Source organism: Streptomyces sp. NPDC050535 (assembly GCF_044457665.1).
Classification (GTDB): Bacteria; Actinomycetota; Actinomycetes; order Streptomycetales; family Streptomycetaceae; genus Streptomyces.
Map to the genome: position 1 here is coordinate 1 of NZ_JBITHE010000020.1, position 168,405 is coordinate 168,405.

Here is a 168,405-nt window from a genome sequence, read left to right on the forward strand (position 1 = left end):
GGGGGGGGGGGGGGGGGGGGGGGGGGGGGGGGGGGGGGGGGGGGGGGGGGGGGGGGGGGGGGGGGGGGGGGGGGGGGGGGGGGGGGGGGGGGGGGCGCCCCCCCCCCGGGGGCCGGTACATCCGCCCGTCGCCGCCGGATCAGACGCCGGTTGAGTGGGGACGGGTCCGGTGACGCGGGCGTACGCGACGGGCATGTGATGTACCGGCCCCCGGCCCCTCCCGCCGGTGGGCATCGACCGGGCTGTGTGGTGGTTTACCGGCCCCGGCGAGAACCGGACCATCGCCTACTGTCCGGCGGGAGCCACGGCCCCTCAGTTGTGAGGAATGGTCACCTCACGTCGACGTAGTCGGCTGTGGAGAGGGCCGGTGCGGTGGTGGAGGTGCCGCCGTAGGACCAGCGGTAGTCGCCGTCGTTGTAGGCGCGGACGGTGGTGGAGAGGGTGCCGTCGGCGGCCGTGGTGACGGTCTTGACGGTGGTGAACTCGTCGCAGCCCTTCTTGCGGAACTGGAGCGCCACGGGCCGGCCGGCATCGGCGGTGGCGTAACTGCCGGTCGCCCAGGCCGCGTTCTGCACGGCGCCCTTGAGGGTGAGGATCTTGCCCCATTTCACCGGCTCGGGGGTGGCGTCGGCGGCGGTGAGCCTGGTGTCGCGCAACACGGCGAAGGTCGCCGCGTCGTCCAGGAATTCGGCGTCGCTGTCGACGGCCACGGCGTAGGCGCTGACGCTCCAGGGGCCGGCCAGTGAGTCGTCGGCGGGTGTGGTGCCCGGGGTGAGGGTGAAGGTAAGGGTGCAGGTGCTGGTGGTGGCGGTCGTCGGCCCGCAGGCGGCTGCCGAGGGCACGGTGGCGTCCTGAGCGCCGTACGCGCCGTGGAACAGGGTGGCGTTGATCTGTTCGAGGCCGGACGGGTCGGTCGCGGTGACCTTCACGGTGACCGTTCTCGCGGCGGTGCCGACCACGACGGAGTTGCCGTCGTTGACGACCACGCTGGTGATGTCGGTGTCGCCGAACTGCTCGTCCGCGTACGCGGCCGGGACGGTGAGGGCGGACAGAGCCACGACGCCGCACGCGGCGGCGGCAGCAGAGTAAAAGCGCATTCGAATTCCCCAAGTTGAATGCCATGGCCTGCCGATTCCCTGTCGGCAGACCCGAATTGGTGTGCAGCGTACTCATCCGGTGGAGATTTAGGAACGTTTTTCGCGCGAAAGTGATCGGGGCCTCCGATTTCCCGGCAAAGGAAGTGCGGCCGAATATCTGTTTCGCCGATTCAATGGAAAACCGCAGGGGAAATTCGACTCGAATTTCAGCGGACCTGGCGACCACCTACGCGTACCGGAGCCCCGGCCTGTCAGGCCCAAGAGGCCTCGCTGGCAAGCGAGTTGAGAGTGTGGCCGGTCGACCCGCACGGTCGACGCACGTTGCCTGTCGGCCGACTGCGTGAACGAGGGGCAACTTTCGCGTGAAGCATGCCGAGGGCCCCCAATTATGGCAATCGTGTTTCACTCCCGCATCACTACTCTGCGTGTGCCGCGTGAACGATGAACCATCGTCGGCCCGCGCGCACTTCCTGATGGCGGGAACACAGGGGTGGGGATGGATGGCAGCAAGACAGGGGGGCGCGGCCGTACCCGGCACGCGCTGTCAGATAGACATCGGGGCAGACGGCAGCTACCTGTGGCGACTTACCGCCACGAACGGGAGGGTGATCGCCGTCGCGGCGATGACGTACCGGAGCTACGGCGAGTGCCGTACCGCGTTCGAGCAACTGTGCGCCGACGTAGCGGAATTACCCGGCGGCGTGCACCACACGTCAGAAGGCAATGGCTGGGTCTGGGGACTGAGGGATCGCAGCGGTGGCGCCGTCGCCGTGTCCTCTCGTGCCTATGAACGGCACTCGACATGTCAGGCCGCCTACGAACGGTTCCGGGCGCTTCTGAGTGATCTCGGGTCCGGCGGGCTGATCCCGTGGGACGACGTCGAGTGAGAACGGGCATCGGGCAAGGGGTGAGTGCGGAGGTGGAGTGAGGGCGGACGTCTGCTGAGTGCGCCGTACCGGCGGCTCGGGGGTTCGCGCGAGAGTTCGTCCCTGGGGCTGGAGGCCCGCCGTATCGCGGTGGGTCCCGGCCCCATTCGTGTTTTCTTGTCGCCGCGTTCACGTCAATCCCGGATGTTGCCTCTCGGGGTCGTCTCGTTCATGTTCGCGTGCGCGGGTGTCCACTACGCCTCAGGAGCGTCGACCCATGTGACGACGCGAACATATGAGAGACCTGTGGCATCGGCGGACGACCCCCCGAGACGCCTGCACGCCGATCAGGGCGTGCCCGACCGCGTGTTCAGGGGAGTCCTGCGCGGCGGCGGCGGTCTGGTGCTCGCGATCATGCTGCTCGTCGGCGGTTTTCTGACGTACCGGGCCTGGCAGGCGCTGACGGACGCGAGGTGGGACTTCGTCACCACCGAGGCCTGGGAGCCCGACGCCCACAACTTCGGCATCGCGGCGGTACTCGTCGGCACGATCCTCATCGCCATGGTCGCCATCGTGTTCGCGGTGCCGCTGGCACTGGGCACGGCGCTCTACATCTCCGAGTACGCGCCGCCGCGGCTGCGCCAGACCCTCATCAGCGTCGTCGACCTGATGGCCGCCGTGCCGTCGGTGGTCTACGGCCTGTGGGGGCTGTTCTTCTTCCAGGGCCACGTCGTCACGCTCTCGCGCTGGATCTCGACGTACTTCGGATGGATACCGCTGTTCGCGGTCGACGGCGCCGAACCGGACGACCCGCTCGCCACCGCGACGGTCTACACCTCCTCCACCTTCATCGCGGGCATGGTCGTGTCCCTGATGGTCGCGCCGATCATCTGCTCGGTGATGCGGGAGGTGTTCTCGCAGGCCCCGGTCGGCGAGCGGGAAGGGGCGTACGCGCTCGGCGCGAACCGCTGGGGCATGATCCGCAGCGTCGTCCTGCCCTTCGGCAAGGGCGGCATGATCGGCGGCACCATGCTGGGCCTGGGCCGGGCACTCGGCGAGACCATCGCGGTCTACCTGATCATCTCGCCGATCTTCGTGATCCAGCCGCACATCCTCCAGAACGGCACGAGCTCGGTCTCCTCGCTGATCGCCCTGCGCTACGGCGAGGCGAGCGACCTCGGCATGTCGGCGCTGATGGCCGCCGGCCTCGCGCTCTTCCTGATGACCCTCGTCGTCAACTTCGCCGCATCGTCGATCGTCGCCCGCAGCCGTTCCGGCGCGACGAGCGACTCCTGAGGAGACCGAGCCCCGATGACCGTCACCACCGCACAGAGCCCGCCCGGCGACCGGGAACCACGGGAGCAGCCGCGCCCCGCGGGTCCGGCGGAATCGCCGGTGCCCGGCGGCACCAGCCTGCCCGGGCGCCGGACCGGGGGAGCCGCGGCGCCCGGGGAGTCCCGCCGCAACCTGGCCACGCTGCGCGCCACCGACGTGTACGCCATGCTGGGCGCCGGCGCCGCGTCCCTCGCCGTCACCTGGCTGACGTTCGACCGGATGCTGCCCTTCAACGGAGCACTGGGCTTCGTCGTCATCGCCTACGTGCTCTTCATCGGCCTGTACGCGCTGCTGGTCTCCTTCGACGAGGACGGTCCCGCGGTGCGCGACCGGGTGGCCGCCGCCGTCATCCAGAGCCTCGGCATCGTGATGCTGGCCGTGCTCGCCTTCGTCGTCGTCTACACGCTCTACGAGGGCCGCGAGGCGCTGCCGCACCTGAACTTCTACACCGAGTCGATGGCCGACGCGGGTCCGCTCGAACCGCTCGGCGTCGGCGGCATCCTGCACGCGATCGTCGGCACGCTCTGGCAGATCGGCATCGCCCTGGCGATCTGCATTCCGACCGGGCTGGTGTGCGCGGTCTTCCTCAACGAGGTCCCGGGCGCCTTCAGCCGGTTCGTCCGCACCATCGTCGAGGCGATGACCGCGCTGCCGTCCATCGTGGCCGGCCTGTTCATCTACGCGACCTTCATACTGGCGCTGGGCTTCGACAGCTCCGGCCTCGCCGCCGCGCTCGCGATCTCCGTGATGATGCTGCCGATCATCATCCGCGCGTCGGACGTGGTGATCCGGCTGGTCCCCGGCACCCTGCGCGAGGCGTCGTACGCGCTCGGCACCTCGCGGTGGCGGACGGTGTGGCACGTGGTGCTCCCCACCTCCCGGTCCGGGCTGACCACCGCGGTCATCCTGGGCACGGCACGCGGGGTGGGCGAGACCTCGCCGGTCCTGCTGACCGCCGGCTTCACCGCGGAGCTCAACACCAACCCCCTTGAGGGGCCGATGGTGTCGCTGCCGCTGGCGGCCTTCGAACTCGTCAAGTCCCCCGAACCCACCTACATCGCCCGCGGCTTCGGCACCGCCGCGGTGCTTCTGGTGCTGGTGCTCGTCCTGTTCGTCGTCGCCCGTGTCATCGGCGGCCGTGGACCGGGCCGGTTGACCCGCCGTCAGGAACACCGCCGGGTCAAGGCGTCCCGCCGTGACGCGCGCCGTTTCACGGCGCGCACAGCCGCTGACCAGCCGTCAGCCACTTCCGCCGGTTCGGCCGGTTCCGCATCGACGAGGAGCACCCCGTGATATCCGCACCTGTCCGACGTCCGCGCGCTACGCGCGTGTACCAGGCACTGGCGCTGTTCGTCGCCGTGGTCTGCGCGCTGCTGGCCGTCAACCCGCCGGACGCCTTCGCGGCCGACTACACGAAGATCAGCGGATCGGGCTCGACCTGGAGCGCCAACGCCATCGAACAGTGGCGCCGCAACGTCCGCCAGCAGGGCATGACCGTGAACTACTCGGCGGTCGGTTCGTCTGTGGGCCGTCAGCAGTTCAAGAACGGCACCTCCGACTTCGGCGTGTCGGAGATCCCGTACGGCCTCAGCGACCTCGGCACGCAGGACCCTCCGCCCACCCGCAAGTACGCCTACATGCCCATCGTGGCCGGCGGTACATCGTTCATGTACAACCTGAAGATCGGCGGCAAGCAGGTCACCAACCTGCGGCTGTCCGGTGCCGTCCTCACCAAGATCTTCACGGGGAAGATCACCCAGTGGAACGCGGCGGAGATCAGGGCGGACAACCCCAAGCTGACCCTTCCGGCCCGCCGTATCGTGCCGGTCGTCCGCTCCGACGGCTCAGGTACGACGGCGCAGTTCACCCTCTGGATGTCCAAGCAGCACGGCTCCCTCTGGAACGACTACTGCCGCCGGGCGGGCAAGTCCACGCCCTGCGGGCTGACCTCGTACTTCCCGGTGATCCCCGGCTCCGGCTTCGTCGCCCAGTCCAGCTCGCTCGGCGTCGCGGGCTACACCAGGCAGTCCCAGGCCGACGGCGCCATCACCTACGTCGAGTACTCGTACGCCAAGAACGCCGGCTTCCCGGTGGCCAAGGTCCTCAACAGGTCCGGCTACTACGTCGAACCGACCGCCTCCAGCGTGGCCGTCGCCCTGACCAAGGCCCGGATCAACAACGATCCGCGCTCCGCGAACTACCTGACCCAGAACCTCGACGGGGTCTACACGTACGGCGACCGGCGCACCTACCCCCTCTCCTCCTACAGCTACATGATCATCCCGACCAAGGAGGAGATGGGCTTCACCAAGGCCAAGGGCAGGACGCTGAGCGCGTTCAACAACTACTTCCTGTGCGAGGGCCAGCAACAGGCCGACCGGCTCGGCTACTCGCCGCTGCCCGTCAACCTCGTGGAAGCGGCCATGGAACAGGTGCGCAGGATCCCCGGCGCCGTGGTGGAGAACATCAGCATCAAGAACTGCAACAACCCGACGTTCTCCTCCGACGGGAAGAACCTCCTGGCCACGAAGGCACCGTTCCCGAAGGCGTGCGACAGGCGGGGTTCGGACCAGTGCGCGGACGGCACCGGTGGCAACAGGACGCCCACGACGATCACCGGCGGCGGCTCGACCGGCGGCGGCTCCGGCTCGGGCGGCTCCGGTTCGTCCGGTGGCTCCGGCACGACGGGCGGCGCCGGCTCGACGGGCGGTGCGGGAACGACGGGATCCACCGGTGGAGCCGGCGGCACGGGTGACACGGGTGACACGGGCGGCAGCGGTACGGCGGGCAGCACCGGCGGGACCACGGAGGGGGCCGTCGTCGACCCCGACACCGGCGAGGTGCTCAGCGGTGACCAGGGCGCCGGCGACTCCTCCGTCGTCGCCAATCCGATCGCTCTCGGCTCCGGCGAGGCCCTCGGTCTGCGTACGGCGCTGATGGCGTTGTCGGCCGCGCTGCTCGTCGGCGTCGTCATCGGACCACCCGTCATCGCCCGCGTGATGTCCAACCGGTCGCGCCGCAGGGGAGGTTCGGCATGACGGCCGCACCGACGCGGCCCCGGCCGCGCGTCCTCGTCGCGGTGGGCTCGCTGCTCGCCGCGCTCGTACTGGCCCTGCTGCCGCTGCCGCCCGCCACGACCGCCGCCGCGGCGGCGGAAGGCGGAGCGGAGGACTCCGCTGTGACGGAGACGGGGAAGAAGGGCAGGTACGACGACTTCTCCGGTCTGAAGGTGACCGTCCACCAGACCGAGGGGCTGCGCTCCCAGGGGGTGCGGGTCAGCTGGGAGGGCGGGGCGCCGACCAAGCCGTCGGTCAAGTTCAACGTCAACTACCTGCAGATCATGCAGTGCTGGGGGGACGGCGCCGCCGGGCCCGACCGGGAGCAGTGTGCCTTCGGAGCGGGTACCACGGAAGGCGCCGGAGCCGGTCGGAGCGTCGAGGCCACCAAGGATCCGGAGGAGAAGGAGTACACGGGCCAGAACGCCTTCGTCCCGTTCCGCCCCGCCAACGGCGAACCGGCCACCACCTCCCTGTACGACTTCACCTACTTCGGCCCGCTCGACACGAACGAGCAGAAGGCCGTCCGAACGTTCGACAACGGCACGGGCGAAGTCGAATTCGAGGTGCAGGACGGAAGCCAGGCGAACCACCTCGGCTGCGGTGAGAACACGGCGGCGGCCGGCAGTACCCCGAAGCCGCGCCACTGCTGGCTGGTCGTCGTACCGCGCGGCCTCCACGAGGCAAGCGGTACGGAGATCACCAACCCCACCAGCGACCAGCTCGGAACCTCGCCGCTGTCCGCGACGAACTGGGCCCAGCGGATGGTCTTCCGCCTGGACTTCCTGCCGGTCGACCAGTTCTGCCCGGAGGGGCAGCCGGAGCGGGCCATCCCCGGCTCCGAACTGGCGGACGACGCCGTGGCGTCGTGGGGACCGAAGCTGTGCTCGTCCACGGGAAGCACGTTCGTCTACAACCGGGCGTCCGAGGAGAGTGCCAGGAACGAGGTGATGGGCGCCACGGAGGAACTGCCCGCCATGGGCGTCACCGTCGACCCGGTCGTCCAGCCGGAAGGCGGACCCGGCGTCGTGCACGCCCCGGTGGCGGTGACCGGACTGGCGGTCGCTTTCTTCGTAGAAGGTCCGTCCGGCGTGGTACAGGAAATAAAACTGACTCCGCGGCTCGTCGCCAAAATGCTCACGCATTCCTATGTGCGTGACGTGCCGTTGGTCGTACCCGCTCCGGAGCAGGTGAAAGGCAATCCGGACTTCTTCACCAGCGATCCGGAATTCAGGGAACTGAACCCGCAGTTTCCCGAACTGGTGGACGAGCCCAGAAGTCTCATGGTCCCGCTGCTGAATTCCGACACCACGCGGATGGTCTGGAACTGGCTCCAGTCGGACAAGGATGCCCGGGAATTCCTCGGCGGGAAGGAGGACCCCTGGGGGATGCGAGTCAATTCCTACTTCGACGACCTGGACCTGGCGGAGAACGCCGCGCTGTCCGACTTCCCCAAGGCGGACCCGACGACGGCGCTCCTCGGCGGCCTCGCGCCTCCGGACGCCACCTACTCGATAACCGATCTGGACCCGTACACGGCCGACCTGCACGACGGGGCGGTGAAAACCCGCCGGGGCAACAACGGCCGCACCATCCAATGGGATGTCGGCGCCACGCCGCCCAGACTCACGAACGACGCCCCCCTGCCCGGCCGGCACGCCGTGATGGCGATCGTCGACGCCGCGTCGGCGGTCCGCTACGGGTTGCAGACAGCCGCCCTGCGCAACGCGGACGGGAAATTCGTGAAGCCCTCGGCCGACACGTTCCAGACGGCCGTCAGCGCCATGCGGGCGTGGCCGGACCAGCCCGACGTACTGAAGGCCGATCCGGCGCGAGCCAAGGGCCAGGCGTACCCGCTGACCGCGGTGGCCTACGCGGCGGCCTCGGTGAACCAGGGCGCGGCGGACCGCAAGGCGTACGCGGACTTCATCAGGTTCGCCGCGGGTCCTGGCCAGACCTCGGGTCTGTCGGCCGGTGAACTGCCCCCCGGCTACGCGCCGCTGACCGCGAAGCTGCGCGCGCAGGCAGAGACCGCCGCCGACGACCTGGAGCGAGGCGTGGCGCAGGGCGGCCCTTCGCCCGGTACCGACCCGGACCCGGACGACCCGGGCGGAGTCACCTCCGGAGCCGACACCGGAGGAACCTCTTCCGGTACGGCCGGCGGCGGAGCGTCCGCGGGAGGAGCGGGCGATGACGGGACCAGCCCGTCGGCGTCGGAATCCGCCGCCCTGAACGGCTCCGCGCCACCCTCGTCAGGACCCCAGCAGAATGTCGCGGAAGCCGGACAGGGATACACCCCCGGCGAAATCCTGGGAATTATCCGCTGGGTCCTTCTCGGCGTCCTCTTTCTGGGCGGAGCGGCAGGACTCGCGGGTCCGATAATGCTTCGCCTCTCGCAACGGCGGACTCCCTAGGAGACGCCTAGGAAGCCTTCCCGTAACCTTTCCCTCGTTGGGAATTTGTTGGTCACCGCGCGAAAACCCTGGAATTGTATGCGGTGGCCGACCGACGGGTCGGCAGCAAGAAAATCCGGATTCAGCTTGAACGTCCAGTCTTCGAAAACCAGAAAGCAAGGGGTTCAGAAGTGAACGTCAAGTCTTACGCCAAGGTCGGTGCTGCTTTCGGCGCCGCGGCTCTCGGTCTCGGCATCCTGGCTGCCCCCGCCTCGGCGGACCCGGCGACGGCGACCGACTACCGCATCCTGTCGGCTGTCGGTTCGGACACCACGCAGTACGTCATGAACGGCCTCGCCAACGGCACCGCTGTCGTGAACTCCGGCGGCGCCAAGATCATCTCTTCGTGGGACGCGGTCAAGCCGGCCACCGGCGCCGACCCCTTCGTCACCAAGCCGGGCTGCTCCTACACCCGCGCCGAGGCGAACGGCTCCACGAACGGCATCAACCGGCTGTCCGACGACATCAGCAACGGGGGGAGCACCTGCGTCGACATCGCCCGCTCCTCGCGTACGCCGAAGACCACCGTGCCCGGCACCGACCTCACCTTCGTCCCCTACGCGAGGGACGCCGTCACCTACGCCACCGACCTCGGTAGCACCGTGCCGACGAACCTGACGATCGCCCAGCTGGCCTCCATCTACAAGACGTGTGCCTACACGGACGCCGGGGGTGTCTCGCGCACGGTGCAGCCGCTGCTGCCGCAGGCCGGCTCCGGCACCCGTTCGTACTTCCTGACCTCCATCGGGGTCACCGAGGCGCAGATCACCACGGCGAAGGCCACCTGTGGTCTCCAGGACAACGTCCAGGAGCACGACGGCACGGCGATCGCCAACGCCAGCCAGCTCGTGCCGTACTCGGTCGCCCAGTGGATCGCCCAGGGCAAGGGCCTGGCGGACGTCCCGAACCGCAAGGGCGAGTCGCGCCTGCGCAGCATCGAGGGTTCGCTGCCCACCACGGGCTCGGGCACCTCGCTCGCGCTCAACCCGAGCTTCGTCTTCTCCCGTGACGTCTTCAACGTCGTCCAGACGTCCCGGCTGGGCGAGGCCGCCATCTCGGAAGCGCTGACGGACATCTGCGCGGCGTCCGCCACCATCCAGAACTACGGCTTCGGCGCCATCTCCAACTGCGGTGACACGACCACCCCCGCCCTCAAGGGCGGCCTGTACTCGTGATCGTCGTCTGATCCTCGCGTGACGGCCGGGCACCCACCAGGTGCCCGGCCCCACGTGCCGTTCCCGAACCCATCCGTCGACCGTCCCCCGGGGGAACGCAATGACAGTGCTACGACCATTCCGAAGAGCGGCAGCGATCGTGGCCGCCTGCGCCGTGCTTGCCCTGGGCGTAGTGGCCCTGGTCGCGTCCCAGTCCCAGCCCGCCTGGGCGGCGTCCGTCGGCGAGTTCGGCATGACGCCCGGCAGCGGAAAGCTGAGCGACGCACAGCCCATCGCCGGCTCCGTCGAACTCCCGGGCAAATGCCCCGACTTCACGCTCGAAGGCATCAACTGGAACAACTTCCTCAACCTCTACGTGGTCAAGGCGGACGGCACCGAGTCGTCGGCGCTGAGGGGGATCGGCAACGGGGCGCCCTACGACCGGGCGGCTTCGACGGTCTCGCTGGCCGCGGCGGACAACCCGGGTATGACGGTGGCCGACCTGACGGATGTCGTCACGGGCGACGGCACCTACGAGTTGCGCGTCTACTGCGTCGACAGCGAGAGCCTGGACAAGCCCACCGAGGAGTGGGTACCGGGCAACCCGTACTGGTCCCAGAAGATCACCGTCACCGGCGACAACTGGGTGGTGGGCGAGGGAGCGACGGCCACCAGCGTCTCGCTGAGCAGCAGCAGCCTGACGCCCGAGCCCGGCCAGGAGACCACGTTCACCGCGTCGGTCGCCCCGGCGCAGGCGGCGGGCAAGGTGACCTTCGAGGAGGGCGGGACGACGCTGGGCGAGGCGACGGCCGCCGACGGGAAGGCCGAGTTCAGGACGTCGACGCTGTCCGAGGGCGTGCACCGGATCACCGCCCGGTTCGCTCCGGCGAACCCCGCCGAGTGGGGCGCCTCGGAGTCCACACCGCTGGCCGTGACCGTGCAACTGCCGAGGTTCGAGATGCTCGACGCCGCGGGGGAGCGGCTGGCCGACAATCCGGCGCTGGACCGCGGTCAGACCGTGAAGGTCGTTGTGCGCGGATGCGAGCCCGGCGCGAAGTTCACCATGGCCATGGACCGGAACGACACCGAGTTCCCCGACGCCACGGCCGACGCGAGCGGCGTGCTGACCTGGCCGGCCCTCACCGTTCCCACGGACGCGGTCGAAGGCCAGAGCGCCTGGAACTTCAGCCCCAACTGCTTCTCGACCGCCGTTGCCTTCACGGTGCCCGCCCCGGCGTCCGAGTCCCCGGGCGACGACCCGTCGGCCTCGGACGACCCCACCGACGACCCGACGGACGAGCCCACCGATGAGCCCACCGATGAGCCGACCGGCGACACGTCCGGCACCACGTCCGGCTCCACCGGCGGCGGCACGTCCGGTACCACCGGCGGCGACTCCACCACCGGCGGCACCTCGCCGCAGGGCGGCCTCGCCTCCACCGGCAGCCAGATCGCGCTGTTCTCCGGTATCGGCGCCGTCGTCCTGGTCGCGGCCGGCTTCGTCTTCGTACGGTTCGGCCGCCGCAACGGGCTGCTGAGCTTCGGCGAACCGCGCCCGTAACGGCGCACGGAGTACGGGCGGCGGGTCCTCACCCCGCCGCCCGCTCCGCCGTTTCTCCACCACACACCTCTCCACAGGAGCGCTCCCCGTGACCGTGCTGTCCCCGCCCCCGCCGGCCGTGGCGCCGCCGGCGTCGGCGCCTTCGCCCCGGCCCGCCGCCGGGCCGCCCCGGGCCGAACGCGCCGGCTTCGCGTTCACCGGGGCCGCGCTGTGCGTGCTCGCCGCCCTGCTGCTCGGCTTCGCCGCCAACCTCACGATCGTGGGCCACCTCCAGCACAGCCGCGATCAGCAGACGGCGTACGACGAGCTGCGCCGTCAACTCGCCCTCGGTATCGCCCCGGTGGGCCAGCAGACGTACGACGGCAAGCTGCTGGTGCCGGGCGCTCCCGTCGCGCTGCTGCGGATCCCGGACCTGGGTGTGAAGGAGGTCGTCGGGGAGAGCACCACCTCCGGTGTGCTGATGTCCGGCCCCGGCCACCGGCGGGACACCCCGCTGCCGGGACAGGCGGGCACCAGCGTGATCATGGGCCGCCAGTGGGGGTACGGCAGCCCGTTCAACGACCTGCACCGGCTGCCCCCGGGCACCGAGATCCGGGTGACGACCGGTCAGGGCACCGCCACCTACCAGGTCTCGGCGATCCGCCGCGAGGGCGACCCGCTGCCGCCCGCCCTCAAGGAGGGCGAGGGCCGGCTCACGCTCATCACCGCCGACGGCGGGGCATACACCCCGTCCGGCACGATCCGCGTCGACGCGACGCTGACCAGCGACGTACAGCCCAGCCCGCCGCGTCCACTGGCCACCGGCTGGATCGACGGGTCCGAACAGGCCCTGGGCACCGAGAGCGCCGCCTGGCTCTCGGTCTTCCTCTGGTCGCAGGCCCTGCTGGGCGCTGCCCTGCTCACCATGGCCGCCTACCGCGCCTGGGGCCGCTGGCAGACCTGGATCGTCGGCGTACCCGTACTGGCCGCCCTCGGTCTCGCCGTCTCCGGCGCCGCCGCCCGCCTGCTGCCCAACCTGCTCTGACCGACGAGGAGTTCAACCATCATGTCCGACACCACCGAGACGACCAGCCCACTCGTCGACGAGATCATGGACCCGACGAGGAAGATGACGGCCGTCAGGACCGGCAGGCTCGGCGCGGCCACCGCGGAGGGCGATCCCGCCACTCTCGAGGCAGACGCCATCTCGGCCTGGTTCGGCGACCACAAGGTCCTCGAGCGGGTCTCGCTCACCATGCCCGCCCGCAGGGTCACCGCGCTCATCGGCCCGTCCGGCTGCGGCAAGTCCACGTTCCTGCGGATCCTCAACCGCATGCACGAACTGGTCGGCTCCGCCTCCCTCGCGGGCCGGGTGCTCCTCGACGGCGAGGACATCTACGACCGCGGCCGGCGCATCACGCACGCCCGCCGCCAGATCGGCATGGTCTTCCAGAAGCCCAACCCCTTCCCGGCGATGTCGATCTACGACAACGTCACCGCCGGCCTCAAGCTGGGCGGCCTCAAGGCCGGCCGCGACGACCGGGACCGGCTCGTCGAGGAGTGCCTCACGAAGGCGGGCCTGTGGAAGGAGGTCCGCGACCGCCTCCGCCAGCCCGGCGGCGCGCTCTCCGGCGGTCAGCAGCAGCGCCTGTGCATCGCGCGTTCGCTGGCGGTACGCCCCCGGGTCCTCCTCATGGACGAGCCGTGCTCGGCCCTGGACCCGACGTCGACGCGACGTATCGAGGAGACGATCCACGAACTCTCCGAAGAGGTCACCATCGTGATCGTCACCCACAACATGCAGCAGGCCGCCCGCGTCTCCGACCAGTGCGCCTTCTTCCTCGCCGAACAGGGCACCCCCGGCCTCATCGTCGAACACGGCACCACGGAAGCGATGTTCGACAACCCCCAGGACCCACGCACCACGGACTACGTGAACGGCCGCTTCGGATGATCCGGATCCGGAGAGGGGGAGAGGCCCGGAGCAGGGGGAGTTCGCCGATGCCCGTCAACTCGCGCTCCGAGCTTCAGCTGTCTCATGCGGGTGTGAACCGACACGGGGTTCAGTTGCCCGGGGGGCGCGCTGAACCCCGTGCCCGTCCTTTGCCCGGCGTCCCGCTCTTCTGGTGAAAGGGGGCACGGGACACCCGGTGCGCGGATGCGTCCAAAGGGGGGTGAGGACGTGTCCGCACTCCCTTCAAGCGTGGGGCGCGGGGGAGCGGAAGAGGCGGCCGAGGGGCATGCGACAGCCCAACTCCCCGTGAATCAGCTGCCACTGGCCACATCAGAGCCATCGGGGGGTCCGGCACGGCCGGCCCCCGTCAGGCAGACGTACGGGTCGACGGGTCAGATGCCGGCGGCGGCCGAGAGATCCCGCTTGACGGCGGCCAGCAGCCCGGCCGCCTTCGTCCGCGCCGCGGCGAGCTCCCCGTGCCCGGCGACCGGCACGACGACCTCCAGATAGCACTTCAGCTTCGGCTCCGTGCCGCTCGGGCGGACGATCACCCGCGCGCCCTCCAGCGTGTAACGCAGCCCGTCCGTCGGCGGGAGCCGGTCGGTGCCCTTCGCCAGGTCCTCGGCGTTGGTGATCGTCAGGCCGGCGAGCTTCGTGGGCGGCTGCTCGCGCAGGCGCCGCATGGCGTTCGCGATCAGGGAGAGGTCCTCGACGCGGACGGAGAGCTGGTCGGTGGCGTGCAGGCCGTACTCGACGGCCATGTCGTCCAGCAGGTCCAGGAGAGTGCGGCCCCGCTCCTTGAGCTCCGAGGCCAGCTCCGTGATGAGGAGGGCGGCCGTGATCCCGTCCTTGTCGCGTACGCCGTCGGGGTCGACGCAGTAGCCGAGCGCCTCCTCGTACCCGTACCGCAGACCGTCCACCCGGGCGATCCACTTGAAGCCGGTGAGGGTCTCCTCGTACGGCAGCCCCGCCTTCCCGGCGATCCGGCCCAGGAGCGAGGACGAGACGATCGACTCGGCGAACGTGCCCCGCGCGCCGCGCCGCACCAGGTGCTGGGCGAGCAGCGCGCCGACCTCGTCGCCGCGCAGCATCCGCCAGCCGGCGTCGCCCTTGACGGCCACGGCGCAGCGGTCCGCGTCCGGGTCGTTCGCGATGATCAGGTCCGGGTCGGTCTCGCGGGCCTTCGCGAAGGCGAGGTCCATCGCGCCGGGCTCTTCCGGGTTCGGGAACGCGACCGTCGGGAAGTCCGGGTCCGGCTCCGCCTGCTCGGCGACGAGCACCGGCTCCGGGAAGCCCGCCCGCGCGAACGCCGCGAGGAGGGTGTCCTTGCCGACGCCGTGCAGCGCGGTGTAGACGGTACGGGCCGTGCGCGGGGAGCCCTCGGCGAGCACGGCGTCCGTACGGGCCAGGTAGGCGTCCAGGACGCTGTTGCCGAGGGTTTCCCAGCCGCCGTCCGGGCGCGGGACGTCGGCGAGCGCGCGGACCGCGTCGATCTCGGCGGCGATCTCCGCGTCGGCCGGCGGGACGATCTGCGAACCGTCGCCCAGATACACCTTGTAGCCGTTGTCGCGGGGCGGGTTGTGGCTGGCGGTGACCTCCACGCCCGCCAGCGCGCCGAGGTGCCGTATGGCGTACGCGAGGACGGGGGTGGGGAGCGGGTACGGCAGTACGGCGGCGTGCAGACCGGCGCCGGTCATGACCGCGGCGGTGTCCCGGGCGAAGTCGGCGGACTTGTGGCGGGCGTCGTAGCCGATGACGACGAGGCCGTCGGTCTCGCCCCTGCCCTTGAGGTACGCGGCGAGGCCGGCGGCCGCGCGGATGACCACGGCGCGGTTCATCCGCATCGGGCCCGCGCCGAGTTCGCCGCGGAGGCCGGCTGTGCCGAACTGGAGGGTGCCGCTGAAGCGTGCGGTCAGCTCCGCCGTGTCGCCGGCCTCGATGAGCCCGGCGAGCTCCTCGCGGGTCTCCGCGTCCGGATCCTCCGCCAGCCATGCCTCGGCCCGCGCGATCAGTTCGTCCTGCACGTCGGATGCGCCTCTCTGTTCGTTCGTACGTTCCCTGCCCGGCCCATGTTTCTCGCCCCCTCCGCCCCTTCCCGTTCCCGTCCCTCGAGGGCTCCGCCCCCAGACCCCCGCTCCGCAAACGCCGGAGGGGCTGATTCTCAGCCCGTCCGGCGTTTGAGGACGAGCGCGTCAGCGCGATGCGGGAACGGGACGGGAAGGGGCGGCGGGGGCGAGAAACCTACAGCCGGTCCAGCACCTGCGTGAGAAGCGCGCCCATCCGCGTGGCCGAGTCGCGCCCCGCCTGGAGGACCTCCTCGTGGTTCAACGGCTCGCCGGTCATACCGGCGGCGAGATTGGTGACCAGGGAGATACCCAGCACCTCCGCACCGGCCTCCCGCGCCGCGATCGCCTCCAGCGTCGTCGACATGCCCACCAGATCCGCCCCGATCACCCGGGCCATCCGGATCTCGGCCGGCGTCTCGTAGTGCGGCCCGGGGAACTGCGCGTACACGCCCTCCTCCAGGCTGGAGTCGATCTCCTTGCACAGGGCCCGCAGCCGAGGCGAGTACAGATCGGTGAGGTCGACGAAGTTCGCGCCGATGATCGGCGAGGTGGCCGTCAGGTTGATGTGGTCGCTGATCAGGACCGGCTGTCCGGGGCGCATGCCCTCGCGCAGCCCGCCGCAGCCGTTGGTGAGCACGATGGTCTTGCAGCCGGCCGCGACGGCGGTACGGACACCGTGCGCGACGGCGGCGACACCGCGGCCCTCGTAGTAGTGGGTGCGGCCCAGGAAGACCAGGGCCCGCTTGTCACCGATCGCGTACGAGCGGATCGTGCCGCCGTGGCCCTCGACCGCCGGCGGGGGGAACCCGGGCAGCTCGGTGACCGGGAACTCGGCCTCGGGTGAGCCGAGCGCGTCCACGGCCGGCGCCCAGCCGGAGCCCATCACGAGGGCGACGTCGTGGGTCTCGGCGCCCGTGAGCTCACGCAGGCGCGTGGCGGCGGCGTCGGCGGCCGCATGGGGGTCGCCCTGGATGTCGTCCGGAAGAAGAGATGCGTTCACGCGCATGAGGGTAGCTGGTCCAGGCCTACGCGCGTAGATGACGGAGCTCCGGTCTCGCGATCGTTGTCTTGTCGTTTCCAACAACCGTCGCGGGCGCGGTTTCCACGAACGGGCGGGCAAAGGCCGGCAAAAGGGGTCACGGGCGAGCCGCGGAACCCAGGCCCGTCCCTCAGCAGGGCCGCTTACGCAGCTCCATCACGTAGTCGTGGGGCGCCCCGGCCGTCTCGGCCGCGTCGGCGAGCTCTCCCAGATACCGCGCCGAGGGGAGTCCACCCTCGTACCCGTTCAGTACGTACACCCATGCGGCCTCCTCGCCGTCCAGCGTGTGCACGCGCACCCGCATCCGGCGGTAGATGTCGAGGCCCACGCCCTCCCACCGGTCCATGGAGTCCTCGTCCAGGGGCGCGATGTCGTACAGCGTCACGAAGACCTGGGAACGCGGTGCCTCGACGATGGTCGCCAGCGCGCCCTCCCAGCCCATGTGCTCGCCCCCGAACGTCAGCCGCCAGTCGTTCAGCCAGCCGGTGGCGCGCAGCGGCGAGTGCGGTGCGCGGCGCGTCATGAGCCGCGGGTCGAGATTGCCGGCGTACGCGGCGTAGAGCGACATGGGATCGAGAGTACGGCAGCAATCACTCCCGTCTCTCGCGTAGCCATCCGGCCACTCGCGTAACAGAAGGAGCTCGAATGACGCAGAGCCGGGGCCCCGGGGCGGAAGCATGTCGGGGCGTGCGGGACAATGGAGTACGTGACTCGGATCGTGATCATCGGTGGCGGACCCGGCGGATACGAGGCGGCCCTCGTAGCCGCCCAGCTCGGCGCGGAGGTGACCGTCGTGGACTGCGACGGTCTGGGCGGGGCGTCGGTGCTCACCGACTGTGTCCCGTCGAAGACCCTCATCGCGACGGCCGAGGTGATGACCACCTTCGACTCGTCGTACGAGGAACTCGGCATCATCGTCGCCGACGACACCCCACACATCGACACGCCCGCGCGGGTGGTCGGCGTCGACCTGGGCAAGGTCAACCGCCGGGTCAAGCGCCTGGCGCTCGCGCAGTCGCACGACATCACCGCCTCGGTGACCAGGGCCGGCGCCCGGGTCCTGCGCGGTCGCGGCCGTCTTGAGGGCATGCAGTCCCTGGACGGCTCGCGCAAGGTGGTCGTGCGGTCCGCGGACGGCACCGAGGAGACCCTCACCGCCGACGCCGTGCTCATCGCCACCGGCGGGAAGCCGCGTGAGCTGGCCGACGCGCAGCCCGACGGCGAGCGGATCCTGAACTGGACCCAGGTGTACGACCTCGACGAGCTGCCGGAGGAGCTCATCGTGGTCGGCTCCGGTGTCACCGGCGCCGAGTTCGCCGGCGCCTACCAGGCACTGGGCTCGCGCGTCACGCTGGTGTCCAGCCGCGACCGCGTGCTGCCGGGCGAGGACCCGGACGCCGCCGCCGTGCTGGAGGACGTCTTCCGCCGCCGCGGGATGAACGTCATGGCCCGCTCCCGCGCCGAGTCCGCCAAGCGGGTCGGCGACCGGGTCGAGGTCACCCTCTCCGACGGCCGGGTCATCACCGGCTCGCACTGCCTGATGGCGGTCGGCGCCGTCCCCAACAGCAGCGGGATGGGCCTGGAGGAGGCCGGCGTCAGGGTCCGGGACTCCGGGCACATCTGGACCGACAAGGTCTCGCGCACCTCGGCTCCCGGGGTGTACGCCGCCGGTGACGTGACCGGCGTCTTCGCCCTCGCGTCCGTCGCCGCCATGCAGGGCCGCATCGCCATGTACCACTTCCTGGGCGACGCGGTGGCCCCGCTGAACCTGAAGGCCGTCTCCTCGAACGTCTTCACCGACCCGGAGATCGCCACCGTCGGCTACTCGCAGGCCGACGTCGACGGCGGCAAGATCGACGCCCGCTTCGTCAAGCTGCCCCTGCTGCGCAACCCGCGCGCCAAGATGCAGGGCATCCGCGACGGCTTCGTGAAGCTCTTCTGCCGCCCCGGCACCGGGATCGTGGTGGGCGGTGTGGTCGTGGCGCCGGGCGCCTCGGAGCTGATCCATCCGATCTCGATCGCGGTCGACAACAATCTGACGGTCGAACAGATCGCGAACGCGTTCACCGTGTATCCGTCCCTGTCGGGCTCGATCGCCGAGGTGGCACGGCAGTTGCACACGCGGAAGGTCGAGGGCGAGAGCTGATCCCGGGGCGACTCTTCGCTGGTCACGGGGAGTTGCCGCCCCTTCTCGTGGCATAGGCGGCGCGAGTAGGCACGTATACCACTTCGCACCCTGCCATGCGAACAACTTCTGTTATTCGGCGCAAACTGCTGAAAGCAGACGGTCGTTGGGGTTACTGTCAGTTTCGTGTTCGCTGCAGAACGTCGCCAATTGATCCTCGAAATGGTGCGAGCGAACGGGGCCGTATCGCTCCGTGAGCTCGCCCGCGTCGTCCAGACCTCCGAAGTGACCGTACGGCGGGACGTGCGCGCACTGGAGGCCGAAGGACTCCTCGACCGCCGGCATGGCGGTGCGGTATTGCCGGGCGGGTTCACGCGAGAATCCGGCTTTCCGCAGAAATCGCATCTCGCGACCGCCGAGAAGACTGCCATCGCCGATCTCGCCGCGGGTCTTGTCGAAGAGGGCGAGGCCATCGTGGTGGGCGCGGGGACCACCACGCAGGAGCTGGCCCGCCGGCTCGCGCGGGTACCCGGGCTGACCGTCGTCACCAACTCACTGCTGGTGGCTCAGGCGCTGGCCCATGCCAACCGGGTGGAAGTCGTGATGACCGGCGGCACCCTGCGCGGTTCCAACTACGCCCTGGTCGGATCGGGAGCCGAGCAGTCCCTCCAGGGGCTGCGGGTCTCCCGGGCCTTCCTCTCCGGAAGCGGGCTGACCGCCGAGCGCGGCCTGTCCACGTCCAACATGCTGTCGGCCTCGGTCGACCGGGCGCTCGTCCAGGCCGCCGCGGAGGTCGTCGTCCTCGCCGACCACACCAAGCTCGGTACGGACACGATGTTCCAGACGGTCCCCACCGACCTGATCACCCGCCTGGTCACGGACGAGCCCCCGGCTCATGACGACCGTGCCCTCACCGAGCTCCAGGCCCTGGCAGACCAGGGCGTGCAGATCGCGGTCGCGGGGTCATCGGCGGGGGGTGGCGCGGGCGGCGATCCTGTCCCGGCGGGGCGCCCGCCACGCCGGGACATGCCACTGCCGGGCCCGCGCCGCGGCCAGGTCCCCGGCTCCGCACCCCAGTTGCGCTCGGCCGCGGTCCTGGGCGAGCAGCCCGCCGGGGAGCGGGCGAGGGTGGCGGACCTGCGCCGCCGCTGACCACGCCGGACCGCACGTCTGGACCGACCATCTCCGGCCGCACGTCCGGGCTGACCACCTCCGGTCGCACGACTGGAGGGGAACGCCGAAGCGCCCGGCGGACTGAAAGCTCCAGTCCGACAGGCGCTTCGGGATGTCGTACGACCGTCTCGTACGGGTGGGACGTACGGGCCGTCAGTCCTTGATCTCGCAGATCGCCGCGCCCGCGGTGAGGGAGGCGCCGACCTCCGCGCTGAGGCCCTTGACGGTGCCGGAGCGGTGGGCGTTCAGGGGCTGTTCCATCTTCATGGCCTCGAGGACGACGATGAGGTCGCCCTCCTTGACCTCCTGGCCCTCCTCGACGGCCACCTTGACGATGGTGCCCTGCATCGGGGAGGCGAGGGTGTCGCCGGAGGCCGCGGGCCCGGACTTCTTGGCCGCCCGGCGCTTCGGCTTGGCCCCCGCCGCCAGACCGGTGCGGGCCAGCGACATGCCCAGCGAGTAGGGCAGGGAGACCTCCAGGCGCTTGCCGCCGACCTCGACGACGACGGTCTCGCGACCGGGCTCCTCGTCGGTGTCGGTGTCCGCGGGAGCGTTGAACGCGGGGATCTCGTTGACGAACTCCGTCTCGATCCACCGGGTGTGCACTGTGAACGGGGCGTCGGAGCCCGTCAGTTCGGGGGCGAACGCCGGGTCCTTGACGACCGCGCGGTGGAAGGGGATGGCGGTGGCCATGCCCTCCACGGTGAACTCCCCGAGGGCACGGGCGGCACGCTGGAGCGCCTGCTCGCGGGTGGCGCCGGTGACGATCAGCTTGGCCAGCAGGGAGTCCCAGGCGGGGCCGATGACACTGCCGGACTCGACGCCCGCGTCCACGCGGACGCCCGGGCCCGACGGCTGGTCGAAGAGGGTGACCGTGCCGGGGGCAGGCAGGAAGCCCCGCCCCGGGTCCTCGCCGTTGATGCGGAACTCGATGGAGTGGCCGCGCAGTTCGGGGTCGCCGTAGCCCAGTTCCTCGCCGTCGGCGATGCGGAACATCTCGCGCACCAGGTCGATGCCGGAGACCTCCTCGGTCACCGGGTGCTCGACCTGGAGACGGGTGTTGACCTCCAGGAAGGAGATCGTGCCGTCCGTGCCGACCAGGAACTCGACCGTGCCCGCGCCGACATAGCCGGCTTCCTTCAGGATCGCCTTGGAGGAGGAGTACAACTGCTCGACCTGGGCGTCGGAGAGGAAGGGCGCGGGAGCCTCCTCGACCAGCTTCTGGTGCCGGCGCTGGAGCGAGCAGTCACGCGTGGACACGACGACCACGTTGCCGTGGGAGTCGGCCAGGCACTGCGTCTCCACATGCCGGGGCTTGTCGAGGTAGCGCTCCACGAAGCACTCGCCGCGCCCGAAGGCCGCGACGGCCTCACGTACGGCGGAGTCGTACAGCTCCGGGACCTCCTCCAGCGTGCGGGCGACCTTCAGACCGCGCCCGCCACCACCGAAGGCGGCCTTGATGGCGATCGGCAGCCCGTGCTGCTCGGCGAACGCGACGACCTCGTCGGCACCGGACACCGGGTCGGGGGTGCCGGCCACCAGCGGCGCACCGGCGCGCTGCGCGATGTGACGGGCGGCCACCTTGTCACCGAGATCGCGGATCGCCTGCGGCGGCGGGCCGATCCACACCAGGCCGGCGTCCAGCACCGCCTGCGCGAACTCCGCGTTCTCGGAAAGAAATCCGTAACCGGGGTGGATGGCCTCCGCCCCCGAATCCGCGGCGGCCTGGAGCACTTTGGCGATGTCCAGATAACTGGTGGCCGGAGTGTCACCGCCCAATGCGAACGCCTCGTCCGCCGCACGGACATGCGAAGCGTCCCGGTCCGGTTCCGCGTAGACGGCAACGCTCGCGATGCCGGCATCCCGGCACGCCCGGGCCACGCGGACAGCGATTTCGCCACGGTTGGCGATGAGCACCTTGCGCACGATGGCTCCCTCCTTGAAACAAGCCGAGTTTAGGGACTGCCGACACGACCTTTCGACCCGTCCCCAATGGTGAGCTTGCCCACACGGAGCGTGATTCGAGGCGCGCTCGACCCGCGAAATCCCTTGTCGCGCCACGGCACACGGGATCCCCTCCCTGAACCCTAGCCCTCCTGTGTGGTCAAGGTCTCTGTGAGTCAGTGCTGCGTGCCACAGGGTTTCTTTGTCGAGTCCCTACGAATGGCCCAATGATTCTTTGCCCGCGGTAGAACCCTTGTCCCGAGGTTTACCCGTGAGTAGCGTTCAGGCTGTAGTCGAACGTACTAGGGGTAACAGCACACGGAAGCGGGTGGGGACCGGTGGTGCGCAGACCGGTGGCGTGGGTGGCGGCGATCGTGCTCTTCGTGGAGGCGATCGGCATCGCGATGCTGAACTGGTTGCTCGGCACGGTCGTCGACAACCAGGACATGTCTCTAGCGGGTCTCGACCCGGACCTGATGTCCGTCTCCTCGAAGGCCGGGGGAGTCGTCTTCGGTCTCTACTTCGCGCTGTGCGGTCTCACCGCGCTGCTCGCCGCCGTCCGCGACCGGGCCCCGGGGCTCTTCGGACGCATCCTGCTCATCAGCGCCGCGGTGGTGCACGGTCTGCTGGGCGCGCTCACGGTGGGCCTGGTGGGCTGGAACGCCTTCGCCTTCATGATGGTGGGGCTCGCGCTGATCGTGTTCACGCTCTTCGCGTTCGACCGCCCGCGGCGCCCGGCCGACACCGCGCCCGAGGACGGCGACAGCGGCGACAGCGGAGGAGCTCCCGTCGCGGGCGGCTCCGCGGCCCCTGCGGTCCCCTCGACCTCCTGATCCCCTCCGTCTCCTGATCGCCCTCTCCCGTCGGTCACTTATCCCGCGGCGTCCACAACTGCGTGATGCCGACGCCCAGTTCGGCCAGCAGGCGGCGCACCAGCGGCAGCGAGATCCCGATCACGTTGCCGTGGTCGCCGTCGATGCCGTCGATGAACGGTGCCGAGCGGCCGTCGAGGGTGAACGCCCCGGCGACGTGGAGGGGTTCACCCGAGGCGACGTACGCGGCGATCTCGGCGTCACTCGGTTCGCCGAAGCGGACCACGGTGGACGCGGTCGCCGAGGCGTAGCGCTTGGCCGCCGTGTCGTAGACGCAGTGGCCCGTCTGGAGGGTCCCGGCGCGCCCGCGCATCGACTTCCAGCGGGCGGCGGCCTCCTCGGCGTCGGCGGGCTTGCCGAACGCCTGGCCGTCCAGGTCGAGGACCGAGTCGCAGCCGATCACCAGGGCGCCCTGCGCCTCGGGCCGCGCCGCCACGACGGAGGTCTTCGCCTCGGCCAGCGCGAGCGCCAGTTCGGCGGGGGTCGGCGCGCTGACGGAGTCCTCGTCGAACCCGCTCACGATCACCTCGGGATCGAGTCCCGCCTGCCGCAGCAGGTTGAGCCGGGCGGGGGACTGCGAGGCGAGGACGAGGCGGCGAGGCGGCTGATCAGTCATGCGATCAGGGTATCGGCGCGTCTCACATGACGCCGAGCACCACCATCGCGACCACCATCGCCAGTGCCACGAGCACGCCCAGGCGCCGCAACATGTCCTGAGTGTCGCGGAGTTCCTCGGGCGGCTCGTTCTCGGGGTCGGACCACAACATGTCTTCGATCGTGCGACGGCTCGGGTCCCGGCGCCTGAGTACGCGTACTCAACTTGCGCGCGAGTCGCGTAAACGGGTCTGGGGTTTCTTTAGTGGGTCACTGCCTGGTACGGTCATGGCCGTCACTAAAGGAACTCTAGTCCCCTTAATGGAGGCAGCTGCCGTGTTCACCACCGCCTGGACCGCATCGCCCCAGCTCCCCGCGGAGGGCTTCACCCCCAACTGGTCGCGGGAGGGTTTCTGGCGCCAGTCGCTGCGCCAGGCCGTACGGCTGAGTGCCGCGGGCGACCGGATCCGTGTCCGGCTGTCCAACGCGTACGGCACCTCGCCGCTGCGGATCGCGGGCGCCACCGTGGCCCGCGCGAGCGCCGGGGCCTCCGTCGAGCCCGGCTCGGTACGGCGGCTCACCTTCGACGGCGCCGCCTCCGCCGAGATCCCCCCGCGCGGCCTCGCCGCCAGTGACCCGGCCGAACTCGCCCTGGACGCAATGGAGTCGGTGACCGTCACCCTCCACCTCGACGCCGTCACCGGCCCCGCGACCTTCCACGCGCAGGCCTTCGCGACCAGTTACCGGGCGGCCGGCGACCGCCTGGAGGACGTGCGGGGCGAGGCCTTCGACGCGTCCTCGGAGTCCTGGTACTTCCTGTCGGCGGTCGAGGTCGACACCGGCCGCCGGGACGCCGTGGCGCTCTTCGGGGACTCCATCACGGACGGCTTCGGCTCGACCCCGGGCGCGAACCGCCGCTGGTCCGACGCGCTCGCCGAACGCACCGGACGGCCCGTCCTCAACGCGGGCATCGGCGGGAACCTGCTGCTCAACGACTCGGCCTGGTACGGCGAGAAGGGCGTCCACCGGCTGCGGCGCGACGTCCTCGACCACCCGGGCGTGGACACGCTGGTGGTGCTCCAGGGGCTCAACGACATCGGCTTCAGTGAGACCGCCGAACAGCCCACGTACCAGCCCGCACCGGTCGTCGAGGTGCATGAACTCATCGACGGTTACCGGCAGTTGATCAGGCAGGCGCGCGCGAGGGGCCTACGCGTGATCGGCTCCACGCTGCTCCCCTTCGGTGGCTCCGACCACTGGGGCGAGCACGCGGCGAAGGTGAGCCGCGAGGTGAACGAGTGGATCCGCGGCGCGGGCGAGTGGGACGCGGTGCTGGACCTGAACCGCGCACTGGCCGATCCGGGCGCCCCGGACCGGCTGCACCCGGCGTACGACTTCGGCGACCACCTGCACCCCGACGACAAGGGGTACGCGGTGATGGCCGAAGCCCTCGCCGAACTCCTCCAGCGGAACCGTCTCCCCGCCGATGCCTAGCCGGGCCAGTACGTGCGGCCCCACGCCGTCGGCCCCGGCTGGGGCAGCCGGCGGGCGGCGACGCGGGCCGGGTCGGCCCACGCGTCCCTGGTGCCGGGCGCGCCGGACGGGGCGGAGGCCGCCGCCGCGGCGCGCACCCGGACCACCGCGAGTGCGGCGGCCAGCTCCTCCGGGGTCGGATTGCCCCGTACCACCTTGATCGTCATAACCGCTCCCAGGCGTCTTGCGGACTGGAGGTGACTTCGGATGACTTCGGATGCCCAGATCGGATGCCTAGAGGGGGATGTTGCCGTGCTTCTTCGGAGGCAGCGACTCCCGCTTCGTACGGAGCTGGCGCAGCCCCCGTACGACATGGGCGCGGGTGTCGGACGGCATGATCACGCCGTCGATGTAGCCGCGCTCGGCCGCCGTGTAGGGGTTGAGGAGAGTGTCCTCGTACTCCTGGATCAGGCGGGCCCGGGTCGCCTCTGCCTCGTCGGGGTCCGTGACGGCCGCGATGGTGCGCTTGTGCAGGATGTTGACCGCGCCCTGCGCGCCCATCACCGCCACCTGGGCCGTGGGCCAGGCGAGGTTGAGGTCGGCGCCCAGGTGCTTGGAGCCCATGACGTCGTACGCGCCGCCGAAGGCCTTGCGGGTGATGACCGTGATGAGCGGGACGGTCGCCTCGGCGTAGGCGTAGATCAGCTTGGCGCCGCGCCGGATGATGCCGGTGTGCTCCTGGCCGACGCCCGGGAGGAAGCCGGGCACGTCCACGAAGGTGATGACGGGGACGTTGAAGGCGTCGCACGTCCGGACGAAACGTGCGGCCTTCTCGCTCGCGTCGATGTCCAGGCAGCCCGCGAACTGCATCGGCTGGTTGGCGACGACGCCGACGGGCCGGCCCTCCACCCGCCCGAAGCCGGTGAGGATGTTCGGCGCGAACAACGGCTGCGTCTCGAAGAACTCGGCGTCGTCCAGGATGTGTTCGATCACCGTGTGCATGTCGTACGGCTGGTTCGCGCTGTCCGGCACGATCACGTCCAGCTCGCGGTCCTCGTCGGTGACGGTGAGGTCCGCCTCCTCCGGGAAGGCCGGGGGCTCGCTGAGGTTGTTGGACGGCAGGTACGACAGCAGCTGCTTGACGTACTCGATGGCGTCCTTCTCGTCGCCCGCCATGTGATGGGCCACGCCGGACACCGCGTTGTGGGTCCGGGCACCGCCGAGTTCCTCGAAGCCGACGTCCTCGCCCGTCACCGTCTTGATGACGTCGGGTCCGGTGATGAACATGTGCGAGGTCTGGTCGACCATCACCGTGAAGTCGGTGATGGCGGGGGAGTAGACCGCGCCGCCCGCGCAGGGGCCGACGACCAGCGAGATCTGCGGGATGACGCCGGAGGCATGGGTGTTGCGGCGGAAGATCTCGCCGTACATGCCGAGGGCGGAGACACCCTCCTGGATCCGGGCGCCGCCCGAGTCGTTGATGCCGATGACCGGGCAGCCGGTCTTCAGCGCGAAGTCCATCACCTTCATGATCTTCTGGCCGTAGACCTCGCCCAGGGCACCGCCGAAGACGGTGAAGTCCTGCGAGAACACGGTGACGGGGCGGCCGTCGACCGTGCCGTACCCGGTGACGACACCGTCGCCGTAAGGGCGGTTGTCCTCCAGGCCGAAGTCCGTCGACCGATGCTGCGCGAACTCGTCGAACTCGACGAAGGAGGTCGCGTCGAGGAGCAGCTCGATCCGCTCACGGGCCGTCAACTTGCCCTTGGCGTGCTGCTTTTCGACGGCGCGTGCCGAGCCGGCGTGCGTCGCCTCCTCGATGCGGCGTTGAAGATCCGCGATCTTGCCGGCGGTGGTGTGGATGTCGTGGTGCTGCGGGTCTTCCGGCTCGGACATCGGGATGCGGCTCCCTGCCTGCTCAGTGGGGACGTGAGAGTGACGTGCTCGAGAGTGCTGCTCAGTGCTTCGCTCAAGCATGCTGCTCAGGGGATTGCTACTGACTCGTAGGGTAGTGGCGGCGATACGGTTCGGCAGTGCGGCGTTTACCACACCTAGGGTGGGTTGCATGACGCCGCGAGATGCATCAGACGCCGACGACAACCGGTGGTCCGATCTGGACCGTCCGCCGCTCAACGCCACTACCCTGCGCAAGGGGCTGGTGCGGGACGGGAGTCTCTGGTCCGGGATCGAGGTGGTCACCCGCACCGGGTCGACCAACTCCGACCTGGTCGTACTCGCCGCCGAGGGCAGGTCCGCCGAGGGCGCGGTGCTCGTCGCCGAGGAGCAGGACGCCGGGCGCGGACGACTGGACCGGCAGTGGACGGCACCGGCCCGCTCCGGTCTCTTCTTCTCCGTCCTGCTGAAGCCCGCCGGGGTCCCCGTCGAACGCTGGGGATGGCTGCCGCTGCTCACCGGCGTCGCGGTGGCGACGGCACTGTCGAGGGCCGCCGGCGTCGACACGGCACTCAAGTGGCCCAACGACCTCCTGGTGACCGTGGACGGCACGGAGCGGAAGGCCGGCGGCATCCTCGCCGAGCGGGCCGGCCCGGACGCGGTCGTGGTCGGCATCGGCATCAACGTCACCCTGCGCGAGGACGAGCTGCCCGTGCCCGGCGCCGGCTCCCTCGCCCTCGCGGGCGCCGTCAGCACCGACCGGGACACCGTGCTGCGGGCCGTCCTGCGGTCCCTGGAGCAGTGGTACGGGCGCTGGCGCGACGCGGCCGGTGACCCCGTCGCGTCCGGCCTCCAGGAGGCCTACGCCGCCGGGTGCGCGACGCTCGGGCGGGTGGTGCGGGCGGAGCTGCCCGGGGGGCGGTCGATCAGCGGTGAGGCGGTGGCCGTCGACGGTGACGGGCGGCTGGTGCTGGCCACCGAGGACGGGATGCAGGAGCCGGTGGGGGCGGGGGACATCGTGCATCTGCGGGGCGTTTGAGCGGCTTTTTCGCCCCCTCCGCCCCTACCCGTCCCTTGTTCCCGGGGCTCCGCCCCGGACCCCGCTCCTCAAACGCCGGAGGGGCTATTTCCAGCCCGTCCGGCGTTTGAGGACGAGCGCGAAGCGCGAAAGGGGGGCCTGGGGGCGCAGCCCCCGGATACGGGACGGGAAGGGGCGGAGGGGGCGAAACAACCCTGGGCCGGTCTCGCGGAGCCGTACGAGTCAGGAGTGAGCCAGCCCACACCTGCCGTAGAGTTGAGCGCGGTCGATACCTGACCGCGGCAGATCGGAAGGGCAGCAGGCGTGACCGACGACGACACCGGTTCCGGCACGGGTGCAGACCCCGCCCCCGACGCCGAGCCGGACCGTACCGCCGGGTCGGTCAACCACACCTCGTCCCCCCGGGTGGACGCACCCGAGGACCAGGACTCCGGCCAGGATCCGCTCGCACTCCGCCTGGAGCAGCTGATCCTGGGCGCCGAGCGCCGGTACACCCCCTTCCAGGCGGCCCGCAGCGCCGGCGTCTCCATGGAACTGGCCTCCCGCTTCTGGCGGGCCATGGGCTTCGCCGACATCGGCCAGGCCAAGGCGCTCACCGAAGCCGACGTACTCGCCCTGCGCCGCCTCGCGGGCCTCGTCGAGGCGGGCCTGCTGAGCGAGGCGATGGCGGTTCAGGTGGCCCGCTCCACCGGCCAGACCACGGCCCGTCTCGCCGAATGGCAGATCGACTCGTTCCTGGAGGGCCTGACCGAGCCCCCGGAACCGGGAATGACCCGCACCGAGGTGACGTACCCCCTGATGGAGCTGCTCCTGCCCGAGCTGGAGGAGTTCCTCGTCTACGTCTGGCGCCGGCAGCTCGCCGCCGCGACCGGCCGCGTCGTACAGGCCGGGGACGACGAGGAGATGGTCGACCGCCGTCTCGCCGTCGGCTTCGCGGACCTCGTCGGGTTCACCCGGCTCACCCGCCGCATGGAGGAGGAGGAACTCGGCGAACTGGTCGAGGCCTTCGAGACCACGGCCGCGGACCTGGTCGCCGCGCACGGAGGCCGGCTCATCAAGACGCTGGGCGACGAGGTCCTGTACGCGGCCGACGACGCCGCGGTCGCCGCCGAGATCTCTCTGCGCCTCATCGAGACGATGGCGAACGACGAGACGATGCCGGAGCTGCGGGTCGGCATCGCCTTCGGCACGGTGACGACCCGCATGGGCGACGTGTTCGGCACGACCGTGAACCTCGCGAGCCGCCTCACCTCGATAGCGCCACGGGACTCCGTCCTGGTGGACGGCGCCTTCGCGGTGGAACTGATCCGCAGCGGCGAGGCGCCCGCCTCCGAGGCGGAGGCCGCCGAGGCCGCCGCCGCGGCGGAGAAGGAGGGCGAGGAACCGCCCTCCTACCGCTTCGCCCTCCAGCCGATGTGGCAGCGCCCGGTCCGCGGCCTCGGAGTCGTCGAGCCCTGGCTCCTCGCCCGCCGCGACACCGGGTCCTAGTCCCGGCCCCGGTCCTGGACGGCGGGTTCAACGGGGTCCGCCCAGATGCTTCGCCGGACCGTCCACGCAGAGCCCGATGACCGGCACACACAGGCCGGGCGGCCTGGGTTTCGGGTCCGCGGTGGCCGTGGCCGTGGTCGCGCTCGGGGCGGGCGCGGCGGTGGTCGCGGCCGGTGTCCGCGATGTCGTGGGAGCGGGGGCCGCGGCGGGGATGCCGGTCGCGTCCGGCGTGCCGCTGACGGGGACGCGGACCGGCGTCGAGGGGGCCGCCACGAACCGTGTCGGCGTCGGCGCCGTGACGGGCGCGAGACTCACGCCCGGCGTCGGCAGCACGTTCTCGCCGCCCATCACGGCGGGCGTGGTGGCGGACACCGGACGCCCCGACGGAACCGCCTCGACGGTGGTGGCGGCATTGCCCGCCGTGTCCGCGACGGTCCCCGCCGTCGGCTCGGCGTCCGGGCTCCCCATGCCCCCGACCACCGACTCCGGTGCCATCCGCACCACGCCCAACGCCCCCGCGGCCAGGGCCAGTCCACTCACGGCGAAGAGCATCCGCCGCGGGCGTGGCCTGCGATGCCGCCCACGTGTCGTCTCCCGGTCCGTCATGGTCGTACCTCCCCAAGGTGCCCGCGCTCCCCGGTGCGCCACGGCGGTGCGCACGCTATGCGGCGGGTGGGAGCGGGGACCGGGAGTCGGGCCGGGTGTCACTCGAACGGGGAGGCACGGGCGAGGGGGTGGCTTCCGGTGCGCGGCGGCTGCTGCGATGATCGGAGGGTCGGTAGTTAACCCGCGTTAACCGGGAGGGTGTCATGGCGGAGCTGGAGCAGGGGAACGAGCGCCGGTTCGGGGAGTTCGTCGTCGTACGGCGGCACGGCTACGTCGCCGAACTCGTCCTCGACCGGCCGAAGGCCATGAACGCGGTGTCCACGGACATGGCCCGCTCCATCGCCGGTGCCTGCGAGGTGCTCGCCGCCGACCTGGACGTCCGGGTGACCGTGCTGACCTCGACCCATGAGCGGGCCTTCTGCGTCGGCGCCGACCTGAAGGAGCGGAACTCCCTCACCGACGCCGAGCTGGTCCGCCAGCGCCCCGTCGCGCGGGCCGCCTACACCGGGGTCCTGGAACTGCCGATGCCGACCGTCGCCGCCGTGCACGGGTTCGCGCTGGGCGGCGGCTTCGAGCTGGCGCTGTCCTGCGACCTGATCGTGGCCGACCGTACGGCGGTCGTCGGGCTGCCCGAGGTGTCGGTCGGAGTCATTCCCGGCGGGGGCGGTACGCAGCTGCTGCCGCGCCGGGTCGGGGCCGCCCGCGCTGCCGAGCTGATCTTCTCGGCTCGGCGTGTCGAGGCGGCGGAGGCCCGGGAGCTGGGGCTCCTCGACGTGCTCGTGGACGCGGGGCGGGACCGGGAGGAGGCGCTCGCCCTGGCCGGCGGGATCGCCGGGAACTCTCCTGTCGGCCTGCGCGCGGCCAAGCGGGCGCTTCGGGTCGGCCACGGTCTCGACCTTCGGGCCGGGCTCGAGGTCGAGGACGCCGCCTGGCGGTCGGTCGCCTTCTCGGGGGACCGGGCGGAGGGCGTCGCCGCGTTCAACGAGAAGCGCACGCCGGAGTGGCCCGGGGTGTAGCCGTTCCTCGCCCCCGCCGCCCCTTCCGTCCCGTACCTGGGGGCTGCGCCCCCAGACCCCCCCTTTCGCGCTGCGTGCTCGTCCTCAAACGCCGGAGGGCTGAAGATCTTCAGCCCTCCGGAGGCGAAGAACTCCCGTTGGAACCGCCGTCTCGGACCCCTGTTCGCCAGCTAAACATCCCGAAATGCGACGGTTCTGCTTAGCCTGGAGTGATGGGCGAGGACAGACGGCTGAGGGCCGTGGTGGAGCTGGCGCAGGGCATGGCGGCGGCGCCCACCCCGCGCGATTCCTGGCGGGCGGCAGCGCTCGGCGTCTGCCACGCGCTCTCCGGAAGCTTCGCGGCACTCTCGGTGTGGGAGCGGGAACTCGGCCGGCTCCGGGTCCTGGCGAACGTGGGCGAGCGCGCGGAGGGCGAGGAGGAGTTCCCGGACGAGGAGGCCTACCCGGTCCATCAGTTCCCGGAGATCACCGAGTTCCTGCACGAGCGGTGGGCCGGCGGCGGCGAGCCCGACGCCTGGGTGGAGACCGCGGAGGGACCGGCGGGTGGCCCCGCCGGGTACTGCCATCAGCGCGTCGCCGCCCTGCGCAGGCGCGGCCGCGGCTGCTGCGTGGTCGCCCCGATCGTTCTGCACGGCCGCGCCTGGGGCGAGCTGTACGTGGCCCGCCCGGCGGGCGCCCCGGTCTTCGGCCGGGCCGACGCCGACTTCGCGACGGTGCTGGCCTCGGTCGTCGCGGCCGGGATCGCGCAGACCGAGCGGCTGGAGGAGGCCAGGCGGCTGGCGTTCACGGACGCCCTCACCGGCCTCGCCAACCGCCGCGCCGTCGACGCGCGGCTCGACGAGGCCATCGACCGGCACAGGGAGGACGAGAGCGTCGTGGTCAGCCTCGTCGTCTGCGATCTCAACGGGCTCAAGCGGGTCAACGACACCCGGGGGCACGCGGTCGGCGACCGGCTCCTCGAACGGTTCGGGTCCGTGCTCTCGTTGTGCGGCGCGATGCTCCCGGGCACCCTCACGGCGCGGCTCGGCGGTGACGAGTTCTGCCTGCTGGCGGTCGGTCCGGCCGCCGACGAGGTCGTCCGGGTCGCCGACGAACTCTGCCGCCGCGCCGCCGAGTTGGAGCTCGGCGAGGGCGTGGCCTGCGGGGTCGCCTCGACCGCCGATCCGATCGGTCCGGTGCGCTCGGCCCGGCGGCTGTTCCGGCTGGCCGACGCCGCCCAGTACCGCGCGAAGGCCGTACGGGCCGCGAAGCCCGTGGTCGCCGGGCGCGAGGGCCCCGACGACCCGGTCGTACGCCTCGCCGACGCGCCGCCCAGGGAGGGAGCGGGCGAGCGCCGTCGCTTCCGCGGCCGGCCCGGACCCGGCGTCCCCGGGCGCCCCCGGTGACGTATCTCCGGGTAAGGGGTCAACCTGCCACCCACTAGTGACATCATCGAATTCACTGCGTACGCTCCTGAATATGGATATGCACACTGTGGTGGTGGGGACGTCCGGGGTGACCGCGTCCGACGTTCTCGCCGTGGCGCGCGCCGGCGCCCGGATCGAGCTCTCCGGCGAGGCGGTGGCGGCCCTCGCCGCGGCCCGCGAGATCGTGGACGCGCTGGCCGCCAAGCCGGAGCCCGTCTACGGCGTCTCCACCGGGTTCGGCGCCCTCGCGAGCCGGCACATCAGCCCGGAACTCCGCGCCCAGCTACAGCGCAACATCGTCCGCTCGCACGCCGCCGGGATGGGCCCGCACGTCGAACGCGAGGTCGTCCGGGCGCTGATGTTCCTGCGGCTCAAGACCGTCTGCTCGGGGCACACCGGCGTGCGGCCCGAGGTCGCGCAGACCATGGCCGACATCCTGAACGCCGGAATCACCCCGGTCGTCCACGAGTACGGCTCGCTCGGCTGCTCCGGCGACCTCGCCCCGCTGTCCCACTGCGCCCTGACCCTCATGGGCGAGGGCGACGCGGAGGGCCCGGACGGTGCCGTACGGCCCGCGGGCGAGCTGCTCGCCGAGGCCGGCATCGTCCCCGTCGAGCTGCGCGAGAAGGAGGGCCTCGCCCTCCTGAACGGCACCGACGGCATGCTCGGCATGCTGGTCATGGCCCTCGCCGACCTGGAGACCCTCTACAAGTCGGCCGACGTGACGGCCGCCCTGTCGCTGGAGGCACTCCTTGGCACCGACAAGGTCCTCGCCCCCGAGCTGCACGCCATCCGCCCGCACCCCGGGCAGAGCGCCGCCGCCGCCAACATGCTGGCCGTGCTGAAGGGTTCGGAGCTCACCGGGCACCACCAGGACGGCGCCCCGCGCGTCCAGGACGCCTACTCCGTGCGCTGTGCCCCGCAGGTCGCCGGCGCCGGACGCGACACCCTCGCCCACGCCCGCACGGTCGCCGAACGCGAACTGGCCGCCGCCGTCGACAACCCCGTCGTGCTCCCCGACGGGCGCGTGGAGTCGAACGGCAACTTCCACGGCGCCCCGGTCGCCTACGTCCTCGACTTCCTCGCCATCGCCGCCGCCGACCTCGGCTCCATCGCCGAGCGCCGCACCGACCGGCTCCTGGACAAGAACCGCTCGCACGGCCTGCCGCCGTTCCTCGCGGACGACGCCGGCGTCGACTCGGGCCTGATGATCGCCCAGTACACGCAGGCGGCGCTGGTGAGCGAGATGAAGCGGCTCGCCGTACCGGCCTCCGCGGACTCCATCCCGTCCTCCGCGATGCAGGAGGACCACGTGTCGATGGGATGGTCCGCCGCCCGCAAGCTGCGCACCGCCGTGGACAACCTCACCCGCATCGTCGCGATCGAGCTGTACGCCGCCACCCGCGCCATCGAGCTCCGCGAGGGCCTCGTCCCGGCCCCGGCGTCCCAGGCGGTCATCGAGGCCGTCCGGGCGGCCGGTGTCCAGGGCCCGGGCCCCGACCGCTTCCTCGCCCCGGACCTGGCGGCGGCGGACGCGTTCGTGCGCGGCGGACAGGTGGTCGCGGCGGTGGAGCCGGTGACCGGTCCGCTGGCATAGGTCCCGGCGCGGCGGCCGGTCGTACGTGATGAGGGCCGTCGTCGGTTGTACGGTGGTCCTCGTCACGTTCGGGCCTTTCGGGGGACGGGCGTGATCAGAGGTGTGCTACTGTCACATTGATACGTTTTTGGTACCCATTTACTTTGTGCGCCTGATCGGAATCTTCCGCAGGCGCGTTTTGTTTTACCGGCATCTCCGGCTTTTCCCGGTGCATCTCCGGAATTGGGGCCCCTACCTATTCAGGAGAGAAACATGGCTACAGGCACCGTGAAGTGGTTCAACGCGGAAAAGGGCTTCGGCTTCATCGAGCAGGACGGCGGCGGCCCCGACGTCTTCGCTCACTACTCCAACATCGCCAGCTCCGGCTTCCGTGAGCTGCTGGAGGGCCAGAAGGTCTCGTTCGACGTCGCGCAGGGCCAGAAGGGCCTTCAGGCGGAGAACATCGTCCCCGCCTAAACCGGGGTAGCGCTTTTCCAGAGCCGGGGCCCCGCATCTTCGGGTGCGGGCCCCGGCTCGCGCTGTGCGCGTGTGCTGTCCGTGTGGCCCAGGAAGGAAATCCAGATCCAGCATGACTCGATCCGAACGTCCCGTCCGTAAGAGGCCGGCGAACGCACGCGGTACCCAGCCCCAGACTGGTACCGCCTCCGCGAGGAACACCGGCCGGGGCACCGGCGGCAACAAGGGCGGGGCCCGTAAGGTCGCGCAGCCCCAGGAGTTCTCCCTGCCCGAGAGCATCACGCCCGCGCTCCCGGCCGTCGAGTCCTTCGACGCGCTGGACATGCCGGCCGCGCTGACGAAGACCCTGGCGGCCCAGGGCGTCACCGAGCCCTTCCCGATCCAGGGCGCCACGCTGCCCAACTCCCTCGCCGGGCGCGACGTGCTCGGCCGGGGGCGCACCGGCTCCGGCAAGACGCTCGCCTTCGGCCTCGCCCTGCTGGCGCGCACCGCGGGCCGCCGGGCCGAGAGCAAGGCGCCCCTCGCGCTGGTGCTCGTCCCCACCCGTGAGCTCGCGCAGCAGGTCGACGACGCGCTGACGCCGTACGCGACCGCCGTGAACCTCCGGGTCGTCACCGCCGTCGGCGGGATGTCGATCGGCCGCCAGGCCGGGACGCTGCGGCGCGGTGCCGAGGTGCTCGTGGCCACCCCCGGGCGGCTCAAGGACCTCATCGAGCGCGGCGAGTGCACGCTCGGCCAGGTCGCCATCACCGTCCTCGACGAGGCCGACCAGATGGCCGACATGGGCTTCATGCCGCAGGTCACCGCGCTGCTCAAGCAGGTCGAGCCGGGCGGCCAGCGGCTGCTCTTCTCGGCGACGCTCGACAAGAACATCGACCGGCTGGTCAAGATGTTCCTCACCGACCCCGTCGTCCACTCCGTGGACCCCTCGGCGGGTGCGGTGACCACCATGGAGCACCACGTGCTGCATGTCGCCGACGAGACCGACAAGAAGGCCGTCGCGTTGCGGATCGCGGCGCGTGACGGCCGGGTCCTCCTCTTCGTGGACACCAAGCGCGGTGCCGACCGGTTCACCAAGCGGCTGCTCGCCAACGGTGTCCGGGCGTCCGCGCTGCACGGCGGGCGCAGCCAGCCGCAGCGCAACCGCACGCTCGACCAGTTCAAGAACGGTCAGGTCACCGTGCTGGTGGCGACCAACGTGGCCGCCCGCGGCATCCACGTCGACGACCTCGACCTGGTGGTCAACGTCGACCCGCCGGCCGACCACAAGGACTACCTCCACCGCGGCGGGCGCACCGCCCGTGCCGGTGAGTCCGGCAGTGTCGTCACCCTCGTACTCCCGGAGCAGAAGCGGGAGATGACCCGGCTGATGTCCGACGCCGGCATCACCCCGCGCATCGCCCGGGTCACCTCGAGCGACGCGGAGCTGGCCCGGATCACCGGGGCCCGTGAGCCCTCCGGTGTCCCCGTGGTCATCGAGGTGCCCCAGGTCGCCGAACAGCCCAAGCGGCCCAAGTCCCGCCCCCGGGTGGGCGGCGGAGCACGTCGCCCGCAGGGCACGGGCACGGGCGGGCGCGCCCAGGGCACCGGAGCGCGGGCCCAGGGCAGCGGTACGCGGGCTCAGGGCAGCGGCTCGGGTACGCGTGCGCAGAACGCGGGTTCGGGTGCCGGTGGTGAGTCGCAGGGCCGTCAGCCCCAGCGCTCCGGCGGTCGGCGCACCGAAGGCGGTGGCGCCGCGGGCGCGAGCCGTGCCGGTGGCCGTGGCAGGGCCCCGCAGCGCCGCACCGAGGGCGGCGGCCAGGGCGGCGGCGGACGCCGGGCCGCGTAGCGACAGGCGTACGAGGCGAGGGGGGCCGGGCGGCGGGTGGTGGCCGAGAGGTCGCGGCGGGCGTCGGCGGACCAGAGGAACGGGAGGACGGAGAGGCCCTGGGTGCCGGTCAGCGGGCCGGACTCGCCTCGCCAGCCGGGCCAGCGCAGGGTGTCGTAGAACTGCTCCATGCCGCCGGTCAGCAGCCAGTTCAGCCAGGCCGCGTGGCCCACTTCGAGGGACTCCCAGCGCAGCGAGTCCGGTGCGAAGTAGATCATCTCGCCGGGCCGGCCGGGGCGGCCGTCGGCCTCGGGGCTCGGGCCGTTGAGGACGAAGACGCCGCCCAGGACGTCATGGCCGATGACGAGCCCGCCCTCCGGCCGCCAGGTGGGATCGAAGCGGGCGGGGAACTCGTTGACCTCGGCGAGGGCGGGCGGGCCCGCCGGTGTCCGGTCGCCCGGGCTGCCGTAGATGCGCAGCCATCCGCTGTCCAGGACCAGCCCGCCCGAGTTGAGCGTGAGCGCGCCCAGCCAGGACCGGGCGGTGACCTGGAGCTGGAGCAGGGTCCCGCGGCCCTGCGCGGGGTCCACCGGGAGCACTTCCAGGGACACCGCGCTCGTGTTGGAGAGCTGCTCGGAGAGGAGCGGCCACGCGGGCTCCTCGACGTCGGTCAGCTCGGTCAGGTCTCGCATGGATTCCCCGATGGGTCCGGGCGCCGCAGCACCGCGCTCAGTAGGCCGCTGTGCGCTCCCGGCGCACCGAGTAGGTCACGAACCCGGCGCCCAGGCCGAGGAAGAGGGTGCCGCCGATGACGTACGGCGTCGTGTCGATGCTTCCGGTGTCGGCGAGCTGGGTCCGGTCGCCGCCCGGGTCCGCTGCCGGCTCGGCGGGGGTCCCGTCCTCGGTGGCCGTCGTCGTGGGAGCGGCCGACGGGTCGGCCGGCGCACTGGCCGGCGTCGAGACCTGCCCGACGGGTTCGTCCTGGGACGCTTTGGCGGACGGGACGAACCACAGGGCTCCCAGGAGGGTCCCCGCGGCGGTGGCGGTCAGCAACGATCGACGTGCGGCGGACACGAAATATCGATCCCCTTGTGGCGCTGGCGAATTGGCCGTGTGGACCGATGCTAATGAAAGGCGCGGGTCGTGGGAAAGTCGCGGAACCTGTGGGTCGTACGCTCCGTTCCATGAGTACACCTGAGACAGCCCAGTTTGTGCGGATTCGTGTCGAACTGGTGCTTGAAGTCGACGACGCCGACGCCGTCGCCAAGGCCGCCCTGCGGCGGATCGCCGAGGACACCGGTCTGCCCGCCGACGAGCGGAGGCACGCCGAGAACGCAGTGACGGAAGACACTGCCGAAGCCCTCGCTCACCTCGTCGATCCGTTTGACCTGGTCAGCGAGGTGCCCGGGGTCGAGCTCGCCCAGGCTTCCTGGAGCAGCGAGCCCATCGACTACGACCCCGATTCGCCGGATTGGGACCTCGACGAGGATGATGACGCCGAGGATGACGAGGAAGTCGGAGTGGGCTGAAGCTTCTTGGGGAAATCGTGACCCCGGGCGGCAACCGCCGTCCGGGGTTTTCTCGTCTCAGGAGATCGCGGGAGGTGCACCGACCACCTTCGTGCCACCCGCCTCGAACGTGGTGTGCCCCACACATCCGCCGGATGTGGAACGGGACGAACCGGTCGTAGCGTTGAAAGTTCTTACGGGGCTCTCACGGTTTTTTGGGTATTCGGCAACGATGGAGAAGCGTGTGATGACGGACAGTAAGCGACGCAGGGGCCTGATGGTCGCGTCCACACTGCTCGGCGGGGTGCTGGTGCTCTCTGCGTGCAGCGGAGGCGACGACAAGGCCACGGGCGGCGACGGCGGGAACACCGGCAGTGCGCAGGCCAACGCCGACGAGGCCGCCGCGAAGAAGACCTCCGAGGCGTCGATCACGATCACGCCCAAGGACGGCTCCGCCAACGCCTCCATCAACAACGCGGCCAAGGTCACCGTGAGCAAGGGCACGCTCACCAAGGTCACCATGACGACCGCGGACGGCACCGCCGTCGCCGGCGAGATATCCGCGGACAAGGCGAGCTGGGCCCCCACCGGCCAGCTCGAGCGCTCCACCGCCTACAAGATCACGGCCACGGCCGCCGACTCCGAGGGCCGCGTCGCCCACGAGAACGGGTCGTTCACCACGGTCTCCCCGGCCAACAGCTTCATCGGCAACTTCACGCCGGAGGACGGCTCCACCGTCGGCGTCGGCATGCCGGTCTCGATCAACTTCGACAAGGCGATCACGAACAAGTCCGCCGTGCAGAAGGGGATCACCGTCTCCTCCAGCACCGGCCAGGAGGTCGTGGGTCACTGGTTCAGCGCCAACCGCCTGGACTTCCGCCCCGAGGACTACTGGACCGGCGGCTCCACCGTCACCCTCAAGCTGAAGCTCGACGGAGTCGAGGGCGCGAGCGGTGTGTACGGCGTGCAGCAGAAGACGGTCACCTTCAAGATCGGCCGTAACCAGGTCTCGATCGTCGACGCCAAGTCGAAGACCATGAAGGTCACGCAGGACGGCAAGACCATCAAGACCATCCCGATCTCCGCCGGTTCGCCCGAGAACAAGACGTACCAGGGCGTCATGGTGATGTCGGAGAAGTTCAAGGAGACGCGCATGAACGGCGCGACCGTGGGCTTCACGGACGACGACGGCAAGGGCGAGTACGACATCAAGGACGTGCCGCACGCCATCCGCCTGTCCGCCTCCGGCACCTTCATCCACGGCAACTACTGGGGCGCCAAGTCCGTCTTCGGCAGCGAGAACACCAGCCACGGCTGTGTGGGCCTGTCGGACACCAAGGGCGCCAACGACCCGAACACCACCGCCGCGTGGTTCTACAACCACTCGATGGTCGGCGACGTGGTGGTCGTGAAGAACACCGGCGACAAGACCATCGCCCCGGACAACGGCCTCAACGGCTGGAACCTGAGCTGGGCGGACTGGACGGCCGGCTCGGCCGCCTGAGTACACCCCGCGTCACCCCTCGGCGGGGGGGGGGGGGGGGGGGGGGGGGGGGGGGGGGGGGGGGGGGGGGGCGGGCGCGGCCGCCGCGGCCCCCCCCCCCCCCCCCCCCCCCCCCCGGGGGGGCCCCCCCCCCCCGCCCCCCCCCCCGCCGAGGCGTTTCCACAGCGTTCCAGGGTTGCGCACAGGTGAACTCCCGCTCCTGCACAGCCTTCTCATCATTCTCTTATGTCGGCCTTATCTCTTCATCACGCGCTGTACCTACTTTGCGGCCATGTTCTTCACCTACCTGAGGCGCGAACTGCGCCGCCGCAGAAAGGCGGCCCTCGTCGTCGCCTCCGGGCTCGCCCTGGGCATCGCCCTTGTCATCGTGGTCAGTTCCGTGTCCTCGGGCATGGAGAAGGCCCAGGGCAAGGTCCTCCAGTCGCTGTACGGACTGGGCACGGACATGACGGTCACCAAGGCCGCCGCGGCTCAGACGGACACCAGCGAGCGTCCGCGCTTCAACTTCGACGCGAACGACGGCGACGCCGAGCAGAGCAGCGACCGAGTGATGGTCCAGGGCTTCCAGACCCTGGCCTCCAGCACGGTCACCAAGGTCGACTCGCAGGCGGGCGTCGCGGACTCCGTCGGCGGGCTGAGCCTCCAGGTCATCAAGGTCAACGGCCAGTTCCGGCAGGGCCAGTTCCAGCAGGACGAGGGCGCGACCGCCGCACCCGGTGGCGGTGGCGGTGGTGGTGCCGGCGGCAACGGCGGCGGCACCGGCCAGCCGCAGGGCCGGGTCGAGGGCGGCGGCGCCGAGTTCGACGTCAACAACTACTCCGTCTACGGCACCGACGTCACCAAGCCGGACCTCGGCCCGCTGACCTCCTCCAAGATCACCAGCGGCCGTACGTTCACGACCTCCGAGACCGACTCCAAGGTCGTCGTCGTCGACAGTTCGTACGCCAAGGAGAAGAAGCTCGCGCTCAACGGCACCGTCACCATCAAGAGCGTCAAGTACAAGGTCATCGGCATAGCGACGCCGGAGAGCGGTGACGCGGCCGCCAATCTCTACATCCCGCTCAAGCAGGCGCAGACGCTCAGCGACTCCAAGGACAAGGTCACCACGATCTACGTCAAGGCGTCGGACTCGCAGCAGATCGATAGCGTCAAGAGCACCATCCAGAAGAACATCTCGGGGACCACGGTGACCACCTCCGCCGACCTCGCGAGCACCGTCTCCGGTTCCCTGTCGACCGCCTCCGACCTCGCCTCGAACGTGGGCAAGTGGCTGTCCATCGCGGTGCTCGTCGCCGCGTTCCTGGTCGCCGGTCTGCTCACCTCCTCGGCCGTTTCCCGGCGTGTCCGTGAGTTCGGCACCCTGAAGGCGCTCGGCTGGAAGTCGGGCCGGGTGACCCGCCAGGTCGTCGGCGAGGCCATCGTCAACGGTCTGGTCGGCGGCGCCCTCGGTATCGCGCTCGGTCTAGCGGGCGCCTTCGTCGTGACCGAGATCAGCCCCACCCTCCAGGCGGAGGTGGGGAGTTCGGGCGGCGGTGCGGCGGCCGGCCCCGGCGGTGGCGGACCCGGTGGCGGTGGCGGCTTCGGTGCCGCCCGCGAGGCCGCGTCCTCGACCCTCGACGTCGCGCTCAGCGCTCCCGTCAGCGTCAACACGATCGTCGTGGCCGTCGGCCTCGCCGTCGCCGGCGGCCTGATCGCCGGTGCCTTCGGCGGCTGGCGCGCCTCCCGGCTGCGTCCCGCGGACGCCCTGCGCCGCGTCGAGTAGTCCGGCCCCGCACGGCTCACGCGGCCAACCCCCTCAGCAGATACCAGGAGTTGTTCCATGTACGAACTCAGAGGCGTCACCAAGCGCTATGCGCGGGGCAAGGACACCGTCGACGCGCTCGCCGGTGTCGACCTGACCATCGCGGACGGCGACCGGCTGGTCATCCAGGGCCCCACCGGTGGCGGAAAGTCCACCCTTCTCCAGATGCTCGGCGGTCTCGACCGGCCCACCGCGGGCAGTGTCGAACTCGACGGCACCGATATGGCGAAACTGTCCGAGGCGCGGCTCACGAAAGTGCGCGCCGAGAAGATCGGTTTCGTTTTCCAGAGCTTCAACCTGATTCCGACGCTCACCGCCCAGGAGAACGTGGAGACCGCTCTCGTGCCCCTCGGTGTGAAGGCGAAGGACCGGCGGCAACGGGCCGCCGACGCACTGGAGTCGGTGGGCCTCGCGGAGCGGCTCGGGCATCTGCCCGCCGAGCTCTCCGGCGGTCAGCAGCAGCGCGTCGCGATCGCCCGCGCGCTGGTCAAGCAGCCGAAGGTGCTCCTCGCCGACGAGCCGACCGGCAACCTCGACGAATCGATGCGCGACGAGATCATGGACGTACTGGAAACCATGTGGAAGGAGTACGGGCTCACTTTCATCATGGTCACGCACGACTCCTCCCTCGCGAAGAAGGCCCCGCGGGTCGCGACGATCCGCAAGGGAAAAATCACCGTCAAGGAGAACGCGGGAGCGTAGCGGAGCGCGTGAGAGGGGAGCGGGATCGCGCCGAAACGAGTCCTGCAACTCCTGGCCGACCCCTCTCTATTGAGAAGCCGATCACCCCCCGGGCATAATTGCGTATTCCGGGGGGTGCACGCACGTGCGTGCGGATCGTCCCCCGACCGGATGAATGGGGATTCGTCCGGATCTCATCCCAGGGGGAGTTTTGCGCAGACAAGTGAAAAGAGCGTGCCTCGCGACGGTCGCCACGGCGGCCGCGGTGGCGCTGGCGGCGGGAATGACCAGCCCGGCGTCGGCGGAGCACGCGAGCGCGGCGTCCGTCGCCGGGCAGGCGAAGCCGACCGGACTCACGGCCGAGCGGCACCTCACGCTGATCACCGGTGACCGGGTCACCCTCGACGCCAAGGGCCGGGTCGTCGGCGTCCAGCGCGCCGAGGGCCGCGAGCAGATACCCGTCAAGATCCGCAGGTCCGGCGGCCACACCCTCGTGGTGCCGGCCGACGCGCAGCGGCTGATAGCCACCGGCAAGCTCGACCAGCGGCTCTTCGACGTCACCGAGCTGAACACGGCGGCCAGCCGCAAGTCGCAGAAGCAGGGCCTGAAGGTCATCGTCGGCTACCAGGGCGCGGCGACCGCGGCCAAGGACGACGTCCGTGACGCGGGCACCCTCCGCAGGACCCTCAAGTCGCTGAACGCGGACGCCGTTCTGACGCCCAAGCAGGACGCGGCCGAGCTGTGGGACGCGGTCACCGAGGACGGCACCACCGCCTCCGGGGTCGCGCACGTCTGGCTGGACGGCGTACGCACGGCGAGCCTCGACAAGTCCGTACCGCAGATCGGTGTCCCCAAGGCGTGGGCCGCCGGTTACGACGGCACCGGCGTCAGGATCGCCGTCCTGGACACCGGGGTCGACACGACCCACCCGGACCTCAGCGGCCAGGTGGCCGAGTCCAAGAACTTCTCCACCGCGCCCGACGCGACCGACAAGTACGGCCACGGCACGCATGTCGCGTCCATCGCGGCGGGCACCGGTGCCAAGTCGAACGGCAAGTACAAGGGGGTCGCGCCCGGCGCGAAGATCCTCAACGGCAAGGTCCTCAACAACGAGGGGTCCGGCGACGACTCCGGCATCCTCGCGGGCATGGAGTGGGCGGCCGAGCAGGGCGCCGACATCATCAACCTCAGCCTGGGCGGCTCGGACTCCCCCGAGATCGACCCGCTGGAGGCCGAGGTCAACAAGCTGTCCGAGGAGAAGGGCATCCTCTTCGCGATCGCCGCGGGCAACGAGGGCCCCGGCGAGCAGACCGTCGGCTCTCCGGGCAGCGCGGCCGACGCGCTCACCGTCGGAGCGGTCGACGGAAGCGACAAGCTGGCGGCCTTCTCCAGCCGCGGCCCCGGCCTCGACGGTGCCGCCAAGCCGGACGTCACCGCGCCCGGCGTGGACATCACGGCGGCCTCGGCCGCGGGCAGCGTCATCGCCGAAGAGGTCGGCGAGAGCCCGGCCGGTTACGTCACCATCTCCGGTACGTCGATGGCCACCCCGCATGTCGCGGGCGCGGCGGCGATCCTCAAGCAGCAGCACCCGGACTGGACGTACGCCGAGCTCAAGAGCGTGCTGACCGGTTCCGCCAAGGGCGGCGCGTACACGGCGTTCCAGCAGGGCGCGGGCCGGATCCAGGTCGACAAGGCCATCCAGCAGACCGTGTTCGCCAAGACGTCCTCGCTGAGCTTCGGCATCCAGCAGTGGCCGCACTCCGACGACACCCCGGTCACCAAGCAGATCACCTACCGCAACCTCGGCACGGCCGACGTCACCCTGAGCCTCACGGCGACGGCCACCGACCCCAAGGGCCAGGCGGCTCCCGCCGGCTTCTTCACGCTGGGCGCGACCTCGGTCACCGTCCCGGCGGGCGGCGAGGCCTCCGTCGGCCTGACGGTCGACTCGAAGCTGGGCGGCACCACGGACGGCGCGTACTCCTCGTACGTGACCGCGACGGGCGGCGGCCAGAGCGTGCGCACGGCGGCGGCGGTACAGCGCGAGGTGGAGTCCTACGACCTCACGGTGAAGTACCTCACGCGGCCCGGTGAGCAGCCCATCCACCTCACCGACCTGTGGGCCTACTCCGGTCTGGCCAACGGGCGGGACTTCTTCAGGCAGGGCACCGGCGCCACCGACACCATCCGGGTGCCCAAGGGCACGTACGTCCTGGACGCCCTCCTGGTGAAGGACCTCGAAACCGTCGAGGGCGGCGCGGACTGGCTGGTCCAGCCCAAGCTGAGCATCACCAAGAACACCACGGTGACGATCGACCAGCGCACCGCCAAGGGCGCCGACATCACGGTGCCGGACGCGGCGGCGAAGCAGATCCAGGGAGTCGTCTCCTACACCTACGACCCCGCGGGCGTCGGCGTCGGCCTCGGTCTCGGCTCCTTCAAGGACCTGCGCGTGGCGCACGTCGGGCCGGCGATCACCTCGGGCCTCCACCAGAGCTGGTCGGGCACCTGGGCCAAGGGCGCCGCCACCGAGTACGACATTTTCACCGGCGGCAAGGTCACCAAGCTGCAGGGCGCCAAGGTCAAGCACTACAAGGCGAGCGAACTCTCCACGGTGAAGGTGAACCTGGGGGCCTCGGCCACGGGGAAGTCGGGTGCGGTCCTCGCCTACGGTGAGCTGGCGGACGACTTCTCCTCCAGCGTCGAGGTCGGGCAGAAGCTGCCCGGCACCCGGACGCTCCACCTGTCCACAGGCGACCAGGTGAAGTGGGGTCTCGTCTTCATTCAGTACGGGCCCACGTCCCCGGAGGGCTTCCCGACCGGCGAGATCTTCTACACCCTGGACGACTCGCTGACCTTCGCGGCGGGCAGGACGTACACGAAGACCTTCAACACCGGGGTCTTCGGCCCGAAGCTCAGCAGTCTGTACGGCGTCTACCGCAGCGACGACTACCTGTACGGCTACCTGCCGCTGTTCGCCGACGGCGCCGGGCACGGCGGGGACTCGCTCTACACGTCGGTGAAGACGACCCTGTACCGCAACGGCAGCAAGATCGCCGAGGCGGCCGATCCGCTCAGCGGCGGCGGCCAGTTCAAGGTGCCGGCAGGCGACGCGCTGTACAAGCTGTCCACGTCGGTCTCGCGTTCCTCGAAGGTGGCCTCGGCCTCCACGAAGGTCAACGCGAGCTGGGAGTTCCGCTCCAAGAAGGTCGCCGACGCGAAGCTGCCGATCTCCACGGCGCGCTTCGGCTCCACCGTCTCCCTCGACACCCGGGTCACGGCGGGCAGGACGGCGACCGTCCCGGTCACCGTCCAGGGCGCGGCGGCGGGCTCCAACCTCAAGTCCCTTGCCGTGTACGTGAGTTACGACTCCGGCAAGAAGTGGACCAAGACGACCGTCAAGAACGGCAAGATCACCGTCAAGAACCCGGCGAAGGGCAAGAGCATCTCCTTCAGCGCCAGGATCGCCGACAAGAAGGGCAACAAGTCGACGGTGTCGATCTTCAACGCGTACTACGGCAAGTGAGCCCGTACGCGAAGTGAGCCCAGAGCGAACGGCCCGTCGGAGGGAGAGCCTCCGGCGGGCCGTCCGTGTTTGTGTGGGGCCATGACTGTTCAGACCGTCGAGTACATCCGATACCACATCCCCCAGGAGCAGTCGGCGCAGTTCCTCGCCGCCTACACCCGTGCCGCCGTCCAGCTCGCGGCGGCGCCGCAGTGTGTCAGTTACGAACTCGCGCGCAGCGAGGAGGACTTCGAGAACTTCATCCTGCGCATCATCTGGACGTCGACCGAGGACCACCTCGAAGGGTTCCGCGAGTCGGAACTGTTCCCCGACTTCCTCGCCGAGATCCGCCCCTACATCCCCAGCATCGAGGAGATGCGCCACTACAAGCCGACGGCGGTACGGGGGCAGGGCGCGGCCGTTCCCACGCTGTACGCCTGGGCGGGCGGCGCCGAGGCCTTCACCCGCCTCACCGAGGTCTTCTACGACAAGGTCCTCAAGGACGACGTCCTGGCACCGGTGTTCGCCGGCCTGGCCCCCGAACACGCCGAGCATGTCGCACTCTGGCTCGGCGAGGTGTTCGGCGGCCCCGCCGCCTACTCCGAGACGCAGGGCGGGCACGGACACATGGTCGCCAAGCACCTCGGCAAGGGCATCACCGAGGTCCAGCGCCGCCGCTGGGTCAACCTCCTCCAGGACGCAGCCGACGAGGCCGACCTGCCGACCGACGCCGAGTTCCGCTCGGCGTTCGTCGCGTACGCGGAGTGGGGGACACGGCTGGCCGTGCACTTCTCCGGCCCCGACGCGACCACTCCGGGCGAGCAGCCGGTGCCGCGCTGGACCTGGGGAGCGGCACCGCCGTATCAGGGCTGACAGCGGGCCGGGCGGGGGCGCCGGGGCGGGGAGTACGGCGGGCGGGGCGCCGGGGGCGGGGACTACGGCGGTGTCGCCGCCCCCGCGCGGCTCGCGTCCCGGCCCCAGCTGCCCAGCAGGCGGAGCGCCTCGGCGGAGGGGGACCCCGGCTCCGCGTGATAGGTGACCAGGATCTGGTCGCTGTCGCCGGTCAGCTGGAAGGACTCGAACTGGAGGGAGAGGTCGCCGACGAGGGGGTGCCGTAGGCGCTTCACGCCGTAGTTCTTCTCCTTCACGTCGTGGGTGGCCCACAGCCGCCGGAAGTCCTCGCTCTTCACGGAGAGTTCGCCGACCAGGGCGGACAGCCGCGGATCGTCGGGGTAGCAGCCCGCCTCCATGCGCAGCATGCAGACGATGTCGATCGCCTTTTGCTCCCACTCCACGAACAGCTCCTGGTACCCGGGCTTGAGGAACACCATCCGCGCCCAGTTCCGCTCCTGCGCCGGCATCTCCGACCAGTCGCCGAACAGGGCCGCGGCCATCCGGTTCCACACCAGGACGTCGGTCCGCCGCCCCGTGATGTACGCGGGCACCCCGTCCAGCGTGTCGATGAGCTGCCGCAGGGCGCCGCGCACCTGCTGCGGCCGGGCCCCCTGCTTCTTCTTGTGCTGCTTGGGCTTGGCGAGGTGGGTGAGATGCGCGTGCTCGGCGTCCGAGAGCCGCAGGGCGCGGGAGATCGCGCCGAGTACCTCCGCGGACACGTTCTGTCCGTTGCCCTGCTCAAGGCGGGTGTAGTACGCCACCGACACCCCGGCCAGCTGCGCCAGCTCCTCGCGGCGCAGCCCCGGCACCCTGCGGTGCCGCCCGAAGTCCGGCATCCCCACGTCCTCGGGCTTCAGCCGGGCCCGGCGCGTGCGCAGGAACTCGCTGAGCTCGGCGCGCCGGTCCAGCGGGGGCCCCGCCTCGCCGGCGGGCTGCTGAGAAGCGTGAGGGTCCATGCCTCCAGTATTCACGGTATCCACGGTCGTACGCCGCTGAGCCTGACCCGGCCAGTAGTAGGACCAGTGAACGTACGCAGAGCCGTGACCTGGGTGAACGTCGCGAGACCTGGCACGCTGGATGGCGTACCCGGTCAAAGGCCGGAAGGCAGCCGGGTACACGACCACTCCTGAGGAGAACCCCGGCATGACCACTGTTGCTGCGTACGCCGCTCCCGCGTCCAAGGCGCCGCTGGAGCGCACCACCATCGAACGGCGCGAGGTCGGTGAGTTCGACGTTCTCATCGACATCAAGTTCGCCGGTATCTGTCACTCGGACATCCACCAGGCCCGCGAGGGCTGGGGTGAGGCCATCTTCCCGATGGTTCCGGGTCACGAGATCGCCGGCATCGTCACCGAGGTCGGCTCCGGCGTCACCAGGTTCCAGGTCGGCGACCGGGCGGGCGTCGGCTGCATGGTCGACTCCTGCCGCGAGTGCGACAACTGCAAGGCGGGCCTCGAGCAGTACTGCGTCAAGGGCAACGTCCCGACGTACAACGGCATCGGCGTGGACGGCACGCCCACCTACGGCGGCTACTCCACGCACGTCGTCGTCGACGAGAACTACACCGTCCGCATCCCCGAGGGACTCTCCCTCGACGTGGCCGCGCCGCTGCTCTGCGCCGGCATCACCACGTACTCCCCGCTCAAGCACTGGAACGCCGGTCCCGGCAAGAAGGTCGCCGTCCTCGGCATGGGCGGCCTCGGTCACATGGGCGTCAAGATCGCGCACGCTCTCGGCGCCGAGGTGACCGTCCTGTCCCAGTCGCTCCGCAAGAAGGACGACGGTCTGAAGCTGGGCGCCGACCACTACTACGCGACCAGTGACCCGAAGACCTTCGAGGAGCTGGCGGGCACCTTCGACATCATCCTGTCGACGGTCTCGGCCCCGCTGGACTTCGGCGCGTTCCTCGCCCTGCTGAAGACGGACGGCGCCCTGGTGAACGTCGGCGCCCCGGAGGAGCCCGTCTCGCTGAACCTGTTCTCCCTGCTCAGCGGCCGTAAGACCCTCGCGGGCTCCGGCATCGGGGGCATCCAGGAGACCCAGGAGATGCTCGACTTCTGCGCCGAGCACGGTCTGGGCGCCGAGATCGAGCTGATCACCGCCTCCGAGATCAACGACGCCTACGAGCGGGTCCTCGCGAGCGACGTCCGCTACCGGTTCGTGATCGACACCGCCACGATCTAGGTCTTTGGCGTCGGTCTGTGGCGTCGCTCTGTGGCGTCGGGGGCGCCGACGGGTCGCACGCCGACCCGTCGGGGTCCTCGGCGTCCTCGGCGTTTCCCGTCGTACGACTCGGGGATCCGCGCCCCGCACCCGGGTCAGCGTCCGTATCCGCGCCCGGGTCAGCGTCCGCCCGAACGCCCCAGCAGCCACAGCAGATACGGACCTCCGACCAGGGACGTGAGCGCCCCCACCGGGATCTCCAGCGGTGGCAGCAGCGTTCGGGCCGCCAGGTCCGCGGCGACCACGATGACCGCCCCCGTCAACCCGGAGGCGACGAGCGGCAGTTGCGGGGTCCGCGTGACACGGCGGGCGAGCTGCGGCCCGGTGAGGGCGACGAATCCGATCGGGCCTGCCGCGCCCGTCGCGGTCGCGGCGAGCACCACGCCCAGGAAGGTCAGGCCGAGTTGGGCGCGGTGCACGCGCACACCGAGCGCGGCGGCCGTCTCCGGGTCCAGGCCGAGCGGCCGCAGCGCCCGGTTCGCCCACACCAGGGCGGGCAGCGAGAGGAGCAGCACCCAGCCGAGCGGCCCGGCCTGCTCCCAGCCGCGCCCGTTGAGGCTGCCGGTCAGCCACAGCTTCAGCGTCTCGGCCTCGGCGAGTTCGCTATCGGTCAGATACAGCTGTACGACCGCCGAGAGCGCCACCCCGATCCCGACTCCCGTCAGCACGAACCGACTTGGCTGCATCCCGTGCCGCCACGCCAGCACGTACACCAGCGCGGCGGCCAGCAGCCCGCCGGTGACGGCGACGGCGGGGAGCGCGCCGGGTGAGGCGACCGTGCCGGTGGCGAGCGCCAGGACGGTCGCGGCGGCGGCGCCGTGCCCGACCCCGATGACGTCCGGGCTGGCGAGCGGGTTCCGCGTAACCGTCTGCACGAGCGCCCCGGACAGCCCGAGCGCGGCGCCGACCATCGCGCCGAGCACGATCCGCGGCACCCGCAGCTCACCGACGACCAGGTCGTACGGGCCGCCCTGACCGCGCAGGATCCGCCAGACCTCGCCCGGCGGGACGTACGTCTGCCCGGCACACGCCGACAGCAGCATCACGCCCGCGAGGAGCAGGACGAGCGCGCCGACGACGGCTGCCGAGCGCCGGTGCAGGAGGAGGGAGAGGCGCCGGTGGCGGAGCACGGAGACTCCGGCCGAGGGCGCGGACGGGCCGGGTTGTGCCGAGGCCGGTCCCGTGCGGGGGTACGCGGGTGCGTTCGTCCTGCTCACGCGCCCACCGACTTCCGGCGTACGAGCACGATCAGTACGGGCACGCCGACGAGCGCCGTCATCACGCCGGCCGGGACCTCGGCGGGGGAGCGGACCACCCGCCCGGCGACGTCCGCCGCGAGCAGCAGGGCGGCGCCCAGGAGGGCGGAGAGCGGCAGGGTCCAGCGGTGGCCGCCGGAGACGAGCCGCTGGGCGAGGTGCGGTACGGCCAGGCCGATGAAGGCGATGGGCCCCGCGGCGGCGACCGCGGCAGCCGTGAGCACGGTCGCACCGAGCGCCGCGCACCCCCGTACGAGAGCGACCCGGTGGCCCAGCGCCCGCGCCGTGTCGTCGCCGAGCGCGAGCGCGTCCAGGCCGCGGGCGCAGGCCAGCACCAGCAGCGCGCCGGCGGCCAGGAAGGGCAGCATCCGACCGACGGTGCCGGCGTCGCGCCCGCTGAGCGCGCCCACCTGCCAGAACCGGAACTGGTCGAGCGTCGCCGAACTCGACGTCAGGACAACGGTGGTGGCCCCGGCCGTCATCGCGGACAGCGCGGTCCCGGCGAGCGCCAGCTTCACCGGCGAGGCGCCGCCGCGCCCGCGCGAGGCGATGGCGTACACGACGCACGCGGCGACGACGGCGCCGGCGAAGGCGTACCAGACGTAGCCGGAGAAGCCGTTCGCCCACCCGAGCGCGATCGCGAGGACGACACCCGCCGCCGCTCCCTGGCTCAGTCCGAGGATCCCCGGATCGGCGAGCGGATTGCGGGTGACCGCCTGCAACGCCGCCCCCGCGAGCCCCAGCGCGGCCCCCGCCGTCAGCCCGATCTCGGTCCGCGGCACCCGCAGCGACCGTACGACCAGCGCGTCCGGTGAACTCCCGCCGTGCACAAGGGCGTCGAGAACGGCCGACAGGGGGACGGGCCGGGTGCCGACGGCGAGGCTGAGCGCGACGGCGGTGGCGGTGAGGAGGAGGGCGGCGACGAGCCAGGCGGTGCGCCTGGCTGCCGTCGCGCGTCGTGTCACCGGACGCGGTGGACCTGCCTGTTCCACTCGGCCGGTCCGAACTGTCCGACGTACCTGACCCGTCTGACTCACTTGCCGATGGTGTCCGTGAGCTGCTTGATGACGAGCCGTGCGGCGGTGGGACCGGCGTTGAGGTACCAGGGGTCGTCGTCGACCTTCACCGCCCGGCCCGCCCCGACGGCCTTCATCGACTTCCAGAGCGGCCCGGCGAGCACGCTGCCCGCGTCGGTCTTGGACGCGTCGCCCTGCACCGAGTAGAAGATCCAGTCGCCGTCCGCGGTGTCGATGCTCTCGGCGCCGATGTCCTGCGAAATAGCGTTGAACTGCTGCGACTTGGGCCGGCCGAGCCCCATGTCGACGGCGATCGATCCGGTGAAGGAGGACACCCCGAACATCCGCGTGCGGTCCGGCGTGAACCGCAGCATCGACACGGCCGGGTCGCCGAGGCTCCTGCCACTGTCGGCGGCGTCGGCCGCGATGTCGTCGAGCATCTTCCGCGCCTGCTCGCCCTTGCCGACCGCGTCGCCGACGAGCAGCAGGTCCCGCTTCCAGTTGATGCCGTTGCCCGCCGTGACGACGGTCGGCGCGATCTTCGACAGCTTCGGGTAGAGGTCGCCGAGCGAGTCGTTGAGCAGGATCAGATCGGGCTTGGCGGCGGCCAGTGTCTCCAGGTTCGGCGCCTGGCGGGTGCCCGCGTCGGTCATCGCCGCGAGCCGCTTCTTGTCCGCGGGGAAGGCGTCCGCGAGGTAGTCGGGCACGAGTCCGGCGTTGTCGGCGCGGGTCGTGACCGTCGGGACGATGCCCAGGGCCAGCAGGTCGTCCAGCTGTCCGGTGCTGAGCACGGCGATCTTCCGGGGCTCGGTCTTGATCTCCGTCGTGCCCTGGAAGTGCCCGACGGTCCGGGGGAACTCCCCGTCCTCGGCACTTCCGGCGCCCATGCCGTCCTCGACGGCGCTCGGGGCCACCGAGGGTCCCTCGGAGGCGCCGGCCACGAGATTGCGGTCCGAGTCGGAGGAGGCGTTCGCACCCTGCGTGGAGGAGGCTCCGTCGCCGGACGAGCATCCGGCCAACAACCCGCCGACGACGGCAACGGCCAGAACGGCCTTGGATCCCCAGGTACGCACAACGACTCCGATCAGTGAATAAGGTAAGCCTTACCTTAACCTTGGTCAGTGCGGTGGCGAGGACGGGGGTGGGTTGGTGAGGACCGGGGGGAGGGGCGCTGGACGACGATGTCACTCCGTCACTCCGATGGTGTGGCTACTCCTGAGCTGGCGGGGTCTATCGCTCGGACCGTCGGCGGACCGCTGAAAGCAGCCGCCGTACGCCGATGGCGTGCCCGCCCGTTCCGATGGTGAGACGTCGGTACAGGCGGCCCGCCCGGCCCGGGAAGTCGGCCCGGGTCTGGGCGCTGAGCCGTGTACGGCCGGGGCCTGCGTGGTCGAGCCGGAAGGCCAGCGCGTAGACCGAGAAACGGTGGCTCCCCTCGAGGACCAGCTCCCGCCCCGGCACCGCGGTGACCACCCGGAACCCGGGGAGAGTCGCCCCGTCGCCGAGGGGCCGCGGCCCGGACGCCGTACGGTCGGCACATCCCACCAGCCGCGCGTAGCCGGCCGCGCGTGGACGCGAGAAGGAACCGTCCAGCGTCTCGCTCAGGCTCCGCCAGACGACGTCGGCCTCCGCCGCGACGACCGTGACGTGCTCATCGACGTACGGCAACGAAGCGTTCCCCACGAGGCCTCCTGAGCCTTTCGATATGGGTACGGGTACCGGGGCGATAGGGATGCCGCCCGATACGGATACCGATTCGATACGGAATCGGCCGGATACGGATACCGGCCGGATACGGATACCGGCTCGACCGAGTCTCCATGGTTGACCGGAACGGAGGCTGAACGCCCAATTGCCGCGCCCTGGGATCCGGGGGTGGTCCGGGCGATCCTGCTACTTGGCGGATCGTGGTGAGGTCCGGGGGGGGGAGGAGGGGGGAGGCCACGGCGGATTGACCGCCGGCGTGCTCCGCAGTCCCTGGTCGAGTCGTCACACCTCTGGTGATACTCCTGACCGTCCGCGGCTCGTTCTTACAGCCCCGTCCGTCGGCACGCTTCTGGGCACGACGGACGGTCAGGCCGCGGCCACGCAGCTCGTCGGCGTCGACGCTCCCGGGGTACCGCAAGTTCCAGACGGCAACTGGCTCACCGGCGTCTTCTCCGCCGAGGGCGTCCCATGTACATCCGCACCGACGCCGCCTGGAAGTCGCTCGCGGCAATGCTCGTGAGATCCCTTCGGTCCTAGACTCGGCCCATGGACAGGACAGACCGAAGGGCGGACCGGGCCGGCCGGGTGATCGCGGCACCACCAGCGACTGTCTACGGTGCTCTTCTGGACCGGGATTCCCTTGAGGCCTGGCTGCCGCCGGACGGTATGCGCGGGCGGGTCGAGCGGTGGGATCCCCGCCCCGGCGGCGGGTTCAGGATGGTCCTCACCTACCTCGACGCCACCGACAGCCCCGGCAAGACGTCGGACGCGACCGACGTCGTCGACATCGAGTTCGCCGACCTGGTGCCATCGGAACGCGTGGTGCAGCGGGCGGTGTTCGAGGCCGACGACCCGTCTTTCGCCGGCACCATGACGATGACCTGGCACCTCGCCCCCGCCGGCGACGGCACCGAGGTGACCGTCACCGCCACGGACGTGCCGCCCGGCATCGACCAGGCGGACCACGAGGCCGGCATCGCCTCCTCCCTGGCCAACCTGGCGTCGTACGTGGAGGCTGCCGGCTGACTCGGAGTCGGGTCCGCCGCGAACCGGGCTTCGTCAAAGGCCGGCCGCGTTTCCGGGGAGCCAGCCGGGGTGGCGACGCCGCAGTCGGTCGCGCTCCCCGGAGACAGTCAGGATGACGTCCGCTCCGCCGTCGTAGGGGTGGTAGACGCGGCTCAGGCCGGTGTCGGTGATGATCACTCCGCTGAGTACGTCGCGCGCGTCGATGTACGCGGAACACAGTTCATGCCCGACGGGCGACCCTTTCGAGGTCGTCGGTCATCGGCCGGCCGGTCTGTGCGGCTGCTGCTGTCGCCGCCGCTGCCATGCGGCCCGGTGCTGCGGTCCGTCGCCGGGGGAGTGCCGGGTCATGGACGTAGGTGGGCCAGCAGATCGTCCGCGGCGGGGTAGGTGCGCTCCGGGGGCAGCAGCCGGGCGGCGGAGTCCAGGTCGCCGACGCTGACCATCGCGTGAATCTCGTGGGCGAGCGGGGTCACGTCGCGGACGGCGACCGTCCAGTCGTCCGCGTAGCGCCGTACGGCCTCACCGGACAGGCCGAGTTGCAACGACCGGTACGGCAGAGGACTGAGGCGCAGGTCCCGTTCCGGATCCCACTGGACCCGAGCGGGCGCCCTCTTCAACTCCCTTTGCCAGGCGGCCAGATCGGGGTGCGCCCCACGCACGTAACTCGACAGACACGCGTGCCGCAACGCCCACTCGAACCCGTCACGCGCGATCTCAACAGCCAGAACCGTCTCCTGGCCTTCCTTCCCGCCCCAGCCGCAGCGGTACATCATCCACAGGAACGACGGCTTGATCCATGTCATCCGGTCCCGCTTCCACGGGCTGACGAAACGGCCCTCGCGGGCGGCGGGCAGGCCGATTTCGGGAGAGTACGCCTGGTAGACGGTGACCGTGGATTCCGTGTGGAGCGCGCGGATCCCGCGTTGGGGTTGTTCCATGGCGTACAGCCTGCGACGGACCGGTTCGGACGGCTACTGATTTTCGACCGGTCGCCGTGAGGCGCTCTGGCTTGTGCGCGTCGGCCCGTCGGCCCGTACCGCGATCGATTTCAAGCACCCGGAGACGGAAGGGCACGGCGGGAACTCCGGCCGGGGACCACGACTTGAAGGGACATGCCGCCACAGACCTCGCTCGCCTGGGCTTCGTACGGGACACAGCCAGACTGGAACGCTTCTGCCGCCGGGCCGACCAGAACGCCCTTGCCGTCATGCTGACCAACGACGCGGCCCTGATCCGGCCGCTGCCCGCTGTTTCCCGCCTTCTTTCCTGATCTTCACGTGCCGGAGTCGCGGGAGTCTTGGCGGTTGTCTGGGATGGGTCGTGCGCGCGGCCGCACCACACCCGCACCGTCCCGCCCGGCCGGCATCGCGCTCCAGCCGTGAGGAAGCCATGGACCACAACGCCCTCGACGAAGCCGTGGACGACAAGGGCCTCGGCAGATCCGCCCGAGGTACCGCGCGCGTCCGCGCGGGCCTCGGCGTCGCCGCCGTACTCGCCGTCGCCGTTCCCTCCCTGATGCCGACCGTCGCGCAGGCCGACCCCGCGAGCCGCGCGGCGACCACGTGGTCGACCGAGACCCTCGCACCTGGCCTGGAGGTACGTACCGGAACCATTCGGCACGCCGACGTCACACACACCTGGACGGTCACGGTCCAGTCCCCGGCCGTCAGCCGGCTGACCGGCGCCGCCACCTGGTCCGAGGTCGGCACCCGGAGCTGGGCCGACGCCACGGCACGGCAACTACGTGACGCGGACCTCCAGCCGCGCGTCGAGAGCGTCCGGTGGCCCGCCTACTCGGACACCCCGCACGGAACGATGGGGCTGCGGGTACGGATCGGCTCCTTCTCCACCCAGGCCGCCGCCCAGTCCGCGGCGGCGGCGATCACCTCGGCCGGATTCCACACCGCGGTCGCCTGGACCGGCTACGACATCCAGCAGCCGGCCGACCGGGAGAACGTGCATGTCGCCGTGATCGACCCGCGCGTCTTCAACGGCAGCATCGAGGGCACCCACGACGGCAATGTCGCGCAGCGGGAGACCACGTCGTCGGTCGCCGCCCGGCTGCGGTCGCTGGTCGCCGTCAACGGGGGCTTCTTCGTGACCTCGAACGCCGACGGCGTCCAGGGCACCATGTCCGGACTGGGCGCCTACGACGGTCAGTTGGGGTCGATGGCCGTGGGCTCGCGGGCCGCGCTGATCCTCGGCGACGGCGGCCGCCACATCCGTGTGGCCGATCTGACGACCACCGTCACCGCCCGGGCCGGCCACTCCTCGTACCGGATCCAGGGCATCAACCGGGTGCCGGGACTGGTGCGCGACTGCGGCCGTCCGGGCGCCTCGCCCAGCGACCTGCCCTGGCAGGACGTCACCTGCCGATCGACCGACGACCTGGTCCAGTTCACTACCGGGTTCGGCGCCGAACTGCCCACCGGACCCGGTGTCCAAGCGGTGCTGGACGCGTCGGGCCGGGTGATCTCGGTCGGAGCGCGCGGTGGGCGGGTGCCGGCGGGCGGCCGCGTTCTTCAGGGCATCGGCGGCGCCGCCGACTGGCTGACCGCGAACGCCGAGGTCGGCAGCCGCGTCCGGGTCGACGAGGTCATCCGCGACACCAGCGGCCGACGCGTCGAACTCGACGGCGACGACTCCGTCGTGAGTGCCGCCCCCACCCTGGTGAAGAACGGCCGCGTCGACATCGACGCGGCCGCCGAGGGCGTGGTCGACCCCCAGGACCTGTCCTTCGGATACGCCTGGGCCAACACCCGCCAGCCGCGCACCATGGCGGGCGTCGACAGGAAAGGCCGGCTGATCCTGGCCACGGTCGACGGGCGGCAGACCGGCGGCAGTGAGGGCTTCACCCTCCAGGAGGCAGCCCAGTTCATGCGCTCGCTCGGTGCCGTACAGGCCCTCAACCTCGACGGCGGCGGCTCCACCGCGATGGCCGTCCGCGGCACCCTGGTCAACAACCCCTCCGACGCGACGGGCGAACGCGCGGTCGGGGACACCGTGCAGGTGCTTCCGGACGCGGACTGACGGCGGCCCAGAGCGCGGCGCTGCACTCCTCGCCGCGGCCGGCCGCGGGGCAGGTTGGGCGGGTACGGAATCGCTCGGAACCCTCGCGCGTTGAGGGGAGTGGATGTGGGATGCGGGCGGTGTGCGCGCCGGGCAGCCCGAGTGACCGAGCTGACAGACAGCTGATGGATGGCTGACAGATATTGGAGGGACCGCAATGGCTGCGCAGACGCAGAGGGCCGTGCTGGCGGGCGGATGCTTCTGGGGGATGCAGGACCTGATCCGCCGGCTCCCGGGCGTGACGGGGACGCGGGTCGGATACACCGGAGGTGACGTGCCGAACGCGACGTACCGTAACCACGGCACGCACGCGGAGGCCATCGAGATCCTTTTCGACCCCGAGAAGACCGACTTCCGTGCTCTCCTGGAGTTCTTCTTCCAGATCCACGACCCGAGCACCAAGAACCGTCAGGGCAACGACATCGGCCTCAGCTACCGCTCGGCCATCTACTACGTGGACGACGAGCAGAAGCGGACCGCCGAGGACACGATCGCGGATGTGGACGCCTCCGGACTGTGGCCGGACAAGGTCGTCACCGAGGTCGAGCCCGTCGGCCCCTTCTGGGAGGCCGAGCCCGAGCACCAGGACTACCTGGAGCGTTACCCGGACGGTTACACCTGCCACTTCCCGCGCCCCGGATGGCGGCTGCCCGTCCGCGCGGAGAGCTGACCGTACGAGGCGGCCCGGCGGAGCGCGAATGCCGACCGGGCCGAGGCCCCACAGCGGGGCCGGGCCGGGCTTGCGAGTCGCACCTCTGCCCGGGCGAGTCCGAGAACCACCCCGTACGCAAATGGCGCGCCCCGACCGCCCAGGTCAGGGCGCGCACTGCTGAACCCACCCGTCTCAGCCCTCCGCCGTGGCAACACCGATCGGGCAGGACACACCCGTCCCCCCGATCCCGCAGTACCCCGCCGGATTCTTGTCCAGGTACTGCTGGTGGTATCCCTCGGCCGGATAGAAGACGCGGCCCTCCGCCGGCAGTAGCTCCGTGGTGATCGTGCCGTAGCCCGAGCGGGTGAGGAGCTTCTGGTAGGCCTCGCGGGAGGCGGCGGCGGTGGTGGCCTGGGCGGGGGTGTGGGGGTAGAGGGCGGAGCGGTACTGGGTGCCGGAGTCGTTGCCCTGGCGGAAGCCCTGGGTCGGGTTGTGGGACTCCCAGAAGACCTGGAGGAGGCGTTCGTACGAGATGAGGGAGGGGTCGTAGACCACGCGGACCGCCTCCGTGTGGCCGGTCAGGCCCGAGCAGACCTCCTCGTACGTGGGGTGCTCGGTGAAGCCGCCCTGGTAGCCCACCAGGGTGGTGTGGACGCCCGTCGGGAGCTGCCAGAACTTGCGCTCGGCGCCCCAGAAACAGCCCATGGCGAAGTCCGCGATCTCCAGGCCCTCCGGGTAGGAGCCGAGGAGCGGGGTGCCGAGGACCGTGTGCCGGTCGGGGACCGTGAAGATCGGGTCGGGGCGGCCGGTGAGGGCCTGCTCGGGGGTGGGCAGGACAGGCGTACGGCCGAACAGCATCACGCGAACTCCTTCGTATCCTCGCCGGTTCAGGGCCCAGTGCGGTACAGCACGTGGGGAACGCCCTCGTACCGTCTCGCATTCCGGGTGCCGGGCGGGGAGGCCGCCTCAGCGCGCGAGGGTCGCCGGGCTGCCCCCGTTCGCCTCGTACCCCGCCACCGCCAGAGCCCGGTACAGCGCGTAGTCCGCCGCCGGGTCGGGCGTGAGGGTCCAGGGCAGCGCGCCCACGTGGCCGTCGACGTGCACCAGCTGGTGCATGGCCTCCGCCCAGCGCTCGCCGCGGACCAGGAAGAAGACCAGGAGGTGGCGGACGTGCGCGAGCATCGGGTCGTCGGAGCGGGCCGCGTGCACCGCGTAGAGGGCGCCGTGGACGGCCTTCGTCACGACCTCGCTCTGGTAGAAGCTGCGGACCAGGTTCACCTCGGGGAGGTGCTCGAAGACCGCGAAGAGCGGCATGGCGGCCAGCAGAGACCCTTGCGGGGCCCGCGCCGCCGCGGCTTCCGCGAACGAGTACGCCACCTCCCGCGAGCCGTGCCACTTCTCGCACCAGTAGTGCAGGGCCGCGAGGTGCGCTCCCATGTGGGCCGGCGCGCGGTCCAGGATCTTCAGCCAGAGCTTCTCGAACTCCGCCTGGGGGTAGGCGAGTCCGCGGGCCACCGAGAGCTCGATGATGTACGGGATCGGGTCACCGGGGGACAGCAGCGCCGCGTCACCGCACGCCGACCTCGCCTCCTCCATGATGATCCGGAACTCGTCCGTCCCCGGCGTCGACGTACGCCACGCCTGCTGGACCAGGAACTCGGCGTGCACCGCCGCGCCGCCCGCGTCCTTGGGCTGCTCGGCCCGCCACACCCGCAGCCACTGCCCGCCGGGCGTCTCGCTGACCCCGCCGGGGTGCTGCCGCAGCTCCAGCGACGCGGCGCCCGCGAAGGCCTGCACCCGCTGCCAGCGCCGCTCGCCCGCTGTCTCCGTGCCCGCGAGCAGCTGCGAGGCGGAGCGGTAGTCCTGCGTGCGCTGCACCAGGTCCAGCACGTCCAGCAGATCCTGGTCGGCCCCCGGCATGCGGATGTCCAGCTCCTCCTGCAGCAGGAACCCGTAGTTCGCCGGGTCCGCCGCGTCCGGGTCGCCGGGCGAGACCAGCTGTATACCGGCACGCCTGCGCCTGAGAACCGGCAGCAGGACCAGGCTGAACATGGCCAGCGCCATCAGGACCCAGAGAATCTCCATGCCACAAGCGAACCAGACGGGTCCGACAATTGGCGAACCCGGTCGGCTCCGCCCAGAACCGATGCCCAAAGCCGATACCGCGACCGGCGCCCGCGACCGACGTCCGCAACCCGCTCCCGCGCCGCAATCCGCGCCCGCGATCACCGAACAGCTCCGCTCCACCGGGGCGCGACGTCATCAGGTCCGCGAGCGCACTACCCTCGGGACGCATGAGCGACAGGCACATCAGTCAGCACTTCGAGACCCTCGCGATCCACGCGGGCAACACCGCCGATCCCCTCACGGGTGCGGTCGTCCCGCCGATCTACCAGGTCTCGACCTATAAGCAGGACGGCGTGGGCGGGCTCCGCGGCGGCTACGAGTACAGCCGCAGCGCCAACCCGACCAGGACCGCCCTGGAAGAGAACCTCGCCGCCCTTGAGGGCGGTCGCCGCGGCCTCGCGTTCGCGTCCGGACTGGCGGCCGAGGACTGCCTGTTGCGTACGCTGCTCAGCCCCGGCGATCACGTGGTCATCCCCAACGACGCGTACGGCGGCACCTTCCGCCTGTTCGCGAAGGTCGTCTCCAAGTGGGGGGTGGAATGGTCGGTCGCCGACACCAGCGATCCCGCGTCCGTACGGGCCGCCCTCACCCCCAGGACCAAGGCCATCTGGGTGGAGACCCCCTCCAACCCCCTCCTCGGGATCACGGACATCGCCGTCGTCGCGCAGATCGCGCGTGACGCGGGCGCCAGGCTGGTCGTGGACAACACCTTCGCGACCCCCTACCTCCAGCAGCCGCTGGCGCTCGGCGCGGACGTCGTCGTGCACTCGCTGACCAAGTACATGGGCGGGCACTCGGACGTCGTCGGCGGCGCCCTGGTCACCGGGGACCAGGAACTCGGCGAGGAGCTGGCGTACCACCAGAACGCGATGGGCGCGGTCGCCGGGCCCTTCGACTCGTGGCTGGTGCTGCGCGGCGCCAAGACGCTTGCCGTCCGCATGGACCGGCACAGCGAGAACGCCACCAGGGTGGCCGAGATGCTCACCCGGCACGCGCGCGTGACGCGCGTTCTGTACCCGGGTCTCCCGGAGCACCCCGGTCACGAGATCGCCGCCAAGCAGATGAAGGCGTTCGGCGGCATGATCTCCTTCCAGGTCGAGGGCGGCGAGGAGGCGGCCGTCGAGGTCTGCAACCGCGCCAAGGTGTTCACGCTCGGCGAGTCCCTGGGCGGCGTCGAGTCCCTGATCGAGCACCCGGGGCGTATGACGCACGCGTCCGTCGTCGGCTCCGCCCTCGAGGTCCCCGCCGACCTCGTGCGCCTCTCCGTGGGCATCGAGAACGTCGACGACCTGCTTCAGGACCTCCAGCAGGCGCTCGGCTAGAGGAAGCACCGGGTCACCGGCCTGTGGCGAAGGGCCGGGTCACCAGCCCGTCAGCGGTGGAGTCGTCTCCGACGGCGGCTCCACCCAGGGGTGCACCGTCATCGCCCAGACGACGAAGGCGACGGTCGCGGCGAGCAGCAGCAGCCACATCAGGCGGCGGCCCGCCCTCCTGCGGCGCAGAATGCGGGTCCCGCGGCGTACGACGTTCGCGTGCAGGTCGGGCGGTACCTGGGCCGGCGTCTGCTCCAGCATCCGCCGTACGGCCGTCTCCCGCTCGCGCATGCTCATGACCCCACCGCTTTCGCCAGGGCCGGCGCGGGTCCGCGCGGCGGGTGCAGCAGTGTCGCCATCGCGCGGGCGTATATCGCCCGTATCCGCTCCGTGGGGAGCCCGAGCAGGGCAGCCGTCTGCTGTTCGGCGACCCCCTCGTACAGTCTGAGGACCAGGATCAGCCGCTCCTGGGGCGTCAGACGCGCCAGAACGCTGTCCGGTGCCGGGCGGGCCCGGCCGAGCCTGCCGTGCTGGTGCCAGGCGCCGCGCGCGAAGTGGACGGCCAACTGCTGGCGGGCGTGGTCGTACGGGTCCTCGCCGCGCAGCCGGTCCCAGCAGGCGTACGTACGGGCGAGGGACAACGTCAGCAGGCGCCGCGCGCGTGGGTTGGCGCGCGGGGACTCCGCCGTGAGCAGCGTGGCGGCATGCAGCAGCCGCCCTGCCGCGCCCGCGACGAACGCCTCGAACTCCCGGGCCCGGCGGGCGCCTTGGGACGCCTGCCGTTCTCGCACCGCGCCTCCTGCCCGAGGGCGACCCTGACTGGAACGGGACCCCGGCCGCGTACGACAGGTCGCACCACGTACGACAAGGACCCGGTCTCATATGAGGCCAGACGCGGCCTTCCGGTCAAGAGCCCGGCGCACATGCACGCGCGCGTGCCCGGAGCGAACCCGCGGGTAACCGGGTAACGAGGGGGCGGAACGGTCCACGCGCGCGTGGAAGGGGGCTCAGGGCCTGGCTCGACCGCACCGGGGGAGCGATGCCGGAACCTGGGCTCAGCCGTACCAGGGGAGCGACGCCGGCACCGGCTCACGCCTGGCCGGCGACGCCGGACCCGGTCGGGACGGTCAGGAAGCGGGCGACTCGCCCACCGGCACGCCCTGGGCGGCCTGGCGGGCCGAGAGCGCGCTGTTGAAGCGCGTCAGGAGCGTGCAGAACGCCTCGCGCTCCTCCGGTGCCCAGTCGTGGGTCAGCTCGGCCATCAACTGACGCCTGGAGGAGCGCACTTCGTCGAGGCGGGACTGCCCGCGCGGCGACAGCTGAAGCACCACGGCACGCCCGTCCTCGGGGTGCGAGGTGCGCTTGACGAGACCGGTGTCGACCAGCGGGGCAACCTGCCGGGTGACGGTCGAGGAGTCGATCCCCATGCTCGCGGCGAGCGCCTTGACGCCCATCGGGCCTTCCTTGTCCAGGCGGTTGAGCAGCAGGTAGGCGGCGCGGTCCATGGAATTGCGCACCTGCCCCACTCCGCCGAGCCGGGTCTGTTCGGCACGACGCGCGAATACCGCCACCTCGTGCTGAAGCGTGTCGAGTAGACCGGTGTCACCGACAGTCGTCATGTCCATCGACATCTCTGGTGTTGTGGGCATGGCCGGGGGCTCAATTCATGCGTGGGAGCTGGGTTGGGGGACAGGGTACGCGGCCGGGACGCGGGCCGTACCGACGCTGCGTAAACCGGTCTCGGAGGGTGGTCACACCGCGAGCGGACCCGTGTGAACTGCGAGACTGGTGGTCATGAGCTACGGCACGGCTGACTCCTTGCACAGGGTGACTCTCGACGACGTACGCGGCGCGCAGAAGATGCTCACGGGTGTGGCGCGGATGACCGCGATGGAGGGCAGCAGGTACCTGTCCCAGCTGGTGGGAGCGCCGGTGCACCTCAAGTGCGAGAACCTCCAGCGGACCGGTTCCTTCAAGCTGCGCGGCGCGTACGTGCGGATCGCGGGCCTGCTTCCGGAGGAGCGTGCCGCGGGTGTCGTCGCCGCGAGCGCCGGCAACCACGCGCAGGGAGTCGCGCTGGCCTCCGCGCTCCTCGGTGTGCGTTCCACGGTCTTCATGCCCACCGGGGCGCCGCTGCCGAAGGTCGCGGCCACCCGCGACTACGGCGCCGAAGTGAGGCTGCACGGCCAGGTGGTGGACGAGACGCTGGCCGCCGCGCAGGAGTACGCCGAGCGGACCGGGGCCGTGTTCATCCACCCCTTCGACCATCCCGACATCATCGCGGGGCAGGGCACCGTCGGCCTGGAGATCCTGGAACAGTGCCCCGAGGTGCGCACGATCGTCGTCGGGATCGGCGGCGGAGGACTCGCCGCGGGCATCGCGATCGCGGTGAAGGCACTGCGCCCCGACGTGCGGATCGTCGGCGTACAGGCGGCGGGCGCGGCGGCGTACCCACCCTCGCTGGCGGCCGGGCGCCCCCTGTCGCTCGAGAACCCCGCGACGATGGCCGACGGCATCAAGGTCGGCCGGCCGGGCGAGGTGCCGTTCCGGATCATCGGCGACCTGGTGGACGAGATCGTCACGGTGTCCGAAAATCACCTGTCCAGTGCGCTGCTGCTCTGCCTTGAGCGGGCCAAGCTGGTTGTCGAACCGGCGGGCGCGAGCCCCGTCGCGGCGCTGCTGGCCGAGCCGGGCACCTTCGAGGGCCCGGTCGTGGCGCTCCTCTCGGGCGGCAACGTGGACCCGCTGCTGATGCAGCGCATCCTGCGGCACGGCATGGCGGCGAGCGGCCGCTATCTCGCGGTCACCCTGCGTCTGACGGACCGTCCCGGCGCCCTGGCCACACTTCTCGGGGTGTTGTCAGTGGCCGACGCTAACGTCCTCGACGTGAGTCACGTACGGACCGATCCCCGGCTCGGGCTCACAGAGGTGGAGGTCGAGCTGCACCTGGAGACGAAGGGTCCCGTGCACATCGCCGAGCTGAACCGGGCGCTGCGCGAGGCGGGCTACACCGTCATCGAGTGAGGTCCGAGGACAGGTCAGTGAGATCCGAGGACAGGTCTGGGGATTCCGTATCCCCAGGTCAGAGCCATTGTCAGTGCGGGATGGAAAAATCTGTTGAGTGACGCGATACATCGCGTTATGGTGTGTCTCTCGCCACATATCCCACCACAAGTCCGTCCGCTCGGTCGAACGATTTTGCCCGCCGGGCAGGACGGACGAACCGGCGAAAACTAAGCTCTTTTCCATTAATTCGCCAATCACTTGGGGGACCCCACATGCCAGGCGCCATCTATGCCGAAGGCCTGGTGAAGACCTTCGGCGACGTAAGGGCTCTGGACGGCGTCGATCTCGATGTCCCGGAGGGCACCGTGCTGGGCCTGCTGGGGCCCAACGGCGCGGGCAAGACGACCGCGGTCCGCTGTCTGACCACCCTGCTGCGCCCCGACAGCGGCAAGGCGGTCGTCGCGGGTATCGACGTGCTCAAGGACCCCGACGCGGTGCGCCGCCGGGTCGGCCTGTCCGGGCAGTTCGCCGCGGTCGACGAGTATCTGACCGGCCGGGAGAACCTCCAGATGGTCGGTCAGCTCTACCAGATGAGGTCGAAGGCCGCGAAGGTCCGCGCTGAGGAGCTGCTCCAGCAGTTCAACCTCGCGGACGCGGCCGACCGCACCGCGAAGACGTACTCGGGCGGTATGCGCCGCCGGCTCGACCTGGCGGCCGCGCTGGTCGTCTCGCCCCCAGTGATGTTCATGGACGAGCCGACGACCGGCCTCGACCCGCGCAACCGCCAGCAGCTCTGGGAGGTCATCAAGCAGCTCGTCTCCGGCGGCACGACGCTCCTGCTGACCACCCAGTACCTGGAAGAGGCCGACCACCTCGCGCACGACATCTGCGTGGTCGACCACGGCCGCGTCATCGCCCGTGGCACCGCCGACCAGCTCAAGGCCCAGACGGGCGGCGAGCGCGTCGAGGTCGTCGTGCACGAGCGCGAGCACATCGGCACGGCGTCCGAGGTGCTGCGCGGCTTCGGCAAGGGCGAGACCACGGTCCAGGAGCACACCCGCAAGCTCACGGTGCCCGTCTCCGGCGGCGCGAAGCTCCTCGCGGAGGTCATCCGCGAGCTGGACACCCGCGGCATCGAGATCGACGACATCGGCCTGCGCAGGCCGACCCTGGACGACGTCTTCATCTCCCTCACCGGCCACGCGGCCGAGGAGCGGGAAGAGGCCAACGGAGCGGCCGACAGCAAGGGCCGCAAGAAGAAGAAAGAGGACGCCAAGTGAGTGCCGTCACCGACGCCGTGCAGGTCGCGGCGCCCACCAACCCCTTCGGGCAGTCCATCCGGGACTCTCTGGTCGTCGCCAAGCGCAACCTGATCAGGATGTCCCGGATTCCGGAGATGGTGATCTTCGGGCTGATCCAGCCGATCATGTTCGTGGTGCTGTTCAGCTATGTCTTCGGCGGTTCCATGCAGATCGGCGGCAGCACCAGCTCCACCGACTACCGGAACTTCCTGATGGCCGGCATCTTCGCGCAGACCGTCACCTTCGCCACCGCGGGCGCCGGCGCGGGTATCGCCGACGACATGCACAAGGGCCTCATCGACCGCTTCCGCTCACTGCCCATGGCGCGCGGCGCGGTACTGACCGGGCGGACGCTCGCCGACCTGGTGCAGACCGCGCTCACCCTGCTGGTGCTCGCCATCGTGGCCCTGCTGGTCGGCTGGCGGGTCGGGTCGGACGGTGACACCAACGCCGGCAAGGTCCTCGGCGCCTTCGCGCTGCTCCTCCTGTCCGGGTACGCGTTCACCTGGATCGGCGCGCTCATCGGCCTCTCCGTACGCACCCCGGAGGCGGCCACCTCGGGCGGACTGATCTGGCTGTTCCCGGTGACGTTCATCTCGAACGCGTTCGTGGACTCCAGCAACATGACGCCCTGGCTGCGGCACATCGCGGACTGGAACCCCTTCAGTGCCACGGTGCAGGCCTCCCGCGAGCTCTTCGGCAATCCGGGCGTCTCGCAGTCCGACGCCTGGCCCATGCAGCACGCGGTCTGGGCCTCGCTGATCTACTCCGTGGTGATCGTCCTGGTCTTCAGAACACTGGCGGTGCGAAAGTACCGGTCCGCGACGGCGTGATCGGTAGGACGACCTGTACGACGACCTGTATAAGCCGGGCATGACGATGCCCCCGGGAGCGCGGCCGGGGGCATCGTCGGAGTAGTCAGGGGCCGGGTGGTCCTGGTCTCAGCCCTGGTAGGGCACGGACTTGAGGATCTTCACCGAGGCGAGCTTTCCGTTCGGCAGCTCGTACTGGGCGTCCTCGCCGACCTTCTTGCCGCTCACGCCGGAGCCCAGCGGGGACTGCGGCGAGTACGTCTCGATGTCGGCGCTCGCGTACTCCCGCGAGGCCAGCAGGAAGTCCAGGGTGTCGTCCTCGTCGCCGTCGAAGGCGATGGTGACGACCATGCCGGGCGCGACCACACCGTCCGCCGCGGGGGCCTCGCCGACCTTGGCCTTCTCCAGGAGCTGGGTCAGCTGGCGCACACGGAGCTCCTGCTTGCCCTGTTCCTCCTTGGCCGCGTGGTACCCGCCGTTCTCGCGCAGGTCGCCCTCCTCGCGCGCCGCCGCGATCTTGGTGGCGATCTCCGTGCGCGCGGGACCAGACAAATAGTCCAGCTCAGCCTTGAGCTGGTTGTACGCCTCCTGGGTCAGCCAGGTGACGTTCTCGCTGGTCTGGGTCACAGGTGCTCCTCGTAGGTACTGGGAATACAAAGCATCGCCCTACCCAGAAGAATGAGCCTTCACGGGCGGGCGAAACCACGAGCCTAACAATTCAGCGGCTGAAGGGGGAGGACATAAGACGTCAGAATTCCGTCAGCGCAGGTCAGCACGTAAGTGCCGGGGGGACGTCAGTCGTCGTAGCAGCCGAGCAGCTCCGCCGTGGTGCCCTTGGCCGTCGTACGCAGCGTGAGGACCTTGTCGACGCGGGAGGCGTTCTGGTCGAAGCGGAAGTCCGCGCGGCCCACCTCGGCCCCGTTCGCGGCCTGTGAGCGCAGGGTGCAGTAGCCGTGGGCGTCCGCGTCCTTGTGCACCTCCAGGTGCACTTCGACCTCGTTGTCCGAGGCGCTGAAGGTGATCACCTGGGCGCTGATCCTGGTCCCGCTGATCTGGTCGTATCCGAACCAGCCGATGAGCGCGAGCAGGATCACACCCAGCGCGATGCCGACGACCTTGAGTTTCCGGTCGGAGCCCTCGTCCGCTGAGCGGCCGTACCGGCCCTCGGGCAGCTGGGTGCTCGCCGTACTCATGGTCGTCCTCTCGGCAGGGGCGGCGGCGTGGGTCCGGGGGAGCCCAGGGGCCGGGCCCCGGAATTATTCGCCCCCCGGTTCCGTCACTATAGAAGCCGCCCATCAAGCTGATTCACGCCGGGCGCCGATTGCCGACTTGCTCACTTGTCCACTTGCCGACCGGCCGACTTACTGAGGATCGAGTCTTGACTGACCAGCTGCGACTGATGGCCGTGCACGCCCACCCCGACGACGAGTCGAGCAAGGGCGCGGCCACCATGGCGAAGTACGTGTCCGAGGGGGTGGACGTGCTGGTGGTGACCTGCACGGGCGGGGAGCGCGGCTCCATCCTCAATCCGAAGCTCCAGGGCGACAAGTACCTCGAGGAGCACATCCACGAGGTACGCAAGAAGGAGATGGACGAGGCCCGCGAGATCCTCGGCGTCAAGCAGGAGTGGCTGGGCTTCGTCGACTCCGGCCTGCCCGAGGGCGACCCGCTGCCGCCGCTTCCCGAGGGCTGTTTCGCGCTCGAGGACGTCGACAAGGCCGCCGGCGAGCTGGTGAGGCAGATCCGCTCCTTCCGTCCGCAGGTGATCACCACCTACGACGAGAACGGCGGTTATCCGCACCCCGACCACATCATGACCCACAAGATCTCGATGGTGGCGTTCGAGTCGGCGGCGGACACCGAGAAGTACCCGGAGTCGGAGTTCGGCCCGGCGTTCCAGCCGCGGAAGCTCTACTACAACCAGGGCTTCAACCGCGCCCGTACCGAGGCGCTGCACAACGCGCTGCTCGAGCGTGGCATGGAGTCGCCGTACGGGGACTGGCTGAAGCGGTGGTCGGAGTTCGAGCGCACGGAGCGCACGCTGACCACGCACGTTCCGTGTGCGGAGTTCTACGAGATCCGCGACAAGGCGCTGATCGCGCACGCCACGCAGATCGACCCCGACGGCGGCTGGTTCAAGGTTCCGCTGGACCTCCAGAAGGAGGTCTGGCCGACCGAGGAGTACGAGCTCGTGAAGTCCCTCGTCGATACCTCCCTCCCCGAGGACGACCTCTTTGCGGGCATCCGCGACAATGCCTGACATGAGCGCAAGCCTGGCACTGACGCACCTCGTCCCCCTCGCCAAGGAGGTCGACGAGAACAAGGTCACCCCCGGCGTCCTCGGCTTCATCGTGTTCGCGGTGATGGCCCTGGCGGTGTGGGGGCTGATGAAGTCGATGAACAAGCACATGGGGAAGGTCAACGAGAACTTCGAGGCGGCGGCCTCCGGCAAGGGGCGCGGGGGTGACACCGGAAAGGCGTCCGGCGGCCCGGACGCCTCCACCGGGGAGCCCTCGCTCGCGAAGTCCTCACCCGCGGAGACCTCCTCGGCCAAGGCCGAACAGGGCTGACGCCCGCGCGAGGGCGGGCGCAGGCGGAACCGGTCCGGTCCGTACGGCGGGGTCCCGCCGTACGGGGGTACGAGGGCGCCGAGCGACGGCTGCGACTGCCGGTGCCCGGCTCGGCTGACGTACGACAGCGGCACCTGAGCCCTGCCCCGGCTTGGGTGCCTCCCCGCGTGAGTGGGTGGCGTACGACAGCGGAAGCCGACCGCCTGCCGGCGTAGGAAGTCGGTGCGGTGGCACGGGGCACGGAGCTGTATGTCCCGGGCCGCACCGGAGCGGCGCGGCGCCGGGCTGCAACGCCCGGCCGCACGGGAGCGTTTGCGTACGGGCCCCGCAGGCTGCCCGTTCGTCGAGACCCCCGTCCGTCGCGCGGGGGGCTGTCCACCTCCGTCCGCACGGGCCGTCCGCCCGTGACACACGGGTTTCTCCACCCCCGCCGATCCGGGGTGTCACTCCCGCCCCGCTCGAACCTCCACCCCCATCACATCCCGCGCGTGCCGCTTCGGCACCATCTGCAGGCGCCAGGCCTGCCAGCCGGTTTCCAGGCTCACTCCGCGTTCCAGCAAGAGCTGGTAGGCCTCGACGTAGTCGTCGAGTTTGGTGTCTCGGGTGGCGTGGCCGGTGCGGGAGAGGCGGCTCAGTTCCTCCTGGGCGACGGCGGTGCCGATCTCGGAGCCGCCGGGGGCGGCGTAGGGGAGCAGGGTGCAGCGCAGGAAGCGGGCCCAGTCCTCGCCACGGCGGTCGCCGTACGAGGTGAAGAGGGCGATCGCCTCGTCGCAGAGCTTCAGGGCCTGCTGCGTACGGGCGTTGCCGCCGTCGACGACGGCCAGTTCGAGGCAGGTCCACGCCTCCCCGTGGGCGACGCCGATGCGCTGGAAGTCGGCGCGGGCATCGACGAGGAGCTGGCGGGCGAAGCCCGAGTTGCGCAACGAGCCGGTCTGGCCCGCCCGTTGGTCGCGGGTGACGCGGGCCGAGTGGTGTCGGGCGCAGGCCAGCCCGTACACGTCCCGCATGCGGGAGAACATCGTGCGGGAGCGTTCCAGTTCGCGGACCGCCTGGTCCAGGCTGCCGGTCTCCTCCAGGGCCTGGCCCAGGTAGTACAGCGTCCAGGCCTCGCCCCGCGCGTCCTCGTTGTCGCGGTGCCGGGAGGCCGCCTGGCGCAGTCCGTCGACCGCGGGGGACGGGTCGCCGGCGACGAGCCGGGCGCGGGCCAACTGGGTCAGCGCCCAGGCCTCGCCGCGGGGATCGCGCGTCCGGCCGTACAGTGCGAGCGCCTCGCGCAGCTCGCGTTCCGCGCGCGGAACGTCGCCCATCCGCAGGCCCAGCTGGCCCAGGTGGAAGTGCGCCCACGCCTCGCCGTGCACGGACTCGCTCTCGCGGTGCAGGACCAGGGCCTGGGTGAGCAGGTCCAGGGCCACGGCGAGGCGGGAGCGGTCGCGCTCCACGCCGGCCAGCGCGTGCATGGTCCAGGCGCGGTCTCCGGCCAGTTCGGGCGCGGCCTGGAGGTCGATGGCCTCCTGGAGCTTCGCCGCGGCCTCGATGAGGTTGCCCTGGTGGTGCAGGGTGATGCCGAGGGAGCACAGGGCCAGGGCGGCGCCCGCGTCGTGATGGGCCTCGAGGTAGAGGTCGACCACCGAGGACAGTGTCGTACGGGCCTTGTCCAGTTCACCGAGCTGGCGGGCCGCGATGCCCGTACGCCACTGGACCGAGCGGACCAGCAGGCCCTGGTCGACGGCCTGCGTCAACTCGCTGATCTCGCCCAGGCGGTAGAGGTCGCCACGCAGCAGGCAGTAGTCGCAGAGGGCTCCCAGAAGATGGAGCACGGCCGCCTGGTCCACGCCCTCCGCGTGCCGCAGGGTCGCCGTGATGAAGCTCGACTCGTCGTCCAGCCAGCGCAGGGCCGCGTCGAGGGAGGTGAAGCCGTGCGGGCCGAACTGGTCGGCCCGCGTGGACGTCTTGCCGTCGACCAGGCGGATCACCGAGTCCGCCAGCTCCGCGTAGTTCACGATCAGGCGTTCCTGCGCCGCCGTACGCTCGGACGGTTCCTCCTCGTCCAGGAGGCGGGCCTGCGCGAAGGCGCGGACGAGGTCGTGCAGGCGGTAGCGGCTGCCGCGGACGTGGTCGACGAGGCCGGCCCGGGACAGCGCGGTCAGGTGCCGGGTGGCCTCCGGCTCGTCCGTGGCGAGGAGTGAGGCCGCCGCGACCGCGCCCAGGGAGGCGCGGCCCGCGAGAGCCAGTCGGCGCAGCAGCCGGCGTGCCGTGTCCGTCTGGTCCCTGTAGCGCAGCCACAGGGCCCGCTCGACCGGATCGACGGGGCCGTACGCCTCCAGATCCGAGGCGAGTTGGCGGGGGGTCCGGGGGCCGAGCGAGGAACCCGCGATGTGCAGGGCGAGCGGCAGACCGCCGCACAACTCCCGTACGCGGTCGGAGGATTCGGCGTCGTACGGGCTCGACCTGTCCTGCGCCACCGCGTTCAGCAGCTCCTCGGCGCCGCCGGCCTCCAGCGCCTCGACCGGGAGCTGGTGCACCCAGGCGGCGAGGTCGGCGGGCAGGTCGAGGGGCTTGCGTGCGGTGACCAGGACCAGGCTGTCGGAGCGCTCGGGGACCAGGACGCGCACCTGTTCGGCGTCGCTCGCGTCGTCCAGCACGATCGTTACCGGCAGGCCCGTCAGGTGCTGGTGGTACAGCTCGCTCAGCCGCCTGACCTGCTGGTCCTGCTGATCCCCGGAGGGGCGCTCCCGGAAGAGGAGCTGTTCGCGCGGTGCGCCGAGACGGTTCAGCAGATGCAGCAGCGCGTCCCGGGTGGTGAGCGGCGGCTCCTCGGGGCTGTCGCCGCGCAGGTCCACCACGCAGGCGCCGCGGAACTGGTCCTTGAGGGAGTGCGTCGCCCGGATCGCGAGCGTGCTGCGGCCGGAGCCGGGCGCGCCGTACAGCACCACCACCGTCGGCTTCGTCTCGGTGCTCGCGCGGGCCGCGTGCACCCACTGGGCGATCCGTGACATCTCGGCACGGCGACCGGTGAACGGGCTTTCCGGGTCCGGAAGTTGACCGAAGGAGTGCTCCAGGACACTGCGCCGCCGGGCCGCCGCGCTCTTGTCGGTGCGGCGCAGCTGGGGCGCACCCTGCTTGGCGCCGGTGGCCGCGCTGAGCAGGCGCTGCTGGTCGAGAAAGGGCCGGATACCGCGTACTTCCAGGGCTGTCAGCCACTGGAGGCGGAGCTGTTCGGCACCGCCAGGCTGTCCCAGCGCCCCGGCCCGGCGGCTCGCCGCCGGCAGATGCGAGGCCGTCACCTTGACCACGGTGGCCGCCGCGCCGACCACCGCCACCGTCGCGCCCGCGCCGAGTGCGGTCCCCGCGCCCGTGCCGAGCGCGAGGTCCGCCACGACCGCCGCGACCGCGGCAACCACCGCGACCAGCATGGGAGTTCCGGCACCCTCTTGGGCGTAGCGCTGCCCGAACGAGAGCCGTCCCGCCTCCGCCTCGTCGAGCGCTCCCGTGTACGCCCCGTACTCCTCGGCGGCCGCTCCACCCATCGCTTCGAGCGCGCCCCGGGCCCGCGAGAGCAGCACGCTCCCGTCGGTGCGTCCCCCCGACCGCCGTACTTCTTCCTCCACGGCCCGGACCAACAGCCGCTCGGCGTCCGCCCGATGGCTGTCCCGCATGTCAGGTCCCCCTCCGGCGGCAACATCTGTCACCGTCAAGTGTCCTGCGTACGGGGCATCCGCGACAGGGCGCCAGCGGATCATCACAGTGCCTTCGCGGATCGCCGGATCAGCGCGGTGCCCGCTCCCTTTTGCCCCGTTGGTATGCCATACCTGTGGCGTGTGAGCGGGTTTTTCCCGCATGCGCAAGGATTGGGGCATGGCCAACCGACTCGCGCACGCCACGTCTCCGTATCTCCTTCAGCACGCGGACAACCCCGTCGACTGGTGGCAGTGGGAGCCTGCCGCCTTCGAGGAGGCCCGCAGGCGCAATGTGCCGGTCTTCCTGAGCGTGGGATACAGCGCGTGTCACTGGTGTCATGTCCTCGCTCACGAGAGCTTTGAGGACGAGGCGACGGCCGCCTACATGAACGAGCACTTCGTCTCGGTGAAGGTGGACCGGGAGGAGCGGCCGGACGTCGATGCCGTCTACATGGAGGCGGTGCAGGCGGCGACCGGACAAGGGGGTTGGCCCATGTCCGTCTTCCTCACTCCGGACGCCGAGCCCTTCTACTTCGGTACGTACTTTCCGCCCGTCCCCCGCCACGGCATGCCCGCCTTCCGGCAGGTCCTGGAGGGCGTGCACGGCGCCTGGGCCGACCGGCGTGACGAGGTCGCCGAGGTCGCGGGGAAGATCGCGCGGGACCTCGCTGAACGTGAGCTCAGTTACGGCGACGCCCAGGCCCCCGGCGAGGAGGAGCTGGCGCAGGCCCTGCTCGGGCTGACCCGGGAGTACGACGCGCAGCACGGCGGATTCGGCGGTGCGCCCAAGTTCCCGCCGTCCATGGTGCTCGAGTTCCTGCTGCGGCATCACGCGCGGACCGGCTCGGAGGGTGCGCTCCAGATGGCCATCGACACGGGCGAGCGGATGGCGCGCGGCGGGATCTACGACCAGCTCGGCGGCGGGTTCGCTCGTTACTCCGTCGACCGCGAGTGGGTTGTGCCCCATTTCGAGAAGATGCTCTACGACAACGCCCTGCTGTGCCGGGTGTACGCGCATCTGTGGCGGTCCACCGGGTCCGAGCTCGCGCGTCGGGTCGCGCTGGAGACCGCTGACTTCATGGTGCGCGAACTGCGTACGAGCGAGGGCGGGTTCGCCTCCGCGCTCGATGCCGACAGTGACGACGGGAACGGGAAGCATGTCGAGGGCGCGTACTACGTGTGGACGCCCGGGCAGCTCGCGGAAGTACTCGGTGCGGACGCCGAGTTCGCCGCCCACCACTTCGGGGTGACCGAGGAGGGCACCTTCGAGGAGGGCGCCTCCGTTCTCCAACTCCCGCGGCACGAGGGCGCCTTCGACGCCGGGAAGTTCGACGGTATCCGGAGCCGGCTGCTCGCCGCGCGCGCCGGGCGTCCCGCTCCCGGCCGGGACGACAAGATCGTCGCCGCCTGGAACGGGCTCGCCGTCGCCGCCCTCGCGGAGACCGGCGCCTACTTCGGCCGCCCGGACCTGGTCGAGGCCGCGATCGGCGCCGCGGATCTCCTCGTACGGCTGCACATGGACGACCGGGCGCGGCTGGCCCGTACCAGCAAGGACGGCCGGGCCGGGGCGAACGCGGGGGTGCTGGAGGACTACGCGGATGTCGCCGAGGGGTTCCTCACGCTGGCGGGTGTCACCGGTGAGGGGGTGTGGCTGGAATTCGCCGGGTTCCTGCTGGACCACGTGCTCGCACAGTTCACGGACTCCGAGTCGGGTGCCCTGTACGACACGGCGGCCGATGCCGAGCGGCTGATCCGGCGTCCGCAGGATCCGACCGACAACGCGACCCCCTCCGGGTGGAGCGCGGCGGCCGGCGCGCTGCTCTCGTACGCGGCGCAGACCGGGGCGGAGCCCCACCGGACCGCGGCGGAGCGGGCTCTGGGGGTCGTGAAGGCGCTCGGGCCGCGCGTGCCCCGTTTCACCGGCTGGGGTCTGGCCGTGGCGGAGGCGCTGGTGGACGGGCCCCGTGAGATCGCGGTCGTGGGTCCGGCGGAGGATCCGGCGACCGCGGAGCTGCATCGCGCGGCGCTCCTGGGCACCGCGCCGGGGGCCGTCGTCGCCGTCGGCGCTGCGGAAAGTGACGAACTTCCGCTGCTCGCCGGCCGTCCGTTGGCCGGCGGTCTGCCCTCCGCTTACGTTTGCCGAAACTTCACCTGCGACGCCCCGACCTCCGATGTCCAGCGTCTGCGCGAGGCCGTGGGAGGCGGAAACGCCGTCTGACAAGGGACTACAGGGACGGTAAACCTCCGACGTAGCGGGATACGTCCGGTTACTGGCCCTTAGTCGACTGAGGATTCCGAAACACTCTATTTATCTGAAGAGCTCCCGGACTTCACAGTTCCCCCCTAGTCTCTCCACGGTGACGCGACAGAAGTAACTCACTGTCGCGACAGGGGGATTTTGGGATCTGGGGGGATCTTTTGCTCACGTCTGTCTTTATCGCTGCCGTTTCACTGGCCTTGTTCTGGATGGCAGCCTTCACTCTGTGGTGGCAGATGCACGCGTGGCGTACGCCCGAGGTGCTCGCCTCCACCCGGTTCAGCAGTCCGGACGGCGGCGACGGCCTGTCGTTCTCGCTGCTGCTGCCCGCTCGTCACGAGCAGGCCGTACTCGACCACACCATCCAGCGGTTGCTGGAGTCGAGCCACGACGATTTCGAGATCATCGTCATCGTCGGGCACGACGACCCGGAGACCGCCGAGGTGGCCCGCAGCGCGGAGGAGCGCGACCCGCGTGTGCGGGTCGTCGTCGACCACCACGAGAAGAAGAACAAACCGAAGGCCATGAACACGGCGCTGCCGCACTGCCGCGGCGACGTCGTGGGAGTCTTCGACGCCGAGGACCAGGTCCACCCGGAGCTGCTCGCCCACGTGGACCACGCGTTCCGTACGACGGGTGCGGACGTCGTCCAGGGCGGCGTGCAGCTCATCAACTTCAACTCCAGCTGGTACAGCCTGCGCAACTGCCTGGAGTACTTCTTCTGGTTCAGGTCCAGGCTCCATCTGCACGCGCAGAAGGGGTTCATCCCGCTCGGCGGCAACACCGTCTTCGTCCGCACGGACGTACTGCGGGAGGCGGACGGCTGGGATCCCAACTGTCTCGCCGAGGACTGCGACCTGGGTGTGCGGCTGTCCAGCGTCGGCAAGAAGGTCGTCGTCGCCTACGACTCCGACATGGTGACCCGGGAGGAGACCCCGGGCAGCCTGATGTCCCTGATGAAACAGCGCACCCGCTGGAACCAGGGCTTCCTTCAGGTCTACCGCAAGAAGGACTGGAAGCAACTCCCGGGGTTCGGACAGCGGTTGCTGGCCCGGTACACCCTCATGACGCCGTACCTCCAGGCCGTCTCCGGCGTGGTCATCCCGCTCAACGTGGCCATCGCACTCTTCCTGGACGTACCCGTCGGCGTCGCGTTCATCACGTTCCTGCCGGCCGTGACCGCGCTGGTCACCTTCGTCTTCGAACTCGTCGGACTGCACGACTTCGGCAAGCAGTACGGGCTTCGCGTCCGCCTGGTCCACTACCTGAAGCTGATCGTCGGCGGCCCCTTCTACCAGGTGCTGCTGGCCGGTGCCGCCGTTCGCGCAGTGTGGCGCGAGCAACGGGGGCGCAACGACTGGGAGTTGACCAGTCACGTCGGCGCGCACCTCACCGAAGTCGAAGTGGCCCGCTAGTCCGCCGGACCCCGAGGTCCCGAGCCCGTGAATTCACCGGCCCCATGAATTCGCATGCCCGCGACCTCGCCCGTCCGGCCGTCCGCTAGTCCGAGAGTCCCGAGAGGACATTCCCGCGTGACCTCCACCCTTCCCGCGGTGGCCACCTCCACGGTCCCCGCGCCGCGGCCCCTTGCGCCCAAAAACGTCCCCGACCCCCGTCCCCGGCTGCGTTTTCGCAGTTCGCGCCCCGATCTGCTGCTGTGCCTCGCCCTCCTCGTGGCGATCATGCTCGTGCAGGGCTGGAACATCGCCGACTACCCGACCCTCAGCGACGACGAGGGCACCTACCTCGCCCAGGCCTGGGCGGTGCAGGAGGGCAACGGCCTGGCCCACTACACGTACTGGTACGACCATCCGCCCCTGGGCTGGATCCAGATAGCGGGGCTGACCTGGATACCCGCCCAGATCAGCCCCGGGCTGATGACGGTCGGCTCGATGCGCTTCGCGATGCTCCTGGTCAGCGCCATCAGCGCGGTCCTCGTCTACGTCCTGGCACGCCGGCTCTCGCTTCCGAGGTGGGCGGCCGGACTCGCGATGGTGCTCTTCGGGCTCTCGCCGCTGTCGGTGGTGCTCCAGCGCGAGATCTTCCTGGACAACATCGCGGTGATGTGGACGCTGCTCGCGTTCTGCCTCGCGGCGTCCCCGAGCCGACATCTCTGGCACCACTTCGCGGCGGGCATCGCGGCCGCGGCGGCCGTGCTCACCAAGGAGACGATGCTCGTCATCCTGCCCGCGCTGCTGGTCACCATGTGGCGGCACGGACACCGCGACACCCGGAAGTTCGCGCTCACCGGAGCCATCACCGCGTGCGTCCTGATCGGCATGTCGTATCCCCTCTTCGCCCTGCTCAAGGGCGAGTTGTTCTCCGGGGCCGGCCATGTCTCGCTCTGGGACGGCATCAAGTACCAGATGAGCCGCCCCGGTTCGGGCTTCATCCTCGACTCGGGCACCGGTTCGTACGGTGTCCTCCAGTCCTGGCTCTACTACGACCGCGTGCTGCCGCTGGGCGGCCTCGCGGGCGCGCTGCTGCTCCTGGTCACCTGGCGCTGGTCGGTGACGGCGCGCGCCCTGGCCGGACCGGCGCTCACCGTGGCCATCCTCGCCCTGGTCGCCATGCGCCCCAGCGGCTATCTGCCCGCGATGTACGTCATCCAGGCCCTGCCGTTCCTGGCGCTGGTCCTGGCCGGTGGCACCGCGAGCGTCGCCCACGCGGTGCTGAGCAGATGGCGCGGCGAGAACGAGAAGCCCTACCTCCTGTGGGGACGGCGGGTGACGGCGGCCTTGCTCGTGGCGGGCGCCGCCGCCTATGTCGTGCCGCGCTGGTACGACGGCAACCACACCGCCGTCACCGTCGACGCCAACGCGCCGTACCGCGCGGCCTCGTCGTGGCTGAGGACCGAGGTCGACAATCCCGGGCGGACCCGGGTCCTGGTCGACGACGCGCTCTGGCTCGACCTCGTGCACGCCGGCTATCGGCCGGGGCTCGGCGTCATCTGGTTCTACAAGGCGGACCTCGACCCCGCGGTGACCAAGACGATGCCGGGCGGCTGGCGCGACCTCGACTACGTGGTGGCCTCCCCGACCGTGCGGCGCGACGCGGTCGACCTGCCCAACGTCAAGGCGGCGATGGAGCATTCGACGCCCGTCGCCACCTTCGGCAAGGGCGAGGACCGGATCGAGATCCGGCGAATCGACGGCAGCACGGACAGCACGACCACGGCACAGGCCAACAGCACCGGAGGCAGTCGATGAGCAGCTTCGAGAGCACTGTCCCCGACGAACTCGGCGACCCGGCGGTACGGGGCGCCGAGATACCTGAACCCGGGGCCGTCACCATCGTCGTACCGACCTTCAACGAGGCGGCGAACATCGGGGAGTTGCTGCACCGGATCACCGAGTCGGTGCCCGCGCGGCTGCCGTGCGAGGTCGTGTTCGTGGACGACTCCACGGACAACACCCCCGAGGTGATTCGGGAGGCCGCGCAGGACTGCCCGTTCCCCGTCACCGTGCTGCACCGCGCCGAACCCGTGGGCGGCCTGGGCGGAGCGGTCGTCGAAGGGCTGAAGGCGGCGACCTCCGACTGGATCGTCGTCATGGACGGGGACCTCCAGCATCCGCCGTCGCTGGTACCGGAGTTGGTGGCCACCGGGGAGCGCTCCTCGGCCGGGCTCGTGGTCGCCTCGCGCTACATCAAGGGCGGCAGCCGCGAAGGACTCGCCGGCGGCTACCGCATCGCCGTCTCGCGCGGCGCGACCTGGCTGACCAAGACGCTCTTCCCGCGCCGGCTGCACGGCATCAGCGATCCGATGAGCGGCTTCTTCGCGATCCGCCGCAGCGCGGTCACCGCCGACATTCTCCAGCCGCTCGGCTACAAGATCCTCCTCGAACTCGCGGTGCGCAGCCGGCCCCGCGAGGTCACCGAGGTGCCGTTCGTGTTCCAGGACCGGTTCGCGGGCGAGTCCAAGTCGACCGCGCAGGAGGGCTTCCGCTTCCTGCGCCATCTGGTCGGGCTGCGCACCGCCTCGCCGATCGCGCGCATGGTGGTCTTCGGCCTGATCGGCGTCACCGGTTTCGTACCGAACCTGCTGGGCCTGTACGCCCTCACCGTCGCCGGTATGCACTACCTGCCGGCGGAGATCCTCGCCAACCAGCTCGGAGTCGCCTGGAACTTCCTGCTGATCGAGCATCTCCTCTTCCGCGAGCGCCGAAAGCACCGGCACTGGGGGGACCGCGTCGGCCGGTTCGTCCTGATCGCCAACGCCGATCTGGTGCTGCGCATCCCGCTGATCGCCCTGTTCGTGGGGCACTTCGGGATGGGCGCACTCTCCGCCACCGCACTGGCCCTGGTGACGACCTTCGTCCTGCGCTTCGTCGGGACCGAAGCGCTGGTCTATCTGCCCCGCCGCAGTAACGAGTCCGCGGGCGGGAGCAGCCGCACAGCAAGGAGAGCCGCGTGACACTTCGCGTACCACCACGACTGAGACCACGGCGGGGAACGTCGCTGCTGGCCGTGGCGGGCCTCGCCGCCGGCCTGCTGCTCATCTCGCCGCAGCCCGCCTCCGCCGCCAACCTCGTCACCAACCCGGGTTTCGAGACGGCCGGTACGGACGGCATGCCGTCCTGCTGGGAGAAGTCGGGCTGGGGCGACAACGACTTCACCTTCTCCACGGTCGGCGGCGCCCACTCGGGCACCAAGGCCATGAAGGTCGAGCTGACCCGCCGGGTGGACGGGGACCGCAAGGCGCTGATCACCGAGTCCGCGGCCTGCGCGCCGGTGGTCACGCCGGGCAAGCAGTACGACCTGGGTCTCTGGTACAAGTCGACGACCCCGGACACCTCGCTCACCCTCTTCCGGCACGACACGACGGCGGGCTGGCAGTACTGGACCGACCTGAAGACGCTGGAGATGGAGGGGAGTTGGACCGCGGCGACGGTCCGCACCCCGGCGGTGCCGGCCGGCACCGACCGCATCACCTGGGGTGTGTCCGTCTACGGCACCGGTTCGGTGACCACCGACGACTACACGATGGAGCAGGTCGCCGACGTGCTTCCGCCGGCCACCTGCACCGGCACCGCCGAGCAGTGCGCCAACGGCAAGTGGGACGTGCTGCCCACCCAGAACCCGGTCCGTTCCATGCACTCCGTCGTCCTCAACAACGGCAAGGTGCTGTTGATCGCGGGCTCCGGCAACAGCGAGGAGCAGTTCAACGCGGGCACGTTCACGAGCGCCGTGTACGACCCGGTGAACGGCACGTACAAGACGATCCCGACGCCCAAGGACATGTTCTGCTCGGGGCATGTGCAGTTGCAGGACGGGCGCGTGCTCGTGATGAGCGGCAACAAGGCGTTCCCGGCGGCGAACGGTTCGCACGGGTACGAGGGCTACAAGGACTCGTACATCTTCGACCCGGTCACCGAGACGTACAGCAAGACGAACGACATGAACGACGGCCACTGGTATCCGTCGGCGACCGAGCTCGGCAACGGTGACATCATCTCGTTCGGCGGTCTGCGCGAGGACTCCACCGGTTCGGTGACCGCCGAACTCTGGTCGGACGACCAGCAGAAGTGGCTGCCGCTCTGGCAGGTCAACCAGACCTGGTCGTACTGGGGTCTGTACCCGTCGATGATCCTGATGCAGGACGGCCGACTCTTCTACTCGGGCAGCCATGTGTTCGGCAACGGCACCCCTGGCACCGGCTCTGCGATCTACGACTACGACGCGAACACGGTGACGGCGGTCCCGGGGCTCCAGAACAAGGACCAACGCGACCAGTCCGCCAGTGTGTTGCTGCCTCCGGCCCAGGATCAGAAGGTCCTGACGGTCGGCGGCGGGAACATCGACTCCAACCCGGACGCCAACCGGCTCACCGACATCATCGACCTCAAGGCGGCGAACCCGGCGTACACCGTCGGCCCGCCGCTTCCGCAGGGCACGGTGGACCTGGGCGCGGGGAAGGTGGCCCAGACGGGCAACCAGGGCAAGATGTACGTCTCCGCCGTACTGCTGCCCGACGGCAAGGTGTTGGAGACGGGCGGCGCCCTGCACAACCGCGCCGATCCGGTGTACGAGTCGTCGATCTTCGACCCGGCGACCTCGACCTTCGACCCGGTGGCTCCCGACCCGGAGGCGCGCGGCTACCACTCCTCCGCGTTCCTGCTGCCCGACGGCCGGGTGATGACGACCGGCGACAACCCGGGCAACGGCACCTGGAACCACGACGTGTCCATCTACACGCCGCCCTACCTCCTCAAGGGCACCCGCCCGACGATCACTTCGGTGATCGACAACGAGTGGGTGTACGGGGACACGCAGCGGATCACCGTCGACCGGCCCATCGCCAAGGCGGAGTTGATCCGCCCGGCCGCGGTGACGCACTCCTCCGACCCGAACCAGCGGTTCGTGGACCTGCCGTTGTCCGTCGACGGCAACAACGTCGATCTGAACGTGACGAGCAACCCCGACCTGGCGCCGCCCGGCTGGTACATGCTCTTCGCGGTCGACGCCAACGGGGTGCCGTCGGTGGCCAAGTGGGTGCATCTCCAGGGTCCGTCGGCACTGGCGGCCGCGGAGACCGCCGAGGCGCACGTCCACTCCTTCGCCGACTCCCTGGAGGGCAAGGTCACCGGGCCCGGCAAGAAGCGGACCTCGCAGAAGGTCAGTCCGACCGTCTCGGGATGCGACCGGCACTACGGCTCGGTCAACGTCTGCGTGCCGACCGTCTTCCCCGCCGAGGTGAAGAAGACGACGGTCGCCCGGTGCACCTGGCTGAAGACGAACGACTACGGCCGCCTGAAGGTCAACGGGAAGGACGATCCGCTCAAGCTCGATCCCAGCAAGGACGGGGTGGCCTGCGGTGCGAAGGACCTGAAACGCCGCTAGCCGCCGAACTCGCTGAGGGCGCGCCCGTGTTGGGCGCGTCCTCACCGACGCCCGAGCTCACAGGTTCCGGTGGACGTCGTGACGACCGGCGACCGTGGGCACCCGGACTTGGACGGGGGATCCTGAGCATGTCCCGCGGGGCGTGCGGTGTGAACCGGGTGACGTGTCCCATGGCGCTCAGTCGTGCCGGGAGCCGAATCAGGGCGTCAGCCCGTTCTCCAGGACGTCCAGGGTGCGGTCGACGAGGTCGGCGAAGTCCTCCTGGTGGTCGCCCTCGGCCCAGTAGAGGGAGGTTTCCATCAGGGCGCCGATCAGGGACATGGCGAAGACGCGTACCTCGAGACCGTCCGGGTCCTTGCCGGTGCGCTCGCCGATGATCCGGCACAGCATGCGGCCGGTGACCGACATGCTCTCCATCATCCGGGAGCGGACGGCGGGCACCTGCACCATCAGATGGGTCCGGAGCCGCGTCACCTCGGGTTCCTCGGAGGTTCCGAGGCCGATGGCCTGCCTCATCATGTAGCGCAGCGAGTCCATCCACGGCTCGTCGGCGGGCCGGGCCCGCAGCTCCTGCTCCGCGATCGGGTCGAACTCGTCCGTGAGGACGATGTCCTCCTTGGTCGGGAAGTAGCGGAAGACCGTCGAGGGGGAGACCTCGGCCGCCTCCGCGATCTGCTCGACGGTCGTCGCGTCGTACCCCTGCTCCCTGATCAGCCGGTAGGTGGCGTCACGGATCGCGATCCGGGTCTTCTGCTTCTTCCGCTCGCGGAGCCCGAGCTGGGGCTCCGCGCGGGAGGCGGAGCTGTGTGCGGTGGCGGCCATGGGTCTCATTGTCCGGCATCGGCCGGGGCCGGTGCCATGTCGGTGCCCTTTCCGGGAGCGGGGCGGCCGGCGGGATCGGTGGCCTCGACGGACTCGACGGGTTCTGCGGGATCGACGGGCTCGGCCGGTTTGGCGTTCGGCAGCAGTGCCGCCGCCAGCAGCGCGGTGACCAGCGCGGCAACCCCGCTGACCAGCAGGACCAGGCCCATGCCGTGGACGTACGAGGCGTCGGCGGAGGCGGCGAGCGCGCGGTCGCCGAGTTGTGCGGCGACGACATGGGCGCCGACCACCGAGTCGGATGCGGTGTCCGCGGCGGCGCCCGGCAGACCCGAGGTGTCGAGCCGGTCGCCGTACGCGCTCGCCAGCAGTGAGCCGAGCAGGGCGATGCCGATCGCGCTGCCCACCTGGCGCACGGTCATCAGGAGCCCGGAGCCGCTGCCGGCGCGGTCGCGGGGCAGCGCGCCGAGGGCGGCGGTCATCGCGGGCACCACGGCGAAGCCGAAGCCGAGCCCGGAGACGGACAGCCACAGGGCGGTGAATCCGTAGCCGTCGTCGACGGACGTACGGCTGCCCAGGAACGCGGCGAAGGCGAGCGCGACCAGGCCCGCGCTGATCACCGCGCGTGCCCCGAACCTCGCCAGCAGCGGCTGCGCGCACCGCGAGGCGACCAGCAGGCCGCCCATCATCGGCAGCATCCGCACCCCGGTGCCGAACGCGTCGTATCCGAGCACCGCCTGAAGGTACTGCGGCAGTACGAACATCAGCCCGGACAGGACGAACATGACGAGGGTCGCGGCGAGCGTGTTGAGGAGGAAGGCGCGCTGGCTGAGGAGCGCGAGGTCCAGCATCGGGCGGGCACTGCGGCGTTCGCGCAGGACGAGGAGGGTGATCAGCAGGGCGGAGGCCGCGAACAGGGCGAGGACCAGCGGGTCGCCCCAGCCGCGGTGCGGGGCCTCGATGATCGCGTAGATCAGGATGCTGAGGCCGGCCGCGGTGAACGCGGTGGAGACGGTGTCGACCTTGGGCGAGGCCGGGTCGCGGGTCTCGGGGAGCAGGAAGACGCAGGCCACGACGCCGATCGCGGCCATGGGCACGTTGACCAGGAAGACCGAGCCCCACCAGAAGTGGTCGAGGAGCCAGCCGCCGACGATCGGGCCGAGCGGCAGGCCGAGCGCGGAGGCCGCGGACACCGCGCCGACGGCCTTCGTGCGCTCGTCGGCCTCGAACAGGGACGGCAGTACGGCCAGCCCGAGTGGCATGACGAGTGCGGCGCCGACGCCCATGACGCCGCGGGCGACGATCACGAGGGTCACGTCGTTGACGAGGGCGCCGACGAGCGAGCCCGCCAGGAAGATGCCCAGTCCGGTGATGAGCATCCGGCGCCGTCCGAAACGGTCGCCGAGCAGGCCCGCGGGCAGCATCAGCGAGGCGAAGACGACGACGTACGCGTCCGCCATCCACTGCTGCTCGCCGGTGGAGGCACCCAGTTCACGGGCCATCGTCGGCAGCGCCACGTTGAGGATCGTCATGTCGAAACCGAGCACGAGCATGCTCGCGATCAGGGCTCCGAGAGCCCACCAGCGACGGGGGTCACGCCGTACGGCGTCAGCATTAGTGGTAGTCACCATGAAATGAGAGTAGCTCTCAAAAAGTAGTCGCTGTCAACCAAGACGGAGGGGGCGGCCGGGTCGGTCGGTGTCCGGGCACGCGAAAGTGGCCGCGGCTGGAGAGCCGCGGCCACTGGGGGTGTGTCGGTCGAGAGGATCAGCCGTGCTGGTAGGCCACCAGGGAGATCCCGACGTAGTGCACGACGAAGGCGCCGACGGTGAGGGAGTGGAAGACCTCGTGGAAGCCGAACCAGCTCGGTGACGGGTTGGGGCGCTTGATCGCGTAGATCACGCCGCCCGCGCTGTAGAGCAGGCCGCCGACGACGACCAGGACGAGGACGGCGATGCCGCCCGTCCGCATGAAGTCGGGGAGGAAGAAGACGGCCGCCCAGCCCATCGCGATGTAGCACGGGGTGTAGAGCCAGCGCGGGGCGCCGACCCAGAACACCCGGAAGATGATGCCCGCCAGTGCCGCGGCCCAGATGCTCCACAGGAGCCACTGTCCCTTGCCGTCCGGCAGCAGCAGCAATGTCAGCGGGGTGTAGGAGCCCGCGATGATCAGGAAGATGTTCGCGTGGTCGAGTCTGCGCAGCACGCCGTCCATGCGGGGGCTCCAGGTGCCCCGGTGGTAGAGCGCGCTCACCCCGAACAGCAGACAGGCCGTCAGGGCGAAGATCGCACAGGCGATACGGGCCCGGGTGGAGCTCGCGAACGCGGTGAGCGCCAGGCCCGAGACGATGGCGGCCGGGAACATGCCGAGATGCAGCCAGCCGCGGAGCTTGGGCTTGATCTCGTCCGGCAGATGCGGGTGCGGCAGCGAGAGATGTGCCGAGGACGAGTGCGGCGGGGTGTGCGCGACGGAGCCGTGGCCGGCGGCCGGCGAGTCCGTGGGCGCGTCGGGGACGGACGCAGTCATGGGCCGAATCCTACCTACGGGACCGTAAGTTACCTATCAGTGCGGCCGGGCGACCGGGCGATAGTGGCCATGGTCTCACGCGCGTCCGTGCCGGGATACGTCGCGATACCGGGGGTGAACCCAAAGTGACGCGGAGAAAACCCGGAGATGAGTGGCGATGCTCACTCTGCTCACCTGTGAAGCCCTCTGGACATATGCGCGCTCTGGTCGGATGATCAAATGAGTGCGGTCGGCACCGGATGAGCGCCAGGGCATCGGAATCGTGAAGCATCCGGGTCGCAGCCCCCACGGGGCACAACAACAAAACCCCTCATTTAGGAGCAATCGTGGCGCGCGACATCGCGGCTCCCACCGTTGTACCCACCAACCACAAAGCCCTGATCTCGTGGGTGAACGAGATCGTCGAACTGACCCAGCCGGACAGCGTGGTCTGGTGTGACGGATCCGAAGCCGAGTACGAGCGACTGAGCGAGGAGCTCGTCCGCAAGGGCACCTTCCGCAAGCTCGACCCGATCAAGCGCCCCAACTCCTACTACGCCGCCTCCGACCCGACCGATGTCGCGCGGGTCGAGGACCGGACGTTCATCTGCTCCGAGAAGGAGGAGGACGCCGGCCCGACGAACCACTGGAAGGCGCCCGCCGAGATGCGGGAGATCTTCCAGGGGACGGACGGCAGGGGCGGCGTCTTCCGCGGCTCGATGCGCGGCCGGACGATGTACGTCGTCCCATTCTGTATGGGCCCGCTCGGCTCGGACCTCTCCGCGATCGGCGTGGAGATCACCGACTCCGCGTACGTCGCCGTGTCCATGCGCACCATGACCCGTATGGGACAGCCGGTCCTGGACGAGCTCGGCTCCGACGGTTTCTTCGTGCGTGCTGTGCACACGCTCGGAGCGCCGCTGGAGGCGGGCGAGGCGGACGTGCCGTGGCCGTGCAACTCCACGAAGTACATCTCGCACTTCCCGGAGTCCCGCGAGATCTGGTCGTACGGCTCGGGCTACGGCGGCAACGCGCTGCTCGGCAAGAAGTGCTACGCGCTGCGCATCGCCTCCGTGATGGCGCGCGACGAGGGCTGGCTGGCCGAGCACATGCTCATCCTCAAGCTCACGCCCCCGCAGGGCGAGTCGAAGTACGTCGCCGCGGCCTTCCCGAGCGCCTGCGGCAAGACGAACCTCGCCATGCTGGAGCCGACGGTCGGCGGCTGGACGGTCGAGACGATCGGTGACGACATCGCGTGGATGCGGTTCGGCGAGGACGGCCGGCTGTACGCGATCAACCCCGAGGCCGGTTTCTTCGGCGTCGCGCCCGGCACCGGTGAGCACACCAACGCCAACGCGATGAAGACGCTGTGGGGCAACTCCGTCTTCACCAACGTCGCGCTCACCGACGACAACGACATCTGGTGGGAGGGCATGACGGAGGAGACTCCGGCCCACCTGACGGACTGGAAGGGCAACGACTGGACGCCGGAGTCCGCCGCGCCCGCCGCCCACCCGAACGCCCGCTTCACCGTGCCCGCCGCCCAGTGCCCGATCATCGCGCCCGAGTGGGAGGACCCCAAGGGCGTGCCGATCTCGGCGATTCTGTTCGGCGGCCGTCGCGCCACCGCGGTCCCGCTGGTGACGGAGTCCTTCGACTGGAACCACGGCGTCTTCCTCGGCGCCAACGTGGCCTCCGAGAAGACCGCCGCCGCCGAGGGCAAGGTCGGCGAACTGCGCCGCGACCCGTTCGCCATGCTGCCGTTCTGCGGCTACAACATGGGCGACTACATGGGTCACTGGATCGACGTCGCCAAGGACAGGGACCAGGCGAAGCTGCCGAAGATCTACTACGTGAACTGGTTCCGCAAGAACGACGCGGGCAAGTTCGTGTGGCCCGGCTTCGGCGAGAACAGCCGTGTCCTGAAGTGGATCGTCGACCGCCTGGACGGCCGGGCCGAGGGCGTCGAGACCCCGATCGGCATCCTGCCGGCCAAGGGCGCCCTCGACACCAAGGGCCTCGAACTGTCCGAGTCCGACCTCGACTTCCTCCTCACCGTCGACAAGGACGTGTGGCGCGAGGAGGCCGCGCTCGTGCCCGACCACCTCAACACCTACGGCACCCACACGCCCACCGAACTGTGGGACGAGTACCGCGCCCTTGTGCAGCGGCTGGGTTAGCACCGGAGACTCCGCGGCCGGTCTGACTTGCCCTGACCTGCGACGTCGTCAAGGCCGGCCGCGGTGACAGCACCACGGGAAGGCGAAGGGCTCCGCACTACGGTGTGCGGAGCCCTTCGCCTTCTCCCGTTCCCCGGCATCGACTCCGCCGCGATTTTCCGCATCGCCTCTGTCCCGGCCGGGATTTCGCGGGACACTCGGGGACAACCTGTAACGAACCCCGAAACGAACCCCGAAACGAGGTGAACGGGGTGCGCACACCGGTCAGCGATCCCCTGAAGATCGGGCCGTACCGGATTGTCGGCCGGCTGGGCTCCGGCGGCATGGGCTGGGTGTATCTCGGCCGTTCGCCGGCCGGGCGCGAGGTCGCGGTGAAGGTGGTGCGGGCCGAGCTGGCGGCGGAGGGGGAGTTCCGTGAGCGGTTCGCCCGTGAGGTCGCGGCGGCCCGGGTGGTCAGCGGTGCCTACACCGCGGCCGTGGTCGACGCCGACACCGAGGCCGAACTGCCCTGGCTGGCAACGATGTACGTGCCGGGCCCCTCGCTCGCCGAGGCGGTCCGCGCCGACGGACCCCTGCCCGAGCCGCAGGTACGGCAGCTGGGCGCGGGCCTGGTGGAGGCGCTACAGGCCATCCACGCCGCCCGCGTCGTGCACCGGGACCTGAAACCGGCGAACGTGCTCCTCGCCTCCGACGGTCCGCGCGTCATCGACTTCGGGATCTCCCGCGTCGACGGCGTACCCGGGCTCACCCAGACCGGAATCGTGGTCGGTACCCCGCCGTTCATGTCGCCGGAGCAGATCAAGGGGGCCAGGGTGGGGCCGCCGAGCGACGTCTTCTCCCTCGGCGGGGTGCTGGTGTTCGCCCTGTCGGGCCGGCCGCCGTTCGGGAGCGGGGAGGCCGTGCGCTTCCGGGTCGTGCGGAGCGAACCCGAACTCGACGCCGTCCCGCCGGGAACGCGCGAGCTGATCGCCCGCTGTCTGGCCAAGCTGCCCGAGGACCGGCCCCCACTGGCCGAGTTGCTCACCGCGTTGCTGGAGGAGAGCCCGAAGCAGGTGTCCTGGCCGCCGCCCACCGTGGCGCACAGCATCAAGGTGCGCACCAGTGATCTCGCCGACCGCCGCAGGGCCGCGGTCACCGGGCGCGGCGGCGGTGCGAGTGTGTCGGTGGCCTCCTGTCTGCTGCTGCACGCACAGGCGTTGCTGGACGCCGGGCTGACCGACGCGATGGTCGCCGAGGCGGTGGGCCGTGGCGACGCCTGACTCCTCGCCCACCCGCCTGCCCGGCGGGGAGCCCGAGGTGCTCGAGATCGGCACGCACTGGCGGCGGATGGTGCAGACCTGGGTGGCCGGACGGAATTACCACACCACGACCGACACGGTTTCCGTGTCCATGCAATTCGATCTCAAGGAAACGGGCCGAATGGTCACCGTGAGATTCATGACCACCAAACGGCTCCTTGTCGCCTTCGCGACCGATGGTCATTATCTGCGCCAGGATCAACTGGCCGTCGCCGCCGCGGCGTCGAACGCGTGGAATACCGAACAACTGAACCCAATGCTTTCCGTGTGGGACGTACGAGGTCCGCGGCCGTGCCTCGCCGGGGTCTGCGATCTGCCGCTCACCTGCCGGATGACGCAAACGGATTTCGATGCTTTGGCCAGTGATTGGGTGGAACGGGCGAGGCAGATGTTCACTCGGTGCCATCAGGTTTTCAAGTTGTAGAAGTGAAACCCGTGGTGTGCCCAAACCCCTTTCGGGCACACACCGGTTGCCCCCACTATGGGCGAGTGCCTTTTAGGCCACGGGGGGTTGCCATGAGGCGTTCGCTGTTTTTCGCGGTGCTTGTCGGAATGTTCGTCGCCCTGCTTCCCGCGGGGCAGGCGGCGGCCGACACCTGCGACGGGAACTTCAAGGCCCGGCTCGAGTGCTGGTCCGGTGAGATCGACAAGGACGGCGTCCTGGTCACCCTGGACGACCAGGTGCCCCACGACGCCAAGGCGGGCGACCTCGGCAGCAGCCGGCAGACCCTGTGGGACCACCGGGGGAACCTCGTGGTCGAGGTGCCGGCGGGCGCCGAGACCGGCGCGGGCGGGACGGCGCTCCTACTGTTGGCGGGCACGGGGTGGGTGGCGCCGGACGCCAGGATCGACAAGCTTCCGCGTGAGAACCAACAGGGCCTGCCCGCCTGCGACTCGGCGAACCCCACCGGCTCCTTCAGGGAACTCCTCACCGTCTGTGATCTGCTGGCCGACAAGTCGCTGACCGGCAAGGAGCTGATCTCCAAGGCCCCGGCCACCTTCCACGAGAAGCACGCGTACACCGTCGGTACTCCGGACGAGTCCCTCGGCTGGGAGACCCTCCTCCTCATCATCGTGGGCGCCCTGCTCCTGGCCCTCCTCACCGCCCTCGTGCTGATCGTCCGCCGTTCCTCCCGCGGGGCGGGCCACCTGCCCCGCCCCGCGCTCGCCACGGCCGGCGGCGGCCCGGTCCCCACGGGGCACGGCCACGCGGCCGACGAGGGGACCACCCGGCTGAGGACCACGCCGGCGCCCCGCTACGGACGCCGGGTCGGCAACGTGCCCGGCCCCGCGAAGTCCGCCGTCGTGCGCACCGAACTGCACCCGCAGGGCTACGTCGAGCTCGACCGCGTGCTGTACCGCGCGGTGTGGGCGGAGCCCGGCCGACCGCCGCCCGCCCCCGGCCAGCTCGTCGACGTCACGGACGCACGCGAGCGCGACTCCGACGTCCTGTACGCCTTCCCGCCCACCACGGGACGGCACGCCAAAGGCACCCGCACCTGAGACCCGCCAGGACCCGCCGGACCTGCCAGACCCCTGAACCCCGAGGGACCTGAGAGCCCCGAGAGCCCTCGGATCCGTCAGCCCCCTCAGACCCTGAGACCAGGAGAAGAGACACCGAGATGCCCAGCGATCACCCGCCCACCATGCCGGCGGAGTACGCCGACATCGAGTTCGAGAACAACGCGCAGAGACTCCCGCTCGTGCTCTGCCTCGACACCTCGAGCTCCATGGCGGGACAGCCCATCCAGACGCTCAACAACGCGCTCATGGAGTGGACCCGGGAGCTGCACGACGACGTCAGTCTCAGCTACAGCGTCGAGGTGGCCCTGGTCACCTTCGGCGGCCAGGGTGTCGGCGCCTGGCGCGGACCCCAACTCCTGGACGCCCGCGCCCCGGTGAGCCCCTTCGTACCCGCCCACATGTTCCGGCCGCCGCAGCTCACCGCCGCAGGGGTGACCCTGATGACGGAGGCGGTCGAGCTGTCGATGCACATCGTCGCGGCCCGCAAGGCCGAGCTGCGCGCCTCCGGACTCCAGTACTACCGGCCGCAGATCTGCCTGGTCACCGACGGTCTGCCGACCGACGGCACGGGTCATCTCAGCGACTCCTGGCACCGGTTGATCCCGGTGCTCGCCGACGAGCAGAGCGCCCGCCGCTTCCGGCTGTACGCGATCGGGGTGGGCGGCATCACCGACAGGGGCGAGCAGGTACTCCAGGCGTTCGCCCCGAAGTTCAACGCCCGGCTCCAGGGATTCCCCTTCCGCGAACTGCTCCAGATGATGTCCGCGAGCGCGAACGCCGAGCAGAAGGGCGCGGGCGACGAGGTCTTCGAGAAGATCTTCAGCCAGTTCAAGACCCAGCGCCCGGCCTGGGAATCCTGACCGATGGCCGGAGCGGAGCAGCCGGACTCCCCGTGGCGTGTCCACGGCATGAGCGTCGAGGGCTACCGTCACCGCCGCCAGGGCCTGCCCTGCCAGGACGCCTGCGCGTTCAAGGTGTCGCCGTACGTGGCGGTACTCGCGGTCGCGGACGGCGCGGGCAGCCGCCCGCGCTCCGAGGAGGGGTCGAGGCTCGCGGTCGACCTGGCCGTCGAGCACTTCACGCGGCGGGCCGGCGCGGTGGCGGACCGCCGGCCGGGAGAGGCCGTCCACGAACTGCTGGAGGACGCCTTCCACGACGTCAGCAAGATGTTCCTGGACACCACGGGACCCGACGCCGCCGACTTCGCCACCACGCTCACCGTCGTGGTGCTCGCCCCGGGCTGGCTGGGCCATCTCACCGTCGGCGACGGCTTCGTCGTACTGCGGGCCGGTACGGAGGACGGTGAGCGGCAGTTCCATCTGCTGCCACAGGCGCGGGCGGCCAGCGAGTACAGCAACGAGACGGTCTTCCTCACCTCGCCGGACGCGGCCCGCTGGGTGCACACCGACTGTGTGGCCGACGAGGGGGTCGACGGCGTGCTGCTCTCCACCGACGGGCTCGTGCAGGCCGCGCTCGGCCGGGCCGGCTCCGGCACCCAGGCGCCGAACGCGTCCTTCGCCGACGCCGTGTTCAGGTCCCTCGACACCGTCACCGACGACGCCCACGAGGGACTCGCGACCCTGCTGAGGTCGGACCGGCTCACCGCCCTGAACGCCGACGACAAGACGCTGCTGCGGGCCGTGCGCAAGGCGCGGCCATGAGCGGCCTCACGGTGTTCCTGGACGGGAAGCCCGTCACCCTGGCGGAACTGCCGCTGAAGGGCGGCGGCCAGGCGGCCGTCTTCCCGGTCGTCGGCGACGACGGCATCGTCGTCAAGCTCTACCGCGAACCGCCGGGCCCCGAACAGGAACGGCGGCTGACCCGGATGCTGACCATGTCGCCGCTCGCAGCCCGCCCCACCAATGCCTCCCAGCCGCCCGAACTGGCCTGGCCCACCGCACTGGCCCGCGGCCCCCGGGGCGAGTTCCTCGGCTACGCCATGCGCCGCTTCGGCGAACCCCAGCACGTCCAGCTGGTCGGCCTGTTCACCCGCGCCCAGCGCCTCAAGCTCTTCCCCGACCGCGCCGACTGGCGGTTCCTGCTCGGTGTCTCCTGGAACCTCGCCTTCATGACCGCCCGTATGCACTACGACGATCTCGTCATCGGCGACTTCTCCAGCAGCAACGTCGTCGTCGACGGGCACGGCTTCGTCACCTTCCTCGACTGCGACTCCATCGCCTTCACCGACCCGGTGACCGGGGAGCTCTTCCCCTGCCTGATGCACACCACCGACTACTCGTCCCCCGAGCGGCAGGCCGGCGGCCCCGCCACCCGCGCCACCGACGACTTCGCGCTCGCCGTCCTCGTCTACCAGCTGCTCACGGCGGGCAATCACCCCTTCGGCGGTGTCCCGCACGACAGTGCCTCGGAGTCGACCGTCAAGGACAACATCGCCGCGAGCATCTCCTACGTCGTGCGCCCGGAGCGGGTCGTCATCCCGCGCGGCACCGTCGACCCCTCGGTCCTGCCCCCGGACCTACTCGGCCTCTCCCGTGCCGCCTTCGGCCCCGGTGTGCAGGACCCCGCCGCGCGCCCCCGGGCGGAGGCCTGGCTGCGGGCCCTGGACAGGGAACGCGGGCTGGTCCGGGTCTGCCGAACGCGCCCGTCGCACGTGTACGGGTCCCATCTGCCGTCCTGCCCGTGGTGCACCAGGGCGGCGGTCACGGGGCACGACGTCTTCAACGGACCGGTGCCGGTTCCGCTGCCCCCGCCGCCTCAGGAGGAGGAGCGGGAGCCGTGGCCGCCGGCCCTGAAGGTGGCGCTGCTGGTCCTGCTGGTGGTGCTCCTGGTGGTCATCGCGGCGGCCGGGGGCTGACGGCCGTCACTGCGAGCGTCCCCGGTCCTCCAGATAGCGCGTGTGTGACTCCTGCCGTCGCGCCTCCGTCTCCCGCAGCTGTGCCGCCAGCCGCTCCGCCTCCTCGTGCAGCAGCGAGAGCTGGCGCTCCAGGTGGCGCTCCGGCGGTTCGGTGCCGGGTGTCATCCGGGTCCACCACCGCGTCCGTACGAAGGTGTCGACGGCTTCGGGAATGTCCTGCCGTACGGCACGGGACAGGGCGTGCACACCCTCCGGGTCCTGGGCGAGCACCTGGGCGACCCAGCCGGGATCCAGCAGGGCGCTCAGGAGTTCGGTCAGCTCCGTGAGGCGGCCCGCGGCCGCGGGTGGCAGTTCGACGCCGTCCAGGTACGTGCGCAGTTTGCCGAAGTCGGCGCGCAGTTCGTCGAGTTGGGCGGAGGGGTCCGGGAAGTCGGGGAGCGGCGGTCGTTCCGGCGGGGCGATCAGGGCGCCCGCGCCGTACAGACCGAGGACGACGGCCGGCCAGTACGGGCCCGCCACTCCCGTGAAGGTCAGGGCGAGCCCGGCGATCCCGCCCGCGCTCCCGGCGAGGTTCTTGCGGGACTCCAGGTAGCCCATGAACCTATTGGTAGCCACGGATCTCCTCGAAGGCGCCGTCCAGCGAGCCCTTCTGGGCGTCGAAGAGGCGGCCGCCGGTCAGATCGGCGATGCTCTGCAGTTCGCCGCGGTCGGAGTCGCCGAAGAGGATCGGGAAGACCGGGATCTCCCGCTGGCCGTCCGGGAGTCCGGCGTAGAAGGCGTCGAACTCGGCCGCGCTCTCACCCGTCGTGTTCTCGCCGTCCGTCATCAGCACGATCGACGTGAAGCTGTCGTCGTCGGAGCCCAGATGCCCGTACGCCTTCTCCAGCGAGGTGAAGATCGCGGTGTCTCCCTCGGCGGTGAGCGCGCGGGTGTCCTTGCGGATGGCGTCGAGCCCGGTTCCCGGGTCCTCGGGCCGCACCACGTGTGTGCGGACGCTCTTGACCGCCGAGCCGAACGGCATCAGCGTCACCTCCTCGCGCTCGCGGAAGTCGCTCGTCAGCGCGGTGAGCGCCGTCTTGAGCTGGTCGAGCCTGCCGTCCTCACTCATCGAACCCGAGGTGTCCAGGACGTACACGGTCCGGGACGGGCGGCGGAGCTTGTTCTCGTAGGCGTCGAGGAGGCCGTCGGCGACGGACTGGCTCCCGGGGAAGGGGAGTTCGCGCCTCCGGCTGGTGTCGAGGCCGGTCGCCGGCGCGACGGAGGCGACGACCGGGCGGCGCAGGGTCCGCTCGGTGATCTGCCGCTGGGCGTCCGGCGCGCGCAGGGCCTCGGTGAGACGGCGGACGGTCTCGCGGGTGTCCTTGCTGGAGGAGGCGAGCGAGGTCAGCGGGTAGTCGGCGGTCACCACGCCGTCGCTCGGCCGGATGACGGTGAGGCCCTTCATGCCCTTGAGGACCGACTCGTAGTTGAGCAGGGCGTCCACGTTGCCGCGGTGTTCGTAGGCGGTCGCCAGCCAGCCCGAGGAACCCGACGTCAGCTTCTGCCCCCGGAAGAACTCCCGGAGCTGCGGGGTCGCCTTGTCCACGTCCGCGTCCGTCAGCGCCGACTGCGCCCCCGAGATGCCCGAGGCCACCGAGATCAGCGTGGAGAAACCGGAGTTGGAGCGGGCCGGGTCGGTCATGCCGTACGTCAGCCTGCCCTCCGCCACCGCCTTCTCCACCTGCGACCAGGTGACGTCGTCCGGGTTCCAGCCCAGTTCGCTCACGGTCGCCGGCTTGACGCCGATGGCCACGGGGCTGGACATGATCGACGTCTCGGAGACGACCTTCCTGGCCGCGTCGGGACGCAGTCGCAGATAGTCGTTGGAGGACAGCCACAGGGCGTCGTACGAGCCGTCCACCTTGCCCTTGGCGAGCAGGTCCACGGCGGCGAGGGTGCCCGTGTAGGTGGCCTTCACCGTGATGCCGGTCTCCTGCTGGATCTTCTCCAGCACCGGCTTCATGTCGGTGAGTTCACTGGACGCGAGGACCCGGAGGGTGCCGGGTGTCGGCGCAGTCGCCTCGGGTTCGGGTGAACTCCCCGCCGTACAGGCCGACACGGCGAGCAGGGCCGCCGTCGTCAGTACGGCGAAGGCACGTCGTCGTCTCATGTGGTTCCGCCTTCCAGGGCGCTCTGCGCGCGGCTGCGTTCCAGGTACGCGCCGGCGCGCTGGAGTTCGGAGGTGAGGGACTCGACCGTCACGGCCATGGCCTCGGTGGCCTGCACCTTGTACGTGTCGATGGCGTCGAGGGTGCGGTAGATCTGCTGGAAGGCGCTGCGCAGGGTCTCCGCGCCGACCGCCGGGTCGGCGGCGATCCGCTGGATCTCGCCGCTCTGGGTGGCGAGCATCTCGGCGTTGCCGCGGATCAGGTCCTCGGTCGTGCCGCGCAGCGCGTTGACCTGGTCGACGACCTTGCGCTGATTGTCGAGCGCGGAGGCGAGCATCACAGAGATGCGCAGCGCGGAGACGGTCGTCGTGGCGGCCCGGTCGACGCCCTTGATCAGCTCGTCGTTGTTGCGGCGTACGACGTCCATGGCCAGGTATCCCTGGGCGCACACGGCCAGTTGGGTCAGCAGGTCCTGGTGCTTCTGCCGGACGGGGAAGAGGACGTCGGAGCGCAGGGTGTCGGCCCCCGCCGGGTCGCCCGCCGCCACGCCCGCGATGTGCTCCTCGATCGCCCCGTCCAGGGCCTGGGTGAGGACGACGTACTCCTGGAGCTTGCCCATCGTCTCCCAGAGGCGGACCCGCTCGGTCTGCAACGCCGCGTTGTCACGGCGCAGTTCGTCCTGGCCGCCGCGGAGCGAGCCCACGATTCTGTTCAACGTGCCTTGCGCGGAGGCGTACTTGGCGACGTGGTCGCGCAGCTTGTTGCCGCCGGGGAGCCGGGACAGCAGCTTGCGGCCCCGGCCCGCGGGCAGGTCGCGCGGGTCCAGGTCCTCGACCACGCGGCGCAGTTCGACGAGCGAGCCCGCCACGTGCGACTGGGCGTCCTCGCCCTTGCCGGGGAGGCTGCGGATGGTGCGCTCCAGCATGCGGTTGGACTGCGCGGCGGCGCCCCGCATCTCGCCGGCGCCCAGGCCCGCGATCTCGCCGACCCTGCCGGCGAACTCGGGGGAGCGGGCGTCCAGGAGGGCCAGCCCGCCGACGTACTCGGCGGCGCGCCGCGCCATGTCGTCGTGCACGGCCGGGTCGACCGGGACGAGCCCGGCCGCCCTCTCGCGGGGCACGGGTGCGACGGCCTCGGGTGGTGTGAGGGCCATGGTGTCCGGTTCTGTGGTCATTGGCTGCTTCCCCCCTGGCTCCGGGCCCGGACCGCCATCTCGTGCAGCACCTTCGAGGCGGGCACGGGCGCCTGCCGGACGCCGGTCAGTTTCTGGTTGATGTACCTCGTCTGTGCGGCGGTCGCCGCCGTGAACTCGGTGCTCTCGCCCTGCGGCCGGAACCCGTGCCGGACGGCGAGCTTGCGCAACGTCGGGTCCGTGGCGAGGAGTTCGCCGAGCGCGCGGCCCTCGGGAGTGAGCGGTACGACGGTGTGGTCGCTGTTCGCCGTGGTGTCCGGGTAGAGGACGGTCAGGTCGTCGACGTCCTCGCCCTGGACGAGCAGTGAAGCGACCTGGGACTCGTACACGAGGACGAGGGGGTTGCCGGCGCCGCTGATGAAGTCCCTGAACGTCGCGTCCGTACTGCTCTGTTGTGCGCCCTGGACGCTGATCAGCTTGTGCATCAGAGGTGCGGTGCGGGTGACGGCGGTGTTGTCGGCCGCGACGCGTCCGCCGTCGGCGACGTAGGACGCGGCGGCGAGGTAGAGGGCCCCCGAGTTGGAGGTCTCCGGGTCGGTGGTGGCGATGAAGAGCGTCCCGGTCAACTCGCCGTAGTTCCCGGCCCCCTTGAGCTGCTGCCAGGTCCGGTCCGCCTTCGCCGCCTCGAGGTAGGCGGACATCGTGAGGGTGCCGGTGGCCTTGTCGAGCTTCGCCAGGCCGTTCCGCTGGAGGACCTCGGCGGCGTTGCGGTGGGCCACGACGACGAGGGGCGAGTAGAAGGGCCTCGGGAGCGGCTTCTGCACGTGGTACTCGGCGGCCAGTTCATCGGCGGGCGCCTGGCTGGAAGGGAAGGCGAAGTCGTACCCGTCGAGGTCCAGGCTGTCCATCGCCCAGGACCCGGAGGTCTCCGTCCTCACGGTGTAGCCCTTGGCAGCGAGGGCCTTCACCACGTCGGGATCGGCGAAGAACTCCGCCTTCTCCGAGCCGATCACTCCTTGCACGGTCTTCGTTGCCGTGCCCTTGTCCTGACCATCGCGGCCTGCGACGACGGCTGCTACCACTCCGCCGATCAGCAGCACCGCCAGGACGATTCCTGCGATGCGTTTCACACTCGTGAGCGTGCTCCCGGACTACAACATTCCCCCCGGCCCGGGATGAACACGGGGTGACGACGGGGTCCCGGTACACAACCGGAACCGATCCCCCCGCTACGGGGGTCAGCCTCTTGCCGCCGCGGCGGTGCTCAGCCACGACGGCGTGATCCGGCGGTGCCAACCGGCCGTGCCCGCCCGGAATCGCCGGGGTCCCTCAGAAGCCGGGGGCAGCGGAACCACGGGAAAGCGAACGCAGTGCCATGGCGCCCGGCCCGCACGTCGCTGCGGTGCGCGCGGGCCGGGGCCGTACCGGGAGAGCCCGCGGGCTCAGTGGGTGGCGAGGGGGCGCGGGGCGGTGGCGGCCGCGTGGGCGTCCATGCGCTCGGCGGCGAGGATCGCGGCGGCGGTGTCGGCGCGGGACGCCGCGACGACGAGGGCGCGGCCCGCGAGGGCGTACGCACGCCGGTGCAGGGCGACCAGCTGTGACGCCTGGGGGTCGGCCACCGACGACCGGACCGGCGCGGCTCCGTCCCGCAACCGCGCCACCTGCGAGGCGAGCCGCTCGGCCGCCGCGTCCAGGTCGCCGGACGGCGCGGACGCGCGGATCTCGTCGGTCACCGCGAGCAGCGCCGCGAGATGGCCGGCGAGCTGGATGTCCAGCTCCTCCTCGCGCGACCGATGAGGGAAGTCCGAGGTGGTGCCGGCCGTCGAATGGACCGACTTGGTGCGGATCGGTTCGTACATGGAACGGCCTCCTGTGCTCTGACAGGAAACCATCCTAGCTTGGATTCGGTCTAAAGTTGAGCCAGGTCGCAGAACCGGTCAAAGTGTGCGCGCAGCGTGACCGGCCGGACGGTATGGCGGAGTCGGCCCGGCGTACAGAGCGGGTCGGCCCGGCGCGCGCGCCGAGGTCCGGCGGCGCGCCCGGCGTGGTCGTCACGGCTGGCTGTAGCCGTCCAGGAAGTTCCCGATCCGCGTCACCGCGTCGGTCAGATCCCCGACCGTCGGCAGGGTGACCACCCGGAAGTGGTCCGGCTCGGGCCAGTTGAAGCCCGTCCCCTGGACGACCATGATCTTCTCGCGCCGCAGCAGGTCGAGAACGAGCTGCCGGTCGTCCTTGACCTTGAAGACCTGCGGGTCCAGGCGCGGGAAGAGATACAGCGCCCCCTTCGGCTTCACGCAGCTCACGCCGGGGATCTGCGTCAGCAGGTCGTACGCCGCGTCCCGCTGCTCCTTGAGCCGCCCGCCGGGCAGGACCAGGTCGTTGATGGTCTGCCGCCCGCTCAGCGCGGCGACCACCCCGTGCTGGCCCGGCATGTTCGCGCACAGCCGCATGTTCGCGAGGATCGTCAGCCCCTCGATATAGGAGTCGGCGTGCGCGCGCGGCCCCGAGATCGACATCCACCCGACCCGGTACCCGGCCACGCGGTAGGCCTTCGACATCCCGTTGAAGGTGAGCGTCAGCAGATCCGGGGCGATCTTGGCGGTCGCCGTGTGCGTGGCACCGTCGTACAGGATCTTGTCGTAGATCTCGTCGGAGCAGACCAGCAGGTTGTGGCGGCGGGCGATGTCGGTCAGCCCGCGCAGCATCGCGTCGTCGTACACGGCGCCCGTGGGGTTGTTCGGGTTGATGATCACGATGGCCTTGGTGCGGTCGGTGACCTTCCGCTCCACGTCCGCGAGGTCGGGCATCCAGTCCGACTGCTCGTCGCAGCGGTAGTGCACCGCTGTACCGCCGGACAGTGACACCGCCGCGGTCCACAGGGGATAGTCCGGCGCCGGTACGAGCACCTCGTCGCCGTCGTCGAGCAGCCCCTGCATCGCCATCACGATCAGCTCGGACACGCCGTTGCCGATGAAGACGTGCTCGACGTCCGTCTCTATGCCCAGGGTCTGGTTGTGCATCACGACCGCCCGGCGCGCGGCGAGCAGGCCCTTCGCGTCGCCGTAGCCGTGCGCCGACGACACGTTCCGCAGGATGTCCTCGAGGATCTCGGGCGGGCACTCGAAGCCGAACGCCGCCGGATTCCCGGTGTTCAGCTTGAGGATCCGATGCCCTGCTGCTTCCAGCCGCATCGCCTCCTCGAGCACCGGTCCCCGGATCTCGTAACAGACATTGGCGAGCTTGGTCGACTGGATCACCTGCATGACCGTGAGCTTACGGCCGGGTAACGCCCGGCTGCGCGTGTTTTCCACCACGTGAGACAGGGTGTTTTGCTCCGATTTCGCCGGGCCGCGCGCGGCGCCGGCCGTCGTGGAGGCCGGTTTGCGGACCGGATCGCAGGCCGGAAACAGCTCCTTGTCCCCTCTGGGCGCTCCATTCACAATGCGCATGACAAAACAGAAGGTGACCGGAAGACCTCCGGTCACCCACGTCGCAAGAGGGGACCCCACATGAGAAAGCCTCTCGTCGCCGCGCTCTTCGCCCTGGTGATCGCCGGGGCGGGCGCGGCACCCGCGGTCGCGGCACCGGCTACCCAGCCGAAGTCCGTGACGGCGCCGGTGTCCGCGGAGAGCGCCGCCGCTCCCGCGATCCAGGCCGTCGACTTCGCCGGCACGGTCGCGCTCAGCAACTGTTCCGGCTCGGTCGTCCGCATGCCCGCCTCCGAGGCCGACGACCCGGCTCTCGTGCTGTCCAACGGCCACTGCCTGGAGACCGGCATGCCGACGGCCGGCCAGGTCATCGTCGACCGCGCCTCCACCCGCACCTTCGGCCTGCTCAACTCCGCCGGAACGAGGGTCGCGACCCTGCGCGCCAGCAAGATCGCGTACGGGACGATGACCGACACCGACGTCTCGATCTACCAGCTCACCAGCACGTACGCGCAGATCCAGAGCTCGTACGGCATCAGCGCCCTGACGCTGGACGCCGCGCATCCCACGGCGGGTACGGCCATCAAGGTCGTCTCCGGGTACTGGAAGCGGATCTACACCTGCAACATCGACGGGTTCGTCTACCGCCTGAAGGAGGGTTCCTGGACCTGGAAGGACTCGGTCCGCTACACCTCCGCCTGCAACACCATCGGCGGCACCTCGGGCTCGCCCGTCATCGACAACGCCACCGGCAAGGTCGTCGCCGTCAACAACACCGGCAACGAGAGCGGCGCGAGCTGCACCGTCAACAACCCCTGTGAGGTCGACGCGAGCGGCACCGTCACCGTCCGCCAGGGCATCAACTACGCCCAGGAGACCTATCAGATCGTCCCGTGCTTCGGGCTGGACAACAAGCTCGACCTGACCCGCAGCGGGTGCACCCTGCCCAAGCCGTAGCCGGTGGGCGCGGGGCGGACGGTCATGCGGCGGTCCCGCGGACCGACCGCCCCGCCAGTACGTCCGTCCTGCGCCCGTCCTCGATCACGAAGCGCCCGTCGATGAGTACGTGCGGGATGCCGGTGGGGAGGGTGCGGGGCGCGTCGAAGGTGGAGCCCGCGGCCACCGTGGCCGGGTCGAAGAGGACCAGGTCGGCGCGGTAGCCCTCGCGGACCAGCCCGCGGTCGGGCAGCCGCAGCCGGGCCGCGGGGCGGCCGGTGAGGTGGGCGACGCACTCCTCCAGCGAGAGGACGCCCAACTCCCTCGCGTACCGGCCCAGATAGTGCGGGAAGGTGCCGTACGCGCGGGGGTGCGGCTTGTCCCCCCGCAGGATGCCGTCGGAGCCGCCGGTGTGCACCCGGTGCCGCATGATCGCGCGGACGTTCTCCTCGTGGCCGACGTGCTGGAGGATCGTCGAGCCGAGGCCGTCGGCGATCAGCAGCCGGCGGGCGGTGACCCAGGGGGCCTCGCCACGCCGGTCCGCGGACGCCCGGACGGTGCTGCCCACATAGGGAGCGAGCGCGGGGTCGGTCACCCCCGAGATCTCGATCGTGTCCCACTCGATGGGCACGCCGTGGCAGCCGTCGGCGCCCACGACCTCCATGTGGTGCCGGATGCGCTCGGCCGTCCCGTCGTCCCTGAGGCGGGCCAGGATCGCCTCAGGACCGCCCTCGCCCGCCCAACTCGGCAGCATCGCCACCAGGGTTGTGCAGCCGGGGGTGTACGGGTACGTGTCGAGGGTGATGTCGGCGCCCTCCGCGAGCGACTTGTCCAGGAGGGCCAGCAGGTCGGGGGCCCTGCCCTTGTTCACGCCGAAGTTCATGGTGGCGTGGGCGAGGTGGAGCGGGCAGCCGGCCTCGCGGGTGAGGGTCATCATCTCCTCGTACGCGCGCAGGGCGCCCGCGCCGTAGGAGCGGTGGTGCGGGCAGTAGTAGCCGCCGTGCTCGGCCACCACCCGGCACAGTTCGGTGAGTTCGGCGTCCTTGGCGTACATGCCGGGGGTGTACGTCAGCCCGGAGGACATGCCGACGGCGCCCTCCCGCATTCCGGTGGCCACCAACTCCCGCATGCGGTCCAGCTCCCGGGGCGTCGCCTGCCGGTCCTCCCAGCCGACGGCGAGCATCCGTACGGTGCCCTGCGGAATGAGGTAGGCGGCGTTCACCGCGATGCCCTGGCCGTCGAAGCCGTGGTCGAGCCGGTCCAGATACCCGCCCACCGAGCGCCAGTCGAAGTCGATGTCGGCACCGTCGCCGTTCCAGCCGGTGATCGCCCGGCGGACGTCGGCGAGCGTGCGGTCGTCGACCGGGGCGTACGACAGGCCGTCCTGGCCGATGACCTCGAGGGTCACCCCCTGCGCGGCCTTCGCGCTGTGATCCGGGTCGCGGAGCAGCGCGAGATCGCTGTGGGCGTGCATGTCGATGAACCCGGGGGAGAGGGCGAGGCCCTCGGCGTCCACGACGCGGCGGGCCACCGGGCGCAGACAGCCGGCCGCCGCGCCCTCCTTGACCACCGTGGTGATCACACCGTTCTCTATGCCCACGTCGGCGCGGTAGGAGGGGTCCCCGGTGCCGTCGACGACGTCGGCGTCGCGGATGACGAGATCCATCACAGCGGTCTCCTGGTCTCGTGATGTCTAGAAGCCTGGTCCCGTGATGTCTAGAAGAACGTACGGATGTAGTCGACGACCGTGCCGTCCGCCTCCACCAGCGGAATCAGCTGCCACTTGTCGAAGGACGTGCAGGGGTGGGAGAGCCCCATGCCCAGCCAGTCGCCGACCCGGACATCCGCCTCCGGGGCCGTGGCGAGCCAGCCGTGCTGGTCGGAGAGCCCGGTGAGAGTGACACCGGTGGCCGGGCGGTCGGTGCCGTCGCGGCGGATCACCTGGGCCTCCGGCAGATCCAGGTCGTAGGCCGCGTCCCGCTTGCCCGCGTTGACGAAGGCCTGGTCGGGGGAGGGTCGGGAGACGACCTGGGCCCACAGCCGGAAGGCGGGGTGCAGCGCGCCCTCCTCGGGGACCCGGGTGAAGGGCGTGAGCTTGCGGTAGTGGCCGTCGTCGTGCGAGACGTACGCGCCGGAGCGGAGCAACTTCAGTACGGGGAGCGAGAGTTCGGGGATCTCCGTGAACACGTCGGCCACCGCGTCGAACCAGGCGCTGCCGCCCGCGCTCACGACGATCTCGTCGGCGTCCGTGAACCGGCCCGCCTTGTCGAAGTCCGCCGCCAGCGCGGTGAGCCGGCGTAGCCACGTGCGCACCCGCTCGGGGTCCGCCCGCGGGACCTCGCCCTCGTACCCCGCCACGCCCACCAGACGCAGTGTCGCCGCCCCGGCCACCGCGTCCGCGACCGCCGCGCACTCCGCCTCGCTGCGGACGCCGGTACGGGCGCCCTCGCCGGCCGCGAGTTCGACGACGACGTCCACGGGGCGGGTGCCGCCCCGGAGCGCGGCGTCCATCAGCTCCACGCCGGCCACCGAGTCGACGTAGCAGACGAAGCGGAAGTCCGGGTCCGCCGCCAGTTCGGAGGCGATCCAGCGCAGGGCGGACGCGTCGACGAGTTCGTTGGCGAGGAAGATCCGGTCGATGCCGAACTCCCTTGCCACCCGCACCTGGTGGGGGACCGCGAGGGTGATGCCCCAGGCGCCGTGCTCGATCTGCCGCCGGAAGAGCTGGGGGGCCATGGAGGTCTTGCCGTGCGGGGCGAAGGCGAGGCCGTGGCGGGTCGCGTAGGTCTCCATGAGCGTGAGGTTGTGGGCCAGCCGCTCGGCGGAGAGGGCGAGGACGGGGGTGGTGAAGCCGTCCGTGAAGAGGTTGCGGCGCTGCGCGGCGAGCTCTCCCACGGTCAGGCCGTCGGCGTCCGGGGGGAGGCCCTTGAAACGGAGGTCGACGCGGTCCGCCGAGAGAGCGGTGAGCCGTGCGGCGGCGGTGTCGGCGCCCATGGGGCCTCCTTGTTTCCCTGATGAGACGACCCGTTGCGCTGTCTGCAACGGTCATTGCGTATGTCGCTTACTGCTGTCTAACATCCCAGCCAACGCAGGGTCAACGGTGCCGGTGTCCAGGCCGGTACCGATGCCGTTGACCGCGAGAGCAGCGAGGAGCCCGGACCACCGTGACCACCAGCGGACCCGCACGTGTCATGCCCCACGATGCCTTCGACGTCGTAGCACTCGGCGAGTCCATGGTCACGTTCCTTCCCTCCCGGCCCGGACGCCTCGCCGACGTCCCCTCCTTCACCCGGGGGATCGGCGGCGCCGAGTCGAACGTGGCCTGCGTCCTCGCCGCCGCGGGGCACTCCGTGCGGTGGGTCAGCAGGGTCGGTGCGGACGGGTTCGGCGATCACCTGGTGGAGGCGATCGCCTCGTACGGCGTGGACACCTCCGGCGTACGACGGGATCCCGCGCGTCCGACGGGCATCTACTTCCGCACGGCGGGCGACCGGGCGACCGACGCGCACGAGGTGGCGTACTACCGGGCCGGCTCGGCCGCCTCCGCGATGACTGTGGACAACCTGGACCTGGACGCCATCCGGTCCGCCCGCGTGCTGCACCTCTCCGGCATCACCGCCGCCCTCTCCGACGACTGCCTTGCCCTGCTGCGCGAGCTGACCGCCCAGCGCCCCGGCCGCCCCCTCGTCTCCTTCGACATCAACCACCGGGCCAACCTCTGGGACCGCCAGGAACCCGGCCCCGTCCTGCTGGAACTGGCCCGCGGCAGCGACCTCGTGTTCGTCGGCGAGGACGAGGCCGAGGACGCCTGGGGCGTCACCGGCGGCCCCGACGCGATCCGCGCCGCGCTGCCCGAACCCCGGACGTTGGTCGTCAAGCAGGGCGTCCGGGGCGCCACCCTCTTCGACGGCGGCCGGGCCACCTTCGTCCCCTCCGTCCACGTGGACGTCGTCGCGCCCGTCGGCGCCGGAGACGCCTTCGCCGCCGGGTTCCTCTCCGCGGCTCTGCGCGGGCTCCCCGCCAAGGACCGGCTCCGGCACGGCCACCTCATGGCGGCGGCCGCCCTCACCGTCCCCGGCGATCTGGCCGCGCCGCCCTCCCGCGACCACGCCGACCGGCTGGCCGCTCTGGACGACCGGGCGTGGGAGACACTTCGACTCGGCCCCGGCTGGACCGAAGCCGACACGCGGGCCGACGAGGAGGTACGTACCCCATGAGCCAGACCGTCGACCGAGCGCTGAGCATCCTGCCGCTGCTCGCCGAGGGCCCCGCCGACCTCGGGCAGGTCGCCGACCGGCTCGGCGTGCACAAGTCCACGGCGCTCCGCCTGCTGCGCACGCTCCACGAACACGGCCTCGTCTACCGCCAGTCCGACCAGCGCTACCGCCTCGGCGCCCGCCTCTTCGCCCTCGCCCAGGAGGCGGTGGAGAACCTGGACATCCGGGAGATCGCCCACCCCCACCTCGTACGGCTGAACGAACAGTGCGGGCACACCGTCCACCTCGCCGTGCACGAGGAGAACGAGGTCCTCTACATCGACAAGGTGGAGAGCCGGTACCCGGTCCGGATGTACTCGCGGATCGGCAAGCCCGTCGCCATCACCGTCGCCGCCGTCGCGAAGCTGCTCCTCGCCGACCTCCCCGAGCCCGACCGGCGCGCGCTCGCCGACAAGCTCGACTACCCCATGTACACGGCCCGTTCGATCCCCAACGCCACCGCCTTCCTCAAGGAGCTGGCGACGGTGAGGGAACAGGGCTGGGCCACCGACCTCGGCGGCCACGAGGAGTCCATCAACTGCGTGGCCGCCCCCATCCGCGGCACCGACGGCCGGGTCGTCGCCGCGATGTCCGTCTCCGCCCCCAACGTCGTCGTCACCGCCGACGAACTCCTCACCCTGCTCCCGCTGGTGCGCCGTACGACCGACGCCATCAGCCGCGAGTACTCCGGCAAGTCCCCCGCCAAGGAAGCCCCGAAGGAATGAGCACGGCATGACTGAGAAGACCGCCCTCACCCCCAAGACGCACACCACTCCGCCGGCCAGGTTCTCGCACGGCGTGCGGAAGGGGAACATCCTCCAGGTCGCCGGGCAGGTCGGTTTCCTCCCGGTCGTCGAGGGCGAGCCGCCCACGCCCGCCGGCCCCGGCCTGCGCGAGCAGACCCTCCAGACCCTCGCCAACGTCAAGGCGATCCTCGAAGAGGGCGGCGCGAGTTGGGACGACGTGATGATGATCCGCGTCTACCTGACGGACGTGGACCACTTCGCCGAGATGAACGGCATCTACAACACCTACTTCGAGGAGCAGGGCCTCACCGCGCCCCCCGCCGCCCGCACGACGGTCTACGTCGGCCTGCCGGCCGGACTCCTCGTCGAGATCGACGCCCTGGCCGTACTCGGCTGACCCAGCCGTGAGCTGAGGCTCGTTCCCACCGCACACCCGCACCCCGTACGTCGTCACGGGGCAGCGCCCGTCACCCCTGCGGCGCCGCCCCGCGATTCGCCCTGCCCGAAAGCACGATGCCCTCAAGAAGAGGTCCCCCTTGAGCTTCCATCCGCTCGCAGCCACAGCCACAGCCACAGCCCCCGTCCCCGAGACCCCACCCCACACCGGCGGCCTGCTCCTCCTCATCGACGGCACCGCCGGGCTGCTCACCGTCGCCGCCCTCGGTATCGCCCTCCTGCTCGTCCTCATCATCAAGCTCAGACTCCAGCCCTTCGTGGCGCTGCTCGCCGTCTCCATAGCCGTCGGCCTGTCGGCCGGCCTGTCGGTGACGGAACTCTTCGGCACGGTCCAGCGGTCCACGGCCGTCTCCGTCATCGAGTCCGGCATGGGCGGCATCCTCGGCCATGTCGCGATCATCATCGGCCTGGGCACCATGCTCGGCGCGATCCTCGAAGTCAGCGGCGGCGCCGAGGTGCTGGCCTCCCGGCTGCTGAACCTCTTCGGCGAGAAGCGGGCACCGCTGGCCATGGGCCTGACCGGCCTCATCTTCGGAATCCCGGTCTTCTTCGACGTCGGCATCTTCGTCCTCGCGCCGATCGTCTACGCCGCCGCCAAGCGCTCCGGCAAGTCGATCCTGCTCTACTGCCTGCCGCTGCTCGCGGGCCTGTCGATGACCCACGCGTTCCTGCCCCCGCACCCCGGCCCGGTCGCCGCGGCGGGCCTCCTGCACGTCGACCTCGGCTGGGTCATCCTCATGGGCATCGTCTGCGGACTGCCCGCCGTGCTCGCCGCCTGGGTCTACTCCGCCTGGATCGGCAAGCGGATCTTCGTCGCCGTACCGCAGGACATGGTCGAGGCCGCCGCCGAGGCGAAGCTGGCCGTGCGGGAGGAGCAGCGGGCCTCCGGCGTCGAGCCGCGCGAGAGCCCGGTACCGCTCGGCACCGTCCTCGGCATCATCGGTACGCCGCTGGTGCTGATCCTGGCGGCGACGTTCTCCTCGATCGCGCTCGACCCCTCCACCCTCCGCTCGGTGATCGAGTTCTTCGGCAGCCCCTTCGTCGCCCTCACCATCGCCCTGCTGCTCGCCTACTACCTGCTCGGCATCCGGCGCGGCTGGTCCCGCAAGTCCCTTGAGACGGTGTCCACTTCGTCGCTCAAGCCGGTCGGCAACATCCTGCTCGTGGTCGGCGCGGGCGGCATCTTCGGCGCCGTGCTGAAGGCCAGCGGCGTCGCCCAGGCCCTCTCGGACACCTTCAACGACGTCGGCCTGCCGGTGCTCGTGCTGGCCTACCTGATCTCCGTGGTCCTGCGCGTCGCCCAGGGCTCGGCCACCGTCGCCATCGTCACGACGGCCGGCATCGTGGCGCCGCTGCTCGCCGAGGGCGACCACTCCCAGGCCTTCGTCGCCCTGGTCATCATGGCGATCTCGGCGGGCTCGATCTTCGCCTCGCACGTCAACGACGGCGGCTTCTGGATGGTGGCGAAGTACTTCGGCATCAGCGAGCGCGACACCCTGAAGACCTGGACGGTCCTGGAGTCGGTGCTGTCCGTCGCGGGGTTCGCGGTGGCGGCCGTAGTGAGCCTGTTCGTATAACAGCTGTTTTCGTATAACGGCCTTGCGGCTATGTAGGGGCTGGCTGTTCCTGACACAGGATCGTCGACCATACTTCGCGCTGTGGAGCAGCGCATAGGTTCGAAGAGCCAGCCCCTGGATGCCGCCGCGGTCGACCCGGCGTACGTCCCCGGGCTCACGTCACCCGTGCCCGCGGAGCCGGCCCCGGCCGCAGAGGACTCGGAGACCGAGGACTCGGTGGGCGAGGACGCCGAGACCGAGGCCGAGGACGTCGAGGACATCAAGGCAGAGGAGGCCGTCTCCGAGGAGGCGGCCTCCAAGCATGCCGAGTCCGACGACGAGTCCGACGCGGAGACCGAGAGCGGGACGGAGTCGGACGCCGAGGCTTCCGAGGAAGCCGACGCGGACGCCGACGGTCCCGTGTTCGAGGCCTCCGACCGGCGCGCCTCGATCAAGGCCGACCACAGTGGCGTACACCTGCGTCTGGACGACCAGCAGGCCGAGTTCCGCTGGGAGGAGATCGGCGCCGTCGAGACGGAGTCGCCGCGCTTCGGGAAGCGGTTCACGATCACGGTGCACACGCCGGACCGCCGCTGGTACCCCATCGAGATCGAGGCGAAGGCCCGGGCCCGCTTCAAGGAGTGGGAGACCCAGCTGGACGCGGTCCTCGACGCCTACTTCGAGGACGGCGAGGATGGCGAGGACGCCGACACGGACAGCGAGAACAGCTCCGCTTAAGGGCCGCGGGGAACTGCGCGAACGGCCACGTACGGCCCGCAGTTCCCCGCCAACCTCAGGTTCGTTCATTCACCCGTGAACGAAGCGGAGCGCTCACGCGCAGTACTGCGCCTGCTTGCCGATCGAGCGGTACATGCAGTCGGAGTTCTCCAGGAGTTGCAGCACCGCGTCCCGGTTGCGGGACGTCTCCCGGACGATGACCTCGTCGGGCGGGTAGAAGCCGCCGCCGGAGGCGGACGACGGGTACATCTCGAAGGTGTAAGAGAAGATCTTCTGGTTGCCCCACAGCCAGTCGTCGATCGAGCCGTCCGTGATGTAGAGATCACTGGCCTGCTCGGGCGTGTAGCCGTTGCTGGCGGCCATCTTCCCGCCGACCGCGGCGAAGGCGTTGCGGTCGTCGAGTGTCATGCCGGTCGCGGTGTTGGCGGTCGTGTAGCCGTAGGGCCACAGCACCAGTTGGCTGTACGTGTGGAAGTCGACGCCCGCCTTGATCTGCTGGGCGCCGCCGACGACCCGGCTGCGGACGAAGTTCGCGACGACCTTGACCTCGGGGGCGGACTCGGGGGACGCGCCGCGGTAGGTCTCCGAGGAGGTCGACCCCGACGAGCCGCCACAGCAGCCGAACTGGTAGTTCCAGTTGCGGTTCAGGTCCGTACCGACGTACGAGGAACCGGAGTTGGGCTGGCGGTTCTTGCGCCACGAGCGGTAGGCGCCGCTGGCGATGTCGTACTCGCCGCCGTCCGGGTTGAGGTCCGGGATGATCCAGATCTCGCGGGAGTTGACCATGCTGGTGACACGGGAGTCCGTGCCGTAGTCGGAGGTCAGCTCCTTCAGGAGATACAGCGCCATCTCGACGGTGAGGTGCTCGCGGGCATGCTGGTGGTGGGTGAACAGCACCTCGGGCTCGGCCTCGTCCGTACCGACGTTGTCGCTGATCTTGAGGGCGACGATGTTCCGGCCCTGGTACGAGGTGCCGATGACCCGCTGGCTCACCAGGGTCGGATACTGCGCGATGACGGAGCTGATGTCGCTCGTCATCTCCGCGTAGTTGTGGTACCCCGAGTCGGCCGAGGGGAAGTCGAGAACCCCGACGTCGGCCGCGCTGGAGCGGTCCGGCGCCGAGCCGAGCAGCGAGACCTCGTAGCCGAGCGAGCGCAGCTTCTTGACCTGGTCCGCGCGACCGGAGACGACGAGTCCGTGCTGGTCGACCTCGTCGACGGTCACGCCCGTCTGCTGGATCGCCGTACGGGACTTGACGTCCGACTGCGTGTGCACCTCGTACTGGCGGACGGGGTCCGACTCGGCCGCGGGGGCCTTGGCGCCGTCGGCCGTGGCGTTGGTGGCCGTGGCCGTGAGGGGGGCCGCGAGCGCGATCGCCAGCAGGGTGGCGAAGGCGGCGGTACGGCGACGGCGTCTGTTTCCGGTGGGTCCGGCGCCGCTGCCGCGAATGCGAAGTCGCATGAAGTCTCCTTGTTTCTCCGGGCGTTCCGGGATCTCCGGAACGAGGGGAGTGGAGCGGTGGGGGGTGGATCCGTGCGACGTGCCTGGTGCGGGTGTGGCGCTCATCGTGGGGGCCTGGCATGGTCAGGTCAAGACACTGCCAAGGGTCGGCAACGGGAATCGGCCGAAAATGGGCCGGGGGGTGTGGGAACGCGACGCACCGCGCGGAGTGCGCCACCCGGGTACGGGGGACCGTATACGCGCGTACGCCTCGGGCCCGGCGGCACGCTCGGCCGCCGGGGCCCGGTTCACACCGCGGGTCGCCGTCCGGCCCGGCTCAGTCGATCGTCAGCCAGTTTCCATCCGTGGCGATCCCCTCCAGCTGCCCCGGCGTGAGCGCCCGAGTCGCTCTTCTCGCCGGGTCCCACGCGGTGAGCAGGCACGCGGAGCGGTAGAGGCGACAATGTTTCATCCGTACGGCGGCGGCCTCAGCCGGCGGTCGCCCGTGGCACCCGTGGACCGGCGGTGCGGACGCGTTTTCGAGGTCACTCCTGGGTGTCGCGAGCGGGGTGCGGCCGCCCGGTGGTGCCTAGGGTTGATCGTCATGAGGTCAGACTTCGGACTAGCCGCCGCCGTGGCGGCCACCGTCCTCCTCGCCGTCCCCCAGCCCGCCGCGGCCGCGGACCCCGGGCGCGCGGCGGCCCCGGCCGGGTGTGCCGACGGCGGGAAGGACTCCCGGGACCGCTCGTCCGTCCACGAGTGGGAGGTCCGCTGGGAGGACGGGACCAGGTTCAACGACGCGCTCGCCCACGCGAACAGGGCCTGGTCCGCCGGCAGCCTCACCCAGGTCGCCGTCAGGTCCGCCGGTCCGGGCGCGCCCGTCGAGCTGAGCTGGCGGGACGTGAACCGCACCGGCCCCGGCTGGAAGAACGTCTACGGCAAATGGACGTCGCGGCCGGGCGTCGACACCATCCACCTCAACCGGGCCTACCTGGACGACGGCAGGAGGCGGGGCGACACCTGGGCCCGCCGCGTGGTGGCCGCGCACGAACTGGGCCACGCCCTCGGCTTCTGCCACAAGTCGGCCGGCCGGTACGCGACATTGATGGACGCGGACTTCGGGCGGCTCCCCGCGGACGGCAGGCCCACGAAGCAGGACCGCCGGAACTATCACGGGCTCTGGGGCTGAGGACATGAGGAGAGCCCGTATCGCGGCGCTGTCGGCCGTCGCCGCGCTGACACTGGCGCTGGCCGGCGGCGGCTGGATCGGTGACCGGGCAGGGGGAGGCGGGCGGCCGGGCTCCGCCGAGTCCCTGACCGGCTACGATCCCGCCGACCCCCGGCAGGTCACCGACACCGCCGACGACGTCTTCGTCGCCGAGGTCCTGGAGGCCACCGGCCGCGAGAGCATCGACGACCTCGACTGGGACCTCTACCGGGTTCGGGTCGGCGAGAGCCGCAAGGGCGACCGGTCCGGCACGGTCCGGGTGGCCGTGGAACACGGCGGCCCACCGCTGACGGCCGGCGCCGCCTACGTCTTCGCGACCAACCGCTTCCCGCGCCCCGCCGACGGCAACGGCCAGGTCGCGGAAGCCGTCCCCAGCCCGCTCGCGCCCTAGCGGAGCCGCGCCTTCGGTACGGCGAGGGCCGCACCCCCGGCAGGGAGTGCGGCCCTCGACCACTGGAGAGAACCGGTGCTAGGGGAGCGCGTGCACGTGCGGTCCCACCGAGTTCGACCACGCGTTGCCCGCGGAGGCGTCCCAGTTCGTCGACCAGGTCATCGCGCCGCGCAGGTCCGGGTAGGTCCTGGACGGCTTGAAGGCCCCGCAGCCGGTGCCCTTGGTGAGGCAGTCCAGCGCGTTGTTGACGACGGTGGGGGAGACGTAGCCGCTGCCCGCGCCGCTGGTGGAGGCGGGGAGGCCGAGGCCGACCTGGGACGGGGCGAGGCCGCCCTCCAACTGGATGCAGGCGAGGGCGGTCAGGAAGTCGACGGAGCCCTGCGAGTACACCTTGCCGTCGCAGCCGAGCATCGAACCGCTGTTGTAGTACTGCATGTTGACGACCGTGAGGATGTCCTTGATGTTCAGCGCCGTCTGGAAGTAGGCGTTGGACGTGGACTGCATGTCGATCGTCTGCGGCGCCATCGTGATGATCAGTGACGAGCCCGCCTTGGACGAGAGGGACCTCAACGCCTGTGTCATGTAGGTCGCGTTGAGACCGTTCTCCAGGTCGATGTCGACGCCGTCGAAGCCGTACGTCGTCATCAGCGAGTAGACGGAGTTGGCGAAGTTCGACGCGGACGTCGAGTCGTTGATCGTCACCGTGCCGTTCTGGCCGCCGATGGAGATGATGACCTTCTTGCCCGCGGCCTTCTTGGCGGCGATGTCCGCCTTGAACTGGTCGACGGTGTAACCGCCGAGCCCGGCCGAGTCGAGGTTGAAGGTCACCGCGCCCGGCGTCGTCGTGGCGTCGGCGAAGGAGACCGCGATGATGTCGTACTGGGACTGGACGGCGGAGATCCGCTGGACCGTCGCGCCGTTGTTGAAGTTCTGCCAGTAGCCCGTCACGGCGTGCTTGGGCAGCGTTCCGCCGCCACCGCCGCCTGTCGCGGTCGTCGTGCCGGTGACGGTGGCCGACTTCGCCGACTCACCGGCCGCGTTCGTCGCCGTGACCTGGAAGGTGTACGAGGTCGAGGCGGCCAGCGAGGAGACGGTCGCCGAAGCGCCGGTCACCGACAGGACCTTCGTGGTCCCCCGGTAGACGTTGTAGCCGGTCGCGTTCGACACGGCGTTCCAGGCCAGGGAGACGGAGGAGGACGAGGTGGAGGAGACGGCCAGACCGGCCGGGGCCGCCGGGATCGTCGGGGCCGGGTCGGTGCCCCCGCCGCCGTCGGGGCCGTACACCGAGAGGTCGTCGGCGTAGTAGGCGGCCTGCCCGTACCAGCCGTGCGTGTAGACCGTCACCGAGGTCGTCGAGGCCCCCGTGGTGAAGGTCGTCGTCAGCTGCTTCCAGGCGGCCGAGTCGGGCGTCCAGGTCGACACGTCCGTCGTACCCGTGCCGGTCACGCCGAGGTAGGAGTACCCGCCCTGCACCCAGGCGCTCAACGTGTACGTCGAGTTGGGCTTCACCGCGACGGCCTGCGTGCACTTGGCGTTGTCCTGCCCGGCAGGCGTGCCCTTCAGGGCGCCCGCGCCGCCGTGCACCGGCGAGGAGACGGTCGAGCCGCTGCCCGCCGAACACGTCCAGTTGGCCAGGCCCGACTCGTAGCCGGCGTTCTTCGCGTTGTTGATGTCCGCGGCCGAGGCATCGGTGGCGAGGCCGGCGACGGTGAGGAAAGAAGCGGTGACGGCGGCGGCGAGGAGTCCCGCCCAGGTACGTCTGCGTCCGGGCATGCCTGATACGCGGTCCACTGGGACCTCCGGTGAGGGGGAGGGATGGGGAGAGATTCGGGGAGCGGATACGGAACGGTGGCCACCGTCGTGGGGTACAAGCTGGTCCAGACCAATTGGGTTGTCAAGACCTCTGGCGGCCGACGCTCGGCCCCGGTGCCCAACACCCGTGCCGCCGGGCCGAGTTGTGGCATATTCCTCTCACTCTCCGTTGATCAAGCCCGCACCTTCCGTGAGTTGATCTCGCGAAGTCGGTGTTGAGCCGGGCATGCCGTGGATATGGTGCTGATGCAGGAGGGCGTCACCGTGGCGATCTGTGTCCATATGTGATGGTCCATGGCGAAACAGGGGCGATCTGGGGCGGTGGCTGACCACTCCGCCGCAGTGAACGGCCCGCCGCAGCGAACGGGGTGTGTGCAGCGTGCCGACCGCGATAGCCGTCACCAGTCCCGACCTGGTGCTCCCACCGAACGACCGGCAGACTCCGGCCGCGGTCGTCCAGCCCCTCGACACCCTCGAAAGCTCCCTCCTGGGGATGCACGCACTCATCGAGCAGCACGGGTACGTCATCTCGCTCTCCCCGGCCTCCGCCTCCGACGAGGTGACCCAGCGGCTGCGCACCGTCCGATCGGTCCTGGAGAGCGACCGCATCGCCCTGCTCGGCATCGACCTGCCGCCGCTCGGAGTGGCCCTGCTGGCCCAGCAGTTGAGGCAGCTCTCGGTCTGCGACTTCAGTCCCGGCGTGCTCGCCTCCGCCGCCCGGCTGCTCGCCCACTACATCTACGCGGGCGCCCTGCTCGGCTCGGTCGCCAAGCTCGACCGGATCCCGGTGTCCCTGAAGTCCCACGCCAAGTCGTGGGTGCCGGGCGCCCAGTTCGCCGTACTGGCCAATCCGCGACCGCAGCTCGTGCGCGTCGGCCAGGAGGAGCTCGCGGGGCCCGAGTTCGGCACCCGGCTGCTCACCGCCACCGGTCAGGCACCCTCCGACTGGGTCACCGAGACGCTCGCGCCCGCCTGGCGTGTGCAGGGCGTCGCGAACGTACCGCTGCCGGCGGAGTCGGCCCGCTGGTGGGGGACCGGCAAACTCGTCGAGTTCGCGGCCGGGCTGTACGACGTGTCCGTGCTCTACCAGCTCGTGTCGTCCGTCCGGCGGGAGCAGTGCCACTGGTGCGGGCTCGAACTCATCGGTGACCGCTGCGGGTTCTGCGCGGCGCCGCTGTCACCGCCCTCGTCCCAGCCGGTGACGGTGCCGTCGTCGCGTTCGGTGACGAGGTCGTCGCTGTCGGCACCTTCATCTTCATCCGAGCTTCCGGCTCCCCCCACGCGGGCAGCCTCTCATGTGCGTGCCCTGCCCCCGGGTGCCACGTAAGCACCGCCGAGCAACACCAGGTACGACCGCTCGACCCCGCCGTCTCCGCCCCACGATCGAGGTTGTCCGGATCATGAACTCACGCCAGCGCCGCGGCGTCATCCTGCTGGTCCTCTCGGCCCTGTGCGCCATGGGCGCCTTCGCCGCAGTGCTCTCGGTGATCCGTGACGTGAACTCCAAGGTCGGCCCGGAGGTGGCGGCGTACCGCCTGAAGGGCGACATCGCGCCCTACAAGAACCTGTCGGCCGACCAGTTCGAGAAGGTCGAGATGCCCGAGCGGTGGCTGTCGTCCACGGCCGTCACCGACCTCTCCCAGATCCGCGGCAAGATCGCGGTCACCCAGTTGGAGAAGGGCTCCCTGCTCCAGACCGACATGATCGTGGACCGGCCGGCGCTGGAGACGGGCCAGCAGGAGATCGCGATCCTCATCGACGCGTCGACGGGTGTCGCGGGCAAGATCAACCCGGGTTCGCGGGTCAACATCTACGCCACCTTCGAGGCCGAGGGCGACAAGGGCGTCGACCAGTCCAAGGTCATCGTCGAGAACGCCCGCGTCATCGACGTCGGCAAGATCACCGCGCTGGACCCCGGCCAGTCCAGTGCCGACCGCAGCAGGACCGCCACCCAGGCCGTCCCCATCACCTTCGCGCTCGGCACCGCGGACGCCCAACGCGTCGCGTACGCCGAGTCGTTCGCCGAACACGTCCGGCTGGCCCTGGTGGCGGGCGGCTCGGACATCGTCGTCGCTCCCGGCGACCGCACGTACACCCTCGACGAGGACAAGTAGGAGGCCGGGCATGACGACCAGGAGGCCGGGCGTGGTATCCGTGGCGTCGCGTGCGACGACCGCGCAGATGGAGTGGGCTACCGCGAAGACGGCGTCAGCGGCGACTGCCAGGACGGCGCCGGCGACCGCGGAGTCGGCGTCGGCTACCGCGCGGAGGGCGTCGGTGACCGCGAAGGCAGCGCCGATTTCGGCGGAGTTGGCGTCGGCGATCCCGCGGATGGCGTCGGCGACCTCGGACCGGGCCGTGACGACGAGGCGCAGGTGCCTCCGATGACCACCCGAATCCTGCCGGCCGTCGGCGACATAGACTCCGCCCGCGCGCTCACCACCCTGCTGAGCCAGCTCGCCGACGCCGAACCGGCCCCGCCGGTCCCCGACTCGACGGCCCTGCTGGACACCCTCGCCCGGCTCGCCGCGGAGTCCCTGGACGAGCTGCCCGAGGTCGTCCTCGTCCACGAACGGATAGGCCCGGTCCCGGCGTTGGAGCTGATCCGGGACCTGGTGATGCGCTTTCCCGCGGTCGGCGTCGTCCTCGTCACCGCCGACACCGGCAGCGCCGTGCTCACCGCCGCCATGGACTCCGGCGCCCGCGGCATCGTCGGCCTCCCGCTGGCCTACGACTCCCTCGCGGAACGCGTCCAGGCCGCCGCCGCCTGGTCACTCGGCATGCGCCGCCATCTGGGCAGCAGCACACCGGAGTTGTACGCCGGGCCAGGTGGCACCGTCGTCACGGTGACCGGCGCGAAGGGCGGCGTCGGCGCGACCGTGACGGCCGTACAACTCGCCCTGGCCGCACGGGCGTCGGGGCGTGAAGTGGCCTTGGTCGACCTGGACCTCCAGTCCGGCGACGTGGCCTCCTACCTCGACGTCCAGTTCCGCAGATCGATCGCCGACCTCGCCGGGATCAGCGACATCAACCCCCGGGTACTCCAGGACGCCGTCTACATCCACGACACCGGCCTCGGCCTGCTCCTCGCCCCCTCCGAGGGCGAGCGCGGCGAAGAGGTCACCGACCGGGTGGCCCGCCAGGTCCTGGGCACCCTGCGCTCCCGCAACGACGTCGTGATCGTCGACTGCGGCTCCCAGATGAACTCCGCGACCGCCGCCGCCATCGAGATGGCCGATCACGCGCTGCTGCTGGTCACGCCCGACGTCATCGCCGTGCGCGCCGCCAAACGCATGATCCGCATGTGGGACCGCCTCCAGATCCGCAAGGCCGAGGAGACGACCACCGTCGTCAACCGTTTCTCCCGCGGTACGGAGATCCAGCCCTCCCTCGTCGAACGTGTCACCGGCACCAGGGTCGCCCGCGCCGCCGTACCCGCCGCCTTCAAGGAACTCCAGTCCGTCGTCGACGCGGGCCGGCTCCAGGACCTCGACGCCCGCTCGACGGTGAAGCAGGCACTGTGGGCACTGGCCGGCGAACTCGGCCTCGTCGTCGGCCAGGAGGGCGGGGGCGGCGGCAGACGACGCAAGGCCCAGCCCACGGACCGCGGCGCGCTGGTGCTCCGGCGCAAGGGCGGCGACCGAGGAGCGGTGACCCTCGAGTTCGCCGGGATGTTCCCCCTGTTGCTCGTCGTCATGACCATCCTCTGGCAGTGCGTGCTGTACGGCTACTCGTACTCCCTCGCCGGGAACGCGGCGGACGAGGCGGCCCGGGCGGCGACGGCGGCGTACGCCGTGAACGGCGACTATCCCGGGGCGTGCCAGGCGGCGGGGAGCGAGCATCTGCCGAACGCCTGGAGCGGCGCCACGATCGGCTGCGTTCCGGGCAGTTCGCTGATGACGGCCGACGTGACCGTCCAGGTGCCGCTGTTCTTCCCGGGGTTCGACGCCGGGTGGACGGTGCATGGAGAGGCGGGCGCGGCCTTGGAGGGCGATGACTGATGAGGCTTCCCATGAGACGCCCACGGGTACGGAAACCGAGGCGCGGGCTCCGTGACGACCGAGGCGTCTCCATCCTGGAGTTCGTCGGTTTCCTGCCCATCCTCCTGGTGGTCGGAATGGCCGCCGTCCAGCTGGGCCTCATCGGGTACGGCATCAACCAGGCCGGCTCCGGGGCGCGGGCCGCCGCGCGGGTCGCCTCGCAGGACGGCAGCGGCGCGGGCGACGCGGCCGGTCAGGCCGCTGTGAGCGGCTGGCTCAACCCGGTCGTCTCGGCTGCCGAGGGCCCCGACCTCACCACCGCCACCGTCTCCGTCACCGTCCCCTCCGTGATCCCCCTCTTCGACGACGTGTCCATGTCGCGCCAAGCGACCATGCCCACCGACGACTGACCGCTCGTACGAGAGGAGCCGAAGCCATGAGCCTGCGTTCCCGTATCGCCGCCCCCGACGAGGGAGGGCCTGCCCGTGAGGACGGACACCTCGTCGCCGTCTACCGGGCCAAACTGCTGGAGGAGATCGACCTCGCCGAGATGTCGAGCCTGGCCGCGACGGAACGCCGCTCGCGGCTGGAACGCGTCCTTGGCCACATCATCAGCCGCGAGGGCCCCGTCCTGTCCTCCGCGGAACGCTCCCAGCTGATCCGCCGGGTCGTCGACGAGGCGCTGGGACTCGGCGTCCTCGAACCGCTGCTCGCCGACGCGTCGATCACCGAGATCATGGTCAACGGCCCCGACTCGATCTTCGTGGAGCGAGCGGGACGCGTCGAGCAACTCCCGCTCCGCTTCGCCTCGAACGACCAGCTCATGCAGACCATCGAGCGGATCGTCTCCACCGTCAACAGGCGCGTGGACGAGTCGAACCCCATGGTCGACGCCCGCCTCCCCACCGGCGAACGCGTCAACGTCATCATCCCGCCGCTCGCCCTCACCGGCCCGACCCTCACGATCCGCCGCTTCCCCCGGGCCTTCACCCTGCCGGAGCTGATCGGCCTCGGCTCCCTCGACGAGCAGATGCTCATGCTCCTCGCGGCCCTCGTGCGGGCCCGCTTCAACGTCATCGTCAGCGGCGGCACCGGCAGCGGCAAGACGACCCTGCTCAACGCGCTGTCCGGGCTCATCCCGTCCCACGAACGCATCATCACCATCGAGGACTCGGCCGAACTCCAGCTCCAGCAGGAGCATGTGATCCGCCTGGAGTCCCGACCCCCGAACGTCGAGGGCAAGGGCCAGGTCACCATCCGGGACCTGGTCCGCAACTCCCTGCGCATGCGTCCCGACCGCATCATCGTCGGTGAGGTCCGCGGCGGCGAGACCCTCGACATGCTCCAGGCCATGTCGACGGGCCACGACGGCTCCCTCGCCACGGTCCACTCCAACTCCGCCGAGGACGCGCTGATGCGCCTCCAGACCCTCGGTTCGATGTCCGAGGTCCAGATCCCCTTCGAGGCGCTGAAGGACCAGATCAACTCGGCCGTCGAGGTCGTCGTCCAGCTCTCCCGGCACGCCGACGGCTCCCGCAAGGTCACGGAGATCGCGCTGCTGGTCTCGCACGGCCGCGAACAGTTCCGCATCGCGCCCGTCACCCGCTTCGTCCCCCGCCCCGTCGGCCCCGACCGGGTCGTCCACGGCTACTTCGAGCACCTCCCGCTCCCGCGCTCGGTCGCGGAGAAGCTGTACGTCGCGGGTGAGTCGCTGCCGCCCGCCTTCGGCGTGGCCGAGGCCTACGACGTACTGAACACGAGGCAGGCCATCGGATGAGGTCCGTGATCACCTTCAGGAGGTGTGAGCCATGAGCAACTCCGCCCCGCTCGCCCTCGGCGCGACGGTCCTGTGCGGCACACTCGCGGTCGCGGGCGTCCACGCGTACGCCTCCGGACGCGCCCAGCGCCAGGCACTGGTCGACCGGCTCTCCAGCACCGGCCCCCTGCGCACCGCCGCGGGCCGGGTACGCCGCTTCGCGGGTGTCGACCGACGGCTGCGCCGTACCCGGGTCGGCCGATCGATCCATCTGCGTCTTTCGGCGACCGGACTCGATCTGACGGCGGGGGAGTTCTTCACCTACGTCACCGCCGTGGTGGTGGCGCTCTGGCTGATCGCGGCAGCGGCCCTGGCTCCCTTCTTCGGCCCGATCGCCGCTCTCCTGGGCGTCTGGAGCGCTGCGGTCTTCCTCAACTGGCAGCGCCAGAAACGTATCGAGGACTTCATCAGCCAACTCCCCGACGTGGCACGCCTGCTGGCGAACGCGACGGCGGCGGGACTGGCGCTGCGTACCGCCCTGGCGATGGCGGCGGAGGAGCTGGAGGCCCCGGCGGGCGAGGAACTCGCTCATGTGGCCGACCAGTTGACGATGGGCAGGACGGTCGAGGACGCCCTCGCCGAGCTCTCCGAACGTCTCCCCTCCCGCGAGCTGATCGTCCTGGTCACCACCCTCGTCCTCGCCAACAAGGCGGGCGGATCGGTCGTCAGCTCGCTCCGCAACCTCACCCAGACCCTGGAGGACCGCAAGGAGACCCGCCGCGAGGTGCGCACCATGCTCTCCGAGGTCAACGCCACCGCCTTCACGGTCCCGTTCCTCGGCATCGGCTCACTCGTGCTGATCAACTCCTCGAACGAGGGGGCCCTGGCCCGCGTCACCGGCTCCCCGCTCGGCCAGGGCCTGGTGCTGCTGTCCCTGGGCCTCTACACCGTCGGCTTCTTCGTCATCCGCCGTCTCGGCAAGATCGAAGTGTGAGGGAGGGATGACGTTGCCGCCGCTGCTGCTCGCCCTCGTCATGGCCGCCTCGATCGCGGGCGTCCTGCTGGGCATCCGCATGATCCGGGCCGACGCCAAACTGCCCTCCGACCTCGTACTCGCCCTGGAGGTCGGCGCGACCCGCGTCTCCAAGGCGGACTCGGCCGTCGACCGCCTCGGCATGCGCTTCGCCCCCTCGGTCCTGCGCCTGATGGGCCCGCGCCGCGTCGACGCCAAACGCCGCCGCATCGACATGGCGGGCAACCCCGGCGGCCTGACCCTCAACCGCTACGCGGCCCGCCGGGCGGTGTACGGCATCTTCGGCGTCGTACTCGCCCTCGTCTTCCTCTCCAACGGCCAACTCCTCTTCGCCGCACTGACCCTGGCCTTCGGCCTGACCGCCGCCGACGGCCTGATCTGGCAGGCCGTCCGCGAGCGCAAGGAGGTCATCGACCGCACCCTCCCCGACTTCCTCGACGTCCTCGCGGTCGTCGTCTCGGCGGGCCTCGGCTTCCGCCAGGCCCTGGACCGCGTCGCCGAGAAGTACGAGGGACCCTGGGCGGACGAACTGCGCATCACACTCCGGCAGATGGACGTCGGCGTCAGCCGCCGCCAGGCCTTCGACGAACTGCGCAGGCGCAACTCCTCGGAGCAGGTCGCCCAGTTCGTCTCGGCGTTGCAGCAGGGCGAGGAACTCGGCTCACCGATCGCCGACACCCTCATCCAGCTCGCCAACGACATGCGGCGGACCGACGCCCAGAACGCCCGCCGCCGCGCCGCGAAGACCATCCCCAAGGCGACGATGGTCACCCTCGTCTTCATGCTCCCGGCCACGATGATCCTGATCGCGACGGGCATGTTCCTGGGGTCGGGGACCGACTTCGGATCGATTCTGGGCCGATGATGACCATGAGGCTGACGCGACTGTGGACCGTGGGCGCCAGACGCCGTCACCCGGACGTCGAGGGTGAGGGCGGCGGGTACGAGGGCGCCGGGCCCCGGGGCGTCAGGCGCGAGGACGCCGGGTCCGGGGGCGCCGGTTGCGAGGGCGCCGGGTACGAGGGTGCCGGGTCCGGGGGCGCCGGGTACGAGGGTGCCGGGTCCGGGGGCGCCGGGTACGAGGGTGCCGGGTCCGGGGGCGCCGGTTGCGAGGGTGCCGGGCAGCGGGATGCGGGGGCGGGCACGGGCTGGCCCAAGGGCACGGGCGCCGGTTATCTGGCGGACGACGCCCCGCCTCCCGGCAGCATCCGCCTCCAGCTGAACGCCCTGCAGGCTCTCTGCCGCCAGGCCTTCGCCGTACGCCTCGTGGCCATCGCGATCGGCGCGCCCGTGGCGATGGCCAACACGGCGGACGGCCCGCCCCGTTACGCCGTACTGGCCGCGGCGGTCCTCGGCGTCATGTGCTCGTACGCCATGCTGCGCGACTGGGACCGCTTCGGCCCCCGCCTCCTCGCCCACCCCACCCTCATGGCCGTGGACCTTAGCTTCGGCGCGATCCTGCTCCTGACCGCGTCCCCGGCCTCCCCCCTCGCCTACGCGACGGTCTGCACCCCGCTCCTGGCGGGCCTCCTGTACGGCTGGCGCGGCTCGGGAGTCTTCACGGGCCTGCAACTCATCGTCCTGCTCACCGTGTACCGGGCCTGGGCACACCACGCCGGAGCGGGTGCCAACACCCTTCTCATCGCGGGCTTCTGCATCGGCGCCGGCATCATCGGAGTCACCCTCCGCAACCTGATGTTCCGCTTCGGTACGGCCAGTCAGGCACTGTCCGAGGCGACCTCCCGGCTGGCCGTGGCGGAGGCCGTGGAATCCGAACGGGCCCGCCTCGCACGCGAGATGCACGACTCGGTCGCGAAGACCCTGCACGGGCTGGCCCTCGCCGCGGAGGCGCTGGCGGCGTCGGCGGACGCGTCGGCGGGGTCGGAGGGGCCGGCGGGACCGGCGGGACCGGACGGTCCGGATGTCTCGGAGGCCAAGGCACTGAAGGCGCTCAAGGGCCAGGCGACGACAGTGGCGGACGCGGCGCGCAGAGCGGCGGCGGAGTCCCGCGCACTCCTGTCGGACCTGCGCCACCACACGGACCTCGTCACCGAACTCGCCGTCCGCACAGCGGACTTCGAGTCGCACACCCGGATCAGAACATCCCTGAACCACAAGGGCGGGCGCTGCCCGTCCCTCCCCGACACCACGGCCCACCACGTCCTGGCGATCGTCTCCGAGGCACTGGAGAACACCCACCGCCACGCGGACGCGAAGCGCGTCACCATCGAGCTGGAAGCCTCCGACACCGACCTCACGATCCGCGTCCAGGACGACGGACGAGGCCTTCCCGCCGCCGCCACGCTCCAGGACGCGGCGAAAACCGGCCATTTCGGCCTGCTGGGCATGACGGAACGGGCCGCGACCCTGAACGCCCGCATCCAGCTGGGCCCATCCCCACAGGGAGGCGCGGAGGTAGCCGTGACGCTCCCCGTCGCCGTCCCCGGCACGCCCGGCGCCCCCACACCCCCCAGACAGGAGGCCGCACATGCCTGACCAGGCAATTCCCGGCCCGCCGCCCCTTCGTGTACTCGTGGCCGACGACAACCCGGTCGTCCGGGCCGGCCTCACCGCGCTGCTCGGCGGCCACCCGGACATCGAGGTCGTGGGGGCGGCGGCCGACGGCGACGAGGCCCTCGCCCTCGCCGCCCGGCTCGCCCCGGACCTCGTGCTCCTCGACGTCCGCATGCCCGGCACCGACGGCCTGACCGCTCTGCCCGGCCTGACCCGTCTCGCTCCCGTGATGATGCTGACGTACAGCCGTGAACCCGAGGTCGTGGCCGAGGCCATGCGCCGCGGCGCGACCGGCTATCTGGTCCATGGCGAGTTCACTGCCGTCGAACTGGTCACAGCCGTACGGAACTTGAGGTACGCCCAACCCACTTTCACGAAATCACTCGGTGTTTCGTACGAACCGAACAAAAACTCTTCGCATCTGCAACCCTTTGTGGCACAGTCGTCAAAGGCTCGACTCACGCACGCGACGGGACTCCGCCGTCGCGCCCCCAATCAGCCCGCCTTCGGCCTGAGTTCAAGGGAGGTGGAGGTAATGGACCTCATCTCATCCGGCATGAGCAACCGCCAGATCGCCGCCACCTGCTTCATCAGCGAGAAGACGGTCAAGAACCACATCAACCGCATCTTCGCAAAGCTGCACAGTTCTTCGCGCAGCGAAGCGATCGCCCACTGGCTGGGTACGGCGCGGGAGGGGTGGACCGGGTGACCCCACGACAGCCGCCGTTACACGGAAGTTGGGCCCCCGGGCCCACTCGCAGTAGGCGGATTCTCACGTACGGTGCTCGGGTTGGCAGTTGTGGCGTCGCCTGGGAGGGCAGTGACGATGAGCAGGTTCGAGGCGTGGACGCGGACCGTTGTCTCCCGGATGCGGGACGAGCGGCGGGATGCCGGGGCGGGGTTCGTGGAGTATGCGGGCCTGCTGATCATCATCGCGGGGATCTTCACGCTGGTCGACAGCCTCGGGCTGGACAACCTGATCTCGACCGCGATACTCAACGCGGTCAACGACGTCATCGGCGGCTGAGCTCCGTACAGCTGCCGGACGACAGAGGTCAGACTCTTCCCATCTACATCTGGCTGACCGCGATTCTGCTTTTCGCCGCGTTTGCCTTCTTCGTGTTCGCCCAAGCGGCGTCCGCCCGCAATGGTGCCCAGTCCGCGGCGGACGCTGCGGCGTTGGCAGCCGCCCAGGACGCGCGGGACGAGATAGTGGACCAACTGGGCGTTGCCATCGGCCAGGAGGACGACTGGCTCGACTGGCTCGACGGCGACCTCGACCCCGCGGGTGCGGGTGCCGCGGGGGCGGCTCAAACGCTGGCCGCCGCGAACGACTCGACCGTTCAGGGCCTGGAGTTCGTCACGCTGAACGGCTTTCCCGGGTTCCGGGCGGACATCCAGACCAACTACACGGTCGGTGACTCGATCATTCCCGGCACGGAGGGTATGCAGGCCAGCGCCCACGCCACAGCCGTCATCAAACCGCGGTGCGATTTCGATCTGGACGCGGATCCCGCGAATCCCGTCGAACTGGATTGTGACGGCGAGATCGTGGACATCGATCCCGGAGATTTCGATCCGATCGACCTCCCGGACGCGTCCGTGCTGTTCGCTGTGCGACTGGCCGAGTGAGAGGAAGCTGTACCGATGGACTTTCGGCACACCATGAAGGGCCGCAGGGCGCTGAGCGCGGTGGCGATCGCGACTGGGCTGCTCCTCACGGTGGCCGGTTGCGGCGGGAGCGACGACGGTCAGTCCGACAAGGGCACCTCGTCCTCCCAATCCTCGTCGGCTCCCAGCAAGAGCACCGGGGACGGCGAAAACGAGTCGACGGAAACAGCGGACACGGTACTCGCCGAGGTCAAGGGGGAGAACGGCCTGACACTCGCCGTCACATCCGCCGTGCGCGACGAGGGAGGCTTCGTGACCGTCGAGGGGTCGGTCACGAACAACACGGACGGTATCTGGATCGCGGGGAACTGGCGCGGTGACGAGAGGGAATTGTCGAAGAACGGAGCCTCGATCGCGGGCGCCGTCCTCATCGACCAGAAAGGCAAGAAAAAGTACCTCATCCTCCGGGACACCTCCGGCCGCTGCCTGTGCACACAGTTCACCGGTGGCGTCCAACAGGGCGCGACCACCCAGTGGTTCGCCCAGTTCCCGGCGCCTCCCTCGGACACCACCGAGGTCGCCTTCCAGGTCGGCGGAATGCCCCCCGCCTCCATCCAACTCACCGAGGGCGAATAACCATGGCCCTCCCACCCCGCACCGTCGCGACGACGTTCACCGCTCTCGTCGTACTGGCCACGCTGAGCCTCACCGGGACCCCGGCGGACGCCGACGAAGGGGACCCGAGTGCTCCGCCGGGCAGTGTCACCACCTCGCCGCCTCCCGAAGTGGACCCCAACAGCCCGGGGTTGAAGCTCGCCGACGGCGGGACGCTGGCTCCCGCCAAGGTGCTGGACATCAAGTCGGTCGTGGAGGACCTCGGCGGTGAGGAACGGCGGGAGGACACGAACTCGGACGTGAGCTTCGCGCTGCAGGCGGAGGTCCTGTTCCCCAAGGACAGTTCGAAACTGAACCCCGAGGCCCGTTCCCGTATCCAGGCGATCGCGGACGAGATCGAGGCCCAGAAGGCGACGACCGTCCGGGTCTTCGGCTTCACCGACAACCTCGGCTCGTACGGCCACGGCCTCACCCTCTCCAAGAACCGTGCCGAGATGGTCCACGACCAACTGGCCTCCTTCCTCGGCTCGATGGACGTGACCTTCGAGGTCCGCGGCTACAGCGAGGACTACCCGATCGCGGACAACACCTCGGAGCAGGGCCGCCGCAAGAACCGCCGCGTGGAGGTCACGTTCCCGCGCGTATCGGCCGGCGACCAGAGCTGACCGACACGGCGACCGGGCGGGCAAAGCGGTTGTCCGCGGCGACAACCGCAGGTAAGAAGGCCCTATGACTGGACTCGGTGCGGTGTTCCGGCCTCAACTGCCCCCCGAACGTCTGCGTGCCGTGGCGCGCGCGGCGGACGAGGCGGGCCTTGAGGAACTCTGGCTGTGGGAGGACTGTTTCCTCGAAGGGGGCATCTCGGCGGCGGCGGCCGCGCTCGCCTGGACCGACCGGCTGCGGGTCGGCGTGGGCCTGCTCCCCGTCCCCCTGCGCAACGTGGCCGTCACCGCGATGGAGGCCGCCACCCTGCACAGGCTGTTCCCGGGCCGCGCGATTCTGGGCGTCGGCCACGGCGTACAGGACTGGATGGGACAGGTCGGGGCGCGGGCCGAGTCCCCGGTGACCCTCCTGCACGAGTACCTCGACGCGTTGCGCGCGCTGCTGCGCGGGGAGCGGGTCAGCGCGGACGGGCGGTACGTGAAGCTCGACGGCGTCGCCCTCGACTGGCCGCCGACCGCGGTGCCGGAGGTTCTCACCGGCGCCACCGGACCCCGTACGCTCCGGCTCTCCGGTGAGGCGGCGGACGGCACCATCCTCACCGCCGCCACCGCACCCGAAGGGGTACGGCGGGCACGCCTGCTCATCGACGAGGGGCGGGCGCGGGCCCAGCGGACCGATGACCACCGAGTGGTCGTCTACCTGCACGCGGCCACCGGCGCGGACGCCGACGCCCGTCTGCGCGCCGAGATCGAGGCCGGCGGAGAGGCGGCGCTGCCCGAGCACGGAGTCGCCGGTGACGCGGACGCGGTCGCCAAGGCCGTCCAGCGCCTCGCGGACGCCGGCGCCGACACCGTGATCCTCCAGCCGACCGCCGACGAACCCGATCCCGAGGGGTTCGTGCGGTTCGTGGCCGACGAGGTGCGACCGCTGGTCCCCTGAAGGCCGGCCCGATTGTCAGTGCCCGGTGCGACACTGCTCGGCATGAGCGACGAGGTGCGGATCAGGGACGTACGGGACACCGACCTGGAGCTGTTCTACGAGCAGCAGCTCGACCCGGAGGCGGTGCGGAGGGCGAGATTCCCCTCCCGGGACCGGGAGACGTTCATGACTCACTGGGCCACGAACGTCCTCGGCGACAGCACCGCCCTCGTCCAGGCGGTCACCGTCGGCGGCGAAACGGCCGGCAGCATCGTCGCGTGGTGGGCGGGCCGGCAGGACGAGAGGGACCGGCAGCGCTTCGTGGGCTACTGGTTCGGCCGTCAGTACTGGGGCCGGGGCATCGGCACCCGGTCCCTGGGGCTCTTCCTCCAGTTGGAGAAGACCCGTCCGCTGTACGCCGATCCCTTCGTCGGCAACACCGCCTCGGTACGCCTGCTGGAGAGACACGGCTTCCGGCTCAGCGAGACGGTCCGCCCCGGTGAGGACGAGCATCCCCTGCTCGTCCTCCACGCGGAGGGGAGTCAGCCGGGCCGGTGATCCCCCGCCGTCCCGTCGAGCAGCTCCCGCACGATGTCCATGTGCCCCGCGTGCCGGGCGGTCTCCTCGACCATCCGGATGAGGACCCACCGCAGCGACACCGTCGCGCCGCTCCAGGACGTGCCCAGGTCGTCCAGTGACCGCTCGGCGATCGTGTCGTCGGCGGCGGTGCGGGCGCGGCCGTAGAAGTCGACGATCTCCGCGGTCGTCTCGCCCTGGTCGGCGCTCATGTCCTCCCCGGCGAACGGGTCGAACCACAACGGCTCGGTCCCGTACCCGAAGGTCGTGCGGAACCAGCCGTACTCGACGGACCCCAGATGCTTCACCAGGCCCAGCAGACTGGTCCCGGACGGGGTCATCGGCCGCCGTAGCCGCTCGTCGTCGAGGCCCTCCAGCTTCCACAGCACGGCGTCCCGGTGTCGGTTGAGGCTCGCGTGCAGGCTCTCCTTCTCGCCACCGGTGTACGGCACCCGGACGGCCCCTGGATTCGTCGTCATGCCCGGAACGTAACAGCGGCCACCGATGTCGTGGTGGTCGGAGCCGGAATGGTGGGCGCGGCCTGCGACAAGGCCGGACAACGCCCACCGGCGCCCGGCGTCGGCCATGATCGCCCGGCCTCGGCCATGACCGTCGGCACCGCTCGGCATCCCCCGGCAGGGAGAAATTCCCTCGCGTCCCTCCCGCACCCGGGGGAGGATCCTTACATGACCACCGCCCGCCGTACCTTCGAAGCCCTGGTCGCCGAGGCCGAGGCCGCGTCCGTCGACGGCTGGGACTTCTCCTGGTTCGAGGGCCGGGCCACCGAGGAGCGGCCCTCCTGGGGGTACGCGCGCGCCATGGGGGAGCGGCTCGCGCGGGCGTCCGCCGCCCTCGACGTCCAGACCGGGGGCGGCGAAGTCCTCGCCTCCGCCCCGGAGCTGCCGCCGCTCACCGTCGCCACCGAGGGCTGGCCGCCGAACGTCGCCAAGGCCACCGCCCTCCTCCATCCGCGCGGCGCCGTCGTCGTCGCCTCCCCGGAGGACGCCCCGCTGCCCTTCGCGGCCCAGGCCTTCGACCTGGTCGTCAGCCGGCATCCCGTCCACACGTACTGGGACGAGATCGCACGTGTCCTGCGCCCCGGCGGCACCTACTTCTCCCAACAGGTCGGCCCGGCGAGCGTCTTCGAGCTCGTGGAGTACTTCGTCGGCCCGCAACCGGACGAGGTCAGGAACGGCCGCCATCCCGACCGGGCGCTCGCCGCCGCCGAGGCCGCCGGGCTCGACGTCGTGGACCTCCGCTCGGAGCGCCTGCGCATCGAGTTCCACGACGTCGGAGCCGTCGTCCACTTCCTGCGCAAGGTGATCTGGATGGTCCCCGGCTTCACCGTCGACCAGTACCTCCCCCAACTCCGCGCCCTCCACGAACGCATCGAAACCGAGGGCCCGTTCACAGCCCACAGCACCCGCTTCCTGATCGAAACCCGAAAGCCGCCACACTCCGCCTAGACCGGCGAGCCCGCAGACCCGACAGGTCCCGCCCGGCCCCGCGATCCCGGGGAACCGACAAGGCCCACTTTGACCCGCGGCCCACGGGGCGACTCAACCCACCCGGCCCCGCGAACCCGCAGACAGACTCACCCCGCCTGCACGCGGTTCCCGAAAGCCGCCACACCCCGCCCCTGGACCGGCGAGCCCGCAGAGCTGACACGGCCCACCTGGGTCCGCGATCCCGCCGCCGGCACGCTTGGACCAGCGAGCCGCCCGAAAGCCGACCCAACTCGCCCGCCCCCGCGAGCCCGAATACCGACCCTGCCCACTCGGACAGGCGAGCCCAGATCCCGGCACAGCCCACTCGGGCGGCCGAGCCGGCGGCCGACGAAGGGACCGAGTAGTCGCGCGAGCCCTCACGCATGCGCCCCCGCCGTCACCTCCCCGATCACCAACTCCGCCTTCGCCTCCAGCACTTCGCCGACCCGAGACACCTGCGCCGCCAACTCCCGTGTCTGTGCCGCCGTCAGCCGCCCCAGTGGCTCCACCGTGACCGTCGTGCGCCGCCCCTGGCGCCGCTGGTGCCAGACGCCGGCGACCACGCCGTCGACCAGGAGCACCGGGTAGTTGCCGGCCTGACCGCCCGCGAGGGCTCGCTCGTACGCCGTCCCGGGGAACAGCGTCTCGCGCGGCTGGGCGGCGATGGCGTAGGCGTCGAAGTACGGGAGCAGCCGCACCCCCCGCACGGGCCCGGCGGGGAAGCCGGTGTCGCCGGCCGCCACCCAGGCCGGTCCGCCCGCGAACTCGACCTCGTCGATCTCACCGGCCGAAGCGGCCGAGGCGAACAGTTCCCTGGCCCAACCCCGCGGCGCAGCCAGCCACTTGGCGAAGTGCGCCGGCGTCGCCGGTCCGTACGCGCGCAGATAGCGCCGTACGAGCGTGCCGAGCGCCGCGTCCGCCGGGAGCGGTTCGAAGCGCGGCGGCCGCGTGTACGTCACCTTGCGGCCCCGGTTCGGCCCGAAGGACAGCGCACCCCGCTGCCCGGCCCGGTGCATCACCTGACGCCAGCGCGGCCACATGGTCTGGAACGCGGGCATCACCAGATCCCCGGCCCACGGCCCGGTGCGTGCCACGACCGCGTCGCTCAGCTCGTCGATGGTCAGGCAGGCCCCGTCCAGCGCGTCCCCGATCGCCGCGACCACCTCGTCCGCTCGCGCCCCGCTGAGCCGTACGTCGCTCGCGAACGGGCCCGCTCCGGTCGGAATCGCCCCCAACGCGGCGCTCCACATAGGAAGTTCGGCGGCGGGAAGCAGATGCAGGGTCCCGCGGGGGCCGTACGTCTTCACCAGCGACCGGTCCTCCCACAGCGCCGCCCGTACGTCCGCCCGCGTCACCCCGTCCGTGCGCACGCCCACCGACACCTCGGCCGCCGACAGCACCTGCGCGTGGGCGCCGAGCATCGCGCCGACCACCTCGGCGACAGGGGTGCCGGCCGCCGCGGGCACGATCAGGGACTGCCGTTCCAGCCGCCGCGCGCTCGCCCCGGTCCATGTGATCTTCACAGTCATGGGGCGACGCTAGATCCGAAAGAGGTCGGATTCTGTCCGCTGGGGGCCTGAAAACCGACCGCCGATCTGATTGACCGAAAACATGCGGTGCAACACGGTCTGCGTGAGATGTCCGTCCGCATGACGGACGTACGGCGGTCGTGCAGCGGTCATTCGACGGTCATGCGGCGACTGAGGCGTCGAAGCGCGGGTGTATCGGAGATGTGGCGGACGACTCACGGGGTTTCCACATCGTTACCGGGACGGCCTCGCCTCGTCTGTTCGCCTCACGTAAGTTCAGGCCAAGGGAATTCGCGTGAGCAAAGCTGCGCGTGTGGCACCGCGCGGTGGAGGGGGCTGCGCGGTGCCTGTTCCCCTGCTCCGGGCGGCCTGAGGTGGTTTCGCCGACCTCAGGGCCGGGTCACCGGTACTGGACCGCGACCCGCACTCCGCGCCGTATGCCCCACCGCTCCATCACCCCGGCCTCCGCCTCCAGGACGTGCCTGGCCCGCGGTCGCGGCAGCCCCACCCGCCCCGGACGCATCGTCCGTACCGCCAGAACCCGGAAATCCCGGTCCAGGTGTGCGACGTCGATCGCGAACCGCATCCCCAGCGTGTGCACCGAGCTCGCCGGGCTCAGCAGCAGTGCCCCCTCGATGCCGTCCCGCCCCAGCAGCCCGCGTCGCCGGGCCCGCGCCGACTCGGCGAACTCCAGTGGCACCGGCTCGGATGTCCCGGGAGTGGTGAACGTGGCCATGGCTGCGAAGTTAGCGGTGGCGTCAAGCGGACGTTCCCCGCGGGCGTCACTCTCCCGGAGTACGCCCGGGTGAGTCGCGGAGGAAAGCACAACCGTGTGCAAATCCTCGGGATCTTTCCGAATCCTCCGCGAACACCGGTGAATCCCTTTGAATCGGCCGTGATTCGGCCATCATCACGCCCTGAATCCGGGCTTCCGCGTCCAGCTCGGCGTTGCCAGACGGTTGCGGAGAGTAGTTGTGGCACGCCGATGCACACAGCATCACTTACGAAGGGTTATGGTGGAAACCCCCCCTCGGGCCGGTCCGTCTCCCCCCCACGGACCGGCCCGTTTTTTGTGCCCGGACCCGGTCCGCCCGACGGGCGCCCCCGTGCGCCCCCCGGTTCCGCATCCCGGAGTACCGGTGACTCAGCGCCGACCGGCCCAGATGTTCGTCCCCGGCGTCGACACCGCGAACGTGTCGATCTCCTTCAGCTCCTCGCCCGTCAGCTTCGGCGCCGACAGCGCCGCCAGGTTCTCCTCGAGTTGCCGCACGCTGGACGCGCCGATGAGCGCGGAGGTCATCCGCTCGTCGCGCAGCACCCAGGTGAGCGCGAGCTGGGCGAGGGACTGGCCGCGGCGGGCCGCGATGTCGTTCAGCCCGTTCAGCCGGCGTACGACATCCGTGTCGCCCGCCAGGCCCGGGTCGAGCGACTTGCCCTGGGTGGCGCGCGAGCCCTCGGGGATGCCCTTGAGGTACTTGCCCGTCAGCAGGCCCTGCGCGAGCGGCGCGAAGGAGATGCAGCCCATGCCGGCCGCCTCCAGCGTGTCGAGCAGGGAGTCGTCCTCCGTCCAGCGGTTGATCATCGAGTACGAGGGCTGGTGGATGAGCGGACGCACCCCCATGCCGGTCAGGATGCCGACCGCCTCGGCGGTCTGCTCGGCGGTGTAGGAGGACACCCCCACATACAGCGCCTTGCCCTGCTGGACCGCGGACGCGAGCGCGCCCATCGTCTCCTCCAGCGGGGTGTCCGGGTCGAAGCGGTGCGAGTAGAAGATGTCCACGTACTCGACGCCCATCCGCTTCAGCGAGGCGTCAAGCGAGGACAGCAGGTACTTGCGGGAACCCCACTCCCCGTACGGACCGGGGTGCATCTGGTAGCCCGCCTTGGTCGACAGGACCAGCTCGTCCCGGTACGGCGCGAAGTCCTGCTTCAGCAGCTTGCCGAAGTTGAGCTCCGCGGAGCCGGCAGGCGGTCCGTAGTTGTTCGCCAGGTCGAAGTGCGTGACGCCCAGATCGAAGGCGTGGCGCAGGATAGCGCGCTGGGATTCGAGGCCGCGGTCGTCACCGAAGTTGTGCCACAGGCCGAGTGAGACGGCGGGCAGCTTCAGTCCGCTGCGGCCCGTGCGCCGGAATTCCATCGAGTCGTACCGCTCCGTCGCCGCGCGGTACACAGACGTGTCGTTCATGGACACGAAGCTACGTCAGCGCACAGTCGACTCATGGGAGAGCCCCGCGCTTCGTCGCGGGAGGGCCTGTACCCCAAGGGAACACAGCATTCCAGCAGGGGTAGGGTGTCGGCCCTGAGGGATCGCCATTTGCACGGAGGGGCTGACAAACACGTGAACCTGCGCGACAACCTGCGCCGTCTGCTGGTCAGGTTCTATGCACGCAGGGTGGAAGGCCACCTCGACCACGACCAGGTGCCCAAGCACATCGGCGTCATCGTGGACGGCAGCCGCCGCTGGGCGAAGGCCGCCGGCTCCACCGCCGTCGACGGTCACCGCGCGGGGGCCGAGAAGATCGAGGAGTTCCTCGGCTGGTGCACCGAGACGGACGTCGAGGTCGTCACTCTCTGGCTGCTGTCGACGGACAACTTCAGCCGCCCGCCGGAGGAGCTGGGACCCCTCCTCGGCATCATCGAGGACGTCGTTCGCACCCTCGCCGCCGACGGCCGCTGGCGCGTCCACCACGTGGGCACGCCCGACCTGCTGCCCACCCGGATGCAGCACGCCCTCAAGGAGGCCGAGGAGTCCACGGCGCACGTCGACGGGATACTGGTCAACGTGGCAATCGGCTACGGCGGCCGCCAAGAGATCGCCGACGCCGTGCGCTCGATGATCCTCGAAGCCGCCGAGAAGGGCTCCTCCATCGAGGAGATCGCCGAGTCCGTCGACATCGACCGCATCGGCAAGCACCTCTACACCAGCGATCAGCCCGACCCCGATCTCGTGATCCGTACGAGTGGCGAGCAGCGGCTGTCCGGATTCATGCTGTGGCAGACGGCGCACTCCGAGTACTACTTCTGCGAGGTCTTCTGGCCGGCCTTCCGCAAGGTCGACTTCCTGCGCGCCCTGCGTGACTACGCGGCGCGACACCGCCGCTACGGCGGCTGATCCGCAGGTCGCCTCAGGACGTCGTACGGGACACGCGTCATCTGGAGTTTACGAACGCGTCGTCATGTCTCTTGGCATGGCCCGGCGCGATCGAGGGCATACCCCTTCCAGGTCGACGCCCGAATCACGGGTGTCGGATCTCAGCGGACGGCACGGGGCCGTCCGCCCGGGAGGCCCTTTGCACCAGCCCGACCGTGCGGTCAGTACGGACGAAGCGGAGGGCCGGTTTTCGGCCCGCGCATCGGTGCCGCAGACCGGTCCAGATCTCCTCCGTCGCTCCCCGACCTCATCCGAGGGGGTACGTCCTTCCGTGGTGACCAGCACAAAGCGCCGTATGCCAGACCGGCGCACCTATGTTATCGACACCAGCGTCCTGCTGGCCGACCCGAACGCCCTGAACCGCTTCGACGAGCACGAAGTAGTGCTGCCGATCGTCGTGGTCACGGAGTTGGAGGCCAAGAGGCACCATCCCGAACTCGGCTACTTCGCCAGGCAGGCACTGCGCCTGCTCGACGAGTTCCGGGTGAGGTTCGGCCGCCTCGACGCCCCTCTCCCGATCGGGGATCTCGGAGGGACGCTTCGTGTCGAGCTCAATCACTCGGACCCCAGCGTGCTGCCCAGCGGCTACCGCCTGGGTGACAACGACTCCCGCATCCTCGCGGTGGCCCGCAACCTCCAGGCCGAGGGCTACGACGTCACCGTCGTGTCGAAGGACCTGCCGCTCAGGATCAAGGCCTCCTCCGTCGGACTCCTCGCCGAGGAGTACCGCGCGGAGCTCGCCATCACGGGCAACTCCGGCTGGACCGGAATGTCCGAACTGACCCTCGCGGGCGAGCAGGTGGACATCCTCTTCGACGAGGGCCACGCCTACGTTCCCGAGGCGGCCGAGCTGCCGGTGCACACGGGCCTGACGATCCAGTCGGAGCGCGGCAAGGCCCTGGGCCGCGTCACGCCCGAGGGCGACGTCCGGCTCGTACGCGGTGATCGCGAGGCCTTCGGCATCAAGGGCCGCAGCGCCGAGCAGCGCATCGCGCTCGATCTGCTCCTGGATCCGGACATCGGGATCGTGTCGATGGGCGGCCGGGCCGGCACCGGCAAGTCCGCGCTCGCGCTCTGCGCGGGCCTGGAAGCCGTCCTGGAGCGGCGTCAGCACCAGAAGGTGATGGTCTTCCGGCCGCTGTACGCGGTGGGCGGGCAGGAGCTCGGCTATCTGCCCGGCTCCGAGTCCGAGAAGATGAGCCCGTGGGCACAGGCCGTCTTCGACACCCTGTCGGCCGTCACCTCGCGCGAGGTCATCGAAGAGGTCACCGCACGCGGCATGCTGGAGGTCCTGCCGCTCACCCACATCCGCGGCCGCTCCCTCCACGACGCCTTCGTGATCGTGGACGAGGCACAGTCGCTGGAGCGGAATGTGCTGCTGACGGTGCTGTCCCGAATCGGTGCCAATTCACGGGTCGTTCTCACCCATGACGTGGCACAGCGGGACAACCTGCGGGTCGGCCGGTACGACGGTGTGGTCGCCGTGGTCGAGAAGTTGAAGGGCCATCCGCTTTTCGCGCACGTGACCCTGAACCGGTCCGAGAGGTCCCAGATCGCGGCACTAGTGACCGAAATGCTGGAGGACGGGCAAATCTGAACCATCTGACCCACCTGGACCCGTTCCGGCAATCGGTGGCGGATGCACGGTAGTTGGCGCCGTCCGGCAAAGGCGAAAAGCTTAGCCGGGCGGCGTCTTGCTGCGCGCTCGTTTCCGGCAATCTCCCGGGGCAAACGAAGTGTGAGCTTTCACACGCAACTCGGAATTGCCTCCCGGCGTCGGGTTACGGCAGAGTCTCACTCCTGTCAGGCCCCGCATACGACACACCTGTACCCCCAGCGGTACGGCACCACAGGAACTCAGAACTCCATAGAGCCGTCGTATGCCGCCCGCGCACCACGTGGCGCTCCCCGCAAGGGAGTTGCCCACCGGGCCCGTGCCTCCCGTGACCCCGCAGTTGGGAGGCCAGCGCCAAGGGGCACGATTGCGTCCGCGAGGGTCACCTAAGCGGTCGATGCTGGAAGGAAACCGAGTGAGCCGGATTTCGGTCCGGGGATTCGCAGTGGCTTCGGCCACCGCGGTCACCGCTGTCGGAAGCGTCGTCGGAGTTGCCTCGGGCAGCACCGCCGCGCCATCGAGCGACGCTGAGGCGACGGCAAGCGACGCGACTCTCCTCGCGGACATACCCGCGGGCCAGCAGGCCCAGGTGCAGACCGCATCCCTGACGCAGCAGGCGACCGCTCAGGCCATCCAGGCCGACGCGAGCGCCAAGAAGGACGCGGAGGAAGCTGCCCGTAAGCAGGCCGCCGAGAACGCCGTCGCGAAGCAGAAGGCCGCGGAGAAGGCCGCGGAGAAGGCAGAACAGGAAGCCAAGGAACGCAAGGAAGCCGAGGAAGTAGCGAGCCGCAGCGCGACACGCGACGCCAGCAGCTTCACCGTCCAGGCCTCCTACACCACCGCGCAGATCCAGGCGATGGCCCAGTCCATGGTGCCGAGCGCTCAGTACCAGTGCTTCAGCAACATCGTGGACCACGAGTCGAGCTGGAACTACACGGCCGTCAACGCCTCCTCCGGTGCCTACGGTCTCTTCCAGGCCCTGCCCGGATCAAAGATGGTCTCCGCCGGTTCCGACTGGCAGACCAACCCGGCCACACAGATCAAGTGGGGCCTCAGCTACATGAACGACCGCTATGGCAGCCCCTGCGAAGCCTGGTCGTTCTGGCAGGCCAACAACTGGTACTAGCCGCGCGAAGTGCGCCGGCCGCTCAACCTTTCGGAGCCCCTCACCGTCATACGGTGAGGGGCTTCGGCCATGTACGGTCGGATTCGACGACTCCAGGGGGAGTGGTGGGGAGGAACGGGGGAACACGACCGATCATGTCGCGCGTACCAGGATGGCTCGGCCACATCGGTGCCGGACTGACCGAGCTGGGCAAGAAGTTGGACGAGCGGCGGGCCGAGGTGGAGCGGGAGTCGCAGTCAGAGCCGGACGGACAGCCGGACCGGGACACCCCCTCACACGGCGCGCCCTCGACGGAGGCCAGGCCCCCGGGGGACTCCCCCTCCCTGTGGGAGACCGGGACCCCGCCGGAGGCGACGGCTCCGGGGGACGCTCCGCCCGCACCGGGCGGCCGGCCCGCGTCGCCCGCGCCCGGTTCCCATGACGCGGCCGCGGCCTCCGATGTCTCCGACCTCGCCGGTCCGCCCGCCGACCCCGCCTCGCCCCGCACCCCGGCTCCCGTTCGCACCGCCGCCTCTCCGACGTACGTGACCTCGGTGACGGCCCGCCCCGACCCGGCCGTGGCCGTGCCGTGGGGTGTACGGGTCGCGGCCGAGGCCGGCTGGCGGCTGCTCGTACTCGCGGGCACCCTCTGGGTGTTGATGCGGGTCATCAGCGCCGTGCAGCTCGTGGTGTTCGCCTTCGTGGCCGCACTGCTCATCACCGCGATACTGCAGCCCGCCGTCGCCCAGCTGAAGCGCTACGGAGTGCCGCGAGGGCTGGCCACCGCGCTCACCGCGATCCTCGGCTTCGTCGTCATCGGCCTGATGGGCTGGTTCGTCGTCTGGCAGATCCAGGAGAACATCGACACCCTCTCCGACCAGATCCAGGACGGCGTCGACGAACTGCGGAACTGGCTCCTCAACAGCCCGTTCCACGTGACCGACAAGCAGATCAACGAGACCGCCGAGAACCTGCGGGACGCGATCGGCACCAACACGGACCAGATCACGTCGGCGGGCCTGGAAGGCGTCACGGTCATCGTCGAGGGCCTCACCGGCATCCTGCTCGCGATGTTCTCGACGCTGTTCCTGCTCTACGACGGCAAGCAGATCTGGCAGTGGACGCTCAAGCTGGTGCCGGCGGCGGCCCGCCCGGGTGTCGCGGGCGCGGGGCCGCGTGCCTGGCGCACCCTCACCGCGTACGTCCGGGGCACGGTGGTGGTGGCGTTGATCGACGCGATCTTCATCGGCCTCGGCATCTACTTCCTCGACGTGCCGATGGCCGTGCCGCTCGCCGTCTTCATCTTCCTGGGCGCGTTCATCCCGCTCGTCGGCGCGGTGATCTCGGGTGCGCTGGCGGTGGTGGTCGCGCTGGTGACACAGGGCCCCTTCACCGCGGTCATGGTGCTGGTCGTGGTCCTCGCCGTGCAGCAGATCGAGGGACACATCCTCCAGCCGTTCATTCTCGGGCGGGCCGTACGGGTCCATCCGCTCGCGGTCGTCCTGTCGGTCGCCGCGGGCGGAATGGTCGCCGGGATCGGCGGAGCGGTGGTGGCCGTGCCGCTGGTGGCCGTCACCAACACCGTGGTCGGCTATCTGCGTTCGTACCACTCCGGGGAGCCCCCGGAGGCCGCGGCGGAGGACGTGGATCCGGCGCACCGGCCGGTGCCGTAGGCCGTCGGCGGGGTCCCGGGATCCTGGCTCCCGGGACCTCCGCACCGCGCCGGACGACCTGAGGACCTCGGGCCCCGGCCTGGAGAAGCGTCCCGGTGACAAAACCGTGACAATGCCACCTGACCTGCGCTTTCACCCTCTCCATCAAGATCTATACACGGCATGTATACACGCCATGTATACCCCGTGTGTAGAGTCCCCTCCATGTCCATCGGTCACACCCTTCTGGGACTCCTCGAGTCCGGCCCCCGTCACGGTTACGACCTGAAGCGGGCCTTCGACGAACAGTTCGGCCACGACCGGCCGCTGCACTACGGCCAGGTCTACTCGACGATGTCGCGCCTCCTGAAGAACGGCCTCGTGGAGGTCGACGGGATAGAGGCGGGCGGCGGCCCCGAACGCAAGCGGTACGCGATCACCGAGGCCGGAATCACCGACGTACAGCAATGGCTCGCGACCCCCGAGAAGCCCGAGCCCTACCTCCAGTCGACCCTCTACACGAAGGTCGTCCTCGCGCTGCTCACCAAGCGCGACGCGAGCGAGATCCTCGACACCCAGCGCTCGGAACACCTGCGCATGATGCGCATCCTCACCGACCGCAAGCGCAAGGGCGACCTCGCGGACCAACTGATCTGCGACCACGCCCTCTTCCACCTCGAGGCCGACCTGCGGTGGCTGGAACTGACCGCCGCACGCCTCGACCGACTCGCCGAGTCGGTGACGGCACGATGACCCCTACGACGACTGCGACCTCCATGAATCCGATGACTCCTCCGCCCGGGTCCCTGCTGACCGCCTCGGAGCTGCGCAAGGCGTACGGACCGACGACCGCGCTGGACGGCGCGGACTTCTCCATCCACCCCGGCGAGGTCGTCGCCGTGATGGGCCCCTCCGGCTCCGGCAAGTCCACCCTGCTCCACTGCCTCGCCGGAATCGTGCCGCCCGACTCCGGCTCGATCATGTACAACGGCCGCGAGATGGCCACGATGAACGACGCGCAGCGCAGCGCCCTGCGGCGTACCGAGTTCGGCTTCGTCTTCCAGTTCGGGCAGCTCGTACCCGAGCTGACCTGCGTCGAGAACGTCGCCCTGCCCCTGCGGCTCAACGGCACCGGCCGGAAGGAGGCCGAGCGCACCGCGCTGGCGCGGATGGAACAGCTCGAGGTCGACGACCTCAGGGGCAAGCGGCCCGGCGAGGTCTCCGGCGGCCAGGGCCAGCGCGTGGCGGTGGCCCGCTCGCTGGTCACCAACCCCCGGGTGCTGTTCGCCGACGAACCGACCGGCGCGCTCGACTCGCTCAACGGCGAGCGCGTGATGGACCTGCTCACCGAGGCGGCCCGCTCCACCAACGCCGCCGTCGTGCTCGTCACGCACGAGGCACGGGTCGCCGCGTACTCCGACCGCGAGATCGTCGTACGCGACGGAAAGTCCCGGGACATGGAGCGGATCGTATGAGGGCGTGGGGGGTCCGCCAGTGGTCCAGGGACCTGGCCATGGGCATGAGGTTCGCCTTCACCGGCGGACGCGAGGGATGGATCAGGGTCCTGCTCACGGCCGTCGGCGTCGGGCTGGGCGTGGCACTGCTGCTGCTCACCGCCGCCGTACCGAGCGCCCTGTCCGCCCGGCACGACCGGGAGAACGCGCGGACCGACATCACGTTCAGCGACGCACGGCAGCCGAAGGCCGACAACACGCTGATCGTCGCGAACGTCGGCACCACCTACCGCGAAAAGGACGTCCGAGGGAGGCAGTTGGAGCCCGAAGGGCCCCGGGCGCCGCTCCCGCCGGGCGTCGCGAAGTTCCCCGCACCCGGCGAGATGGTGGTCTCTCCCGCGCTGGACAAGCTGCTGAAGTCGGACAGCGGGAAGCTGCTGCGGGAGCGGCTGCCGTACCGCGTCGTCGGCACCATCGGCGAGCCCGGGCTCATCGGCTCGGCCGAACTCGCCTTCTACGCGGGCGGCGAGGGGCTGGCGTCCAGGATCACCGGCGGCCGGGTGTCCCGCATCGACTCCTTCGGGGATCCGAAGCCGTTCTCCGAGCCGCTGGACCCCGTACTGATCCTGCTGATCCTCGTCATGTTCGTGGTACTGCTGACGCCCGTCGGCGTCTTCATCGCGGCGGCCGTACGGTTCGGCGGCGAGCGGCGCGACCGCAGGCTCGCGGCGCTGCGCCTGGTCGGCTCCGACAGCCGGATGACCCGACGGATCGCCGCGGGCGAAGCGCTCGCGGGCGCCGTGGTCGGTCTCGTCTTCGGAACCGGCTTCTTCCTCCTCGGCCGTGAGGTCGCGGGCTCCGTCGAGGTCCTCGACGTCAGCGTGTTCCCGAGCTACATGAACCCGACGCCCGCGCTGGCCGCGCTGGTCGCCCTCGCGGTCCCGGCCGCGGCGGTGCTGGTCACCCTGCTCGCGCTGCGCGGTGTGGTCATCGAACCGCTCGGCGTGGTGCGCTCGGCACGGCCCGCCCGGCGCCGGCTGTGGTGGCGGCTGCTGCTGCCGCTGGGCGGACTCGCGATGCTCTACCCGATGATCGGGCAGGGCCGGGAGGACGGGGACTTCAACCAGTACCTGGTGATCGGCGGCGTCATCCTGCTGCTCATCGGCGTCACCGCGCTGTTGCCGTGGATCGTCGAGGCCGTCGTCGCCCGGCTCGGCTCCGGCGGCGTCGCCTGGCAACTGGCCGTCCGAAGGCTCCAGTTGAGCAGCGGTACGGCGGCCCGCATGGTCAACGGCATAGCGGTGGCGGTGGCCGGGGCGATCGCCCTTCAGATGCTGTTCGCCGGCGTCGAGAACGACTACACCAAGGTCTCCCAGAACGACCTGACCCGCGCGCAGATGCAGGTGCCCCTGCCGAGCGGAATCCCGCTCGCCCAGGCCGCCGAGAAGTTCGGGCGGACCAAGGGAGTCACCGGGGTCACGGCGTACGGCGAGGGCTACCTCGGCGACCGCAGGACGGACCCCAAGCTGTCGGGAGCGTTCACCGTCGGCGACTGCGCCGCCCTGCGCGAGGTGGCGACACTCCCCTCGTGCCGTGACGGCGACGTCTTCGCCCTCGCGGACACCGACTACGACACCGACACGAAGGCACTGGCCAAGCTGGGCACAACGCTCTACCTGGACCCCTCCTACAGCGACATTCCGGACCCCACGGAAGAGATGGCCTGGACCCTGCCGCGGCACCTGGAGCAGGCCAAGCCGCGCATGGACATGACCGGTCTGTACCGCAGCGGTTTCCTGGTCACGCCGAGCGCCCTCCCGGCGAAGGCCGCAGCGGCCATCGACGGCCAGATCTACCTCAGGACCGACGAGTCGGTGCCGGACGTGCACGAGTTCGTACGGAACACGGCGGCGGGCATCAGCCCGCTCGCCGACCCCTACCTGTGGACGGAGAGCGAACGGTCCGACCGCTACACCTCCATCCGCACCGGCCTGTTCGTCGGGGCCACCTGCGTCCTCTTCCTCATCGGCGCGAGCCTGCTGGTCTCCCAGCTCGAGCAACTGCGCGAACGCAAGAAGCTCCTCTCCGCCCTCGTCGCCTTCGGCACCCGGCGCCGCACGCTGAGCCTGTCCGTGCTCTGGCAGACCGCGATCCCGATCACCCTCGGCCTGGCCCTCGCCTCGGTGGTGGGCATCACCCTGGGAACGGTCCTGCTGAAGATGGCGTCCACCCCGGTACGACTGGACTGGGCGAGCGTCCTGTCGATGACCGGCATCGGCGCGGGAGTCGTGGTCCTGGTGACCCTGCTCAGCCTGCCGCCGCTGCTGAGGCTGATGCGGCCGGACGGACTGCGCACCGAATAGGCCCGGCGGCCCGCCAAGGGCACTACGGGAACGGGAGCGACAACTCAGAGAACACGTACGGGCAATGGCCGCAGCGCTTCCCGGAGCGCTGCGGCCAGCTCCTCGTACTCGCCCCCGCGCGCCGCCCCCGTACGCATCGCCAGCGCGATCCGCCGGGTCGGCGCCGGGTCGGCGAAGTAGCCGGTGAGGAGCTGGTCGCTGCGGGTCGTCTCGACCCTGACGGCGGTACGCGGGAGCAGCGTCACGCCGAGGCCGCCGGCCACTAGCTGGACGAGGGTGGAGAGCCCGGCGGCGGTCGTGGTGACGGGGGCGTCCGCGCGGCCGGCCTCCCGGCAGATGTCCAGCGCCTGGTCCCGCAGACAGTGCCCCTCGTCGAGCAGCAGCAGATTCAGCTCCCGCAGGGCCTCGCGCGGAATCTCCCGCTGCCCGCCCAGCGAGTGGTCCAGCGGAGTCACCAGCACGAAGTCCTCGTCGAACAGCGGGAGTTCGACGACTCCGGGCACGCCGAGCGGCACGGCGAGCAGCAGCAGGTCGAGCCTGCCGACCGAGAGCCCCTCCAGCAGGTTCGCGGTCTGCTCCTCGTGGACCTGGAGATCGAGATCCGGGTAGCGGTCGTGGACCAGCCTGAGCACGGTGGGCAGCAGATACGGTGCGACGGTCGGAATCACCCCGAGCCGCAACGCCCCCGTGAACGGCGCCCGCACCGCCTCCGCCTCCTCCAGCAACGCCCCGACCTCGTCGAGCACCGCCTTCGCCCGTACGGCGAGACGCTCCCCGGCGGGCGACAGCAGCACCTTCCGCGTCGTCCGCTCCAGCAACGTCACTCCGAGTGTCTCCTCCAACGCGGAGACCGCCCCCGACAACGCGGGCTGACTCATCCCGATCGCCCCCGCGGCATCCCGGAAGTGCAAATGCTCAGCCACAGCGGCAAAGGCCCGAAGCTGAGCGAGGGTGGGCTGCCGCCGCCCGTTTCCCGTCGCTCTCGTGCTCTTGGCCATGGGCCAACTCCCCACTCATAGTGACTGATACTTCCTATCGATCAATTAGAGTGAGTATAGCTATTTCACTAATCAATGCAGCTTGTGCCAGCATTGACTTCGTCCAACCCATGAGGAACGCCTCGGATGACGGGCGTTCCCTCGCCGCAAGGAGAGCGTGTGCTCACTGTTGGTGACAAGTTCCCTGAGTTCGACCTGACCGCCTGTGTCTCGCTGGAGAAGGGTGCGGAGTTCGAGGAGATCAACCACAAGACCTACGAGGGCAAGTGGAAGATCATCTTCGCGTGGCCCAAGGACTTCACCTTCGTGTGCCCCACCGAGATCGCGGCCTTCGGCAAACTGAACGACGAGTTCGCCGACCGTGACGCCCAGGTGCTCGGCTTCTCCGGCGACTCCGAGTTCGTGCACCACGCCTGGCGCAAGGACCACGACGATCTGCGTGACCTGCCCTTCCCGATGCTGGCCGACTCCAAGCACGAGCTCATGCGTGACCTCGGCATCGAGGGCGAGGACGGCTTCGCCAAGCGTGCCGTCTTCATTGTCGATCAGAACAACGAGATCCAGTTCTCGATGGTGACCGCCGGTTCCGTGGGGCGTAATCCCAAGGAGGTGCTGCGGGTGCTGGACGCCCTGCAGACCGATGAGCTGTGCCCGTGCAACTGGACCAAGGGCGAGAACACCCTCGACCCGGTCGCGCTGCTGGCCGGTGAGTGACCCCTTATGGCTCTCGATGAACTGAAGTCCGCCGTACCGGACTACGCGAAGGACCTGCGCCTCAACCTCGGCTCGGTCATCGGCAACTCCGACCTTCCCCAGCAGCAGCTGTGGGGCACGGTGCTGGCGTGTGCCATCGCCTCGCGTTCGCCCCGCGTGCTGCGGGAGCTGGAGCCCGAGGCCAGGGCGAACCTGTCCGCCGAGGCGTACACCGCCGCCAAGTCGGCCGCCGCCGTCATGGCGATGAACAACGTCTTCTACCGCACCCGGCACCTGCTCTCCGACCCGGAGTACGGGACGCTGCGCGCCGGTCTGCGGATGAACGTCATCGGCAATCCGGGTGTCGAGAAGGTCGACTTCGAGCTGTGGTCGCTCGCCGTCTCCGCGATCAACGGCTGTGGCCAGTGCCTCGACTCCCACGAGCAGGTGCTCCGCAAGGCCGGGGTGGACCGCGAGACGATCCAGGAGGCGTTCAAGATCGCGGCGGTCATCCAGGCCGTCGGTACGACCCTGGACGCCGAGGCCGTTCTCGCGGAGTAGTCCGCGGTCCGCGGCGGGGAGTGCCCGCAAACGGTTTCGAGGCCCCGTTCGCCCATGGGTAGTTGGGCGGGCGGGGCCTCGGGCTGTCACCGGGTGGCAGGGGGCGAGTCAGCCCTCGGGTTCCCCGGCCGCCGACGGCCGCCCGCGCCGGGGGATCGGCCCGGTCCCGCCCGGCAGTCGCCCCGCCTCCGTGAGCGCCCTGCGCAGCAGGAACTCGATCTGGGCGTTGGCGGAGCGCAGTTCGTCACCGGCCCAGCGGGCCAGCGCGTCATGGACGAGCGGATCCAGCCGCAGCAGCACCTGTTTGCGCTGCCGCGCGGGGCGCCGCCCGGGTGCCGGGCCGGTGCCGGGGTCGGGACCGGAGCCCTCCGGAGGAACGGTCACTGGTAGAGGGACCCCGTGTTCAGGACGGGCTGCGCCGCACGGTCCCCGCACAGCACCACCATCAGGTTCGACACCATGGCCGCCTTCCGTTCGGAGTCCAGCTCCACGATGTCCCGCTCGGAGATCCGGGCGATGGCCGCCTCGACCATCCCGACGGCACCGTCCACGATCTGCCGCCGCGCGGCGACCACCGCTCCCGCCTGCTGCCGCTGGAGCATCGCCGACGCGATCTCGGGAGCGTACGCGAGATGGGTGAAGCGCGACTCGATGATCCGCACACCGGCGGCCTCCACGCGCGCGTGGAGTTCGACGGCGAGCTTCTCGGTGATCTCCTCGGCGTTCCCGCGCAGCGAGAGCCCGGCCTCGTCGTGGGCGTCGTACGGGTACTCGATGGCGATGTGGCGTACGGCCGCCTCGGTCTGGGTGGCGACGAACTCGAGGAAGTCGTCGACCTCGAAGCTGGCCTGCGCGGTGTCCCGGACGTTCCAGACCACGACCGCGGCGAGTTCGATGGGGTTGCCGTAGGCGTCGTTGACCTTGAGGACGGCGGTCTCGTGGTTGCGTACGCGTGTCGAGATCTTGGTGCGGGAGGTCAGCGGGTTGACCCAGCGCAGGCCGTCCTGCCGGATCGTCCCCCGGTACCGCCCGAAGAGCTGGACGACGCGGGCCTCGCCCGGCGCCACGGTGTTCAGCCCGCACATGGCGACGAACGACGCGATGGAGATCGCGATGCCGCCGACGATGAGCGCGGCCTTGGCCCCGGTCCCGTCGACCGTCGTGGCGGTCACGATCATGCCGGCGCCCGCCAGCAGCCCGGCGAGGCCGAGCAGCAGCGCGAGGCCGCCGCCGATGCTGTTCGCGGCGAACTCCCGTACCCGTGGGGCGGGCATGTCCGGTACGTCGGCGGTGGGTGTGGGTGTGGAGTCCTGTGTGGGCATCGGCGTCCCCCGAGCTTCGTAGGTGCGGGCCATGTTCGACCCTTCGCCCATCAGCATAGCTTGGAAATAGCTAAGTGATATCACTTTATCCGCCATGACAACCTTCTGCCCTTCTCGGTCGTCGGTTCCAGTGGGGTGGGAGTGTGTCGCGTGCTGATTCTCACGTCCGTAAAGGACCGGATCGGTAGCCCTTTGTCATAGCGCGCGGTGTTAGTTTTCTGAGCTGACCTGAGCGACGAACCTGTGTGCCACACGAGAGTGAAGCGGAGCGGATCGACCCATGGGACGAGCGGACGAGAGACGAGCGAGGCAGGCGCAGGGACGCCGCCGCGCGGCGCCCAAGCGCTCGGCCGAGGGCAAGGCCGGCCGCCGCACAGGCATACGCAGGTTCCTCAACTGGAAGACGCTGCTCGGTTCGTTCCTCGGTCTGTGCCTGCTCGGCATGGGCGCCTTCATCGTGCTCTACCTGGTCGTCGACGTGCCCGAGGGCAACGCGGCCGCGCAGCAGCAGAGCAACATCTACCAGTACAGCGACGGCTCGTCGCTCGCCCGCACCGGCGAGGTCAACCGCGAGGTCGTGGAACTGGCCAAGGTGCCCAAGGAGGTCCAGCAGACCTTCGTCGCCGCCGAGAACAAGTCCTTCTACACGGACTCGGGAATCGACTTCAAGGGCACGGCCCGCGGTCTGGTCAACACCCTGTCGGGCAAGGGCCTTCAGGGCGGGTCGACGATCACCCAGCAGTACGTCAAGAACTTCTACCTCACCCAGGACCAGACCGTCACGCGCAAGCTGAAGGAAATGGTCATCTCCCTGAAGGTGGACCAGAAGCAGTCCAAGGACGACATCCTCGCGGGCTACATCAACACCAGCTACTACGGCCGCACCGCGTACGGCATCCAGGCCGCGGCGCAGGCGTACTACCGCGTCGACGCGAGCGACCTCTCCGTCGCGCAGGGCGCGTACCTCGCCTCCCTCCTCCAGGCGCCGAGCCAGTACGACTGGTCGGCCGCCACGGCGACCGGCAAGAAGCTGGTCACGGCCCGCTGGAACTACACCCTGGACAACATGGTCGAGCAGGGCTGGCTGGACTCCGCCGAGCGGGACGGCATGAAGTTCCCGGTACCCAAGGACCCCCAGGGCGCGCCCGGCATGGAGGGGCAGACCGGCTATCTGGTGGAGGCGGCGAACAACGCGCTGGCGGACCAGCTCGTCACCGAGGGCACCGCCGACAACCTGGACGAGGCCAAGGCGCTGGTCGACGCGGGCGGCTGGACCATCGAGCTCAACATCGACAAGAAGAAGCAGGCGCAGCTCGAGGCCGCTGTGAAGAAGCAGCTGACCAGCAAGCTGGACGGCAAGAAGCGGGATGTCGACGCGGACGTCCAGGCCGGTGCGGCCTCCGTCGACCCGAAGACCGGCAAGGTCCTGGCGATGTACGGCGGTGTGGACTACTTCAAGCACTACATCAACAACGCCACCCGCGACGACTACCAGCCCGCCTCCACCTTCAAGCCGCTGATCTTCGCGGCGGCCCTCGAGCAGAGCGCCAAGACGCAGGACGACAAGCCGATCACGGCGAGCACGGTCTACGACGGTACGAGCGGCCGCGCGGTCAAGGGCAGCGACATCGCCTTCGCGCCGCCGAACGAGGACGACCAGGACTACGGCAGGGTCACCGTCCAGACCGCGATGAACAAGTCCATCAACTCCGTCTTCGCGCAGATGGGCGTCGACGTCGGGATGGACAACGTGCTGAAGGTCGCTGGCGAGCTCGGCATGAACACCAAGGGAGTGCAGGCGGTGCCCGCGCAGACGCTGGGCACCATGGGCGCGAGCCCGCTGGAGATGGCGGGCGCCTACGCCACCCTCGACAATCACGGCAAGAAGGTCACCCCGGCCGTCGTGGCGTCGGCCGAACACAAGGACCGGGCGGTCAAGTTCGCCGATCCGATCGGCGAGCAGATCATCAGTGAGGAGGCGGCCGACACGGTCACCTCCGTACTGACCGGTGTGGTCGACGACGGTACGGCCCGGGCCTCGGTGGCCCAGGCGCCCGACCGCAAGGGCCAGCAGGTCGCGGGCAAGACGGGTACGTCGGACGACAACAAGTCGGCCTGGTTCACCGGCTACACGCCGAACCTGGTCACCTCGGTCGGCCTGTTCGGTGAGGGCGCGGTCGGCTCCAAGAACGCGGGCAAGCAGGTGACCCTGAAGGGCGCCGCGGGCGGCGGTCGTGTCAACGGCGGTGGTTTCCCGGCCGAGATCTGGGCGGAGTACACCTTCGGCGTGATGGGCAAGGTCACCAAGTTCGACCTGGACACCACGCAGGGTGCGGCGGTGGCGCCCACCGAGACGCCCACCATCACGCCGACGCCCACCATCACGCCCTCGCCGACGCCGACCACCGAAGAGCCGACGACCGAGCCGCCGACGAGCAGCAGCCCGCCCGCGTCCCCGTCGGACGAGCCGTCGACCACCGAGCCGACGACCGAGGAGCCGAGCTCTCCCGTGGCGACGACGAGCGGACCCTCGACTCCGGAGGATCCCCAGGACCCGGACAGTCCGTGAGCGTGATGAGGGGGCGCCCGGTGGTGGATCACCGGGCGCCCCCTCACTCGTACGAACTCAGCCGCCGTTGACGGCGTTCGCGATCCGGTCGCCGACCTCCTTGTCGACGTTGCGCCAGTACTGGATGGCGCGGTCGAGGACCGGGCGCGACACGTCGGCCTTCAGATGGCCGCTGACGTTGGACACCAGCCGGTCGCGTTCCGCGTCGTTCAGCACCTGGCGGACCATCGTGCCCGCCTGGCCCCAGTCGTCGTCCTCGCGGTGCCGCCTGGTCGCCTCGCGCACCAGCTCGCCGGCGGTCTGCCAGCTCGCGGGGTCGCCGAAGCGTCCGTAGTCGGCCGCGGGACCGCCGTAGGAGTTGGGCGCGTACGGCATCGCCGCGTTGGACGCCTCGTACCGCATCGGGCCGTCCTTGGCGTACGAGTTCACCGGGGAGCGCGGCCGGTTGGGCGGCAGCTGGGTGTAGTTCGGGCCGATCCGGTACCGGTGGGTGTCCGGGTACGAGAACAGCCGGCCCAGCAGCATCTTGTCGGGCGAGGGGCCGATGCCCGGCACCAGGTTCGACGGCTCGAAAGCCGCCTGCTCGATGTGGATGAAGTGGTCGTCCGGGTTCTCGTCGAGGGTCATCCGGCCGACGTCGATCAGCGGGTAGTCCCCGTGCGGCCAGACCTTGGTCAGGTCGAACGGGTTGAAGCGGTAGTCCGCCGCGTCCTCGAACGGCATGATCTGGACCTTGAGGGACCAGCTCGGCGCGTTCCCGGACTCGATCGACTCGTACAGGTCCCGGCGGTGCTTGTCCGCGTCGCTGCCGGCCAGCTCGTCCGCCTCGGCCTGGGTGAGGAACTCGATGCCCTGGTCGGTCTTGAAGTGGTACTTCACCCAGAACCGCTCACCGGAGCCGTTGATCCACATGTAGGTGTGGGAGCCGTAGCCGTTCATGTGGCGGTACGTCTTCGGGACGCCCCGGTCGCCCATCAGCCAGGTCACCTGGTGCGCCGACTCGGGGGAGAGGGTCCAGAAGTCCCACTGCATGTCGTTGCTGCGCAGCCCGGTGGCCGGGTGGCGCTTCTGCGAGCGGATGAAGTCCTGGAACTTGATCGTGTCACGGACGAAGAAGACCGGGGTGTTGTTGCCCACGAGGTCGTAGTTGCCGTGCTCGGTATAGAACTTGAGCGCGAAGCCGCGGGGGTCGCGCCAGGTGTCGGGCGAGCCCATCTCGCCGGCGACGGTGGAGAACCGTGCCAGCATGTCGGTGCGCTTGCCCGGCTGGAAGAGGTCGGCCTTGGTGAACTGGCTGACGTCGTTGGTGACTTCGAAGAAGCCGTACGCGCCACTGCCCTTGGCGTGCACCACCCGCTCGGGGACCCGCTCCCGGTTGAACTGGGCCATCTTCTCGATGAGGTAGTGGTCCTGGAGCAGGATCGGGCCGTCGGGACCCACGGTGAGCGAGTGTTCGTCGCTCTCCACCGGAATTCCGACGTTGTTCGTGGTGTAAGGAGCCTTCTGGGATGCCTGCGTCACGAGCGTCCTCCCGTCGAAGAAGAGGGTCGATAGGTCGCTTCCGCCACATCAGCAGTCAACTCCGCCGACGGGACGTCGGCAACATTTGGACGGGGTCTAATTCCGGTCTGGTTCTGGATGACTGCTGACGGGGGTGTGGCGCGAGTACCCCCGTCAGCTCCGGTTCAACTCGAACCAGACGACCTTTCCGGTGCTCAGCCGCGTCGCTCCCCACCGTCTGGCCAGTTTGTTGACCAGGATGAGCCCGCGTCCGCCCTCGTCGGTGGCCCGCGCCTGCCGCAGCCGCGGGAGCTGCGGCACGTCGTCACCGACCTCGCAGCGCAGTACGTCCGTACGCAGCAGCCGCAGGGTCACCGGCCGTGACGCGTAGCGCACGGCGTTCGTCACGACCTCGCTCACCAGCAGTTCCACGGAGTCGCTCATGTCCTCCATGCCCCAGCGGGACAGCGCCCGCCGGGCGAGCTTGCGGGCCCGCCCCGGAGCCGCGTCCTCCGGCTCCAGGTACCAGTACGCGACGTCGCTCGGCGCGATCCCGTCGAAGCGGGCGGCGAGCAGCGCGATGTCGTCGTCCCGGTCACCCGGGCCGAGCATGTCGAGCACGTCGTCGCAGAGGGCTTCCAGCGGCGGCGGATGGTCGGGCCCGGTCAGCGCCGCGGTCGCGGCGAGCCGCTCGCGCAGCTGCTCTATCCCGGTCCACACGTCCCTGAGGCGGGACTCGACCAGGCCGTCCGTGTAGAGCAGCAGGGTCGCCCCGGCGGGCGCGTCCAGCTCGACCGCCTCGAAGTCCACCCCGCCCACGCCGATGGGAGCGCCCGGCGGCACCCGCAGCACCTCGGCCCGGCCGCCCAGGTGCAGCAGGACCGGCGGAGGATGGCCCGCGTTGGCGATGGTGATCCGGTGCGAGACCGGGTCGTAGACGGCGTACAGGCAGGTCGCCATCCGGTCGGTGCCCAGCCGCTGCGCCTGCTCGTCGAGGTGGTGCAGCACCTCCTGCGGCGGCAGATCGAGCCCGGCGAGGGTCTGCGCGGTCGTCCGCAGCTGGCCCATGATGGCGGCCGAGGTCATCGAGTGGCCCATGACGTCGCCGACGACGAGGGCGACCCGGCTGCCCGGCAGCGGGATCGCGTCGTACCAGTCGCCGCCGACGCGCGCGGTCTCGGCGGCCGGCAGATAGCGGGACGCCAGCCGTACGCCCGTGGGCCTCGGCAGGGTCTCGGGCAGCATGGTGCGCTGGAGCTCGTCGGCGATGTACGCCTCGCGCCCGTACAGCACCGCCTTGTCGATGCCGAGCGCCGTGTGGGTGGCGAGCTGGGCGGCGACCAGCAGATCGTCCGCCTCGAAGGCGAGCCGCTCCGGGCGGCGCAGGAACAGCGCCGCGCCGATCACCCGGCGACGGCCGCGCAGCGGGGCCAGGATCGCGCGCTGTCCGCACGGCACGACCAGTTCGTTGCCGAGCAGCTCGGGCAGCGCCGCGCGGGCCGCGGGCGCGTCGGCGAAGACGGGCCGTACGCCGCGCAGCACCTCGGCCAGCGCGCCGCCGGGACGCACCTCGCACAGTTCGGCGGAGACCGGCGACAGCTCGACGGGCTCCAGCTGGAACGCGGGCGAGAAGCCGTTCTCCGTGTCCCGCTCCGTGGGGATCCGGTCGGTGCGCCGCAGCCGCAGCACGAGGGGCCCGGTGGGCCGCTCGTCGCCGACCGGCAGCGGGTCGCGCAGATATACCAGGATCGCGTCCGAGAAGGTCGGCACGGTCGCCCGGCAGAGGCCCATCACGATCTCGTCGAGGTCGATGCCCCGGGCGATCCGCCGGGTCGCGGCGCCCACGAAGCGCAGCCGGTCCCCGTCCCGCCGCATCGGCATCGGGCCACCGGGCGGCAGCCCCTGCCCCGTACGCCGCTCCGCGCCGCCGGCGTTCGCCTGCGGCCGCTCCTGATCGGCGCCCTGCTGGACCGGGATGCTGTCGGGGGCGGGGCGCGGGCGGTGCGGATCGGGCGCGGCTGCGGGGGACTGGGAGTGCTCGGGGCCGGGGGAGGCCGGCGGCGGCGCGCCGGTACCGGCGGAGGCTTGGGGGGCGCCAGAGGCTCCGCCCGAAGGGGTGTCGCCTGAGCGTGCCTGAACGGGCAGGGCGTTGGCCCCCGGAGTCTGGGACGGCTGTCCCGGGGTGCGCAGGAGCGCCCCGCGGGGGTCCGCGGGGGCGGCTGGCCGGCCGGCGCCGCTGTTGCGGCGCTCGTGCGAGGTGGGGTGCTCCGTCACGCGTGTCGAATCCGTCCGTCCGGGGCCGCGCGCCGTACGCGCGGTTCCTCCCGCAGCCCCGATACCCGGAATGTGTGCCCCAGGAACGGAATCTGCGCGTCGTCAGGTCCGGGCCGGTACGTTACCGGCCGGTGCGCCGCTGTGGCCCCGCCGGCCCTCGGCCCGAAAGCCGCCGCGACGTCGGGCCGGTGCGGCCGTCCGCACGCCGTACCGCCGTGGCCCTCGTACCGCTCGCTCACGTCCTGCCGCCCCTCGGTGACGTATGGTCAAGCCCGCCCCATACTGCGGGAGTTGTTCCTGCCGTGCGCCCTTGCGGAAGACGATCCTACGGTTGTACCACGGGGGCGCATCAAGGGTCTCATGAGGACACATGCGCTGGCGTACGGTCCCAGTCATCGGGCAGGGCGGGAACCGGCCACGCCGGATCGGGGCGCCAGCGCTGCCAGCCGTCACGAAAAGGCGGGCCCCAGGCGCGGATCACCTCGACCGCGTCACGCCCCGCTTCCCGTACCCTGCCCGCCAGTTGGGCGTCCATCAGGCCGGCCCGCTGAGCCTGCGCGAACTCGTCCTCGTCCAGCCAGTGCCAACTCCGGTCCGGGTGAACGGAGATGTCCAGGAAGTGGTCCTCCGAGTCGACCCCGCCCTCCCAACGGGCCAGCGGCGCCTCAAGGTTCACGTACCAGTTCTTGAAACGCCACCCCGGCTCCCAGAACAGCCACACCGACCAGGGGTCACCGGGCCGCGCCAGCTTGAGCACCCCCGTGCCGAACCAGTGGTCCCGCTGCACGGTGCGCGGCTTGGTGTAGCGGGACTCGAGCGGTTCTCCGTGCACGGGCGTGCCGTCGGCGAGCACCGGCTTCACACACTCGGTGCCCGGCGCCATCCATACCGCGAGCAGTTCCCCGTCGTCCTGTACGACGGTCACGGGGCGGCAGATGTGGAAGCCGGGGCCGGCGTTCTCCCGGTACCGCCACAGGATCTGACTTCCGGGGGCCCAGCGCGCCGTAGAACCGCCCGTTTCCGCTTCTCTCACCGCTCCACCGTCTGTCATGACCAGATATTAGGTGCCCAGGGCATACGACGCCGGGGCATCCCTCACGGTTCTCCTTACCCGGCACATGACGTTACGGAGGTGTCATCAGGCGTTTCTCCGAGAGGGAAGCGCGTTACGGACGCGTCATCCGCAGGACATCCAGCGCCTCGTCCAACTGCTCGACCGTCAGATCGCCCCGCTCCACGTACCCGGCCTCCAGGACGACCTCGCGGATCGTCTTCCGCTCCGCCAGCGACTTCTTGGCGACCTTGGCGGCCTCCTCGTACCCGATGTACTTGTTCAGCGGTGTGACGACGGACGGGGACGACTCGGCGTACTCCCGGGCCCGTTCGCGGTGCGCGACGATCCCGTCGACCGTCCGGTCGGCGAGCAGCCGGGAGACGGCCGCGAGCAGCCGTACGGACTCCAGCACGTTCTTGCCGATGACCGGCAGCATGACGTTGAGCTCGAAGTTTCCGGCCGCGCCGGCGGTGGCGACGGTCGCGTCGTTGCCGATGACCTGTGCGGCGACCATCAGTACGGCCTCGGGGATGACCGGATTCACCTTGCCGGGCATGATCGAGGACCCCGGCTGGAGATCCGGCAGGCTGATCTCGGCGAGGCCGGTACGCGGTCCGGAAGCCATCCACCGCAGGTCGTTCGCGATCTTCGTCAGTCCGACGGCGATCGTCCTGAGCTGCCCGCTGGTCTCCACGATCCCGTCGCGCGCGCCCTGCGCCTCGAAGTGGTCGCGCGCCTCGGTCAGCGGCAGCCCGGTGTCCCGGGCCACCTCCGCGATGACGGCGGCGGAGAACCCGGGCGGCGTGTTGATCCCGGTCCCCACGGCCGTCCCGCCCAGCGGCAGCTCGGCCAGCCGCGGCAGCGAGGCGTTGAGCCGCTCGACCCCGTACCGGATCTGGGCGGCGTACCCCCCGAACTCCTGCCCGAGCGTCACCGGCGTGGCGTCCATCAGGTGTGTACGCCCCGACTTCACGACGTCGGCGAACTCCTCGGACTTGCGCGTGAGCGAGGCGGCGAGGTGTTCGAGGGCCGGGATGAGGTCCCGGGTCACGGAGGCGGTGGCGGCGATGTGGATGGAGGACGGGAACACGTCGTTGCTGGACTGCGACGCGTTCACATGGTCATTGGGGTGTACGTCCCGGCCGAGCCGCTCGGTCGCGAGCGTGGCGATGACCTCGTTGGCGTTCATGTTGGACGAGGTGCCCGACCCGGTCTGGAACACGTCCACCGGGAACTCCGCGTCCCACCGCCCCTCGGCGACCTCGGCCGCCGCCTCCCGGATCGCCTCCGCGACGTCCTTCCCGACCACCCCCAGCTCACCGTTCACCTTCGCCGCGGCCGCCTTGATCCGGGCGAGGGCCTCGATGTGCGCGCGTTCGAGGCGCTGGCCGGAGATGGGGAAGTTCTCCACGGCCCGTTGCGTCTGGGCCCGCCACTTGGCGTCGGCGGGGACGCGGACTTCGCCCATGGAGTCGTGCTCGATGCGGTAGTCGGTCATGACCGGTACAGCGCGGGCGGGGGTGGGGGTGTTCCCGGGTGGGGCTGTTCGGGGAGGGTTTTCTTCGCCCCCGCCGCCCCAGACCCCGCTCCTCAAACGCCGGAGGGCTGAAAATCTTTCAGCCCGTCCGGCGTTTGAGGACGAGCGCGAAGCGCGACAGGGGGGTCTGGGGGCGCAGCCCTCAGGAACGGGACGGGAAGGGGCGGAGGGGGCGAAAAACCCCTAGCCCAGCCCCGGCCCCCGCACCGGAATCGAAGTGAACGTAGGCGCCGGCGCCGGGTCCTGGAAGAAGTCGTTGCCCTTGTCGTCCACGACGACGAACGCCGGGAAGTCCTCGACCTCGATCTTCCACACGGCCTCCATCCCGAGCTCCTCGTACTCGACGACCTCGACCTTCTTGATGCAGTCCTGGGCGAGCCGCGCGGCGGGCCCGCCGATGGACCCCAGATAGAAGCCGCCGTGCGCGTCACACGCGTTGGTGACCTGCGCCGACCGGTTCCCCTTCGCCAGCATCACCTTGGACCCGCCCGCCGCCTGGAACTGCTCGACGTAGGAGTCCATCCGCCCCGCGGTCGTCGGACCGAAGGACCCGGACGCGTACCCCTCGGGAGTCTTGGCCGGCCCGGCGTAGTACACCGGGTGGTCCTTCAGGTACTGCGGCATCTCCTCGCCCGCGTCCAGCCGCTCCTTGATCTTGGCGTGCGCGATGTCACGGGCCACGACGAGCGGCCCGGAGAGCGAGAGCCGGGTCTTCACCGGGTACTTGGTGAGCTCGGCGAGGATGTCGTCCATCGGCTGGTTGAGGTCGATCCGTACGACGCCGGAGTCCTCGTCGAGATGCTCGTCGGTCGTCTCCGGCAGGAACCGCGCCGGGTCGGTCTCCAGCTGCTCCAGGAAGACCCCCTCGGCGGTGATCTTCGCGACCGCCTGCCGGTCGGCCGAGCAGGACACCGCGATGGCGACGGGGCAGGACGCGCCGTGCCGGGGGAGGCGGACCACGCGTACGTCGTGGCAGAAGTACTTGCCGCCGAACTGCGCCCCGATCCCGATCCGCTGCGTCAGCTCGAAGACCTTCTCCTCGAGGTCCTTGTCCCGGAAGCCGTGCCCGAGCCCGGAACCCTCGGCCGGGATCTCGTCCAGGTAGTGCGCGGAGGCGTACTTCGCGGTCTTCAGGGCGTACTCCGCGCTCGTACCGCCGACCACGATCGCCAGGTGGTACGGCGGGCAGGCGGCCGTACCGAGTGAACGGATCTTCTCCTCCAGGAACTTCATCATGGAGGCCTCGTTCAGAACGGCCTTCGTCTCCTGGTAGAGGAAGCTCTTGTTCGCCGAGCCACCGCCCTTGGCCATGAAGAGGAACTTGTAGGCGCCGCCGTCCGTCGCGTACAGCTCGATCTGGGCCGGGAGGTTCGAGCCCGTGTTCTTCTCCTCCCACATGGTGAGCGGAGCCATCTGCGAGTAGCGCAGGTTCAGGTTCAGGTACGCGTCGTAGATGCCGCGCGAGAGGGCCGCCTCGTCGGAGCCCTGGGTGAGGACGTTCTGCCCGCGTTTGCCCATGACGATCGCCGTGCCGGTGTCCTGGCACATCGGGAGGACGCCCGCGGCCGCGATGTTCGCGTTCTTCAGGAGGTCGAGCGCGACGAACTTGTCGTTGCCCGACGCCTCCGGGTCGTCGATGATGCGCCGCAGCTGCGCGAGGTGGGCGGGCCGCAGATAGTGCTGGATGTCGTGGATGGCCTCGGCGGCGAGCTGCCGCAGCGCCTCCGGCTCGACCTTGAGGAACGTCCGCCCGTCGGCCTCGAAGGTGGAGACACCCTCGGAGGTCACCAGCCGGTACGGAGTGGTGTCCTCTCCCTGGGGGAGCAGATCGGTGTACGCGAACTCAGGCATCTCGCCCATTCCTCACTCGACAGACAGCGGCATGCCTCCATTGGCAGCGTCCACCAGCGTAGAACCTGCCTCGGACACCGAGCCTGTGAGGTAAGGCTCAGTTCGCCGTCCACACCCCCTAGTCGCGATCTATCGCGTTTGGGTACGCTGTGGCCGTGGACCTTCAGAAGCGCCCCGAGCCGACTGTCACCGCGTCGGCGAAGCCGGCCGAGCTCCGTGCCTCCGACGCGGACCGTGACCGGATCACCGACATCCTGCGCGACGCCCTCGCCGAGGGGCGTCTCACCGCCGAGGAGCACTCCGAGCGCGTGGAAGGGGTGCTGGCCACCAAGACGGTGGGCGAGCTGGACCAGTTCGTGCGGGACCTGCCCGCCGCCCACGGTCCCCGCGCGACGTCCGCGTACACGATCGCGCCCAACCGCCCCACGGCGGGCGCGATCCCGCTGGAGCCCGATGACAATGTGGTGGCCGTCTTCAGCGCCGCCGTCCGCAAGGGCCGCTGGCGCGCGGGCCGCCGTATCCACGCGTACGCGGTGTTCGGCAGCGTCGAGATAGACCTCAGCGAGGCGATCTTCGAGTATCCGCAGGTCGTGATCAGGGCGATCTCGGTCTTCGGCAGTGTGGACATCCGCGTCCCGGAGAACGTGTCGCTGCGCGGCGGCGGCGCCGGGGTGCTGGGCAGCTTCGAGGTGCGCACGCTCGATTCGGGTGAGCCCGAAGCGCCCGTGGTCTATGTGGACGGCCTCGCCGTACTGGGCAGCGTCGAGGCGAAGCCCAGGCGCGGCAAGCTGATCGCGGACATCCTCGGCCGCGTGACGGACCGGGTGTCGGACCGGCTGGACAAGAGTTTGCGCAAGCACCTGGACCGTTGACGCCTGGGAACCCGGCGGTTCCCGCGGCGGACCGGTCCAGCCGTGTCGGTCCGGTGTTCGTGTGGCAGCGGTGGAGAATTCCCGGGCTTCGGAACACAGTGCATAGGCGCGCGCACAGCGGGTAGGCCTTGCTGCATCGTCCCCTGGAGGGTGCTGTGGACTTCCCTCGGCGCCCGGCACGCTCGCGAAGCCGTCGTCAGGAGTAGACCGTGCTGCAACCGCCGCATCAGTCCCTGCAGGTAGCCGCCGTTCAGGCCCAGCGGGCGCCAGTGCGGGACAGGGATCAGGAAGCCCCGTGGCACACGGAGGCCGTGTGCCGACGGGACGAGGCAGGCCTGTTCTTCGCGCCTTCCAAGGAACCCACCGCGGCCCGCCTGTCCCGTGAGGAGGCGGCGAAGCGCGTCTGCGCCCGCTGTCCCGTGATGGTCGAATGCCGGGAACACGCGCTCCTGCAACCGGAGCCGTACGGCGTGTGGGGCGGCCTCACCGCCGCCGAGCGCCGCGTGGTCCTCGCCCGCCGCAGGCGCCGCGACGTCGAACTCCAGAAGGCCGCCCGCTCGACGGGACCGATAGCGGCGGCCGGCTAGCCCGGAGCACACGGGAGAGCCGGCCTGCGGAGCACACGGAAAGGGGCGCCCCCCGCACAAGGGGCGCCCCTTTCCCGTACGTGCCTGACGGCGGAGGCTACTTCCCCCGGTCGAAGTCGATCGCGCTGTACGCCCGCAGCTTGCTCAGCCGGTGCTCCGACGTGATCTGCCGGACCGTTCCGGACTTGGAGCGCATGACGATCGACTCGGTCGTGGCGGTCTCGGCGCGATACCGGACCCCGCGCAGCAGCTCGCCGTCCGTGATGCCGGTGGCGACGAAGAAGACGTTCTCGCCGGAGACCAGGTCGTCCGTGTAGAGGACGCGGTCGAGGTCGTGGCCCGCGTCGAGCGCCCGCGCCTTCTCCTCGTCGTCCTTGGGCCACAACTTGCCCTGGATGGTGCCGCCCAGGCACTTCACGGCGCAGGCCGAGATGATGCCCTCGGGGGTGCCGCCGATGCCGAGCAGCAGGTCGATGCCGGTGCCCTCGCGCAGGGCCAGGATCGAGCCCGCGACGTCGCCGTCGGAGATCAGCTTGATCCGGGCGCCCGTCTCGCGGATCTCCTTGATGATCCCGTCGTGCCGCGGCCGGTCGAGGATGACGACCGTGACGTCCTCGGGCGAGGACCTCTTCGCCTTGGCGACCCGGCGGATGTTCACCGAGACGGGGGCGTTGATGTCGACGAAGTCGGCGGCGTCCGGGCCGGTGACCAGTTTGTCCATGTAGAAGACCGCGGACGGGTCGAACATGGTGCCGCGGTCGGCTGCTGCGAGCACGGCGATCGCGTTCGTCATGCCCTTCGCGGTGAGCGTGGTCCCGTCGATCGGGTCGACGGCGATGTCGACCTCGGCGCCGGTCCCGTCACCGACGCGCTCTCCGTTGAAGAGCATCGGGGCCTCGTCCTTCTCACCCTCACCGATGACGACGACGCCGTTCATCGAGACGGTGGAGACGAGGGTCCGCATGGCGCGCACAGCGGCACCGTCGGCGCCGAGCTTGTCGCCGCGGCCGACCCAGCGGCCCGCGGCCATCGCGGCCGCTTCGGTGACCCGGACGAGTTCCAGGGCGAGATTTCGGTCGGGGGCCTCTGCGGGGACCTCGAGTTCGGAGGGCAGATGATGCTCGGTCATCGAGACGCACCTTTCTGATACGACGACGGCCGGATGAGGGTATGGCCCCGACTCTATCTCCAGGCCGACAAAATGAGCAGGGGACCCCACGGATGAGCAGGCCAGGGCGCCTGCGACGATAGAGGCGTGGCAGGTACCAATGGCAGGCAGTCGATCCGGGGCATGGTTCTTTCCCTGGGCATCATCACGCTCGCGGCAGGCGTCATCTACGTCTTCATCCCGCACGACGACTCCGAACCCGAGCTCAAGCGCGTCGACTACCGCGTCGAGCTGCTCACGGCTCGTCGCGCGGCGAGCTATCCCGTGGCGGCGCCCGAGGGGCTGCCCGCGGAGTGGAAGGCGACGTCGGTGCGGTACGACGGCTCGGAGTTCGACGCCTGGCACCTGGGCTACCACGACCCCGAGGGCCAGTACGTGGCGGTCGAGCAGTCCACCGAGAAGCCGGCCGCGTTCATCTCGACGGCCAGCCAGGGCGCCGAGGAGACGAAGGCCACCCAGCGCATAGGCGACCGGACGTGGCAGCGGTACGAGGGTGAGCAGTACGACGCCCTCGTGCTCAAGGAGGCCGGCTCCACGACGGTGGTGACCGGAACGGCGTCGTTCGGACAGCTGACGAAGATGGCGCAGGCCCTGAAGACGACCTGATCAGCGGGCATGGGGAGGGCCCCGGTGACATGTCACCGGGGCCCTCCCCATGCCCTTGCCCACAGTCGGCTCAGACGGTCGTGATGACCTGGTCGCTCTCCAGGCGCGGCGAACGCGGGAACCACGCGTCCTCGCCCGGGCGGCCGATGTTGACGACCATCAGCGGGGCGTGGTCGTCGTCCAGGAACTCCTTCTGGACGCCGGCGGAGTCGAAGCCGGTCATCGGGCCCGCGGCCAGGCCGGCGGCGCGGACGCCGATGATGAAGTACGCGGACTGGAGGGCGGCGTTCAGGCGGGCCGACTGCTCGCGGGCCTCGCGGGAGCCGCCGAACAGGTCCTTGGCGCCGGGGAAGTGCGGGAAGAGCTGCGGCAGCTCCTCGTGGAACTCGTTGTCGGCGGAGAGGATCGCGACCAGCGGGGCGGTGGCCGTCTTCGGGCGGTTGCCCTCGGACATGAGGCCGACGAGGCGCTCGCGGGCCTCGGCGGAGCGGACCAGGGTGATCCGCAGCGGCGACTGGTTCATGGAGGTCGGGCCGTACTTGACCAGGTCGTAGATCGCCTGCACCTGCTCCTCGGTCACCGGCTCGTCGGTGAAGGTGTTCGCGGTGCGGGCCTCGCGGAACAGCAGGTCCTGTGCGGCGGAGTCAAGAACGAGAGACATGGTTGAACCTTCTCGGGACGTGCGTCGGATCCGGGTGATCGGCTGACAGTGTCGACACTAGAACAGCAATGTTCAAGTTTCAACTAAAAGCGGGGTGTCGTGATCCGCTTCACAGGTCCCGGTGTTGTCCCGCCCGAGCGCCGGGCTACTCGGACTCGGTGTCCTCGCTGCCGTCCCCGGCTCCCTCGCCGTCCTCCCCGGCCAGAGCGGCGTCCAGCCGGGCCCGCGCACCCTCCAGCCAGCGCCGGCACACCTTCGCCAGTTCCTCGCCCCGCTCCCAGAGCGCGAGGGACTCCTCCAAGGTCGTACCGCCCGCCTCCAGCCGGCGTACGACCTCGATCAGCTCGTCCCGCGCCTGCTCGTACCCGAGCGCTTCGTCCACCTTGCTGGTCATGCGCCCACCCTATGCATCGACTCGGACGGAGAACTCACCCTCGGCGACCCGCGCGCGCAGCGGCTCGTCCGCCGTCACCTCGGCGGGGTCCCTGACCACATGGCCGTCGGCCCGCTGGAGCACGGCGTAACCCCGCTGGAGCGTCGCCGCGGGGGAGAGGGCCACCACGCGCGCGTGGGTGTGCGTCAACTCCGAGACCGCGCGGTCCAGGAGATGGCCCAGGGTGCGCCGGCCGCGGTCGAGGAGCGAGGCGACGTGGTCCGCCCGCTCGTCGATCATCCGGTGCGGATCCTCTATCGAGGGCCGGGCCAGCGCGTGCGCCAGGCCACGCTCCTCGCGGTCGATGAAGGCGTGGACGCTGCGCCGCGCCCGGTCCCGCAGCAGCCGCACCCGCTCGTACTCCTCGCCGACGTCCGGCACGACCTTCTTGGCGGCGTCGGTCGGCGTGGACGCGCGCAGGTCGGCCACGTAGTCGAGGAGCGGGGTGTCGGGTTCGTGTCCGATGGCCGACACGACGGGAGTACGGCAGGCCGCGACCGCCCGTACCAACTGCTCGTCCGAGAACGGCAGCAGATCCTCCACGCTGCCGCCGCCGCGCGCCACGATGATCACGTCGACGTCGTCCCGCGCGTCGAGATCCTGCACGGCCCGCACGACCTGCGGCACGGCGTGCACGCCCTGTACGGCGACGTTGCGCACCTCGAAGCGGACCGCCGGCCAGCGGTGCCGCGCGTTCTCCAGCACGTCCCGCTCGGCCGCGGACGCCCGCCCGCACACCAGCCCGATGAGCTGCGGCAGGAAGGGCAGGGCTTTCTTGCGCTCTGCCGCGAACAGCCCCTCGGCCGTCAGCGACTTCTTCAACTGCTCCAGGCGGGCGAGCAGTTCACCCACTCCCACCGGCTTCATCTCGGTGGCCCGCAGCGACAACTGCCCCCGTGGCGCATACCACTCGGGCTTCGCGAGTACGACCACACGGGCGCCCTCGGTCACCACGTCTGCCACCGCGTCGAACACCTGGCGGTAGCAGGTCACGCTCACGGAGATGTCGTGCGACGGGTCGCGCAGCGTCAGGAAGACGACCCCCGCGCCCGGGCGCCGCGACAACTGGGTGATCTGCCCCTCGACCCACACCGCGCCGAGCCGGTCGATCCATCCCCCGATGAGCCGCGACACCTCGCCGACGGGCAGCGGGGCGTCCGCGGACGTGTTGAGAGCCATGTCGCGAGCGTAGCCGCAGGCTCGGACAACGCGGCCGCACGATCCGGCACGGCGGGGGCCGGCGTCCTGAACCCGGGCCACCTGCCTCTGGCCCACCCAAGTCGGCGGCTCGTCCAGGACCCGCTGGGGACGGCGGTTTGCCTGTGGCTCACCGGGACCAGCGGCTTCACCAGGAGCCGCCGGGGACGAGAGGTTTGCCTGTGGCCCGCCGGGACCAGCGGCTTGTCCAGGAGCCGCCGGGGACGAGCGGTTTGCCTGTGGCCCGCCGGGACCAGCGGCTCGTCCAGGAGCCGCCGGGGACCAGCGGTTCGCCTGAGGCCCACCGGGGACCGTCGGCCGTCCCCCTCGGTTACCCGGTTTCCTCGCCACCCCGGCCGCGCTGCACCACCAGCACCACGAGTCCCACCGCCAGCCAGATCGCGCCGACCACCTGGGCCGTGCCCGAGGCCTCGACGATCACGGCGACGGTGATCGCGGCGCCGACGACGGGGATCAGGATGTGCCGCCACCACACGAGAGGCCCGCCCCGCCGGCGTACGGCGAACCAGCCCACCACGCTCGCGTGCAGCAGCGTGAAGGCGGTCAGCGCGCCGATGTTGACGACCGACACCAGGCGGTCGAGTCCGTCGTCGCGCCGGGCCGCCCAGACCGCGGCGACCAGCGTGATGAGCGCCGCGCACAGGAGGGCCGGCCTCGGTACGCCGGCGTCGGTCCTCGAAAGGAACCTCGGCAGCCGCCGGCCGCGGGCCATGGCGAACACGAGACGGCCCGCCGCGGCCTGCCCGGCGAGCGCCGCGAACGCCGCTCCGATCGCCTTGCTCAAGGCCACCAGGTCGTGCAGCCAGGTCCCGACGGAGGCGTCCACGGCGTCGTAGAAGGCCGATCCCTGCATCCCGGGGTCGGCGGCGAGCCGCGCGGACGTCGTCGGCTCGAGGAGCGCCACCAGGTAGGTCTGCGCCACGAACAGCACCCCCGCCAGCGCCAGGCAGAACAGCACCGCCCTGGCCACCTTCTCCGAACCGCCCGTGACCTCCTCCGCGAAGGAGGCGATCGCGTCGAAGCCCAGATACGACAGGACGGCGATCGACACCGCGCCGATGACCGCCGACAGCGCGAACGCCCCCTGGGTGCCGTCACCGGACAGCGGTGACAGCCAGCCGCGCTGGGCCCCGTCGCGCGCGAGTACGACGACCGCGGAGACGACGAAGACAAGGAGGACCACGATCTCCATCGCGAGCACCAGGAAACCGATCCGCGCCGCGGCCCGTACGCCCCACAGGTTCAGCAGTGTCGTGATGACCACGGCGAGTGCCGTCCACACCCACCGGGACACCTCCGGGACCAGGGAGTTCATCGCGATCCCGGAGAAGAGGTACGCCACCGCCGGGATGAGCAGATAGTCGAGCATCGCCATCCACCCGGCGACGAACCCGGCCTCTTTTCCGAGCCCCACGCGCGCGTAGGCGAACACCGAGCCCGCCTGCGGGACCACGCGGACCATCTGCGCGTAGCTGAAAGCGGTGAACGCCATCGCGACGGTGGCGACGACGTAGACCAGCGCGACGGCCCCGTGCGACTTCGCGTCGAGGGTCCCGAAGATGCCGACGGGTGCCATGGGGGCGATGAACAGCAGCCCGTAGACCACCAGATCCCGGAAACCGAGACTGCGCCGCAGCCCGCGTTCCCCACCAGCATCGCCGGCACCACTGGTGTCACCGGCCGAGGTCTCCGTGTCGGACATCCATGCCTCCCGAGAGTCGCGACTGGCCCCGCCCCTTCCAGTTCCCGACCAGTCTCCCCAAGGAGGCGATCTTTGACCTGTCGAGCGCGGCCTTACGATGGGACGCATGACTGCTTCGCCTGGCCGCCGTGTCCTGCTCGCCGCCCCCCGGGGCTACTGCGCGGGTGTGGACCGCGCCGTGATCGCCGTCGAGAAGGCCCTTGAGCAGTACGGGGCCCCGATCTATGTCCGCCACGAGATCGTCCACAACAAGTACGTCGTACGCACCCTGGAAAAGAAGGGTGCGATCTTCGTCGAGCAGACCGCGGAGGTCCCCGAGGGGTCCATCGTCATGTTCTCGGCGCACGGCGTCGCCCCGGTCGTCCACGACCAGGCCGCGGCCGGAAAGCTCGCCACCATCGACGCGACCTGCCCGCTGGTCACCAAGGTCCACAAGGAAGCCGTCCGCTTCGCCAAGGAGGACTACGACATCCTCCTGATCGGGCACGAGGGCCACGAGGAAGTCATCGGCACGTCCGGTGAGGCGCCCGAGCACATCACCCTGGTCGACGGCCCCTCGGACGTCGCCAAGGTCGAGGTCCGCGACCCCTCCAAGGTGGTCTGGCTCTCCCAGACCACGCTGTCGGTCGACGAGACCATGGAGACGGTCGACGCCCTCAAGGAGAAGTTCCCGCAGCTCATCTCCCCGCCCAGCGACGACATCTGCTACGCCACGCAGAACCGCCAGATCGCCGTGAAGAAGCTCGCCGAGGACGCCCAGCTGGTGATCGTGGTCGGCTCGAAGAACTCCTCGAACTCGATCCGGATGGTCGAGGTCGCCCTCGACGCGGGCGCGCCCAAGGCACACCTGGTGGACTTCGCCTCCGAGATCGACGAGACCTGGCTGGAGGGCGTCGACACCGTCGGCCTGACCTCCGGCGCCTCGGTCCCGGACGTGCTGGTGGAGGAAGTACTGGAATGGCTGGGCGCGCGTGGCTACGGAGACGTGGAGACGGTGAAGACGGCCGAGGAGTCCATCACCTTCTCGCTGCCGAAGGAACTGCGCCGCGATCTGCGCGCGGAGGCGGCGGCCCTGGTCGCGGAGCGCACCGGCGAGAAGTGACCGACCGGCGGTCGCACCGGCTCCGGACGTGAAGGTACCGGGGCCGTGCGCCGTCGGGGAAGTGACTGTCAGTGGCAGGACGTAACGTGGGTCCATGCAGATCTTTGGTGTGGACATCGGCGGTTCCGGGATCAAGGGCGCTCCTGTGGACCTGGACCGCGGCGAATTGACGGAGGAGCGCTTCAAGGTGCTCACACCGCATCCCGCGACGCCTGACGCGGTGGCCGACGGCGTGCGGGACGTCGTCGCCCACTTCGACTGGACGGGCCCGGTCGGCATCACGTTCCCCGGTGTGGTCACCGGCGAGGCCACCATCCGTACGGCCGCAAATGTCGACAAGGACTGGATCGACACCGACGCGCGCGCCCTGCTCAGCGGCAGGCTCGGCGGCCTTCCGGTGACGGTGCTGAACGACGCGGACGCGGCGGGCGTCGCAGAGATGCAGTTCGGCGCGGGCCGCGACCACCAGGGCACGGTCATCCTGCTCACCTTCGGCACCGGCATCGGCAGCGCGCTCTTCATCGACGGCACCCTCGTCCCGAACACGGAGCTGGGCCACCTGGAGCTCGGCGGTCACGAGGCCGAGAAGCGTGCCTCCACCAAGGCCAAGGACGACCACGAGCTCACCTGGGAGCACTGGGCGCGCCGGGTCACGAAGTACCTCGCCCACCTGGAGATGCTCTTCTCGCCCGAGCTCTTCATCATCGGCGGGGGTGTCAGCCGCAAGTCCGAGAAGTTCCTGCCCCTGATCGAGGACATCAAGGCGGAGATCGTTCCGGCGCAGCTCCAGAACAACGCGGGGATCGTGGGCGCGGCGATGCGGGCGGCGAAGGCTTCGTAGGCGCTTCGCGGGGCTTGTCGGAGGAGAAGCCGGGCCTGTTGCGGGGCACGTCGGGGACAGCCGGGCCTTGCGGTTGGGAGCGCGATGGGAACGCCCGGCGGACGACGCCGGGCCCTGTCGAGTTGTCGCTCGGGGCGGGCCGTACAGGGCTGTTGCTCAGGCCCGGTCCGTACCCGGCTGTCGCTCAGGCCGGACGCCGCCGGGCCGGGGCCTGTGCCGCCCTGCGCTGCGCGGCCCGGCGGCTCATGAGCCGAGCCTTCCGTACGGTCGCGATGAGCCCCGCGATCAGCGTCCCCCCGTACAGCCAGCCCGCCTCTACGGCGAGTGCGGTGACGAGCCCCATCAGCCGTCCCCCGATCCCGCCTCCGTTGTCGCCGGCGACCGGCAGCAGCCCGAAGGCGAAGGCGATCGGGACGACGACCGGCGCGGTGACGAGGTCCCCGCGCCGCACCCACACCGCGGTCAGCGCGCAGACCGGCAGGAACAGCACCCCGTAGACCACCAGGGACGCCCCGAACAGCAGCTGGTCCAGGCAGCCGAGGGCGAACATCAGCGCACCGCAGAACAGCCCGCTGCCCAGCCCGGTGAGCCGGGGGTTCGGCATCCGCCGTACCGCCTGGACGACCGGCGGAGCGGGCCGCCGGGCGGTCGCCGTGCCCCGCCGGACCGCGCCGGCCGCACCCCGCCCGGCCTGCGAGGGAAAGGGCGCACCGCGTCGCGGTCCGTGCTGCTGTCCGGGCTGAGGGGGACGCGTCCTGTGTTGCTCCACTGGATCAACTTAGGTCGTTTTATGTGTGGAATAGGCCTTCAGACACGCCGTAGAGCCGACCTTGGGCAAGCGTTCGATACGTCGCCGGTGCGGGATCCCGCACGCCGTAGACTGGTGGATCGGCCCGCGCTCTCCCGGGGGCCCTCGCCCATCCTCACGTACGGGAAGTCGCAACGTGTCGCTCACGATCGGAATCGTCGGTCTGCCCAACGTCGGCAAGTCGACCATGTTCAACGCCCTGACCAAGAACGACGTGCTCGCGGCCAACTACCCGTTCGCCACGATCGAGCCGAACGTCGGCGTGGTCGGCGTGCCCGACACGCGGCTGACGAAGCTGGCCGAGATCTTCAGCTCGCAGAAGGTCCTGCCCGCCACCGTCGACTTCGTCGACATCGCCGGCATCGTGAAGGGTGCCTCCGAGGGTGAGGGCCTGGGCAACAAGTTCCTCGCGAACATCCGCGAGTCGGACGCGATCTGCCAGGTCATCCGCGCCTTCAAGGACGAGAACGTCGTACACGTCGACGGCAAGGTCTCGCCCAAGGACGACATCGAGACGATCAACACCGAGCTGATCCTCGCGGACCTCCAGACGATCGAGAAGGTTCTGCCGCGCCTCCAGCGGGAGTCGCGGATCAAGAAGGACATCGGCCCGAAGGTCGCCGCGGTCGAGGCGGCCCAGGCCATCCTGGAGAAGGGCGAGACCCTCTTCTCCGCGGGCATCGTCCAGGGCTCCGGCAACGAGAAGCTGCTGCACGACCTGCACCTGCTCACCACCAAGCCGTTCCTGTACGTCTTCAACGTCGACGAGGACGAGCTGGTCGACGACGAGTTCAAGGCCGAGCAGCGCGCCCTGGTCGCCCCCGCCGAGGCGATCTTCCTCAACGCCAAGCTGGAGGCGGACCTCGCCGAGCTCGACGAGGAGGAAGCGATGGAGCTCCTGGAGTCGGTGGGCGTCGAGGAGCCCGGCATGGCCACCCTGGCCCGAGTCGGCTTCGACACCCTCGGTCTCCAGACCTACCTGACGGCCGGCCCGAAGGAATCCCGCGCCTGGACCATCAAGAAGGGCGCCACCGCCCCCGAGGCCGCCGGAGTCATCCACACCGACTTCCAGAAGGGCTTCATCAAGGCCGAGGTCATCTCCTTCGCCGACCTCGTCGAGACCGGCTCGGTCGCCGAGGCCCGCGCCAAGGGCAAGGCCCGCATGGAGGGCAAGGACTACGTCATGCAGGACGGCGACGTGGTGGAGTTCCGCTTCAACGTGTGATCGCATCATCGCTGTACGTCAATGCGACTCGTTTGACGTGCGGGTCCGGGGTCGAGCTGTCTCGTGAGCTCGGCCCCTTGGTCGTTCCCAAAGGGCCCGCTCACGGTGGGTGGTTGGCGCTTTCGGTACCGGTGAACCACGGGTCGCGAGCACCGGCGTATCGGCGCCGACGGGTCGGCACCCGCCGTGTCCGGCTGTCTCCTGAGTCCAGCTACGCGCCTGTTCTCTCCGGGAGTACGCCGTCCGTCGACAGGCGCTACATTCACCGGGCGGAACCGTCCGGCCATGTGGCCCCGTGTGGTGCGCCTAGCCGGACGGGTCGTACCGGATGGGGATGGTGGATGGGAATGGGGCGGATCGCGGGCCACTTGCCAGGACCCGGTTCTCGTACCGTTCAGCACTGGATTCAACCGATCATGGGTGGCGATGGAAGACCAAGCGGTGCGTGAATCCCCTTCCCGAGCCGGGCCCGCGTTACCGGTGCGGGGCAGGGGTCTTCCCGCACGCGCGGGCCTGGTGGCCGCCGCGACCGCCCGGCTGCGCCTGCTGTCGCGGTGGTGGGAAGCACGCCCCACCGCCGTCAAGGACCGCGAGTTCGCGCTCGTCTTCACGGTGCTGTCGTTCACGTCCCCGCTGTCGCGGATCGGGGCGCAGTTCGGCGACCTACCCGTTCACGGCGTCTCCGTCGCGAGCGTGCTCCTGACGCTGGGTCAGACCCTGCCGCTCATGGTGCGGACCCGGTGGCCGGCCGCCTGCCTCGCGGTGGTGGGCACGTCGTTCGCGGTCCACCAGTCCCTCGGCTGCCCCCCGACCTTCGGCAGCCTGGGTCTGTACATCGCGCTGTACTCCGTGGGTGCCCACCAGGATCGCCTCCGGCGGGCCGTACCACTGGCGGCTACGGGCGGATACGTGCTCTTCGGCGTCGCCCTGCACGCGCTGGGCTCACCCGCCGGCTTGACCGACTACCTGCTCTACTACATGGTCCTGGCGGCGGTGTGGGGACTGGGCGCCCTGGTCCGCAGGCAGCGGGGCCAGGAGGCCGCGCGTCGGCACCTGTCCGCGCAGGTGGCCATCGCCGTCGAACGCAGCCGTATGGCAAGGGAGTTGCACGACGTGGTGACCCACCATGTGACCGCGATGGTCGTCCAGGCCGGCGCGGCTCAGTACCTCACCGAGTCGCCTGACCGGCTCAGCGACGCCCTCGAAGCCATCAACGGCACCGGCCGCCGCGCACTGGCCGAACTCCGTTTCCTCCTCGGCGTGCTGGAGGCGACCGGCGAGTCGGAGCCCGAGGGGCGGACGCCGATGCCGGGCCGGGTGGCTGATCTGGTGGAGCAGACACGCGGGGGTGGCCAGCCCATCGAGCTGGTCGAGGAGGGGCAGCAGCCGGCCACGGCCATAGGCGCCCGACTCGCGGCCTATCGCATCGTTCAGGAATCCCTCACGAACGCCGTGAAGTACGCCGCCGGCCACCAGACTCTCGTACGCCTCGCGCACACCCCCGACTGGACGGAGGTCGAGGTCACCACCGCGGGCAGGGCCGACGACAGGCCCGAGTCCGCCGCCCTCCGCGACGGCGGACCGCACATCTCGGGCGGCCGGGGCCTGACCGGGCTGCGGGAACGGGTGGAGATGCTGGGCGGCGAGTTCGCGGCAGGGGCCCGCCCGGAAGGCGGGTTCCGCGTGCACGCGCGCATACCCACAGGAGGTGCCGCGTGAGTGTTCCGACCGCTGCGATCAGGGTGCTGATCTGCGAGGACCAGGCCCTCGTGCGCGCCGGCTTCGTCACGATCCTCTCCGCCCAGCCCGACATCGAGGTCGTGGGGGAGGCGACGGACGGCCGGGCCGCGATCCGCGCCGCGGAGGAGCTGAAGCCGGATGTCATCGTCATGGACATCCGGATGCCCCTGCTCGACGGGATCGAGGCCACGCGCCACCTGGCCGGCCCCGCATCCCTCAGCCCCGCGAAGATCCTCATCGTCACCACCTTCAACGTCGACGAGTACGTGTACGAGTCCCTGCGTGCCGGGGCCAGCGGCTTCCTGTTGAAGGACGCCGCGCCGGCCGAACTGATCAACGCCGTACGCACCGTCGCCCGCGGTGAGGCCCTGCTGGCCCCCGCCGTCACCCGCGCCCTGATCGGCCGTCACGCCGAACGCCTGCGCCCCGCCGCCACTCCCGCCTCCCGCGACCGCGAACGCCTCAAGGCCCTCACCGGCCGCGAGCACGAGGTTCTCCTGCTGATCAGCGAGGGCCTGTCGAACGCCGAAATAGCCGCCGTGATGGTCATCAGCCCCGAGACCGTCAAGACCTACGTCTCCCGCATCCTCACCAAACTGGATCTTCGTGATCGCGTCCAGGCGGTGGTCCTGGCCTACCGGGCCGGCTTGGCAGGGGACGGCGACCGGACCTGAACGACCGGAAACCCTGTTCGGTGGACGGTCCTTCAGCGAGCGGGCGCACGGGTGCAGCGTGAGTTCGGTGGCGGGGACCCGTGGCTGCCGGGTCAGGACAGTGCGCGCGTCCCCTCGGAGCGGAGCTGGCCGCGGGTGTAGAGGCGCCCATTGCGTTGGGCCGAGCGCAGGAACATGACCGTGGGG

148 protein-coding genes and 1 pseudogene are annotated in these 168,405 nt (G+C 70.4%); 91 read left to right on the plus strand and 58 right to left on the minus strand.

Features of this window, described 5'->3' with window-relative positions:
- Positions 1 to 329: 329 nt before the first annotated feature.
- On the minus strand, positions 330 to 1,097 hold the full coding sequence (locus ACIBLC_RS32475; RefSeq protein ID WP_399214927.1) for a DUF5707 domain-containing protein: 768 nt from the start codon (positions 1,095 to 1,097) through the stop codon (positions 330 to 332).
- Positions 1,098 to 1,702: 605 nt separating this feature from the next.
- On the opposite strand from ACIBLC_RS32475, the gene ACIBLC_RS32480 reads away from it, so the two are divergent.
- The 9 genes from ACIBLC_RS32480 (at position 1,703) to ACIBLC_RS32520 (ending at position 13,455) form a co-directional block, all read left to right on the plus strand.
- Positions 1,703 to 1,984: a hypothetical protein gene (locus ACIBLC_RS32480; protein WP_399214928.1), complete on the plus strand. Its 282-nt coding sequence runs from the start codon at positions 1,703 to 1,705 to the stop codon at positions 1,982 to 1,984.
- Positions 1,985 to 2,317: 333 nt separating this feature from the next.
- A complete protein-coding gene (pstC, locus tag ACIBLC_RS32485; protein ID WP_399214929.1) occupies positions 2,318 to 3,259 on the plus strand; it encodes a phosphate ABC transporter permease subunit PstC in 942 nt (313 codons plus the stop codon).
- Between the two features lie 15 nt (positions 3,260 to 3,274).
- A complete protein-coding gene (gene pstA, locus ACIBLC_RS32490; RefSeq protein ID WP_399214930.1) occupies positions 3,275 to 4,591 on the plus strand; it encodes a phosphate ABC transporter permease PstA in 1,317 nt (438 codons plus the stop codon).
- Between the two features lie 35 nt (positions 4,592 to 4,626).
- The gene (pstS, locus tag ACIBLC_RS32495; protein WP_399214931.1) at positions 4,627 to 6,336 is read left to right on the plus strand and encodes a phosphate ABC transporter substrate-binding protein PstS; all 1,710 of its coding nucleotides are present in this window, start codon (positions 4,627 to 4,629) and stop codon (positions 6,334 to 6,336) included.
- Positions 6,333 to 8,768 (plus strand): hypothetical protein, encoded by a 2,436-nt coding sequence (locus ACIBLC_RS32500; protein ID WP_399214932.1) that lies wholly within the window; start codon positions 6,333 to 6,335, stop codon positions 8,766 to 8,768. The genes pstS and ACIBLC_RS32500 overlap by 4 nt, the downstream gene beginning before the upstream one ends.
- Positions 8,769 to 8,938: 170 nt before the next feature.
- Positions 8,939 to 9,982, plus strand: a complete 1,044-nt coding sequence (locus tag ACIBLC_RS32505) for a substrate-binding domain-containing protein (RefSeq protein ID WP_399214933.1) — start codon at positions 8,939 to 8,941, stop codon at positions 9,980 to 9,982.
- Between the two features lie 139 nt (positions 9,983 to 10,121).
- On the plus strand, positions 10,122 to 11,522 hold the full coding sequence (locus ACIBLC_RS32510; RefSeq protein ID WP_399214934.1) for an Ig-like domain-containing protein: 1,401 nt from the start codon (positions 10,122 to 10,124) through the stop codon (positions 11,520 to 11,522).
- A gap of 88 nt (positions 11,523 to 11,610) precedes the next feature.
- A complete protein-coding gene (locus ACIBLC_RS32515; RefSeq protein ID WP_399214935.1) occupies positions 11,611 to 12,546 on the plus strand; it encodes a sortase in 936 nt (311 codons plus the stop codon).
- Positions 12,547 to 12,630: 84 nt separating this feature from the next.
- Positions 12,631 to 13,455, plus strand: a complete 825-nt coding sequence (locus ACIBLC_RS32520) for a phosphate ABC transporter ATP-binding protein (RefSeq protein ID WP_399215067.1) — start codon at positions 12,631 to 12,633, stop codon at positions 13,453 to 13,455.
- 392 nt (positions 13,456 to 13,847) lie between these two features.
- Here the strand turns inward: ACIBLC_RS32520 and ACIBLC_RS32525 are convergent, their stop codons facing one another.
- The 3 genes from ACIBLC_RS32525 to ACIBLC_RS32535 all read right to left on the minus strand — a co-directional run bounded on the left by ACIBLC_RS32525 (position 13,848) and on the right by ACIBLC_RS32535 (position 17,128).
- Complete coding sequence (locus ACIBLC_RS32525) at positions 13,848 to 15,479, minus strand: phospho-sugar mutase (protein WP_399214936.1); 1,632 nt, start codon at positions 15,477 to 15,479, stop codon at positions 13,848 to 13,850.
- A 217-nt stretch (positions 15,480 to 15,696) separates the two neighbouring features.
- Positions 15,697 to 16,521, minus strand: a complete 825-nt coding sequence (locus ACIBLC_RS32530; protein ID WP_399214937.1) for a purine-nucleoside phosphorylase — start codon at positions 16,519 to 16,521, stop codon at positions 15,697 to 15,699.
- 169 nt (positions 16,522 to 16,690) lie between these two features.
- Complete coding sequence (locus ACIBLC_RS32535; protein WP_399214938.1) at positions 16,691 to 17,128, minus strand: gamma-glutamylcyclotransferase; 438 nt, start codon at positions 17,126 to 17,128, stop codon at positions 16,691 to 16,693.
- 129 nt (positions 17,129 to 17,257) lie between these two features.
- Here ACIBLC_RS32535 and ACIBLC_RS32540 point away from each other — a divergent pair, with 129 nt between their 5' ends.
- Positions 17,258 to 18,706: an NAD(P)H-quinone dehydrogenase gene (locus ACIBLC_RS32540; RefSeq protein WP_399214939.1), complete on the plus strand. Its 1,449-nt coding sequence runs from the start codon at positions 17,258 to 17,260 to the stop codon at positions 18,704 to 18,706.
- Positions 18,707 to 18,871: 165 nt separating this feature from the next.
- Positions 18,872 to 19,837 carry a DeoR/GlpR family DNA-binding transcription regulator gene (locus ACIBLC_RS32545; protein ID WP_383686892.1) on the plus strand — a complete coding sequence of 322 codons (966 nt, stop codon included), beginning with the start codon at positions 18,872 to 18,874 and terminating at the stop codon, positions 19,835 to 19,837.
- A gap of 174 nt (positions 19,838 to 20,011) precedes the next feature.
- Here the strand turns inward: ACIBLC_RS32545 and ACIBLC_RS32550 are convergent, their stop codons facing one another.
- A complete protein-coding gene (locus ACIBLC_RS32550; RefSeq protein WP_399214940.1) occupies positions 20,012 to 21,784 on the minus strand; it encodes an acetyl/propionyl/methylcrotonyl-CoA carboxylase subunit alpha in 1,773 nt (590 codons plus the stop codon).
- 356 nt (positions 21,785 to 22,140) lie between these two features.
- On the opposite strand from ACIBLC_RS32550, the gene ACIBLC_RS32555 reads away from it, so the two are divergent.
- Complete coding sequence (locus tag ACIBLC_RS32555) at positions 22,141 to 22,635, plus strand: hypothetical protein (protein ID WP_399214941.1); 495 nt, start codon at positions 22,141 to 22,143, stop codon at positions 22,633 to 22,635.
- Positions 22,636 to 22,669: 34 nt separating this feature from the next.
- On the opposite strand, the gene ACIBLC_RS32560 is transcribed toward ACIBLC_RS32555, so the two are convergent.
- On the minus strand, positions 22,670 to 23,290 hold the full coding sequence (locus ACIBLC_RS32560) for a Maf family protein (RefSeq protein ID WP_399214942.1): 621 nt from the start codon (positions 23,288 to 23,290) through the stop codon (positions 22,670 to 22,672).
- Positions 23,291 to 23,312: 22 nt separating this feature from the next.
- Complete coding sequence (gene mmpB, locus ACIBLC_RS32565; protein ID WP_399214943.1) at positions 23,313 to 23,441, minus strand: morphogenic membrane protein MmpB; 129 nt, start codon at positions 23,439 to 23,441, stop codon at positions 23,313 to 23,315.
- A gap of 163 nt (positions 23,442 to 23,604) precedes the next feature.
- On the opposite strand from mmpB, the gene ACIBLC_RS32570 reads away from it, so the two are divergent.
- Positions 23,605 to 24,762 carry an SGNH/GDSL hydrolase family protein gene (locus ACIBLC_RS32570; protein WP_399214944.1) on the plus strand — a complete coding sequence of 386 codons (1,158 nt, stop codon included), beginning with the start codon at positions 23,605 to 23,607 and terminating at the stop codon, positions 24,760 to 24,762.
- Here the strand turns inward: ACIBLC_RS32570 and ACIBLC_RS32575 are convergent.
- Together ACIBLC_RS32575 and ACIBLC_RS32580 are read right to left on the minus strand one after the other, a co-directional pair.
- Positions 24,759 to 24,968: an acyl-CoA carboxylase epsilon subunit gene (locus ACIBLC_RS32575; protein ID WP_399214945.1), complete on the minus strand. Its 210-nt coding sequence runs from the start codon at positions 24,966 to 24,968 to the stop codon at positions 24,759 to 24,761. The genes ACIBLC_RS32570 and ACIBLC_RS32575 overlap by 4 nt on opposite strands.
- Before the next feature lie 67 nt (positions 24,969 to 25,035).
- Positions 25,036 to 26,637, minus strand: coding sequence for an acyl-CoA carboxylase subunit beta (locus tag ACIBLC_RS32580; RefSeq protein ID WP_399214946.1), 1,602 nt, complete (start codon positions 26,635 to 26,637; stop codon positions 25,036 to 25,038).
- Positions 26,638 to 26,806: 169 nt separating this feature from the next.
- Here ACIBLC_RS32580 and ACIBLC_RS32585 point away from each other — a divergent pair, with 169 nt between their 5' ends.
- Positions 26,807 to 27,673, plus strand: coding sequence for a biotin--[acetyl-CoA-carboxylase] ligase (locus tag ACIBLC_RS32585; RefSeq protein WP_399214947.1), 867 nt, complete (start codon positions 26,807 to 26,809; stop codon positions 27,671 to 27,673).
- A 303-nt stretch (positions 27,674 to 27,976) separates the two neighbouring features.
- Positions 27,977 to 29,161: an adenylate/guanylate cyclase domain-containing protein gene (locus tag ACIBLC_RS32590; RefSeq protein WP_399214948.1), complete on the plus strand. Its 1,185-nt coding sequence runs from the start codon at positions 27,977 to 27,979 to the stop codon at positions 29,159 to 29,161.
- A 27-nt stretch (positions 29,162 to 29,188) separates the two neighbouring features.
- Here the strand turns inward: ACIBLC_RS32590 and ACIBLC_RS32595 are convergent, their stop codons facing one another.
- The gene (locus tag ACIBLC_RS32595; protein ID WP_399214949.1) at positions 29,189 to 29,701 is read right to left on the minus strand and encodes a hypothetical protein; all 513 of its coding nucleotides are present in this window, start codon (positions 29,699 to 29,701) and stop codon (positions 29,189 to 29,191) included.
- Positions 29,702 to 29,970: 269 nt separating this feature from the next.
- On the opposite strand from ACIBLC_RS32595, the gene ACIBLC_RS32600 reads away from it, so the two are divergent.
- The 5 genes from ACIBLC_RS32600 (at position 29,971) to ACIBLC_RS32620 (ending at position 36,070) form a co-directional block, all read left to right on the plus strand.
- A complete protein-coding gene (locus tag ACIBLC_RS32600; protein ID WP_399214950.1) occupies positions 29,971 to 30,783 on the plus strand; it encodes an enoyl-CoA hydratase/isomerase family protein in 813 nt (270 codons plus the stop codon).
- A 212-nt stretch (positions 30,784 to 30,995) separates the two neighbouring features.
- Positions 30,996 to 32,168: a diguanylate cyclase domain-containing protein gene (locus tag ACIBLC_RS32605; RefSeq protein WP_399214951.1), complete on the plus strand. Its 1,173-nt coding sequence runs from the start codon at positions 30,996 to 30,998 to the stop codon at positions 32,166 to 32,168.
- A gap of 79 nt (positions 32,169 to 32,247) precedes the next feature.
- Positions 32,248 to 33,786 (plus strand): histidine ammonia-lyase, encoded by a 1,539-nt coding sequence (hutH, locus tag ACIBLC_RS32610; protein ID WP_399215068.1) that lies wholly within the window; start codon positions 32,248 to 32,250, stop codon positions 33,784 to 33,786.
- 252 nt (positions 33,787 to 34,038) lie between these two features.
- Positions 34,039 to 34,242 carry a cold-shock protein gene (locus tag ACIBLC_RS32615; protein ID WP_266455269.1) on the plus strand — a complete coding sequence of 68 codons (204 nt, stop codon included), beginning with the start codon at positions 34,039 to 34,041 and terminating at the stop codon, positions 34,240 to 34,242.
- A 112-nt stretch (positions 34,243 to 34,354) separates the two neighbouring features.
- Positions 34,355 to 36,070, plus strand: a complete 1,716-nt coding sequence (locus tag ACIBLC_RS32620) for a DEAD/DEAH box helicase (protein WP_399214952.1) — start codon at positions 34,355 to 34,357, stop codon at positions 36,068 to 36,070.
- Between the two features lie 23 nt (positions 36,071 to 36,093).
- On the opposite strand, the pseudogene ACIBLC_RS32625 reads toward ACIBLC_RS32620, so the two are convergent.
- Both ACIBLC_RS32625 and ACIBLC_RS32630 read right to left on the minus strand, forming a co-directional pair.
- A pseudogene (locus ACIBLC_RS32625) lies at positions 36,094 to 36,741 on the minus strand (DUF2625 family protein); the annotation flags it as partial.
- Between the two features lie 37 nt (positions 36,742 to 36,778).
- Positions 36,779 to 37,123, minus strand: coding sequence for an LPXTG cell wall anchor domain-containing protein (locus ACIBLC_RS32630; protein WP_399214953.1), 345 nt, complete (start codon positions 37,121 to 37,123; stop codon positions 36,779 to 36,781).
- 110 nt (positions 37,124 to 37,233) lie between these two features.
- Between ACIBLC_RS32630 and ACIBLC_RS32635 the strand changes: the two genes are divergently transcribed.
- From ACIBLC_RS32635 to ACIBLC_RS32660, 6 genes are all read left to right on the plus strand, one after another.
- Complete coding sequence (locus ACIBLC_RS32635) at positions 37,234 to 37,578, plus strand: hypothetical protein (RefSeq protein ID WP_399214954.1); 345 nt, start codon at positions 37,234 to 37,236, stop codon at positions 37,576 to 37,578.
- 211 nt (positions 37,579 to 37,789) lie between these two features.
- Positions 37,790 to 39,061, plus strand: a complete 1,272-nt coding sequence (locus ACIBLC_RS32640) for an Ig-like domain-containing protein (RefSeq protein ID WP_399214955.1) — start codon at positions 37,790 to 37,792, stop codon at positions 39,059 to 39,061.
- 271 nt (positions 39,062 to 39,332) lie between these two features.
- Entirely contained in the window at positions 39,333 to 40,823 is a 1,491-nt protein-coding gene (locus ACIBLC_RS32645; protein ID WP_399214956.1) for an ABC transporter permease, read from the plus strand.
- Between the two features lie 57 nt (positions 40,824 to 40,880).
- Entirely contained in the window at positions 40,881 to 41,564 is a 684-nt protein-coding gene (locus ACIBLC_RS32650) for an ABC transporter ATP-binding protein (RefSeq protein WP_399214957.1), read from the plus strand.
- A gap of 154 nt (positions 41,565 to 41,718) precedes the next feature.
- Entirely contained in the window at positions 41,719 to 45,069 is a 3,351-nt protein-coding gene (locus ACIBLC_RS32655; RefSeq protein ID WP_399214958.1) for a S8 family peptidase, read from the plus strand.
- A gap of 81 nt (positions 45,070 to 45,150) precedes the next feature.
- Positions 45,151 to 45,921 carry a group II truncated hemoglobin gene (locus ACIBLC_RS32660; protein WP_399214959.1) on the plus strand — a complete coding sequence of 257 codons (771 nt, stop codon included), beginning with the start codon at positions 45,151 to 45,153 and terminating at the stop codon, positions 45,919 to 45,921.
- 62 nt (positions 45,922 to 45,983) lie between these two features.
- On the opposite strand, the gene ACIBLC_RS32665 is transcribed toward ACIBLC_RS32660, so the two are convergent.
- A complete protein-coding gene (locus ACIBLC_RS32665) occupies positions 45,984 to 46,898 on the minus strand; it encodes a helix-turn-helix transcriptional regulator (protein ID WP_399214960.1) in 915 nt (304 codons plus the stop codon).
- Between the two features lie 187 nt (positions 46,899 to 47,085).
- Between ACIBLC_RS32665 and ACIBLC_RS32670 the strand changes: the two genes are divergently transcribed.
- Positions 47,086 to 48,126, plus strand: coding sequence for an NAD(P)-dependent alcohol dehydrogenase (locus tag ACIBLC_RS32670; protein ID WP_399214961.1), 1,041 nt, complete (start codon positions 47,086 to 47,088; stop codon positions 48,124 to 48,126).
- A gap of 158 nt (positions 48,127 to 48,284) precedes the next feature.
- Here ACIBLC_RS32670 and ACIBLC_RS32675 read toward each other — a convergent pair whose 3' ends face one another.
- The 4 genes from ACIBLC_RS32675 to ACIBLC_RS32690 form a co-directional block, all read right to left on the minus strand.
- Entirely contained in the window at positions 48,285 to 49,382 is a 1,098-nt protein-coding gene (locus ACIBLC_RS32675) for a FecCD family ABC transporter permease (protein WP_399214962.1), read from the minus strand.
- Positions 49,379 to 50,386, minus strand: a complete 1,008-nt coding sequence (locus ACIBLC_RS32680) for a FecCD family ABC transporter permease (RefSeq protein ID WP_399214963.1) — start codon at positions 50,384 to 50,386, stop codon at positions 49,379 to 49,381. The genes ACIBLC_RS32675 and ACIBLC_RS32680 overlap by 4 nt, the downstream gene beginning before the upstream one ends.
- A 68-nt stretch (positions 50,387 to 50,454) precedes the next feature.
- Positions 50,455 to 51,510 carry an ABC transporter substrate-binding protein gene (locus ACIBLC_RS32685; RefSeq protein ID WP_399214964.1) on the minus strand — a complete coding sequence of 352 codons (1,056 nt, stop codon included), beginning with the start codon at positions 51,508 to 51,510 and terminating at the stop codon, positions 50,455 to 50,457.
- Positions 51,511 to 51,667: 157 nt separating this feature from the next.
- Entirely contained in the window at positions 51,668 to 52,120 is a 453-nt protein-coding gene (locus tag ACIBLC_RS32690) for a hypothetical protein (protein ID WP_399214965.1), read from the minus strand.
- Between the two features lie 570 nt (positions 52,121 to 52,690).
- On the opposite strand from ACIBLC_RS32690, the gene ACIBLC_RS32695 reads away from it, so the two are divergent.
- Positions 52,691 to 53,170 (plus strand): SRPBCC family protein, encoded by a 480-nt coding sequence (locus ACIBLC_RS32695; RefSeq protein WP_399214966.1) that lies wholly within the window; start codon positions 52,691 to 52,693, stop codon positions 53,168 to 53,170.
- A gap of 33 nt (positions 53,171 to 53,203) precedes the next feature.
- Here the strand turns inward: ACIBLC_RS32695 and ACIBLC_RS32700 are convergent, their stop codons facing one another.
- The gene (locus tag ACIBLC_RS32700) at positions 53,204 to 53,347 is read right to left on the minus strand and encodes a hypothetical protein (RefSeq protein ID WP_399214967.1); all 144 of its coding nucleotides are present in this window, start codon (positions 53,345 to 53,347) and stop codon (positions 53,204 to 53,206) included.
- A gap of 167 nt (positions 53,348 to 53,514) precedes the next feature.
- The gene (locus tag ACIBLC_RS32705) at positions 53,515 to 54,108 is read right to left on the minus strand and encodes a DUF4291 domain-containing protein (RefSeq protein WP_399214968.1); all 594 of its coding nucleotides are present in this window, start codon (positions 54,106 to 54,108) and stop codon (positions 53,515 to 53,517) included.
- Positions 54,109 to 54,272: 164 nt separating this feature from the next.
- On the opposite strand from ACIBLC_RS32705, the gene ACIBLC_RS32710 reads away from it, so the two are divergent.
- The 3 genes from ACIBLC_RS32710 to msrA (ACIBLC_RS32720) all read left to right on the plus strand — a co-directional run bounded on the left by ACIBLC_RS32710 (position 54,273) and on the right by msrA (ACIBLC_RS32720) (position 56,909).
- A complete protein-coding gene (locus ACIBLC_RS32710; protein WP_399214969.1) occupies positions 54,273 to 54,440 on the plus strand; it encodes a hypothetical protein in 168 nt (55 codons plus the stop codon).
- Positions 54,441 to 54,559: 119 nt separating this feature from the next.
- On the plus strand, positions 54,560 to 56,200 hold the full coding sequence (locus tag ACIBLC_RS32715; RefSeq protein ID WP_399214970.1) for a phosphodiester glycosidase family protein: 1,641 nt from the start codon (positions 54,560 to 54,562) through the stop codon (positions 56,198 to 56,200).
- Positions 56,201 to 56,396: 196 nt separating this feature from the next.
- A complete protein-coding gene (gene msrA, locus ACIBLC_RS32720; RefSeq protein WP_399214971.1) occupies positions 56,397 to 56,909 on the plus strand; it encodes a peptide-methionine (S)-S-oxide reductase MsrA in 513 nt (170 codons plus the stop codon).
- A gap of 174 nt (positions 56,910 to 57,083) precedes the next feature.
- Here the strand turns inward: msrA (ACIBLC_RS32720) and msrA (ACIBLC_RS32725) are convergent, their stop codons facing one another.
- Positions 57,084 to 57,749 carry a peptide-methionine (S)-S-oxide reductase MsrA gene (gene msrA, locus ACIBLC_RS32725; protein ID WP_399215069.1) on the minus strand — a complete coding sequence of 222 codons (666 nt, stop codon included), beginning with the start codon at positions 57,747 to 57,749 and terminating at the stop codon, positions 57,084 to 57,086.
- A gap of 108 nt (positions 57,750 to 57,857) precedes the next feature.
- Entirely contained in the window at positions 57,858 to 58,976 is a 1,119-nt protein-coding gene (locus tag ACIBLC_RS32730) for a hypothetical protein (protein ID WP_399214972.1), read from the minus strand.
- 209 nt (positions 58,977 to 59,185) lie between these two features.
- Here ACIBLC_RS32730 and ACIBLC_RS32735 point away from each other — a divergent pair, with 209 nt between their 5' ends.
- Positions 59,186 to 60,340, plus strand: coding sequence for a cystathionine gamma-synthase (locus ACIBLC_RS32735; RefSeq protein WP_399214973.1), 1,155 nt, complete (start codon positions 59,186 to 59,188; stop codon positions 60,338 to 60,340).
- A gap of 39 nt (positions 60,341 to 60,379) precedes the next feature.
- On the opposite strand, the gene ACIBLC_RS32740 is transcribed toward ACIBLC_RS32735, so the two are convergent.
- The 3 genes from ACIBLC_RS32740 to ACIBLC_RS32750 all read right to left on the minus strand — a co-directional run bounded on the left by ACIBLC_RS32740 (position 60,380) and on the right by ACIBLC_RS32750 (position 61,962).
- Positions 60,380 to 60,628 (minus strand): hypothetical protein, encoded by a 249-nt coding sequence (locus tag ACIBLC_RS32740; protein ID WP_399214974.1) that lies wholly within the window; start codon positions 60,626 to 60,628, stop codon positions 60,380 to 60,382.
- The gene (locus ACIBLC_RS32745; protein ID WP_399214975.1) at positions 60,625 to 61,122 is read right to left on the minus strand and encodes a sigma factor-like helix-turn-helix DNA-binding protein; all 498 of its coding nucleotides are present in this window, start codon (positions 61,120 to 61,122) and stop codon (positions 60,625 to 60,627) included. The genes ACIBLC_RS32740 and ACIBLC_RS32745 overlap by 4 nt, the downstream gene beginning before the upstream one ends.
- A gap of 336 nt (positions 61,123 to 61,458) precedes the next feature.
- Entirely contained in the window at positions 61,459 to 61,962 is a 504-nt protein-coding gene (locus ACIBLC_RS32750) for a MarR family winged helix-turn-helix transcriptional regulator (RefSeq protein ID WP_399215070.1), read from the minus strand.
- A 163-nt stretch (positions 61,963 to 62,125) separates the two neighbouring features.
- On the opposite strand from ACIBLC_RS32750, the gene ilvA reads away from it, so the two are divergent.
- The 3 genes from ilvA (at position 62,126) to ACIBLC_RS32765 (ending at position 65,471) form a co-directional block, all read left to right on the plus strand.
- Positions 62,126 to 63,355, plus strand: coding sequence for a threonine ammonia-lyase (gene ilvA, locus ACIBLC_RS32755; protein ID WP_399214976.1), 1,230 nt, complete (start codon positions 62,126 to 62,128; stop codon positions 63,353 to 63,355).
- A gap of 254 nt (positions 63,356 to 63,609) precedes the next feature.
- The gene (locus ACIBLC_RS32760; RefSeq protein WP_399214977.1) at positions 63,610 to 64,617 is read left to right on the plus strand and encodes an ATP-binding cassette domain-containing protein; all 1,008 of its coding nucleotides are present in this window, start codon (positions 63,610 to 63,612) and stop codon (positions 64,615 to 64,617) included.
- Positions 64,614 to 65,471, plus strand: coding sequence for an ABC transporter permease (locus ACIBLC_RS32765; RefSeq protein WP_399214978.1), 858 nt, complete (start codon positions 64,614 to 64,616; stop codon positions 65,469 to 65,471). Before ACIBLC_RS32760 ends, ACIBLC_RS32765 begins: the two co-directional genes overlap by 4 nt.
- Before the next feature lie 108 nt (positions 65,472 to 65,579).
- Here the strand turns inward: ACIBLC_RS32765 and greA are convergent, their stop codons facing one another.
- Both greA and ACIBLC_RS32775 read right to left on the minus strand, forming a co-directional pair.
- The gene (gene greA / locus ACIBLC_RS32770; protein ID WP_399214979.1) at positions 65,580 to 66,077 is read right to left on the minus strand and encodes a transcription elongation factor GreA; all 498 of its coding nucleotides are present in this window, start codon (positions 66,075 to 66,077) and stop codon (positions 65,580 to 65,582) included.
- Between the two features lie 167 nt (positions 66,078 to 66,244).
- Complete coding sequence (locus tag ACIBLC_RS32775) at positions 66,245 to 66,643, minus strand: DUF4307 domain-containing protein (protein WP_399214980.1); 399 nt, start codon at positions 66,641 to 66,643, stop codon at positions 66,245 to 66,247.
- 206 nt (positions 66,644 to 66,849) lie between these two features.
- Between ACIBLC_RS32775 and mca the strand changes: the two genes are divergently transcribed.
- A complete protein-coding gene (gene mca, locus ACIBLC_RS32780) occupies positions 66,850 to 67,710 on the plus strand; it encodes a mycothiol conjugate amidase Mca (RefSeq protein ID WP_399215071.1) in 861 nt (286 codons plus the stop codon).
- 1 nt (position 67,711) lies between these two features.
- The gene (locus tag ACIBLC_RS32785; protein WP_399214981.1) at positions 67,712 to 68,020 is read left to right on the plus strand and encodes a hypothetical protein; all 309 of its coding nucleotides are present in this window, start codon (positions 67,712 to 67,714) and stop codon (positions 68,018 to 68,020) included.
- A 443-nt stretch (positions 68,021 to 68,463) separates the two neighbouring features.
- Here the strand turns inward: ACIBLC_RS32785 and ACIBLC_RS32790 are convergent, their stop codons facing one another.
- Entirely contained in the window at positions 68,464 to 71,676 is a 3,213-nt protein-coding gene (locus tag ACIBLC_RS32790; RefSeq protein WP_399214982.1) for a tetratricopeptide repeat protein, read from the minus strand.
- Positions 71,677 to 71,875: 199 nt separating this feature from the next.
- On the opposite strand from ACIBLC_RS32790, the gene ACIBLC_RS32795 reads away from it, so the two are divergent.
- From ACIBLC_RS32795 to ACIBLC_RS32815, 5 genes are all read left to right on the plus strand, one after another.
- Positions 71,876 to 73,915, plus strand: coding sequence for a thioredoxin domain-containing protein (locus ACIBLC_RS32795; RefSeq protein WP_399214983.1), 2,040 nt, complete (start codon positions 71,876 to 71,878; stop codon positions 73,913 to 73,915).
- A 200-nt stretch (positions 73,916 to 74,115) separates the two neighbouring features.
- Positions 74,116 to 75,369, plus strand: a complete 1,254-nt coding sequence (locus ACIBLC_RS32800; protein WP_399214984.1) for a glycosyltransferase — start codon at positions 74,116 to 74,118, stop codon at positions 75,367 to 75,369.
- A 117-nt stretch (positions 75,370 to 75,486) separates the two neighbouring features.
- A complete protein-coding gene (locus ACIBLC_RS32805; RefSeq protein WP_399214985.1) occupies positions 75,487 to 77,163 on the plus strand; it encodes an ArnT family glycosyltransferase in 1,677 nt (558 codons plus the stop codon).
- A complete protein-coding gene (locus ACIBLC_RS32810; RefSeq protein ID WP_399214986.1) occupies positions 77,160 to 78,368 on the plus strand; it encodes a glycosyltransferase in 1,209 nt (402 codons plus the stop codon). Before ACIBLC_RS32805 ends, ACIBLC_RS32810 begins: the two co-directional genes overlap by 4 nt.
- Before the next feature lie 155 nt (positions 78,369 to 78,523).
- Positions 78,524 to 80,794, plus strand: a complete 2,271-nt coding sequence (locus ACIBLC_RS32815) for a galactose oxidase-like domain-containing protein (protein WP_399215072.1) — start codon at positions 78,524 to 78,526, stop codon at positions 80,792 to 80,794.
- A 198-nt stretch (positions 80,795 to 80,992) separates the two neighbouring features.
- Here the strand turns inward: ACIBLC_RS32815 and ACIBLC_RS32820 are convergent, their stop codons facing one another.
- From ACIBLC_RS32820 to ACIBLC_RS32830, 3 genes are all read right to left on the minus strand, one after another.
- Positions 80,993 to 81,616, minus strand: a complete 624-nt coding sequence (locus tag ACIBLC_RS32820; RefSeq protein ID WP_399214987.1) for a TetR/AcrR family transcriptional regulator — start codon at positions 81,614 to 81,616, stop codon at positions 80,993 to 80,995.
- Positions 81,617 to 81,621: 5 nt separating this feature from the next.
- Entirely contained in the window at positions 81,622 to 83,244 is a 1,623-nt protein-coding gene (locus tag ACIBLC_RS32825; protein ID WP_399214988.1) for an MFS transporter, read from the minus strand.
- Positions 83,245 to 83,380: 136 nt separating this feature from the next.
- A complete protein-coding gene (locus tag ACIBLC_RS32830; RefSeq protein ID WP_399214989.1) occupies positions 83,381 to 84,139 on the minus strand; it encodes a hemolysin III family protein in 759 nt (252 codons plus the stop codon).
- 326 nt (positions 84,140 to 84,465) lie between these two features.
- Between ACIBLC_RS32830 and ACIBLC_RS32835 the strand changes: the two genes are divergently transcribed.
- The 7 genes from ACIBLC_RS32835 to ACIBLC_RS32865 all read left to right on the plus strand — a co-directional run bounded on the left by ACIBLC_RS32835 (position 84,466) and on the right by ACIBLC_RS32865 (position 91,935).
- A complete protein-coding gene (locus ACIBLC_RS32835; protein ID WP_399214990.1) occupies positions 84,466 to 86,298 on the plus strand; it encodes a phosphoenolpyruvate carboxykinase (GTP) in 1,833 nt (610 codons plus the stop codon).
- A 251-nt stretch (positions 86,299 to 86,549) separates the two neighbouring features.
- A complete protein-coding gene (locus tag ACIBLC_RS32840; protein WP_399214991.1) occupies positions 86,550 to 87,557 on the plus strand; it encodes a serine/threonine-protein kinase in 1,008 nt (335 codons plus the stop codon).
- Positions 87,544 to 88,020, plus strand: coding sequence for a hypothetical protein (locus ACIBLC_RS32845; RefSeq protein WP_399214992.1), 477 nt, complete (start codon positions 87,544 to 87,546; stop codon positions 88,018 to 88,020). Before ACIBLC_RS32840 ends, ACIBLC_RS32845 begins: the two co-directional genes overlap by 14 nt.
- 92 nt (positions 88,021 to 88,112) lie before the next feature.
- Positions 88,113 to 89,099, plus strand: coding sequence for a hypothetical protein (locus ACIBLC_RS32850; RefSeq protein WP_399214993.1), 987 nt, complete (start codon positions 88,113 to 88,115; stop codon positions 89,097 to 89,099).
- A 119-nt stretch (positions 89,100 to 89,218) separates the two neighbouring features.
- Positions 89,219 to 89,980 (plus strand): hypothetical protein, encoded by a 762-nt coding sequence (locus ACIBLC_RS32855; RefSeq protein WP_399214994.1) that lies wholly within the window; start codon positions 89,219 to 89,221, stop codon positions 89,978 to 89,980.
- Between the two features lie 3 nt (positions 89,981 to 89,983).
- Positions 89,984 to 90,781 carry a PP2C family serine/threonine-protein phosphatase gene (locus ACIBLC_RS32860; RefSeq protein WP_399214995.1) on the plus strand — a complete coding sequence of 266 codons (798 nt, stop codon included), beginning with the start codon at positions 89,984 to 89,986 and terminating at the stop codon, positions 90,779 to 90,781.
- A complete protein-coding gene (locus tag ACIBLC_RS32865) occupies positions 90,778 to 91,935 on the plus strand; it encodes a hypothetical protein (protein ID WP_399214996.1) in 1,158 nt (385 codons plus the stop codon). The genes ACIBLC_RS32860 and ACIBLC_RS32865 overlap by 4 nt, the downstream gene beginning before the upstream one ends.
- A gap of 6 nt (positions 91,936 to 91,941) precedes the next feature.
- Here the strand turns inward: ACIBLC_RS32865 and ACIBLC_RS32870 are convergent, their stop codons facing one another.
- The 6 genes from ACIBLC_RS32870 to ACIBLC_RS32895 form a co-directional block, all read right to left on the minus strand.
- The gene (locus tag ACIBLC_RS32870) at positions 91,942 to 92,532 is read right to left on the minus strand and encodes a hypothetical protein (RefSeq protein WP_399215074.1); all 591 of its coding nucleotides are present in this window, start codon (positions 92,530 to 92,532) and stop codon (positions 91,942 to 91,944) included.
- 4 nt (positions 92,533 to 92,536) lie between these two features.
- Positions 92,537 to 94,084, minus strand: coding sequence for a substrate-binding domain-containing protein (locus ACIBLC_RS32875; protein WP_399214997.1), 1,548 nt, complete (start codon positions 94,082 to 94,084; stop codon positions 92,537 to 92,539).
- A complete protein-coding gene (locus tag ACIBLC_RS32880; protein WP_399214998.1) occupies positions 94,081 to 95,256 on the minus strand; it encodes a toxic anion resistance protein in 1,176 nt (391 codons plus the stop codon). The genes ACIBLC_RS32875 and ACIBLC_RS32880 overlap by 4 nt, the downstream gene beginning before the upstream one ends.
- Positions 95,253 to 96,344, minus strand: a complete 1,092-nt coding sequence (locus tag ACIBLC_RS32885; protein WP_399214999.1) for a hypothetical protein — start codon at positions 96,342 to 96,344, stop codon at positions 95,253 to 95,255. The genes ACIBLC_RS32880 and ACIBLC_RS32885 overlap by 4 nt, the downstream gene beginning before the upstream one ends.
- Before the next feature lie 312 nt (positions 96,345 to 96,656).
- Positions 96,657 to 97,073 carry a hypothetical protein gene (locus ACIBLC_RS32890; protein WP_399215001.1) on the minus strand — a complete coding sequence of 139 codons (417 nt, stop codon included), beginning with the start codon at positions 97,071 to 97,073 and terminating at the stop codon, positions 96,657 to 96,659.
- A 192-nt stretch (positions 97,074 to 97,265) separates the two neighbouring features.
- Positions 97,266 to 98,477: a pyridoxal phosphate-dependent aminotransferase gene (locus ACIBLC_RS32895; RefSeq protein WP_399215002.1), complete on the minus strand. Its 1,212-nt coding sequence runs from the start codon at positions 98,475 to 98,477 to the stop codon at positions 97,266 to 97,268.
- Between the two features lie 246 nt (positions 98,478 to 98,723).
- Between ACIBLC_RS32895 and ACIBLC_RS32900 the strand changes: the two genes are divergently transcribed.
- The gene (locus ACIBLC_RS32900; protein WP_399215003.1) at positions 98,724 to 99,599 is read left to right on the plus strand and encodes a serine protease; all 876 of its coding nucleotides are present in this window, start codon (positions 98,724 to 98,726) and stop codon (positions 99,597 to 99,599) included.
- Between the two features lie 22 nt (positions 99,600 to 99,621).
- Here ACIBLC_RS32900 and ACIBLC_RS32905 read toward each other — a convergent pair whose 3' ends face one another.
- Both ACIBLC_RS32905 and ACIBLC_RS32910 read right to left on the minus strand, forming a co-directional pair.
- A complete protein-coding gene (locus tag ACIBLC_RS32905; RefSeq protein WP_399215004.1) occupies positions 99,622 to 101,244 on the minus strand; it encodes an amidohydrolase family protein in 1,623 nt (540 codons plus the stop codon).
- 50 nt (positions 101,245 to 101,294) lie between these two features.
- Positions 101,295 to 102,572: an amino acid deaminase gene (locus ACIBLC_RS32910; protein ID WP_399215005.1), complete on the minus strand. Its 1,278-nt coding sequence runs from the start codon at positions 102,570 to 102,572 to the stop codon at positions 101,295 to 101,297.
- Positions 102,573 to 102,769: 197 nt separating this feature from the next.
- On the opposite strand from ACIBLC_RS32910, the gene ACIBLC_RS32915 reads away from it, so the two are divergent.
- From ACIBLC_RS32915 to ACIBLC_RS32935, 5 genes are all read left to right on the plus strand, one after another.
- Complete coding sequence (locus tag ACIBLC_RS32915) at positions 102,770 to 103,795, plus strand: sugar kinase (protein ID WP_399215075.1); 1,026 nt, start codon at positions 102,770 to 102,772, stop codon at positions 103,793 to 103,795.
- Positions 103,792 to 104,559, plus strand: coding sequence for an IclR family transcriptional regulator (locus tag ACIBLC_RS32920; RefSeq protein WP_399215006.1), 768 nt, complete (start codon positions 103,792 to 103,794; stop codon positions 104,557 to 104,559). The genes ACIBLC_RS32915 and ACIBLC_RS32920 overlap by 4 nt, the downstream gene beginning before the upstream one ends.
- Before the next feature lie 7 nt (positions 104,560 to 104,566).
- A complete protein-coding gene (locus ACIBLC_RS32925) occupies positions 104,567 to 104,977 on the plus strand; it encodes a RidA family protein (protein WP_399215007.1) in 411 nt (136 codons plus the stop codon).
- A gap of 139 nt (positions 104,978 to 105,116) precedes the next feature.
- Entirely contained in the window at positions 105,117 to 106,613 is a 1,497-nt protein-coding gene (locus ACIBLC_RS32930) for a GntP family permease (RefSeq protein ID WP_399215009.1), read from the plus strand.
- A gap of 81 nt (positions 106,614 to 106,694) precedes the next feature.
- Complete coding sequence (locus tag ACIBLC_RS32935) at positions 106,695 to 107,330, plus strand: hypothetical protein (protein ID WP_399215010.1); 636 nt, start codon at positions 106,695 to 106,697, stop codon at positions 107,328 to 107,330.
- Positions 107,331 to 107,423: 93 nt separating this feature from the next.
- Here the strand turns inward: ACIBLC_RS32935 and ACIBLC_RS32940 are convergent, their stop codons facing one another.
- Complete coding sequence (locus ACIBLC_RS32940) at positions 107,424 to 108,791, minus strand: M14 family metallopeptidase (protein WP_399215012.1); 1,368 nt, start codon at positions 108,789 to 108,791, stop codon at positions 107,424 to 107,426.
- A 583-nt stretch (positions 108,792 to 109,374) separates the two neighbouring features.
- Here ACIBLC_RS32940 and ACIBLC_RS32945 point away from each other — a divergent pair.
- Positions 109,375 to 109,959, plus strand: coding sequence for a hypothetical protein (locus tag ACIBLC_RS32945; protein ID WP_399215013.1), 585 nt, complete (start codon positions 109,375 to 109,377; stop codon positions 109,957 to 109,959).
- Between the two features lie 4 nt (positions 109,960 to 109,963).
- Complete coding sequence (locus ACIBLC_RS32950) at positions 109,964 to 110,389, plus strand: hypothetical protein (RefSeq protein WP_399215014.1); 426 nt, start codon at positions 109,964 to 109,966, stop codon at positions 110,387 to 110,389.
- 78 nt (positions 110,390 to 110,467) lie between these two features.
- Here the strand turns inward: ACIBLC_RS32950 and ACIBLC_RS32955 are convergent, their stop codons facing one another.
- Positions 110,468 to 112,162, minus strand: a complete 1,695-nt coding sequence (locus tag ACIBLC_RS32955) for a chitinase (RefSeq protein ID WP_399215015.1) — start codon at positions 112,160 to 112,162, stop codon at positions 110,468 to 110,470.
- A gap of 418 nt (positions 112,163 to 112,580) precedes the next feature.
- Here ACIBLC_RS32955 and ACIBLC_RS32960 point away from each other — a divergent pair, with 418 nt between their 5' ends.
- From ACIBLC_RS32960 to ACIBLC_RS33030, 15 genes are all read left to right on the plus strand, one after another.
- A complete protein-coding gene (locus tag ACIBLC_RS32960; protein ID WP_399215016.1) occupies positions 112,581 to 113,528 on the plus strand; it encodes a hypothetical protein in 948 nt (315 codons plus the stop codon).
- Positions 113,529 to 113,601: 73 nt separating this feature from the next.
- Entirely contained in the window at positions 113,602 to 114,315 is a 714-nt protein-coding gene (gene cpaB, locus ACIBLC_RS32965) for a Flp pilus assembly protein CpaB (RefSeq protein ID WP_399215017.1), read from the plus strand.
- A 270-nt stretch (positions 114,316 to 114,585) separates the two neighbouring features.
- On the plus strand, positions 114,586 to 116,202 hold the full coding sequence (locus tag ACIBLC_RS32970; protein ID WP_399215077.1) for a CpaE family protein: 1,617 nt from the start codon (positions 114,586 to 114,588) through the stop codon (positions 116,200 to 116,202).
- A gap of 11 nt (positions 116,203 to 116,213) precedes the next feature.
- Positions 116,214 to 116,591: a TadE/TadG family type IV pilus assembly protein gene (locus ACIBLC_RS32975; protein WP_399215018.1), complete on the plus strand. Its 378-nt coding sequence runs from the start codon at positions 116,214 to 116,216 to the stop codon at positions 116,589 to 116,591.
- Between the two features lie 26 nt (positions 116,592 to 116,617).
- The gene (locus ACIBLC_RS32980) at positions 116,618 to 117,958 is read left to right on the plus strand and encodes a CpaF family protein (protein WP_399215019.1); all 1,341 of its coding nucleotides are present in this window, start codon (positions 116,618 to 116,620) and stop codon (positions 117,956 to 117,958) included.
- Between the two features lie 31 nt (positions 117,959 to 117,989).
- Positions 117,990 to 118,931: a type II secretion system F family protein gene (locus tag ACIBLC_RS32985; protein WP_399215020.1), complete on the plus strand. Its 942-nt coding sequence runs from the start codon at positions 117,990 to 117,992 to the stop codon at positions 118,929 to 118,931.
- A gap of 7 nt (positions 118,932 to 118,938) precedes the next feature.
- Positions 118,939 to 119,835 (plus strand): DUF5936 domain-containing protein, encoded by an 897-nt coding sequence (locus ACIBLC_RS32990; RefSeq protein WP_399215021.1) that lies wholly within the window; start codon positions 118,939 to 118,941, stop codon positions 119,833 to 119,835.
- A 5-nt stretch (positions 119,836 to 119,840) separates the two neighbouring features.
- A complete protein-coding gene (locus ACIBLC_RS32995) occupies positions 119,841 to 121,466 on the plus strand; it encodes an ATP-binding protein (protein ID WP_399215022.1) in 1,626 nt (541 codons plus the stop codon).
- Positions 121,459 to 122,193 (plus strand): response regulator, encoded by a 735-nt coding sequence (locus tag ACIBLC_RS33000; protein WP_399215023.1) that lies wholly within the window; start codon positions 121,459 to 121,461, stop codon positions 122,191 to 122,193. Before ACIBLC_RS32995 ends, ACIBLC_RS33000 begins: the two co-directional genes overlap by 8 nt.
- 117 nt (positions 122,194 to 122,310) lie before the next feature.
- On the plus strand, positions 122,311 to 122,511 hold the full coding sequence (locus ACIBLC_RS33005; protein WP_399215024.1) for a hypothetical protein: 201 nt from the start codon (positions 122,311 to 122,313) through the stop codon (positions 122,509 to 122,511).
- 11 nt (positions 122,512 to 122,522) lie between these two features.
- Positions 122,523 to 123,116, plus strand: a complete 594-nt coding sequence (locus ACIBLC_RS33010) for a pilus assembly protein TadG-related protein (protein WP_399215078.1) — start codon at positions 122,523 to 122,525, stop codon at positions 123,114 to 123,116.
- A gap of 15 nt (positions 123,117 to 123,131) precedes the next feature.
- Entirely contained in the window at positions 123,132 to 123,731 is a 600-nt protein-coding gene (locus tag ACIBLC_RS33015) for a hypothetical protein (protein ID WP_399215025.1), read from the plus strand.
- Between the two features lie 2 nt (positions 123,732 to 123,733).
- Positions 123,734 to 124,375, plus strand: coding sequence for an OmpA family protein (locus ACIBLC_RS33020; protein ID WP_399215026.1), 642 nt, complete (start codon positions 123,734 to 123,736; stop codon positions 124,373 to 124,375).
- Positions 124,376 to 124,439: 64 nt separating this feature from the next.
- Positions 124,440 to 125,312 carry an LLM class flavin-dependent oxidoreductase gene (locus ACIBLC_RS33025; RefSeq protein ID WP_399215027.1) on the plus strand — a complete coding sequence of 291 codons (873 nt, stop codon included), beginning with the start codon at positions 124,440 to 124,442 and terminating at the stop codon, positions 125,310 to 125,312.
- 42 nt (positions 125,313 to 125,354) lie between these two features.
- A complete protein-coding gene (locus tag ACIBLC_RS33030; protein ID WP_399215028.1) occupies positions 125,355 to 125,849 on the plus strand; it encodes a GNAT family N-acetyltransferase in 495 nt (164 codons plus the stop codon).
- Here ACIBLC_RS33030 and ACIBLC_RS33035 read toward each other — a convergent pair.
- Positions 125,834 to 126,346, minus strand: a complete 513-nt coding sequence (locus ACIBLC_RS33035) for a DinB family protein (protein WP_399215029.1) — start codon at positions 126,344 to 126,346, stop codon at positions 125,834 to 125,836. The genes ACIBLC_RS33030 and ACIBLC_RS33035 overlap by 16 nt on opposite strands.
- A gap of 207 nt (positions 126,347 to 126,553) precedes the next feature.
- Here ACIBLC_RS33035 and ACIBLC_RS33040 point away from each other — a divergent pair, with 207 nt between their 5' ends.
- Complete coding sequence (locus ACIBLC_RS33040) at positions 126,554 to 127,333, plus strand: class I SAM-dependent methyltransferase (RefSeq protein ID WP_399215030.1); 780 nt, start codon at positions 126,554 to 126,556, stop codon at positions 127,331 to 127,333.
- A gap of 398 nt (positions 127,334 to 127,731) precedes the next feature.
- Here the strand turns inward: ACIBLC_RS33040 and ACIBLC_RS33045 are convergent, their stop codons facing one another.
- From ACIBLC_RS33045 to mgrA, 3 genes are all read right to left on the minus strand, one after another.
- Positions 127,732 to 128,883 carry a winged helix DNA-binding domain-containing protein gene (locus tag ACIBLC_RS33045; protein WP_399215031.1) on the minus strand — a complete coding sequence of 384 codons (1,152 nt, stop codon included), beginning with the start codon at positions 128,881 to 128,883 and terminating at the stop codon, positions 127,732 to 127,734.
- Positions 128,884 to 129,283: 400 nt separating this feature from the next.
- Positions 129,284 to 129,619 (minus strand): DUF192 domain-containing protein, encoded by a 336-nt coding sequence (locus ACIBLC_RS33050; RefSeq protein WP_399215032.1) that lies wholly within the window; start codon positions 129,617 to 129,619, stop codon positions 129,284 to 129,286.
- 408 nt (positions 129,620 to 130,027) lie between these two features.
- On the minus strand, positions 130,028 to 131,068 hold the full coding sequence (gene mgrA, locus ACIBLC_RS33055) for an L-glyceraldehyde 3-phosphate reductase (protein WP_399215033.1): 1,041 nt from the start codon (positions 131,066 to 131,068) through the stop codon (positions 130,028 to 130,030).
- 153 nt (positions 131,069 to 131,221) lie between these two features.
- Between mgrA and ACIBLC_RS33060 the strand changes: the two genes are divergently transcribed.
- From ACIBLC_RS33060 to ACIBLC_RS33090, 7 genes are all read left to right on the plus strand, one after another.
- Complete coding sequence (locus ACIBLC_RS33060) at positions 131,222 to 131,995, plus strand: isoprenyl transferase (protein ID WP_399215034.1); 774 nt, start codon at positions 131,222 to 131,224, stop codon at positions 131,993 to 131,995.
- A 310-nt stretch (positions 131,996 to 132,305) separates the two neighbouring features.
- The gene (locus tag ACIBLC_RS33065; RefSeq protein ID WP_399215036.1) at positions 132,306 to 133,631 is read left to right on the plus strand and encodes a PhoH family protein; all 1,326 of its coding nucleotides are present in this window, start codon (positions 132,306 to 132,308) and stop codon (positions 133,629 to 133,631) included.
- A 415-nt stretch (positions 133,632 to 134,046) separates the two neighbouring features.
- Positions 134,047 to 134,775 carry a transglycosylase SLT domain-containing protein gene (locus tag ACIBLC_RS33070; RefSeq protein ID WP_399215037.1) on the plus strand — a complete coding sequence of 243 codons (729 nt, stop codon included), beginning with the start codon at positions 134,047 to 134,049 and terminating at the stop codon, positions 134,773 to 134,775.
- 134 nt (positions 134,776 to 134,909) lie between these two features.
- Positions 134,910 to 136,427, plus strand: coding sequence for an AI-2E family transporter (locus tag ACIBLC_RS33075; protein ID WP_399215038.1), 1,518 nt, complete (start codon positions 134,910 to 134,912; stop codon positions 136,425 to 136,427).
- Positions 136,428 to 136,631: 204 nt separating this feature from the next.
- Positions 136,632 to 137,159, plus strand: coding sequence for a PadR family transcriptional regulator (locus ACIBLC_RS33080; RefSeq protein ID WP_399215039.1), 528 nt, complete (start codon positions 136,632 to 136,634; stop codon positions 137,157 to 137,159).
- 32 nt (positions 137,160 to 137,191) lie between these two features.
- The gene (locus ACIBLC_RS33085) at positions 137,192 to 137,881 is read left to right on the plus strand and encodes an ABC transporter ATP-binding protein (RefSeq protein ID WP_399215040.1); all 690 of its coding nucleotides are present in this window, start codon (positions 137,192 to 137,194) and stop codon (positions 137,879 to 137,881) included.
- Entirely contained in the window at positions 137,878 to 140,223 is a 2,346-nt protein-coding gene (locus ACIBLC_RS33090; RefSeq protein ID WP_399215041.1) for an ABC transporter permease, read from the plus strand. The genes ACIBLC_RS33085 and ACIBLC_RS33090 overlap by 4 nt, the downstream gene beginning before the upstream one ends.
- Before the next feature lie 44 nt (positions 140,224 to 140,267).
- On the opposite strand, the gene ACIBLC_RS33095 is transcribed toward ACIBLC_RS33090, so the two are convergent.
- A complete protein-coding gene (locus ACIBLC_RS33095; protein WP_399215042.1) occupies positions 140,268 to 141,221 on the minus strand; it encodes a LysR substrate-binding domain-containing protein in 954 nt (317 codons plus the stop codon).
- A gap of 159 nt (positions 141,222 to 141,380) precedes the next feature.
- On the opposite strand from ACIBLC_RS33095, the gene ACIBLC_RS33100 reads away from it, so the two are divergent.
- Together ACIBLC_RS33100 and ACIBLC_RS33105 are read left to right on the plus strand one after the other, a co-directional pair.
- On the plus strand, positions 141,381 to 141,935 hold the full coding sequence (locus ACIBLC_RS33100; RefSeq protein WP_399215043.1) for a peroxiredoxin: 555 nt from the start codon (positions 141,381 to 141,383) through the stop codon (positions 141,933 to 141,935).
- A 6-nt stretch (positions 141,936 to 141,941) separates the two neighbouring features.
- Positions 141,942 to 142,475 carry an alkyl hydroperoxide reductase gene (locus ACIBLC_RS33105; RefSeq protein WP_399215044.1) on the plus strand — a complete coding sequence of 178 codons (534 nt, stop codon included), beginning with the start codon at positions 141,942 to 141,944 and terminating at the stop codon, positions 142,473 to 142,475.
- A 108-nt stretch (positions 142,476 to 142,583) separates the two neighbouring features.
- Here the strand turns inward: ACIBLC_RS33105 and ACIBLC_RS33110 are convergent, their stop codons facing one another.
- Both ACIBLC_RS33110 and ACIBLC_RS33115 read right to left on the minus strand, forming a co-directional pair.
- Positions 142,584 to 142,859, minus strand: a complete 276-nt coding sequence (locus ACIBLC_RS33110; RefSeq protein WP_399215045.1) for a hypothetical protein — start codon at positions 142,857 to 142,859, stop codon at positions 142,584 to 142,586.
- Positions 142,856 to 143,797 carry an SPFH domain-containing protein gene (locus ACIBLC_RS33115; protein ID WP_399215079.1) on the minus strand — a complete coding sequence of 314 codons (942 nt, stop codon included), beginning with the start codon at positions 143,795 to 143,797 and terminating at the stop codon, positions 142,856 to 142,858. Before ACIBLC_RS33115 ends, ACIBLC_RS33110 begins: the two co-directional genes overlap by 4 nt.
- Positions 143,798 to 144,077: 280 nt before the next feature.
- Here ACIBLC_RS33115 and ACIBLC_RS33120 point away from each other — a divergent pair, with 280 nt between their 5' ends.
- Positions 144,078 to 146,366, plus strand: coding sequence for a transglycosylase domain-containing protein (locus ACIBLC_RS33120; protein ID WP_399215046.1), 2,289 nt, complete (start codon positions 144,078 to 144,080; stop codon positions 146,364 to 146,366).
- Positions 146,367 to 146,423: 57 nt separating this feature from the next.
- Here ACIBLC_RS33120 and ACIBLC_RS33125 read toward each other — a convergent pair whose 3' ends face one another.
- The 5 genes from ACIBLC_RS33125 to ACIBLC_RS33145 form a co-directional block, all read right to left on the minus strand.
- The gene (locus ACIBLC_RS33125; RefSeq protein WP_399215047.1) at positions 146,424 to 147,887 is read right to left on the minus strand and encodes a catalase; all 1,464 of its coding nucleotides are present in this window, start codon (positions 147,885 to 147,887) and stop codon (positions 146,424 to 146,426) included.
- A gap of 153 nt (positions 147,888 to 148,040) precedes the next feature.
- On the minus strand, positions 148,041 to 150,140 hold the full coding sequence (locus ACIBLC_RS33130) for a SpoIIE family protein phosphatase (protein ID WP_399215048.1): 2,100 nt from the start codon (positions 150,138 to 150,140) through the stop codon (positions 148,041 to 148,043).
- 358 nt (positions 150,141 to 150,498) lie between these two features.
- Complete coding sequence (locus tag ACIBLC_RS33135; protein WP_399215049.1) at positions 150,499 to 151,191, minus strand: DUF402 domain-containing protein; 693 nt, start codon at positions 151,189 to 151,191, stop codon at positions 150,499 to 150,501.
- Positions 151,192 to 151,306: 115 nt separating this feature from the next.
- Complete coding sequence (locus ACIBLC_RS33140) at positions 151,307 to 152,692, minus strand: class II fumarate hydratase (protein ID WP_399215050.1); 1,386 nt, start codon at positions 152,690 to 152,692, stop codon at positions 151,307 to 151,309.
- Positions 152,693 to 152,914: 222 nt separating this feature from the next.
- Complete coding sequence (locus ACIBLC_RS33145; RefSeq protein ID WP_399215051.1) at positions 152,915 to 154,582, minus strand: fumarate hydratase; 1,668 nt, start codon at positions 154,580 to 154,582, stop codon at positions 152,915 to 152,917.
- A gap of 155 nt (positions 154,583 to 154,737) precedes the next feature.
- On the opposite strand from ACIBLC_RS33145, the gene ACIBLC_RS33150 reads away from it, so the two are divergent.
- Together ACIBLC_RS33150 and ACIBLC_RS33155 are read left to right on the plus strand one after the other, a co-directional pair.
- Entirely contained in the window at positions 154,738 to 155,454 is a 717-nt protein-coding gene (locus ACIBLC_RS33150) for a DUF1707 domain-containing protein (protein ID WP_399215052.1), read from the plus strand.
- A gap of 209 nt (positions 155,455 to 155,663) precedes the next feature.
- Positions 155,664 to 156,041 carry a WhiB family transcriptional regulator gene (locus ACIBLC_RS33155; RefSeq protein ID WP_399215053.1) on the plus strand — a complete coding sequence of 126 codons (378 nt, stop codon included), beginning with the start codon at positions 155,664 to 155,666 and terminating at the stop codon, positions 156,039 to 156,041.
- Positions 156,042 to 156,138: 97 nt separating this feature from the next.
- Here ACIBLC_RS33155 and glpX read toward each other — a convergent pair whose 3' ends face one another.
- Positions 156,139 to 157,170 carry a class II fructose-bisphosphatase gene (gene glpX, locus ACIBLC_RS33160; protein ID WP_399215054.1) on the minus strand — a complete coding sequence of 344 codons (1,032 nt, stop codon included), beginning with the start codon at positions 157,168 to 157,170 and terminating at the stop codon, positions 156,139 to 156,141.
- Positions 157,171 to 157,296: 126 nt separating this feature from the next.
- Between glpX and ACIBLC_RS33165 the strand changes: the two genes are divergently transcribed.
- A complete protein-coding gene (locus tag ACIBLC_RS33165) occupies positions 157,297 to 157,815 on the plus strand; it encodes a DUF4245 domain-containing protein (protein ID WP_399215055.1) in 519 nt (172 codons plus the stop codon).
- 70 nt (positions 157,816 to 157,885) lie between these two features.
- On the opposite strand, the gene ACIBLC_RS33170 is transcribed toward ACIBLC_RS33165, so the two are convergent.
- From ACIBLC_RS33170 to ACIBLC_RS33185, 4 genes are all read right to left on the minus strand, one after another.
- Positions 157,886 to 158,476 (minus strand): malonic semialdehyde reductase, encoded by a 591-nt coding sequence (locus tag ACIBLC_RS33170; protein ID WP_399215056.1) that lies wholly within the window; start codon positions 158,474 to 158,476, stop codon positions 157,886 to 157,888.
- A gap of 145 nt (positions 158,477 to 158,621) precedes the next feature.
- The gene (locus ACIBLC_RS33175; RefSeq protein ID WP_399215057.1) at positions 158,622 to 158,870 is read right to left on the minus strand and encodes an exodeoxyribonuclease VII small subunit; all 249 of its coding nucleotides are present in this window, start codon (positions 158,868 to 158,870) and stop codon (positions 158,622 to 158,624) included.
- A 9-nt stretch (positions 158,871 to 158,879) separates the two neighbouring features.
- A complete protein-coding gene (gene xseA, locus ACIBLC_RS33180) occupies positions 158,880 to 160,088 on the minus strand; it encodes an exodeoxyribonuclease VII large subunit (protein WP_399215059.1) in 1,209 nt (402 codons plus the stop codon).
- 349 nt (positions 160,089 to 160,437) lie between these two features.
- Positions 160,438 to 161,829 carry an APC family permease gene (locus ACIBLC_RS33185; RefSeq protein WP_399215060.1) on the minus strand — a complete coding sequence of 464 codons (1,392 nt, stop codon included), beginning with the start codon at positions 161,827 to 161,829 and terminating at the stop codon, positions 160,438 to 160,440.
- Positions 161,830 to 161,926: 97 nt separating this feature from the next.
- On the opposite strand from ACIBLC_RS33185, the gene ACIBLC_RS33190 reads away from it, so the two are divergent.
- Together ACIBLC_RS33190 and ppgK are read left to right on the plus strand one after the other, a co-directional pair.
- Positions 161,927 to 162,931: a 4-hydroxy-3-methylbut-2-enyl diphosphate reductase gene (locus ACIBLC_RS33190; RefSeq protein WP_399215061.1), complete on the plus strand. Its 1,005-nt coding sequence runs from the start codon at positions 161,927 to 161,929 to the stop codon at positions 162,929 to 162,931.
- Positions 162,932 to 163,025: 94 nt separating this feature from the next.
- A complete protein-coding gene (gene ppgK, locus ACIBLC_RS33195; RefSeq protein WP_399215062.1) occupies positions 163,026 to 163,772 on the plus strand; it encodes a polyphosphate--glucose phosphotransferase in 747 nt (248 codons plus the stop codon).
- 184 nt (positions 163,773 to 163,956) lie between these two features.
- Here ppgK and ACIBLC_RS33200 read toward each other — a convergent pair whose 3' ends face one another.
- Positions 163,957 to 164,376 (minus strand): DUF6542 domain-containing protein, encoded by a 420-nt coding sequence (locus ACIBLC_RS33200; RefSeq protein ID WP_399215063.1) that lies wholly within the window; start codon positions 164,374 to 164,376, stop codon positions 163,957 to 163,959.
- A 340-nt stretch (positions 164,377 to 164,716) separates the two neighbouring features.
- Between ACIBLC_RS33200 and ychF the strand changes: the two genes are divergently transcribed.
- The 3 genes from ychF to ACIBLC_RS33215 all read left to right on the plus strand — a co-directional run bounded on the left by ychF (position 164,717) and on the right by ACIBLC_RS33215 (position 168,219).
- Positions 164,717 to 165,805, plus strand: coding sequence for a redox-regulated ATPase YchF (gene ychF, locus ACIBLC_RS33205; RefSeq protein WP_399215064.1), 1,089 nt, complete (start codon positions 164,717 to 164,719; stop codon positions 165,803 to 165,805).
- Positions 165,806 to 166,246: 441 nt separating this feature from the next.
- Positions 166,247 to 167,524, plus strand: a complete 1,278-nt coding sequence (locus tag ACIBLC_RS33210; RefSeq protein ID WP_399215065.1) for a sensor histidine kinase — start codon at positions 166,247 to 166,249, stop codon at positions 167,522 to 167,524.
- Positions 167,521 to 168,219, plus strand: a complete 699-nt coding sequence (locus ACIBLC_RS33215) for a response regulator (RefSeq protein ID WP_399215066.1) — start codon at positions 167,521 to 167,523, stop codon at positions 168,217 to 168,219. The genes ACIBLC_RS33210 and ACIBLC_RS33215 overlap by 4 nt, the downstream gene beginning before the upstream one ends.
- Positions 168,220 to 168,405 lie beyond the last annotated feature (186 nt).

Excerpts from the sequence above, each read along its gene's own strand:
- ACIBLC_RS32475 (WP_399214927.1), bottom strand. The coding sequence starts at position 1,097 with ATGCGCTTTTACTCTGCTGCCGCCGCCGCGTGCGGCGTCGTGGCTCTG.
- pstA (WP_399214930.1), top strand. The coding sequence starts at position 3,275 with ATGACCGTCACCACCGCACAGAGCCCGCCCGGCGACCGGGAACCACGG.
- ACIBLC_RS32500 (WP_399214932.1), top strand. The coding sequence starts at position 6,333 with ATGACGGCCGCACCGACGCGGCCCCGGCCGCGCGTCCTCGTCGCGGTG.
- ACIBLC_RS32520 (WP_399215067.1), top strand. The coding sequence starts at position 12,631 with ATGACGGCCGTCAGGACCGGCAGGCTCGGCGCGGCCACCGCGGAGGGC.
- ACIBLC_RS32535 (WP_399214938.1), bottom strand. The coding sequence starts at position 17,128 with ATGTCGCTCTACGCCGCGTACGCCGGCAATCTCGACCCGCGGCTCATG.
- ACIBLC_RS32540 (WP_399214939.1), top strand. The coding sequence starts at position 17,258 with ATGGAGTACGTGACTCGGATCGTGATCATCGGTGGCGGACCCGGCGGA.
- ACIBLC_RS32560 (WP_399214942.1), bottom strand. The coding sequence starts at position 23,290 with ATGACTGATCAGCCGCCTCGCCGCCTCGTCCTCGCCTCGCAGTCCCCC.
- mmpB (WP_399214943.1), bottom strand. The coding sequence starts at position 23,441 with ATGTTGTGGTCCGACCCCGAGAACGAGCCGCCCGAGGAACTCCGCGAC.
- ACIBLC_RS32575 (WP_399214945.1), bottom strand. The coding sequence starts at position 24,968 with ATGACGATCAAGGTGGTACGGGGCAATCCGACCCCGGAGGAGCTGGCC.
- ACIBLC_RS32580 (WP_399214946.1), bottom strand. The coding sequence starts at position 26,637 with ATGTCCGAGCCGGAAGACCCGCAGCACCACGACATCCACACCACCGCC.
- ACIBLC_RS32585 (WP_399214947.1), top strand. The coding sequence starts at position 26,807 with ATGACGCCGCGAGATGCATCAGACGCCGACGACAACCGGTGGTCCGAT.
- ACIBLC_RS32600 (WP_399214950.1), top strand. The coding sequence starts at position 29,971 with ATGGCGGAGCTGGAGCAGGGGAACGAGCGCCGGTTCGGGGAGTTCGTC.
- ACIBLC_RS32605 (WP_399214951.1), top strand. The coding sequence starts at position 30,996 with ATGGGCGAGGACAGACGGCTGAGGGCCGTGGTGGAGCTGGCGCAGGGC.
- hutH (WP_399215068.1), top strand. The coding sequence starts at position 32,248 with ATGCACACTGTGGTGGTGGGGACGTCCGGGGTGACCGCGTCCGACGTT.
- ACIBLC_RS32615 (WP_266455269.1), top strand. The coding sequence starts at position 34,039 with ATGGCTACAGGCACCGTGAAGTGGTTCAACGCGGAAAAGGGCTTCGGC.
- ACIBLC_RS32620 (WP_399214952.1), top strand. The coding sequence starts at position 34,355 with ATGACTCGATCCGAACGTCCCGTCCGTAAGAGGCCGGCGAACGCACGC.
- ACIBLC_RS32635 (WP_399214954.1), top strand. The coding sequence starts at position 37,234 with ATGAGTACACCTGAGACAGCCCAGTTTGTGCGGATTCGTGTCGAACTG.
- ACIBLC_RS32640 (WP_399214955.1), top strand. The coding sequence starts at position 37,790 with ATGGAGAAGCGTGTGATGACGGACAGTAAGCGACGCAGGGGCCTGATG.
- ACIBLC_RS32645 (WP_399214956.1), top strand. The coding sequence starts at position 39,333 with ATGTTCTTCACCTACCTGAGGCGCGAACTGCGCCGCCGCAGAAAGGCG.
- ACIBLC_RS32650 (WP_399214957.1), top strand. The coding sequence starts at position 40,881 with ATGTACGAACTCAGAGGCGTCACCAAGCGCTATGCGCGGGGCAAGGAC.
- ACIBLC_RS32655 (WP_399214958.1), top strand. The coding sequence starts at position 41,719 with ATGGGGATTCGTCCGGATCTCATCCCAGGGGGAGTTTTGCGCAGACAA.
- ACIBLC_RS32660 (WP_399214959.1), top strand. The coding sequence starts at position 45,151 with ATGACTGTTCAGACCGTCGAGTACATCCGATACCACATCCCCCAGGAG.
- ACIBLC_RS32665 (WP_399214960.1), bottom strand. The coding sequence starts at position 46,898 with ATGGACCCTCACGCTTCTCAGCAGCCCGCCGGCGAGGCGGGGCCCCCG.
- ACIBLC_RS32670 (WP_399214961.1), top strand. The coding sequence starts at position 47,086 with ATGACCACTGTTGCTGCGTACGCCGCTCCCGCGTCCAAGGCGCCGCTG.
- ACIBLC_RS32695 (WP_399214966.1), top strand. The coding sequence starts at position 52,691 with ATGGACAGGACAGACCGAAGGGCGGACCGGGCCGGCCGGGTGATCGCG.
- ACIBLC_RS32705 (WP_399214968.1), bottom strand. The coding sequence starts at position 54,108 with ATGGAACAACCCCAACGCGGGATCCGCGCGCTCCACACGGAATCCACG.
- ACIBLC_RS32715 (WP_399214970.1), top strand. The coding sequence starts at position 54,560 with ATGGACCACAACGCCCTCGACGAAGCCGTGGACGACAAGGGCCTCGGC.
- msrA (WP_399214971.1), top strand. The coding sequence starts at position 56,397 with ATGGCTGCGCAGACGCAGAGGGCCGTGCTGGCGGGCGGATGCTTCTGG.
- msrA (WP_399215069.1), bottom strand. The coding sequence starts at position 57,749 with ATGCTGTTCGGCCGTACGCCTGTCCTGCCCACCCCCGAGCAGGCCCTC.
- ACIBLC_RS32730 (WP_399214972.1), bottom strand. The coding sequence starts at position 58,976 with ATGGAGATTCTCTGGGTCCTGATGGCGCTGGCCATGTTCAGCCTGGTC.
- ACIBLC_RS32735 (WP_399214973.1), top strand. The coding sequence starts at position 59,186 with ATGAGCGACAGGCACATCAGTCAGCACTTCGAGACCCTCGCGATCCAC.
- ACIBLC_RS32740 (WP_399214974.1), bottom strand. The coding sequence starts at position 60,628 with ATGAGCATGCGCGAGCGGGAGACGGCCGTACGGCGGATGCTGGAGCAG.
- ACIBLC_RS32750 (WP_399215070.1), bottom strand. The coding sequence starts at position 61,962 with ATGTCGATGGACATGACGACTGTCGGTGACACCGGTCTACTCGACACG.
- ilvA (WP_399214976.1), top strand. The coding sequence starts at position 62,126 with ATGAGCTACGGCACGGCTGACTCCTTGCACAGGGTGACTCTCGACGAC.
- ACIBLC_RS32760 (WP_399214977.1), top strand. The coding sequence starts at position 63,610 with ATGCCAGGCGCCATCTATGCCGAAGGCCTGGTGAAGACCTTCGGCGAC.
- ACIBLC_RS32775 (WP_399214980.1), bottom strand. The coding sequence starts at position 66,643 with ATGAGTACGGCGAGCACCCAGCTGCCCGAGGGCCGGTACGGCCGCTCA.
- mca (WP_399215071.1), top strand. The coding sequence starts at position 66,850 with ATGGCCGTGCACGCCCACCCCGACGACGAGTCGAGCAAGGGCGCGGCC.
- ACIBLC_RS32785 (WP_399214981.1), top strand. The coding sequence starts at position 67,712 with ATGAGCGCAAGCCTGGCACTGACGCACCTCGTCCCCCTCGCCAAGGAG.
- ACIBLC_RS32790 (WP_399214982.1), bottom strand. The coding sequence starts at position 71,676 with ATGCGGGACAGCCATCGGGCGGACGCCGAGCGGCTGTTGGTCCGGGCC.
- ACIBLC_RS32795 (WP_399214983.1), top strand. The coding sequence starts at position 71,876 with ATGGCCAACCGACTCGCGCACGCCACGTCTCCGTATCTCCTTCAGCAC.
- ACIBLC_RS32810 (WP_399214986.1), top strand. The coding sequence starts at position 77,160 with ATGAGCAGCTTCGAGAGCACTGTCCCCGACGAACTCGGCGACCCGGCG.
- ACIBLC_RS32815 (WP_399215072.1), top strand. The coding sequence starts at position 78,524 with ATGCCGTCCTGCTGGGAGAAGTCGGGCTGGGGCGACAACGACTTCACC.
- ACIBLC_RS32820 (WP_399214987.1), bottom strand. The coding sequence starts at position 81,616 with ATGGCCGCCACCGCACACAGCTCCGCCTCCCGCGCGGAGCCCCAGCTC.
- ACIBLC_RS32825 (WP_399214988.1), bottom strand. The coding sequence starts at position 83,244 with ATGGTGACTACCACTAATGCTGACGCCGTACGGCGTGACCCCCGTCGC.
- ACIBLC_RS32830 (WP_399214989.1), bottom strand. The coding sequence starts at position 84,139 with ATGACTGCGTCCGTCCCCGACGCGCCCACGGACTCGCCGGCCGCCGGC.
- ACIBLC_RS32850 (WP_399214993.1), top strand. The coding sequence starts at position 88,113 with ATGAGGCGTTCGCTGTTTTTCGCGGTGCTTGTCGGAATGTTCGTCGCC.
- ACIBLC_RS32855 (WP_399214994.1), top strand. The coding sequence starts at position 89,219 with ATGCCCAGCGATCACCCGCCCACCATGCCGGCGGAGTACGCCGACATC.
- ACIBLC_RS32860 (WP_399214995.1), top strand. The coding sequence starts at position 89,984 with ATGGCCGGAGCGGAGCAGCCGGACTCCCCGTGGCGTGTCCACGGCATG.
- ACIBLC_RS32865 (WP_399214996.1), top strand. The coding sequence starts at position 90,778 with ATGAGCGGCCTCACGGTGTTCCTGGACGGGAAGCCCGTCACCCTGGCG.
- ACIBLC_RS32870 (WP_399215074.1), bottom strand. The coding sequence starts at position 92,532 with ATGGGCTACCTGGAGTCCCGCAAGAACCTCGCCGGGAGCGCGGGCGGG.
- ACIBLC_RS32875 (WP_399214997.1), bottom strand. The coding sequence starts at position 94,084 with ATGAGACGACGACGTGCCTTCGCCGTACTGACGACGGCGGCCCTGCTC.
- ACIBLC_RS32880 (WP_399214998.1), bottom strand. The coding sequence starts at position 95,256 with ATGACCACAGAACCGGACACCATGGCCCTCACACCACCCGAGGCCGTC.
- ACIBLC_RS32890 (WP_399215001.1), bottom strand. The coding sequence starts at position 97,073 with ATGTACGAACCGATCCGCACCAAGTCGGTCCATTCGACGGCCGGCACC.
- ACIBLC_RS32895 (WP_399215002.1), bottom strand. The coding sequence starts at position 98,477 with ATGCAGGTGATCCAGTCGACCAAGCTCGCCAATGTCTGTTACGAGATC.
- ACIBLC_RS32900 (WP_399215003.1), top strand. The coding sequence starts at position 98,724 with ATGAGAAAGCCTCTCGTCGCCGCGCTCTTCGCCCTGGTGATCGCCGGG.
- ACIBLC_RS32905 (WP_399215004.1), bottom strand. The coding sequence starts at position 101,244 with ATGGATCTCGTCATCCGCGACGCCGACGTCGTCGACGGCACCGGGGAC.
- ACIBLC_RS32910 (WP_399215005.1), bottom strand. The coding sequence starts at position 102,572 with ATGGGCGCCGACACCGCCGCCGCACGGCTCACCGCTCTCTCGGCGGAC.
- ACIBLC_RS32915 (WP_399215075.1), top strand. The coding sequence starts at position 102,770 with ATGCCCCACGATGCCTTCGACGTCGTAGCACTCGGCGAGTCCATGGTC.
- ACIBLC_RS32920 (WP_399215006.1), top strand. The coding sequence starts at position 103,792 with ATGAGCCAGACCGTCGACCGAGCGCTGAGCATCCTGCCGCTGCTCGCC.
- ACIBLC_RS32925 (WP_399215007.1), top strand. The coding sequence starts at position 104,567 with ATGACTGAGAAGACCGCCCTCACCCCCAAGACGCACACCACTCCGCCG.
- ACIBLC_RS32940 (WP_399215012.1), bottom strand. The coding sequence starts at position 108,791 with ATGCGACTTCGCATTCGCGGCAGCGGCGCCGGACCCACCGGAAACAGA.
- ACIBLC_RS32945 (WP_399215013.1), top strand. The coding sequence starts at position 109,375 with ATGAGGTCAGACTTCGGACTAGCCGCCGCCGTGGCGGCCACCGTCCTC.
- ACIBLC_RS32950 (WP_399215014.1), top strand. The coding sequence starts at position 109,964 with ATGAGGAGAGCCCGTATCGCGGCGCTGTCGGCCGTCGCCGCGCTGACA.
- ACIBLC_RS32955 (WP_399215015.1), bottom strand. The coding sequence starts at position 112,162 with ATGCCCGGACGCAGACGTACCTGGGCGGGACTCCTCGCCGCCGCCGTC.
- cpaB (WP_399215017.1), top strand. The coding sequence starts at position 113,602 with ATGAACTCACGCCAGCGCCGCGGCGTCATCCTGCTGGTCCTCTCGGCC.
- ACIBLC_RS32970 (WP_399215077.1), top strand. The coding sequence starts at position 114,586 with ATGACCACCCGAATCCTGCCGGCCGTCGGCGACATAGACTCCGCCCGC.
- ACIBLC_RS32975 (WP_399215018.1), top strand. The coding sequence starts at position 116,214 with ATGAGACGCCCACGGGTACGGAAACCGAGGCGCGGGCTCCGTGACGAC.
- ACIBLC_RS32980 (WP_399215019.1), top strand. The coding sequence starts at position 116,618 with ATGAGCCTGCGTTCCCGTATCGCCGCCCCCGACGAGGGAGGGCCTGCC.
- ACIBLC_RS32985 (WP_399215020.1), top strand. The coding sequence starts at position 117,990 with ATGAGCAACTCCGCCCCGCTCGCCCTCGGCGCGACGGTCCTGTGCGGC.
- ACIBLC_RS32990 (WP_399215021.1), top strand. The coding sequence starts at position 118,939 with ATGACGTTGCCGCCGCTGCTGCTCGCCCTCGTCATGGCCGCCTCGATC.
- ACIBLC_RS32995 (WP_399215022.1), top strand. The coding sequence starts at position 119,841 with ATGAGGCTGACGCGACTGTGGACCGTGGGCGCCAGACGCCGTCACCCG.
- ACIBLC_RS33000 (WP_399215023.1), top strand. The coding sequence starts at position 121,459 with ATGCCTGACCAGGCAATTCCCGGCCCGCCGCCCCTTCGTGTACTCGTG.
- ACIBLC_RS33005 (WP_399215024.1), top strand. The coding sequence starts at position 122,311 with ATGAGCAGGTTCGAGGCGTGGACGCGGACCGTTGTCTCCCGGATGCGG.
- ACIBLC_RS33015 (WP_399215025.1), top strand. The coding sequence starts at position 123,132 with ATGGACTTTCGGCACACCATGAAGGGCCGCAGGGCGCTGAGCGCGGTG.
- ACIBLC_RS33020 (WP_399215026.1), top strand. The coding sequence starts at position 123,734 with ATGGCCCTCCCACCCCGCACCGTCGCGACGACGTTCACCGCTCTCGTC.
- ACIBLC_RS33025 (WP_399215027.1), top strand. The coding sequence starts at position 124,440 with ATGACTGGACTCGGTGCGGTGTTCCGGCCTCAACTGCCCCCCGAACGT.
- ACIBLC_RS33030 (WP_399215028.1), top strand. The coding sequence starts at position 125,355 with ATGAGCGACGAGGTGCGGATCAGGGACGTACGGGACACCGACCTGGAG.
- ACIBLC_RS33035 (WP_399215029.1), bottom strand. The coding sequence starts at position 126,346 with ATGACGACGAATCCAGGGGCCGTCCGGGTGCCGTACACCGGTGGCGAG.
- ACIBLC_RS33040 (WP_399215030.1), top strand. The coding sequence starts at position 126,554 with ATGACCACCGCCCGCCGTACCTTCGAAGCCCTGGTCGCCGAGGCCGAG.
- ACIBLC_RS33045 (WP_399215031.1), bottom strand. The coding sequence starts at position 128,883 with ATGACTGTGAAGATCACATGGACCGGGGCGAGCGCGCGGCGGCTGGAA.
- ACIBLC_RS33050 (WP_399215032.1), bottom strand. The coding sequence starts at position 129,619 with ATGGCCACGTTCACCACTCCCGGGACATCCGAGCCGGTGCCACTGGAG.
- mgrA (WP_399215033.1), bottom strand. The coding sequence starts at position 131,068 with ATGAACGACACGTCTGTGTACCGCGCGGCGACGGAGCGGTACGACTCG.
- ACIBLC_RS33070 (WP_399215037.1), top strand. The coding sequence starts at position 134,047 with ATGCTGGAAGGAAACCGAGTGAGCCGGATTTCGGTCCGGGGATTCGCA.
- ACIBLC_RS33075 (WP_399215038.1), top strand. The coding sequence starts at position 134,910 with ATGTCGCGCGTACCAGGATGGCTCGGCCACATCGGTGCCGGACTGACC.
- ACIBLC_RS33080 (WP_399215039.1), top strand. The coding sequence starts at position 136,632 with ATGTCCATCGGTCACACCCTTCTGGGACTCCTCGAGTCCGGCCCCCGT.
- ACIBLC_RS33085 (WP_399215040.1), top strand. The coding sequence starts at position 137,192 with ATGACTCCTCCGCCCGGGTCCCTGCTGACCGCCTCGGAGCTGCGCAAG.
- ACIBLC_RS33090 (WP_399215041.1), top strand. The coding sequence starts at position 137,878 with ATGAGGGCGTGGGGGGTCCGCCAGTGGTCCAGGGACCTGGCCATGGGC.
- ACIBLC_RS33095 (WP_399215042.1), bottom strand. The coding sequence starts at position 141,221 with ATGGCCAAGAGCACGAGAGCGACGGGAAACGGGCGGCGGCAGCCCACC.
- ACIBLC_RS33105 (WP_399215044.1), top strand. The coding sequence starts at position 141,942 with ATGGCTCTCGATGAACTGAAGTCCGCCGTACCGGACTACGCGAAGGAC.
- ACIBLC_RS33115 (WP_399215079.1), bottom strand. The coding sequence starts at position 143,797 with ATGCCCACACAGGACTCCACACCCACACCCACCGCCGACGTACCGGAC.
- ACIBLC_RS33120 (WP_399215046.1), top strand. The coding sequence starts at position 144,078 with ATGGGACGAGCGGACGAGAGACGAGCGAGGCAGGCGCAGGGACGCCGC.
- ACIBLC_RS33135 (WP_399215049.1), bottom strand. The coding sequence starts at position 151,191 with ATGACAGACGGTGGAGCGGTGAGAGAAGCGGAAACGGGCGGTTCTACG.
- ACIBLC_RS33140 (WP_399215050.1), bottom strand. The coding sequence starts at position 152,692 with ATGACCGACTACCGCATCGAGCACGACTCCATGGGCGAAGTCCGCGTC.
- ACIBLC_RS33145 (WP_399215051.1), bottom strand. The coding sequence starts at position 154,582 with ATGCCTGAGTTCGCGTACACCGATCTGCTCCCCCAGGGAGAGGACACC.
- glpX (WP_399215054.1), bottom strand. The coding sequence starts at position 157,170 with ATGACCGAGCATCATCTGCCCTCCGAACTCGAGGTCCCCGCAGAGGCC.
- ACIBLC_RS33170 (WP_399215056.1), bottom strand. The coding sequence starts at position 158,476 with ATGTCTCTCGTTCTTGACTCCGCCGCACAGGACCTGCTGTTCCGCGAG.
- ACIBLC_RS33175 (WP_399215057.1), bottom strand. The coding sequence starts at position 158,870 with ATGACCAGCAAGGTGGACGAAGCGCTCGGGTACGAGCAGGCGCGGGAC.
- xseA (WP_399215059.1), bottom strand. The coding sequence starts at position 160,088 with ATGGCTCTCAACACGTCCGCGGACGCCCCGCTGCCCGTCGGCGAGGTG.
- ACIBLC_RS33185 (WP_399215060.1), bottom strand. The coding sequence starts at position 161,829 with ATGTCCGACACGGAGACCTCGGCCGGTGACACCAGTGGTGCCGGCGAT.
- ACIBLC_RS33190 (WP_399215061.1), top strand. The coding sequence starts at position 161,927 with ATGGGACGCATGACTGCTTCGCCTGGCCGCCGTGTCCTGCTCGCCGCC.
- ppgK (WP_399215062.1), top strand. The coding sequence starts at position 163,026 with ATGCAGATCTTTGGTGTGGACATCGGCGGTTCCGGGATCAAGGGCGCT.
- ACIBLC_RS33200 (WP_399215063.1), bottom strand. The coding sequence starts at position 164,376 with ATGCCGAACCCCCGGCTCACCGGGCTGGGCAGCGGGCTGTTCTGCGGT.